This is a genomic window from Pseudomonas muyukensis (genome assembly GCF_019139535.1).
GTDB classification, from domain to species: Bacteria; Pseudomonadota; Gammaproteobacteria; order Pseudomonadales; family Pseudomonadaceae; genus Aquipseudomonas; species Aquipseudomonas muyukensis.
On sequence record NZ_CP077073.1, the window covers coordinates 4,744,557 to 4,969,415 of the forward strand.

A 224,859-nucleotide genomic window follows, 5' to 3' on the forward strand; every position below is an offset into this window, starting at 1 on the left:
CGCGCTTAGAAGCAAAATCAAAAGCAGAGCAACAGCAACTTATATGTTCATGAGACTCGGAGTTGGCCGGGGTGCCGCCCAGGCAATAAAAGTGAACGCTCGTATGCCCGCCAGCGTCTGCTGAACATCACCGACCTGAGGAGGCCCCGGCAATGCACGATTTCCACGCCACAACGGATGCACCGCACCCCAATGTCCATGGCCTGGAGCGCATCAGTTCTCTGGCTGGGGGCGCGTTGATGATCACCAAGGGCCTACGCCATGGCGGCCTGCTGGGCATGCTGCAGGTCGCCGTGGGTGGCCTGGCCCTGGCCAGGGGCCTGAGCGGGCATTGCTCGACCAAGGCCTGGTGGCAACGCCATCGCGCCGAGTACCTGCGCCTGCACCGCGACATCGAACGCGGGGCAGCGCAGCTCAAGGCCCTGCAGGCCAGCGCCGAAGCGGCGACCGGTACCGCGACAGTGACTGGCGGATGAATGCATCCCAGGCACAAGGGCGCCACCGTGTGGGCGCGGGCTTGCCCCGTGAACAAAGACCCGCGCCTAGCGCAACACCTTGCCCTGCAACACCTCGGACTGGCGCCCAAGCACGTTCTCGCTGATCTGCACGAACTCCGCGGTGCTGACGCTGGACAGGCGCATCAACGCCCGCGCGACATCGTCCAGCGAGCGCTTGTCGTGGTTGTGCAGGCGGATCTCACGGTCCAGCGCCTGCAGTAGCAACACGCCACGGGCCACCTGCGCGGGGCTGGCCTTGGCGCCCTTGAGGTGGTTCACCTTGTCGCCCAGCTTGTGCAAACGCGCTTGCGACGCCTCATAGCGGTCATCGCTCATGCCCCCGGCACGGCGCAGCAACTCGGTGGCGTAATAGTCGGCCAGGCTCTCGCCGAGCCAGTCGCTGCCGTCGCGGTCGTTGATCTGGGCGAACAACTGCACCAGCTCGCGCAGCAGCGGGCTGCTGCCGTTCTCGCTGACCAGCGGCCGGCCACTGTGCAGGTACAGCGAGTTGTTGCCCGGCAGCACGCCACGCCACATCTCGTCTCGGGCACCGACCAGCAGCAGCTTGGACGGATTGCGCGGGAATACCGCCTGCACCTGCGGCCAGACGAAAGTCAGCAAGGTCAGCGTGTCCATGCGCCGCATGCCCTGCCCTTGCGGCGCGGCGACGGTCACCTCGGTATCGCCCAGGCGCGCGCGGCGGCTGCCGAGGTTGCCGGCCAGCATCCAGCCGGTGGGGCGGTCGAACAGACGCGAGACATCATCGATGCGAAACTTTTGCCGGCCAATGCGCGGCCAGGCAGTCTCGACGCTCTTCCAGCCCGCCGGCAGGTCGAAGGCCAGGCGCGACACCAGCTCGGTGCCGTCCTGCTGGTCAAGGCGCGCCGGCGGTACCAGCTGGTCGCCACGAAACAGTGCCCAGTGCGCGGTGATCCGCGCCTCGTGGGCACCGCCTTTGGGTTGCTGGTCGAGCAGTACCCGGTAGCTGAGGCTGGTCTTGCCCGGTGCCGGACGCCAGACGCCGCGCCCGTTGTGCACCTGCCACTGGCCATCGGCGAGGAAGTCGCTGTAGGCATTGGTCTTGCCCAGGTCGAAGTCCAGGCTGCGCACCGCGCTGCCCTCGGCCAGGGTCAGGCGCACCTCGGCCTGGCCGCTCTGCGGCAGCAGGCGCACCTGGTAATCGAGGTCGACCTTCTTCGCCAGCGCCTGCGTACTGAGCAGCAGGCCAAGCACCATCAACAGCGGGCGACGCATAGCGAAACTCCTTGTAGCCGCGAGGCTCAACCCGCGCGAAAGATCAGGTGGTCTTCCCAGTCGTCTTCATCCACGTCCTTTTCACTGAGCATCCGCCCTGACCGGGAAATGCGCTGCTCATGGACCTGCTGGCGATCCCCGCACACCAGGTGATGCCAGGCCGGCAGGTCCTGGCCTTCGCTGACCAGGCGGTAACCGCAGGTGGGCGGCAACCACTTGAACTGGTCGGCCTTGCCTGGGGTCAGCTGGATGCAGTCGGGCACCTGCTGGAAGCGGTTGGGGTAGTCGCTGCACGCGCAGGTGCCGAGGTCGAGCAGCTTGCAGGCGATGCTGGTGTAATAGACGCTGTTGTCCTCTTCGTCCTCGAGCTTCTGCAAGCAGCACAGGCCACAGCCGTCACACAGCGACTCCCACTCCGGGGCGTCGAGCTGCTCGAGGGTCTTGCGCCGCCAGAAGGGCGCGGTATCGGCGATCATCACACGGTTTCCTGCAGTCAACTTCAATCCGCGGCGCGCGGCGGCGCCAGTCTAGAGGCAGTCCGGCGGCAACGCCAGACCGCTTGTCAGTGCTCGTCGGACACAGTAGCGTGCGGTCTTTGACCCCGCCCTTGCAGGAGCAACCATGAGCGCCACCCCCCGCATCGCCGACTATGCCATCAACGAGCAGTTCATCAACCGCTGGTCGCCCCGCGCCTTCAGCGACGAACCGATCAGCCAGCAGACCCTGCTGAGCTTCCTCGAGGCCGCGCGCTGGGCGCCTTCGGCCTACAACTCGCAGCCGTGGCGCTTCCTCTACGCGCGCCGCGACACGCCAAGCTGGACGCGCTACCTGGATATCCTCAACGAATTCAACCGCAGCTGGGCGCAGCACGCCTCGGCGCTGGTGCTGATCCTCTCCAAGACCACCTTCGCCGCGCCCGGCTCCGATGAAGAAAAACCTGCCCTGTGGCACACCTTCGACACCGGTTCCGCCTGGGGTCACCTGGCGCTGCAAGCCAGCATCAGCGGCTGGCACACCCACGGCATGGCCGGCTTCGACCAGGACCTGGCCCGCCGCGAGCTGAAGATCCCCGAGGGCTACGCGCTGCATGCCATGGTGGCGATCGGCAAGCTGGGCGACAAGGCGACCCTGGCCGAAGCGCTGCAGGCCCGCGAGATGCCAAGCCCGCGCCGGCCGCTGAGCGAGCTGGCGGCCGAAGGCGACTTCAGCTTGTAACGCGACCTTTGCAGGAGCCAGCGCGCAACTGGCGAACAGCGGCAACGCGGTGTCATGCACCGCGTTGCCTGGTTCGCCAGCAAGGCTGGCTCCTACAACCTGTGGCTTGCCTCAATAACCGCGGGCGAAATCCACTTCGCCACGCAACCCCTGCCCTGCCGCGTACGCCTGCGCATTCTCGACGAACAACCGCGCCATCGCCACCGGCGAGGTCGGCGCCGAGCTGTGGCCGGTCAGCAGCAGCCCCCAGGCGGTCCAGAACGGATGGCGCTGCGGCAGCGGCTCCTGGCGGCAGACATCGATCACCGCCCCGGCCAGATGCCCCTGCTTGAGCGCCTCGACCAGGTCGGCATCGACCACCGCCACGCCACGCCCGGCATTGATGAACAGCGCGCTGGGCTGGAAGCACCGGAACAGCGCCGCGTCATACAGATCGTGCGTGGCCGGGGTATCGGGCAGCAGGTTGAGCACGTAGTCGACCTGGCCAACCAGGCGCGGCAGTTGCTCGAGTCCGGCTACCTCGACGAACGGCGCCTGCTCGCGGGCGCTGCTGGCCACGCCGTACAGCTCGACGCCGAAGGGTTGCAGGAACTCAGCCACCCGCTGGCCAATATCGCCGGTACCGACGATCAGCACCCGACGCCCTTCCAGGGTGCGCCCTGGGCGGTCATCCCAGCGCCGCTCGACCTGGCTGACCAGGCGCGACAGCACTTCGCGCTCATGGCCGAGCATATAGGTGAGCATGTATTCGGCCATCACCTGGCCGAAGATACCCACGGCGCGGGTCAGGCGATAATCACGCGGCAAGCCGTCGGCCAACAACGGGGTGATGCCAGCCCAGGTCGACTGCATCCAAACGGGCTTGTGGCCCTGGCGCAGCAGGCTGGCCAGCAGGTCCGGCTGGCCCAGCCAGACCGGGCATTGGGGGGCGAAGCGCGCCAGTTCGGCGGAATCGCCGCTGGTCAGGACCTCCAGGTCCGGTGCCAGCTCGCCCAGCAGGCGAGCATAGTGGGCATGATCCTGTTCAGCGATCAGAACACGCATGTGCAAACACAACCTTGGCAAACAACGAAAGCGGCCCGCCAGGCGGGCCGCAGGGAGAGGCGCGCGGCCCGGCTCAGGCCGGGTCGTTGCGGCGCAGCAGCTCTTCGGGCAGGTGCTCGATGTAGTCGTCGTCCGGCGGTGGCATCTGCAGGTGGTAGCCCTGGTTGTCGAGGTTTTCCAGCACCTTGGCGATATCCTCGCGGGCCAGCTTGCGCTCGGGGGTCAGCACCAGGTCGAAGGCGTGCAGCGGCGTGCCGAAGAACGGCAGCAACGCCTCGGGCACGCGGGCCAGGCCGTCGGCCTTGAGCACGTAGAGGTACATCTCGTTCTTGCGTGGGCTTTTGTAGATGGAGCAAATGCGTTTCATCGGGAATCTCCGGCGCCCGCCAGGTCGTCCAGCAGGGCCTGGCCCATGCGCTCGCGGCGCCAGCCGCGCAGGGCATCGGGCAGTTGATAGGGGCCGTTGGGGTAGCCGCTCTTGAGCAGCGCTTCGAGGGCTTTTTTACGCAGCATCAGCTCCGGGGCGATGCCCAGGCGCTCGCCCTCGGCCTGGCCGATGGCGCGCAGGCGCTTGAGGATGCCGGCGGCCTCGATCGGCAGCGGCTCGGGCAGCGGCGCTGGCCACTGCTCCTGCGGCAGCGCGGCGGCACGCTTGATCAGCTGGATGAGCTGCTCGCCGTCCTGGCGGATGGTCCGTGGGTGCATCTCGTCGATTTTCGCCAGGGCCGACGGCGAGTCGGGCTGGCTCTTGGCCATGGGCCACAGCGAGTGCTCCTTGAGGATACGGTTGCGGGGTACATCGCGGCTGCGGGCTTCGCGCTCGCGCCAGGCACACAGCTCGCGCAGCACCGCCAACTGCTGGCGGCCCAGTTTCCAGGCCAGCTTGACGTCGCGGTACAGGGTCTCGGGCTCGACTTCGCGGCGCAGCGCGGCGACCAGTTCGGCGCCGTCCTCGAGCACCCAGGCGTACTTGTCATCGGACAAGCGCGGGCGCAGCGCGGTGAACAGTTCTGCCAGGTGCACGGCATCCTCGGCGGCGTAGCTGACCTGGGTGTCCGACAGCGGGCGTTGCAGCCAGTCGGAGCGGGTCTCGCCCTTGGGCAGGTCGATGCCCAGCACGTCCTGGACCAGGCGCGAATAGCCCATCGAGAAACCGATGTTCAGGTAGCCTGCGGCCAGTTGCGTGTCGAACAGCGGTTGCGGCAGCTTGCCGGTCAGGCGCAGCAACACCTCGAGGTCTTCGCTGCAGGCGTGCAGCACCTTGACCACGCCGCTGTCCTCGAGCAGCCCGGCCAGCGGTTGCCAGTCGCGGATCAGCAACGGGTCGATGAGGAAGGCCCGCTGGCCGTCGCCGATCTGGATCAGCCCGGCCTTCGGGTAAAAGGTATCGACCCGCATGAATTCGGTGTCGAGCGCCACGAAAGGCAGTTCGCGCCAGCTTTGGCAGTGCTCGGCCAGGGTCTGGTCGTCACGGATCCAGTGAATATCGATGGCCACGAGGCTCTCCCACTAACATTGGCGCGCAGTATATACGGCGCGGGCGCTCTGGGTGAAACCTCGCAAGCCACGCCATCCTTGGTACCGACCGCGGTGGCGGTCAGCGATCGGCCGCCAGCCAGGGGCGGCAGCCGGCAAACAGGTCCAGCGACTGCTGGTAAACCCCGGTGCGCACCTGCAACAGGCCGAGCATCGAGTGGAACAGGTTGTCCTGGGACAATGGCGCATCGCGCAGCTTGGCCAGGCAATCGGTGTCCAGGCCGAAGTCCTGCTGGTAGCTGTCGGAGAACCAGGCCAGCAGCGGCACGTGCTTCTGCTGGTCGGGCGCCATCATGTACGGCGTGCCGTGCAGGAACAGGTTGTACTCGCCCAGCGACTCGCCATGGTCGGACAGGTAGATCATCGCGGTGTCGACCTTGTCCTGCCTGGCGCGCAGGGTATCGATCAACGAGGCCAGCACCTGGTCGGTATAGCGCAAGGTGTTGTCGTAGGCATTGACGATTTGCTCTTCGCTGCATTGGTTCAACGCGTTGCTGCGGCACACCGGGGTGAACGCCTCGGCGCCGGCCGGGTAGCGCTTGAAGTACTCCGGGCCATGGCTGCCCATTTGATGCAGCACCAGCACGGTGTCCTGGTCGAGGTTGTCGATCAGCTCGGCGAGGCCCTGCAGCAGGATCTGGTCATGGCATTCGCCACTGGCGCACAGGGTCGGGTCCTTGAGGTTGCTGACATCGATGAACTGCACTCGGTCGCAGGTGCCCTTGCAGCCGCTCTGGTTGTCACGCCACTGCACCGCCAGGCCGGCGCGCTGGAGGATATCGAGCAGCCCCTCGCGGTTCTTCGCCACGCTGGGCACATAGTCCTTGCGGCCCATGCCGGAGAACATGCACGGCACCGACACGGCGGTCTCGGTGCCGCAGGAATGCACGTCGGTGAAGCTCAGCAAGCCCTGTTCCTTGGCCAGTTGCGGGGTGGTGTCGCGGGCATAGCCAAGCACGCCGAAGTTGTCCGCCCGGGCACTCTCGCCCACTACCAGCACTGTCAGCGACTTGCGTGCATGGTGCTGCCAGGCGGCATCGCGGCGAGCATCTTCGCCATAGGCCTGGAAGGGCTGGGCGGCGCTGCCGATCTGTTCGCGAACGTAGCCGAACGAAGCACCGACGATATTGCTCGGGGTGAGCATCAGGCGCAGTTCATGGTGGTTGCGCAACAGCGAGGAAAGCCCCTGGTAATTGACCAGCGCCACCGAGCCCAGCGCCGCCACGCAGGCGCCGCTGACCACCAGCTTGCCCAGCAACTCGCGGTGCCAGGGCCGATAGGCGATGTTGGCCTTCCATACCAGCAGCGACGGCAATACGCCCAGCAGCAGGATATACAAGGCAAACTTCAACGACAGCAGGTCGCGGACTTCCGCGGCATTGGTTTCGGCGACATTGCGAAACATGCCGGCATCTATAAGTACGCCGTATTGGTTCATGAAGTAAGCGACCGCCGCGCCGCTCAGGAACAATACAATCAGCACCGGCTTCAATACATAACGAAACGCCAACAAGGTAAGAATAAGATTGAACGCGAACAACATCATTACCGCGAAGGCCAGGCTCAGCCACAGCCCCACCATGCCGGGCGGCACAATGGCTTCGAGGTGTTCCCAGAGAAACAGGTTCATGCCGATCAGCAGGTACAGGCTGGCCAGCAACGTGACCCATTCAGTCCGCAGGGATTTAAGTGTGAGCATGGCGTTCGCATTAAAGGTTCAACAGCGGCCAACAGGCCCGCACGGGCAGGTTGGGAAGTTGCGCGAACTTTAGGAATGCGAGCATCAATTTTTTGTGAAAAAGACGCCAACGAATTGCTGGATTGACGTCTTTCATGGATTAAACAACTTTCATTCAGCCGCCATTCAGCCAGGCAGGCGAAGCTTGGCGTACGGCGCGCGGTCGATGTCCAGCACTTCCACGCACAGCTGGATGTCCAGCCCGGCCTGGACGGGGATCGCCTCGTGCAGCACCTCGAGCAGGCTGCTGGCCAGCTGCTGCTTGACCTGCTCGGAGCGGCCGCTGAGGATCGCCAGGCGCACATGGGCGAACGCCCGCTCGCCCGGCGCGGTGCCGACGCGGTACTGGGCGAAGGCCTGGGCGCGGCTCTTGATGTCCAGTTCCTCGGCGAATTGGCCGCTGCCGACCAGGGCGTGGTTCAGGCGCAGCAACAGCACGTCGACCTTGAGGTCGCGCAGGTTGTCGCTGTATTCGAGGTTCAAGTGAGGCATGGTGCGGGTTCCGTTCACGCAGGGGGATGCGACAGCCTACCCCAGTCCCGCAATGGGGCAAAGGCGACTATCCTCAGGGTTCAGGCTCGTTCGACAACCCGCCAGAGAGGTGAAGAAATGCCCGTTCCGCATGATTTGCTCGCAGACCTGCACGTTTCCGCCGAGCAGTTCCAGGCCCTCATCGACAAGGACCACGACCTGCACAAGCTGCACAAGGAATACAACGCCAAGGACAAGGAAGTGGTAGCCGCCGAAGGCAACGGCACCAATGACGACACGGTCAATCTGCTGCGCAGGGAACGCTTGCTGCTCAAGGACAAGATCGAAAGGATCGTCCATCCGCCCAAATCCTGAATCGACGCCTTCAAGGGAGCGCATCCCCCCTGTAGGAGCCGGCCTTGCCGGCGAACACCGGCAAGGCCGGTGCTTCCGCCGCGTTGCCTGCAACGCCCGCAAGGCCGGCTCCCACGGGCCTGGAAACGCCCGACGCTCAAGCCTGGGCCGAGGCCTGCAGCGCCGTCTGCAGATCCTCGATCAGATCGCGATAGTCCTCGATCCCCACCGACAACCGCAGCAGGTTCTCGCTGATCCCCATCACCCCCTTCTGCTCCGGGCTCAGGGAGTTGTGCGACATGCTCCAGGAGTGGTTGATCATGCTCTCCACCCCGCCCAGCGAGTCGGCCAGTACGAAGATCGACAGCGCCTCGACCAGGCGGTTGACCGCGGCCCGATCCCCCTTGATGCGCAGCGCCACCACCGCGCCACCGGTGCGCATCTGGCGCTTGCTCAGCGCATGCTGCGGATGGCTCTCGAGCCCCGGATAGAACACCTGCTCGACCTGCGGGTGGCGCTCGAGGAACTGCGCCACGCGCAGCGCGTTGGCGCTCTGGCGCTCCATGCGCACGTCGAGGGTCTTGAGCCCGCGCAGGGCCAGGTAGCAGTCGAACGGCCCCTGGATCGCGCCGACCGCCATGCTGATCTTGCGCAGACGCCCCAGCAGTTCCTGGTTGGCCGCCACCACCACGCCGCCGGTGAGGTCGGAGTGGCCGCCGATGTACTTGCTCGCCGAGTGCATCACCAGGTCCACGCCCAGGGTGATCGGCTGCTGGTTCCACGGCGAGCAGAAGGTGTTGTCGATGCAGGTCAGCACACCGCGGGCGCGGGCCAGGTCGCAGACCGCCTTGATGTCCACCAGGTGCAGCAGCGGGTTGGTCGGCGACTCGATCCAGATCAGTTGCGTGTCCGGGCGGATCGCCGCCGCCACGGCGTCGATGTCGTTGAGGTCGACGTAGGTGGTGGTCAGCCCCGAGGTGCGCCCGCGGTAGTCTTCCAGCAGGCGGAAGGTACCGCCGTAGACACCGTTCATCACCACCACGTGGGCATCCTTGGACAACAGCTCGAGCACCGTGGCGGTGGCGCTGACGCCCGAGGCGCAGGCGACCGCGCCAACGCCCTCTTCCAGCGCCGCGACGCAGGTTTCGTAGGCATGCCGGGTCGGGTTGCTGACCCGGCTGTAGGCGTATTCGGGGTTGTCGTCCAGGCCGCGCTTGATGAACGAGCTGGAGGTGACGATGGCCGGGAAGATGGCATTGTCGGCGACGCTGGACTGTTCGCCGGCGTGGATGGTACGGGTGGCGAAATTGCGCGGCTTGTCGGACATGTTCGGGCCCATGGGCTGAGGATGGAAAACCGCCACTATCTCATATCCGCCCCGGCCCGGCGCTGTCGGAACGTTACTGTCGCTCGCCACGGCGCCAGTGGTTTCAATGCGCTATGCCAGCGGCTACTCTCTGGAAACTTTTTCTCTTTTCAGGCTGCAGCACGCAATGGACAGTTTCGATCAGCACATCCTCACCCTGCTCCAGCGTGACGCCTCGATCTCGCTCAAGGACCTGGCCGAAGCGGTCAACCTGTCGACCACGCCGTGCTGGAAGCGGGTCAAGCGCCTGGAAGAAGACGGCTACATCAAGGGCCGCGTCGCCCTGCTCGACCCGGTGCGCCTGGGCCTGGGGCTGACGGTGTTCGTCCAGCTCAAGACCCAGCGCCACGACAGTGCCTGGCTGGCGCAGTTCGCCGCCACGGTGACGGCGTTCGAGGAGGTGATGGAGGTGTACCGCATGTCCGGCGACTGGGACTACATGCTGCGGGTAGTGGTGGGCGACATCGGCGCCTACGACCGCTTCTACAAGAAGCTGATCACCAGCACCGATGGGCTGTCGAACATCACCTCGAGCTTTGCCATGGAGCAGATGAAGTACACCACGGCGTATCCGGTGCATCGCTAACACCGAGCGGCGTACCCCCTGTGGGAGCGGGTCTACCCGCGCACACCGGCATCGCGCCGCCTGGTTCGCCAGCAAGGCTGGCGCCTACAGTGAGTGGACCTGCGGTGTTCCTCACGCCTGTGCGGCGATCACCTCGATCCGGTTGCCGGCCTGGGCCTTCTCCAGCTTGATCGCCACGAACTTCGAGGTCGGCGTGTAGGTGCCTTCGCCGTAACTGTCCAGCGGCACCAAGGGGTTGGTCTCCGGGTAGTAGGCCGCCGCCTGCCCCTGCGGCACGTCATAGGCCACCAGGCGGAAGCCCGATACCCGGCGCTCGCGGCCATCCTCCCACAGCGACACCAGGTCCACCTGCTCGCCGGGCTCGAAGCCCAGGCGACGGATATCGGCCTCGTTGACGAAGACCACCTCGCGCAGGCCGAACACACCGCGGTAGCGGTCGTCCAGGCCATACAGGGTGGTGTTGTACTGATCGTGGGAACGCAAGGTCTGCAGGATCAGGTCCGGTGTGTCACCACGCGCCAGCACCGCTTGGTTGATCAGTTGCACCGGCAGCTCGCTGGCGGTGAAGCGCGCCTTGCCGGTGGCCGTGCGGAAGTTGCGGTCCGCGGCGTTGTTGCCCAGGTGGAATCCGCCTGGGTGCTGCAGGCGCGCGTTGAAATCAGCGAAGCCCGGGATCACATCGGCGATCAGGTCGCGAATGCGGCCGTAGTCGGCGATCACATGGTCCCAGTCGATCGGCCGGTTGCCCAGGGTGGCCTGGGCCATGCCGGCGATGATCGCCGGCTCCGAGCGCAGGTGCGGCGAGCGCGGCTGCAACTGGCCGTGGGAGATGTGCACCATGCTGAAGGTGTCTTCCACGGTGACGCCCTGCGGGCCTTCGGCCTGCAGGTCGATCTCGGTGCGGCCCAGGCACGGCAGGATCAACGCGTCGCGCCCGGTCACCAGGTGCGAGCGGTTGAGCTTGGTGGAAATCTGCACGGTCAGCTCGCAGTTGCGCAGCGCCGCATGGGTGCGTGGGGTATCCGGCGTGGCTTGGGCAAAGTTGCCGCCCAGGCCGATGAACACCTTGGCCCGCCCCTGTTCCATGGCCTTGATCGCCAGCACCGCGTTATGCCCGTGCTCGCGAGGCACGCTGAACTGGAAGCGCCGCTCGATGGCATCGAGCAAGTGCGCCTTGGGCTTCTCGTCGATGCCCATGGTGCGGTCGCCCTGCACGTTGCTGTGGCCACGCACCGGCGACAGGCCGGCGCCCGGCTTGCCGACGTTACCGCGCAGCAATTGCAGGTTGACGATCTCCTGCACGGTCGGCACCGAGTGGCGGTGCTGGGTGATGCCCATGGCCCAGCACATGATCACCCGCTCGGCCTTGCGGTACATGCGCGCGGCCAGCTCGATCTCGGCCTTGCTCAGGCCGGACTGCTCGATGATGTGCTCCCAAGGGGTGGCATCCACCAGGGCCAGGTAATCTTCCACGCCGCTGGTGTGCTCGGCGATGAACGCATGGTCGAGCACCGGCGGCTGGTTGTGCAGTTGCGCCTCGCGCTCCCACTGCAGGAGGAACTTGGCGATCCCGCGCATGGCCGCCATGTCGCCGCCCAGGGCTGGGCGGAAGTAGGCGGTGTTGGTCGGCTCGGAGCCGTTGCTGAGCATCTCGAACGGGTGCTGCGGGTGCTGGAAGCGCTCCAGGCCACGCTCTTTCAACGGGTTGAAGCAGACCACCTGGGCGCCACGCTTGACCGCCTCGCGCAGCGGCTCGAGCATGCGCGGGTGGTTGGTGCCGGGGTTCTGGCCAATGACGAAGATCGCATCGGCCAGCTCCAGGTCATGGAACACCACGGTGCCCTTGCCCACGCCAAGGGTTTCGGCCATGCCCACGCCACTGGCCTCGTGGCACATATTCGAGCAATCGGGGAAGTTATTGGTGCCGTAGGCGCGCACGAACAACTGGTAGAGGAACGCCGCTTCGTTGCTGGCCCGGCCAGAGGTGTAGAACTCGGCCTGGTCGGGCGACTCGAGGCCGTTCAGGTGCCGGGCGATCAGGGCGAAGGCCTCTTCCCAGCTGGTCTGGACGTAATGGTCGCTGGCCGCGTCATAGCGCATCGGGTGGGTCAGCCGGCCCTGGTACTCGAGCCAGTAGTCGGTCTGTTCGCGCAACGCACTGACGCTGTACTTGGCGAAGAACGCCGGGTCCACCGAACGACCGGTGGCCTCCCAGTTCACCGCCTTGGCGCCGTTCTCACAGAATTTGACCATGTCGCTTTCCGGCGACTCGCCCCAGGCGCAGCCCGGGCAGTCGAAGCCACCGTTCTGGTTGGTCTTGAGCATGGCCCGCAGGTTCTTGAAGGCGTTCTCGCTGCCCAGCCAGCTCTTGGTCACGCTCTTGAGCGCGCCCCAGCCGGCGGCCGGCCCCTTGTAGTCCCTGATGTGTTCGTCCTGGCTCATGCTGTGAAACTCTCGCGCGGTGTTTTCTCCAGCCTAAGAAGCGCGCCCCAGGCACGTCCAATCGATATGAGTGAAAACGTGATAAACGCCGTCGATCATGGCCTGCAGCCCTTGCCTGGCGAGGCCTGCAGCCGTGATAGAGGAGACTGATCGAATAGTCGGGCAAAGCAATTTGACGGCACTGGACGCAGGTTATAGCTTGAACCTTGTCTGCGGCCTTGCGCCGCCCCCACCCTCTTCAATGTCGAGCGCGAACGTGGAAAAGAACCCCCAGGCCCTGATCGACGGTTTCAACCGCAAAGTCGACTACCTGCGGATGTCGGTCACCGACCGCTGCGACTTCCGCTGCGTCTATTGCATGGCCGAAGACATGCAGTTCCTGCCGCGCCAGCAGATCCTCAGCCTCGAGGAGCTGTACCAGGTTGCCGAGCGCTTCGTCGCCCTGGGCACCCGCAAGATCCGCCTGACCGGCGGCGAGCCGCTGGTACGCCAGGGCATCGTCGAGCTGTGCGGGCGCATCGCCGCCCTGCCCGGCCTGCGCGAACTGTGCCTGACCAGCAACGGCTCGCAGTTGGGCCGCCTGGCCCAGCCGCTGTTCGATGCCGGCGTGTCGCGCCTGAACATCAGCCTCGACAGCCTCGACCGCGAACGCTTCCGCGCCCTGACCCGCACCGGTGACCTCGACCAGGTGATCGCCGGCATCGACGCCGCCCGCGCCGCCGGCTTCCGCCGCACCAAGCTCAACGCCGTGGTGCTCAAGGGCCGCAACGACCATGAGATCGTCGACCTGGTGCGCTTTGCCATCGACCGCGAACTGGACATCTCCTTCATCGAGGAAATGCCCCTGGGGGTGATCAGCGAGCATGAACGCGGCGAGTCGTTCTGCTCCAGTGACGATGTACGCGCGCGCCTGGCCGAGCACTTCACCCTGATCGAATCGGCCGAGTCGTCCCAGGGCCCGGCGCGCTACTGGCGCCTGGCCGAGGCGCCGAACACCCGGGTCGGTTTCATTTCGCCGCACAGCCACAACTTCTGCGCCACCTGCAACCGCGTGCGCCTGACCGTCGAGGGCCGCCTGTTGTTGTGCCTGGGCAACGAGCACTCGGTGGACCTCAAGCAGGTCCTGCGCCAGCACCCAGGCGACGGCGAGCGCCTGGAACAGGCGATCCGCGACGCCATGCAGCTCAAGCCCTACCGCCACCACTTCGAGGTCGGCGGCGAGGTGCAGATCCTGCGTTTCATGAACATGACCGGCGGCTGATCGGCTGCCTCTGGAACCGCCTTGATCGTCCATCCACGCCCCGACATGCTGCGCGTGCTGTTCACCCTCAAGGGCTCGATTATCCAGCGCATCGCCTTGCGCTGCCTGGGGGTGACCCTGCTGGCGGCCTTGATCGTGCTGATCGAGCGGCACTACCCGGCGCTGTTCTACCCGGTCAGCGCCACGCCGTTCACCTTGCTCGGCCTGTCGCTGTCGATCTTCATGAGCTTTCGCAACAACGCCTGCTACGACCGCTGGTGGGAAGGCCGCAAGGCCTGGGGGCGGATGATCATCGAAGTGCGCTCGTTCACCCGCGAGAGCGTGGTGATCAAGGACCAGCAGTTGCGCACGCTGCTGCTGCGCAACCTGTGCGCCTTCGCCCACGCCCTCAACGCCCGGCTGCGCAACGAGGACGAATTGCGCGCCGCCCGGCCCTGGCTGGGCGAGCAGGCGCGGATCGTCCCCCACAATGTCTGTGACGGCATCCTGCGCGAGGTGGGCGAACACTGTTCACGGCTGGCCGAACAAGGCGCGCTCAGCGAGTTCCGCTACACCAGCCTGGCGCAGCGCCTGGCGGGGCTTTCGGACGTACAGGCCACCTGCGAGCGGATCAAGGGCACGCCATTGCCGTTCCCCTACACCCTGCTGCTGCACCGCACCATCTATATCTTCTGCCTGCTGCTGCCGTTCGCCCTGGCCGAACCCCTGGGCTGGCTGGCGCCGTTGTTCACCACCATCGTCAGCTACACCTTCTTCGGCCTGGATGCGATCGGCAACGAGCTGGAGGACCCGTTCGGGCGCGACGAGAACGATTTGCCCACCGATGCGCTGGTGCGCACCCTGGAGCGCGATGTGCTGGCGGCGCTGGGGCACGAGCCGCTGCCGCCGGCGCTGGAACCGGTGGATCATGTGCTCAGTTGAAGGCCCATCGCGACTGGCCCCGCGATGGGCTTGCCAAGGTCAACCGCGGCTTGCGCAAGCCCCGATCGGCTTGAGGTGGGCGACGAAGTTGCACGGCCGGTGCCGGGCATCCAGCTGCTCGGCGAGAATTCCCTCCCACGCCGTGCGGCAGGCACCGGTCGAGCCCGGCAGGCAGCACACCAGGGTGCCATTGGCCATGCCGGCCAACGCCCGGCTCTGCACCGTGGAGGTACCGATATCGAGAATCGACAGGGCGCGGAACAGCTCGCCAAAGCCATCGATGTGCTTGTCCAGCAGGCAGCCCACCGCTTCCGGCGTGCTGTCACGCCCGGTGAAACCGGTGCCGCCGGTGACCAGCACCACCTGCACCTGTTCGTCGGCGATCCAGCTGGCGACCTGGGCGCGGACCTTGTACAGGTCATCCTTGAGCAGCTCGCGCGCCACCAGGCGATGGCCGACGCCGACCGCGCGGCTGGCCAGCAGCTCACCGGAGGTGTCGTTGTCGAAGGTACGGGTGTCGCTGACGGTCAGCACCGCGATGTTCAGCGGCACGAACACCGCATCAGGTTTCACGCTCATGGGAACTGCTCCGGAAATGGGCTCGCGGCCACGTTAGAGACAACCCCTGGCAGCGTCCAATCGATAGCGCATACCGCATGATCGACGCTTTCTATCGCCATGCAGGCCGGCATCGCGGCAGGCACGGCGAATTCGTCATCAATGATTAGCCAGATGCTTCACTGTTGGTTAAGGTCATCACACCCCGCAACCCAGGCCGCCCCATGGACATCAAACAGCTCAAGTTCCTCATCGCCCTCGACCAGACCCGCCACTTCGGCCAGGCCGCGGCGCTGTGCCATATCACCCAGCCGACCCTGTCCATGCGCCTGCGCAACCTCGAGGACGAGCTCGACCTGGTGCTGGTCAAGCGTGGCCAGCGCTTCGAAGGCTTCACCGAGGCCGGCGAGCGCATCCTGGCCTGGGCCCGCACCTTGCTCGCCGCCCACGACGGCCTGCAGGCCGAGGCCGCCAGCTGCCGCGGCCAGGTGGTCGGCAGCCTGCGCCTGGGCACCGTGCCGCTGGCCAGCTTCAACCCGATGGCGTTGCTGATGCCGCTGCGTGAGAAATACCCCGAGCTGCACTTCCAGCTGTCGTCGCTGAGCTCCGAACAGGTCATCGACGGCCTGAGCCGCAACCAGCTCGACCTGGGCATCTGCTACCTCGACCAGGTCAACACCAGTTTCTTCGAGGTGATCGAGCTGAGCACCACCACCATGGGCCTGCTGCACGACACCCGGCATTTCCGGTTCGAGACCGAGTCCCTGCGCTGGGACGACCTCGGCGAGCTGCCGCTGGGCCTGCTGAGCAAGGGCATGCACTACCGCCAGTCGCTGGACCTGAGCTTGCGCAGCCGGGGCCTGGAACCCAATGCCGTACTCGAGAGCGACTCGACCTTCCAACTGATCCAGGCGATCAACACCGGCCTGTGCTGCGCGATCATGCCGCTCGATTGCGGGCTGGAGGAATTGAGCCAGCACATGCGCATCATCCCCGTGCAGGACGCCAGCATCCATAGCCCCATCGGCCTGCTGCTGCGCCGCAGCGAACCCCGCTCGGCCATCGCCGAGCAGTGTTTCGACGAGGCAAAAGCCATGTTTCAGCCTTCCTGAGCCGTCGCCTGCCGATACTGGCGCGGGGTGAAGCCAGTCAGCTGCTTGAACTGCCGGCTGAAGGCGCTGTGGTCGGTGTAGCCGCAGCGCAGGGCGACCTCGATGATCGGCAGGTCGCTGTGCAGCAGCTGATGGGCGTGCTCCAGGCGCGCCTTGTGGATCATCTGCCGCGGCGTGAGGTGGAAGACTTTCTTGCAATAGCGCTCCAGTTGCGCCACCGAGATGCCGGCGATGCGGGTCAGCTCGCCCAGGCTGATCGGCTGGTGGAAGTGCGCGCGGATATGCCCGTCCACCGCGGCCAGGCACTGGTAGGCCGGGTGGCTGTCGGCGGCTGACTGCAGGTCGACCGAGATGCCGACCAAGCCGATGATTTCGCCCAGCTGGTTGTACAGCGGGCGCTTGTGGGTCAGGCACCAACCGGGCTCGCGGCTGCCGTACAGGTGCAGTTCGAGCTGGTCTTCAAGTACCAGCCCTTCCTTGAGCACACGACGGTCCTGCTCGGTATAGCCGGGGCCCAGCTGTGCCGGAAACACTTCGGCGCTGGTCTTGCCCAGCAGCGGTTGCAGGCGTTTTAGGCCGCAGCGCTGGACCAGCGTGTTGTTGGCCAGCACGTAGCGGGCGGCCGGGTCCTTGATGAAGATGGCGGCGTTGGGGATGGCGTCAAGGATCGGCAGCAGCAGCGACACACTGGCCAGCAGCGCCTCGAGGCTGGCGGGGCGGAGCTGGTCGAGGGCTGCCAGGGGGTTGTCGGTCATCTGTCGGCTCATTGTAGGAGCGGCCTTGTGTCGCGAAAGGGCTGCGCAGCAGCCCCGGGATCTGTGCCTTCATGCAAAATTGCCGGGCCCGCTATGCGGCCCTTTCGCGACACAAGGCCGCTCCTGCAGGGGACGGTGATTGCAGCTGACACCCCTTCACCAAACCCTTGTCCATTATGGCTTTCAGCCTATCTCTGGGCACTTCCACCCCGCCACCGCTTTTTGCCAACTGTGCCGATTTCGTCACTCACTCTGCAGAAAACCATCAAGAACCGACGCCCTGATCGGTCCACTCTATGCCCCACGCAAGCCGCCCAAGTCCTACAAGAGCGCGGCCCAAAAAGCCGCATCTCGTGACATCAGACCTGCCTATCCAAAACCTACAAAAAGGCGCAACCATGTCAGGCAAATTCAAGAAACAGCTCTCCCTGCTGGACCTCACCTTCATCGGCCTGGGCGCGATCTTCGGCTCCGGCTGGCTGTTCGCCGCCAGCCACGTCTCGGCCATCGCCGGCCCGGCCGGCATCCTCTCCTGGTTCCTCGGCGGCTTTGCCGTGCTGCTGCTGGGCATCGTCTACTGCGAGCTCGGCGCCGCCCTGCCCCGCGCCGGCGGCGTGGTGCGCTACCCGGTGTACTCCCACGGCCCGCTGCTCGGCTACCTGATGGGCTTCATCACCCTGATCGCCTTTTCCAGCCTGATCGCCATCGAGGTGGTCGCCTCGCGCCAGTATGCCGCGGCCTGGTTCCCGGCCTTGACCAAGACCGGCTCCAGCGACCCGACCGTGCTCGGCTGGCTGGTGCAGTTCGCCCTGCTCGGGCTGTTCTTCCTGCTCAACTACCGCAGCGTCAAGACCTTCGCCAAGGCCAACAACCTGGTCAGCGTGTTCAAGTTCATCGTGCCGCTGCTGGTGATCGGCGTGCTGTTCACCTTCTTCAAGCCGCAAAACTTCGCGGTGCAGGGCTTCGCCCCGTTCGGCCTGTCGGGGGTGGAAATGGCTGTGTCGGCCGGCGGCATCATCTTCGCCTACCTGGGCCTGACGCCGATCATCTCGGTGGCCAGCGAGGTGAAGAACCCGCAGCGCACCATCCCCATCGCACTGATCCTCTCGGTGCTGCTGTCCACCGCGATCTATGCCCTGCTGCAACTGGCCTTCCTCGGCAGCGTGCCAACCGAGATGCTGGTCAACGGCTGGGCCGGGGTGACCAAGGAACTGGCCCTGCCCTACCGTGACATCGCCCTGGCCCTGGGCGTCGGCTGGCTGGCCTACCTGGTGGTGGCGGATGCGGTGATCTCGCCCAGCGGCTGCGGCAACATCTACATGAACGCCACCCCGCGGGTGGTCTATGGCTGGGCGCAGACCGGCACCTTCTTCAAGTACTTCACCCGCATCGACGAACAGTCCGGCATCCCCCGCCCGGCACTGTGGCTGACCTTCGCCCTGGCGGTGTTCTGGACCCTGCCGTTCCCGTCGTGGGAGGCGCTGATCAACGTGGTGTCCGCCGCCCTGGTACTGAGCTATGCGGTGGCCCCGGTGACCGTCGCCGCGCTGCGCCGCAACGCCCCCGACATGCCGCGACCGTTCCGGGTCAAGGGCATGGGCGTGCTCGGCCCGCTGTCGTTCATCATCGCCGCGCTGATCGTCTACTGGTCGGGCTGGAACACCGTGTCCTGGCTGCTGGCCCTGCAGATCGTGATGTTCGTGCTGTACCTGCTGTGCCGCCGCTTCGTGCCCACCGAGCACCTGTCGCTGGGCCAGCAGGTGCGCTCCTCGGCCTGGCTGATCGGCTTCTACGCCGTGACCATCTTCCTCTCCTGGCTGGGCAGCTTCGGCGGCCTGGGGGTGATTGGCCATCCCCTGGACACCCTCATCGTCGCGGTTGCCGCCCTGGGCATCTACTACTGGGGCGCAGCCACCGGCGTGCCAGCCCGGCTGGTGCGCCTGGAGGGCGACGATGAAAGCGAAGCCAGCAACGAACCCCATGCCGGCCAGCACCCCGCCGCTGCGGCTTCCTGACTCACGACCGAATGGACACGCTGATGAAACACCTTCACGTCATCGACTCCCACACCGGCGGCGAACCGACCCGCCTGGTGATGAAGGGCTTCCCGCAACTGCATGGCCGCAGCATGGCCGAGCAGCGCGACGAACTGCGCGAACTGCACGATCACTGGCGCCGCGCCTGCCTGCTGGAACCACGCGGCAACGATGTACTGGTAGGCGCGCTCTACTGCCCGCCAGTGTCGAACGACGCCACCTGCGGGGTGATCTTTTTCAACAACGCCGGCTACCTGAACATGTGTGGCCACGGCACCATCGGCCTGGTCGCCTCGCTGCAGCACCTGGGCCTGATCGGGCCCGGCACGCACAAGATCGACACCCCGGTCGGCCCTGTCAGCGCCACCCTGCACGACGACGGCAGCGTCACCGTCGGCAACGTGCCGTCCTACCGCTACCGTCACCAGGTGGCGGTGGAGGTGCCCGGGCATGGCCTGGTGCGTGGCGACATCGCCTGGGGCGGCAACTGGTTCTTCCTGGTCTCCGAGCACGGCCAGCGCATCGAACTGGACAACCGCGAGGCCCTCGGCGACTACACCTGGGCCCTGCTCAAGGCCCTCGAAGCACAAGGCATCACCGGCGAGAACGGCGCCCCGATCGACCATGTCGAGCTGTTCGCCGACGCCCCCAACGCCGACAGCCGCAACTTCGTCATGTGCCCCGGCAAGGCCTACGACCGTTCGCCCTGCGGCACCGGCACCAGCGCCAAGCTGGCCTGCCTGGCCGCCGACGGCAAGCTCGCCGAGGGCCAGGTCTGGGTCCAGGCCAGCATCACCGGCAGCCAGTTCCAGGGCCGCTACGAACGCGACGGCGAACGCATTCGCCCGTTCATCACCGGCCGCGCCTACATGACCGCCGACAGCACCCTGCTGATCGACGAGCAAGATCCTTTCGCCTGGGGCATCTGACCCCGTTCATTTCCCACTGAATACCGCCAGGAGTGACAACAATGACCGACAACCTCTTCACCGGCACCATGCCCGCCCTGATGACCCCCTGCACCGCCGAGCGCAAGCCGGACTTCGACGCCCTGGTGCGCAAGGGCCGCGAACTGATCGACGCCGGCATGAGCGCGGTGGTGTACTGCGGCTCGATGGGCGACTGGCCGCTGCTGACCGAGGCCGAGCGCCAGGAAGGCGTGGCGCGCCTGGTGGCCGCCGGCATCCCGACCATCGTCGGCACCGGCGCGGTCAACACCCGCGAAGCCGTATCCCATGCAGCCCACGCCGCCAAGGTCGGCGCCGCCGGCCTGATGGTCATCCCCCGGGTGCTGTCCCGCGGCGCCTCGCTGACCGCCCAGAAGCACCACTTCTCGGCAATCCTCGCCGCCGCGCCGAAGCTGCCGGCGGTGATCTACAACAGCCCCTACTACGGTTTCGCCACCCGCGCCGAGCTGTTCTTCGCACTGCGCCGCGAGTACCCCAACCTGATCGGCTTCAAGGAGTTCGGTGGCGGTGCCGACCTGCGCTACGCCGCCGAGCACATCACCTCCCAGGACGATGCCGTGACCCTGATGGTCGGCGTCGACACGCAAGTGGTGCACGGCTTCGTCAACTGCAACGCCACCGGCGCCATCACCGGCATCGGCAATGCCCTGCCCCGCGAAGTGCTGCAACTGGTCAGCCTGAGCAAGCGCGCCGCCAAGGGCGATGCCAAGGCCCGGCGTCAGGCCCGGGAGCTGGAGGCGGCGCTGGCGGTGCTGTCGTCGTTCGATGAAGGCTGCGACCTGGTGCTGTACTACAAGCACCTGATGGTGCTCAACGGTGACACCGAGTACCGCCTGCACTTCAACGAAACCGATGCCCTCAGCGACGCCCAGCGCAACTATGCCGAGCAGCAGTACGCGCTGTTCCGCAGCTGGTACGCCAGCTGGTCGGCCGAGCAGAACATCGCCTGATCCCTGTGGGAGCGGCCTTGTGTCGCGAAAGGGGCGCATAGCGCCCCCAACAGGTCCAGACCTCACCCAGATTCTCCAGGACGCCCCATGACCCTCACCGGCAATCTACTGATCGGCCAGCGCGCCGTCACAGGCACCCAGGCCGCGATCCAGGCCATCGACCCGGCCACCGACACCCCGCTCGACCCACCCTACGCCGGCGCCAGCGCCGAGCAGGTAACCCAGGCCTGTGCCCTGGCCTGGGCGGCATTCGATGCCTACCGCGCAACGCCCCTCGAACAACGCGCCCGCTTTCTCGAAACCATCGCCGAACAGATCGACGCCCTGGGCGATACCCTGATCGACCGCGCCCACGCCGAAACCGGCCTGCCCAAGGCCCGCCTGCTGGGTGAGCGTGGCCGCACCTGCGCCCAGCTGCGCACCTTCGCCAGGGTGGTACGCGCCGGTGAGTGGCTGGATGTACGGGTGGACAATGCCCTGCCCGAGCGCCAGCCGCTGGCCCGCCCGGACCTGCGCCAACGCCAGGTGCCCCTGGGCCCGGTGGCGGTGTTCGGCGCCAGCAATTTCCCGCTGGCCTTCTCGGTGGCCGGCGGCGACACCGCCTCGGCACTGGCCGCGGGCTGCCCGGTGGTGGTCAAGGCCCACGGCGCCCACCCCGGCACCAGCGAACTGGTTGGCCAGGCCGTGGCGCGGGCGGTGCAGCTGTGCGAGCTGCCCGCAGGGGTGTTTTCCCTGTTGTACGGCGCGGGCCGTGAAGTGGGCATCGGCCTGGTCACTGATCCACGTATCAAGGCCGTCGGTTTCACCGGTTCGCGCAGCGGTGGCCTCGCCCTTTGTCAGGCGGCCCAGGCGCGCCCGGAGCCGATCCCGGTGTATGCCGAGATGAGCGCGATCAACCCAGTGTTCCTGTTCGATGTCGCCTTGCGCGCGCGCAGTGAAGCCCTGGCGCAAGGCTTTGTCACTTCGCTGACCCAAGGCGCCGGCCAATTCTGCACCAATCCCGGGCTGGTAGTCGCCCGGCAGGGCCCGGCCCTGGAGCACTTCCTGGTTGCCGCCAGTACCCATGTTCGCCAAGCGGCGGCGCAGACCATGCTCACCCCGGGTATCGCCAGTGCCTATGCTGGCGGCGTGGCAGCACTGAGCGCAAACCACAACGCCCGGTGCGCGGCGAGCGGTCTGCCGGCGCAGGGCCCAAACCAGTGCCAGGCTCAGCTGTTCGTCACCACCGCGCAGGCGTTTCTTGCCGACCCTACGCTGCAAGCCGAAGTGTTCGGCGCCGCCTCGCTGGTGGTGGCATGCGACAACGATGAGCAAATCCGCCAGATGGCCGAGCATCTGGAAGGCCAACTGACCGCCACCCTGCACCTGGACGAGGCTGATCTGGACAGCGCCCGCCGCCTGCTGCCGACCCTCGAACGCAAGGCCGGGCGAATCCTGGTCAATGGCTGGCCGACCGGGGTCGAGGTCTGCGACGCCATGGTCCATGGCGGCCCGTTCCCGGCCACCTCGGACGCCCGCAGTACCTCGGTGGGCACTGCGGCGATCCTGCGTTTCCTGCGCCCGGTGTGCTACCAGGACTTCCCCGATGCCCTGCTGCCCGCCGCATTGCAACAGGCCAATCCGCTGCACCTGCGGCGGCTGCTCGATGGCCAGCGGGAAGCCTGAACCATGACCGCCACTGACACGGACATCGCCGTGGTCGGCGCCGGCATCGTCGGCGTCGCCTGCGCCCTGCAACTGGCCCGCCAGGGCCGCCGGGTGCTGCTGATCGATCGCCAGGCGCCGGGCCACGGCGCATCGTTTGGTAATGCCGGGCACTTGGCCACCGAACAGGTGTTCCCCATCGCCGACCTGTCGATTCTCAAGCGCCTGCCGACCATGCTGCTGGACCCGATGGGCCCGCTGCGCCTGGATTGGAAATACCTGCCACGGGCCCTGCCCTGGTTCACCCGGCTGCTGCTCAACCTGCGACCGGCGCCGTTCCAGCGCAGCGTGGCGGGCATTCGGGCGTTGAATGAACACAGTCTTGGCGCCTGGCAACGGCTGCTCGCATCCATCGACCGCAGCCACCTGCTCAAGGAGGATGGCTCGCTGCTGGTGTTCGAGCGCCACGAGTCGCGCCAGACGCTCGCGACATTGCGCGCCCGTATGCTGGCACAGGCGGTGCCCGTGGACCCGTGGTCGGCTGAGGCGGTAAGCGAAGCGGCGCCGCAGTTAAGTCCGTCGATCCTGGGCGGCCTGTTCTTTCCGCGCACCGGTCACTTCCTCGATCCCTACCAGGTGGTCTGCGAACTGTTCAGCGCCGCCAGGGCCAGTGGCGTGCGCTTCCTGCGCGCCAACGTCAACGGCGGCCGGGTACATGGCCAGGGCATCAGCCTTGCCAGCGACCAGGGCACCCTTGAGGCCCGCCAGGTGTTGATCAGCGCTGGCGCCCATTCGGCCAGGCTCACGGCCGCCCTGACCGGTCGGCAGGTACCCCTGGATACCGAGCGCGGCTACCACCTGATGCTGCCGGCGGAGCGCCAGCGCCTGCCGTTTGCCGTCACCTCGCTGGAGCGCAAGTTCATCATGACGCCCATGGCCGACGGCCTGCGCCTGGCCGGCACGGTGGAGTTCGCTGGGCTCAAGGCGCCGCCGAGCATGCAACGGGCGTGGCAGCTGCATAAGTTGAGCAAGGGTTTGTTCCGGCGGGAGCTGGATGCCGAGGGGGCGACGCCGTGGATGGGGTTGCGGCCTTCTTTGCCGGATTCGCTGCCGGTGATCGACCGGGTGGCCGAGGGCAAGGTGTTGCTGGCGTTCGGGCACCAGCACCTGGGGTTGACCCAGGCGGCGGTGACGGCGGAATGGATGGGGCGGTTGGTAAATGGCGAAGACTGCCCACACACCAGCGCCTACCGATTGAGCCGGTTTTGAAACGGGGGCCGCGGCGCGGCCCCTGCCTCACTCAGCGATAACGCTCAAGCCAGTGCGCATAAGGCGCCGGCAGCGTCCACGCCGCCTTGTCCACGCCCAGGGCCTTGGCAGCGGCATACGGCCAGTGTGGGTCAGCCAGATGCGCACGCCCCACCGACACCAGGTCCAGCTGGTTGGCCTGCAACGCGCCTTCGGCCAGCTCCGGGGTACCGAAGCCCCAGGCCGAGGTCACCGGCAGCTTGGCCTCGCGACGCACACGTTCGGCGATCGGGCCCATGAACGCCGGCCCCCACGGGATGTTGGTTTGCGCAATGGTAAAGCCGACACTGACACTCAGCAGATCGAGGCCACCGGCCTTGAAGCGACGGGCCAGTTCGATGGATTCCTGCAGGGTCTGCTCGTCACGGCCGTCATACTCCAGCACGCCGAAACGAGCGGTCAGCGGCAGGTTCTCCGGCCACACCTCACGCACGGCGGCCAGGGTTTCCAGGAGCAAGCGCGTGCGGTTGTCGAAGCTGCCGCCATAGGCATCGGTGCGCTGGTTGGAATGCTCGGAGAAGAAGCTCTGGCCCAGGTAGCCGTGGGCGAAGTGCAGCTCGATCCATTCGAAGCCGGCGTCCCGTGCACGGCGCGCGGCATCGACGAAGTCCTGCTTGACCCGGGCGATATCGTCCAGGGTCATGGCCTTCGGCACTTTCGGCAGGTGGCCACCGAAGGCGATGGCGGACGGGGCGAGGGTGTCCCAGCCGCGGGCGTCATCGGCGCCGATATGGTCATCGCCCTCCCACGGACGATTGGCGCTGGCCTTGCGTCCGGCGTGGGCGATCTGGATCCCCGGCACCGAGCCTGCGGCCTTGATCGCCTTGACCACCGGCACGAAGGCCTGGGCCTGGGTATCGTTCCAGATGCCGGCGCAGCCAGGGGTGATGCGCCCTTCCGGCGACACCGCGGTGGCCTCGACCACCACCAGGCCGGCGCCACCACGGGCAAGGCCGGCGTAATGCACCTGGTGCCAGTCATTGATCAGGCCGTCCTCGGCCATGTATTGGCACATCGGTGGGATGGCGATGCGGTTGCGCAGGGTGACGTCTTTGAGGGTATAGGGTTCGAACAATGCGGCCATGGTGAGACTCCAGGGGACGGGATACGATTGTTCGATCATATTCGAACTTTGGTATTTTGTGAAACCCCCGCTATCATGTGTGCCATGCGAGCCTATACCCACCCCAATCCTGAAGACTTGACCCTGGAGCGCCTGCTGTACGCCCTGAGCGACCCGGTGCGCCTGCAGATCGTGCGCTACCTGGCCGGCGTCGCCGAAGCCAGTTGCGGCGAGCTGGACGGCGGCCGGCCCAAGTCGAGCATGTCCCATCATTTTCGCGTGTTGCGCGATGCCGGCCTGGTCTACACCCGCAACGTCGGCACCACGCACATGAACTCGCTGCGCAGCGAAGCCCTGGACGGACGCTTCCCTGGGCTGCTGGCAAAAATCCTCGAACAACGCTAGCGCGTGCAGGCCAGCCAACGCGGTGGATGGCACCGGCAAGCCAGCTGCGACAACGCTCACACAACACCCAGGCACAAAAAAACCACGAGGCCGCCAGGGGCGATCCTCGTGGTCGATGTTGCCGGGCAAGCCCGGCAAGCATTCAGGCCTTACAGCGCCATGTCGTTGGCAGGCTTGCTCTCGACCGGTGCGGCCGGGGCAACGCCAGTCTTGACGCTCTGGTCGAGCACTGGCGGCTTCTCCAGCTGCAGCACTTCGGCGGTGTAGTCCCACTCTTTCTGGGTGGCAGCGGCCGACGCGTTCAGCTTGGTACCGTAGCTCGGGACGATCTCCTTGATCTTGGCCTGCCACTCTGGGGTGGCGACCTTCTCCTTGAACACGGTTTCCAGCACGTTGAGCATGATCGGCGCGGCGGTCGAGGCACCTGGCGAGGCGCCCAGCAGGCCGGCAATGGTGCGGTCCTGGGACGCGACCACTTCGGTGCCCAGCTTCAGCACGCCGCCCTTCTCTTCGTCACGCTTGATGATCTGCACGCGCTGACCGGCCTGCCACAGTTTCCAGTCTTCCTTCTTGGCGTTCGGGAAGTAGGTCTGCAGCGCGGCGAAACGGTCGTCGTCGGACTGCATCAGCTGACCGGCGAGGTACTCGACCAGCGGATACTGGTCGATACCCACGCGCGCCATCGGCCAGACGTTGTGGGTGGTGGTGCTGCTCAGCAGGTCCAGGTACGAGCCGTTCTTCAGGAACTTGGTCGAGAAGGTGGCGAATGGCCCGAACAGGATCACGCGCTTGCCGTCCAGCACGCGGGTGTCCAGGTGCGGAACCGACATGGGTGGCGCGCCGGTGGAGGCGATGCCGTAGGCCTTGGCCATGTGCTGCATGGCAACGGTCGGGTTCTCGGTTACCAGGAACGAGCCGCCAACCGGGAAGCCGGCGTATTCCTTGGCTTCCGGGATGCCCGACTTCTGCAGCAGCTTCAGCGCGCCGCCGCCGGCACCGATGAACAGGAACTTGGCGTCGGTGGCCGATTCGGTACCGTCCTTCAGGTTCTTGTACTCGACGTGCCAGGAACCGTCTTCGTTGCGAGTGATGTCCTGCACTTCGGTGGAGAGCTTCAGGTCGAAGTTCTCTTTGGTCTGCAGGCTGCCAACGAACTGGCGGGTGATTTCGCCGAAGTTGACGTCGGTGCCGATTGGCGTCCAGGTGACCGCCAGCTTCTGGTTCGGGTCACGGCCTTCCATCATCAGCGGGACCCACTTGGCGATCTGCGCGTGGTCCTCGGAGTACTGCATCGGACGGAACAGCGGGCTGGCCTGCAGGGCGTCGTAGCGCTTCTTCAGGAACTTGATGTTGTCATCGCCCCAGACGAAGCTCATGTGCGGGGTGGTGTTGATGAACGAGTGCGGGTTCTTCAGCACGCCCTGGCGAACCTGCCAGGCCCAGAACTGGCGGGAGATCTGGAACGACTCGTTGATCTCGATGGCCTTGGTGATGTTGACGTTGCCGTCTTTGTCTTCCGGGGTGTAGTTCAGCTCGGCCAGCGCGGAGTGGCCGGTACCGGCGTTGTTCCAGCCGTTGGAGCTTTCTTCGGCGACGCCATCCAGGCGCTCGACCATTTCCATCGACCAGGTAGGCTCCAGCTCGTTGAGCCAGACTGCCAGGGTGGAACTCATGATGCCGCCGCCAACCAGCAGCACGTCGACTTTCTTGGTGTCGGCAGCATGCGCTTGCATGACGCTCGCCGCGACAGCCAGACCCAGCAAGGTCTTGCCAGCTTTCTTGAACATTGATCGATTCCAGTCAGTAGAACGGAGGGTGGGCCTGTGGCTGGCCCAGAGGTTCCATGTTCTTCAGCGCAGGCTTGTTGTGATCATTGTTCAGCAGCCAGAGAGACAAGGACGTACCAGCCTTTGGTCGGATTGACCGACAAGGCTGAAACGATTGACGGATTGTAACCGAATTGCCAGCACAAACAAACGCGGGTCGGGGCGTCAAGACGACAGGTTGCCACGCGACAAGCCACCACGCCCTGAAAACAAAAACCCCCGGCCATGTCCATGGCCGGGGGTCTTGGATCAGGCCACGCGTGGCCCGATCGGGTATTTCCAGGATTACTGCTGCTGAGGCAGTTTGTCGATCGGGCCGCAGCCGCCGATGATCTTGGAAATGGAAACCGATGGGTGGAACAGGTAGTCGTACGAGCAGTTCTTAGGCTGGTTGTAGACCTGGCCGGTGCAGCCGGACAGCAGGGCAACGCCCGAAACGACGGCAACAGCAACAGTAGCTTTGATCAGCTTTTTCATAAAAATCCTTTAGTCCATGATCCACCATCACACTGATGGCGCGCGGATCATACGGGAAAAACACCATGTAATGAAAGCCGTTAGTGCAACGCTGGCCGTGGGCCTGGGCGCACTAACAAGTTTCCAGGCTGCAACTAAGCGAGTTCCGCAACTGCTTAATCGTTACAGGCTCGGTAGTTCGCATCCTCTGTGCCGGGCGACCTGGCAGGCAACTATTGCGCACACTCAGGGCAAATCTCGACTCGGACACAGGATGATTGTTCATCCGCCAGAGCGACTGCCGTGCACTGGCCCAGTGCGAACACGCCGCTCAATGGCGCGAGGTTGAAGTGGCTGGCGGCGGGTTCAACCGGCGTATCCCGCGGCGAGGCCTCCAAGCCGGGCCGCAGCGTCGCTTCCAGATCCCCAAGGTGCTCATTCAAGCTTGCCGAACAGGCCAGCGTCGGCAACAGACCCAAGCCCAGAAAAAATTTACCAGACAACATGCTCATCCCACCTCTGTCAGTCGGTGCGAGCGCCGCCACAGCCGCTGCGCCGCTCGCCTTGCAACAGGCCGCAATAGCCTATGCGCCCCAGCCCAGGCCGGGGCATCGATAACGGCGAAACGAAAGGCACGCTTCACGATTTAACAGAAGCCCCGGATCGGCGCTGCGTCACGCAGGCCCTGTATTTGACCCGGCCGAGCCCTGATTGCCCCCTGGGGCAGCCGTACTGACGGGTTACGGTCGGAATGCTATAGTCCGCGGCGTCTGGGGCAACAATGAGCGTCTCATTCAAACAATGAGCGGGTGATCGCGAACTTACCCCTGCGGCAACAGGCTATTTATGCTTGAACCCTAAATACCGGTATCCGATTTAACAGCCCGCGTCCACCGCCGCTTCATTTAAAACCCGAACAGGCTTCGCAGCGTTTAACCGAAGCGCATGAGGCACCAGGCCCAGCCAGAGACAGAGGAACGCGGAACTCATTTTATGAACAGCCCAAAAAAGATCACCCTATTCGCGATGACCGAGAAGGGTTTTGCCTTCACAAAAAACGCGATATCCAAGTTTGGCCACCTGATTACTCTGGTTGTCATCGGCCAGGACGAGGCCATTTCCAATGACTTTTCCGCCGAGATCGCCGAACTGTGCGCAGCGTCCGGGGTTGCCTTCACCTATCGAAAACATTTCTCGAAAATGGAAACCGAATATGCCATCGCGGTTTCCTGGCGCTGGCTCATTGCTCATCCTGCCGAAAAGCTCATCGTCTTCCATGATTCAGTCCTCCCGCGCTACCGTGGCTTCGCCCCCTTGGTCAACTCGCTTATCAACGGCGAGAGCGAGATCGGGGTGACCGCGTTGTTTGGCGCCTCTGAGTATGACCGTGGCGCGATCATCCACCAGTCAGCAAAACCTGTCAGCTACCCGATCACCATTGCGCAAGCCATTACACAAATCGATCAGTGCTACCTTGAGTGCGCAAACGCGGTGCTCGAGAAAATAGCCAGCGGCGAGCCGCTGATCGGCCAGGCCCAGGACGACAGCAAAGCCACCTACAGCCTGTGGCGCGACGAAGACGATTACCAGATTGATTGGTCGCTACCGGCAGCCGTTGTTCGCCGCACCATCGATGCACTGTCCGCACCTTACCGAGGCGCCTACTGTCGAGTAAACGATGTCCCTGCGCGTATTCTCGGTGCCGTTGAGGTCGAGGATGTCAACATTGAAAATCGCCACATCGGCAAAGTCATTTTTGTTGAAGCTGGGCAGCCGGTAATTGTGTGCGGTGAAGGCCTTATCAAGATCACGGCCTGTATCTCGGAGGACAGCGGCGAGAGCCTCCTGCCGCTGAAAAAGTTTAGATCGCGCTTTAGCTGAATCACCTTCCCCGCAGCCGATATCCATTCGCAGCAGGCCTTGCTCGGCGCCGCCAAGGTGTGGCGCCACACTCAACTTGTATCAGCGCCCCTCACAGGGTGCAGCAGGCTATGCACAACCATCGCGTCCACCTGGGTGCCCCACCGCCCAGGTTTCTGCCAAACGAAAAAAGCCCCGAGGGCTATACAGCGCTCGGGGCCTTTAATATGGCGGAGAGATAGGGATTTGAACCCTAGGTACTGTTGCCAGTACAACGGATTTCGAATCCGTTTACAGCCTAAATTATTTTTTTGAGCAAAATCCGTAAACCCAATAAAATCAGCCACTTGAACACAATAAAACGCAACAGCATTCCACACCATTCGGGGGATCAATTCCCCCAAAATTCCCCCAGCTTTGCGAACCACTTCTGATGCCGTCGATTTGGCGCGAGCGGTCGGGCCGATGCTTGACGGCTTGGAATCGCGTCTGGCTTCTTATCGGCTCAGTGGTGAACTGGGTGGCACCGTGCACATTGCCGGCCCCTCCGACTTCATCTACTCCAGGATCGCCTCAGGGTTAGCGCCGCTCGTGGCTCAGGGCCTTAAAATTCGCCTGCACACTGGCAATCGGGAGCGCATATACAGCTTGCTCAACAGTTCGGCTGTCGATCTGGCAATTACAGCGTCGATGCCGGATGAGCGTTCGCACGGGTTTGCCCGACTGTTGACCGAACGCCTTCTGCTGGTGGCCGCCCCGAAGCTAGTAAAGCCGCTCGGTAAACCACCCACTGCCCAGGAGCTGACGAATCTCCCGCTGATTGCCTTCGACGAAGATTTGCCGCTCGTTCGGCCGGTGTGGATGGCGCTATTCCAGTTCGCTCCTACCCTCCAGGCGGCAATGACCATTGCTGATCTGCGGATCATCCAGGATCTGGTGGTGAAGGGGCTGGGCTGAAGTGTGCTTCCCGATTATCAATGCAGCGAAGCGCTGGCTACCGGTCGGCTGCTGTCACTTATTTCCTTGCAGAATGCGCCCACCAACAATCTGTACCTGGCTTGGAATAAGACCGCCCTGCGCGATCCGCGAATTGCCCAAGTTCGTGATTTTATTCTTGGGTTATTTGCAGATCAGCCGGGCTCTGCGGGGCGCAGCGCGCCAGGATAGCAAAAGTAGATATCAGTCTCCGCCATTGGCATCTTCACGCCCTGAGGAACTCAGTCAACCCAAATCGAAGGTATTGAGCAGCGTCTCACACTTTCGCCACTGTGCCGGAGTCTGCCCGACGTGTGTTTTGAAAAGCCGTACGAAGAAACTCACATTTTCGTAGCCAACCTCATAAGCAATTGCCTTGACCGAGAGACTGTTGGCCAGCAGTAGTTTCTTGGCCCTGTCAATTCGTACCTTCTGCACGTAAAGGTTGGGCGAAAGCCGGGTGGCCTGCTGAAAGCGGCGCTTCAGGGTGCGTTCGGCTAGGGCGACTTCGTGCCCCATACGCTCGATAGTAATAGCCTCGGCATGGTGCGAGTCAATCCAGTTTTGCAGCCTAAGAATCACTTCGTCACAGTGGTTACGATGACCTGGAAGGATAGGGTTGAGCTGGGCGGGCGCCGAAACCAGTAGATGGGTAGCGCACAGCTGTGCGAACTGATCACCACGATCCAGGGCCAGAATCTCCAGGAGCGCATCGAAACTGCCGTTTAGTGTCCCCGTGCTCCAGATACTGCCCGCCTGAAGAAAGGACTGCTGAGGGACGAATTGGCAGGTTGGATATCGCTTCTTCATCTGGCGAACATAAGCCCAGTGAGTAGCCAGCAGTCGATGATCGGCAAGACCAGCTTCCGCGAGAAAGCAGACTCCAGTGGTCATTGCCAACAGGCGAGCACCGCCTCTTTCGCGAGCGGTCAGCCAAGCGAGCATGTCCGGCTCTGGAGTAAAGCCTGCGACAAGGCGGGCACCTTCAACCGGTGGAATGATCAGCAGATCATGTCCGCCTGTCTGCGTGATCGCGGCATCGGGCCGGATCAGGTGGCCACTAGCCGCACGGACCTGCGCTCCGTCTGAGGAAAGCACTTCGACCGCGTAGGTTTGTGCCAGGCCCAGATGCTGCTCGAGTAAGGCAACGATGCGGAAGAAATCTGCCGCAGCGAAAACGCCCATGCCCCAGCATCCATCGTAGGACAGGATTGCAACTTTTTTCATGGGCTGTATGGCCTGATCGGACTATCGATAATCCCTTTAGAACACCGATTTCGTTTTACCTGAAGAATACTCTGCTTAGCAATCGGACAGACGCCGCCAGACGGTAGGAGACAAGATGCAAGCAAATAGCACCGGTGAACTGGATCTTTTCGCCGAGCTTCTCGGGGTGGAGACTATGCACAGCAGCTTCGAACGTTCAGCCTGTCGGATACATATTGCCGAGCAGCACCGTAATGCATTGGGCGGCATCCACGGCGGGCTCATTTTCTCCCTGGCTGATATGGCGTTTGCCGCAGCTTGTAATGCGGGCTCTGCGGTGTACATCGGCCTGCAGGCCGAGGTTCGCTACATGAGCAAAGCGCAAGGGAATGTGCTGATCGCTACTGCAACGCTGATGGGCGCATCCAAAAAGATTGCCCATTATCAGGTTCTGGTGACGGACAAACGGGACACCCAAATCGCCCTGTTCAGTGCCTCAGCTTATCGCCTCAGCGAGTAGTGGAGGATAGCCAATGCAGGAACTCTCTACTCGCCATCATTGGGTCGAAACTGAAAAGGGTCGACTCTTTGCACAAAGCTGGGATCCAAGTGCGGAATGTGGCATTCCCATCGTCCTCCTGCATGACTCGCTGGGTTGTGTGGCATTGTGGCGAGACTTCCCCGCGCGCCTGGCTCAAGCCAGTGGGCGACGAGTGATTGCGTACGACCGCTTGGGCTTTGGGCGCTCGTCGGCTTATCCGGGGAAGCTGCCGCCGAGTTTTATCGAAGATGAAGCTCACGGTGGTTTTCGCGCCCTTTGCCAGCAACTCAGCCTCAACCAGTTCGCCTTGTTCGGCCACAGTGTCGGTGGCGGCATGGCGGTCGGCTGTGCGGCAGCATATGCAGAGTCCTGTCGAAGGCTCATCACCGAGTCTGCGCAAGCCTTCGCGGATACCACGACGCTAAAAGAGATTCGTGTTGCCGGGCGACAATTCGCAATGCCTGGGCAGTTGGAGCGGCTCCGGCGCTATCACGGCGAGAAATCCGAATGGGTGCTTAGCGCCTGGGTCGACACCTGGTTGTCGAATGCCTTCAGCCAGTGGAGCCTCAATGAGCTTCTTGCCAAGGTCAAATGCCCGCTGCTTGCTCTGCACGGCGACCATGACGAGTACGGTTCACGGCAGCATCCTGAGCGCATCTGCGCTTTGGTATCCGGCCCAAGTGAGCTGCAGATTTTGCATGATTGCGGGCACGTCCCCCATCGAGAACATACGGAAACAGTGCTGGCAGCCATCACATGGTTTCTCGCTCTCAGATAATGTCGCGTTGGGTTCTACCCCGCTAATAAGGCATTGTCTCGCCAGAAAACGGGGGGAGTTCTGCCAGGGGAGGTGAGCCCGGCTTTGACGCGAAGCTTTCCGTTTTCGAGGATGTTGCAGCTAACCAGAAGAACGAAGCCAGACATAAAATCTGTGGGAGCGTGCTTTTCGCTTGTTGGAAACAGATAGTAGCAAGTGCCAACTCAGTGTCTGCTATGGGTCGAAAGCAGTCATTCGCAACGGGCTACTTTCGACCCATGGCGGTCATAGCAGCAAGCTTGGCCAAGTCTTCAGAAAGCTTAGCTATCCCAGCCTAGTCGCTGCTACTGCCCATCAAAATCCATCTTTTCCCACCCTGCTGAATATCGAAAGCGAAGTCCCAGAACACTGGGTATGCCGGATGGCCCTTGGTTAGCCAAAATGAAGTTAGGGGGCTGGCCTGGTCTAGGCGCACATGCGTGAACAGGTCCTCAAGAAGACTCAGGATTTCGGAGCGTTTTGCATCCAAATCCAGTGGGCCGTAACCCCCATCCCCGGCGTGCAGCAGTTGCTCGGTAACCTCACTGCGAGCCTCGCTTGCGGTCACGCAGGATTGCCCGCCGATGATCACTTCGTTACCGGTGGAAAAAGCGAGTTGCTCTTCAAGCGTCCTATCCAGGTCAAAGGGCCCATAGATGTTGACCCAGACCGAATAGTTAAAACCCTCCAAGAGATGCTCAAGCCTGAGGATTTCGTTTGCACGTAAATCTTGGGTGATACGCATACTGGCTCCTTTAATCAAGGCTTTGAAGCCTACCAGAGAGCTTTCAAGGCGTTCTGGCGATAGATCACTCGCAAACACACAACAGAAGCCGAATTGCTCTTCACTTACTCGTAAATTTTTCCGCAGTAAAGAAATGTAGCGAACTGCGCCCACGGGTTGGAAGGTGAAAGCCCTTGGCGGATACCAAATTCACTGACTTCGGCCCAAGCTATTGCAGCATCCAGGAAGGCTTCAACGCTGGTATTCTCCCAATCGTTGCTTGCGCGTTTATCAGCCGCTAGGGCGTGGACGAAAGCCAAGAAGGTCGTCGCGTCCATGACCTCGGCCAATTGTTCATGAAGGTCCACGAGTTTCTCCCTCGCTAAGGTATACGCAGGTAGGCATTGTCTTTCAGATTATGAATGGCCGCTAAGGGTCGATAGCGGTCACTCACGAGTGGCTGCTTTCGACCCATAGCGGACACTGATCCAAAGCGCTGTTGGCTTGCCCAATTTCTCTCACTTGAAACGAATCCTGTAGGAGTGGATAACCCTACACCCACACGTCCCGGTCAATACACGCAGTTGAGAATTGTTAGCAATAAATGATACCTTGCTGCCAATTCCCCGCCGCCGCGCAGGACGCTTGGTGAATGCCGCAAGATCGCGATCATCTGATATCGACATTCCTGGACAACCGTGAAGCGCTCAAAGCCTACCTGGTGCGTCACTTCGGAAGTACGACCATCGCTGATGACCTGACCCAGGAAACCTGGCTGCGTGTGGCCAGCCGCAAGATAGGCGAGCGTATCGGCAACCCGCGGGCCTATATCTTCCGTATTGCCCGCAATCTCGGCATGGATATCCGCCGTCGTGAAGCCCTGGGCATCGAGGTGCAGGCCGACCCGGTGGTGGTCGAGATGATCCCGGACTGTAAATGCGACCCGGCGCGCAAGACCGAATCGAGCCGCGAGTTGCAACAGGTGATGCAGGTGATCGCCGAATTGCCGCCGCGCTGCCGCGAAGTCTTCATCCTGTGCCGTATCGATGGGCTAGATCACCAGCAGGTTGCCGAGCGCCTGGGCATTTCCAAAAGCACTGTAGTTTCTCAGATGGTCAAGGCTATGCAGCGCATCGAGAAAGCAATGTCATGAAAGTGTGGTTACACTGCGTGCGTTTTCACTGTCGCCTGCCTGCGCTTGCATGATGAACGAACACGACTCCCACACCCCCTTGGACCAGGCGCTTGAATGGTGCGTGCGCCTGCAGGATGCGGGGGCGACACCGGCCGAGCATGAGGCATTCGCGCAGTGGCTTGCCGCCGACCCCAGCCACTCGGTTGCCTGGCAGCGCGCCAGCCAGGTGTGGCGTGCGGCAGGGATGGCGGGCCACGCCCAAATTGCCACCAACCGCGCCTTGCGCAAGCGCATCTCCAGGCGCACGTCCATAGGATTGGCAAGCGCCGCTGCGGTGCTGATGGCCGCCACAGTATTCGCCCTTTCGCCGGCGCGCTGGGCAGATTACCGCACCGACGTGGCCCAGGTACGCAGTTGGACGCTGGAAGACGGTTCTACCGTACAACTGGCTCCGCAAACCGCACTGAGCGTGAATTTCAGCGCAGGTGAGCGTCGCCTGCATCTGTACCAGGGTGAAGCCTGGTTCAAAGTGGCGGCCAACCCGGCGCGGCCTTTCATCGTCGAAGCCGCAGGTGGCAATGTGCGCGCTTTGGGTACTGCGTTTGACATACAAGTGCTGGACGGCGGCGCGAACGTGACCGTGACCGAGCACAGCGTGCGGGTCAGCCGTGCGGGGCAGCAGGCCGAGGCTGGAGAGGGTCAGGCTCTGCATTTCGACGCGCAGGGCATTGGCGCATTAAGGCATGTCGATACCGGCCAACAGTTGGCCTGGCGTGAGCAACGCCTGGTATTCCGCGATGAGCCATTGACGCAGGTGTTGCAGCGTCTGCAATCGTATTCCCGCGCGCACTTGCTGCTGACAGACAATAGCCTCGCTCAGTTGCGGGTCACGGCAGCGATGCAAGCTCAAGAAGCCGATGCGGCGTTGCAGAGCTTGCAGGTTATCCTGCCGATTCGTGTCACCGCGGTGGGCCCGTGGTTGACTTTGGTACGCCCAGTACAGCGCTGATTGAAAAAACTAAAAATCCGCGTCGTTGTGTTTGGCCGGTGGCACGTCATTAGTCTTGATCGCAAACGCGAATGAGTTGCGAATACTGCCATCAGGACGGACTGGAAATTCGAATGCCCACCCCTAACACCCCCTTCAAGCCATTGCTGCTGGTCAGCGCCTTGAGCTGCGTTTGCACGTTCGCCGCTATGCCGCAGGCACACGCGGCCGGCGCCGTGCAGGCGCAAACCCGCACCTACAGCATTGCCGCCCAGCCGCTGGAAAGCGCGATTGCGCAATGGTCGGCCAGCAGCGGCATCCAGCTGTTCGCCGACGGCGCATTGACCCGCGGCAAGACCAGCAACACCGTAAACGGCCAGTACACGGCCAGCGTTGCGCTGCAACAATTGCTGGCCGGCACTGGCCTGGGTTTCGTCATGGCCAATGGCAAACGCGCCTATCTGCAGCAACGCAGCGACAACGAAACGGCGGTGCAGTTAGGCGCGACCACCATTGAGGGGCAAGGCCTGGGCATGACCAGCGAGCACACCGGGTCGTACACCACCGGGGCTATGCAGACGGCGACCAAGTTGCCGACCTCGCTGCGCGAAACCCCGCAATCGGTGACAGTGCTGACCCGCCAGCGCATGGACGATCAGAACTTGCAGAAGCTTGAGGACATTGCCACCTACACGCCAGGCCTGACCCTGCGCAAGACAGGTGGCGAGCGCCCCGAGTTCTATTCGCGTGGGTCCGCCATCGACAACATCATGATCGATGGCCTGCCCGTGGCCTATGACAGTGATACCCTCGGTACCTCGATGCTAGCCATGTACGACCATGTGGAAGTGGTACGGGGTGCCTCGGGCTTGATGGTGGGGGCTGGCAACCCCTCTGGCACACTCAACCTGATACGCAAGCGCCCGACACTGACGCCGCAGTTGTCCCTTACCGGCAGCGCGGGGCGGTGGGACGACTATCGGGGGGAGGTCGATATCAGCAATAAGTTGAACGACAGCGGCACCCTGCGTGGCCGTTTCGTCGGCGCCTATCAGGACCGCAACAGTTTCGTCGACGCCTATGGCAATACGCGGCAGCTGTTCTATGGCATCACCGAATATGATCTGGACCCGGCCACTACCCTCACCCTTGGCGCCTGGTACAATCGCGAAGACAACCCCGGCGCTGATTGGAACGGGCTGCCTACCCACCCCGACGGCAGCTTTTTCGACTTTTCACGGTCGACGCGCACGGCGCCAAACTGGACGTACTGGAACAAGAAGAACAGCAGTGCATTCGCCGAGGTCGAGCACCGCTTCGACAATGACTGGAAGCTGCGCCTGAACGCCACCTGGCTGCGCGGCGACATGGACATGCTCGGCGGCAGCCTTTACACCGACGAGAACAATGCCTACCACCTGAACATCGGTCGCTACACCTACCAGCACACCCAGAAGAGCCTGGACACCTACGCTTCTGGTCCTTTCAGCTTGTTTGGCGCTACCCATGAACTGGTCGTCGGTGCCAGTTGGCGGCGCGACGAAACCAATGATGGCCCTGGCGGCCCGGGCATTGGCTCGGATGTGATCGTCGACCCGCAGCACTTTGAACCGGGTGCCTATCCCAAGCCTGATATAGACAACAACTGGTCGCGTACCGGGCATGAAGAACAATCGAGTACCTATGCCACGGTGCGTTTCAATCTGCGTGACGACCTGCGGCTGATTCTCGGCTCGCGTCTGGATTGGTACGAATACGAGCAGCTTACCCATTCAGGGGGATACAGCTTCGGTGACGATTACAAGGCTACCCGGGAACTCACACCCTACGCCGGCGTAATCTACGACTTGAACGACACTTACTCGGTGTACGCGAGCTGGACGCGGATCTTCAAGCCACAGGCTGCACAAAGCGCCAGCGGCAGCTTGCTGGATCCGATCACCGGCACTAACTATGAAGCCGGCCTCAAGGGTGAGTACTTCGGTGGCGCGCTGAACGCCAGCGCGGCGGTATTCCAGCTTGTGCAGGAAAACCTCGCCAAATCCTTGCCGTCCGCTCAATGTGCCCCTGGCGTCAGCGCCTGCTATGAGGCCAGTGGCGAAGTGCGAACCCGCGGTGTGGACTTGGAGGTGGGCGGAGAGCTGGCGCCTGGTTGGCAGCTGTCTGCTGGCTACACTTACGCAGCAGCGGAGTACACCAAGTCCACAGGCTCGGCAGAGAAGGGTGAGCGTTTCGACAGCGAGACACCCTACAACCTGTTCAAGGTATTCACCACCTACCGACTACCCGGTGAGCTCGAGCGTTGGACGGTGGGTGGTGGCTGGCGTACGCAGAGCAGCGCGTACACCGGCTTTGGGGTGAAACAGGGGGGCTATAGCGTAAGCGACTTCATGATCGCGTATCGGCCATCGCCCGCGTGGCAATTGCAGGCCAACCTGAACAATGCCTTCGACAAACACTATTACCAAAACATCAGCAACAGCTGGGGGGCCAACAGCTTCGGCGATCCGCGCAACCTGATGCTGACCGTGCGTTACACGCCTGTTTTTTGATGTAGGCGTGCCAACCGGCAAGACATCGCAAATGAGCGGACTCAACCCGAAGCTGTCGATGAGCCCAACAGCAATTGCTAAATGGAGCGCAGGCCTCACTGGCAACTACGGGTCGCAAGCGGTCAGTCATGAATCAAAGCCGCCACCTCAGGTGGTCCCATGCTACAACTCCTGACGCGTCACATCACGCTTGAGTCGTCGCTCAGCCGCCCGTTTTGTGAAATGCGATTTTTTTTAATTTCGCGGGTGTGTAAAAACGGCTGGGCGATCGGTGGGGAAGGTCAAAAGCTGTAGAGATTTACCCTACCCCCCCCTATTTGGCATTTTTTGACAACTTTTCGGCACACGATCGCATCGAAACTGGCTTCGCGCCGCTACTGGACTTGAGCGGTCTTTCCAGCGATGACAGCCAATTTTAACGGCCTGAAAATGTCGGAATCGCCTGCTTAATCGCAGCTTTTTCCGCAAAAAAAGCCCGCGCAAGGCGGGCAAAGAAGGGGGTTGCTCGGTTAAATCTGGTGGCTGTAGAACAGCGAGTAGGATTCGATACCGTCGTTCGGCTGCTTGATTCCAGCATTGGAATAGTGAAGAGCGCGGATGCCCACCTTCTGAGCTTCACCGATTTTCAAACCCACCCCGAGCCGGTCCTCGAAGTTGAAGGCAGAACCAAACTCTTGGTCACCTGCGGATGTGCCGGAGAACACGGCCACACCAATGCCCGCCTCAATGAATGGCTTCACGTTGCCGCTGCCAAATTCGTACACAAAGACCGGAGCAAAAGACAGCGAGTGCGCGCCGCCAGAAGCATCGCCCGCGCCCCAGTAGGTGTAGCCGCATCCCAATAGCCGGTGAGGCGCCCAGTGCTCGACTCGAACCAGCTCTTATCCCAGTTAAAGCCAAGGCCTACGCGAGCAGTAAGACCGCCTTGGCTCGTCGCACCAATGGCACCAGAGAGCTCAGCAGCGCTAGCTGATACTGCAAAAAGGGACAGCATCGCCGCAGCGATGAATGATTTCATGATCACGGTCTTCCATGGTTATTTTGTTTAGCTAGCAATCAGAAGCAAAGTGACATCAAAACGTTCAACACCTTGAAACATTTTTTCGACGGGCCTGCCAGCAAGCTTGTCGATGTGGTTTCTCCTGGCTGCCTCACCGCTTGATTTCTTGAATTTGTATCCTCCCTTGGGATGGATCCTGAACACCGCCACAGCCCGCGTCGGCACTGACGTTGGCGGGCGATGGCGGGGTTTCCTGTCTCGGCTATGTCTCGGCGTGCAGCGCGGCGAAACCCTGCTGGTCGAGCTGCTGATGCCAGGCCTCCAGGGCGCGGCGTTTCAGGGCCTCGGCGGTGGTGTGGATATAGGTGGCGTCCAGGTCCTTCATGGCGTGGTTGAGCAGCAGCTCACCGACCATGTAATCCACACCGAGGTCGGTCCACGCCGTGCGGGCTACCTTCCTGAGGTCGTGGCTCGACCATGCGCCCTGGGCCAGGTCGCTGAACAGGGTGCTGGCCTTGCTCGGGCTCAACGGCGCACCGTGGCTGCCGGGGAACAGCAACGGCCCCGTGTAGCCTTGGGCGGTCTGCAGGCGCTGGTAGCGGCGCAGCAGCGCACAGGCCTGGGCGGTCAGTGGCAGTGTGTGCTCAGCCTTGGTCTTGGTGTCGCTCGCCGGAATGAACCAGCGCCCCGCGTCGAGGTTGAGGTGGCGCCAGCGGGCCAGCCGGGTCTCCCCCAAGCGCGAGCCATGGCACAGCATCATCAACGCCAGCATGCTACCCGCCGGCTCGACCTCGAAACGTTCAGTCAGCCGTCCCAGCAGACCCGGCACATCATCCCCGCGCAGCCGCGCCGGCTTGGGCCGGATCCGCGTCCGCACGAAGTCGGTGAACTTCAGCGCCGCCAGCGGGTTGGCCGCCAGCAGCTCCAGGCGTAGGGCCTGACGGAACGCCACCGCGAGCACGCCATAGACCGAACGCACGAAGGACAGGGCGTAACGCTCCTGCAGCGGCCACATCAGCTGCTGGTCGATCAGTAGCTTGCTGACCGCGTCCAGGCGCTGCTCCCCCATCCACGCGTCCAAGCGCTTGAAGCCCTTGGTCTCGCCGTCCAGGTCACGCAGTTCGGCCAGGGCCTGTTGCGCGGTGGCGATCACCTCGGCGGTGGGAGCGCCCGCCTCCACCATGGTCTCGGCCTGGCCGGCAATGTCGAGAATGTGGCGGATTACGCCCCACTCCTTGCCGTCTCCACCGCCAGCTCAATGAACACCGGAAGCTGCGCATTCATCTGGCCTGCAGTTTTGTAGAGAGCCTTGAGCTCCGCCGGTGTCGGCCGCCTATCCCTCTCCTTGCTGCCCCTCGACATCCGGATCGCTCGGCACGGGTTGGTCAGACCTTCAATACCCCACTCCTTGGTGGCCACCGTATACAGGTGGCTAATCACAGCTAGGTTGAGGCGAACAGTCGCAGTGGACTTCCCCTCCTTGAGTTCGGCATCTCGATACGCGGCCATATCGCTGGAGCGAATGGCGGCCAGGCCCTTGCTGGCCAGCTTGTGCTCCTTCCACTTCCTGATGCGGACCTCTTCCTGCTTGGCGCCTTTCTTGGTCGAGGTCACCTCGGACATATACCGGTCCAGGGCCTCGGAGAGCGTGGTGCTCTCGGCCTCGCGCATATCGACGAAGCGCGCTCGAGACATGTCGCCCTCGACCTCGGCAGCCCATCGCTGGGCTTCTGCCTTGGTGTCGAAAGTGGCGGAAAGAGTTGGATATCCTTTGCGGCGGATCTGGGCGCGCCAGGCGTCGCCGCGCTTTTCGTAGTAGGCCTTGGCGGAATGATATCGAACGCTTGGGGGAATATCACCCTCCCCCAATTCCCCCAAAATTCCCCCAAACGAAAAAAGCCCCGAGGGCTATACAGCGCTCGGGGCCTTTAATATGGCGGAGAGATAGGGATTTGAACCCTAGGTACTGTTGCCAGTACAACGGATTTCGAATCCGTCCCGTTCGACCACTCCGGCATCTCTCCAATGCCGCGCATCATACCAGCGATTTCTTGAAAGGCAAACCTTTTTTGAAAAAAAATCGCGTGGTATCAGGCGCTTGCGTGAACGCGCCGCTTACAGCGGCACGCCCAGGCGCTTGGCAACTTCTTCGTAGGCTTCAATGACGTCGCCCAGGCCCTGGCGGAAGCGGTCCTTGTCCATCTTCTTGCGGGTTTCCTTGTCCCACAGGCGGCAGCCGTCCGGGCTGAACTCGTCGCCCAGGACGATCTGGCCGTGGAACACGCCGAATTCCAGCTTGAAGTCGACCAGCAGCAGGCCTGCGTCATCGAACAGCTTGCTCAGCACCTCGTTGACCTTCAGCGACAGCTTCTTCATCTCGACCAGCTGCTCGGCGGTGCCCCAGCCGAACGCGACAACGTGGGATTCGTTGATGAAGGGGTCGCCCTTCTCGTCGTTCTTCAGGAACAGCTCGAAGGTCGACGGCTCCAGCTTGATGCCTTCCTCGACGCCCAGGCGCTTGACCAGGCTACCGGCTGCGTAGTTGCGCACCACGCACTCGACCGGAATCATGTCGAGCTTCTTCACCAGGCACTCGTTGTCGCCCAGCAGCTTGTCGAACTGGGTCGGCACGCCGGCTTCTTCGAGCTTCTGCATGATGAAGGCGTTGAACTTGTTGTTCACCATGCCCTTGCGGTCCAGCTGCTCGATGCGCTTGCCGTCGAACGCCGAGGTGTCGTTACGGAACAGCAGGATCAAGCGGTCGGCGTCGTCGGTCTGGTAAACCGATTTGGCCTTGCCGCGGTAGAGTTCGTCGCGTTTTTCCATGATGGGCTCCGCTTGCTTGAGTAGGTGGGCTAGGCGATCTGGCGCCAGTCGAGCCCATGGTCCTGGTTGGCCACCTGGAGCCAGTCCGGGTCGCACCCGAGGGTGTCGACAAAGCACTGGCGGGCCAGATGTGGCAGGTTGTTCTTGCTGCTGAGGTGGGCCAGCACCAGGTGCTGCAGGTGCTGCCAGCCCAGCTCGGCCACCAGGCTCGCGGCCTGGTGGTTGTTCAAATGTCCCTGGCTGCCGCCGACCCGCAACTTGAGAAAGTGCGGGTAATGACCGCGGGCCAGCAGGTCCCGGCAATGATTGGCCTCGATCAGCAGTGCATCCAGCCCCTGGTAACGCGACAACAGGTGGTAGTCGTAGCTGCCCAGGTCGGTAAGCATGCCGAAACGCCGGCGGCCATCGCTGATCACGTACTGCAACGGCTCGTAGGCATCGTGCTCGACCCGCGTGGCGCTGACCTGCAGGTCACCGACTGGCAGCACATCGCCACAACCGAGGAAACCAGCCACGTCCACCGGCTTGCGCAGGCCGCGCAATGTGCCTTGGCTCATGTAGACCGGTACATTGTAGCGGCGCGACAGCAACCCTACCCCATGCACGTGGTCGGCATGTTCGTGGGTCACCAGCACCGCGCTCAATTGCCGGGGCGAGACCCCGAGCAGCGCCAGGCGCCGCTCGGTTTCGCGTAGCGAGAAGCCGCAGTCGACCAGGATGAAGGTGTCACCACTGGCAATCAGCGTGCCGTTTCCCTGGCTACCGCTTCCAAGAACCGCGAAGCGCACTTAGCCCAGACGGTCCTGGATGGCGCTCAGCACGCGGCGGGCGACATCGGCCGGGGCCACGGTGTTGATGTTCTTCTCGACGGTCACCTGGACGTTCTCACCCACCTTGCTCAGGCGAACCTGGTAGCGCTCGGCACGGGCCTCACGCTCTTCCTTGCTCGGCTCGCTGCCGAACAGGCGGCTGAAGAAGCCAGGCTCCTTCTGCTTGTCGTCGGGCTTCTCGGACAGGTTGATGTAGTACAGGCCCAGGCTGCGGTTGATGTCCTCGACGCGCCATTCGCCCTGCTCCAGGGCGCGGCCCACGCCAGACCAGGCGCGGTCCAGGTCGGATCCGAGGTACAGCACCGGGTTGCCGCTGCCGTCCTCGCTCAGGCTGACCTGGCTCGGCGCATCGAAGTCGCGGGCGGCGAGCAGCGAGACCGAACCGCCCTTCTCGGCGCTGCGGTTCATGCTGGCGAGCATTTCATCGACCAGCAGCGCGTCGGCGCCGGTGTTGCTGGAAGTCGACGGGAACTCAGGCTCGGCAGTGCTGCCGGCCGGGCGCTCGACGCTGACGATGTACACCTCGGAGGTATTGCGTTGCACGCCAGGCTCCATGCGCACCCGCACCCGGACTTCGCTGTCCGGGCTGCTGGAGGCACTGGCCAGGCGCTGGCCGAGGGACGCCGACAGCTCGTCGAAACGCTGCCAGGTGGTGTTGAATTCGCCTGTTTGCGGACGCTCTTCGGCGATGCGGAAACCGTTGTCTTCGAAGAACTGGCGGGTCACCGGCCAGACTTCGGCCGGCGAGCGCTGGGCCAGCACCCAACGGCTGCTGCCACTGCGCTGCAGGCTGAAATCGCTGATGTTGGCGGTGGCCGACAGCGGTTGCGGGCGCGGCACCTCGAACTCGCCGGTGGCGCGATCGTCGGCGACGTTGCGCGGGATCGGCAGCAGCGGGTCCAGGCGCTTGACGTTGCTGGCGTCCGGCGGCAGCTGCATCGGCGCGGTCGGGTGCGCCTGCAGGTAATCGCTGCCGCGGTCGCGGAAATAGCCATCCTCGCCCCAAAGCCAGCCGCACCCGCTGGTGCTGGAGATGATCAGGGCGAGAGCGGAAAGACCAGCCAGTCGCTTCATGCGGTGTACTTCCTCGTTTAAACCAGTACGCCGGACTGGCGCAAGGCAGTACGGACTTTTTCGTGACAGCCTTCGCTCAGCCAGGTCAGCGGCAGGCGGATACCTTTGTGCATCAGGCCCATTTCCACGAGCGCCCATTTCACCGGAATCGGGTTGGCCTCGCAGAACAGGTCCTTGTGCAGCGGCATGAGTTTTTCGTTGATTGCGCGGGCCTTCTCGGCATTGCCCGCAAGGGCGGCCTCGCACAGGTCGGCCATTTCGCGCGGGGCGACGTTGGCCGTGACGGAGATGTTGCCTTTACCGCCCATCAGGATCAGCTCGACAGCGGTCGGATCGTCGCCGGACAGGACGATGAAGTCCTTGTCGACGCCGTCCAGGATCTGCTTGCCACGGGCCAGGTCGCCGGTGGCTTCCTTGATGCCGATGATGTTCTTGACCTTCGACAGGCGGATCACGGTGTCGGCCTGCATGTCGCAGGAGGTGCGGCCGGGCACGTTGTAGAGGATCTGCGGGATGTCGACGGCTTCGGCGATGTGCTTGAAGTGCTGGTACAGGCCTTCCTGGGTCGGCTTGTTGTAGTACGGGACGACCAGCAGGCAGGCGTCGGCGCCGGCATTCTTGGCATTCTTGGTCAGGTGCACGGCTTCGGCGGTGGAGTTGGCACCGGTGCCGGCGATCACCGGGATCCGCTTGCTGCTGTGCTTGACCCGCTCGACCACATGCTTGATGACCAGGATGTGTTCTTCGACATCCAGGGTGGCGGACTCGCCGGTGGTGCCGACAGCTACGATCGCGTGGGTGCCGTTTTCCAGGTGGAAGTCTACAAGTTTGTCGAGGCTGTCCCAGTCCAGACGCCCTTGTGCATCCATGGGTGTGACCAACGCCACCATACTGCCCGCAATCATGTAATTGCTCCTGCCGGAAAAAGAGAGCGGTAATGGTACTGGGGGCATCGGCCTTGCACAAGCGAAGCAGGCGGGCGGAGCATTCCCCTTCGCGCCGCTTTTCGCTACCCTTGATCCTTTGATTGGTACAGCGCGGCCCGCCGGGCCGTCGACAGTGCTCCTCGCCTGCGCCCACCGCCGCCCGAACCGGCCGCGGCCCCGCCGAAAACGAGGCCTGCCCCGGTCCAGTACCGACCGCTCATCGCTTTAGGAATGCTGCATGTCCTCCCCCACCGTTCGCGAACAATTCCTCGTCATCAGCGCCCTGGGTCCCAACCCCATGGAGCTGGCCAATGTCCTGAGCCGCGCGGCCTTCGACAATCGTTGCGCGGTGGTCACCTCGCGCCTGACCCGCCACGGCGAAACCAGCGCCCTGGTGCTGCAGGTCGGCGGCAGCTGGGACGCCCTGGCGCGCCTGGAGGCGACCCTGCCTGGCCTGGGCAAGAAGCACGGCCTGACCCTGGACGTGGTGCGCAGCGCCGACCAGGAAGTACGCCCGCAGGCCCTGCCCTACGTGGCCTATGTCAGTGCCGCCTACCGCCCGGACATCATCAACGAGCTGTGCCAGTTCTTCCTCGACCACCGTGTCGAGCTGGAAGCCATGACCTGCGACACCTACCTGGCGCCGCAGACCGGCAGCAGCATGCTCAACGCCCAGTTCACCGTGATCCTGCCGGCTGGCACCCAGATCAGCTGGCTGCGCGACCAGTTCCTGGACTTCGCCGATGCCCTGAACCTGGACGCGCTGATCGAACCGTGGCGCCCACAGAACCCTGTGTAAGGAAACTCCCATGGCCGTAGCCATCGACCAACCCGTCAGCGACTTCCAGGTTCAGGCCACCAGCGGCCAGACCGTCAGCCTTGCCGAGCTCAAGGGCCAGCAGGTGGTGCTGTACTTCTATCCCAAGGACAGCACCCCGGGCTGCACCACCGAGGGCCAGGGCTTTCGCGACCAGCATGCGGCGTTCCAGGCGGTCAACACCCTGGTGTTCGGCGTGTCGCGTGACGGCATCAAGTCCCACGAGAACTTCAAGGCCAAGCAGGCGTTCCCCTTCGAGCTGATCAGCGACAAGGACGAAGCCCTGTGCCAGCTGTTCGACGTGATCAAGCTGAAGAAGCTGTACGGCAAGGAATACATGGGCGTGGACCGCAGCACCTTCCTCATCGACAAGGACGGTGTGCTGCGCCAGGAGTGGCGTGGGGTGAAGGTGCCGGGGCATGTGGATGCCGTGCTGGCGGCGGCGCAGGCCCTGAACAAGGCTTGATATCGTTGGGGGCGCCTTGCGCCCCTATCGCGACACAAGGCCGCTCCTACAGGTAGGAGCGGCCTTGTGTCGCGATAGGGCTGCAAAGCAGCCCTCAGCGATTACAACATCGGCGCGACCGATGCGTCCTGCCGCGGCCAGGCATCCAGCACCGCCTTGAACAGCGTCGCCAGCGGGATCGCGAAAAAGATCCCCCAGAACCCCCACAGCCCGCCGAACAGCAGCACCGCGCAGATGATCGCCACCGGGTGCAGGCTCACCGCCTCGGAAAACAGTAGCGGCACCAGCACGTTGCCATCCAGCGCCTGGATGATCGCGTACACCGCCATCAGGTAGATGAACTGGTCACCCCAGCCCCACTGGAACAACGCGATCAGCGTCACCGGCACGGTCACCACCACCGCGCCGACATACGGCACCACCACCGACAGGCCCACCAGCAGCGCCAGCAGGGCGGCATAGTTGAGGCCCAGGGTGATGAAGGCGATATACGTGGCAATGCCACAGATCAGAATCTCGATGCCCTTGCCGCGAATGTAGTTGGCGATCTGCCGGTTCATCTCGTCGCCCACCCGGTTGAGCAGCGTACGCTCACGGGGCAGGTAGCCACTGACCCAGCGCCCGATCAGCTCGCGGTCCTTGAGGAAGAAGAACACCAGGATCGGCACCAGCACCAGGTAGATCATCGCGTTGACCAGCAACGGCAGGCTCGACAGCGAGAAGGTCAGCGCCCATTGGCCGAACTTGCCGATCTCGCCGCGCACCGACTCGATGGCGCGCAGCACCTGCTCGTCCGATACCAGATGCGGATAGCGCTCGGGCAGCAGCAGCAACAGCGACTGCCACTTGCCGAGCATCCCCGGTAGTTCGTTGAACAGGGTGATCAGCTGATGCCAGAGCAACGGCACCAGTACCAGCAGGAACACCGCCAGCGCGCCCATGAACAGGGCGAACACCAGCCAGACCGCCAGCCGGGTCGGTACTTTCAGACGCTCCAGGGCGTTGACCAGCCCCTGCATCAGAAACGCCAGGACCATGCCCGCCAACACCGGCGCGAGCATGCCACCCAGGGTCAGCACCACGGCGAAGGCCAGGACCAGCAGGACCGCCAGCACCACCGCCTCCTCATCGGAGAAGTAGCGCTGCATCCAGTCGCGAAGCACTTTGAACATTGACGATCCTTGGGAAAGACTCAGGCCTTGCGCAGCCAATAGGTGTACACGCCGGCCTCGGCCGTTTCGCGCAGCAGCGTATGACCGGCCAACTGGGCAAAAGTGCGGAAGTCACGCTGGGAGCCACTGTCGGTGGCGATCACCTTGAGCACCGCGCCACTAGCCAGGCGATTGAGCTCCATCTTGGCCTTGAGCAGTGGCAATGGGCAGTTCAGACCGCTGGCGTCGAGCTCGGCGTCGCAGGTCGGGGTGTCACTCATCGGGCGCGTCTCCGGGGTATGAGCAGAAAGGTTTGCTAGGATACCGCCACTGGTCGGCATCGCGCGACCCGGCTACAGTAAGGCTTTTGATCGACGCGAGCTTCTGCATGAATCTACTGCGCCCCACCCTGCTGACGCTGGCCTGCCTGATGGCCCTTCCCGGCCACGCCGACGACCTGCCGTCACTGGGCGACGCCAGCTCCGCGATCGTTTCGCCGCAACAGGAACACCAGCTTGGCCGCGCCTGGCTGAGCCTGCTGCGGGGCCAGGTCAACCAGCTCAACGACCCGCAGCTCAAGGACTTCGTCGAAACCAGCGTGTACAAGCTGGCCGAAACCAGCCAGCTGCAGGACCGGCGCCTGGAATTCATCCTGATCGACAGCAAGGAGCTCAACGCCTTCGCCGCGCCCGGCGGCATTGTCGGGGTCAACGGCGGCCTGTTCCTCAACGCCCAGACCGAAGGCGAGTACGCCTCGGTACTGGCCCACGAACTGGCGCACTTGTCGCAGCGCCACTTCGCCCGTGGTGTCGAGGCCCAGCAGCGCATGCAACTGCCGATGATGGCCGCCTTGCTGGCCGGTATCGTGCTGGCCGCGGGCGGCGGTGGCGATGCCGGCATCGGCGTCATCGCCGGCACCCAGGCGGCGGCCATCCAGGAGCAGCGGCGCTTCTCCCGGCAGAACGAACAGGAAGCCGACCGTTTCGGCATTCTCAACCTGGAAAAGGCCGGCTACGACCCGCGCAACATGCCCAGCATGTTCGAGCGCCTGGCGCGCCAGTACCGCTATGACGCCAAACCACCCGAATTCCTGCTGACCCACCCGGTCACCGAATCGCGTATCGCCGACACCCGCAACCGTGCCGAACAGGCGCCCAAGGGCGGGGTCGAGGACAGCCTGCGCTATCAATTGATCCGCGCCCGCGTCGCCCTCACCTACGAAGGTACCCCGGGCCTGGCCGCCAAGCGCTTCCGCGCCCAGCTCGACGACAACCCGAGCATGGACGCCGCGCGCTATGGCCTGGCCCTGGCCCTGATCAAGGGTGGCCGGCTCAACGAGGCGCGGGAGAACCTCAAGCCGTTGCTGGCCAAGGCGCCCAACGACATCACCTACAACCTGGCGCAGATCGACCTGGACATCACCAACAACCGCCTGGCCGATGCCCAGCAGCGCGCCACGCGGATGCAGGGCCAGTACCCGAGCAACTACCCGCTCAAGCAGGTACGTGCCGACCTGCTGATCAAGCAGGGCAAGCCGGCCGAGGCGGAAAAGGTGCTGGACGACCTGGTCAAGAACCGCCCGGACGACCCGGACGTCTGGTACGACGTCGCCGAAGTGCGCGGGCTGTCGGGCAACACCATCGGCCTGCACCGCGCCCGCGCCGAGTATTTCACCCTGGTCGGCGACTTCGACCAGGCGATCCAGCAGTTGGACTACGCCAAGCGCCGCGCGGGCAGCAACTTCCCGCTGGCTTCGCAAATCGACCAGCGCCAGCGCGAGATCATGGAGCAGCAGCGCATGGTCAAGGAGATGATGGGTCGCTAGGCCTGCCACTGATCGCGCTGTAGGAGCGGCCTTGTGTCGCGCAAGGGCCGCACAGCGGCCCCAGGATGTTCAGCTTCACGCGGAAAAACAGGGGCCGCTTCGCGGCCCTTTCGCGACACAAGGCCGCGCCTACAGGGTGATGCTCACCTTGTGTCAGGCGTTGCCCGACAACTTCAACCGCGCTGCCTGGGTGAAATCGAGCATGCGGTTGAGCGGTTTGATCGCCTTGGGGATCAGTGCAGGTTCGACGAAGATCTCGTTGCTGCCATTGCGCAGGCAATCGAGCACCCGCTCCAGGGTATTCATGGCCATCCACGGGCAGTGCGCGCAACTGCGGCAGGCCGCGCCGTTGCCGGCGGTGGGGGCCTCGACGAATTCCTTGTCCGGGCACAACTGCTGCATCTTGTAGAAGATGCCGCGGTCGGTGGCGACGATGAAGGTCTTGTTCGGCAGGGTCTGCGCCGCCTTGATCAACTGGCTGGTGGAACCTACCGCGTCAGCCAGATCGATCACCGCTTCCGGCGACTCCGGGTGAACCAGGATCGCCGCATCCGGATACAGCGCCTTCATGTCGGCCAGCTGGCGCGACTTGAACTCCTCATGAACGATGCAGGCGCCGTCCCACAACAGCATGTCGGCGCCGGTCTGCTTCTGGATATAGCGCCCCAGGTGCTGGTCCGGGCCCCAGATGATGGTCTCGCCGTTGTCCATCAGGCTTTCGACGATCTCCAGCGCGCAACTGGACGTCACCACCCAGTCGGCCCGCGCCTTCACCGCAGCGGAGGTGTTGGCGTAGACCACCACGGTGCGCTCGGGGTGCTGGTCGCAGAAGGCCGAGAACGCCTCCACCGGGCAACCCAGGTCCAGCGAGCAGGTCGCTTCCAGGGTCGGCATCAGCACGCGTTTTTCCGGGGTGAGGATCTTCGCGGTCTCGCCCATGAAGCGCACCCCCGCCACCACCACGGTCTCGGCCGCGTGGTTCTTGCCGAACCGCGCCATTTCCAGCGAATCGGACACGCAGCCGCCGGTTTCCTCGGCCAGGGCCTGGATCACCGGATCGCAATAATAGTGGGCGACGAGCACGGCATTCTGCTGTTTCAGCTCGGCAGCGATGGCCGCACGGTATTCGGCCTCCTGCGCGGGGGTCAGGGGATTGGGCTGCTTGGCGTCGAGGTGGGCCTGTACCAACAGGCGTTCGGAAATCTGGGTCATGATCGCTGGACCTGCGGGGCGCGCGAGCGCGTCAGTCGAGTGTATCACCCGGGATCGGCTAGCGGTGCCGGACGGCCAGCGTCTCGACCCCTCTGCGGGCACGGATTCTTATCGGACGCGAAGGCTACAGGCAATCGGGGGGATGCAAAAGGGCTTTTTGCGGGGCAGGCCCATCGCCGGGCAAACCCGCTCCCACGAAGCTGCTGGGAGCGGGCCTGCCTGAGCGATCAGCCTTGCGGGGACAACGCCGCCAGGTGGCCGCTGATGAGCATGGCGAACTCTTCGACGGTCATCTTCTTGCCGTTGAAATCGACCATGCCATCGGCGTATTGCAGGCTCGAGACCACGTCGGAGCCCTGCACCGTGGCCATGCCGCTCTGCAGCGCCATCATGCCGACCATTTCCCCGGCCTGGCTGGATTGCTGGGCGATGGCCTGGGCATCGGTCTCGCCGTCGAGCAGCGCCTGCAGCGTGGCCAGGTCGGCGACCATTGGCTTGGACACGCTGAGCTTGGCCTTCAGTTGCGTCAGCAGCTGCTTGCCCAGTTGCTCAGGCGGCAATTCGAACGAGCTGGGGCTGGCGAAGTCCATCGCCAGGTTGAAGTGGCTTTCGCCATTGGCGGTCTTGAACGCCAGCTTCTCCACCGCCACCTGCGGCTTGGCGACCAGCAACTGGCGCAGGTCGGCCTGGAGCTTGGCCTGCTCCTCGGGGGTCATCTGCAGCGAAGGCGCCTCGCCGTCGGCGGCAGCCTGCTGCATCTGCGGCAACTGGCCCTGGTACCAGGTCATCAGCGCCTGCATGGCCGGGATGTCAATGGACTTCATGGTCAGCACCATCTCGCCACTGCCCACCTTGCGCCCGGCGTAGCTGATGTCGCCGACCTTGTATTCCAGGCGCCCGGCCAGCTTGTCCTTGGCCTCGCCCTCGGCGCTGTACAGGTTGTTCTGCTGCAAGCCCTTGAGCACCAGCACTTGCTGCTTGGGCCCGAAGGTCGCCTGGACATCGGCCAGGGCCAGGTCGAAGTTACCGACATAGACCATGTCGTGGCCGGTCTCGGTGAGCTTGCCACCGGCCTTGAAGCCATTGAGCAGGATCTTCACCGGTGCTTGTTGCTCGTCGACGAAGTTCAGTTCCAGGTGCCCGGCATCGGCGTGGATAGCCACCGCCTTGCCGTCGCGGTCACCGCTCAACAGCACCTGCATGCCGGAGAACGCCAGGACATTGTCGCCGTCTTGCTTGAGGGTGACCGGGGCCAGGCGAATGTCGCTGTCGACGCTGCCGCCGTAACCCAGGCTGAACTGCGCGGTGAGCGGCGCCTGGTCGCCGGCGGCGGCGTACCAGCCCGAGGTGAAGTCGTCCTTGTCCAGCACGCTGTTGCTGGTGGCCAGCACCGGCATCAGCTTGAACGCCTTGACCCGCGACCAGGGGAACGGGCCGTGCTCGATCTGGTCGGTCACGCCAACCTCGAAGCTGACGGCCTCGGCCTCGCCCACTTGCAGGTTTTCGGCCTTGAGGCGGTAGTGTGCGGTGCTGGTGAAGAAGTGCTGGTCGAGCGACACCAGCTCGAGGCTCATGCTGCCGCCGTTACCGGCCAGGGCTTTGTTCAGCTCTTCGTTGCCACGGGCAACGGAGCGCTCAAGCTCGGCGGGCAGCTGCTTGCCGGTGTACCAGGCGCCAGCGGTGGTTGCGACGGCGATGGCGACGGCCAGACCGGAAAGGATGCCTACTGATTTCTTCATGAATAGAACCGATTGCTGTCCATAGGGAGGGCGATTGAGCGAACCACGCAAAGGTGGCCGCGCGGGTTGGCAAGAATACCACCGGCGCCCGTGCGGCGCGGTGATGCGCGGTGGATTTTCTGTATCTGCCCACGACGGCTTGGCTTGCGCAAGACCGTAAATTTTTACGAACATCACAATCGACTTACCGCCCGTTAAATCGGCCAATCACAGTGCATAACAGCCAAGTAAATCGATTCAAACTCCATCCAGTTGGCAACCTGTCATGTTTAACTTGACACCCAAACGGCCATCGTCTTTTATTCCGCCACCCCGCAGCTCCAACATAAAAGGTGAACAACATGGAGCCCACCCGCTCGACCTCGTCGTGCCCGTCCCCCGCCGTGCCCGTTGTCTCGACACAGGAGCAGCGCCCGCATGCAGCCTGACCACAGCGCCCCGGGCAATGCCCAGTTCCGCAAGTCCCTGCGCCTCTGGCACGTGGTGATCATCGGCCTGGCCTATCTCACCCCGATGACCGTGTTCGACACCTTCGGCATCGTCTCCGGCATCACCGCCGGGCACGTACCCAGCGCCTATCTGCTGGCCCTGGCCGGCATCCTGTTCACCGCCGTGAGCTACGGCACCCTGGTGCGCCGCTTCCCGCAGTCCGGCTCGGCCTACACCTACACCCAGCGGGCGATCAATCCACACGTGGGCTTCCTGGTCGGCTGGTCGTCGCTGCTGGACTACCTGCTGCTGCCGATGGTCAATGCACTGCTGGCCAAGCTGTACCTGTCGGCGATGTTCCCCGAGGTGCCGGCGTGGGTCTGGGTGACGGGCTTCGTCACCCTGATCAGCTTGATCAACATGCGCAGCGTCAACCTGGTGGCGCATTTCAACCTAGTGTTCGTCGCCGTGCAGGTGGCGATCATCGCCGTGTTCATCTATCTCTGCTGGCGCGGCCTGGGCCACGGCGAGGGCCTGGGCACGGCCTGGAGCCTGGTACCGTTCGCCGACGACCAGACCCAGTTCGCCGCCCTGGCCGCCGGCGCGACCATCCTGTGCTTCTCGTTCCTGGGTTTCGACGCGGTGACCTGCCTGTCGGAAGAAACCCGCGACCCGGGCAAGACCATTCCGCGGGCGATTTTCCTGACCGCGTTGATCGGCGGCGTGGTGTTCATCGGCGTGTCCTATTTCATCCAGGCCTACTTCCCGACCATGGCGCGCTTCCACGACCAGGAAGCGGCCCTGCCGGAAATCGCCCTGTATGTCGGCGGCAAGCTGTTCCAGTCGGTGTTCATCGCCTGCACCGTGATCAACACCATCGCCTCGGGCCTGGCCTCGCAGACCAGCGTCTCGCGCCTGCTGTACGTGATGGGCCGCGACCGGGTGATCCCGGCCAGCGTGTTCGCCCGCCTGCACCCACGCTACAAGACCCCGGTGCTGAACATCGCCGTGGTCGGGCTGATCGCGCTGTCGGCGATCTTCTTCGACCTGGTCACCGCCACCTCGGTGATCAACTTCGGCGCGCTGGTGGCGTTCAGCTTCGTCAACCTGTCGGTGATCAACCACTGCTACATTCGCGAGCGGCGCAACCGGGGCCTGACGAACAACCTCAAGTATCTGGTGATGCCGACGATAGGCTTTTGCATCATCGTCTCGCTGTGGCTGGACCTGAACCAGCACTCCTTGTTGTTCGGCGGGGTCTGGGCCTTGCTCGGCGTGTGCTACCTGGGCTGGCTGACCAAGGCCTTCAGGGTCGCGCCGCCCAACTGCATCGCCGACTGAATCACCGACGCCCGCCTGACCGCGGGCGTCCTTTTACCTGAGAAGGAAACGCCCATGTTGTCGCGCCGCCTCTCCATCCAGTGGAAGATCACCCTGCTCGCCGGTTTGTGCCTGCTGGCCATCGTCGCCGTGCTGGTGACGACCTCGCTGACCCAGGCCCGGCACAGCGCCGAGCAGGTGTTCCAGGCCAACAGCGAGCTGCTCGAGCGCAGCGCGCGCCAGCGCCTGCACGCCCATGGCGAGACCCAGGCCCTGCGCATCCAGCGCTACTTCATGGACGCCTACCAGTACGGCAACGGTTTCGCCCGCCTGGTACAGGCGCTCAAGGGCCGCGGCGGCGCCGACCTGCGTGACGAGCTCACGCGCCAGGCGCGTGCCGCGCTGGCCGGCAACAGTAACCTGATCGGCTTGTACCTGGTGTTCCAGCCCAACGCCCTGGACCAGGCGGACGTCCGCTTCGTCGGCCAGGCCGATAGCGGCAGCAACGACAGCGGGCGCTTCTCGCTGTACTGGTCGCAGCCCGGCACTGGCAACCTGGAACAGGAGGCCATGCCCGAGGCGATGCTGGCCGACACCAGCCCGGGCGCCAACGGCGCGCCCTACAACCGTTGGCTGACCTGCCCGCAGGAAACCGCCAAGGCCTGCGTGCTCGATCCGTACTTCGACGAGGTCAACGGCCACCAGGTGCTGATGACCAGCATCGCCCTGCCCTTGCTGGAAAACGGCAAGGTGATCGGTGTGGTCGGCCTGGACATCGGCCTGGACAACTTGCAGCAATTGAGCCTGGCTGGGCGCCAGGAGCTGTTCGACGGCCAGGGCCAGGTGAGTATCGTCAGCCCTTCGGGCCTGCTCGCCGGGCACAGCCTGGATGCCAGGCAACTGAGCAAGACCGTGGAGCAGGCCTTTGCCAGCGAAGCCAGCGCGCTGACCGGCCCGCTGCGCGCGGGCCAGGCGCTCGAGCGCCTGGACGGCGGCACCCTGCGGATCTCCCAGCCCTTCGCGCCGATCCCTGGTGCCGCCCCCTGGCAGGTGCTGCTGGCGCTACCGGAGCAGGTGCTGCAAGCCCCCGCGGTGGCGCTCAACCAGCGCCTGGACAGCCAGAACCAGCAAGCCAACCTGGTCAGCCTGCTGATTGGCCTGGGCGCTGCGGTGCTGGGCTTGCTGCTGGTCTGGCTGACCGCCCGCGGGGTGACCCGGCCGATCCTGGCGGTGGCTGCGCGCCTGGAGGACATCGCCAGTGGCGAAGGCGACCTGACCCGGCGCCTGGACTACGCCCGCGACGACGAACTGGGCCAGCTGAGCGGCTGGTTCAATCGTTTCCTCGACAAGCTGCAACCGGTGATCGCCCAGCTCAAGGGCTCGGTGCAGGAGGCCCGCGGCACTGCCGACCAGTCGGCGTTGATCGCCAGCCAGACCAGTGATGGCATGCAGCAGCAACACCGCGAGATCGAGCAGGTGGCCACCGCCGCCAACGAAATGAGCGCCACGGCCCACGATGTCGCGCACAATGCCGCCCAGGCCGCGCAAGCTGCCCGCGGCGCCGACCAGGCGACCCGCGATGGCCTGGCCTTGGTGGCGGCGACCCGCACGGCGATCGACCAGCTCGCCGGTGGCATGAACGCGGCGATGGACGAGGCCCGGGCACTGGAGAGCCGTGGCGAGCAGATCGGTTCGGTGCTGGAGGTGATCCGCGCGATTGCCGAGCAGACCAATTTGCTGGCGCTCAACGCGGCGATCGAGGCGGCTCGGGCCGGCGAGGCTGGGCGTGGTTTCGCCGTGGTGGCCGATGAGGTGCGCAACCTGGCCCAGCGCACGCAGGTGTCGGTGGAGGAGATCCGCCAGGTGATCGAGGGTTTGCAGCAGGGTACCCAGGATGTGGTGGGGGCGATGCATGCGGGCCAGCGCCAGGCCCAGGACAGCGCCGCGCAGATGGAGCAGACGTTGCCTGCGTTGCAGCGGATCGGCGAGGCAGTGGCGGTGATTACCGACATGAACCTGCAGATTGCCTCGGCTGCCGAGGAGCAGAGCGCGGTGGCCGAGGAGGTGAACCGCAACGTGGCAGGGATTCGTGACGTGACCGAGTCGCTGTCGGGGCAGGCGGACGAGTCGGCGCGGATCAGCCAGGCGTTGAATCGGCTGGCCAACCAGCAGCAGGTATTGATGGCGCAATTCCGGGTGTAATACCGCGTGAGGGCCACCAGGTGCACACCGTAGACCCGGCAGCGCCTGGCGGCCCTCACGCGATCAGCAGCCGTCGCCCCACTACGCAAGAACGCCACTCGGCCTGCTGAAGTCGCAATTTGTCTTGCCTGAACTATCGCGCGCCTAGAAGCAGAAGCAGGGGCGGTTTAACTCATTTGCGCCGCCTCAACCCGCTACCCGGGACTTTCATGATTTGTTGACGATCTTTTCACGCCTCCCCCTTTAGCGTCGCCTCCCAACCGATCCGGCCGGCAACTGGCTTTCCGAGGCGCACGTGTCACGCACAACTTCCCCCGCTCGCACATCCATCGACTGGGCCGGCCTTGGCTGGCTGATGCTGTTCTTCTGGTATTTCTCCGGCGTCACTCAGGCCCTGCTGATGTTCAGCGGCACCACCGGCTTCGCCGGCTTTCGCGACGCCTTCTTCCTCAGCAGCCTATGGCTGGCCCCAGTATTGCTTTTGCCGCGCCTGACCCGCCCATTGGCAGCGCTGATCGGCCTGGTGCTGTGGGCCTGCTCGCTGGTCGGCCTGAGCTACTTCGGCATCTATCGCCAGGAGTTCTCGCAAAGCGTCATCTTCGTGATGTTCGAATCCAATACCGCCGAGGCCGGGGAGTACTTCAGCCAGTACTTCAGCCTCTGGCTGTGCCTGGCGCTGCTACTGTACAGCGCGGGCGCGGTCCTGTTGTGGAAACGCCTGCGCCCGGTCGCCCTGCCGCTGTACAGCCGCGTCCCGCTGGCGCTGGCGCTGGTGGCCGCAACCCTGGCCTACCCCTTCTACAAGCAGATGGTCACGCAACAGCGCAGCTTCGCCGAAGCCCAGGAAAAGGTCGAACAACGCATGGCCTCGGCCGTGCCTTGGCAACTGCTGGTCGGCTACCGGCAATACCGCCAGCAACTGGACAACATGCAGGCACTGCTGAACCAGAACGCCGCCCTGCCCCCCCTGCAAAACCTCAAGGACAGCAGCGGTGACGCACCGCGCACCCTGGTGCTGGTACTCGGCGAGTCCACCACCCGCGAGCACATGCACCTGTATGGCTATGGCCGCGACACCACGCCGAACCTCGATGCCCTGGCCGCCCGCGACAACAGCCTCACGGTGTTCCGCAACGTGGTCTCGCCACGCCCGTACACCATCGAGGTGATGCAGCAGATCCTCACCTTTGGCAACGAGGAACACCCAGACCGCTTCCTCACCGACCCGTCGCTGATCAACCTGATGAAACAGGCCGGCTACAAGACGTTCTGGATCACCAACCAGCAGACCATGACCAAGCGCAACACCATGCTCACCACCTTCTCGCAGCAGACGGACGTGCCGGTGTACCTGAACAACCAGCGCACCCAGAACGCCAGCCAGTTCGACAGCGTGGTGCTCGAACCCTTCGACAAGGCCCTGCGCGACCCGGCGCAAAAGAAACTGATCATCGTCCACCTGCTCGGCACCCACATGGACTACCGCTATCGCTACCCGGCGCAGTTCGAGCATTTCAAGGACAACCTCGGCGCGCCGGCAGCCCTGTCGCCCGACCAGGTGCAAACCTACAACTTCTATGACAACGCGGTGCGCTACAACGACTTCGTCGTCTCGGACCTGATCAAGCGCTACTCGGCCACCACGCCCAACGGCTTTTTGCTGTACCTCTCCGACCACGGCGAGGATGTCTACAGCTCTGGCAAGCACGATCGACTCGGGCGCAACGAGGCCGACCCGACCCGCCCGATGTACACCATTCCCTTCCTGCTGTGGACCTCGCCCAGCTGGCAGGCGGCCCACCCCCGCGACCTGCAGGCCATGGCCAACCGCCCCTACAGCAGTGCGCACCTGATCCACACCCTGTCCGACCTGGCCGGCCTGAGCTATGACCGTTTCGAACCCGCCAAGAGCCTGGTCAGCCCGCAGTTCAGCGCCCTCCCACGCTGGATCGGCGACCCCTACGCGAAGAACGGCCTGCACGCGTTCGACAAGCTGCCCGGCGTCAACGATGACAAGGAACAGCGTACCGCCAGCAGCGATATCGCCAGCCCTCGGCAAAAGTGACCAAGGGCGCAAGCCCGCTTCCCCGCGCACACCCTCAAGCCGGTACCTGGCCATCCAGGTACCGGCTTTTTCGTATGGCACTGGATGATGAATTTTTTTCCAACCACCCAGACGAGTCGCTTGTTCAAAAATACAAAGAGACGACATCTTCCGTCTAAGTGACAAATACAATCCCCTTTAAATTCGACGCTTTTAAATAAATGCCTTATCAAAAGGCACTTCTATCGACCAGAAGACCTGACAAAACGACGAAACCAAACATTCCAAAAAGGAATGATATGGCGATAATTGGTCGTTTGTTCCCCGCGCCTTTCGAGGTCGATACTGACTTCCATCAATTCAATCGTGACCGCCATGGCCGTGGAGCCGCCATCGGCCAACGTGCGTCCGTGCAAAGGCTTTTCGCCGCAGTAACTGCAAGTGGCCAGAACACAACAAGAACAACAACTCACTTGAATGCAGATCAAATAGGTTGCCCATGACCCATTCGAACAACACAGCAAGTTTGACTGCCGCAACCCCCTCATCAGGACAACTCAAGCGCACCCTGACCAGCCGTCACCTGAACATGATCGCCATTGGCGGCTCGATCGGTACCGGATTGTTCGTCTCCTCCGGCGCCACCATCGCCCAGTCCGGCCCTGGCGGCGCCCTGCTGTCGTTCGCGGTGATCGGCCTGATGGTGTACTTCCTGATGACCAGCCTCGGTGAACTGGCAGCGTGCATGCCGGTCAGCGGCTCGTTCTCCACCTACGCCTCACGCTACGTGGAAGAAAGCTTCGGCTTCGCCCTTGGCTGGAACTACTGGTACGCCTGGGCGGTGACCATTGCCGTGGACCTGGTGGCGGTGCAGATCATCATGACCTACTGGTTTCCCGACACCCCCGGGGTGATCTGGAGCGCGGCGTTCCTGGCCTTGCTGTTCGCCCTCAACGTCGCTTCGGTACGCTTCTTCGGCGAGGCCGAGTTCTGGTTCGCCTTGATCAAGGTGGTGACCATCATCGTCTTCATCATCGTCGGCGTGCTGATGCTGCTGGGTATTCTCGAAGGCGGCCAGGATGGCGGCGCCCAGCTCTGGCAGCTCGGCGACGCGCCCATCGCCGGCGGCCTGCCAGCACTGATCGGCGTGGCGATGATCGTCGGTTTTTCGTTCCAGGGCACCGAGTTCGTCGGTATCGCCGCCGGCGAGACGGAGAACCCCGGGCGCAATATTCCCAAGGCCGTGCGCCAGATCTTCTGGCGCATCCTGCTGTTCTACGTGTGCACCATCATCGTCATCGGCCTGCTGATTCCCTACACCGACCCACGCCTGCTCAAGGACGGCCTGTCCGACATCACCATCAGCCCGTTCACCCTGATCTTCTCCAAGGCCGACATGCTCGCCGCCGCGGCGCTGATGAACGCGGTGATCCTCACCTCGGTGCTGTCGGCCGGCAACTCGGGCATGTATGCCTCCTCGCGCATGCTCTACAGCCTGGCCCTGGAGCGCAAGGCACCGGCGATCTTCGCCCGGGTCACCCGCAGCGGCACGCCGGTATGGGCGCTGCTGGCCACCGCGGCGGTCGCCGGCCTGTGCCTGCTGAGCTTCCTGTTCAGCCCCGGCAAGCTCTACCTGTGGTTGCTCAACACCTCGGGCATGCTCGGCTTCATCGCCTGGCTGGGCATCGCCGTCAGCCACTACCGCTTCCGCCGCGGCTACCTGTACCAGGGCCACGACCTGGCCCGGCTGCCCTACGTGTCGAAGTTCTTCCCGATCGGCCCGCTCTTCGCCTTTGGCCTGTGCCTGGTGGTGATGCTCGGGCAGAACTACCAGGCGTTCCTCGGCGGGCAGATCGACTGGATCGGCGCCCTCGCCACCTACATCGGCCTGGTGCTGTTCGTGGTGATGTGGTGGGGCCACAAGCTGCTCACCGGCTCGCGCACCGTGCGCTACAAGGAGATGGACTTCTCCAGCATCGAGACGCGCAAGGCCAGCGACCCAGCCGCTGCCGCCCATGCCCAGCCCAGCACGGCCAACCAGCTGCCGGCCTGAGAACCACCGTCGCGGGCCGGCAACGGCCCGCCCCTGACTGCCCGGGATCATGATGACCAGCGATTTCCTCGACTCCTACTATGAAGCGACCGTGCACCGCAGCACCTACCCCGCCCAGGCCGGGCGCACCACGACCCGTGTGTGCATCCTTGGCGGCGGCCTGGCCGGTCTGTCGACGGCCCTGGGCCTGACCGAGCGCGGCGTGACCGACGTCACCCTGCTCGAAGCCGAGCGCATTGGCCATGGCGCCTCGGGGCGCAATGGCGGCTTCGTGTTCGGCGGCTACAGCCTGGGCAACGCCGAACTGCTGGCGACCCTGGGCGCCAGCGAGGCCCGGCGGCTCTACCAGCTGACCCTCGACGCCGTCGAGCTGATCCGCCAGCGCACCCGCCAATACGCCATCGATTGCGACCTGGTCGACCAGGGCGTGATCCTGGCGAACTGGTTCAACGACCCATCGCGCCTGGACAAGCCCCGCCAATTGATGAAAGAGGCCTATGGCGTGGACTGGGCCTATCTTTCCCCGGGCCAGTTGCAGGAACAGCTCAAGAGCGAGCGGTATTACGGCGGCCTGCTCGAACGCAATGCCTTCCACTTCCACCCGCTCAAGTATGTCTGTGGCGTGGCCCGCGCCGCCCGCGATGCCGGGGTGACCCTGTTCGAGCACTCGCCGGTGACCCAGATCGAGAAAAAGGCCGGTGGTGGCTACATCGTGCGCACCGCTCAGGGCGAGGTCCACGCCGAGGAAGTGGTGTTCTGCGGTGGCGGCTATGCCCGCGGCGTGCATGCGCCGGTCGAGCGCGCGGTGCTGCCGATCGCCACCTATGTGGTGGCCACACCGCCGTTGGGCGAACGCCTGCAGGATGCCATCGCTTGCCAGGCGGCGATCTACGACACGCGTTTCGCCTTCGATTACTACCGTCCGCTGCAGGACACCAGGATCCTCTGGGGCGGGCGCATTTCCATCCTCGACCGCGGGCCGCAGGCGATCGCCAAGTTGCTCAAGGCCGACCTGGTGAACGTCTACCCGCAGCTCGAGGACGTGCAACTGCAATACGCCTGGGGCGGGCTGATGAGCTACGGGCGGCACCAGATGGCCCAGATTGGCCAGGACGAACAGGGCATCTGGCACGCCGTCGGTTTTGGCGGCCACGGCATGGCCCCCACCACCGTGGCCGGCGAAGTGCTGGCCGACGCCATTGCCCGGCAGCTGCCGGTGCCCCAGGGGTTTGCCCGCTTCGGCCTCGAACGCACCTACGGGCTGGCCGGGATGCTCGCCGCGCAGGCCACCTACAGCGCCTACCAGGCCCGCGATGCGTTCGATGCACGAAGGCTCAATCGCTGAGTGGTGTTGCCCGGGTTCGCCGGCAAGCCGGCTCCTACGCGGTGCACCAGGCCGGGCGATGCAAGCGCCGGCCTTGCCGGCGAACCAGGCGCCGCGGACGCGAGCCGGCGGGCCGGTAACAGGAGCGCAACCGGCCAACGCCGGGCCGGGCAATGCGAGTAGCCATCCCCCCTACCGCGGCATAGCATGCAAGCCTGATGGTCGGCCTACCAAATGGACTTGGAAGATGAATGCCAACACACGCCTGGACGTCATTGCCTTTGAGCAACGCCCACTCAAGCAGCCTCACCGCGACACCCTGGAAACCTGCAGCCTCGAACAACTGCGCGACGTGCAACTGCGCCGCCTGCGCTGGTCGCTGAAACACGCCTGGCGCAACGTACCCTGGTACCGCCAGCAGTTCGAAGCCATGGGCCTGCACCCAGAGCAACTCGAGCACCTCACGGACCTCGCCCGCTTCCCCTTCATCGGCAACGCCGAGCTGCACCACCACTACCCCTTCTCGTTGTTCGCCGTGCCCGCGCGGCAGGTGGTGCGCCTGCACGCCTGCCAGGACGGCAGCGCCCGTTCGCCGGTGATTGGCTACACCCGCAACGACCAGGAAGTCTGGGCGGCGCTGGTCGCCCGCTCGCTGCGCGTGGCCGGCGCCCATGCCGGCGAGCGCCTGTACGCGCTCGGCAGCCATGACGGCGCCAGCGCCGGCCTGCAACTGGGCGCCGAACGCCTGCACTGCGCGCTGCTACCCCTGGCCGCGCGCGGGGCCCAGGAGCAGGTCCGCCTGCTGTGCGACTTCCAGCCGCAACTGCTGGTGGCCAGCCCGGCACAACTGCTGGCCCTGGCCCCTGAGCTGGAGCGCCAGGGCGTCAGCCTGCCGGGCCTGTCGTTGCGCAGCGTGCTGCTCGGCCCACAGCCGTGCAGCCACAGCCTGCGCCAGGAGCTCGAGCAGCGCCTGGGGGTCCAGACCCTGGCCCTGTACGGCGTGCCGGCGCTGATGGACCCGGGCATCGGCATGCAATGCCCGCAAACCCGTGATGGCGTGACGCTCTGGGAAGACCACTTCTACCCCGAGGTCATCGACCCGCACAGCGGCACGCCACTGCCCGATGGCCAGTTCGGCGAGGTGGTGCTGACCACCCTCAGCCGCGAGGCTGTGCCGATGATCCGCTACCGCACCGGCGAGATCGGCCGCCTGCTGCCGGGCACCACCCACAGCATGCGCCGCCTGGAACGCCTCACCGGCCGCGACGCCGCGCCGCTGCGCCAGAGCGCCTGAACAGGAGCCGCGCCATGACCCTGATGCACCCGCTGCAAGTCGCCGATATCCGCCGCGAAAGCGCCGACACCGTGTCGATTGCCTTTGCCGTGCCCACGCACCTGGCCGCCACCTACCGCTTCGAGCAGGGTCAGTACCTGCAGCTGCAAGCGCAGTTGCAGGGTGAGGCAGTACGGCGTTCGTACTCGATCTTCAGCGCCCCGGACGACGGTGAACTGCGGGTGGCGATTCGGCATGTGCCGCAGGGCCGTTTCTCCAGCTATGCCAATACCCAGTTGGCGGTGGGCGATACCCTGCTGGTGATGCCACCGGCGGGCGCATCCTCCCGCCCAGAACCACAAGCCCCGGCCCACCATTGCCTGGGCATGGCCTCGGGCAGCGGCATCACGGCGGTGCTGCCGATCATCAAGGCCACCCTGGAAAACGCCGCCAACAGCCGCTTCACCCTGGTCTACGGCAACCGCGACCGCGCCAGCCTGCTGTTCGGTGAGCGCCTGGCGGCGCTACAGGCCCTGTATGAGCAACGGCTGCAGGTCATCCTGCTGTTCAGCCGCGAAAGCAACGACAACGGGCTGCCCTCCGGGCGCCTGGACCTGGCCATGTGCGACACGCTGTTTCGCGAGTGGATCGACGTCAGCCTGCTCGACGCGGCGTTTCTGTGTGGCCCGCAGGCCATGGTCGAGACAGTGGGTGGGGCGCTGAAGGATTACGGCCTGGCCGCCGAGCGCCTGCATTTCGAACGCCTGGCTGAGCCCAGGCTGCTGCCCTGCTAGCACCCACGGGCCTTGCGCTGCCTGGCAGCGCAAGGCGAACGTGCGTTCAATCGCGGTCGCGATGGTCGGCGACGCCGCGCATCCAGTAGCCCTTGCCGCGCACCAGGCGACGCTGGATCGAACAGGTTTCGGTGAGGTAGTCACGCACCTCGTTGACCGCCTGCGCCTCGCTGGCAATCCAGAATTGGCCGATCCCGGAGGGAAGCTGCAAGCGCTTGATACCTTCGAGCAACAAGTTGCTGCCGGCCGGGTGCTCATCGCGCAAGTACCACTGGCAATTGACCGTGGCCAGCGAATCCACCGCCTGCAGCTCACTCAGGCTCGCCGCCTCCAGCACCACCAGCGCCCGGTCGCGCGGCGACAGGCTCTCAAGGATGCTCATCACCGCCGGGGTGCCGGTCTCGTCGGCGGCCAACAGCATCCACTCGGCATCGTCCTGGGGCTGGAAGCCACCGCGCAGGGCCGAACAGCCAATCTGCTCGCCGACCCAGGCCCGCTCCACCCAACGCCCCGCAGGGCCATGGTCGTGACGCACGAAGTCGACCTCGACCCGGGCCGATTGCGGAAAATGCCGGCGGATGGTGTAGGCCCGGGTGACCTGGCTGGCACCACTGGGCAGGAACAACTTCAGCCATTGCCCCGCCTGGCAGGGTGGCACCTCGGCGAACAGCTCGCCTTTCAAGGTGACACGTCGCACCAACGGGGTGACATCGCGGATATCGGTGACCTCTAGGTTGTATTTCAGTTTCTTGCGAAATTCGAGCATGAAGACTCCAGGTTTACTTGGCTTTCGCCTTGTCAACGGGCCAGCCCGGCAGCGCCAGCAGCCGGCAGATCGCCAGCCCTTGCTGGAGCGAATGAGAGGATTCCATCACAACATCCTTGGCGGGTTGGGTTGCAACGGCATGTTAGGTAGCGCTGGAAATATTGAAAATTGCAATAGCTAGAGAATAGGATTGCAATTTTTGCAAAGGACTGCGCAATGAACCTACCGGACCTCAACCTGCTGCTGACCTTCGACTCGATGCTGCGCGAAGGCAGTGTCACTGCCGCCGCCGAGCGCATGAACCTGAGCATCCCGGCCATGAGCCGGCGCCTGTCCAACCTGCGCGAAGCCATGGGCGACCCGCTGTTCGTGCTCGCCGGCCGGCGCCTGGTGCCTACACCGCTGGCGCTGGAACTGGCACCCCAGGTGCACAACCTGCTCGAAGATGCACGTCAGGTGCTGGGCAGCAAGCAGCCACTCGACCTGGGCACGGTAAAGCGCGTATTCACCCTGCGCACCGAGGACGGCTTTACCGGCGCCTGGGCCCTGCGCCTGAGCCAGCGCATCGCGCAGCAAGCGCCCCAGGTGACCTTGCGATTCATGGCCCAGGGCAACGAGGATGTCGCGGCCTTGCGCGACGGGCTGATCGACCTCGACATCGGCATCGCCGGCCCACTGGGGCCCGAGGTCTACAAACAGCGCCTGTACATCGACACCTTCGTCGGCGTGGTCAACAAGCAGCACCCGCTGGCCCGCCAGGACAGGGTCAGCGCCGAAGACCTGGTGGCCTACCCGCACCTGTCGGTATCGCGCCGCGGCCGTACCCGCGGGCCGCTGGACCTGGAGCTGGAAAAGCTCGGCCTGCAACGCAAGGTGCCATTGGTGGTGCCGGGCTTCCAGGCCGCCATGCAGTTGGCCAGCTCTTCGCAGATGATCGCGGTGATCCCCCGGCGCTTCGTCGAATGGTCGCTACCGCTGCTGGCGCTGCACATTTTCCCTCTGCCGGTGGAAACCCCCAGTGGCGAGTTTTGCCAGGCCTGGCACCCGCGGGTGAACAACGACCAGGTGCATCGTTGGCTACGCCAAGTGGTGCAGGAATGCTCGGGCAGCTGAATCGGTTCGCTGCGCCATAAGCCAATACAAGCCTCTGAAGCTGCCGTTTGCACGGCGAATAAGCGCCCACGGCCCTGCCACGAGCAATCGTAGATTGCACGTTTTGAAATTTACAAATTGACACCCTCGCCCCTAAGTTGTGGTTCGTGCAAGCCAGCGTTACCCCATTACAACGCGCGCCCCGGCACTCAAGGTGCGCGATCAAACGGACACGGACCAGATTGATGATGGATCACAAGGGTTTCAATGAATTACACGGCATCCAGATGATGTTGACGTCCACCGCTGGCGCCCTGCACAAGCTGGCCAACGGTTGGGAAAGGGGTAGCGGCTTACTCAGTTCGCTCGGTGAGCGTCTAAACCCTGAACAGCGTGAGTTACTGCACAATGCTGCACAACTCATTGACTCGATCGGCCATAACCTGGCCCATGCGAAGGAACAGCGTGTTCGCTCGGAAAAGGATGCGAAGCGTCGGCAAGATGCACGTATGGCACGGTCGAAACAGCTGGTTGCCATGACCTACCCATTACCCGCCAAGACGCAAGAGCAACGACTTGAAATTCTCCAGGCTGCACTCATCCTGAATCGCGCCCGGCAGTTCTACACCTCATACAGCACCCTAGATTTCAATCTTTACCTGAGAAATGGCCTCACAGCTCCAGAGGGTCTCTATGGCGCATCGCTGGAACACTACCGTTCAGGCAACCTGAGGTCCCTGCGCTACACCCTGATAGACGACGTCACCCACCATCTGGCGTACGACGACGGCTGCTCGGTCGAAGACCGTTTGCGCCGCCTGCAGGAAAAAGTCGCCGATGCAGTAGCGCAGGCTCCCTTGACTGCGCAGGAACGTGAAACGCTGCGCCTGTGGAAAGAAGCCTACTGCGCCGACTCGGCGAAGCACGCCGGCGCAATGTAAGAATCGTCTGATTCAGGACCTGCCCAGGCCGCGCCAGAATCGCAGGATGACAACCTCTCCCCTGTTCCATCCCGTCGCTCGCCGGCTCATGGCCTGGGCCGCCCTCATCCTGGCGATGATCGCCTGCTCGCCGGTACAGGCCGATATCACCTTCGATGGCTTCACCCGCTTCATCTTCGAGGGCTCGCAGAAGCAGTTGCCGGTGATCATCGTCAACCAGAGCGACGAGCCGGCGCTGGTGCAAGTCAAGCTCGACTGGGGCAACAAGGCGCCCACCGAGGCGCTGCCCATGGCGGTGACCAAGCCGCTGCTGCTGATTCCCGCCAACGGCAAGGCCTCGACCGGCGTGCTCTACCAGGGGCTGGGCCTGCCGGACGACCGCGAGTCGTTCCTGCTGCTCAAAGTGCTGCAAGTGCCGAAGAAGGCCACCGACAGCAATGCCATGGCCCTCGCCCTGCAGCACAACCTCAAGCTGTTCTACCGCCCTACCTTGCCCGGCTCGCCCGAGGACGCCGTCGACCAGTTGCGCTGGTCGGCCAGCGCTGCCGGTGGCTACGAAGCCCATAACGCTTCGCCCTATTACCTGACGCTGACCGAGGTCGCGTTGCGCGACCGCTCGGGGGCTGCCTGCGGGCAGGTCATCGACCACCTGATGATCGCCCCGTTCTCGCACTACGCGTTACCCGCCAACGGCTGCGACAAGCCTGCGGCGCAGGTGGCCTACGCCTTTATCAGCGACGCCGGCCTGCCCCATCCACGCCAAAGCGACCTCACGTTCTGATCCCCCCGGAAGGCCTTGCCATGTTCAGCAGACAGTTACTTTTCATCGGTTTTCTATTCTTCCTGAGCATCCCCAACAGCTACGCGCTGAAATGCCAGAAGGCGGGCTCGTCACTGATCAACGACACCACCACCATTACCGACACCGCTGCCGTGCCCAACTCGTTACCGGCGGGCACCGTACTTTGGCGTCAGCCGACACAACGCATCAATGTCGAATGCTGGGTAGACATCAATGGCATGCCCGGTGAAAACATTTACTTCTACATGAACCCCAACAGAGTCAGCCTGGGCAATGACATCGAAATCGGCGTCACCTACGAAGGCAAGGATTATCTCGCCTCCTCGCTACCTGGCGGCAAGTTGAACATCGGCTGGTTCGTGAACGGCTGCCCAGCAAACGACACCTGCGGCTGGAAAAAAGAAAGCAAGTCCATGACCTACTCGCTGTTCTTCGTCAAGAAATCACCGGCCGGCGACAACAAAGAAGGCCCCATGACGCCACTGGCAGACTATCGGGCGTTCCAGTTCGATGGGGTCGGCGGTGTGCGGCCTGGCATGAGTTACAACATCACCGCCAAGGGCTTGAACAAGTTTCGCTACTTGCCCTGCGAATCCTCCATCAGCATCCAGCCGAACGTGATCAACTTCGGCGCGATCCGCACCTCGGGGGCCACGGTGGGGGCTACCATCAATGAAGTGCCATTCACCATTACCGAGCAACGCACCTGCCAGGCGGCCTATGGCCTGGGCGGCTATCTGGAGCCGCTGACGGCGACCTTGAACACAGCCCAGGACACCCTGATCCCGAACGACAACAAATCGGTGGGCATCAGCTTGATCAACGAAGATGACCAGCGTGCGTTGTTGTTCAAGAAAGAGTTCGTGCTGACCCCGAAGACCACCTCGACCAGCAACTCGCACAATTTCCTGGCACGTCTGAAGTGGATGACCACGACGCCGACCTTTGGCGAGTTCAATGCCGGCGCGACCCTGGATATCTTCTACAAGTAAGCGGCAAGCTTGCGATCACGGCGGCGGCGCTGAAGCCGCCAACCCCAGCAGTTAATGGCGCAAACGAAAAAGCCCGCTTCCGTTGCCGGAAGCGGGCTTTTTCTTACTGCGTATGGTGGGTCGTGTAGGATTCGAACCTACGACCAATTGGTTAAAAGCCAACTGCTCTACCAACTGAGCTAACGACCCGTTGGATGGCGCGTATATTACTGATTTCTCAGAGGAAATCAACACCCCATCGCATTTTTTTCAAAAATATCGGGTCGGATCCTCTACCCCGGCAGCCTTGAAGCCGTCGGCGCGCAGGCGGCAGCTGTCGCACTTGCCACAGGCGCGGCCGTCATCATCGGCCTGGTAGCAGGACACGGTCAGGCTGTAGTCCACGCCCTGGGCCAGGCCGGCCTGGACGATCTGCGCCTTGCTCAGGTTCTGCAGCGGCGCCTGGATACGGAAGCCCTGCCCTTCGACACCGGCCTTGGTGGCCAGGTTGGCCATGCGCTCGAAGGCCTCGACGAACTCGGGGCGGCAGTCCGGGTAGCCGGAATAATCCACGGCATTGACGCCAATGAAGATGTCGCGGGCTTCGAGCACTTCTGCCCAGCCGAGGGCCAGGGACAGGAACACGGTGTTACGGGCCGGTACATAAGTCACCGGAATCCCTTCGCTCGGCGCCTCGGGTACATCGATGCTGCTGTCGGTCAGGGCCGAGCCGCCGATGCCATCCAGGTTCAGGCCGATCACCTTGTGTTCGACCACGCCCAGGTCGCGGGCAACCCGCGCCGCGGCATTGAGCTCGGCGCGGTGGCGCTGGCCGTAGTCGAAGCTCATGGTGTAGCACTGGTAGCCCTCGGCCTTGGCCATGGCCACCACGGTGGCCGAATCGAGGCCACCGGACAGCAGGATTACCGCACGTTTGTCAGTCATGTCTTTCTCCTCAGCGCCCAGGTTCGTCGTTCCACAGCAGCTTGTGCAGCTGCAACTGGAAGCGCACGGGCAAGTTGTCGGCAACGATCCAGTCGGCCAGGTCACTGGCCTTGATCTGGTGATGGCTGGGCGAGAACAACACCTCGCCGGCGCGCTCGGCCAGGTTGTACTGGATCAGTTTGGAAACCGCCCAATCGTAGTCCTCACGGGAACAGATGACGAACTTGACCTGGTCGTTGCGGGTCAGCAGCTCGATGTTCTCGTAGCGGTTGCGGTGCAACTCTTCGGAGCCTGGGGTCTTGAGGTCAAGCACCCGGCTGACCCGCGTGTCGGTGCCGCTGATATCGAGGGCGCCGCTGGTTTCCAGCGACACTTCGTACCCGGCGTCGCACAAGCTGCGCAGCAATGGCAGGGCATTGGGCTGGGCCAGCGGTTCGCCACCAGTGACGCAGACGTAGCGCGGCTTGAAGCTGGCCACCTGCTCGAGCAGCGAATCGAGGGTACGCAGGGTGCCGCCGCTGAAGGCGTAGGCGCTGTCGCAGTACTGGCAGCGCAGGGGGCAACCGGTCAGGCGCACGAAAACCGTGGGCAGCCCGGCCGTTCGCGTTTCACCCTGCAAGGAGTAAAACACTTCGGTGATGCGTAATGTGTCTTGCATGATCGCCACGGGCGTGACAGCTGAACAGGCTGTCCGCCTCCGTCAGGCACTGTCGCGGACTCGACATGGCGTTATCCGCGGCAGCGTGTTTAGGAAAAAAGGTCGGTGATTCTAACGAAAAAACCCGCGACAAGCGCGGGTTTCTTTCGAATGGCAAGCTTCAGAGCTTCTGCAGGTCGCGTTGCGCCAGTTGCGCGGCGGACGTGCCGGGGTACTGGGTGATGACCTGTTGCAGGATGCCCTTGACCTTGTCGGTGTGGCCTTGGCGGCGCTCGACGTCGGCCAGCTTGTACAGCGAATCCGGCACCTTGCTGTGCTGCGGATACAACTGGCTGACCTTGGCGAACGCCTGGCCTGCGCCTGCCAGGTCACCCTTGGCCAGGTTGACCTCGCCAAGCCAATACTGGGCGTTGCCGGCGTACTGGCTGTTGGGGTACTTGCGCAGGAAGGCGTTGAACGCCTGGCTGGCCTTGTCGAAGTCCTTCTGCTTGATCAGGTCGAAAGCGGCGTCGTAATACAGCTTCTCTTTCGCCGGATCACCCGGCTCGCTGCTGGCGGCCGGTGGCTGCGCGGCGCTGGCGCCGGCGGCGGCACCCGTGGCTGCGTTGTTCGCGCCACCGGTGGAAGAATTGTCTGGAGTCGCGGCAGGCGCGGCACCGCTGCCAATGCGGCGGTCGAGATCCTGATAGCGCTCGAGGTTTTCCTGCTTCATGCGCGACACATCGTTCTGCAGCTCTTCGATGATGCCTTGCTGGCGGGAAATCTGGTCCTGCATCTGCTGCAGCTGCATGAACAGCTGGCCATTTGCAGAAGCAGGGGCCGAAGCCCCTGCTCCGGCATAGGCGCCGCTCGTGCCATAACCCGCAGGTGGATAGCCACCCGCGTTGTCATCTACTACGGGAACCGCAGCCCACGCCGAAAGGGGCAGGCTGAGTGCGAGGACGGTTACAGCACGGCGGCACATACGCATAAGAACTTACTTACGCAGTTCTACGCGACGGTTCTGAGCCCAGGACTGCTCGTCGTTGCCGGTGGCAACTGGACGCTCTTCGCCGTAGGAGACCAGTTCCAGCTGAGCTGGGGAAACGCCCTGCAGAACCAGGTAGCGTTGAACGGCCTTGGCACGACGCTCACCCAGAGCCATGTTGTACTCGCGGGTGCCGCGCTCGTCGGTGTTGCCTTCCAGGACAACGCGGTTGCCGTTGGACTTCAGGTCCTTGGCGTGAACGTCCAGGGCGCGCATGGCTTCTGGCTTCAGATCCGAGCTGTCGTATTCGAAGTAGAAGGTGGTGATTGCGCGCAGGGCGGCTTCTTCGCTCAGGGAACCGTCGACAGCGCCAGTGTTGGCACCGTAGCCAGCGTTCGGGTCAACAGCGCCTTCACCAGCGTTGTCACCGCCTTTCGAGGAGCAACCTACAGCTACAGCCATGGCCAGAGCCAGCGCAGCGAATTTACCAAACTTCAGCATTTCCATCGTGAAACTCCTAATGAAACCCCAGTGTGTTAAGCAAAAATATTACGCCGCAATCAGTTCAGGTAAGGGGACCAGGACGGTTCTCTGACTTCGCCTTGAGCGGTAGGAAGTGGGAGCCTCACACGGCCGTTAAGCGACACGAGCATCAAGACTCCCCGGCCCTGCTGGCGGGTGGCGTAGATTAGCATGGTGCCGTTTGGCGCAACAGTGGGAGACTCATCAAGACTGGTCTCGGAGAGAATCTTTACACTTCCGCGTTGCAGGTCCTGGGCAGCCACCTTGAAGTTGGTGAAACCCTGCTGGCGATGGATCATCACCAGGGTCTTCTCGTCCGCCGACAGTTTCGGGTTGGCGTTGTAGTTACCGACGAAGGTCACGCGCTCGGCACCACCGCCACCAATCGACTGTTTATAGATCTGCGGCTTGCCGCCACGGTCGGAGGTGAAGTACAGGGTGTTGCCATCCTTGCCCCAGAACGGCTCGGTGTTGATGCCCGGGCCGGCGGTGACACGGGTGATCTGGCGCGAGGCCACGTTCATCACGTAGATGTCCGGGTTACCGTCCTTGGACAGCACGAACGCCAGGCGGGAACCGTCCGGCGACCAGGCCGGCGCGCCGTTCAGGCCTTCGAAGTTGGTGATCTGCTCACGGCGGCCGGTGTCGATGTGCTGGACGAAGATGCGCGGGCGCTTCTGCTCGAACGACACATAGGCGATGCGCTTGCCGTCCGGGGCGAAGCGCGGCGACAGGATCGGCTCACGGGACTGCAGCAGGGTCACCGCGCGGGCACCGTCGTAGTCCGAACGCTGCAGGGTGTAGCGGGTGTTGTTGGTGGAGAAGCGCTCGGCGGTCACGTACAGCATGCGGGTGGAGAACGCACCCTTGATGCCGGTGAGCTTCTCGAACGACTGGTCGGCGATGTAGTGCGCCATGTCGCGCAGCTGGTCGACGCCGCCAGCCACGCTGCCGGTCAGTACCTGCTGCTCGGTGGCGACGTTGAACAGCGCGTACTGCACCTGCAGGCGGCCACCGGACGGCACGATGTTGCCGACCATGATGTATTGCGCGCCCAGCGCTTTCCAGTCGCGGAAGATCACTTCGCTGGCCTGGGTCGGCAAGCTGATCATGTTCTGCCGCGGGATCGGCGAGTAGTAGCCGGAGTTGCGCAGGTCATTGCCGATGATGTCGGCCATGTCCTCGGGCAGCACGCTGCCACCCTGCAGGCCGAACGGCACTACCGCGATGGGGGTGGCCCGGTCGCTACCGCTGGTGACCAGGATGTTCTTTTCCTCTGCCACAGCCAGGCCTGCCACGCAGCAGAGCAAGACCAGGAGTCCTCTCAGACGTTTAATCACAACGCTAGATCCTCAGGTGTAAATGTCATCTTGAATGAACGATACGGATTGAATTCGTTCGGCTTCAAGCCCTGCATCTCGGTCAACCGACCAATGTTCTTCACCGCGGCCACGGCCGAGCTGTCGAACGGACCGTCGCCACTGGATTTGGCCACGCTCACGTTGGTGATGGTGCCGTCTGGCAACATGTTGATCTGCAGAACTACCGTCATGCCCTTGCGCGCAGATGGCGGACGTGCCCAGCCCTCGGCCGCGCGCATGCGGATCAGGTCGTCGAAGTCGCCGGCCACCTGGTCACCCTGCTCGTCGGCCAGCGCCTGCTGCCGCTCGGTGGTGTCGGACAACAGCTCGGCCAGTGCCTGCGCCTTCTTGTCTTCCGCCGCCTTGCGGGCCGCTTCCTGTGCCTTTTTCTTCTGGGCGTCTGCCGCGGCCTTTTTCTTGGCCTCTTCAGCTGCCTTCTTCTTCGCGTCCTCGGCCGCCGCTTTCTTCTTGGCGTCCTCGGCTGCTTTTTTCTTCGCGTCTTCGGCGGCTTTCTTCTTCGCCTCTTCCGCGGCTTGCTTCTTGGCTTCCTCGTCGGCCTTCTTCTTGGCCTCTTCCTCAGCCTTCTTCTTGGCGATGTCGGCCTGTTGCTTTTCCGCGGCCTTCTTCGCTTCTTCAGCTTTCTTGGCCTCGGCGGCCTTCTTCTGCTCGGCGGCCTTGGCGGCCTCTTCCGCTTTTTTCGACTCGGCGGCCTCGCGGGCCTCCTCGGCCTTTTGAGCGGCGTCGGCTTTCTTTTGTTCCGCAGCCTTCACGGCCTCCTGCTCGACCTTCTTCTGCTCGAGCTGCTCGACCTCGGTCTGGCGCGAAGCCGTCTTCTTGGCTTCCCCGGCAATCTTCTGATTGGTCTGGGTGGTCGCCTGGCTCTTGGACTTGAGCTGGTAGAGCGTGGCCTGGACGATCGGCTTGGACGGCGGCAGCTCCGGGGTCATGGCGAAGCTGACGAACAGCATGCCGAACACCAGCACGTGCAGCGCAATGGCCCAGACACTGGGCCAGAAATAGCTTTCCGAGGCGGATGGCTCTCGCTGTTGCATCAGGGCGCCTCGGTAATCAGGCCAACGTTTCCGACACCGGCCTTCTGCAACCCGCCCATGGCGCCCATGACCGCGCCGTAGTCGACGGCCTTGTCACCGCGGATGAACACCTGGGTCTGCTTGCCCTGGTCACGGCCGGCGGCGATGATCTTGGTCACTGCACTGGTCATTTCCGGCAAGGTCATGGCCTTGTCCATCTGCTTGTCGGTGTCGACTTCGCTGCCAAGGTTCCAGTAGTAGGTCTTGTCGGCCTTGATCGAGATGGTCAGGACCTGGACGTTGTTGTCCTGCGGCAGGGCTTCGCTGGAAACCTTGGGCAGGTCGACTTTCACGCCCTGGTTGAGCATGGGGGCGGTCACCATGAAAATGACCAGCAGCACCAGCATCACGTCGATGTAGGGCACCACGTTCATCTCGGCGACCGGCTTGCGTTTGTGGCGAACTCGGGCCATGGGTTTCTACCTGATCACTCTTCGCTGGTGTGTACTTTGCGGTGCAGGATCGCCTGGAACTCGTCGGCGAACGTGTAGTAACGGCCGATCAGCGTTTCACTGCGCGCAGCGAAACGGTTGTAGGCGATGACCGCCGGGATCGCGGCGAACAGGCCGATGGCAGTGGCGATCAGTGCCTCGGCGATGCCCGGTGCCACGGTGGCCAGGGTCGCCTGCTGGGCGCTGGCCAGGCCGCGGAACGAGTTCATGATGCCCCACACGGTGCCGAACAGGCCGATGTACGGGCTGGTCGAACCGACGGTGGCCAGGAACGGCAGGCTTTGCTCGAGCTTTTCTTCCTCGCGGGAAATGGCCACGCGCATGGCCCGACCAACACCTTCCATGACCGCGTCCGGGTCGACACCCGGCTGCTGGCGCAGGCGCGAGAACTCCTTGAAGCCGGCACGGAATACCTGCTCGACACCCGAGTCCGGATCAGGGTTGCTGCCCGCCTGGCGGTACAGCTTGGACAGGTCGATGCCCGACCAGAAGCGCTCTTCGAACGCGTCCAGCGCGCGACGGCCGGCACGCAGCATGGTGCTGCGCTGGAAGATCATGATCCACGAGGTGACCGAGGCGGCCACCAGGGTCAACATGACCAGCTGAACCACGACACTGGCATTGGCGACCAGGCTCCACATGGAGGTATGGTCGACGACGTTTGCTTCCACGCTTATTCTCCTGCGTTGGATTGAGTACCCGTGCCGTCCGCCAGGAAGGCGTCACGCAGCGCTGGGGGAATGGCCCGGGGTTTGAAAGTGTCGGCACGCACGGCGGCCACCAGAAACTGCCCTTCGCAGAGCAGCGTTTCATCCTTTGTGCGCCATACCTGCTGCACGAAGCGCAGGCTGGCGCGGTTCAACTCGGTGACTTGCGCGGTGACCCGCAGTTCGTCGTCCAGCCGCGCCGGCGCGTGATAGCGCGCTTCGCTGGAATGGACCACGAACAGTAGATTGTCCCCGGCCAGCTCCAACTGGGAGAAACCCAGGTGGCGCAGGCGCTCGGTACGCGCGCGCTCCATGAACTTGAGGTAGTTGACGTAGTACACCACCCCACCGGCGTCGGTGTCCTCGTAATAGACGCGACAGCGGTGTGCGAACGGTTCCAGCCCATTTTGCGCGCGCATACTCTAGTGCTTACTCCTGTACTTGCCAATCCGCCCCGGCAACTGTTTTTGCATCGATAATGTCGTATTGCCAGCGAGCTGCCGACATGCCAGCGGTAGGACCACGAAATCGGCGATTCGATCTGTCATTCATCGTCCTGCACGGCATATTCCCCGCCTTCGCAGAAGCGCCCGGGGATATTCAGGCCGAAATGCAGGTAGGCATGGCGGGTGACTACCCGTCCACGCGGGGTGCGCATGATGTAGCCCTGCTGGATGAGATAGGGCTCGAGCACGTCCTCGATGGTATGGCGCTCCTCGCCGATCGCCGCGGCAATGTTGTCGAGCCCCACCGGACCGCCGTCGAACTTCTCGATCATGGTCAGCAGCAGGCGCCGGTCGGAGTGATCGAAGCCACGCTCGTCGACATCCAGCAGGTTCAGCGCCATGTCCGCGACCGCCTTGGTGATCTCGCCCTTGCCACGCACCTGGGCAAAGTCGCGCACCCGCCGCAGCAGGCGATTGGCGATCCGTGGCGTGCCCCGCGCCCGGCGGGCGATCTCGAATGCGCCCTTGTCGTCCATCGACAGCCCGAGAATACCGGCCGAACGACTGACAATGGTGGCCAGGTCCTTGTTGCTGTAGAACTCCAGGCGCTGGACGATGCCGAAGCGGTCGCGCAACGGGTTGGTCAGCATGCCGGCGCGGGTGGTGGCCCCGACCAGGGTGAACGGCGGCAGGTCGAGCTTGATCGAGCGCGCGGCCGGGCCCTCGCCGATCATGATGTCCAGCTGGAAGTCCTCCATCGCTGGGTAGAGCACCTCTTCGACCACCGGCGACAAGCGGTGGATCTCGTCGATGAACAGCACGTCGTGGGGTTCGAGGTTGGTCAGCATCGCCGCCAGGTCGCCCGGGCGCTCGAGGATCGGGCCCGAGGTGCTCTTGACCGATACGCCCATCTCCTGGGCGATGATGTTGGCCAGGGTGGTCTTGCCCAGGCCAGGCGGGCCGAAGATCAGGGTGTGGTCGAGGGATTCGTTGCGTCCGCGCGCGGCCTGGATGAACAGCGCCATCTGCTCGCGCACCACCGGCTGGCCGATGTACTCGTCCAGGCGCAGCGGGCGGATCGCGCGGTCCTGGACCTCTTCGCGGTCGCGGCCACTGGCGGCGATCAGGCGGTCGGTTTCGATCACTTGGCAATCATCCCTTTAAGGCTGCGACGGATCAGTTCCTCACTGCTCAGGCCGGCCTTGTCCTTGATCGCGGCAATCGCCTTGCTGGCTTCCTGGGGCTTGTAGCCCAGGGAGACCAGGGCACTGACGGCGTCGGCCTCGGCCGAGGACTCACTGGCCGCCGGCAGTGGGCCGTCGGAAACCAGGGTGAACATCGCCGGGGAGGTTTCCCACGCCTTGAAGCGGTCCTTGAGTTCGACCAGCAGGCGTTCGGCGGTCTTTTTACCGACACCCGGCACGCGCACCAGGACCGTGGCGTCCTGGGCCTGCACACAGCGCACCAGCTCGTCCACTTCCAGGCCGGACATCAGCGCCAGCGCCAGCTTCGGCCCCACGCCGTTGAGGCGGATCAGCTCGCGGAACAGCTCGCGCTCGCGTTTTTCGGCGAAGCCATAAAGTAGGTGGGCGTCTTCGCGTACCACCAGGTGGGTGTGCACGGTCACTGGCTCGCCGACCTTGGGCAGGCGGTACAAGGTGGTCATCGGCACTTCCAGCTCATAGCCCACGCCGTTGACGTCGATAATCAGGTGCGGCGGTTGTTTCTCCGCCAAAGTGCCACGCAAACGTCCAATCACGTTCCGATCCTTCCTCTCGGGCGCCGGTCGAAAACCGGTCCACCCTATCAGCAAATGCGCCAGGTGCGCGCGTCACCCGGACAAAATGTGTATCAGCGCATGAAGCGGCTACAGACGCAAGCGCCCGCCGCGCCGCCGCGCCGTCGTCAAGCCATGGGGAATCAGGCTGGAGCGGGTATGGGCATGGCACAGGGCGATGGCCAGGGCGTCCGAGGCATCGACCTGGGGCTTTTGGGTCAGCTTGAGCAGGTGCATCACCATCAGCATCACCTGCTCCTTGTTGGCGCCACCGGTGCCGGCCACGGCCTGCTTGACCTGGCTGGCGCTGTACTCGGCGATCTCCAGGCCCGCCTCGGCGGCAGCGACGATGGCCGCGCCACGGGCCTGGCCCAGCTTGAGCGCGGAGTCGGCGTTGCGCGCCATGAACACCCGCTCGATGCCCATGGTTACCGGGCCGTGCTGGCGGATGATCTCGCTGACGCCGCGGAACACCACCAGCAGGCGGTCATGCAGCTCGCCATCGCCGGTACGGATGCAGCCGGAGGTGACGTACTCGCAGCCGCGCGCGGTCTGGCGCACCACGCCGAAGCCGGTGATGCGCGAGCCGGGGTCGATACCAAGAATCAGGGTCATAGCGCCTACGAATGTGTACGATTTTTTGCCGGCCTTATCGCGGGACAAGCCCGCTCCCACACGACCTGCGCCAAACGGCGAGCGGGCCTTGCGGGAGCGGGCTTGCCCCACGATCGAGCCGATTGCCGAAACGATCAGCCCAGCGTTTCCAAGATTTCATCGGAAATCTGTGCATTGGAGTAGACGTTCTGCACGTCGTCCAGGTCCTCGAGCATGTCGATCAGCTTGAGCACCTTCTCCGCACCGTCCTTGTCCAGCTCGGCGCTGGTGGTCGGCTGCATGACGATCTCGGCATCCGAGGCCTTGAAGCCCGCTTCTTCCAGGGCGTTGCGCACGGCATAGAACGCGTTGAACGAGGTGAACACCTCGAACGAGCCGTCCTCGTTGGCCACCACGTCGTCGGCATCGGCCTCCATGGCGGCTTCGATCAGCGCGTCCTCGTCGACCTTCAGTTCCGCGGCGAAGCTGATCTGGCCCTTGCGCTCGAACAGGTAGGCCACCGAACCGTCGGTGCCCAGGTTGCCGCCACACTTGGCGAAGGCATGGCGCACGGCAGCGGCGGTACGGTTGCGGTTGTCGGTCATGGCTTCGACCATGATCGCCACGCCGCCTGGGCCGTAGCCTTCGTAGCTGAGCTCCTCGACGTTGTCGCTTTCGTTGGTGCCAGCCCCCCGGGCCACGGCGCGGTCGATGATGTCGCGGCTCATGTTGGCGCCCAGGGCCTTGTCCAGCGCCAGGCGCAGGCGCGGGTTGGAGGCCGGGTCAGGCCCACCCTGCTTGGCGGCGACGGTCAGCTCGCGAATCCACTTGGTGAAGACCTTGCCTCTCTTGGCATCCTGGCGTTCTTTGCGGTGCTTGATGTTCGCCCACTTGGAATGACCGGCCATAACGACTCCAAATCCTTGAAACAGAAACAGGTTCCGCCCCGAAGGGCGGAACGTGGGAACAGTGCGCCGAAGCGCCTGGGCGCATCCGCCGGGACGCGCCCGGAGCCGATTACTCGACCTTGGTCTGCTCGCGCAGACGGATGTGCAGCTCGCGCAGGGCCTTGGCGTCGACCAGGCCCGGGGCCTGGGTCATGACGCACGCGGCGCTCTGGGTTTTCGGGAAGGCGATCACTTCACGGATCGACTGCGCGCCGGTCATCAGCATGACCAGGCGGTCCAGGCCGAAGGCCAGGCCACCGTGCGGCGGTGCGCCGAACTTCAGGGCGTCGAGCAGGAAGCCGAATTTCTCTTCCTGTTCGGCCGCGTCGATGCCCAGCAGGCGGAACACCGCTTGCTGCATCTCCTTGCGGTGGATACGGATCGAACCGCCACCCAGCTCGGTGCCGTTCAGCACCATGTCGTAGGCACGCGACAGGGCGGTGGCCGGATTGGCCTCCAGCTCTTCAGGGGTGCACTTGGGCGCGGTGAACGGGTGGTGCAGCGCGGTGAAGCTGCCGTCTTCGTTCTCTTCGAACATCGGGAAGTCGACGACCCACATCGGCGCCCACTGGCAGGTCAGCAGCTCGAAGTCATGGCCCAGGCGAATACGCAGCGCGCCCAGGGCTTCGCTGACGACCTTGAACTTGTCGGCGCCGAAGAACACGATGTCGCCATCCACGGCGCCTACGCGGTCGAGGATGTTGTTGAGGTTGGCCTCGGGGATGTTCTTGACGATCGGCGACTGCAGGCCCTCGACACCCTTGGCGCGCTCGTTGACCTTGATGTAGGCCAGGCCCTTGGCACCGTAGATGCCGACGAACTTGGTGTACTCGTCGATCTTGCTGCGCGGCATGCTGGCGCCGCCTGGCAGGCGCAGGGCGGTAACGCGGCATTTAGGGTCGTTGGCAGGGCCGGCGAAGACCTTGAAGTCGACATCCTTGAGCTGGTCGGCAACGTCGACCAGCTCCAGCGGAATGCGCAGGTCAGGCTTGTCGGAACCGTAGCGGCGCATGGCTTCTTCGAAGGTCATGTGCGGGAATTCGCCGAACTCCAGGTCCAGCACTTCCTTGAACAGCTTGCGGATCATGCTCTCGGTGAGGCCCATGATCTCGCTTTCGTCGAGGAAGCTGGTCTCGATGTCGATCTGGGTGAATTCCGGCTGGCGGTCGGCACGCAGGTCTTCGTCGCGGAAGCACTTGGCGATCTGGTAGTAACGGTCGAAACCGGCGACCATCAGCAGTTGCTTGAACAGCTGCGGCGACTGCGGCAGGGCGAAGAAGCTGCCGGCGTGGGTGCGGCTCGGCACCAGGTAGTCGCGCGCGCCTTCAGGCGTGGCGCGAGTCAGGATCGGGGTTTCGACGTCGAGGAAGCCGTTTTCGTCGAGGAAGCGGCGGATGCTGCTGGTGATGCGCGAACGCAGGCGCAGCTTGTCGGCCATTTCCGGGCGACGCAGGTCGATGAAGCGGTAGCGCAGGCGGGTTTCTTCGCCAACGTCGGAGAATTCGTTCAGCGGGAAGGGCGGAGTCTCGGCTTCGTTGAGCACCTTCAGCTCGTAGCCCAGCACCTCGATGCCGCCGGAAGCCATGTTCGGGTTGACCGCGCCTTCAGGGCGCTTGCGCACCTTGCCGGTGATCTGCACGACGTATTCGCTGCGCACGCGGTCGGCGTTGGCGAAAGTCTCGGCGCGATCCGGGTCGAACACGACCTGGGCCATGCCCTCGCGGTCACGGATGTCGAGGAAGATCACCCCGCCGTGGTCGCGGCGACGATGGACCCAGCCGCAAAGGGTGACTTCCTGGCCGTCCAGGGACTCGTTCAGTTGGCCGCAATAATGGCTGCGCATCATGATGGTGGTTTCGCTTCTCGTGATTCGTGTATTCGGTGGAGGTCTTGGCCGCCCAGGGGGCTAATACTGCAAGACCCGGGCGGTGCAATTCAACTCAGTCGGCCTTGTCGCCGCCTGCCAGATTCTTTTTTGCCCCAGTCTTGAAGTCGGTCTCGTACCAGCCATTGCCGCTGAGGCGAAAGCCGGGGACCGACAGCAGTTTCTTCAGCGCCGGCGCCTGGCACGCCGGGCAATCGGTCAAAGGCGCGGCGCTGATCTTCTGCAGCACCTCCATCTGGTGTTCGCAGGCGGCACATTGATAGTCGTAAAGGGGCATGGTGTCTCTCGTCAACCACATCGCAAGCTGCCCACGGCAGCAAAGAGCGGGATTATATATGGTTAAGGAGTGCTGTGCAGCCCGCCTGGCGGTCAATGCCCGTCTGGCGCCTCCTGCAGCCAGGCCACGCAGATCACCCGCACCAAGCCGCTGAAATTTCTCACCCCGCCATGGCGCAGGTGCACCTCGCGGTCGATGTACGACAGCAACGCACTCACCGAACAGCGATTGGCCCCGGCAATCCGCTCGAGAATCCGCCAGTACACCGCCTCGAGCCGCAAGCACGTAGCAAAGCCATTGAGCCGCACCGAACGGGACACCGGGCCGGCCTGCCCCATGTCGAAATCGCGCTTGAACGGGTCGATGCGTGGCCTCGCCGCCCCCGCCCCGTGCCTTGCATTGCCATTGATCCCACCTGCCGCATGCTCCATCACATCGCTCCATCGTGACCTGATCACCCGCTCGCCGAACGAGCGGAATCCATAGCCTCAATGAAGCGCCGACATGCGAATGGATATCAGAAGCAAAATATTCCCCATAAACGAACAGGCCCGACACCCAAGAGGGTGCCGGGCCCGGCTCAAAGGCAGCGCAGGGTTTTCAAGCGGCAATCATTTCCCGTCGAGCAAAACGCGCAGCATCCAGGCGGTTTTCTCGTGCACCTGCATGCGCTGGGTCAGCAGGTCGGCGGTCGGCTCGTCACTGACCTTGTCGACCACCGGGAAAATACTGCGCGCGGTGCGCACCACCGCCTCCTGCCCCTGCACCAACTGCCGGATCATCTCGTCGGCCGGCGGCACGCCTTCTTCCTCCTTGATGGAAGAATGACGGGCGTAGAAGGCATACGAGCCTGGCGCCGGGAAGCCCAGGGCGCGAATGCGCTCGGCGATGGAGTCGACGGCCAGGGCCAGTTCGTTGTACTGCTCCTCGAACATCAGGTGCAGGGTACGGAACGAAGGGCCGGTGACGTTCCAGTGGAAGTTATGGGTTTTCAGATACAGCACGTAGGTATCCGACAACAGGCGCGACAGCCCGTCGACGATGGACTTGCGATCTTCTTCACTGATACCGATATCGATTGCCATGAAGTTCCCCTTTCCATAAGGCTTGGCGAGCAAGCGGGCAGCGGCCACTGTAACAAGAGTTGCGCCGCCGCGCATGCGACACTGGGCTGCAGCGACAGCTCAGTTTGAGAAGCCCCCGCCTTTGCTGTTAAATAGGCAGTGTGCCACCCGTGCGGATTGTCAATGCCGGGTGCATAGGCTGGACCGTCACGTTTTAGCGCCTACACCACACGCGCACCGTGCGACCAGCTCATCCTGTGATCGGCCTTATCAATGTGAGCCAAACCTAATGTTCAAGATCGTCCATCTGGTGACGGGCGTGGCGGCTTTGCTGCTATCGCTCATACCCAGTCTGAAAACTGACGCTACACCCTTCCTGCAACAACCCGAAGCCGTCTACCTGGCACTGCTCGGGCTGCTCAACCTGGTGCTGGCCCCGGCATTGCCGCAATACTACAAGGCCATGCGCCAGCAACTGCAACGCGCCAGCAGCATCCTGCTGGTGCTGGCAGTGGTGCTGCAGACCCTCACCCTGCTGGCCCGCCCGGAGCTGGGCAACCTGCCGGCGCTGGCCTGTGCCGCGCTGGCGAGCGCCCTGCACCTGCTCGCAGGCTTCGTCCGTGGCACGCGAAAGGCCCGCTCTAGCCTGGGCAGCGCCCAGGACGCCGGCCTGCGCGATACTGGCACGGTGAAGTGGTTCAATACCTCCAAGGGCTTCGGCTTCATCTCCCGCGATTCCGGTGACGATATCTTCGTGCACTTTCGCGCCATCCGTGGCGAGGGCCACCGTGTCCTGGTCGAAGGCCAGCGCGTGGAGTTCTCGGTGATGCACCGCGACAAAGGCCTGCAGGCCGAGGACGTGGTCGCGGTTTCGCGCCGCTGACCACCCTGCCGCCGCCCTCAGTAATGAGGCGGCGGCGCTTCTTCTCCCGCGCCACCCTGCTGGCCGGCCATTTCCTCGTAACGCTTGATCAGCTCGGCCATCTGCAACTGCAGGCGGTCGATCACTCGGCTCTGCTCGACCACCACGTCATTGAGCGCTTGCAGGCTGTCATCCTGGAAGGCCTGGCGGGTTTCCAGCTCGATCATGCGCATTTCCAATTCCTGCGACATGCTCACGCCTCCTTGAAGCTTTCGCCCAGCAGGGCACGCACTTGCTGACGAATGGCGTCAAGCTGCGCCGGGGTGTAAGCCACCGCCGGCACCTTGCCCCAGACCGGCGCCGGCCAGGCGGCATCGCCATGGCGCCGCACGATCACATGCATGTGCAGCTGGCTGACCACGTTGCCCAGGGTCGCGACGTTCATCTTGTCGGCGGCGAAGGCATCCTTCAACGCCTCGGCCAGGGCGCTGGTTTCTTCCCACAGCTGGCGCAGGTCAGCCTCGTCGAGCTCGAACAGCTCGCTGACATTGGCGCGGCGCGGCACCAGGATGAACCATGGATAGTTGGCATCCTTGCTCAGCAACAACTGGCACAGCGGCAGATTGCCCAGAACCAGGGAGTCCTGTTGCAGGCGCGAATCGAGGGTGAACACGGCAAACCTCCTTACAAAGGGTACAGCCCAGCCCTGCCGGCGGGCACAAGGGCGCAAGGATACTCTGCTTCGCCGCTATCGACACCCGTAGCACGCCAGTGGCGACCCACTTCGGTAACACAGCGCTACTTTTCGCACCAAAAAAGAGCCGGCAGCCAAACAGCCACCACACATCCGTCACATAAAACAGCCAGGATCAACAGTTGTCGGTAACACCTTGACTTGGAAGGCAGCTTGTCGATGCAGTGCCAGCACTTGTCGCGGCATACCACCCGGACTGGCTACAGCCCCGGTTTGCGGAGGTTTCCAAGCCTGCGCCACCGGCTTTGTGAAAATTTCATCAAACGTTCGTGATTTTGAGCACGCTTGTTGCATTCGCTTCACAGCACGTCGGCACGCCCCCTGCAGGCAGGGTGGACGCGACAAATAACAACAGCGGCATCGGATAAACCAGGGAGTTTCACAAGCCGAACTTTGTGTTTATACATTCATGACGGTTTTGAGACAGCGCTGGCGTTGTACGCCTATTAACAAGGCGTGATTTGCGACATGGAAACAGCCAACAGCGACATGACCGTAAAGTTACCGAAAGGTTGTTTTACCCCATATCGCCAAGAATAGTCCGCGTGATATACATTTTCGCCGACATAACAAGAAAGAGCTGCCCCATATAATTAAAACACTGGGCGCAGCGGTACTCTTCCTAAAAACCAAAGGAGCAAATCACGATGCGCGTGATGAAGTGGAGCATGATCGCCCTGGCCGTAGCGGCAGGGACTTCGCAGATGGCTGTCGCCTCTTCGCAGGATGAGTCCAAGGGCTTCCTCGAAGACAGCAAGCTCAACGTCAAGACCCGGATGCTGTATTTCAGCCGTGACTTCCGCAACAACGACCGCGATGAAAACGGCAATCGCCAGAGCCGCCGCGAAGAAACTGGCCTGGGCTTCCTCGGCACCTACGAATCCGGCTTCACCCAAGGCACCGTCGGCGTCGGCGTCGATGCCATCGGCATGTTGGGCCTGAAACTCGACAGCGGCAAAGGGCGCGCCGGCACCGGCCTGTTCCCCACCGGCTCCGACGGTCGCTCCCAGGATGACTACTCCAAAGGCGGCGCAGCGGCCAAGTTCCGCATCTCCGATACCGTGCTGAAAGTCGGCGACCAGTTCACCGCACTACCGGTGTTCGCGACCGACGACAGCCGCCTGCTGCCAGAGATCGCCCAGGGCGCCTTGCTGACCAGCAATGAAATCAAGGGCCTGACCGTTCATGCCGGCCGCTTCACCAGCCTCACCGCCCAAGAGCAGACCAACCGCGACAGCTTCCGCCTGAAGGAAGCGGACGTGTTCGGCGGCACCTATGCCTTCACCGACAGTCTGTCCACCAGCCTCTACTATTCCAAGGTCGAAGACTACTGGCGCAAGTACTACGCCAACGTCAACTGGGCAGTGCCGATTTCCGACAAGCAGGGGTTGGTATTCGACTTCAACATCTATGACACCAAGAGTGACGGTCGCGGCCTGGTACGCGCAGACAAGGACAGCGAAACCAAGCTCGACAACCGTGCATTCAGCCTGTCCGGCGCCTATAACATCGGCGCCCACACCTTCACCCTGGCCTTCCAGCGCGTCACCGGCGACGGCCAATACGGCTACGGCGTCGATGGTGGTGGTACGGTATTCCTCGCCAACTCCATCGCCCGTTCCGACTTCAACGCCGAGGACGAAAAGTCCTGGCAGGCACGCTACGACCTGAACTTCGCCGAATACGGTATCCCGGGCCTGACCTTCATGACCCGCTATGCCCACGGCACCGGTGCCAACACCGACGTGACCAACAACGGCAAGGAATGGGAACGCGACATCGACATCAAGTACGTGCTTCAGGAAGGCCCGGCCAAGGACCTGAGCCTGCGTGTACGCCAGGCAACCTACCGTTCTTCGGACAACGTCTACGGTTCGCCGTCGCTGGACGAACTGCGCCTGATCGTCGAGTACCCGCTGAGCATCCTGTAAGCCGCCGCTTGCAGCGCTTCGCGAACAGAAGCCCGGCCAAGCGCCGGGCTTTTTCATGGCTGACAAGCGCACCGCCCTGGGGCATCCTGTACGCTTTCGTTTCGCCCCCGTACAATGCGGGGTCATTCAACATTCAGGCAATCGACACGGCTCACCATGCGCACCAGTCAATATTTGCTCGCCACCCAGAAAGAAACCCCGGCAGATGCAGTGGTCATCAGCCACCAGCTCATGCTGCGCGCCGGCATGATCCGCAAACTGGCTTCCGGCCTGTACACCTGGCTGCCGATGGGCCTGCGGGTGATGCGCAAGGTCGAAGCGGTGGTCCGCGAGGAAATGAACGCCGCCGGTGCCCTCGAAGTGCTGATGCCGAGCATCCAGCCCGCCGAGCTGTGGCAGGAATCCGGGCGCTGGGAGCAATACGGCCCTGAGTTGCTGCGCCTGAAAGACCGCCACCAGCGCGATTTCTGCGTCGGCCCGACCCACGAAGAGGTCATCACCGACCTGGCGCGCAACGAGCTGTCCAGCTACAAGCAGTTGCCACTGAGCATGTACCAGATCCAGACCAAGTTCCGTGACGAGATCCGTCCGCGCTTCGGCCTGATGCGTGGCCGCGAGTTCATCATGAAGGACGCCTATTCCTTCCATGCCGACCAGGCTTCCCTGCAGGAAACCTACGACCGCATGCACCTGGCGTACTCCAACATCTTCACCCGCCTGGGCCTGGACTTCCGCCCCGTGCAGGCCGACACCGGCTCGATCGGCGGCAACTATTCCCACGAGTTCCACGTCCTCGCCTCCTCCGGCGAAGACGACGTGATCTTCAGCGACACCTCCGACTACGCCGCCAACATCGAGAAGGCCGAAGCCATTCCGCGCGAAACCGTGCGCCCGGCGCCGACCGAAGAGCTGCGCCTGGTCGACACCCCGAATGCCAAGACCATCGCGCAACTGGTCGAGCAGTTCGGCCTGCCGATCGAGAAAACCGTCAAGACCTTGATCGTGCACGGCACCGAGGAAGGCAAGCTGGTGGCCCTGGTGGTCCGTGGCGACCACGAGCTCAACGAAATCAAGGCTGCCAAGCTGGAACAGGTCGCCGACCCGCTGGTCATGGCGTCGGACGCCGAGCTGCAAGCCGCCATCGGCGCTGGCGCCGGCTCCCTCGGCCCGCTGAACCTGCCGCTGGAATGCGTGATCGACCGCTCGGTCGCGTTGATGAGCGACTTCGGCATCGGTGCCAACATCGACGACAAGCACTACTTCGGCGTGAACTGGGAGCGTGACCTGCCGGTACCGCAAGTCGCCGACCTGCGCAACGTCGTCGCGGGCGACCCGAGCCCGGACGGCCAGGGCACCCTGGTGATCAAGCGCGGCATCGAAGTGGGCCACATCTTCCAGCTCGGCACCAAGTACAGCGAGGCGCTCAAGTGCCAGGTCCTGGGCGAGAACGGCAAGCCGGTGGTGCTTTCCATGGGCTGCTACGGCATCGGTGTGTCCCGCGTGGTCGCCGCCGCCATCGAACAGAACCACGACGACAAGGGCATCATCTGGAACGACGCCCTGGCACCGTTCCAGATCGCCCTGGTACCACTGCGCTACGAAACCGAGGTGGTACGCGAGGCGACCGACAAGCTGTACGCCGAACTGACCGCCGCCGGCTACGAAGTGCTGCTGGACGACCGCGACAAGAAGACCAGCCCCGGCATCAAGTTTGCCGACATGGAGCTGATCGGCATCCCGCACCGCATCGTCGTCAGCGACCGCGGCCTGGCCGAAGGCAACCTGGAGTACAAGCACCGCACCGAGTCCGACGCCCAGGCGCTGCCGCTCAATGAAGTGCTGGCCTTCCTGCAGGCTCGTATCCGCCGCTGATAACTGTTGCGCGAGTGATCATGTCCAAGCGAAGTACCTATACCCTGGGGGGCGCCGCACTGTGCGGCGCCCTGCTCCTCGGCGGCTGCGCCAACCAGATGTCCCAGCGCAGCGACCACGAGGAGCGCGTCGAGCGCAAACTGCTCGAGCATAGTCTGCAGATCGATGTCGGCGAGCCCAAGGTCATGGAGCTTCCGCAACGGCGCGTGCGCATCCACGAACAGCAGCGGTTCGAGGTCACCGAATTCGAGGTGACCCGCCACTACGACCGCTACACCCCCTACCAGCCCTGGCGGGAGATCTACGAGATCCCGCTGGGCGCGGTGGCGGTGGTGGCCGGCATCGGCGCCAACGTGGTCAATGTGTTCGCCCTGGGCAACCTGCCGGACAGCGTCACCCACGACTGGCTCAGCTATGGCGTGGACGGGCTCAACCCGTTCATGAACGTGCCGTCCAACGGCCGCGCCCAGCAGAACCTGGCCGGAATCAGCGAAGTCGAGAAAGGCAAGCGCGAGGAGTTCACCAGCCTGCCGTGGAACGAACGCCTGGTCGAGGTCAAGGCCGGCAAGAAAACCCACGAGCTGACCACCGACAAGAACGGCGTGCTGCGCCTGAACCTGCTGGACAGCCCGTTCTCCGAGCAGAACCTCAACCACATCGGCACCCTGCACCTGCAAGTGGCCGATGAGGACAAGGGCGTGCGCGGCGACGCCAGCCTGCTGGTCAGCGGCAACCTGCGCAGCAAGCTGCTCGAGGCCCATGAGCTGATCTTCGATGACCTGGAGGACGACGATGTCGGCCAGTGGGTGCATCGGGTCAAGCGCCTGTCGGAGCTGGGCCTGGAAGAAGAAGCCAGCGAACTGGAGCAGAGCCTGATCGAGCTGACCCGCAACGACCCGGAGCTGCAACAGGAATTCGTGCAGAGCCTGACCAAGGCCACCGGGCGACTGGTGGCCGACCCCGGCGCGCAGTAATAAGGAAAGGGCTGCCTTGCAGCCCATCGCCTGCGCTACAGGCCCTTGCGGGAGCGGGCTTGCCCCTCAATGGGCCGCTCGCGCCTTCCTTTATAGGTCGCCGAACAACTCCAGCTGCTCAAGCGCCCCGCGCAGATCCCGCAAGCGCACCCCCACCCCCAGCAAGCGTACCGGCTTGCCACCTCGGGCGAACGCCTGGCTCAACAACTGCCGATAGCTCTCCAGGTCGCGCCCCGCCCCCGCCTGCTCCAGGGTCGTCTGGCTGAAATCATGGAACTTGACCTTGACGAATGGCTTGTCCGGACGGTAGCTGCTGTCCATCCGTGCAATACGCTCATTCAGGCTGGCCAACAACGCCGGTAGTTTTTCCAGGCAACTGGCCAGGTCCGGCAGGTCTTGGTCATAAGTGTTTTCCACGCTCACTGATTGGCGCCGGCTGTCATTGTGCACCGCGCGCTCGTCGATACCCCGCGCCAGCCCCCACAGCCGCTCGCCAAAACTGCCGAACTCGCGCACCAGCGCCAAGCGCGGCCAATCGCGCAGCGACAGGCAGGTGTCGATACCCAACCGCGCGAGCTTGTCTGCCGTGACCTTGCCCACCCCGTGCAAGCGCGCTACCGGCAAGGCGGCGACGAACTCCTCGACCTGACCCGGGGTAATCACGAACAGGCCATTGGGCTTGCGCCAATCGCTGGCGATCTTGGCCAGGAACTTGTTTGGCGCCACCCCGGCGGAGACAGTGATATGCAGCTGCTGGGCGACCCGGCGGCGGATGTCTTCGGCAATGCGCGTGGCGCTGCCGGCAAACCATTGGCTGTCACTGACATCCAGGTAGGCCTCGTCCAGCGACAGCGGCTCGATCAGCTCGGTGTAGTCGCGAAAGATCGCGTGGATCTCCCGCGACGCCTCGCGGTAGGCCTCGAAACGCGGCTTGACGATCTCCAGGTCCGGGCACAATTTCAACGCATGCCCCGAGGCCATGGCCGAACGCACGCCGTAGGCACGCGCCTCATAATTGCAGGTGGCGATCACCCCACGCTGGCCAGGCTGCCCGCCCACCGCCATCGGCCGACCGACCAGGCGCGGGTCATCGCGCATCTCGATGGCGGCGTAGAAGCAGTCACAATCAATGTGGATGATCTTGCGCAGGGACATGGACGACAGCCACTACTGTAAATTCATACAGATACTACCGTAAGGCCGTCTGACGAGACAGCCTGACGCCGATAATCGGGCTGAAAGCCCCGCCGCAACTGACCTGCGCCCTGATCAGGGGCGCTAAGGGATTGAACGAAAAAGGATTTTTTTGAATTAGTGCTTGACACCCCCAAGGAAATCCGTAAAATTCGATCTCACAGGCGCGGGATGGAGCAGCCTGGTAGCTCGTCGGGCTCATAACCCGAAGGTCGTCGGTTCAAATCCGGCTCCCGCAACCAGATTCAAGAAAAGGCCACTGTTTCGACAGTGGCCTTTTTTATTGCCTGATATTTACCGTGGGCGCCAAGCTTGCTGGCGAAGCAAATAGCGCCGGGCATGGCACCCACTATGCCCGTGTTCACCGGCAAGGCCGGCTCCTACACCGCAACACTGCAAAAAATTACGGAAAATCAAAGATTAACGCTTGACACCCAGCCTTGAATCCGTAGAATGCACACCACTGACGCGGGATGGAGCAGCCTGGTAGCTCGTCGGGCTCATAACCCGAAGGTCGTCGGTTCAAATCCGGCTCCCGCAACCATATTCGTCAGGACAAGCCCCGCTTATCGAGAGATAACGCGGGGCTTGTTGCATTCAGTCCCCCGCAAAATTCCCCCTCGCCTCCCCGCCACCAGCCCTTGACTGCCGCGCCCTGCCCGCGCGGCTGAATGAACTATCTTTAACTATCCTGAAACAGCTTAAGCCGCCGGCCCGGAGTAATATTCGGATACGTTTTTCCAAAGGGACTTTCACTTGGCCGTACCTCGCCCGCGCCTCGCGCCCACCGCTCGAGGCATTTCATGACCGCCCCCACACCCGACACCCAGGCACCGCTGACCGCGGCCTTGCCTGCGGCGGCGCAACGCCTGCCCTGGCTGGAACGCCTGAGCAAGTACCGTCAACCGCTGGGGCTGGCCCTGACCCTGCTGCTGTTCGCCCTGGGCCTGGTCGCCTGCCGCCACCTGCTGAGCGAGCTGGACATCTATGCCCTGCACGATGCCATGCTCAGCGTGCCGAGCCAGTCGCTGCTGGGCGCTTTGCTCGCCACGGTGCTCGGCTTCGTGATCCTGCTCGGCTATGAGTGGTCGGCCAGCCGCTACGCCGCGGTGCGGTTGCCGCCGCGCACCCTGGTGCTCGGCGGGTTCAGCGCGTTCGCCATCGGCAATGCGATCGGCCTGTCGATGCTCTCTGGCGGCTCGGTGCGCTATCGCCTGTATGCCCGCCAGGGCCTGGGCGCCGCGGAAGTAGCGCGCATGACGGTGTTCGCCAGCTTGTCGCTGGGCTGCGCGCTGCCACCACTGGCGGCGCTGGCCACCCTCAGCGACCTGCCGGGCGCCGCCAGCGCATTGCGCCTGCCCGCCCCGCTGCTCGGCGGCATCGCCGCCGCCGTGCTACTGGCGACCGTGGCGCTGGTGATTGGCCTGTATCGCCGCCGCCTGCCCGAGCAGCCACTGGCCGACAGCCTGCTGGTGCAGTTCGGCCGCCGCACCCTGCGCTTGCCAGGCGCCCGCCTGAGCGCCCTGCAATTGCTGATTACCGCGCTGGATGTCGCCGTCGCCGCCACCGTGCTCTACCTGCTGCTGCCGCAGGCGCCGCCGTTCGGCGCGTTCGTGCTGGTGTACCTGCTGGCCCTGGCCGCCGGAGTGCTCAGCCACGTGCCCGGCGGCGTCGGCGTATTCGAGGCGGTCCTGCTGGCGGCCTTCGCCAACCAGCTGGGCGCCGCACCATTGGCGGCGGCGCTGCTGCTGTACCGGCTGATCTACGTGGTCCTGCCGCTGTTGGTGGCTTGTGTGCTGCTGCTGGCCAACGAAGCCCGTCGCTTGATGGTCACCCAGCAGGCGATCCGTGCGGCCTCGGGGCTGGCCGCGCCGGTACTGGCGATCCTCGTGTTCCTCTCTGGCGTGGTGCTGCTGTTCTCCGGGGCCACCCCTGAGATCGACAGCCGTCTGGAGCACATGGGCTTCCTGATTCCGCACCGGTTGATCGATGCCTCGCACTTCGGCGCCAGCCTGATCGGCGTGCTCTGCCTGCTGCTGGCCCAAGGCTTGCGCCGGCGCCTGTCGGCCGCCTGGCTGCTGACCACCGTGCTGTTGCTGGTCGGCGCGCTGCTGTCGCTGCTCAAGGGCTTCGACTGGGAAGAGGCCAGCCTGCTGTGTTTCACCGCCGCCCTGCTGGCCCTGTTCCGCCGCTCGTTCTATCGCCCCAGCCGCCTGCTGGAACTGCCGTTCTCGCCGGTGTACCTGGTGGCCAGTGCCTGCGTGGTTGGCGCCTCGGTGTGGCTGTTGCTGTTCGCTTACCAGGACATACCCTACACCCACAAGCTGTGGTGGCAGTTCACCCTCGATGCCGATGCGCCACGGGCCTTGCGCGCAGCGCTTGGCAGCGCGGTGCTGCTGGTGGTCGTCGCCCTGACCTGGCTGCTGCGCACCGCGCGCCCGGTGATCCAGCTGCCAAGTGACGAGGAACTGCAGCGGGCCAACCGCATCCTGCTGGCCTCCGACCAGCCTGACGGCGGCCTGGCCCTGACCGGCGACAAGGCCCTGCTGTTCCACCCCCGCGACAACGCCTTCCTCATGTACGCCCGCCGTGGCCGCAGCCTGGTGGCGCTGTACGACCCGATTGGCCCGGCCCAGGAGCGCGCCGAGATGATCTGGCAGTTCCGCGACCTGTGCGACCTGCACCATGCCCGCCCGGTGTTCTACCAGGTGCGCGCCGAGAACCTGCCGTTCTACATGGACATCGGCCTGACCGCGATCAAGCTCGGCGAGGAAGCGCGGGTCGACCTGCGCCGCTTCGACATCGACGCCAAGGGCAAGGAGATGAAAGACCTGCGCTACACCTGGAACCGTGGTGGCCGCGACGGCCTGGCCCTGGAGATCCACGAGCCCGGTCATGCGCCGCTGGCCGAGCTCAAGGAAATTTCCGACGCCTGGCTCAGCGGCAAGAACGTCCGCGAGAAAGGCTTCTCCCTGGGCCGCTTCAGCCCCGAGTACCTGCAGCACTTTCGCATTGCGCTGATTCGCTTCCAGGGCCGCCCGGTGGCCTTCGCCAACCTGCTGGAAACCCACAGCAACGAACTGGCCAGCCTCGACCTGATGCGCGCCCACCCCGAGGCACCGAAGCTGACCATGGAATTCATGATGGTCGGCCTGATCCTGCACTACAAGCGCCACGACTATGGCCGCTTCAGCCTGGGCATGGTGCCCCTTTCCGGCTTGCAGCCGCGCCGTGGCGCACCCTTGACCCAGCGCCTGGGCTCAATGGTGTTCCAGCGCGGCGAGCAGCTCTACAACTTCCAGGGCCTGCGGCGCTTCAAGGACAAGTTCCAGCCGGACTGGGAACCTCGCTACATGGCCGTGCCGGCCGGGCTCGACCCGCTGGTGGCACTGGCCGATACCGCCGCCCTGATCGCTGGCGGCCTGACTGGATTGGTGAAACGTTGATGATCCGACGCTATTGGCTGTATGTACTGATTCCCCTGCTGCTGGCCGTCCTGGCCGGGGCCACGGCCTTCTGGCTGTGGACCCGGCCGGCCCCCGAGGCGCGCCTGGACCACCTGACGCTGGCCGATGGCAGCCAGCTGACCCGCGCCACCCCTGGCGTGCACGCCAAGGCCCGGGTGGCCATCGGCGTGCCTCAGGAGCAGGCCCTGAGCGATAAACAACTGCTCGACCTCAGCCAGGCCGGCGAAGCCCAGCTGGTGCAGGTGATCCTGCCGCCTGCCGACTGCGCCAAGCAGCAGGTCGCAATGGACCAGGCCCTGACCCAACTGGCCAACAAGCCGACCCTGGTCGCCGGTATCGGCCCAGGCGCGGCCCAGGCCTGGCGCTGGCTGGCTACCCAAAACGACGACAAGGCGCGGGCCATCTCGGTGGACTTCACCCTCGAGCAACCCGGTTGCCAGGCCACGCTGCCCAAGGCCGCGCCCCATGGCCACTGGAACGTGGCCTGGAACGACAACCCCGACGACGCCAGCGCCGCCTTCGTGCGCGACCAGGCCAACGCCGAGACCAGCATCGCCGACTACGACATCCACCTGCCGCAGGTGCTCAAGGCCCAGCTGACCCAGGCCTTGGTCGGCCACGACGGCAATGCCCTGGCCATCCCGGTAGTAGAGGTGCCCGCCGGGCAGACCACCGACACCGTCACCCTGTTCCTGTCCGGCGACGGTGGCTGGCGCGACCTGGACCGCGACGTGGCCGGTGAAATGGCCAAGCTCGGCTTCCCGGTGGTGGGTATCGACACCCTGCGTTACTACTGGCAGCACAAGACCCCGGAGCAGAGCGCCGCCGATCTGTCCGAACTGATGCAGCACTACCGGCAGAAATGGGGCACCAAGCGGTTCGTGCTGACCGGTTATTCGTTCGGCGCCGATGTACTGCCGGCCATCTACAACCGCCTGCCCGCCGAGGACCAGAAGCGTATCGACGCGGTGATCCTGCTGGCCTTCGCCCGCAGCGGCAGCTTCGAGATCGAGGTGGAAGGCTGGCTGGGCAAGGAAGGCCAGGAGGCCCCGACCGGGCCGGAAATGGCCAAGTTGCCAGCGGCCAAGGTGGTGTGCATCTATGGCGTGGAAGAGACCGACGAAAGCGGCTGCACCGACAAGACGGCGGTGGGCGAGCGCATGAAGCTGCCCGGTGGCCACCACTTCGACGAGAACTACCCAGCGCTGGCCAAGCGCCTGATCGACGAGATCGAGACGCGCCAGGGCAAGTCCAGCGTCGCCGAAAAATGATGTGAAAGCGGGCCGCTGCGCGGTCCATCGCCAGCAAGGCTGGCGCCTACGGGCCCGAGACGACCGGCAACCCCGTAGGAGCCGGCTTGCCGGCGAACACCGGCATCGCCGGTGCCAGCCTCCGCGGGGCCTGGTTCGCCAGCAAGCTGGCTACGGGCCCGAGGTGGGCCGCCCTGCAGGCGCAGGGTCAGATCTCGACCTGGGTCCCCAGCTCGATCACCCGGTTCAGCGGCAGGTTGAAGAAGCGCAGGTTGCCGTTGGCGTTCTTCAGCAGGAACGCGAACAGGTTGCCGCGCCAGCGCGACATCCCCTCCAGGCGCGAGGCGATCACCGTCTCCCGACTGAGGAAATAGGTGGTGCGCATCGGGCTGAAATCCAGCTCGTCCAGGTGGCACAGCTTCAACGCCGCCGGCACGTCCGGCTCGTCCATGAAGCCAAAGTGCAGCAACACCCGGAAGAACCCATCGCCATAGGCCTCCACCTCGAAGCGCTCATGCTCCGGCACCCGCGGCCGGTCCTCGCTGACCACCGTCAGCAGCACCACCTGGTTGTGCAACACCTGGTTGTGCAACATGTTGTGCAACAGCGCATGGGGTACCGCGTCGGCCCGCGCGGTGAGGAACACCGCAGTGCCCTCGACCCGGTGCGGCGGCTGCACGCGAATGCTGCCGATGAACACCGGCAGCGGCAGCGCGCCTTCGTCGATGCGCTCGACGAGGATCTGCTTGCCACGCTTCCAGGTGCTCATCAGCAGGAACAGCACCCCGCCCGCCAGTACCGGGAACGCGCCGCCCTGGACGATCTTCGGCACGTTGGCGGCGAAGAACAATCCATCCACCAGCAGGAAACCCACCAGGATCGGCACCGCCAGCAACGGCGGCCATTTCCACAACAGCAGCATCACCGACGCCACCAGGATAGTGGTCATCAGCATGGTGCCGGTCACCGCCACGCCGTAGGCCGCCGCCAGTGCCCCGGACGACTCGAACCCGATCACCAGCAGCACCACGCCGACCATCAGCGTCCAGTTCACCGCGCCGATGTAGATCTGCCCCTGCTCGTCGCTGGAGGTGTGCTGGATCTGCATGCGTGGGATGTAGCCCAGCTGGATGGCCTGGCGGGTCAGGGAGAAGGCCCCCGAGATCACCGCCTGGGAAGCGATCACCGTGGCCATGGTCGCCAGCCCCACCAGCGGCAGCAGTGCCCAGCCCGGCGCCAGCAGGTAGAACGGGTTGCGCGCGGCCTCCGGGTTCTGCAGCAGCATCGCGCCCTGGCCAAAGTAGTTGAGCACCAGCGCCGGCAGCACCAGGGCGAACCAGGCGCGGGCGATCGGCTTGCGGCCGAAGTGGCCCATGTCGGCGTACAGCGCCTCGGCGCCGGTCAGCGCCAGCACCACCGCGCCAAGGATCGCCACGCCCATGCCCGGGTGCACGATGAAGAAATTCAGCGCCCAGCCCGGGTTGAAGGCCTTGAGCACCTCGGGGCTCTGGGCGATGCCATGCACGCCCAGCGCCCCCAGCACCACGAACCAGGTGACCATGATCGGGCCGAACAGCTTGCCGATCTTCTCGGTGCCGTGCTTTTGCACCAGGAACAGCGCCACCAGCACCACCAGCGAGATCGGCACCACCCAGTGATCGATGCCGTCGAACGCCAGGCCCATGCCCTCCACTGCCGACAGCACCGACACCGCCGGGGTGATCATGCTGTCGCCATAGAACAACGAGGCCCCGACCAGGCCGCAGCCGACCATCAACGCACGCAGCTTCGGATGACTGGCCGTGGCCCGCCGCGCCAGCGCGGTCAGCGCCATGGTGCCGCCTTCACCCTGGTTGTCGGCGCGCAGGATGAACATCACGTACTTGAACGACACCACCCACAACAGCGACCAGAGGATCAGCGACAGGATGCCCAGCACGCCATCGTGGTTGACCGGCACCCCGTAACCGCCGGTGAAGACTTCCTTGAGGGTATACAACGGGCTGGTGCCGATATCGCCATAGACCACCCCGACAGCTGCCACCAACAGGCTCAACGACCGCGTTGCGCCCTGCCCGCCTTCGGCGTGACTGCTTGCCTGAACCATCGACCACTCCCGCAGAAGGCCTTCTAGACCGGTTGAATTGCCACCCGCGCCAGGGCATCCCGGATGCCCCCGCGCAACGGCGCGAAGCATAGCGCAGCGTTCGTCGTATTTCTGCTGGTAAAGCGACCTTGCGCTCGCTAGAATTGCGCACTTTTTGATCAGAGGCGCGAAAAGCGCCCACCAGGAGCGCCCCCGTCAGCGGCCGGGCGACCTGTATTCAATACCGAGGTTAGTCATGTCCACCACTCCCGCCACTCCGAAGGTCGGCTTCGTTTCCCTGGGTTGTCCCAAGGCCCTGGTCGATTCCGAGCGCATCCTCACCCAGCTGCGCATGGAAGGCTATGAAGTCGTGCCCACCTACGAGGACGCCGACGTGGTGGTGGTCAACACCTGCGGCTTCATCGACAGCGCCAAGGCCGAGTCGCTGGAAGTGATCGGCGAGGCGATCAAGGAAAACGGCAAGGTCATCGTCACCGGCTGCATGGGTGTCGAGGAAGGCAATATCCGCGACGTGCACCCCAGCGTGCTGTCGGTCAGCGGCCCGCAGCAGTACGAGCAGGTGGTCAACGCCGTGCACGAAGTGGTGCCGCCGCGCCAGGACCACAACCCGCTGATCGACCTGGTACCGCCCCAGGGCGTCAAGCTGACCCCGCGCCACTACGCCTACCTGAAGATTTCCGAAGGCTGCAACCACAGCTGCAGCTTCTGCATCATCCCGTCGATGCGCGGCAAGCTGGTCAGCCGCCCGGTCGGCGAGGTGCTGAGCGAGGCCGAGCGCCTGGTCAAGGCCGGCGTCGAGGAGATCCTGGTGATCTCCCAGGACACCAGCGCCTACGGCGTCGACGTCAAGTACAAGACCGACTTCTGGAACGGCCGCCCGGTCAAGACCCGCATGCTCGAGCTGTGCGAGGCCCTGAGCAGCCTGGGCGCCTGGGTGCGCCTGCACTATGTGTACCCGTACCCGAACGTCGACGACGTGATTCCGCTGATGGCCGCCGGCAAGATCCTGCCGTACCTGGACATCCCGTTCCAGCACGCCAGCCCCAAGGTGCTCAAGTCGATGAAGCGCCCGGCCTTCGAGGACCGCACCTTGGCGCGCATCAAGCACTGGCGCGAGCAGTGCCCAGAGCTGGTGATCCGCTCGACCTTCATCGTCGGCTTCCCCGGCGAGACCGAGGAAGACTTCCAGTACCTGCTCGACTGGCTGACCGAAGCCCAGCTCGACCGCGTCGGCTGCTTCCAGTACTCGCCGGTCGAAGGCGCCCCGGCCAACGACCTGGGCCTGGACGAAGTCCCGGACGACATCAAGCAGGACCGCTGGGACCGCTTCATGGCCCACCAGCAGGCGATCAGCACCGCGCGCCTGCAACTGCGCATCGGCAAGGAGATCGAGGTGCTGATCGACGAGGTCGAGGAGCAAGGTTCGGTCGGCCGCAGCTTCTTCGACGCACCGGAGATCGACGGCAGCGTGTTCATCGACGGCAACCATGGCTTCAAGCCGGGCGACAAGGTGCGCTGCCGGGTGGTCGATGCCGACGAATACGATATGTGGGCCGAGCCCATCTAAGCGATACTCGCCTGAAGATACCCCGCCCACTGGCGGGGTATTTTTTTGCATCTATGTTTTCCTCATTGGCCTTGAGGACCCATGGATGCCAGCCACTGTCACACTGCAAACGCCGCGCCTGAGCGACTACCCCGAGCTGGTTCGGGTCTGGGAAGCCTCGGTGCGCGCCACCCACGACTTCCTCCCCGACGCCTATATCCTGTTGCTGCGCGACCATGTGCTGGCGCGTTATCTGGACGCGGTGATGCTGGTCTGCTGCAAGGACCACAAAGGACGCATCCTCGGTTTCGCCGGAGTCGCCAACGGCCGGCTCGACCTGCTCTTCATCGCCCCGCAAGCCCGTGGCCAGGGGCTCGGCAAGCGCCTGCTGCGCCATGCGGTGGCCGAGCTCAACGCCGCGCGGCTGGATGTCAACGAACAGAACCCGCAAGCCCTGGGGTTCTACCTGCACCAAGGCTTCGAAGTGTACGGGCGCTCGGAAACGGACGGCCTGGGGCAGCCATACCCCCTACTGCACATGAGGCTGATTCGTACAGGAGCCTGATGCCAGAGCCGAAGATGCCAGCTCCCCGATCCGAAACGGCGGAAATGACATCGATTTGCAGCCGCGACCCCGTCGGTGAAGGTACAATGGAGCCTTTCCCTGCCTCGTGAAACCATTGTCCATGTCCGACCCCATTCGCCTGTCCAAACGCCTCATCGAACAGCTTGGCTGCTCCCGCCGAGAGGCCGAACTGTATATCGAGGGTGGCTGGGTCACCGTCGATGGCGTGGTGGTCGAACAGCCGCAGTTCAAGGTTGCCCAGCAGCGCGTCGAGCTGCTGCCCGGCGCCCGTGCCGAGAGCCTCGAGCCGGTCACCCTGCTGCTCAACCAGCAGGCCGGCCAGGCACTCGACAGCGCCCAGGCCGGCATGACCCTGGCCAGCCTCAGCGAAGCCCACCGCGAAGGCGTGCGCGCCTTGCACGGGCACTTTGCCCGGCAGGCCTGCGTCGCCCCGCTGCTCCCCGGCGCCAGCGGCCTGCAGCTGTTCACCCAGGACTGGCGGGTAACCCGCAAGCTCGACGCCGACCTGCGCCGTATGGAACAGGAATACATCGTCCAGGTCGGCGGCGAAGCCAAGCCAGGCGCCCTTGAGCGGCTGGCCCGTGGCGTCGAGCGCAAGGGCGTCGAGTTGCCCAAGGCCAAGGCCAGCTGGCAGAACGAACAACACCTGCGCATGGTCCTGAAAAACCCGCAGCCAGGGGTTATCGAGCAACTGTGCGAGACCGCCGGCCTCAAGGTCCTGGGCATGCGCCGCATCCGCCTGGGCGGGGTGTCGATGGGCAAGCTGCCATTGGGCCAATGGCGCTACCTGGCCGCCACCGAACGTTTCTGAGGTCCGTCACCCAGCACTACCGCCAGGCAATGACTGCCATGGCACCTGAACAGGATTCGCTGCAATGAACCACAACGATGTACTGCGCAGCCTGCGCTACATGCTCAAGGCCAACGACCAGAAAATGGCCGAGATCACCGGCCTCAGCGGCCTGCAAGTCAGCGCCGAGGCCATCGCCGGCTACGTGAAGAAAGAAGAGGAACCCGGTTTCGTGCAATGCCCGGACAAGGTCATGGCACACTTCCTCGACGGCCTGGTGATCCACCGCCGTGGCCGCGACGACAGCCGCCCAGCGCAACCGATCGAGCTACCGGTGACCAACAACACCATCCTCAAGAAGCTGCGGGTGGCCTTCGAGCTCAAGGAAGACGACCTGCACGCAGTGCTCAAGGCCGTCAACTTCCCGGTTTCCAAGCCAGAGCTCAGCGCGCTGTTCCGCAAGGTCGGCCACGACAACTACCGCCCGTGCGGCGACCAGTTGCTGCGCAACTTCCTCAAGGGCCTCACCCTGCGCGTGCGCGGCTGAGCCTGTGATGCAACACACGGTCTCGCCAGTCGGCATCCTGCGCTCCTGCTTCAAGGAGAAGTTCGCCATTCCGCGCCAACCGCAGCTGGCGCCCGCCGCCCGGGGCGTGCTGGAACTGCTGCCGCCCTTCGACCAGGGCGATGCCGTCGAAGGGCTGGAACAGGTCAGCCACGTCTGGCTGGTGTTCCTGTTCCACCAAGCGCTGGAAGACAAGCCACGGCTCAAGGTGCGCCCGCCGCGCCTGGGTGGCAACAAGAGCATGGGGGTGTTCGCCACCCGCGCGACCCACCGCCCCAATGGCATCGGCCAGTCGGTGGTGCGCCTCGAAGGCGTGGAGCCTGGGCGCCTGCTGCTGTCGGGTATCGATCTGCTCGATGGTACGCCGGTGCTGGATATCAAGCCCTATGTGCCCTATGCCGATAGCGTCAGCGGGGCAGTCAACCGGATGGCCAGTGACGCACCTGCGGCGATTGCCGTCGACTGGAGCGACAGCGCCCTGCCCCAGGCACGCGAACATGCGCTGCGCCTGGGCGAGCCGCTGGTCGAGCTGATCGAGCAGTGCCTGGCCCAGGATCCCCGCCCGGCCTACCAGGTACCACCGCCCGAGCGGGTGTATGGGGTGAGGTTCTGGGATGTGCAGGTGCGCTGGCATTATCCGCAGCCGGATGTGATCCGCGTGCTGGAGGTGACACCGGAGTGACCCGGTGTCGATACGGGCGCTCTCGCGGCGAAGCTGTTGCGCGGGCATAAAAAAACGCAGGCCAGGCCTGCGTTTTTCATTTCTGCCGCTCGCCTTACTTCTCGACGAACGCACGCTCGATCAGGTAGTCACCCGGCTCGCGCATGCGCGGGGAAATCTTCAGGCCGAAGCTGTCCAGCACTTCGCTGGTCTCGTCGAGCATGCTCGGGCTGCCGCAGATCATCGCGCGGTCGTCCTGCGGGTTGATCGGTGGCAGGCCGATGTCGCTGAACAGCTTGCCGCTGCGCATCAGGTCGGTCAGCCGGCCCTGGTTCTCGAACGGCTCGCGGGTCACGGTGGGGTAGTAGATCAGCTTGTCACGCACGGACTCGCCGAAGAACTCGTTCTGCGGCAGGTGCTCGGTGATGAACTCGCGGTAGGCCACTTCGTTGACGTAGCGCACGCCGTGGACCAGGATCACCTTCTCGAAACGCTCGTAGGTTTCCGGGTCCTGGATCACGCTCATGAACGGCGCCAGGCCGGTGCCGGTGCTCAGCAGGTAGAGGTGCTTGCCTGGGTTGAGGTCGTCGAGTACCAGGGTGCCGGTAGGCTTCTTGCTGATGATGATCTCATCGCCTTCCTTCAGGTGCTGCAGCTGCGAGGTCAGCGGGCCGTCCGGCACCTTGATGCTGAAGAACTCCAGGTGCTCTTCCCAGTTTGGCGAGGCGATGGAGTAGGCGCGCATGAGCGGGCGGCCGCTATCCTGCTGCAGGCCGATCATCACGAACTGACCGTTCTCGAAGCGCAGGCCCGGGTCACGGGTGCACTTGAAGCTGAACAGGGTGTCGTTCCAGTGGTGCACACTGAGGACACGTTCGTGGTTCATGTTGCTCATCGATGGGGCTCCTGAAGGAAAACGCGGCGCGCGCAAGACGCGCAGTTGCGCGATAGTTTAGGGGCAGCGACAATATCTGTTAACTGAATTATCAAGATATGTGTTATCGGTTATATAGATATGCGATTTACACTTCGTCAGCTCCAGGTCTTCGTCGCTGTCGCCCAGCACCAGAGTGTGTCGCGGGCCGCTGGCGTGCTGGCCTTGTCGCAATCGGCCGCCAGCACCTCGATCACCGAACTGGAGCGCCAGTCCAGCTGCCAGCTGTTCGACCGTGCCGGCAAGCGCTTGAGCCTCAACGCCCTGGGGCATCAGCTACTGCCGCAAGCCGTCGCCCTGCTCGACCAGGCCAAGGAAATCGAGGATCTGCTCAACGGCAAGTCCGGTTTCGGCTCGCTGGCCGTCGGCGCCACCCTCACCATCGGCAACTACCTGGCCACCCTGCTGATCGGCAGCTTCATGCAGGTGCACCCGGAGAGCCAGGTGAAACTGCACGTACAAAATACCGCGCATATCGTGCAACAAGTCGCCCACTACGAAATTGACCTGGGTCTAATCGAGGGCGACTGCAACCACCCCGACCTGGAAGTGCAGCCCTGGGTGGAGGACGAACTGGTGGTGTTCTGCGCGCCACAACATCCGCTGGCCAAGGTTGGCCATGCCGGTATCGAGCAATTGGCCCATGAGGCGTGGATCCTGCGCGAACAAGGTTCGGGCACGCGCCTGACCTTCGACCAGGCCATGCGTCATCACCGCGCCAACTTGAACATCCGCCTGGAACTGGAGCACACCGAGGCGATCAAGCGCGCCGTGGAATCAGGCCTGGGCATCGGCTGCATCTCGCGCCTGGCACTGCGCGACGCATTTCGTCGCGGCAGCCTGGTGCCGGTGGAAACCCCGGCGCTGGACCTGTCGCGGCAGTTCTACTTCATCTGGCACAAACAGAAGTACCAGACCTCGGCCATGCGCGAGTTTCTCGAGCTGTGCCGCAGCTTCACCGCCGGCGTGCGCCGCAGCGACGAAATCGTCCTGCCGCCGATTGCCTGAAGCTCAGCCGAGCAGGATCACGCCCCAGACCAGCGCGACCATGGTCATTGCCACCAACTGCGCGGCGCTGCCCATGTCCTTGGCGTTCTTCGACAGCGGGTGGCGGTCCAGGGAGATACGGTCGATGGCCGCCTCCACTGCCGAGTTGAGCAGTTCGACGATCAGCCCCAGCAGGCACACGGCGATCAGGATAGCCCGCTCGCCGCGACTGACCGGCAACCAGAAGGCGATCGGGATCAGCAGCACATTGAGCAGCACCAACTGGCGGAAAGCCGCCTCGCCCTTGAAGGCGGTGCGCAGGCCGTCGAACGAGTAGCCCGCGGCATTGACGATACGTTTGAGGCCGGTCTGGCCTTTGAATGGCGACATGCGTGTGTGTCACTTCACCGAGAAAAAGGCCAGCAGACTAGACCAGTCGGGGTCAAAAAAGCGTGAAGCTGCGGCCCCTCAGGAGGCCGAAACCGATTCGAGTTGTTGCAACAGCAGCGCCGCCTGGGTGCGGGTGCGCACACCCAGCTTGCGGAAGATCGCCGTCACATGGGCCTTGATGGTCGCTTCCGAGACGCTCAGCTCGTAGGCGATCTGCTTGTTCAACAAGCCTTCGCAGACCATGGTCAGCACCCGGAACTGTTGCGGGGTCAGGCTGGCCAGCCCTTCGCTGGCGGCCTTGGCCTCGGCCGACACGTCGACTTTCTCGAACGCCTGGGGCGGCCACCAGACGTCGCCGTCGAGCACGTTGCGCACCGCTTCCTGAATCTTGCTCAGCTCGCTGGACTTGGGAATGAAACCGCTGGCGCCGAATTCGCGGGACTTCACCACCACCGACGCTTCCTCCTGCGCCGACACCATCACCACCGGGATCTGCGGATACTGGCCGCGCAACAGGACCAGGCCGGAGAAGCCGTAGGCACCTGGCATGTTCAGGTCCAGCAGGACCAGGTCCCAGTCGGCCTTTTCAGCGAGACTGGCTTCCAGTTCGGCGATGCTCGCCACTTCCACCAGGCGCACGTCCGGGCCCAGGCCGAGGGTAACGGCCTGGCGCAGGGCGCTGCGAAACAGCGGGTGGTCATCGGCAATCAGGATTTCGTATGTGGCCATCGATCTATGGATCCTGTTCTGTGCCGGGCGCTTGGGGTACGGGCGCGCCTGGCAGGCAACTCATGGCGCGAACGGCAGGGCCGCCGGCCGGGATGGCACGGCGAAGTCCGGGGTAACAGCAGCTTCGTCGTGCCTGAAGCGGGGCCAAGGATGCCGAGCACGAACCGGGTGGTCAAGCCGGTCGACTCCGCCCACCCTGGCTGCCAGCCCCGACAGTATGAACCAAACCGCCGGGCCTGCCCCTTGGACTATAGGAAGGTATGCAAACGCTGATGCACTTCATCCTGCGCATCCAGGGCCAGGCGACGCTTGCCGCTGAGGTAGTGCAGGCTGAACACATCCAGGTAGGCGTCCAGGGCCTGGGAGGCCTGGCTGTCGCCGGCCAGGTCCAGGCACATGGCGGCCACCTCGGCGGTGCAGAAGTGGTCATCGCGCTTGGAGCGGCGCAGGCGATAGCGCGACATCTGCTCGGCCTGCAGGCTCAGCACCGGGAAACGGTCCAGGTACGGGCTCTTGCGGAACATCTTGCGCGCCTCGGTCCAGGTGGCGTCGAGCAGGATGAACAGCGGGCGCTTGCCCGGCTCGCGCAGCACCTCGCTGACCACCCGCTCCTGGGCGACGAACTCGCCGGGGAAAACGATGAAGGGTTGCCACTGCGGGTCGTCGAGCAGCGCCAGCAGACGCTCGTCCACCGCGGTGCGCAGCCAGCCGAAGGCCGAGGTATCCTCGATCAGGTCGGCAATCAGCCAGCCGGTGTTCGTCGGTTTCAACGGCTCGGTGTCATGCATCAACAGGCACACGCCGGCCTCGGCCTGGACCTTGGGTTTCCAGGCGCACAGGCAATGGCTGGCGATCACTCGGCAATCCGGGCAACGCTCGGCGCGCGAGCCACGGGCAATGAACGGCTTGTTGCTGCGGGCCAGGCGCTCGGCGCGCAAGCGCGCGACCGCGTGGCTCATGGCAGCAGGCCTTGCAGGGGGAATGGGCGGGGCACGGCGATAACTCGGTGAAAACAAAGGCGCAGTCTACCAGAGCGTGCGTCATTTGCCGTGCAGCCTGGCCAATGGCTCCTTTATAATCCCAGGCCCTGGCGGCCTGGAAACCCTGCGGTTTCATGGAACGCCGCCCGCCGGCGCCGGTCAAAGCGCCAGTCATCGAACCAGGAGAGATTCATGCTGCGTTTTATCGCCCCGACCCTGAGCCTGCTGCTCGCCCTGCCCCTGGCGGCCCAGGCCGCGTCCAAGCAGGAATACGAGCTGACCCAGATGCTGCAGAAGGTCGCCAAGCAAAGCAGCGTCGGCACCCCACGGGCCATCAACGAAGACATCCTTGACCAGGGTTATACCGTCGAAGGCAAGGCACTGGTCAACCACCTGAGCGTGCGCCAGGAGCATGCCGCGCGCATGCAGGCCAACCCCGCGCAGGTGCGCAGCCAGCTGGGCGACAGCGTGTGCCGCAACAACGGTTATCGCCAGCTGATGTCCAAGGGCGCCGTGATGGTCTACCGCTTCAGCGTCTACAAGACCAACCAACCGGTCATGGACCAGGCCTTCGACGCCGCCAGCTGCACGGCCGGCAACAAGAAGAAGTGATTTCAGGCCACCTGGTCGCTGTCACTGGCGCGCCGTTGCTCATCTTCGGCGCGTAGCTCGGCCAGCAAGGCCTGCAAGTAACGCGAATGCCGCTCGTGGCCTTGCAGGCGGCGCAGGCATTCATCCTCCAGGCTCAGGCAATGGGCCTGCGCCTCTCGTTCGAGCAGTTGCAACAGCTGCCCGTCCACCTCCAGCACCAATCGATGCATACCGCCACCTCCCTGCACCGCGCGCCTGGTCGCCTCCAGTAAACCAAAGCCGCGCAAAGGCTGGATCCGATCTGACAGGCGGCACGAAGCCGCACCAGCGTCTAGATTGATAACGAGTGTCCATAACAACGACAACGCGATGGAACTGCCACTGCAACATGGCCTTGAAGGCCTACTGCAACGCTCGGGGCGCACACTCGAGCCACAGCAGCCAGCGACACACGCAGTGTCGCGGCCGGGACCTGCCATCGACCCGGTCAGAGGTTTTGCTGCAGAAGGAGACGTTGAATGCCTTACCAACCGAACGAGCTGTTGTTCAACCACTTCCGTGATCATGGCATCGACCTGGCGCATATCGACCAGCAACTGCAACTGGTCGCACCGAACAGCCCCAACTTGCCTTTGTACCGCGACATGATGCTGACCATCCTGCGCATGGCGCACGACGACCGAAACCGCTGGAACGCCAAGATCACCTTGCAGGCACTGCGTGAACTGGACCATGCGTTCCGCATCCTGGAGCGCTACAAGGGGCGACGCAAGGTCACCGTGTTCGGCTCGGCGCGCACCCCGCTGGAACACCCGATGTATGCCCTGGCCCGGGAGCTGGGGGCTACCCTGGCCCGCTCCGAGCTGATGGTCATCACCGGCGCCGGCGGCGGCATCATGGCCGCTGCCCATGAGGGCGCGGGCAGCGACCATAGCCTGGGCTTCAACATCACCCTGCCCTTCGAGCAACACGCCAACGCCACGGTGGATGGCACCGACAAGCTGCTGCCGTTTCATTTCTTCTTTATTCGCAAGCTGTTTTTCGTCAAGGAGGCCGACGCGCTGGTGCTGTGCCCGGGTGGTTTCGGCACCCTCGACGAGGCCCTGGAGGTGCTGACCCTGATCCAGACCGGCAAGAGCCCGCTGGTGCCAGTGGTGCTGCTCGACTCGCCTGGCGGCAGCTTCTGGCGCGACGCGCTGGACTTCATCAGCCGCCAGCTTGAGGAAAACCGCTACATCCTGCCCAGTGACCTGAAGCTGGTGCGCCTGGTGCACAGTGCCGACGAGGCGGTGGAGGAAATCAACCAGTTCTACAGCAACTACCACTCCAGCCGCTGGCTGAAGAACCAGTTCGTGATCCGCATGCATCACCCACTCAGTGAAGCCGCCTTGCATGACGTGGAGGAAGGTTTTGCCGACCTGCGCCTGAGCGGCAGGTACCACCAGCAGCCCGACAGCGGCGCCGAGCACGAGCAAGGCGACTTCAGCCACCTGACACGCCTGACGTTCGCCTTCAATGGCCGCGACCAAGGGCGCCTGCGAGAACTGGTGGACTTCATCAACCTGTCGGAAAACTGGGCCAAGCCCCAGCCCATGCGTACCACCCAACGCGCCCGGGATGCCTTGCGCGTAAGCTGAACGCAAAAAGGCCTGTGGGCTGGCTCGTGCTCGAGCCAGCCCACAGGCCTTCAGTAATCGTCGAGATCGCGCCCGCTGAGCAGCCGGCCGATCATGTCCATGGCAAACCCACGGTAGGCGAGAAATCGCGTTTGCTGTGCCCGGCTACGCGGGTCTTGAGGCCGCTGCCCGGCAAACTTGCGTTGCCAGACATCCCGTAGCTGCACCGCCCAGTCCACCTCGCTGTCGCGCAGGGCCTGGTCGATATCGCCACGGTTCAAGCCACGCTGGCCAAGCTCCTCGCGAATACGCGCGGGGCCGTAACCGGCGTTGGAGCGGTAGCGGATGAAGCTTTCGAGATAACGGGCCTCACTGAGCAGCCCTTCTTCGGCAAGCCGATCGAGCGCGGGCTCGATCAGCTCATCCGGTGCGCCACGCTGACGCAGCTTGCGTGTCAGCTCGACGCGACCATGCTCGCGGCGCGCGAGCAGGTCCATGGCTGTCCGCCGAACGGCGACGGGGGTGTCGAGTACGACGGACATGGGGTCAATCAGTAACCGGCGTCGGCGTCGGCCAGGTCGTCGGCATCGGCCTCGGCAGCAGCAGCCTTGGCAGCAGCAGCCACGGCACCCGAGGTCAGCAGCTTCTCGCGGATCTGCTTCTCGATCTCGGTGCCGATGGCCGGGTTCTCTTGCAGGTACTTGGCAGCGTTGGCCTTGCCCTGGCCGATCTTGTTGCCCTGGTAGCTGTACCAGGCACCGGATTTTTCCACCAGGCCCTGGGAAACGCCCAGGTCGATGATTTCGCCGTTGCGGTAGATACCCTTGCCGTACAGGATCTGGAACTCAGCCTGACGGAACGGCGGCGAGACCTTGTTCTTGACGATCTTGACGCGGGTTTCGCTGCCGACCACCTCGTCGCCTTCCTTGACCGCGCCGGTACGGCGGATGTCCAGGCGCACCGAGGCGTAGAACTTCAGGGCGTTACCACCGGTGGTGGTTTCCGGGCTGCCGAACATCACGCCGATCTTCATACGGATCTGGTTGATGAAGATGACCAGGCAGTTGGCGTTCTTGATGTTACCGGTGATCTTGCGCAGTGCCTGGGACATCAGGCGGGCCTGCAGGCCGACGTGCATGTCGCCCATCTCGCCTTCGATCTCGGCCTTGGGTACCAGGGCTGCCACGGAGTCGACGATGATCACGTCGACCGCGTTGGAACGCACCAGCATGTCGGTGATTTCCAGGGCCTGTTCGCCGGTGTCCGGCTGCGAGACCAGCAGGTCGTCGACATTGACGCCCAGCTTGCCGGCGTACTCGGGGTCGAGGGCGTGTTCGGCGTCGACGAAGGCACAGGTGGCGCCGTTCTTCTGGGCTTCGGCGATGACCGAGAGGGTCAGCGTGGTCTTGCCCGAGGATTCCGGGCCATAGATCTCGACGATACGGCCCTTCGGCAGGCCGCCAATGCCCAGGGCGATGTCCAGGCCCAGGGAACCGGTGGAGATGGCAGGAATGGCCTGGCGCTCGTGGTCGCCCATGCGCATGACCGCGCCCTTGCCGAATTGGCGTTCGATTTGACCCAGGGCCGCAGCCAAGGCGCGCTTCTTGTTGTCGTCCATTGAAATCCTCACGTGATCGACTTGGCCCTGGGGCCGGAACAACTGTATAAGTAGCCAGTATTATTCCACAGGGATTCGTTTCCGCAAACCCCCGTCGAGTGAATTACTCCGCGCCAAGCTGTAACAAGCCGTCTAGCGCGGCGATCACCGTCTGTCGGCGCACCGCCTCGCGGTCGCCGTCGAAGTGGCGCCGCTCGCTGCTCACGTGCTTGCCGTCGGCCCAGGCCAGCCACACCGTGCCCACCGGTTTGGCCGGCGAGCCGCCATCCGGCCCGGCCACGCCGCTCACCGCCACGGCAAAACGCGCCCCGCTGGCAGCCTGGGCGCCACGGACCATGGCCTCGACCACCTCCTGGCTGACCGCGCCAACCTGGGCGAACAAGGGCTCAGGGACGCCAAGCTGGCGGGTCTTCTGGGCATTGGAATAGGTGACATAGCCGGCCTCGAACCAGGCCGAGCTGCCGGGAATGCGAGTGATAGCCTCGGCGATGCCGCCGCCGGTGCAGGATTCGGCGGTGCTCACCTGGGCGTTGAAGCGCCGCAGGTGTTCGCCCAGGCGCGTGGAAAGTACGGTGATCGGGTCCATGGCGAGCTCCTGGCAAGACAGCGCCCTACCCTACCACTCCCCAGTGGGCTGGCAAGTGCTCAATGGGCCAGGCCACGCACGTACTCCTGGCAGGCCCGCAACGCGATCAGTCCGCGGTCGCCGTCGTCGGTGATGCTGATAATTCGTCGAGCATGCGCCGGGTCAAGTCGGGCGCGTACGGCGCCATGATCCACGCCGCCGGTGCCGGCGGCGGCAGGCACTGCGGCGCCACTGGCGTCGCGTTCGACCAGGACCGACAGGCGCAGATCGGCAGTAGCAAGGCGATCACGCAGGCGTGCTTGAGCGTGTTGGGCATCGGTGAGTTCCTGGTAATGTTTCGATTCACTGTCGCGCAGGCGTTGTTCGAGGCCCTGGCGTTGCTCGCGTTCGGCCAGCAGCAGCGCGTACAAGGCCTTGGCCTGGTCCAGGCGCTGCTGCACCAGCGCCTGCTCCTGCACCGCCAGCTGGCGCCCATGGCGCCAGCCCTGGGCCTGCCAGGCCGCGGCGGCGCTCATTGCCATCAGCAGCAAGCACAGCGCCGCCTGCCAGCGGCTCAACACAGCACCTCGCGGGCCCGAGTCCACAGCGCCGTGCGTTCGCTCAGGCCATTGAGGCCGCCGTTGATATGGCGGGTGATGCGGTTGAACTCCCCCTGGTCGGCCAAGGCATTGAGCCCGCGCGAGTGCCAGAACCAGGCCGCCGATTCGCAGGCCCAGCGCGGCTGTTCAAGCATCTGCGGCTGCGCCAGCAGGCGCTCGTCACCGAACAGCGCGCGGCTGCACGCCTGGTAGTTGTTGCGCCCGGTCACCTGGATCAGGCCACGGCCGCAATACAGCTGGCCATCGCCGTCGGCCTGCGGCGTGTTGCCCAGGCGCAGGGCCAGGCTGCCGGTGTCGTAGCGGGCCAGGTACTGGTCGCTGCCCAGTTCCTTGACGTAGCGCAGTTGCCCGGACTCATGGCCAACCTGGGCGAGGAAGGCGGCGATGCGCTTGGGATGGTCGATTTCCCAGTTGGCCATTGCCGTGTTGAGGGCTGGCAGAAAAGTCGCGGCGCGCTGGCCGGCGAGTGGGTAGATCTGGCGAAGTTGCTGTTCAGTGAGCGGCATCGATACATTCTCCATGGCTGTCTGATCGAAGGGCGGCGCAGGCCGCCGGAGGTTCGCTCACAGGCGATGGCTCGAAGCGCGTGGCTTTCACATGGTTCAAGGTACGGCAACGGCCGCACTTGATCTGGAGCTCGGAAACCGGGGTGATACGGGCCAGTAGCTTGTGGCACTGGCCGCAGCGTAAGTCGATGAACATACAGGTCTGTCCTGGTAATAGAGCGGCCAGGAACTCCCGGCATGCGGATAAATGAACGCGATTCAGCGCAGCAACTGCACATGACGATCGCTCCAGGCGGACCACAGCATCAGGCACGCGCCCAGCAGGCCAAGAAATACGCCGAACCCGACCATGAAATCCGTGTGCCCTGGGCCGCATTGCCGATCAGGCAAATATCACGGTAAGCGAGTACTGCAAACATCCTTGCTGCCCTCCATAGTCAGGCGCGTCGATTGAGCGACGACTATAGAAATGGCATTCATCGACAGGCACCGGGAAACGCTCTCCCGGACCGTCTCAGGCCTTGCACAACCCCGTGCGGCGCACAGCGCTACCCTTGGCGCTGGCCTTGCCCTGGCGGCCGCCGTTGCATTGCAAGGTGGTGCGCCAGCCACTGCTGGTGAACACCTGCTCCACCGACTCGACCAGGTAGGTGCCATCGAGCCCTGGGAGAAAGCCACTGGCCTCGATGCTGCGCTCGGCGAACAGGTCGGTACGCCCGGGCAGGTCCAGGCGCACGCTGGCGGTATCGCGGTTGAAACTGGCCAGGCGCGCTTTGGCGGCCTGTTCGGCGGCAGCGCGATTGGGGTACAGGTGGCGGTCGGTGTACACCGGCTGCAGGCCGTTCGGAGCGTCGCCGTTTTCCAGCTCCACCGTTTGCAGGCGCCCACTGGCGCTGTCCTGGTGGCGAGCCCTGACCGCCTTGTGGGTGCTCTTGTCGGCCAGGCGGAACTGCCACTGGCTGACATCGCTGCGGGCGATGCTCACCACGCCCAGGGGCTTGCCACTGGCGCTCTGCCCGCCCTGGCGCGGCAGCACCAGCAGTTGGCCGTTGGCCAGCTTGGCGGTGCAATCGTGCAGGCGCGCCAGGCGGGTGACGAAGTTGAAGTCCGACTCGCTGTACTGGTCGACCCGCAGGATCTGCGCGGTCACCGGGCACACCGCCTGCCAGCCGTTGCGGGCGGCGATCTCGGCGACGATGCGTTGCAGCGTCACCTGCTCCCAGCTACCGCTGCGGATGCTCTTGCCACTGCCGCGCAGGTCGCTGGCCTTGCCGCGAATCACCAGGGTGTCGGGCGGGCCGGACAGCTCCACCTCGTCGACGGTATAGCGGCCCAGGCGGCTCAAGGGTTGACCGGCGTATCCCAGGTGCACCTCGAGCGCTGCACCGCGCGCCGGCAGCGCCAAGGCACCGTCGCGGGCATCGAGGCGTAGTTCGAATTCGTCCGACTCCAGGCCGGGTTTATCGGTGGTACGCAGCAGCAACAGACGATCGTTGATCAACGTGGTGATGTCGTGGCCGTCCGCGGTGATGCGAAATTGGGGCTGCATGGTCAGTGCCTCAGGGTGTGGATGTGAAGGGGCGTCATCAATCCCACAGCTGCAGGCTGCTGCTCGCCGCCACGGACAGCTCCGGCAGCAGGATTTTCACCCCGGCGCGAAACGGCTGGGCCTCGTCCGCCAGGCCCTGGTTGGCAGCCAGCAGCGCTTCGAGCGTGCCGCCCAGATGCCCGTAGTAGTGCTGGCAGAGGGTGTCGAGCAGATCGCCCTCAGACGTTGTGCAAATCCTGGCCATAGCTGACGAACTCCAGTGAGAAACCTTGTTTGCGAGGGATGCCGCCGGCCAGCAGCATGCTTTGCTCTTCCTCGATGCTGGTCAGGCACCAAGTGCCGAGCACCTCGCCGTAACCGGTGGTCAAGGACAACGGCAGCAACTGCCGGCCAATGCTGCGCAGGCTCTGCAACTGACCGATTCCGCCCTTGAAACCGGGGAAGATCGCACCACGCAAGGTGATGCTCTCCTCGCCCAGGCTGACCGCCTGTTGAGCGTTGTCACGGCTCAGGCGCTCCTGCCCGGCCCAGCGAAAACGCGTCTGCCGGCGCAGCTGGTCGAAAGCGGCGGTGTCGAGGTTGAAGTAGTACGGCGCGCTGCCGGCCTTGAGCGGCTGCAGCACCAGCAGGTGGGGAAACGGCTTGACCGCTTCGGGTGCGGGGGTCGCCTCGGGCGCAAAGCCCAGGGTCGACAGCACGCCATTGACGGCCGAGCGCACCTCCCCCGCTACACGGCGGATCGCCGCGCCGGCCTTGGCCACGTGCCCGGCAAAGGCGTCGATGCGCTCACGCACCTGGCGCACCACGCCAAGCGCCTGGTCGTACTTGGCGAGCACCTTGGTAACCCGCGCCTGGGCCGAGGCAATCGCCCGCATGGTGCGCTGCAGTTTGGCACCGATGAGCGGGCCGACCACAGGCAGGCCCTCCAGCTCGGCCACCGCGCCCTGCACGTGGCCGATCGCCTCGTTCATCGGCTCGAGCATGGCGTCGGCACGCCGACGCCCTGCCTCGCCCGCCTTGACCAGGGCGTGCAGCGTGGCTTGCAGCTGCTCCAGATAGGTCATGCTTGCTCCTTAAAGTGCAATGTGTGGGGTGTCGGCCAACTGCACCGAACGGGCCTGGCGCATCAGCTCCTCCAGCTGGCGCCGGGCGATGGCCTCCAGCTGTTGCAGCACCGAAGGGTCATCGAGGCTGTTGCTGAACGTGACCGGCATGTTGGCGGTGAAGGTGAATTGCTGGTTGATTGGCGCGGGCGGGACCGCTGGCGTTGCCGTCGCTACCGATGGCGCGGGTAGCGGCGGCTGTGCTGCGGGGCTATCCATTGCCCGCACCGTTTCCCCCAGGCCTGGCTTGGCGGCGGGCTCTTCCTTGCCCGAACCCAGCGCCTTGCCCAGCCAGCCACCGATACTTTCACCTCCCATGCTGCCCAGCACGCCACCGATCAGGCCGCCAATCGCGGTGCCGATCACCGGCACCACCGAACCGATGGCCGCACCTGCCGCAGCACCGGCCAGGCCGCCTCCCAGGCCACCGACGGCGGTACCATAACCCTCGAGTTTCTGCTCGGGGGTGGCATCGCTGTTGTAGGTCTCGGCAAGTTGCAGGCCGGTGTCGAGCAAGGCGGCACCCGGGATGCGCCTGAACACTCGCCTTGCCACCGAGGCACCGGCGTTGCCGGCCCCTGCCCTGCCCACCAGCCCCGTGAACGCAGTACCGGCAAGCCCGACCGCGCGGGTCGGCGATGCAGTGGCTGGCGGGCTGTCCGGGACAGCTTCCTGGGCCTCGAAGAAGGCCGCCTCATCCTCGGCTTCGTCGACCTCTTCTTCCTCCTCCTCTTCCTCCGCCTCCTCGGCATCGTCACTCGCTTTCGGCATGCGAGCGGCAGCGGCAGGTGCCTTGGCTTTGTCGGCAGGAGCATCGTTGGCGGCAGGCTTGTCGGAGAACAAGCCATGAAGCGTCTTGCCAGCCAGGCCGCCGAGACCTTCACCGATCATTTCGCCAAGCTCGCCGCCGTACTTCTGGATCTGCTTGTTCTTGGTCACGCCGCCGAGCAGTTCGGCCCCAAGACTCCCCAGTACGCTCCCGAAAGCGGCGCCCACCGCCTCGGCCTGGTCCTCGCTCTTGTCCTTGAGCATGGCCAGGCCAAGCTTGGTCGCGCCCTTGGCGGCGGCCTTGCCACCATTGTCCCTAATGCCGTTGGTGATCTCGTTGCGCCGCTCGGGAGACTGCCCTTGATAGCTCCGCGCGCCCCAGGCGGCAAACGCGGTCCCCCCCAGCGCGCCTGCCGCGATCAATCCGCCCTGCATGATCTCCCGAGCGCCATTGGCGGGCCCCTCGGGGGGACGCTGTTGAACCACAGCAGCGCTCTCGGGTGCGGCGCTTCGGGCCTCTCCAGGCCCCGTGGCGGCCCCCTCGGGCACCTCGGCAGAACGTTGCGCTGAAGCGTCAGCCGCAGCCTTGTCCTTGCCTGAAGCATCGTTGGCGGCGGGTGTATCGGAGAACCAGCCGAAGACTGTCTTGCCAATCAGCCCACCGACGCCTTCACCGATCATTTCGCCGATTTCGCCACCGTACTTCTGGATCTGCTGGTTCTTGGTCAGGCCACCCAGGAGCTCCGCTGCGAGGTTGCCGAGTACGCCTCCAAGGGCTGCGCCTGCAGCCTCGGCCTTATCCTCGCCCTTGTCCTTGAGCATGGCCAAGCCAAGCCTGGTGACGCCCTTGGCGCCAGCCTTGCCACCGTTCTCCTGCAGTCCCCTGGTGATCTCACTTTGTCTTTCGGGCGTTCGGCTTTGATAATACGCACGGGCTCCCCAAGCAGTGCCAGCGGCTACAGCAACAGTACCGACACCGACCGCTCCAGCCTTGAACACCGCCAAACCAGCATTCGCCGACGCCAGAGGCACTCGCCCCTGCTCCCCGCTGCGCGCCTCGGGCGGATCACCCCGGGCCGGCCGTGGTGCGGGGCTCGTCCCCTCCAGCAAAGCCGCCTTGCGCTGCTCCAACGTGGGGACTGGAGATTGCTTGGCAGCGGCCGCACTCGAGGCCACCACCATCGCACGCAGTTCCAGCGGCTTGCGCCCAAGGGACAGGTACAGCCTGCGCAAGCGCTCGACCTCGTTCACCTCAAGGCGCAATCGATCGAGCTGCGCCTCATGGGCACCTGCCTGGTCGTTATCCAGCTGCCTTTCGGCCTGGCCCACCTTGTCCAGCTCGAGCCCCAGGCGGATGACCTCGCCGATCAACCGCCCGAGCCGGGTCCCGTCCGCTTGCCTGCGCAGGCGCTCGACCTGGCCACGCAAGCTGTCGACGGACCTGCCCAATGCCTGGTCGCGGGTGACGCCTAGGGTGAACACCTGTGTGTTCGCCATGGCTTGCTCCTTGTCACTCCGTCAGCCACCAGACCATGTCGCTGTACGACATGGTCATGATTTCGCTGGCGGAAAAGTTCAGCTCCTTGGCCAGCCGCCGGGCGGCGGCCTTCTGCCGGGCAGGGTCAAACCTCGTCGTCCTGCACCAGGCGAAAATAGCCGTTCTGCAGGCGGCTGTAGTCCTTCAGGGCCAGGCCCTCCAGGTCCTTGACGCCGACTTCGGCCAGCGAGGCGAACAGGTTCAGCTCGCGCTGTTCGTCATCGCCCGCGCCACCGGCCTGGGCGTTGCGGATGTCACGCACGGTCGGTGCGCGCAAAGACAGGCTGTCGACCTGCACGCCGTTGGCCTCGCTGGGGCGCGACAGGCGCACGGTCACGCGCTCGGCGTCGACGGTCAGCCATTGTGGAAGTTTCTTCGCTTGAGTCATCGAGCGTTCTCCTTAAAGACCCAGTGCCGCGCGCTGGGCGGCCAGTTGGTCGACACCATCGATCACCCGTTTCATGCCCAGGGCATCGATTTCGTAGACCAGGCGGCCATCGACCTCGAGCTTGTAGTAGGTGACGGCGACGCTGTGCTTGATCTCGGCCTTGTCACCGGACTTCCAGTCGCCCATGTCGACTTCCTTGAGCGCACCACGCAGGGTGACGATCACCGGGTTGATCTTGCCCTTGAGGCCCTTGAAGGCGCCGCGGAAGGTACCGTTGAAGCCGGTGCCGTCGGCCAGGCCGAAGAACTTCAGCGACTCGCGGCGCACGCCGGTGGTGGTGAAGGCGGCTTCCTGCTTCTCCATGCCCTGGTCCAGCTCGACCGGCATGTCCATGCCGCCGGGGCGGTACTCCTCGGTCTTCAGGGTGAGCTTGGGCAGGGTCAGGCTGGGTACGTCGCCCTGAAAGCTGACGCCATCGACGAACAGGTTCAGGTTGGCCAGTGTTTCGGGAATCATTGCCATGTAGGTGCGCTCCTTAAGCGGCGGAATCGAGGACTTCGGTCAGCCACTGGTTGGTGACTTCGACGCGGAAATTGGGGTTTTCGGCAGGCGGCACATCGGTGAAGCGGATGTTCCAGTACACCTTGCCCTGCTCCAGCTGGCTGGCGGTGTTCAGCTCCGGGTCGGCGAACACCTCGAAGTTGATGATCGCGCCCTGGTTCTTCAGGTCGCGCATGAAGGCCTGCAAGCCTTCGGTGACGTCCTTGACGTAAGTGGCGGTGATGGAGCGGTCGACGGCCCACTTGTGGCCGTAGAGGATCGCGTCCATGACGATGTCCATGGTCCGCACGCGGGTGACGAAGGCCCATTTCGGGTCGCTCGACAGGGTACGGTTGCCCCACAGGCGGAAGCCGTCGTCGCGGATGATGGTGGCGATGTTGGCGTTGTTCAGCAGGTTGGCGCGGCAGCTGTCGTCGCCATCGAGGAACTCCACGGCGCGGCTGGTGCCGGTGATGCCGACGAACTCCTTGTTCGACGGCGAAGCCCAGAAGCCGTACTCGCGGTCGGTGAAGGCGAACAGGCCAGCGACCCAGGCCGAGCCTGGCGCATCGACGGTGGCCTGTTCGGCGTTGTCCCAGTAGCGCACGCCTGGGTCGACCAGGAAGGCGCGCTTGGCGCCGAAGTTCTTGGCGTAGGCGATGGCCGCTTCGTCGGTGCTGTTGGGGCCGTCGATGATGGCGATGGCGCGCAGCTTGTCGGCCAGGGCCACCAGGGCGGTGCCGACGGCTGGGGTGGCGCTGTGCTTGGGGGTGACCAGCAGGCGTGGCTGGGCGTTGAAACGGCTCTTGCCGTCGAGCAGCGCCTGCAGGCCGGTGCGCTTGCCGTCGGCCAGCACGTTGCCGATGATCGCCGAGGTCTGCTCGGCGGCGTCTTCGAGCTTGGCCACGCCGCAGGCGACGATGACCGCCTTGGCGCGGCTGTAGATGGCGCGGCAGGCCTTGGTGATCGCCGCGTCCTGGCCGAACGCCGCGACCGCTTCGCGCTCGCTGGTGATCAGCACCAGGTCATTGGCCTTGGCGCTGGCGCCCGGGCCTTCGCTGAAGGTGTCGACCAGGCCGATGATCGAGGACGACGGCAGCGCGATGCTGCGGGCGCCGGTGTCGACGTTGGTCACGGTGACGCCGTGGAAGAATCCACTCATGTAGGTTTGCTCCAGGTTCAGATATGAAAAGGCCCCGCTGGTGCGGGGCCTGGACAGGCTTGACTCAGGTAGAGAGCAGCCCTGTATAGGTAGGTGTCTATTGATTGATGCGAAGCCGATTCAGATCAGTTTGATACGGCTTGGATAGGCTATGTTGCGAGGTCTTACAGCACCAAAGTAGACACTGTTCGCCGCAATTGTTTGTGTAGTGACGGACGCCGTCGTCGTCGACACCGCTACGGTTTCGTTTGTATCAGCGACATCGAAAAACTTAGGTTTCATATTTTGCATTCGCCGGAATGACGAAACTGCATCAACGATCTCCCCATGTACCAGCGAAGCGGACTGGTATGAACCAGGCGTTCGTGTCGGATCCACTGCGCGTCCCTCGTCAAGCGAGCGCATGAACTCACCGCGCAGCTCGGGGATACGGAAAGTGCTGGTCCCGTCACCACGGGTCCATCCACCTTCCATCCCGGCCCTTTGAGCATCGTTTACCAGCATTCCGGACTGCTCGGCGTGGTCCCATAGCCAGGGCCAATCGCCACGCCCCAACAACCGAGCATCAGGCCGTCCCCAGCCGCCTGGGTTGGTGGCTGTCGTGGTTTCAAAGGCGATGCGTCCCAGCGGGGTGTTATCGAACCGGTCGAGCAGCAGCCAGTTACCAACGCCATCACTGCGTAAATGCCAAAAGTCACCGGCGCCCAGCAGCACAAAGTGGCCATAGCCTGCCGGGCGCAGATGGGTATGAAACTTGACCGACTCGCCGCCTGCGGCCCGCACGGTCAGGTTGTTGCCGCTGTTGTCGATCCGTTGCACGCGGATGTCCATCGGCTTGGTCGCCGCCGGCAGCACAATCAACAGCGAGCCGGCGGAGGCATCGACCAGTACCACGCCGGTATCATTCTCGGTCAACACTTTGTTGGCGATGATCGGGGCATTGTTCAGCCCTCGTACCGCCAGCAAGCCGCGCTCAATCGCGGCCAGATCATCGGCGCGACTCATTGATCACCCCCTGATTGCTCAAGGAAAGCCGGGGGCACCGGCCGCGCTGATACGTCAGGAAACGCCTCGGACTGGGGCCAGTCGCGCAAAGCCTGCATGAACACCAGCAGCTCGGCGAACTGATCGGCGGTCAGCGTGGTGGTGGCGCCAATTTCCAGCTGGTCGCGGTGCCGATCACGCAGCCAGACCGCTCCGGCCAACATCTTGTCGCGCCACCCTCTTTCCGCAGATACCGCTCCAACAGCATTTACAATGTTCATCCGCCTAATGAACGAAACATAGCGTTCATCGTTTTCCTCTACCTCACCGAGGTTTAGGTAATACATAGGGTCTTGTGGCCCTGCGAATGAGGCGCAAACCTCGGCATGCGTGGCACTCTTAAATTGTACGTGCATAAACACCCCTTAAAACATATAGCTACGAACGTTGACTTGGTAACCGCCATTAGAACCATTCATCATGCTGTAAGCGATGTTCTGCGGAGTGCTCATTATCAGGTCACCATAACCGCCTCCAGTCATGGCGGAGTTTGTTACCGACGCCATCACAGCAAAACCACCTGTACCCTGAGTGTTACCGGCCAGATTCATTGCAACTCCCTGACCCGCAGAAAGTTGGTTGGCACTTGCATACACCCCAACCTTTTTTGCGTTGAAGGGGACGGCCGGAGCAATATTTAGCGGCACCAAGTCAAGGCTGTAGCTCGAACTAATATTCAGCACATTCTTCTGTATGATTTGAACTTCTCGATCAAGCTGAGAAACAATTGCGAAGGTATTGGCAGTCGTATGCATTGGCACAATACTGATTAACGCAGAAGCATTGAAGCCTCCGGGCATATGTGCTCCGGCGTAAATTTCGGAGACAGCGGCCGCCGCACTGGCATTTACCGCCATAACCGCCACTTCCTTGGTCGCGGTATTGAGCAACGCATACAGTGCGGCAAAACCATTCGCTGGGATCGTACCCGTGTCAACACCGCCCTTACCAACAACGGTGAGGTTGACTACCTGTTTAAAATTCCTGATACAGTAAGTCCGCCCATCCCCTGAACCTACGATAATCTCAGTTGCTGTAAATGTGGCGCTCGATGAAATCGACGTAACGCTCATCGACGCATTACGCATGCTACCAACGACAGGGCCATTCACAGCTTGCTCATCGACTGCTGCCGCCAACGCAGCAACATCGATCTGCCCCTGATTCACAGGCGCATTCCAAGCCTTGATACACCACATGACCGCCAGGTTGCGTGGGCGAGTCTCCCCACCGCCCGTGGAGGTAAGGTTTGTGAAGTTTGTACCTGTAGCGACTCCACCAGCATCAGCGCCGACAAAGAACGGGCCGCCGGTGTTATCCAGAACATTGGATGCCCACATCGGGGCTCCGTGACCATGGCTCTTGAAGGCGTCAAGTTGGTTGCTGCCAAGCTCACGCCCGACATCAACCCCTCGCCCATGATCCCAACCACGCAGGAATTCTCCTCGCGAGTCCGGCAAGCGGAAGAACCCTGCCGGCTCTACACCTTTGTTGTACGTGGTGCCCAGGTAAGCCGCCAGATCCGGGTAGGTCGCCGCGCTTTGAAGACTGCCATCAAGCTCGAGGTAACCGGCTGGTACCTCGGCCTTGGGGAACGGCAGGATCGCACCGACAGGTGTCGAGGAGCGCAATACCGTCAGTTCGGCAACAAGGGCCGCGACGTCGATCTGGCCCTGATTTACCGGCGCGCTCCAGGCCTTGATGCACCACATTACGGCAATGCTTCGGGGCCTCGTCTCCACACCACCAGTAGAGCCAGATACCAAGCCACCAATTGCGCCAGACATAGAGCCTGGCGAAGTTTCAATGTAGCCCTTGGCCGTCGAGGAAGAGCTGCCGTAAGCCTTGCCAAACACGGTGGAAGGGGTAGCCGCCGCGCCGGTAACTCCGCTCGCACCTTGCCCACCGCCGACGTTGTCCACGAAGCTCACATCCTTGTGGTAGTGAGACTTCAGGGATTCGTCTATCCATGTTCCCACTCCTCGCCCTGGATCTACACCGCGTCCATGATCCCAACCTCGCAAAAACTCACCGCGGGTATCCGGCAGGCGGAAGAATCCTGCAGCCTCATTGCCCGTGTTGAACGCCCCACCCAGGTAAGCAGCCAGGTCCGGATACACCGCCGCACTCTGGGTACTGCCGTCGACCTCAAGGAAGCCCGCCGGCACCGTCCCCCTCGGGAACGGCAGCATGGTTCCCACCGGCAACGCCGATGCAGTATTCAGCAGCGCCTGGGTCTCGGCCTTGGTGTAGCTGTTCGCAGCCTGGAACGAACTGAATGCCAGGATCTCCACAGCTTCGCCAAGGCTGCACGGAGCCTTGAAGGTGATTTTCAGGCCATCGGACAGGTAGTCGGTGATCTCGCGGCCATTGCGCAGCACGATGGTGCTGCCGACGGTATGCGCCAGGTTGAAGACGGTCTGGCCGACCGACGCCTCGAATGAAAAGCGCTCGAACGCCCTGCTTGCGCCGACACCACCGCCTAGTTGGAAACTGGTTCCGTCGTAATTCAGGTCGTACAGGACACCGCTACGGATGTCACCGCCTACCAAGTCGACCAGGCCGGCATTGCCGGACTTCTTCACTGCCACGGCGGCCAAGCCATTGATACGCACCGTCACGGCACCGGTATTGGTGGCGCTGGCTTGGAACTGGAAGCGCTGGCCAGGGGCATAGGCTGCCAGGGCCGATTCGCCGCTCTTGAGTTTCAGTGTCAAGGCATTGGCGGTGCCGGTGGCAATACCAAGCCAGGCTAGCGGCCCGACGTCTTTGGCCGCGTCGGCACGACGCAGGTACTGCGGGTGGGGGTCGGCTGCCTCCAGATGCGCCTTGAGTTGGTTACGCGCATACAACTCTGCCGCTTCGCGGGCTTTGTCGACGTAATCGCGAGTGGCCAGGACGATACTCGGGTCGATCTTGAGCGTGACATTGGCGAGGTTGCCGAACACCACATGCATGCGGATGGTCTGGGTGCGCCCGGAACCTTGTGCCAGCAGCGGCTTGTAGCTGGGCGCCGGTTTGGCCACGGCAATGAAGTTGCCGTTGGCATCCTCCAGCGCCAGCTCGCGGATCCACCAGCCACCGGTTTCCGGTGGCAGAACCAGTTCGGCCACCAGCACGCCAGGGTCGGCAGGCGATTGATACAGGGCATTGAGTTGAGCCCGATAGACCTGGCGCACCAGCGCGGTCTGGGTTGGTTTGGGCGTTGGGTCGGGGGTCTGCGAAGGCTCGCCGCCAGCATCACCGATCAACATGTGGGTGATGTTCCAGGGCAGCCCCAGCACGGCGGTGTTGGCCTGCTGGGCGATGCCCACGTTGGTCAGGAACCCACCGAATTGGGTCGTTGAGTTAGCCATTGAGGTAGATGTCCAGTATGTCCGAGGTGTGGTCGCTCACCAGGTTGTAAGCGCCCAGGTGTACGTCGATGTCCGATGCCTGCCAGGGAAGTACCTCCAGCAGTTCACCGTCGTAGAGCGCAACGGCCTGATAGGCGGGGATGTGGCTTTCGAGGCTGATGTCGAGCCCGACCAAGTGCCGGCTGACCGGCTTGGCGTCCTCGATCAGTCGGGTCAGCTCTTGATAGGTCTGTTCATCGATACCGCTGTCCGCCACCCCGACCTTCAGGGCAAAGGTCCCCGGCACGCCGGCAGGCTGGGCCTGCCACCATTCCTGCACCTCGATCAGGTAGCCGAATGGCTCGACCACCCGGCGCAAGGCACCGAGGGTGCCCTTGTGGGCGTGGACGAAGAACGCCGAGCGGATCACCGAGCGCTTGATCGCCTCGCTCCAGCTGTCGTCCCAGCGGTCCACCGACCAGGCCCAGGCCAGTTGGTAAAGCAGGTGCGCCGGGCAGGTGTCGGGGTTGTAGAGGGTGCGCAACGTGACCTTGAGGTCTTCGTCGGCGGCCACCTCGATGGCCCGTTCCAGTGGCGTGCGGTTGAGCGGCAGAAGACTCTGCATGTCACTCACCCCGCTGCAGGTCGATGCCGGTGCACCAGGCGGCCTGGGCCTTGCTCGGACGGATGTCGTGCCAGCCGAGCAGTTCGACCCGGCTGACGCCGTCGATGTGCAATTGCGCGTCGATGCCCGAGCGGGCGACCTCGACGCCAAGGCGTCGACGCGGATTGACCCAAGCCTGGAGACGGCGCCGGCACTCGCTGAGGATCGCCTCGAACTCCGGACCGTTGTCGGCCATGTGCAGCACCGCCTCGACGCGGTACGGCAACACCTCGGCGCTGCGCACATTGACCCGGTCGGCGACCGGGCGGATGTCGTCGTCGTTGAGGTAGGCGCTTACCTGCGCCAGCAGCTCGGGGCTGGCCACGCCGTCGTTGTCCAGGCTCAGCACAGTGACGTCCACCACCGCCGGCGACGGGCTTTCGGCGGTCGCGTCGGCGACCCGCCCCGAAGCGTTGCGGGCATGGAGGATGTAGCTGTTGCGTGGGCCGGCGGTGGTCAGGCCTTCATAGACCAGTTGCACGCGCTCGCGCAGGGCGTCGTCGGATTCGAGCACGGCCTCGGTCGCTGGGATCGTACTCGGGTCGGCGGCCTGGATCACCAGGCGCTGCAGGCTGACGTTGGCCGCGAGTTGGTCGAGGTCGCTGCCTTGGGCGTAGGCCAGCAGCAGCGCCTTGGCCGCGTCGTTGATGCGCGCCCGGTTGAGCAGCTTGCGGTAGGCGCCGACCTCGAGCAGCTTGGTGACCGGGTCGCTTTCCAGGTTGGCGCTCCAGGCGTCGCCCAGCTGGGCGCGAAAGCTCGCCAGGTCATCCTGGTACAGCACCTCGAAATCGAGGTCTTCGAGCAGTTGCGGGGCGGGCAGTTTCGACAGGTCGACCTGGCTCATACGGTCACCTCCACCAGGGCGTCGTCGCCCAGGTAGCGGCCACTCAGGGCCAGGCTGACCTGGCCGTCGAGCACGGCCAGTACCTTGACCCGCTCCAGTTGCAGGCGCGGCTCCCAGCGTCCGAGGGCGCGGGCCACTTCGGCCTGCACCGCGCTCTTCCAGCCTTCGTTGACCGGCAGGTCGACGTAGCGACGCAGTTGGCTGCCGTACTCCGGGCGCATGCGCCGGCTGCCCAGCGGGGTGGTGAGGATGTCTTCGATGGATTGACGCAAGTGGGCGACGCCCGACAAGGACTGACCGGTGCGGCGGTCCAGGCCGATCATTGGGCACCTCTTGTCCCATGCTCATCCAATGTGCGGATATGCATGACGTTCTCCTGATATGAAAAAGCCCACGGGCGTGGGCTTGTGGTTCAACTCGACAGGGTCAGGACGGCAGCGCTGGCCAGTCGATCTCGGCGGGGTAGCCTGGCTGCTCGACCACACGGTTCAACGCGATGCGGTAGCGCTTCCAGGCTTGCAAGCGAGCGGTCTCGACCTCGCTGGCGTCATCCAGCTCGACGGCATCTTGCAGCGGGGCGATGGCGCTGTCGGCAAGGCTGCGCAGACGCGCGACTTCAGCCTGGGCAGCGCTGCCAGGGTCGGGCGTCAACAGCCTTTGGTAATACGCCCGGACCTCGGCTTCGCTCAGCGCAACCAGGGCGCTGTCGATATACCCATCCTGCGCGCCATCGGCCTTGAAGGCATGGATCATCGCCAGGCCATCCCATGGCTCGTCACGGTAATACTTCATGTGCGGATCAAACATTTCGACCTCCTGTCATCGCATTTCCACCCAGCTGTTGAGCGGCCCCGGGTTGTTGCCGACGAACAAACCATACGCCGCGCCCGCCGGGACAATGATCGCGCCGGTGTCGATGTACTGGCCTGCGGCGCCGCTGTAGGACCCAGTGAGGGTGACGCCATTGACGACCCACTGCAGGTATGAGTTGACCTGGGTGGCAGGACCGACCAGTGCCTTGACCTGGATGGGCCGCCCGCTGTCGTTCACGTACGAGGTATTGAGTGCCCGGGCGGTCGCTTGCCAGCCCTGGCCCACGGTCCCCATCGGCGTGGTATTGACCCATGCCGTCCAGGCGCCACCCAGTACCCGGCGCATGGCCGTCAGTTCATTGGTGACCGACCAGGCGACCTGCACGCATTCACTGTTGGCCGCTCGCCACATGGTGCGCACCACGCCATAGGCAATGAACGCGGGTCGGTTGACCGTGGTATCGATAAACTGACAGTCCCGGTTGTATTCGAAGTTCAGGTTGCTGGAAACACTCAGCCCAGTGGTCGGTGCACACTTCTCATACCACCCCGTCCAGGTGCCATTGATCAGCATTCGCTGGTAGAGGCTGCTGTCGTTGTAGGCGGTGAACGACTGCATGGCATAACTGCCCGCCACCGAGCACACACGCAGATAACCGTTGGTATTGAACGGCAGCACGCCAAGGCTCTTGCCCTCGACGTAATAGTCACCGGTGGCGCGCAGCGCGTTGATGTCACCCTCGACCACACCTGGGGCGAAGCCGCCGACGGCGAAGTCCCCGACCTTCAATACCCGGCCAGCGGTGGAGTCGCGGGGGGATGTGGTCAGGGCCGCGAAGGCCGCGGTGCCAAGGTCGGATGCCGCCGGGGTCGAGCGCCAAGCGCTCCAGGCCTGGGTATTGGCATTGAAGCCTCGGCTCGCCGACTTGCCCGTCATCGGATCCAGCGCGATCTGGACAATGAACCCTACGGCTGTCTGTGCGACACACACCACTGGGTAGGTTATCCCGGGCGGAAGGTGGGCCGTCGTTCCACTCAAGGCACTGTACCAACCTGGGTTGGTCGCCTGGTTGAGGTCGGAAATATCCCGGGTAGGCGAAATGGGCGCGGTCAGCCCCATGTCGTCCATCATCTTGAAGTTGTTGTTGATCCGCATGAACGCGGTGCGCAGAACGTCACCGTCCGCGCCGCTGGGAGGGGTTCCCAGCTTGATCGAATCGAGTGGCATATGACCTCTTAGTATCCTTTTACGTCCAGAACCAATCCCTTGGTGCAGGCCACAACCGAGCCCTGGTTACAGCCCAATCCTGGCCCTGCGAAGACGATGATGAGTGTGTTGGCACGCCCAGCCCAGGGGGTCGAAGGCGATGATCGGTTGGCGGCCCGGTGCTACTGCCGAGCGTGCCTTTGGCCACCAGGCACAGATTCTGGCAACTGCCGTCAACCTGGAGCGTGGCCTTGTCGTTCAGGACCTGTAGCCCTGCGGGCATCAGTACACGGCATAGAGGATGCCTGGCTGTACCACCCCGCCAGTCTGGCCAGCGGTCAATGCTTGTGATTGGCGGTGTTGCCGGCGGTGTCGATGATCCGCCCGCCGCCATTGATGTCGCCGCTGACCAACAGCGGGCCGTTGACCGTGACCTTGCCGGTCAGGGTGATGGCACTGGCCTCAAGGCTGATCGCATCGTCGCTGACCAACAGGGTGCTGGCGCCGACCTGGACACGCGCGTTGCCCGTGGGCAGCTGGATGTCATAGCGCCCGGCCTGCCAGTCATAGCTCAGCGAACCGCCGTCGGCGAAACGCCAGACTTCCACATGATCGCGGTCATCCGGTGCGCTGCCGGCATCGCCATACAGGCCAGGCACGAAAGTACCTTGTGCCGGCTCGCCGCTGGGGCTGATCAGCACACCCTGCTCGCCCAGGCTCGGTGCCCGCCAGTGGCGGGCCTTGCCGGCGGCCTGGCCATGCCAGCGCACCCAGGCGCTGGTCCAGTCGCCGTCGCTTACCCGCACCCGTGCCGCGGCCAGGTCCACCGCCACCACCGAGCAGGGAATCACCAGGCACGCCAGCATGCGGTCGTGCATCGCCGTGGCGTAGCTCATGTCAGGTCCTCCGGCGGCCAATAGGCTCGATGCGTGCCGGGAGCGAGCCCCATCATCAAGCTGCCAGGCGGCTGGTCGGGCGCGGTGCCGACCCCGACATACAACTTAGTGAAATGCTCGTTTGCCTGGGTGAAGGCAGTGCGAACGTCATCACCATCCGAGCCATCAGCTGTCGTGCGCCTATTTATATTTTTACGCGCCATGGGGCCTCCTATCCTAGTACCCGGCAACGTCAATAATTCTGATGGACGGGACTGTAAAGCAAAACAGTCAGATGGAGAGATCCCCCACTGGCCAACAAAACATTGCCGCACTCAAACCTCTATCAGAACGTCATAAATAACAGGGTAATCGCAACAAGATCCTCACCTTGGCTGTACTCAACCATTCCAGTCGACCGATTGTAATATGCCCAAGCATTTGAAACTTCCGACTCAACTACAGGTCGATTGGACACAGTCGTGACAAGGCGTCGATCGTTTGCGATATCAGGATAAGGCCAAGCAACCCTGCCAGCCCAACCACTGACGTTCACAGCACCCAGAACACGCGTCAGATTATCCGTCACACTGTTTCGAACAGTACCATCAGCATTAAAAACCTCTAACCCAATCATCATGAACGCTCATAATTCAGGGGAACATTCGACACATCAACCAACAAAAAATTTTGATAAACCGTCCCCCAGTAACCCGTTGGTTCTGCTCCAGGGGCATCGTTGACATAATTCACTGTGTACCCCTTGAAGTCCAAGCCACTCCAGTAGGTTCGGCCATATGAAAGTTCAACATCGACACCGTCCACATCCACCATGTACCCACCAGCAACGCAACAAGCAGCCACATTCAAATGCGGGGCACGGTAGATAACATCGACAATCGATGGTGGATCACGCGTATCGACGTAGTCGATGACACGCAATGGGATATCATAAGCGCTGTAAACCAGCACAGACTGGCCATTGAACACCTGCATGCCAAATCGATCAGACAATGACGGGCTTACCAAATCGTAAATATAATACTGAAAGGTAACCGTCTGGTTGGCGGGGTAAAAGAAGTTACATACTTTACGTCCACCTCGGTATGAACCAGGGCCAAGGCACACGCCGGGGTAAGGAGCACGTACAGCCATAATTGCATTTGGCGTGGTGCGTGCCCACACACTCTGAAGAGACGACCACCACAGATCCTGCTGGGTAGTTGATAAATTCGCCGTAAACTGCCCGGACTTTATCAACACCATGTTTCGGTAATTTTCGTCAACCTGAACAACATTTGAATCATTATATACAGCGATACCTGCCGTCACTACCACCCTCCATTCTAATGCGCAACACGCCATTTACATCATCGCTGTGCATAAGCTGATGGGTGATGCAGGTACGCCCTTGACCTGGGCGTATGCCATCCACCTCAAACTCACTTGTCATGAGCCTCATGCGAATACCATGCTGCCTCTGGATATAATTTGAATGCTTCCCTTCACCGGTGATGATCAATTTGATGATGCCTGCCTGGTTTATGATCACGCGGCTCATGAACACCTGGCCGTTGTTAACGGCGAACACGGACTTCGGCGCCCTATCGGGTTGATGCGTGACGGAGAACAGGTTGACCAGGAATACAACCATCCACTGCATACCTTCTGGCGTGTTCTCTACCCCGATCCTATCCCGGCGCGGTAGTGCACGCCGTTCGCATCTACACCGACTTTAATATTCCTGGTCGCGGACTAGTTGTCCTCAAGGTCCGCACCCGCGCCGCAGCCAGGTCCACCGTCACCACCGAGCAGGGAATCACCAGGCACGCCAGCATGCGGTCATGCATCGCCGTGGCGTAGCTCATGCCAGGTCCTCCGGCGCCCAATAGGCCTGCTGCTTGCCCGGGCCGGTATCTGGATCGAGCCCCAGCATCAGGCTGCCGGGCGGCTGATCGGGCCAGTCCCAGCGCGGCTCGCCAAACAGGATTGGCTGTTCCCAGCGCACCTTCCAGCCGGGGCCGTCGTACTGCGCCTGGACATTGCGGCAGGCTTCGACGAAATCCAGCCCCCACAGTTGCTGACGCAGCAGGTCCATCAGCTGCGCGGCCAGCTCGCTGCCCTGCAACCGCGCCTCGGGCTGGGCTGGGTCCGGGGTGATGTCGGCCTCGAAGGTGGCGAGCAGTACCGAACGACCGTCGCGCGGCGCACCGTCGGCGGTCATGCGCAAGATGCCGTGGCGCAATGCGGGCAGCGCGGGCGAAATGTCGGCGTGGTCCTGACTGTCGACCGAGGCCAGCGCCGGTATCGCTTCGCGCACCCTGGCCGTCAGCGTCGCGGTGAGTGTGGAGAGTTCGCTCATGGGCGATTCCTCATGCAGGCAAGCGGCGATCATTGCGGTGCGGATGGCCACTCGAGGGTTTCAGGAAAACCGTCCTGGTCGGGCAGGCGGTTGAGCGCCACGCGGTAGCGCTTCCAGGCCCTGAGGTTGTCCAGTTCCTGAGCGCTGGCCTCCTCCAGGTCAACCGCATCCTGCAGCGGGGCAATGACCTGGTCGGCCTGGGCGCGCCGCCTGGCGATCTCGCCCAGGGCGGCGGCCAGCGGGTCGGGACGGGGCTCGGGCAGCGGTTCGGGCGGCAGCGGCTCGACGGCCACGTGCAAGGTCAGGCTGTGCTGCAGGTCGACCGCGACACCGTCGCGGCTGATGCTGATTTCCAGCGTTGGCGCGACATGCCGGATGCGCACCTCGACCCCTGCATCCAGCGGGTTGATGACATACCCCCAGCCTTCCGGTGGCGGCGCCATACCCAGGGTGCCTTGCACCCGGTACTCACCGATGCCCGCCTTGTGGCTGCTGATCGCGTTGCGCCCCAGCGAGGTCACGTCGATGACTTCGCCGGTCGGCCCATTGAGGTTGATTGCGGCTCGGGTCATATCAGATCGCCTTGAGGGTGCCGTCGGCGGCACGGGTGGTGTTGCCGGTGTGGTAGATAACGTTGAAGGTGGCCGTGGCGAAGCTGCCCGAACGCAGCACCAGGCGAGCTTCGGGAGACTGTCCGAAGAACAGCTGCGCGCCGCGGAACTCGGTCTCGCTGTAGGGCACCGTGAGCACCGAGCCATAGCCGATGCCCGTGGCCCCGACGTACTGGGTGTTCGGCGTGATCAGGGAAAATCCGCCTTCCATGCGGTTGATCGAATCGCTGTAGGGCGACGACTTGCCGCCGACCCCGAACGCCCCGACCTCCAGCACGTTGCCTGCCGCCAGCCCAACGTTGCGCGTCGCGGCAGTCCCCAGGCCCAATGCTGCGCGAGCCTCGACGGCGCTCTTGCCGCCAGTGCCGCCCTGGGCGAGGGTCAGGGGTGTGACAAGCCCGGTCAGCGCCTTGATGTCGGCGTTGTTGCCTGCCGCAGCCTTGCTGGTCTGCAGGTTGGCGTCGGCTTGATAGAGTTCGTCGAAATTGGCGACGGCCTTGACCCAGGCGGAGCGCTGGGTGTCGCCGCCGGCACCGCCGGGTGCGGTGCCGAGGTTGATGGTCTGTTTGGCCATGTGTATCTCCATGCTGGGCCGTGCGCCAGCCGCTGGCTGGCGCTACGGGAGGGTGGAAGGTTGCCGCGCAGGCACGAGCGCCATCGTCAGTAACCGGAAACGCTCGCGATGATCAGCGGCGCCACGGGGCCGGGCTCAGGGTCAGGCATGCTGGCATTGGGCTCGAGGAACATTTCGTCGGACCAGTTCCTGTCCTCGATAACCGCCAGGCGCCGCCCCAGGCTGACCCTGCCGTGGTCGACACGGATCATGTCGCGCTGGACAAAGGTCGTGGTGTGAAAGGGGGGCACCAGGTAATAGCGGCGGTAGTAAGCCAGCCCGGCGGCATAGGTGTTGCCAGGTACCACCGGGAAATCCATCCCGGCCTTGCTCACCGGCCCGGCATAGGCGATGCGCAAGGTCTTGTGGCTGGAGTCATACAGCAGCTCACCACTCGCCGAGTAACTCTGCAGCCCCCACTGGCTGGGCATGATCGGCGCCTTGGCAAACACGTAGATGGTGATGACCGTGGGGTTGAAGCAGGCGAACCGAACCACATCCTTGTGCCCCAGCCCGTACTCCACCGAGATGTACTGGCCCTGGGTATCCCCCAGCAACAGCACGCCGTGGGCGGGCAAGGTCACATCGGCGCCGGCCATCAGCGAGCGGTTGAACGGATCGAACCCCTCGACCAGCGCGATGGTGCGCTTGTGTACCAGGCTGAGCACCGGGTTATTGCCCGTCAGTTGAATGTGATTGCCCTCGGCAAAGACTTCCAGGCCCATCAGAACACCCCATAGATGATTTCTACCGAGACGCTGTAGCCGTACTGGGCATAGGCGCCGGTGTAGCGAAACGCCGGGAAGCTCCAGCTGAGCGTTTGCCCTTGCAGCTTGACCACCGGATAGATCAGCTCGTAGGGCAGCTGATAGTTCGGAGGTCGCGACGGCAACGCGTCAGGGTGAAAGAAGTAGAACGGCTCGCCACGCATCAGCTCAGGCACGATCAGGCTGCCTGCGCGGGTCCCGGTCACCACCGAGCCGAGCAGGGTGCCCAGGCGGTTGCTGGTATCCAGGTTCGGGCTCGCGTCTTCATTCCAGGTTTGCAAACCGAGCTTCATCCATCACCCCCAGATGCCCATGCGCACACGCAAGGTGTTGTTGGCGTCGAAGATCTGGATCAGTTGGTTGGTGATCACCAGGCGCCCCTGGCCATCCACCGAGCCGTTGATCTCGAACGCGCCGCTCTTGTCCAAACGCCATCCGGTGCGGCCGGGCACATAGTTGTTCGACTGGATCACATTGCCGATCTTGGCACTGCTGATGGCGCCGTCCTGGATCAACGCGGAGTTCATGAACACCTGGCCGTTGCTCACCGAAAATGGCGTGAACAGCTTGCCGCCCGCCTGGGTGCCGACCACCGAGAACCTGTCGGCGCGCACCAGGAACTGGCTCTGCTTGTCCTCGATGCCCAAGGACACCCCCGCCGCCACGTACTGACCGTCGTTGGTCACCTCCATCTTCACCGACCACATCGTCGACAACTTCTTGTCGAGCCCGGCTTGTACCTGGCTGATCTGCTGCACCGAGGCGTTGGTCTGGCCTTGCTGCACCTGTACGGTGTCCAGCTTGCGCGCCATGGCCAGGCCATCCTCGATGCGCGCCGACTGCTCGGACCACACGCCGACGAAGGTCTGGCTGGAACCGGCCAGGTCTGCGTTGCTGCCGGCCAAGCCTGGGTTGACCTGGGCATAGATGCCATCCAGGCGCGTGCCCTGGGCGGTGACCTTGCCGTCGAGCTGGGTCGCCTGGGTCTGCAGGGTGCTGATGGCCTTGGCCTGGCCGGCCGCCTGGCCCGCCACATCGCCGACGCGGCTGGTGAGGTCGGTGATCGACGACCCCTGGGCGACCAGCGTTTGCCCCTGTTGGCTGACCGTCGCGCCCAGCTCGCTGATGGCGCTGGCGTTGGCATTGTCGGCCTGGGTGACCCGCCGGGCGACGATGTTGCACCACAGCGAGCGGCCGCTACCGTTGGCCGGCTCGGTGCGCACGAGGATACGCCCCTTGACCGCGCCAGCCGGAGCCTTGACCCGCCCGCCAAGCTTGCGAAAACCCTGGGCAGTGGCGGCCGGGAAGCTGAAGGCAGCCAGATAGCCCAGGTTCTTGTTGTCCTTGTCATAGAACTGCATCTGCAATTGCGCGGTCTGGCCGCTGGCCATTTCATCGGCACTGACCTCGGCTGCGAGGTCGAACTGCTCGTCCGAGCTGCAGAGGATATTGTTGCCCGTGCCACAGAAGCTGTTGCCATAGAAGGCGATGGCCTTGCCATAGCGGGTACCGCCCAGGTTCGCCGGCACCACCACCGCAGGCGCCGGATACAGCTTGGCGTCGAAGGTCCAGGGCTGGCTGTCGCCGTCCTCGAAATCGCCCTTGATCACCAGGTTGTCCGGTTGCTGGCCCAGCGCGGCCTTGAGGCCGGTAATCGCCGAAGCCTGGCTGTCGAGCTTGCCCTGGGCCTCGCTGACCTTGTTGCTCAGGCTGGTCACGGCAGCAGCATCGGCCTTGCCCGACAACGCGCTCTGCAACCCGGTGAGCTGGGTGTTCTGCACCGTGTTGACGCCCTCGGCGGCGGTGATCTGGCTTTCCGCCTTGCTCATCCGTGCCGCCAGGCCGTTGCTGTCCTTGACCACCTGGCCCACATCCAGCCAGTAACCGGCATTGGGCGGCGGCGTCTTGACCGGCACCGCCTTGAGTGCCTGGTACAGGCCCTGGGCCTGACGTACCAGATCGCCGAGGGCATAGGCCTTGGCCGGGTCGTAGCTCAATGCGTTGGCGGCGCGGGCGACATCGTCCAGGCGCGACTGCACATCGCTGTTCAGGCTTTGCAGGCGCTGGTTCACCGAGCCATTGCCGGCGCCGTCGATCAGCTCGATACGGTCGAACAGGTGCTTGCCCAGGGCCGACTCGCTGATCTTGCCGGAAAAGTAGCGGTCATAATCGCTCTGTTCGGCACTCGATTGGCCGCGTACGCCGATGCCGTCCGGGTACCATTTGCCGACGTTGCCACTGCGGTCCACCAGGCGTGCCCAGAAGAACAGTTGCGCACCGGCGGCCAGGCCCTGAAGCTCATGCTCGGCCTGCGGGTAGGCAAAGTCGCCGAGCTTCTTGGCATCGACGCGGTTGGCGCTGGTGCCATACCAGATTTCCGTGCGCTGGGTATCGCCTGTGCCCTCGGGGAATTGCCAGCTCAGGCCGATGGCGAACACCTTGCTGGAGGCCAGTAGCTGGGCCACCGCCGCAGGCGTGCCGAGCTTGCCCTTGAGTGGGGTCAGTTCGGACAGTTTCCAGATCGAGGTGATCTCGCCGACGCTGATCGAGCGCACCCGTGCCAGGTAGTCGCCGGCATAGATCCCGGTGACGTCGACGCTGGTGGCACCGCTGCGCGGCAGGCTGATCCAGTTGCCATCGTCCTTGCGCCACTCCACTTCATAGGCCACCGCGCCCGCCACGGCTGGCCAGGTGATGGTCAAGGTGCTGACCGCCAGGCCTTGGCTGACGGCATGGTTGCTGCTGAGGCTGACACTGGCCGGTGGTGGCACCAGGTTGATCGGCGTGACGCTGACAGGCCGTTCTTCCAGGCGGGCACCGCTGTCGATATGGGCGAACTTGCTCGGCTCGTACTGCACCGCGCTGATCTCGTACACCCCAGGCTCGGGGCGCGACACGCTGGTCACCCGGTACAGCGGCACGCTCAGGTCCGGCGCGTCCAGCGCCCAGACCAGCTCCGCCTCGGGGGCGACGCTGTAGGCAGTGGTCAGGGTCAGGCGACGGCCCGCGACCGTCTCTACCGTACGCGCCTCGCAGGTGCCGTCGGGCAGGTTGAGGATCAGCCGATCCCCCACCTTCGCCTGGGTATCGCGGTCGAGGGTGACCTGACGGCCGCTGGCCGCGGCAATCCGACCACCGATGGCACGCCCGGCCAACAGCTCGTCGGCCACCGGAATGACGAAGCCGGGCAACGGGATGCGCCCGTCCATGCCAACCCGGAAACTGATGCCCCGGTCACGGGCGTTGGTCGCCAACGCCCACTTGCCACGGCGCTGCGCCTCGGATTCGCGGGTACAGCCGATGGCGCTGATTTCCAGTGGGTTATCGCCATAACGGCGCTGCAACTTCTCGTCGGTGACCACCGTGACGTCGGTGTCATAGCTGTTCAGCGGGTTGTCGTAGCTGATCAGGGCGCGGCTGTAGCGGCTGCGCTCCGAGCCACTGGAATAGCTGAACTTGCCGCCGATGACATTGGCACGGGTATAGGCGAAGTCGAAATCGGTGGCCCGTGGCATGTCCGCCAGGCTGTACAACTGCCCCTGTGCCCAGTAGGTCATGCCGCGGTAGATCCCGGCGATGTCGCGCAACAGCGACCAGGCCTCGGCCTTGCTCTGCAGGTTGAGGTTGCAGATGAAACGCGCTTCCTGGCCGCCCTTGCCGTCGGGGACCAACTGGTCGCAGTACTGGGCGATCCGGTACAGCTCCCACTTGTCGACCATCCATGGCTTGATCCGGCGGCCCAGGCCGAAGCGGTCGTTGGTGCAGATACCGTAGGTGACCCAGGCCGGGTTGTCGGTCCAGGCTTCCTTGAAGGTACCGTCCCACACGCCGATATAGGCGCGGGTGTCCGGGTCGTAGTTGCTCGGCACCGGCCACTTGCGGCCTCGGCACTCCACGGTCACGGCAGGAATGTTGCGGAACTGCTCGGCGGAGAACTCGATGTACAGCAACGCGGTGTTGGGGTAACGCAGCTTGGCGTCGATCACCTCGGTCAGGCCGGCGAGCTGCATGGTGTCGGCGACCTTGTTGTTGTTCTGGTTCGGCGTCAGCCTGCGCACGCGCAGGGTCCAGCCGCTCGCGGCCTTGGGCAGGTCGATGCGTCGGGTACGCTCGTAGGTGCTGGTGGTCTTGCCGTGTACCGCGTCCTTGAGCACTTGCTGGTAGGCGCCGCCGTCGGTGGCGACTTCGACGACATACTCGATGCGATGACCGTTGATGTTGCCGGCGCTGTCCATGGCCTGCAGCGCCGGCCAGGCGAAGCGCAGGCGCACCGCCGACAGGCGGGTGTCACTGATGGCATGCACCCAGGGCTTGTCGCTGCGTAGCTCGATACCCTGGCTGATCTCGTTGTCCACCGACGGGATGCCCGGGATATGCGGCTGCTCGACCGAACCGGTGCGCCACTCCCACTTGACGCCTGGGAAGTTGTAGTTGCCCTGGTCGTCCATCAACGGCGTGCCGTCGAGGTAGATGTCACGGGCGCTCGGCGTGCCGGCGAATTCTCCCTCGCCAATCGCCAGCAGCATCTTGGCTACCGCGATGGAACGCAGGCTGTCCGGCGCCTCGACCGGCGTCTTGGGCTTCTTCTGACCACCTTTGCGACCGATGATCACAGGTCTGTTGGTTTCGCCCATGTGTTCCTCCAGGCGTAAAAAAACCGCCTCCGAGGCGGTTGGCTGAATGGGGCCGGGGATGCAGGCCGGCTATGGCCCTGTACCTGGCGTTGGGTCCAGGGCGGTCAGAGCCGGTCCTCGGCATAGATGGCGGCGCTGATGATGGCGCCACCCCAGCGCCGCTTGCCCACGCACAAGGGCACCGGGTTGCCGGATGCCGTGGTGTTGCGCGCGGCGCCAAAGGCATAGCCGGGGGTGTTTTCCGGCGCCTGGCTCATGCTCAATCCCTTGGGCTGCGGGCTGAGCAGCTGCATGACGCCACCCAGGGCCATGGCCGCGCCCATGTGGGCGACGAAACCGGCCGTCCCTTCCGAGGCGAAGGCTGCACCGACGCCACCGCTATAGAAGGCGGCAGCAGCGATCATCACGATGCCGACGATGGTTTGCAGGGTACCGGCGCGCTTGCTGCCGGCGACCACGGGGACGATGCGGATCTCCTCCCGGGCCTGGAAGCCGAGCTCCGCCTCGCCGACATTGCGCCGGTCGTTGAACACGGCAAACTCCAGGCCGCGTGAGCGGGCATTGGCCAGAAACCGTTCGAAACCAGGCACCAGCACGCACAAGGCCTTGATCGCCTCACGCGGTGTGTTCACCGCCAGCTCGAAGGTCTTGCCGAACTGGCGTAATTGGCCGCCAAGCCTGACACGGGTCAGCGGCGATTGAAGGGTGGCTGCTGACATTGCAACTCCTTGTGCGTAAGACGGCTGCCCAGGGCAGCCGCATTGACCAGGTGGCACCCCACCCTCACAGGCGGTCCTCGGCGTAGATGGCCGCGCTGACGATCGCCCCGCCCCAGCGCCGCTTGCCGATGCACAGCGGCACCGGCAGACCGGTGGTGACGGTGTTGCGGGCGCTGCCGAAGGCATAGCCCGGGGTGTTCGAAGGGCTGGCGCTGAGCTTGAGGCCCTTGGGCTGCGGGCTGAGCATCTGCATCACGCCCCCCGCCATGAGGCCGGCGCCCATCTGCACCGCCCAGGTTTGTCCGAAGTACAGCCCACCGACGATCATCACCGCGCCGACGATGGTCTGCAGGATGCCGCCACGCTTGCTGCCGGCCAGCACCGGGACGATACGCAGCTCCTTGGTGCCCCCCAGGGCAAAGGCATCGCTGTCGACGTTGCGACGATTGCGGAAAATCGCGAAGCGCATGCCCAGACGGTCGAGCCGACGGATCTCCTGCTCGAAACCCTCCAGGGTGTTGCGCAAGGCCCGAAACACTTCCCATGCCTGGCCACTGTCCAGGCGCCGCCGGTGTTCGCGGCCAAACTTGCGCGCCAGCACACCGGACAACTTGATGGTGGTCAGGGCCGGCGCATTGATCACGGATACAGCCATCGAGGGCCTCCTGTGCGAATCTGCATGAAACGAAGGCCGCTCATTGGCGGCCATCGGCATCGCGGTGGCGCAACACCAGCCGCGTACGATCCAGCCACGGCCCACCGAACACGATCACTTCGCTGGGGCGCCCGTACAGATGGTGCAGCAGGAACGGGCCGGCACCGGTGGGCGTCCATGGCTCACCTGGCAGGCGCGGATCACTGCCCAGAAAAATCCCGGCATGGTTGGGGTGCGCGGTACGCCCAATGGCCATGACCAGCATGTCGCCACGTTGCGGGCTGTCCACCACGGTAAAACCAGCATCGGCGTAGGCCTGCTCGTACAGACTGGGGCCCTGGGCATCCTCCCACCAGCCGTCTTCCCGGGCATAGCGCGGGAAGCTCAGCCCCCATTCGCGCAGGTACCAGTCGGCGCACACCTGCCAGCAATCCCACAGGCCATGCACGAACGGGCGCCCCAGCAATGGCGTGTGCCCCTGGGGCAGGATCGTGCGCAGGTCACCTTCCGGCCAGGACAGGATATGCCAGGGCAACCCCGTGGCCTCGCACATGGCCAGGTCTCGGGGGGAAGGCCGGCTGCTGGCGTCCGGGTGCGAGTGCACCACCGCGACAATTTCCCCGAGGTCTTCCGCCGCCGCGTAGTCGTGCGGATCGATGCGGAACTCTTCGTCGGGTTCACTGGCCGTGTTGCGACAGCGCTGGTAGTCAAGCCGCCCTGCCCGCTCGATGACCAACCCACAGGCCTCGCGGGGGTAGTCCTGGGCGGCATGGCAACGGATAGCGTCGAGCAGGTCCGGTGCCATGGTTCAGTTCCGGGCGATCAGCGAGACGGCGGGGAAACCGCCATGCGGCAACTCGGCCGCCTCACCGAAGCGCAGCTTGCACGAGCGCAAGCCCCCCTTGCAGCGATCCTTGGCCGGGTCATCGGTGGGACGATCCTCATCGTCAAAGCGCAAGTTGCCGGTGTAGCCGCAGTTCGGACCACGGTAGCCATTGGTCATCGCCCAATGGCAATAGGCGGTCATCTGCCGGCCGGGCAAGCCATGGCTGTCGATCTCGCCGGGGGACGACAGCTCCCACTGCACGTGCTCGTCGTCCTCCTGGGTCTTCTGGTCGAGGAACCAGATTTCCAGGGCTTCCTGGGTCGGGTCGGCCTGGTTGTTGCCGGCGGCGAAGTTGCGCGCATCCAGGTACTGGCCCAGGGTCTGGCGCACGGTCAGCTTGAACTTGAGCAGGTCCTCGAAGGCCAGGCACAAGGCAGTGACCCGGCCATCGACGTTGCCGGCGGTGAACTTCGGCCGGGTGGCCCGGCCGTTGCTGTTGGCACCGATACCATCGACCTGCACCGGCCAGGCGGCATACTCGCTGCCCTGCCACCAGATCGAACGGGCCGGCAGTTCGGCCGCGCCAGCCGCGGCGACCGTCTCGGGATCGTGGGCGATGGCATGACCATGAAAGCGCAGGGTATCGGCGCCGAACTCGCTGCCGTCGATCTCGAACAGCACGATTTCCGCGCCCGGTTCGAGTTTCTGGATGTCATTGATCAGCGCCATGGCTGCTCTCCTCGGTCATGGATGAAAGGCCTGCTCGAACGTCGCGCTGATGCTGTACAGGCCGCCACCCTTGGCGGTGGGCTGATAGCCTTTGCAGCGATACAGGCCCGGCTTGCCCAGGGGCGCGGTCCAGCGGAAGGCTCGGCTGCCGGCATGGCGGTCGAGAAACTCGGCGATCGCGCGGATCTTGGTGTCGTCGCCGATGAACACCAACGGCCAGGACTGACTGCGGTTGTTGATGCCATCGGCCACCGCCTGTTGGTAGCCGTCGCCGAACTGCACCGTGCGCACGCGATATTCCACGGTGCCGGTCGGTTCGGTCTTGGGGCTCCAGGTAAAGGTTTCCATGTGATGTTCTCCTTGGTCAGCGACCGTGAATGGCCGACCAGATCTGCCCGCCGGGCATCAGCTCACGAGAGATCTGTTCGCTGGCGCCCTGGCGGGCGGCACCGGCATAGGCATTGGCCAGGCGCTGGGCATTGCCATCGCCCGCAGCGGCATTGCCGTCGCCGGCGGCCACGTTGATAGTCTGCTGGATGACCACTTCGCTGCTGTGGCTGGCAGCACCACCGCCACCGAGTGCGCGAACGCCCAAGGCACCGTCGGCGCCGCGGGTCAGCGGCATGATCGCCTCGGGGCCGGCTTCGCCGAACAGCGCCATCGGCGCCAGGGTCGGCGTGCTCGCGACGCCGTTGGTGAAGGCGCCCCCCTTGGCGAAGGCGGAGCCGCCATAGGAAATACCCGAAGCGTTGATCTGCGGGGTGAAGGTGGTGGTGCTACCACCCACGGTCATGCTGCTGGCAGCTGGCGTGGCCCCCCCGCTGAACCACGAGCCAACCAGGTTCATGCCGAACCCGAGCAAGCTGCTCAGCGCCTTGGAGGCGGCGGTCTTGGCAGCCAGCGCGGCCATGTCGGCGATCACCGACTTGGCGAAGTCGGAGAACGACAGCTTGCCGGTGGTGGCAAAGGTCTGCACCGCCGTGCCCATGCGCTCGAAGACACTGGCAAAGACGGCTTGCGACTGCGCCGCGACGTTGCTGGAAGTCTCCAGGTACTCCTCCCAGGCTGCGGACGCGCCGACCATCCAGTCGCCGCGCGCCTGGCTCATCATGTCGTAGTCGTTGAGCACCTGGTTGGTCATGTCGGCATGCCGGCTGCGCATGTCCTCCAGCTGCTGCTGGTAACTGGCGCCATCGGGGCCTGCGGCGCCCAACGGGTTGGCCTGTTCGAACTGGGCCCGTTCGGCGTAGTAGCCTTCGTCCACCTTGAACAGCTGGTCAGCCAGCCCGCCCTGGCGCTTGCTCATGCTCATCTTCGCCACTTCCAGCTCGGCACTGGCGTGTTGCTTGCGCAACGCCTCGCCATAAGGCCGCTCGGGGGCGTCCTGCACGGCCTGCTGCCAGCTCGGCGGCGTGTAGGCGGACTGGAAGCGATCCAACGCCTTCCTCGAGATATCCAGGCTCGAGTCGGCGACGGCGCCCACACTCTTGAGGTACTTCTGGTTGAAAGCCTCGACGTTCTTCTGCATCTCGCGCAGGGTGCGGTCACTGAGGGCCGAAGCCCTGGACAGTGCCCGTTCGAGGCTGGAGAGGTCGATCGTCGGGCTGAAACTGGCAAGGTTGGTTGCCATGGGCCTACTCCCTGATCATTGTGAAACCCGCCATGGCGGGTTTCGTGAAGAAGGTGGTGCCGGTCATCAGCACCACTGCTGCATGGCACTCTCGAGCGACACCCCCTGGCGCCGCTGGTGAGGCATGAAATCGATCAACTCGGCGCTACCGCCGGCCTGATGGTTGGCCTGCAGCGCCAACATGGCGATGCTGGCCTCCAGCCGACGACCGCCGTGCAATGAGCCATGGCGCTGGATGTATTGCGCCCAGTCCCTGGCCTCTGCGTAGCTCAGCCGCTCCTTGGCTTCGCTGATCGTGCGGCCGCCGATGCCGTTGAGCACCAGCTCGTGCCAGAACTCATCGGCGGCCGTCAGTTCTTTGCCGGGGTGTTACCGGTGCCGTTGACTTCGTTGATGGCATTGAGCAGCACGAAGCCCAGCGACGGCTCGAGGTTGAAGGCATCCTCGACGCTCAGCGGCTCCTCGCCGTCCTCGCCCAGGCTGACCGAGGCGGCCAGGTAATGGGCGTTGCGGCTGTGGGACGCTGCCTGTTCGGCGAACAGGCGCTCGATCACCCCGAACGAATGGCGGCGCACATGCACCACCAGGGTCTGGGCGAGCATGGCGCCAGTCTGTGGGTCAGGCCGGTTCCAGACGATTTCCTTGCGCACGCGCTGCTCGTCGACGATGCCACCCAGGGCCTTGAGTTGATTGATGTTCATTCAGTTCTCCGGGCTCAGGCCTTTTTCGCCCAGGTGGAGCCGCCGGTGCGCTGGATGCTCACCGACGTGGTAACCACCGCGTTGAGGGCGAAATTGAACGGGAAGTCGGCCACATAACCTTCGAAGGCGAACCAGGTACGGGTGGCCGGCAGCTCGAAACCATCGCCCTTGCTGTTGACGGTTGGCGCCACGCCCTTGCCGTCGGACCAGCCCACCACCCACTTGACGGTGGTGTTGCCCTTGGCTTCGGACAGCTGGTGCAGGCGGATGTGGCTGGCGTTGGTCGGGTCGGCATTGAGGCCGAGGGTAGCGGTGCCAGGGGTGCGCAGGCCTTTCTTATAGGTACGCTCCGCGGCATCGAGGGTGGTGTCCTCGATCTGCTCGGCGGGGGCGCCGCCTGGTTCGAACGAGGTCACGTGATCGACTTCCAGCACGCTGAGCGGGCCGGTGCCGGAGACCGGTGGAACCAGTGCATAGATCTGGGTGCCTTGGGTAAGAATCGACATAGGGGTGTTCTCCTTGAACATGATGAAAGCCGCCGCGGGGAATCCCGGACGGACGGGTGCTGCAGGTTAAGGGTGGGAAAAGCTCAGGCTGGCTTGGAGCCGTCGAGGTAGGGCGGGGCATCCGGGTCCGGTTCACGGCTCTTCAGATAAGCCACCAGTTGCTCGTTGCTCAGCGCCAGTCGTTCGATCGACTGCCCCAGCGCGGTCTGCACCGAGGCCTGGTTGCGCAGCGCGGCCAGCAGTTCGTCGAGTTGCGCTTCGTTCATAGGTGCTCCTTGCTCAATGCCTGCGGTCTTCGGCGTCCACGCCGGCCGCGGGTTGCTCGATGCCCAGGCGACGAGCCGCCCAGCGTTCATAAAGGCCGATGGCAACATCGGCACCGGCCATGGCGGTGAGGCAGCCGAAGGCGCTGGCGCTCCAGATCGTCATGCCGCTGGCGTACAGCAGCATCACCGTGGATACGCCACAGACCATGCAAGCTCCGGAGCGCAAAGCCAGGCGACGCAGCAGCCCCCAGCCCCGCGCCCCCGCCTTGTCGGCCCGCCACATTTCGCCAGACAGGCCGCCGAGCAAGGCCAGGACGATCACCAGCCAGAGCGGCATGTCGAGCAGTGCCTGTTGTTCGTTTGTCAAAGTCCTGTCTCCTTGGAAAATGGCCACCTCATCCCTCCATCGACTGGATGATCGGCACGCCGGGTAACTCATCGACCAGGACATGCAGCATCAGCGTGCTGATCAGCCGGTAAGGCTGACCGTCGCGGGTGACGGTCACCAGCAGGTCGCCCGAAGCCGCGTCGTGCTCGATGGCGACGTCGGCCTTGTTGTCCATGTGGCTGAGCGAGTAGCCCCAGCCGACACTCGTGGGTGGAAACGGCACCAGGCCCAGGCTGCCAGTGACCTTGAAGCGACCCTCGCCGAGTGCCTGCGAGGCCAGTCGCGTCTGCGCCGGGGTGATGTCGTAAGTGCTGCCATCGTTGAGCAGCGTGATGATTGCGCGCATTCAGGCCACCTTGATCGTGCCGTCGTTGCCGACCTGGCAATTGGCTGTGTTGAGCGTGGTAACGATGGTGAACGGCACCTGCTGCAAACTGGCTGCCGGTGGCGGACCGTCGACCACGATGCCCCAATTGGCCTCCTGCCCCCCCGGCATCGCCAGCGCACCGGTGTTAAGGCAACTGACCGCAAAGCGCGGGTAATAGGCCCTGGACGGGAACTTCAGGTACAGGTTGGCCAGGCCGTTTTCCTCATAGAGGATGATCTGCAGGGCGTTACTGGCCGCCAGGGTGCCCATCTCCCGCGAAGACGTGTTGACCAGCGCGGTCGCCGCGACGATCTTGCCGTCGTAGAAATACCAGCTCAGGTCGATGGTGACCGGCGAGGTGTAGGTCGCCAGGCAGCCGTGCAGGCGCACTATTGGGGCGATGCCTCCGGCGCTGGGCACCTTGGTCTTGAGCGTGAAGGCGTTCACGTAGTTGGACACCGCCAGCACCCCGACCTCGCGGTACAACTGGCCGGACAGTGTCGAGTAGTCTGGCTGGAGGGCGCGATCCTTGAGCAGCGCCAGGTTGCGATTGACCTTGTCGAAACCGGTGCGCACCGTGTCGCCGCCGACGCCTGTGGGCGCCGTGCCCATATTGATGATTTCGAAACCCATTTCACCTCCGTTGCGATGAATTTCGTGGATATGAAGCTGCGATGGTCGAACCTATCGCGCTGCCTCGGCATTCCAAAAAGCCCGCCATGCAGGCTTTTCAGTAATGCGTTGATCAACCGCCGGCCACGACTGGTGACGCCGTGCAGTTGCGCTTCAAATTGGTGACTCCGACCGCGGCCGCCTGCCCGCCGGATAACTGATCGTGGTGCTTTACGCTGCACACCCGGGCCAGTTGCCAACCCTCTGAACAGTCGAGGCCTGTTCATCGCTGCCTGTGTAACAACCGGTTGCTGACCGGCTTGAGATACAGAATATGCATGCACGCATATGCAGTCAATGCGTTTATGGAAAAATTTATGCACATGTTTTTGCCGAAATGCATGAAGGCCTTTTCGGATGCGGGTTGTAGGGCTTTTCCGAGGGCGAAAAAAAACCCGCCTGGGCGGGTTCTTGTTCTCAACAGGGAGTATCAGCGGGCGTACATGCCCCACCAGAAGACGTGGCCCAACAGGCTGATCTGCTCATCCTGCATCTGCTGGAAGCTGTAGTCCTCGTCGGGGTGCTCGTCGCGATTGAAGCTGCGCAGGCGAATACCGGTGGGCAGGCGATACACCTGCTTTACCCGCAACTGGCCATTGTGATTGATGGCATAGAGGTCGCCATCGATGATGTCGCCGATCGTGCATTTGCCGGTGTTGACGCCAACCGTGGCGCCATCGCGCAATACCGGCAGCATGCTGTTGCCACGCACCGTCACGCACTTGGCATGGTCGAACTGCACGCCATTGTGGCGCAGGCTGCGCTTGCCGAAACGCAAGCGCGCGTTTTCGCTTTCTTCGATGACGAATCTTCCTGATCCTGCTGCCAATTCGACCTCACGGAGAAAAGGAACGGACACCTCGTCGTCCTCGACGGGTGTTTCATCGTCCCACAGACTGATATCGCTCAGCGCGGCGTGGCCCTGGCCCGCAGCAGCCGCTTCACGCGACTCGCCCAGCTCGGCACGCCCGCGCAGCTGGTCGGTGCTGACGCCGAAGTACTCGGCGATCTTCGACACATGCTTGTCGGACGGGTCGACGATCTTCTCGCTGAGGATACGCGACAGGGTGGATTGGGGAACGCCCGTGCGCCGGTGCAGCTCTGTCGGGGACAGGCCGTGGCGGTCGAGCAGTGCTCTGAGTACGGAGGCTACGTTGCGTTTTTGCATAGCGTGCATAATGCAACCCCGACGGACTAAATGCAATGCCCTGCAGCGCTGGCGAACAAACGACCTGGCGGGTTACAGGCCTGCACGCCGCCGCTCTGCTGCAATTACCTGCGTGGATTTGCCCTGCCCATTCGACCTGCGTCGGGGGGAAAAAGCCTGTACCATGAGCGGTTTCGAAATTCGCCACCAGATCAACCGCTGTAAGGCCCTGAATGTCTGATCTCTCCGCACACACCCCGATGATGCAGCAGTACTGGAAGCTGAAGAACCAGCACCCGGACCAGCTGATGTTCTACCGCATGGGCGACTTCTACGAGATCTTCTACGAAGATGCGAAGAAGGCCGCGAAACTGCTGGATATCACCCTGACCGCCCGTGGGCAGTCGGCGGGCCAGTCGATCCCCATGTGCGGGATTCCATTCCATTCGCTGGAGGGCTACCTGGCCAAGCTGGTCAAGCTCGGCGAATCGGTGGTGATCTGCGAACAGATCGGCGACCCAGCCACCAGCAAGGGCCCGGTGGAGCGCCAGGTGGTGCGTATCATCACCCCGGGCACGGTCAGCGACGAGGCGTTGCTTGATGAGCGCCGCGACAACCTGATCGCCGCCCTGCTCGGTGACGAGCGCCTGTTCGGCCTGGCCGTGCTGGACATCACCAGCGGCAACTTCACCGTGCAGGAGATCAAGGGCTGGGAGAACCTGCTGGCCGAGCTCGAGCGCATCAACCCGGTGGAGCTGCTGATCCCCGACGACTGGCCGCAGGGGCTGCCTGCGGAGAAGCGCCCCGGCGCCCGTCGCCGCGCGCCCTGGGACTTCGACCGCGACTCGGCGCGCAAGAGCCTCTGCCAGCAGTTCGCCACCCAGGACCTCAAGGGCTTCGGTTGCGACAAGCTGACCCTGGCCATCGGCGCAGCCGGCTGCCTGCTGACCTACGCCAAGGAAACCCAGCGTACCGCCCTGCCCCACCTGCGCAGCCTGCGCCACGAGCGCATGGACGACACGGTCATCCTCGATGCCGCCAGCCGCCGCAACCTGGAACTGGACATCAACCTGGCCGGTGGCCGCGACAACACCCTGCAATCGGTGATCGACCGCTGCCAGACCGCCATGGCCAGCCGCCTGTTGACCCGCTGGTTGAACCGCCCGCTGCGCGACCTGAAGGTGCTCAAGGCACGCCAGGACTCGATCCGCTGCCTGCTGGACGGCTACCGCTTCGAAAAGCTGCAGCCGCAGCTCAAGGAAATCGGCGATATCGAGCGGATCCTGGCGCGCATCGGCCTGCGCAACGCTCGCCCACGTGACCTGGCACGCCTGCGCGACGCCCTGGGCGCGCTGCCCGAGCTGCAGAACGCCATGGCCGAGCTGGAAGCGCCGCACCTGGCACGCCTGGCCGCCATCACCGGCACCTACCCGGAGCTGGCCGGCCTGCTGGAGCGGGCGATCATCGACACCCCGCCAGCGGTGATCCGCGACGGCGGCGTGCTCAAGACCGGCTACGACAGCGAGCTGGACGAGCTGCTGGCCATGAGCGAAAACGCCGGCCAGTTCCTGATTGACCTGGAAGCCCGCGAAAAAGCCCGCACCGGCCTGGCCAACCTCAAGGTCGGCTACAACCGCGTGCACGGCTACTTCATCGAGCTGCCCACCAAGCAAGCCGAGCAGGCGCCGGGCGACTACATCCGCCGGCAGACGCTCAAGGGCGCCGAGCGCTTCATCACCCCCGAGCTCAAGGCCTTCGAGGACAAAGCGCTGTCGGCCAAGAGCCGCGCGCTGAGCCGCGAGAAGATGCTCTACGACGCGCTGCTCGAGACCCTCATCGGCCACTTGGCGCCGCTGCAGGACAGCGCCGCCGCCCTGGCCGAGCTGGACGTGCTGAGCAACCTGGCCGAACGCGCGCTGAACCTGGACCTGAACTGCCCAAGCTTCGTCGACGAACCCTGCATGCGCATCGAGCAGGGCCGCCACCCGGTGGTCGAGCAGGTACTGACCACGCCGTTCGTGGCCAACGACCTGGGCCTGGACGACAGCACCCGGATGCTGATCATCACCGGCCCGAACATGGGCGGTAAATCCACCTACATGCGCCAGACCGCCCTGATCGTGCTGATGGCGCATATCGGCAGCTACGTGCCGGCCGCGCGCTGCGAGCTGTCGCCGGTCGACCGCATTTTCACCCGCATCGGTTCCAGCGACGACCTGGCCGGCGGGCGCTCGACCTTCATGGTCGAGATGAGCGAGACCGCCAATATCCTGCACAACGCCACCGACCGCAGCCTGGTGCTGATGGACGAAGTGGGCCGCGGCACCAGCACCTTCGACGGCCTGTCGCTGGCCTGGGCCGCCGCCGAGCGCCTGGCCCAGCTGCGCGCCTACACGCTGTTCGCCACCCACTACTTCGAGCTGACCGTGCTGCCCGACAGCGAGCCGCTGGTGGCCAACGTGCACCTGAACGCCACCGAGCACAACGAACGCATCGTGTTCCTCCACCATGTGCTGCCTGGGCCTGCCAGCCAGAGCTACGGCCTGGCGGTGGCGCAACTGGCAGGCGTGCCCGCGGTGGTGATCCAACGTGCCCGCGAACACCTGGGCCGGCTGGAAACCGCCAGCCTGCCCCACGAGGCGCCGGTCGTACGCAACGACACCAGCGCCCGCAGCAACACGCCTCACGTGCCGCACCAAAGCGACCTGTTCGCCAGCCTGCCACACCCGGCCATCGAGAAGCTGGGCAAGCTGGACCTGGACGACATGACGCCGCGCCAAGCTATCGAAACGCTATATCAACTGAAAAACCTGTTATAACGGCCCACCGCGCAAGCTGGTAGAATCCGGCGCGGTTTGCGAGTGCTGCAGGCTATTAGCCTGGCCTGCAGCCACCACCGTGAACCGCGCTGCCCTGGAAGGAAGGGCAAGCTGCCGTCGCCTGAGGAGAGAATTAGAAATGACCTTCGTCGTCACCGACAACTGCATCAAATGCAAGTACACCGACTGCGTGGAAGTCTGTCCGGTGGACTGCTTCTACGAAGGCCCGAACTTCCTGGTGATCCACCCGGACGAGTGCATCGACTGTGCGCTGTGCGAGCCGGAATGCCCGGCCCAGGCCATTTTCTCGGAAGACGAAGTGCCAGCGGGCATGGAGAACTTCATCGAGCTCAACGCAGAGCTCGCGGAAATCTGGCCGAACATCACCGAGAAGAAGGATGCACTGCCGGACGCCGAAGAGTGGGATGGCAAAACTGGCAAGATCGCCGATCTGCAGCGCTGATCGCGCCCGGACGCAAAAAAAGGCCCGCAAGGGCCTTTTTCATTTTCTGCGGACAAAAAAAAGGGGCGGTTTGACCCGCCCACATTTTTTCCGTAGTCCCTGTTTGTCCCAAACATCGTCCTGATGAATCGCGTCCCGCGATGTCCTTGGCCGTCATCCTTGAAAGCCTGTGTCAGTCCGTAGACACAGTTCAGATACTAGCGATTCCTCGGCAGGGAACAAGCGTCGAATTTGTCAGGATGATTCCGGTGATACATTTTTCAATATCAATAAAACTGTTAATTTTCAATTAGTTATGAAAATAACACCATTGAAAACGACATTGATTTACTGAACCCTACAGCAATGGCTTACGCAGCTGGTAAGCAAATGCTTACACGCGTTGTTGCGAGGGTGGCTAAAGGAATATTGAGTCGGGTTGGTCGTAACGGATGGGCTACCGGCTGCACCGGTGTTCGCCAGCAAGGCTGGCGCCTGCAACACCATCGGCGATCCACGCAACGTGCTGCTGGCAGAACGCAAACGCCCCGAACAAGTCGGGGCGTTTGCCATACCTGGCTCGGCGACTACTGAAACAACGACTCGCTGGACAGGCCATTCTTCTCGAGGATCTCGCGCAAGCGCTTGAGGCCTTCGACCTGGATCTGCCGTACCCGCTCACGGGTCAGGCCGATCTCCAGCCCTACATCCTCCAGGGTGCTGCTCTCATGCCCACGCAGGCCAAAGCGGCGCACCACCACCTCGCGCTGCTTGTCGGTCAGTTCGCCCAGCCACTGATCGATGCTCTGCGACAGGTCGTCGTCCTGCAGCAGTTCGCACGGGTCGGTGGGGCGGTCATCGGTCAGGGTGTCGAGCAGGGTCTTGTCCGAGTCCGGGCCGAGCGAGACATCCACCGACGACACCCGCTCGTTGAGGCCGAGCATGCGCTTGACCTCGGCCACCGGTTTTTCCAGCAGGCTGGCGATTTCTTCCGGCGACGGCTCGTGGTCGAGCTTTTGCGTCAGCTCCCGCGCGGCACGCAGGTAGACGTTGAGCTCCTTGACCACGTGAATGGGCAGGCGGATGGTGCGCGTCTGGTTCATGATCGCCCGCTCGATGGTCTGGCGGATCCACCAGGTCGCATAGGTCGAGAAGCGGAAGCCACGCTCAGGGTCGAACTTCTCCACCGCGCGAATCAGGCCCAGGTTGCCTTCCTCGATCAGGTCGAGCAACGACAGGCCACGATTGACGTAGCGGCGGGCGATCTTGACCACCAGGCGCAGGTTGCTTTCGATCATGCGCTTGCGACCGGCAGGGTCGCCTTTTTGCGAGAGGCGCGCGAAATGCACTTCTTCCTCTGGCGAGAGCAGAGGCGAAAAGCCGATTTCGTTGAGATACAGCTGCGTGGCATCGAGCGCCCGGCTGTAATCGATGTACTTGTGCTGCTTGAGCGATGCGCCCTGTTTCGACTTGGTCCGAACCGAAGGTACAGCAGGTTCGTCTGACACCACATCCGTTTCCAAAACGATGCCCGTCTCCATCAGTAGGAGGTCATCGTCGATGTCAAACTCCGGCACTTCTTTACTGAGAGCCATTGTTATAGTCCTTTGCTGAGTTCGAACTCAGACTCGAGCGTCACCCTTCCATGGCAGCGCTGGAGCCTGTCCCCTCTACATCCAAGGAACAGGCCGGGACATTGATCAACGGCGTGGCAGGAACTGGAGTGGGTCGACGGGTTTGCCCTGGCGGCGAATCTCGAAATGCAGCTTCACCCGATCAGTGCCCGTGGACCCCATTTCTGCGATCGTCTGCCCTGCCTTGACCTGCTGCCCCTCCCGAACCAAAAGCCTGCGGTTGTGGCCGTAGGCACTGACGTAGGTATCGCTGTGTTTGATGATGATGAGCTCGCCATAGCCCCTCAAGCCACTGCCGGCGTAGACCACCGCTCCATCAGACGCAGCAAAAACAGGCTGTCCCAAATCACCGGCGATATCAATGCCTTTATTCAAACTACCGTTTGAAGCGAATTTTCCAATCAGCACGCCGTTCGCCGGCCACGTCCAACCGCCGACGGCACGCTCTGCGGCGGGCACCTGGGCAACCGTTTGCGAGGCGCCGGAAGAGGCAGGCGTGGCACTTTTGCCATTGCCTGCGGGCGGCGGTGGGGTACCGACCGGGCGGCGGATGACCGTGGTCTTGCTCGACGACGAAGGGCTGCTGACGACCGTGGTGCTGCCCCCTGCGCCGCTGCTGAAACGAATCGGCTGGCCGGGGCGGATGGTGTAGGGCGCGGCGATGTTGTTGCGCGCCGCCAGCTCCTTGTAGTCCCAGCCATAGCGGAAGGCGATGGAGAACAAGGTGTCGCCCGGCTTGACGATGTACTGCCCCGAGGTGACGGTCGGGCGCTTGGGCGCCGCGTTGTTGCGGTCGACCACGCGCGCGCCGTTCGAGCTGGTGCTGGAACAGCCGGCCAGCAAGGTCCCCATGGCCAGCGCCAGCACCAGAAGCTTCAACCCCGACCGATCCTTGCGCTGCCGCATGACTGTGTGACCCACCCGCGCTCCCCTCATGGTGCCTGAATACGACGATACGAAATGCAATATTGTTTCAATTATAACCGAGCCTGCACCCCAGGGGGTGGCTCGCAGTTGGCCCCGACGCTCAGCAGTGGCCACGCCAGATAGACAGGGCCGGCGCGCAGTAATTCGTCGTGCGCGCAAATATTCCGGGTGTCGCTCAGGCCAATGGGCCGTTGAGCAGCGGCACGAAGCGCACCGCCCCGAGCACACGGCGCGAGAAACCATGCTCCTCGCGCACGATCAGCATCAACTGCTGGGCCTCCCCCGCCGGGCCCACCGGGATCACCATGCGCCCACCGGGGGCCAGCTGGTCGAGCAGCGCCTGGGGGACTTCCGGCGCCACGGCGGTGACGATGATGCCGTTATAAGGCGCCAGCGCCGGCCAACCTTCGCAACCATCGCCCCAGCGGAACACCACGTTGCGCAGGTTGAGCTCGACCAGGCGTTCCTTGGCCCGGTCCTGCAGCACCTTGATCCGCTCCACCGAGAACACCCGCTCCACCAGCTGGGCGAGGATCGCCGTCTGGTAGCCCGAGCCGGTGCCGATCTCCAGCACCTTGTCCAGGGGCCCGGCCTCCAGCAGCAGTTCGCTCATGTGCGCGACCATGAACGGCTGGGAGATGGTCTGGTTGTGGCCGATCGGCAGCGCGGTGTCTTCGTAGGCGCGATGAGCCAGGGCCTCGTCGACGAACAGGTGGCGCGGGGTACGGCGAATGGCCTCGAGTACCTTGGCGTTGGACACGCCCTCCTCGTACAAGCGCTGGATCAGCCGCTCACGGGTGCGCTGGGAGGTCATGCCGATCCCGCGCCGCATCAGATCGTCCTGCTCGCGCATCAGAGCACGCCCTCCAGCCAGCCCTCGAAGCGCTCGAAGGCGTCGTTGAAGGTGCGGTCCAGCTGCAACGGGGTAATCGACACGTAGCCTTGCATCACCGCATGGAAGTCGGTGCCCGGGCCGCCGTCCTCGGCATCGCCGGCCACCGCGATCCAGTAGCCTTCCTTGCCGCGCGGGTTGACCACCTTGGTCGGCGCCGCCGCACGCGCCCGGTGCCCCAGGCGGGTCAGCTGGATGCCACGGATGTGCTCCAGCGGCAGATTGGGGATATTGATGTTGAGCACCGTGCGCGCGGGCAATTCCAGGCGCGCCTGAGCCTCGACCAGGCGCCGGGCGATATACGCGGCGGCCGGCAGGTTGTCGGGTTGGCGCGAGAGCAGCGAGAACGCCAGCGAGGTGCCACCCAGGAAGCGCCCTTCGAGCGCGGCAGCGACCGTGCCGGAATACAGCACATCGTCACCCAGGTTGGCGCCCAGGTTGATGCCGGAGACCACCATGTCTGGGGTCTGCGCGAGCAGCCCGTTGAGCCCCAGGTGCACGCAATCGGTCGGCGTGCCATTGAGGCTGATGAAGCCGTTGGCCAGGGTCTGCGGGTGCAGCGGCCGGTCCAGCGTCAGCGAACTGCTGGCGCCGCTCTTGTCTTGATCCGGGGCAATCACCACGCACTCGGCGTAGTCCGCCAGCGCAGCATGCAGCGCGGCGAGGCCGGGTGCGGTAACACCGTCGTCATTCGAAATCAGAATACGCATGGGCTGTCCGTCTGCCCTGCCGGCACCAGATCGACGAGTTCGCGCACCACCACGGTGGCGAAGCATCCGGCCGGAAGGACGAATTCCAGTTGCAGGATATCAGGCTCGGGATAATGCCACGTCAGCCGCCCAATAGGGAGCCGCAGGATACGCCGTTCGTGATCCATGCCCGCTCGCGCCAGCCAATCGCACAGCGCTGGGTGGCGCGCGGCGACCGCGGACTCCAGCGCCAGGGCCGCGCCCTGGCTTGGTGGCGCGCCCGCGCCCCACAGCGCCCCGGTCGGGTGCAGGTCGAGAATGGCCAGGCGCGGATCGCTGCATGCGGCCTCGTCGGCCATGAAGAAGCTGCGCTTGTCGGTGAAGGCCAGCAAGTCGCCAACCTGGGCGCGCTGCCAACTGCCGTCGGCGACGCGCGCGGCCAGCACCTGGTTGAACAGGTAGCTGCGCCCGGCGGACAGCAGCCGCGAACGCAGGTTGCGCTGCTCGGGCAATGCCTGGCGCGCGGCCCAGTCCTGGGCATCGTGCACGTTGCCGCCGGCATGGCCGAAGCGCTGGGCGCCGAAGTAGTTCGGCACGCCGTGCTGCTTGAGCTGCTCGAGACGGGCGTCGATGGCCGCGTGCTCGGCGTGCAGCGCGGTCAGGCGCAGGGTGAAGCCGTTGGCAGAATGGGCGCCGCGTTGCAGCTTGCGCTGGTGGCGCACCTGCTTGAGCACGCGCAGGGAATCGTCCTCGGCCCGGGACAGATCCGGGTCGGCCTTGCCCGGCAGGTGCAGGCTGAACCACTGGCGGGTCAGGGCCTGGCGGTCCTTGAGCCCGGCATAGCTGATGGCGCGCACCGGCACGCCGGCGGCGCGGGCCAGGCGACGGGCCGCTTCCTCGGTGTTGAGGTCGCGCTTCTCGACCCACAGCCACAGGTGCTCGCCCTGGCCGGACAGCGGGATGTCGAGCACTTCGTCGACCTGGAAGTCATCGGCCACGGCCTTGAGTACCGCTGTGCCCAGCGCTTCGCCCGAGGCCCGTGGCCCCAGCAGTTGCAGGTCGTTCATGCGGGCAGCAGCAGGGCGACCGCGTGCACGGCGATGCCCTCCTCACGGCCGGTGAAGCCCAGCTTTTCCTCAGTGGTGGCCTTGACGTTGACCTGGTCGAGTTCGACCTGCAGGTCGGCGGCGAGGTACTGGCGCATGGTCTCGATATGCGGCGCCATGCGTGGGGCCTGGGCGATGATGGTGGCGTCGATGTTGCCGACCTTCCAGCCTTTTTCGCCGACGATGCGCACCACATGGCGCAGCAGCTCGCGGCTGTCGATGCCCTTGAAGCGCGCGTCGGTGTCGGGGAAGTGCTTGCCGATATCGCCCAGCGCCGCGGCGCCCAGCAGGGCATCGCTCACCGCATGCAGCAGCACGTCGCCGTCGGAATGGGCCAGCAGGCCGTATTTATGGGGGATACGCACCCCGCCCAGGGTAATGAAATCACCGTCGCAAAAACGGTGGACATCGTAGCCATGGCCAATACGCATAGAAAAACGCCCTGATTGAGTCAGGGCGTGATTCTACCTGCTTTGCAGGGGCTTGGGCGGATGTGTTTGGGGCTGTACGGGCCCTGTTCGCCGGCAAGCCGGCTCCTACGGAATCCGGTAGGAGCCGGCTTGCCGGCGAACAAGGCCTGCTGGGCTACACCCTGCCCAACGCCACCGCGTGATGGCGCAGGTGTTCATCGATGAAGCTGGCGATGAAGTAGTAGCTGTGGTCATACCCCGGCTGCAGGCGCAGGGTCAGCGCATGCCCGCCCTTGCGTGCCGTCTGCTCCAGCGCTTCGGGCTTGAGCTGCTGCTCGAGGAAGTCGTCACGGTCGCCCTGGTCCACCAGCAACGGCGGACACTCGCCGGACGGGGTTTCGGCCAACAGCACGCTGGCGTCCCACTCGCGCCAGCGCGCACGGTCGTCACCCAGGTAGCGGCTGAAGGCCTTTTCGCCCCATGGGCAGTCCATCGGATTGCTGATCGGCGAGAACGCCGACACCGAACGGTAGCGCCCAGGATTGCGCAAGGCGCACACCAGCGCGCCGTGGCCGCCCATGGAATGGCCGCTGATGCTGCGCTGCCCGGAGGCCGGGAAGTGCGCCTCGATCAGTGCCGGCAACTCATGCACCACATAGTCGTGCATGCGGTAATGCTGCGCCCAGGGCTGCTGGGTGGCATTGAGGTAGAACCCGGCGCCGAGGCCGAAGTCGTAGGCACCGTCAGGGTCGCCCGGCACCTGCTCGCCACGCGGGCTGGTGTCCGGGGCGACGATGATCAGCCCAAGCTCGGCGGCCAGGCGCTGGGCGCCGGCCTTTTGCATGAAGTTCTCGTCGGTGCAGGTCAGGCCGCTGAGCCAGTACAGCACCGGCAACTGCTCGCCCTGCTCGGCCTGGGGCGGCAGGTACACGGCGAACACCATGTCGCAGTCAAGCACCTTGGAGCTGTGCCGGTAGCGCTTGTGCCAGCCGCCGAAGCTCTTCTGGCAGGAGATGTTTTCCAGCGTCATGGCAGGGCCTCAGAAGTGGATAACGCTACGAATGCTCTTGCCTTCGTGCATCAGGTCGAAGGCCTTGTTGATGTCTTCCAGGCCCATGGTATGGGTGATGAAGGTATCCAGCGGGATCTCGCCTTTCTCGGACATCTCGACATAGCTCGGCAGCTCGCTGCGGCCACGCACGCCGCCGAACGCCGAACCGCGCCAGACGCGCCCTGTGACCAGCTGGAACGGACGGGTGGCGATTTCCTGGCCGGCGCCGGCCACACCGATGATCACCGATTCGCCCCAGCCCTTGTGGCAGCACTCCAGCGCGGCGCGCATCAGCTGTACGTTGCCGATGCACTCGAAGGAGAAGTCCACGCCGCCGTCGGTGAGGTCGACGATGACTTCCTGGATCGGACGGTCGTAGTCCTTGGGGTTGATGCAATCGGTGGCGCCCAGCTGGCGGGCGATCTCGAACTTGGCCGGGTTGATGTCGATGGCGATGATCCGCGACGCCTTGGCCTTGACCGCGCCAATCACTGCCGACAGGCCGATGCCGCCCAGGCCGAAGATGGCCACGGTATCGCCGGGCTTGACCTTGGCAGTGTTGAGCACCGCGCCGATTCCGGTGGTCACGCCACAGCCGAGCAGGCAGACCTTCTCCAGCGGCGCGTCCTTCTGGATCTTGGCCACGGAAATTTCCGGCAGCACGGTGTACTCGGAGAAGGTCGAGGTGCCCATGTAGTGGAACAGCTGCTGGCCCTTGTAGCTGAAGCGGGTGGTGCCGTCGGGCATCAGGCCCTTGCCCTGGGTGGCGCGAATGGCCTGGCACAGGTTGGTCTTGCCAGACAGGCAGAATTTGCACTTGCCGCACTCGGGGGTGTACAGCGGGATCACATGATCGCCCACGGCAACCGAGGTGACGCCCTCGCCCACCGCCTCGACGATCGCCCCGCCTTCATGGCCGAGGATCGACGGGAAGATGCCTTCCGGGTCGGCGCCAGACAGGGTGTAGGCGTCGGTATGGCAGACACCGGAGGCGACGACGCGCAGCAGCACCTCGCCCGCCTTGGGCATGGCCACGTCGACTTCGACGATTTCCAGGGGTTTCTTCGCCTCGAAGGCAACAGCGGCGCGGGACTTGATCATCAAGGGTCTCCAGACTGAGTGTCGATTGCAGTCTTGCAGTGTAATTCACCCTTGTTTGGTGAATAATCCTGGCAACCACAAAACATTATTGCCATACAGGGACAATCCATGAGCAGCCGCTGGGAAGGCATCGACGAGTTCGTCGCCGTGGCCGAGTCTGGCCAGTTCACCGCGGCAGCCGAGCGCATGGGCGTGTCGTCATCGCACATCAGCCGGCAGATCGCCCGCCTTGAGGAACGCCTGCAAACCCGCCTGCTGTACCGCAGTACCCGGCGGGTGACCCTGAGCGAGGCCGGGCAGACCTTCCTGCAACACTGCCAACGCCTGCAGGATGGCCGCGAGGAGGCCCTGCGGGCCATGGGCGACCTGGCCAGCGAGCCGAAGGGCCTGCTGCGCATGACCTGCGCGGTGGCTTACGGCGAGCGCTTCATCGTGCCGCTGGTAACCCGCTTCATGGCGCTGTATCCGCAACTGCGGGTCGAGGTGGAGCTGAGCAATCGCACCCTCGACCTGCTGCACGAAGGCATGGACCTGGCGATCCGCCTGGGGCGCCTGCAGGACTCCCGGCTGGTGGCCACGCGCCTGGCACCACGGCGCATGTACCTGTGCGCCTCACCGGCGTACCTGGAGCGCTATGGCCGGCCGCACAGCCTGTCGGAGCTGGCGCGGCACAACTGCCTGGTCGGCAGCTCGGACCTGTGGGCCTTGCAGCAGGATGGCCGCGAGATCAGCCAGCGGGTGCAAGGCAACTGGCGCTGCAACAGTGGCCAGGCGGTGCTGGATGCGGCGCTGCAGGGCATGGGGCTGTGCCAGTTGCCGGACTACTACGTGCTGGAGCACTTGCACAGTGGCGCGCTGGTGTCGCTGCTCGAGGGGCATCAGCCGCCGAATACGGCGGTTTGGGCGCTGTATCCGCAGCAACGGCACCTGTCGCCGAAGGTGCGGCGGCTGGTGGATTACATGAAGGAAGGGTTGGCGCAGTTGCCGGAGTATCGGGGAGCCTGAACCAATGCTGGGGCGGTTGCACAGCCCTTTCGCGACACAAGGCCGCTCCTACAAGGGGACGCTATTACCTGTAGGAGCGGCCTTGTGTCGCGAAAGGGCCGCACAGCGGCCCCAGCGATTTCAGCGGCGCCCAGCCCAGCGCTGACGCAACCACTCCAAGTCCTCTGGCCGGGTCACCTTGATATTGTCACTGCGCCCTTCGACCAGGCGCGGCGCGTACCCGGCCCACTCGATGGCCGACGACTCGTCAGTGACCGCCACATCCGCCACCAGGCACTCGGCCAGCGCCCGGTGCAACATGCCGAGGCGGAACATCTGCGGGGTGTAGGCTTGCCAGACGGTGCTGCGGTCGACCGTCGCCGCCACCCTGCCCTCGCCGTCGGCACGCTTGAGCGTGTCCCGAGCAGGTACGGCGAGCAATCCACCGACGGGATCTTCAGCCAGGGCTGACAGCAACTTGTCCAGATCGCCACGCGCCAGATTCGGCCGCGCGGCGTCGTGCACCAGCACCCAATCGTCATCCGACGCGCCCTGGGCGTGCAGCAGCAATAGCGCATTGAGCACCGAGTCAGCGCGCTCGTCACCGCCCGAGGCACGCTGGATACGCGGATCGCTGGCACAGCGCAGGCCGGGCCAGTAAGGGTCGTCTTCGGCAATGCTGACCACCACGCCCTTGAGCGCGGGATGGCCAAGAAAACAGTCGAGGCTATGCTCGAGAATGCTCTGCCCGCCCAATTGCAGGTACTGCTTGGGGCGGTCGGCAGCCATGCGGGCACCTACGCCCGCGGCGGGAATCACGGCCCAGAAGGCCGGCAGTACAGGGGTCATTTCTGCGGCAACTGGTAGAGGGTTTCGCCCTCCTTGACCATCCCCAGTTCATGGCGAGCCCGTTCTTCCACGGTCTCCATACCTTTCTTCAACTCCAGGACCTCGGCATCGAGCACGCGATTGCGCTCCAGCAAACGTTCGTTTTCCGCATGCTGGTCGGCAATCTGCTGCTTGAGCTCGGTCACTTGCGCCAGGCTGCCGTTACCGACCCAGAGGCGATATTGCAGGCCTCCAAGCAAGAGGAGCAGGACGAGGAACAACCAATAGGGACTGCGCATGAAGATATCCAGGGTAAAAAAGGCCGCTGCAGCGAGCTTCCGATAGCACGAAGCCTGGCCGAGGCCAGGCTTCGTCGACAGAAACCCGTGGGAAACGCCTGAAAATTCAGTATGAACTTTCAGGCTGCCCCGGCTGCTGCCTTTTTACCATCTCTTGCTCAGCCGCGAAACTCGGCGCGACCGCGATAGACGGCCTTGGCACCCAGTTGCTCTTCGATGCGCAGCAGCTGGTTGTACTTGCTGACGCGGTCGGAGCGGCACAGCGAACCGGTCTTGATCTGGCCAGCGGCGGTGCCCACGGCCAGGTCGGCGATGGTCGAGTCCTCGGTTTCACCGGAACGGTGCGAGATCACCGCGGTGTAGCCAGCGGCCTTGGCCATCTGGATGGCTTCCAGGGTTTCGGTCAGCGAGCCGATCTGGTTGAACTTGATCAGGATCGAGTTACCGATGCCCTTCTCGATGCCTTCCTTGAGGATCTTGGTGTTGGTGACGAACAGGTCGTCGCCGACCAGCTGCACCTTCTCGCCGATCTTGTCGGTGAGGATCTTCCAGCCAGCCCAGTCGGACTCGTCCAGGCCGTCTTCGATCGAGATGATCGGGAAGCGCTCGGTCAGGCCCTTCAGGTAGTCGGCGAAGCCTTCGGCGTCGAACGACTTGCCTTCGCCGGACAGGTTGTACTTGCCATCTTCATAGAACTCGGAGGCTGCGCAGTCCAGCGCCAGGGTCACGTCGGTGCCCAGCTTGTAGCCGGCTTTTTCCACGGCTTCGGCGATGGCGCCCAGGGCGTCTTCGTTGGAAGCCAGGTTCGGCGCGAAGCCACCTTCGTCACCCACGGCGGTGTTCAGGCCACGGGCCTTGAGCACGGCTTTGAGGTGGTGGAAGATCTCGGTGCCCATGCGCAGGCCGTCGGAGAAGGTCTTGGCGCCAACCGGCTGCACCATGAACTCCTGGATGTCGACGTTGTTGTCGGCGTGCTCGCCGCCGTTGATGATGTTCATCATCGGCACCGGCATGGAGTACTGGCCCGGGGTGCCGTTGAGGTTGGCGATGTGCGCGTACAGTGGCAGGTCCAGGTCCTGGGCGGCGGCCTTGGCGGCGGCCAGCGACACGGCGAGGATGGCGTTGGCGCCCAGCTTGGCCTTGTTCTCGGTACCGTCCAGTTCGATCATGGCGCGGTCCAGGGCTTTCTGGTCCGATGGGTCCTTGCCCAGCAGCAGGTCGCGGATCGGGCCGTTGATGTTGGCGACGGCCTTCAGCACGCCCTTGCCCAGGTAACGGCTCTTGTCGCCATCACGCAGCTCCAGCGCTTCGCGCGAGCCAGTGGAAGCACCCGAAGGCGCGCAAGCGCTGCCGATGATGCCGTTGTCGAGCAGGACATCGGCTTCCACGGTGGGGTTGCCACGCGAATCGAGAACTTCACGACCTTTGATGTCGACGATCTTTGCCATTGTTGTAAGCACTCCAGAATTGACGAAAACAACGCAGCTTTTGGGAATTCTTGCCGTTCACCAGGCGACATGGCACGGGCAGGCCTGGGGAAGGGAGCCCCTGACCGAAAGGTCAGGGGTGGAACGGGCGGTACTTTACCCGAGAAATGAGCTTTACGCGGTTTCTACCGTCGGAAAACTTTTCACCAGGTCATCCAGCTGCTTGAGCTGGCTGAGGAACGGTTCCAGCTTGTCCAGGCGCAAGGCGCATGGGCCATCGCACTTGGCGTTGTCCGGGTCCGGGTGGGCCTCGAGGAACAACCCGGCCAGGCCCTGGCTCATGCCAGCCTTGGCCAGGTCGGTGACCTGGGCGCGGCGGCCACCGGCGGAGTCGGCGCGACCACCCGGGGTCTGCAGCGAGTGGGTCACGTCGAAGAACACCGGGTACTCGAACTGCTTCATGATGCCGAAGCCGAGCATGTCCACCACCAGGTTGTTGTAGCCGAAGCTCGAACCACGCTCGCAGAGGATGAGCTGGTCGTTGCCGGCCTCGACGCACTTGGCGAGGATGTGCTTCATCTCGTGGGGCGCCAGGAACTGCGCCTTCTTGATGTTGATCACCGCGCCAGTCTGGGCCATCGCCACCACCAGGTCGGTCTGGCGCGACAGGAAGGCCGGCAGCTGGATGATGTCGCACACCTTGGCCACCGGCTCGCACTGGTAGGGTTCGTGCACGTCGGTGATCACCGGCACGTTGAAGGTGCGCTTGATCTCCTCGAAGATCTTCAGGCCCTCTTCCATGCCCGGGCCGCGGTACGAGTTGACCGACGAGCGGTTGGCCTTGTCGAAGCTGGCCTTGAACACGTACGGGATGCCGAGCTTCTCGGTGACCCGCACGTATTCCTCGCAGACCTTCAGGGCCAGGTCACGGGACTCCAGGACGTTCATGCCGCCGAACAGGACGAACGGCTTGTCGTTGGCGATCTCGATGTTACCGACGCGAATGATCTTCTGAGTCATGGATCAGGCCTTGTTCTTCTGTGCCAGGGCCGCCTTGACGAAACCGCTGAACAGCGGGTGACCGTCACGCGGGGTGGAGGTGAACTCCGGGTGGAACTGGCAAGCGACGAACCATGGGTGGTCCTTGGACTCGACCACTTCGACCAGCGCGCCGTCTTCGGAGCGACCGGACACCTGCAGGCCCGCTTCGACCAGCTGCGGCAGCAGGTTGTTGTTGACTTCGTAACGGTGACGGTGACGCTCGGTGATGATGTCCTTGCCGTAGCAGTCGTGGACCTTGGAGCCGGCCGCCAGCTGGCAGTCCTGCGCGCCCAGGCGCATGGTGCCGCCCAGATCGGACGCTTCGGTACGGGTCTCGACCGCGCCGGTGGCATCGGCCCACTCGGTGATCAGGCCCACTACCGGATGGCCGCTGTTGCGGTCGAACTCGGTGGAGTTGGCGTCTTTCCAGCCCATCACGTTACGGGCGAACTCGATCACGGCCACCTGCATGCCCAGGCAGATGCCCAGGTACGGAACCTTGTTCTCGCGGGCGTACTGCACCGCGGTGATCTTGCCTTCGACGCCGCGCAGGCCGAAACCGCCCGGCACCAGGATGGCATCGGCGCCTTCCAGCAGGCTGGTGCCCTGGTTCTCGATGTCTTCGGAGTCGATGTAGCGCAGGTTGACCTTGGTGCGGTTGGTGATGCCGGCGTGGCTCATCGCTTCGATCAGCGACTTGTACGCGTCCAGCAGCTCCATGTACTTGCCGACCATGGCGATGGTGACTTCCTGCTCAGGGTTGAGCTTGGCGTCCACCACCTTGTCCCACTCGGACAGGTCGGCGCTGTTGCACTGCAGGCCGAAGCGCTCGACGACGAAGTCGTCCAGGCCCTGGGCGTGCAGCACGCCTGGGATCTTGTAGATGGTGTCGACGTCTTCCAGCGAAATCACCGCACGCTCTTCGACGTTGGTGAACAGCGCGATCTTGCGACGCGACGAGGCATCGACCGGGTGGTCGGAGCGGCAGATCAGCACGTCTGGCTGCAGGCCGATGGAGCGCAGCTCCTTGACCGAGTGCTGGGTCGGCTTGGTCTTGGTCTCGCCCGCGGTGGCGATGTATGGCACCAGGGTCAGGTGCATCAGCATGGCGCGCTTGGAGCCCACTTCGACGCGCAGCTGGCGGATCGCCTCGAGGAACGGTTGCGACTCGATGTCACCCACGGTGCCGCCGATCTCGACCAGCGCGACGTCGGCATCGCCGGCGCCCTTGATGATGCGGCGCTTGATTTCGTCGGTGATGTGCGGGATGACCTGGATGGTCGCGCCCAGGTAGTCGCCACGGCGCTCTTTACGCAGCACGTGCTCGTAGATGCGGCCGGTGGTGAAGTTGTTGTTCTGGGTCATCGTGGTGCGGATGAACCGCTCGTAGTGGCCCAGGTCGAGGTCGGTCTCGGCGCCGTCGTGGGTGACGAACACTTCACCGTGCTGGAACGGGCTCATGGTGCCCGGGTCGACGTTGATGTACGGGTCCAGCTTGAGCATGGTGACCTTCAGGCCCCGCGCTTCCAGGATGGCCGCCAGGGAAGCCGAGGCAATGCCTTTCCCCAATGAAGAAACAACACCGCCCGTGACGAATATGTAGCGCGTCATGAAAAACCCTAGAAGTCTGCGTTAAGGCGGTCAGCGCCGCCGGAGAAAGCGAAGGAAGGCCGAAGCCCCCGATCACCTGCGTCAATCACAGTGCATCTCGAAAAACTGCCGCGTCTGTACAGACCAGGGGTATCCCCGGCATGGAGCTCGCTCGTCATTTTAAGAAATCAGCCCAGCAAAAAACTGCTTGGTAATCGGCAACCTCTGTGTTTTCGCGGAACCCACAGAAGCTGTATCAAGAAGGGAGGGTAGTCTACCCGAATGTACCCTTCAGCTCAAACCTTGCACGTTCGTCGGTGGCTGCCAGTGCAACTGGCGATCTGCCGCTGAGCACGCGGGCAGGTTGGCCACCGCCAGCAATTGCCCGTCGCGATACAGCAATGGCAGGCGCTGGCGCACGAAGTGCGGGATCTGCGCCTCGTTGAGCAGGCGCTTGAGATCGCGCCGGCCACGCCCCGGCACATCCAGCACTTCGCCCCCTTGGCGATAGGCGATGTGCAGGCTGCCGCCAACAGCGCAGCCAGCCAGCCAGACCTGGCCGTTGCCCGGCAGCGCCAGGGGCAGCGCGGGGTTCGACCAGGCCAGCTGGCCAGTCGGGGCCTCGAGCCATTGGCCGTCCAGCCACCAGATGCGCCCATGGCCACGCTGCACTTGACCGTCGGTCAGGCGCCACAGCGGGCAGGCATCGCCGGCGGCGTCACGCAGGTCGTCCCAGCCCGCCCAGTGGCGACTGTCCGGCAGCCGGGTACGGCGGCTGAGCCAGGCTTGCAGGGCATTGCGCTGGCGTGCCGGCGACAGGGCCTTGAGCACGGCCAGGTCGAGGGAGGCCAGGCCGAGCCAGGGCAGCGGCGCATTGTCGCAGGCCGGGGCCAGGTCGCTGGCGGCCAGTTCCTCGAGCAAGCCCAGCGCCTCGCCCAGGTGCTCGGCACTGCGCGCCAGCTTGGCGTCCACCTGCGGCCAGCGACCGCGCAACAGCGGCAGGACCTCGCCACGGAGAAAGTTGCGGGCAAAGGCCGTGTCGTCATTGGAAGGGTCATCGACCCATACCAGCCCGTGAGCGTCGGCGTAGGCCTGCAACTGCTGGCGCGACAGCCCCAGCATCGGCCGCACCAGGCTACCCTGGCCCAGCACCCGATGTTCCGGCATGGCGGACAATCCACGCAGGCCGGCACCGCGCAGCAGGCGAAAAAGCAGGGTCTCGGCCTGGTCGTCACGGTGCTGGCCGGTGAACAACACCGCGCCTGCGCCCAGGCGCTTTGCAAAGGCGTCATAGCGGGCATTGCGGGCCGCCTGTTCGAGGCTGGCGCCGGGGGCGACCTGGACAGGGATTACCTCGAGCTCGACACCCAGGGCGGCACACACCGCTCGGCAGTGATCGGGCCAGGCGTCGGCGGCGGCTTGCAGGCCGTGATGGACGTGGATGGCGCGCAGGGGGGGCGTTGAATGGTTGCGGGAGTAATTGGCAAGCTGGTGCAGGAGGACGGTGGAGTCCAGGCCGCCAGAGAAGGCGACGTACCAGGCGGGGGCGTTGAGCCAAGGGGTGAGGTTGAGCATCAGGGCCTCACAGGGCTTGAGATCGCCGGGGGCGCTTGGCGCCCCTTTCGCGACACAAGGCCGCTCCTACAGGAGGGCGCCAGTTTCGAATACTGCGCCATCCTGTAGGAGCGGCCTTGTGTCGCGAAAGGGCCGCGAAGCGGCCCCCGGAATCCATCAGAGGCCGTAGCTCATCAGGCGATCGTAACGGCGCTTGAGCAGCGCGTCGTTGTCGAGCTTGCCGAGCATGTCCAGCTGTTCGACCAGGTCGCCACGGATGCTCGCGGCCATCGCGGCCGGGTCGCGGTGGGCGCCGCCCAGGGGCTCGCCAATGACCTTGTCGACGATGTTCAGGCTCTTCAGGCGCTCGGCGGTGATGCCCATGGCCTCGGCGGCGTCGGCAGCCTTGTCGGCGGTCTTCCACAGGATCGAGGCGCAGCCTTCCGGCGAGATCACCGAGTAGGTGGAGTACTGCAGCATGTTCAGCTGGTCGCACACGCCGATGGCCAGCGCGCCGCCGGAACCACCCTCACCGATCACGGTGGCGATGATCGGGGTCTTCAGGCGCGCCATCACGCGCAGGTTCCAGGCGATGGCTTCGCTCTGGTTGCGCTCTTCGGCGTCGATGCCCGGGTAGGCGCCCGGGGTGTCGATGAAGGTCAGGATCGGCATCTTGAAGCGCTCGGCCATTTCCATCAGGCGGCAGGCCTTGCGGTAGCCTTCCGGGCGCGGCATGCCGAAGTTGCGGCGTACCTTCTCGCGCACTTCGCGGCCCTTCTGGTGGCCGATGACCATGACAGGCTTGTCGTTCAGGCGCGCGGTACCGCCGACGATCGCGGCGTCGTCGGAGAAATGACGGTCGCCGTGCAGCTCTTCGAACTCGGTGAAGATGTGGTCAATGTAGTCGAGCGTGTACGGACGGCGCGGGTGACGGGCCAGGCGGGCGATCTGCCAGCTGGTCAGGTTGCCGAAGATGCTCTCGGTCAGGGTGCTGCTCTTGTCTTGCAGACGGGCAATTTCATCGCTGATGTTCAGCGAGTTGTCGTTGCCCACCAGGCGCAGCTCTTCGATCTTGGCTTGCAGGTCGGCAATCGGCTGTTCGAAATCGAGGAAATTCGGGTTCATAGGCTTCCGTCTTGGGTCTACGGCCAGGCGGCCGGCCGGTGGATCCGTTTGGCGCCCTACCTTAAGGGATCAGGCGCATAAAGGTCGAGATTAAAATTCGTCGTTTCAACGGTATTGCAGGAAGACGTTCTCACGTCCGAACTGGTCACGCAGTGCCTGAATCAGCCCATCGGCGGGGTCGATGCACCACTGGTCGCCGAATTGCAGCATGGCCTTGGCGTCGCTGCCGGTGTACTCCAGGGTAATCGGGCAGCCACCGCGATGGCGGGTGATCAGCTCGCCCAGCCAGCTCAGGCGATCGCCCTTGAGCGCCTCATGGCTGATTTTCAGGCGCAGGCTCTCGGCCAGCTTGGTCCGCGCGTCCTCCATGGTCATCACGGTCTTGACCCGCAGGCGCAGGCCGCCGGAGAAGTCATCGTTGCTCACCTCCCCTTCCACCACCACCATGGCGTCGGTCTGCAGCAGGGCCTGGGCGGCCATGAAGGCGTCGGCGAACAGCGAGGCCTCGATGCGCCCGGAACGGTCGTCGAGGGTGACGAAGCCCATCTTGTCGCCTTTCTTGTTCTTCATCACCCGCAGGGCAATGATCATGCCGGCGATGGTCTGGGTGTCGCGGGCCGGCTTGAGGTCGACGATGCGCTGGCGGGCGAAGCGGCGGATCTCGGTCTCGTACTCGTCGATCGGGTGGCCGGTGAGGTACAGGCCAAGGGTGTCCTTTTCGCCTTTCAGGCGTTCTTTGAGGGTCAGCTCGCGCACCTTGCGGTGGTTGGCATAGACGTCCACGTCGGCGGCGTCGAACATGCCGCCGAACAGGTCGACGTGGCCGCTGTCGGCAGTATGCGCGGCCTGCTCGGCGGCCTTCACCGCCTCGCCCAACGCCGACAGCAAGGTTGCGCGGTTGATGTCGATGTTGGCCTGGTAGGCCTTGATCTCGTCATGGAAGTGCGGGCCCAGGCGGTCCAGCGCGCCGCTGCGGATCAGCGCGTCCAGGGTACGCTTGTTGACCCGCTTGAGGTCGATACGCTCGCAGAAGTCGAACAGGTCCTTGAACGGGCCGCCTGCGGCGCGCGCCTCGACGATCGCCTCCACCGGGCCCTCGCCCACGCCCTTGATCGCACCCAGGCCATAGACGATACGGCCGTCGTTGTTGACGGTGAACTTGAAGTCGGAGAAGTTCACGTCCGGCGCATCCAGGCGCAGCTTCATGCTGCGCACTTCCTCGACCAGCACCACGACCTTGTCGGTGTTGTGCATATCCGCCGACAGCACCGCGGCCATGAACGGCGCCGGATGGTGAGTCTTCAGCCAGGCGGTCTGGTACGACACCAGGCCGTAGGCGGCGGAGTGGGACTTGTTGAAGCCGTAGCCGGCGAATTTTTCTACCAGGTCGAAGATGTTACCAGCAAGATCGGCATCGATATTGTTGGCCACGCAGCCTTCGATGAAACCGCCGCGCTGCTTGGCCATTTCCTCGGGCTTTTTCTTACCCATGGCCCGGCGCAGCATGTCTGCGCCACCGAGGGTGTAGCCGGCCATCACCTGGGCGATCTGCATCACCTGTTCCTGGTACAGGATGATGCCGTAGGTGGGCGCCAGTACCGGCTTGAGCCCTTCGTACTGGTAGTCCGAGTGCGGGTAGGCCAGCTCCGCGCGGCCGTGCTTGCGGTTGATGAAGTCGTCCACCATGCCCGACTGCAGCGGGCCGGGGCGGAACAGCGCCACCAGTGCGATGAGGTCTTCCAGGCAGTCGGGCTTGAGCTTCTTGATCAGCTCCTTCATGCCGCGCGATTCGAGCTGGAACACCGCCGTGGTCTCGGCTTTCTGCAGCAGCTCGTAGGTCTTGCGATCGTCCAGCGGGATGAAGTCGATGTTGACGTCGGGCAGGTTCTTCTTGGCCTGCTCGCGGTTGATGATCTCCATCGCCCACTTGATGATGGTCAGGGTACGCAGGCCGAGGAAGTCGAACTTCACCAGGCCCGCGGCCTCGACGTCGTCCTTGTCGAACTGGGTCACCAGGCCGCCACCCTCTTCGTCACAAGCGATCGGCGAGAAGTCGGTGAGCTTGGTCGGCGCGATCACCACGCCACCGGCGTGCTTGCCGGTACCGCGGGTGACACCTTCGAGCTTCAGGGCCATGTCCCAGATCTCGCGGCCGTCCTCATCACTCTTGAGGAAGTCGCGCAGGATCTCTTCCTGCTCGTAGGCCTTCTCCAGGGTCATGCCCACTTCGAACGGGATCATCTTCGACAGGCGGTCGGCCAGGCCGTAGGACTTGCCCTGCACCCGCGCCACGTCGCGCACCACCGCCTTGGCGGCCATGGTACCGAAGGTGATGATCTGGCTGACCGCGTTGCGCCCGTAGGCCTCGGCCACGTAGTCGATCACCCGGTCGCGGCCATCCATGCAGAAGTCGACGTCGAAGTCGGGCATGGAAATACGTTCAGGGTTGAGGAAACGTTCGAACAGCAGGTCGTAGGCCAGCGGGTCGAGGTCGGTGATCTTCAACACGTAGGCCACCAGCGAACCAGCACCCGAACCCCGCCCCGGGCCAACCGGCACATCGTTGTTCTTGGCCCACTTGATGAAGTCCATGACGATCAGGAAGTAACCGGGGAAGCCCATCTGGATGATGATGTCCAGCTCGAACTTCAGGCGGTCCAGGTAGACCTGGCGCTTCTCTTCGTAATTGGGCGTGGTTTCCTTCGGCCAGAGCACCGCCAGGCGCTCCTCCAGGCCTTCGTGGGAAACATGGCGCAGGTAGTCGTCGATGCCCATGCCGTTGGGCGTGGGGAAGTCGGGCAGGAAGTACTTGCCCAGCTGCACGGTGATGTTGCAGCGCTTGGCGATTTCCACGGTGTTGGCGATGGCGTCCGGCAAGTCGCTGAACAGCTCGGCCATTTCCTCGGCGGACTTGAGGTACTGCTGGTCGCTGTAGCCACGCGGGCGACGCGGGTCGTCGAGGGTCCAGCCCTCGCCGATGCACACGCGGGTCTCGTGGGCGTCGAAGTCCGACTGTTTGATGAAACGTACGTCGTTGCTCGCCACCAGCGGCGCGCCGAGCTTGTCGGCCAGGGCCACGGCAGCGTGCACGTACTCCTCGTCACCGGCGCGGTTGGTGCGCTGCAGCTCGACGTAGAAGCGCTCGGGGAACATCGCCATCCAGTCCGCGAGCAGGGCCTGGGCTTCGTCCTGACGATTGCTCATCAGGGCCATGCCGATATCGCCTTCCTTGCCCGCGGACAGGGCGATCAACCCTTCGCTGGCCGGGGCGATCCAGTCACGCTGGATGATCACCAGGCCATTGCGCTGGCCGTCGGTCCAGCCGCGCGAGATGAGCTCGGTGAGGTTGCGGTAGCCCTTGGGGTTCATGGCCAGGAAGCAGATGCGCGACAGCGGCGCCTCGGGGTCGGCCCCGGCCAGCCACAGGTCGGCGCCGCAGATCGGCTTGATGCCGGCGCCCATGGCGGTCTTGTAGAACTTCACCAGCGAGCACATGTTGCTCTGGTCGGTGATCGCCACCGCCGGCATGTTCATCCCGGCCAGGGCCTTGGCCAGCGGCTTGATCCGCACCAGGCCGTCGACCAGGGAGAATTCGGAGTGCACGCGAAGGTGAACGAAGGAGACCGACATGGAGGATCCTGTAGCAGAGCTGAACGACAAGGGCGCGATTGTAGCGTAAATGGCGCAGGGTGATCGAAAGCATCGCGGGGCAAGCCCGCTCCCACGCCGGATGATCAAGCATGGGAGCGGGCTTGCCCCGCGATGGGCCTCAAACCAATCAGATCAACGCGTTGCAGACGCCGTCACGGGCCTCCCACGCCGCCCGCACCGGCGCGAACGAACGCCGATGAATCGGCGTCGGCCCGAGCCGGGCCAGGGCTTCCAGGTGCACCGGCGTCGGGTAGCCCTTGTGCCCGCCGATCCCGTATCCCGGGTAGATCAGCTCGAAGGCGCTCATTTCCCGGTCACGGGTGACCTTGGCCAGGATCGAGGCCGCGGCGATGGCCGGTACCTGGGAGTCGCCCTTGACCACCGGTGCCGCCGGCACCGCCAGCTTCGGGCAGCGGTTGCCGTCGATCAACGCCAGCTTGGGGGTGACATGCAAGCCTTCCACCGCGCGCTGCATGGCCAGCATGGTGGCCTGGAGGATATTCAGCTGGTCGATCTCCTCGACCTCGGCGCGGGCAATGCAGAAGCTCAAGGCCTTTTCGCGGATCTCGTCGAACAGCGCCTCGCGCCTGGCCTCGGTGAGTTTCTTCGAGTCGTTCAGGCCAAGGATCGGCCGGTTCGGGTCGAGGATCACCGCGGCGGTGACCACCGCGCCGCACAACGGGCCACGGCCGACCTCGTCGACACCGGCGACCAGGTCCTCGACCAGGTTGAAATCCAGTCCCATCTGCATGTCAGTGGTCCTTCAGCAGGGCGAGCACCGCGTCAGCCGCCTGGTTGGAGGCATCGCGGCGCAGGGTGCGGTGAATCTGGTCGAAGCTGTCGGTCTGCTGCGAGCCGTCCTCGAGCAAGGGTGCCAAGGTCTGCGCCAGGGCTTCGCTGGTGGCGGCGTCCTGCAGCAGCTCCGGCACCAACAGGCGCTGGGCCAGCAGGTTGGGCAACGACACGTAGGGGCTCTTGACCATGCGTTTGAGGATCCAGTACGTCAGCGGTGCCAGGCGGTAGGCCACCACCATCGGCCGCTTGTACAGCATCGCTTCCAAGGTAGCGGTACCCGAGGCGATCAATACCGCATCGCAAGCCGCCAGGGCCTGGTGCGACTGGCCGTCGAGCAAGGTCAGCGGCAAGTCGCGCCCTTCGAGCATCTGCTCGAGCTGGGCGCGCCGCGCGGCGTTGGCGCACGGCAGCACGAAGCGCACGCCGGGCACGCGCTCACGCAGGTGCTGGGCGGCATCCAGGAACAGCGCGCCCAGGCGCCCCACTTCGCCGCCCCGGCTACCCGGCATCAGCGCGATGACCGGGCCATCGCCCAGGCCCAACTCGGCACGCGCCGCGCCTCGGTCAGCCTCGAGGGGAATGGTGTCGGCCAGCGGATGGCCGACGAAGCGCACCGGCACGCCCTGCTCTTCATAGAAGCGTGCCTCGAACGGCAGCAGGGTCAGCATCAGGTCGCAACCCTCGCGAATCTTCAGCACGCGCTTCTGCCGCCAGGCCCAGACCGAAGGGCTGACGTAGTGCACGGTCTTGATCCCGGCCTGGCGCAGCTTGAGTTCGATATTGAGGGTGAAATCGGGGGCGTCGATGCCGATGAACACATCGGGCCGTTCGTCGATCAGCGTCTGGATCAGCAACTTGCGGCGCTTGAGCAGCTCGCGCAGACGCCCGAGCACTTCCACCAGGCCCATGACCGCCAGGCGCTCCATGGGGAAGTAGGAGCTCATGCCCTCGGCTTCCATCAGCGGGCCACCCACACCGATGAAGCGCACATCGGGGTGACGGGCCTTGATGGCGCGCATCAGGCCGGAGCCGAGAATGTCGCCGCTGGCCTCGCCCGCGACCAGCGCAACACAGAGCTGGGCCATGTCAGCGGGTGATGCCGCGGGCGGAGTTGGCGATCGACTGGCGGAACACGTCGACTTGCGGGAACTGCTTGACCAGCTCGTCCAGCTCCTTCAATGCCTCTTCGACGGTCAAGCCCTGACGGTAGACGATCTTGTAGGCGCGGCGCAGCGCATGCAGCACCTCGTCGCTGAAACCACGGCGGCGCAGGCCTTCGAAGTTCATGCTGCGGGCTTCGGCAGGGCTGCCGAACACGGTGACGTAGGCCGGTACGTCCTTGCCGATCGCGGTGCCCATGCCGGAGAAGGCGTGGGCGCCGATGTGGCAATACTGGTGCACCAGGGTGTAGCCGGACAGGATCGCCCAATCGCCGACATGCACATGGCCCGCCAGCGCGGTGTTGTTGACCAGGATGCAATGGTTGCCGATCACGCTGTCGTGGCCGATGTGGGCATAGGCCATGATCAGGTTGTGATCGCCCAGGGTGGTCTCCGCGCGGTCCTGGATGGTGCCGCGGTGGATGGTGACGCCCTCGCGGATCACGTTGTGGTCACCGATCACCAGGCGCGTCGGCTCGCCCTTGTACTTCAGGTCAGGGGTGTCTTCGCCGATCGACGAGAACTGGTAGATGCGGTTGTGCTTGCCGATGCGGGTCGGCCCCTTGAGCACCACGTGCGGCCCGATGACGGTGCCCTCCCCGATTTCCACATCGGGGCCTACGATCGACCAGGGGCCGACCTCGACGCCGTCGGCCAGCTTGGCCGAGGGATCGATGATCGCCCTAGGGTCAATCGAACTCATAGGGAACGTTCCGCGCAGGTGATCTCTGCCGAGCATACCGGCTTGCCGTCGACCAGGGCGCGGCACTCGAACTTCCAGATCATGCTCTTGCGGCTGAGGAATTTGGCTTCCAGCACCAGCTGGTCGCCCGGCAGCACCGGCTGGCGGAAGCGCAGCTTGTCGGAGCCGACGAAGTAGTAGAGGGTGCCGTCGGCAGGTTTCGCGTCGAGCATCTTGAATCCGAGAATCCCGGCCGCCTGGGCCATCGCCTCGATGATCAGCACGCCCGGCATGATCGGATGCGCCGGGAAGTGGCCATTGAAGAACGGCTCGTTGATGCTGACATTCTTGTAGGCACGAATGCTTTGGGCCTCGAAGTCCAGATCCGTGACCCGATCCACCAGCAGGAACGGGTAACGGTGAGGCAGGTATTCGCGAATCTCGTTGATGTCCATCATTTCGGGGGGAAGCCTGTAATAAGAATAGGGAGCGCAGGTGCTGGCAACTGGCGCCTCGTGCACAGGCACAGAGACGCCGGCCAGCGACTGCTCACGCTCGCTCGGAAAAAGGTATCAGCCTTCTGATGTCGGCTGGCCATCCGAGGTCACGGTGTCGACACGTTTTTCCAGCTGCCCGAGACGCTTGGCCATCTCGTCCAACTGGCGGATACGCGCGGCGCTCTTGCGCCATTCGGCCAGCGGTTGCATGGCCGTGCCGGACGAGTAGCCACCCGGCTCGGTAATCGAGCGGGTCACCATGGTCATTCCGGAGACGAATACGTTATCGCACACGTCGATGTGGCCGACCATCCCGACGCCACCGGCGATCATGCAGTGCTTGCCGATCTTGGTGCTGCCGGAAATACCGACACAGGCAGCCATCGCCGTGTGGTCGCCGACCTGGACGTTGTGGGCGATCTGGATCTGGTTGTCGAGCTTGACCCCGTCACCGATACGCGTATCCGACAGCGCACCGCGGTCTACCGCAGTGTTCACGCCGATTTCGACATCGTCACCCAAGGTGACGCCGCCGATCTGGGCGATCTTGCGCCAGATGCCTTTCTCGTTGGCGAAGCCGAAGCCCTCGCCGCCGATCACCGCGCCCGACTGGATCACCACGCGCTTGCCGATGGTCACGTCGTGGTACAGCGTCACCCGCGGGGCGAGCCAGCCGCCCTCGCCGATCACGCAACGCGCACCGATGAAGCAGTGGGCACCGACGGTCACGTTGGCGCCGATACGCGCGCCGCTCTCGACCACCGCGAACGGGCCAATGCTGGCGCTGGCGTCGACCTGTGCGTCATCCGCCACCACGGCGCTGGGATGAATTCCCGCCACAGCCTTGGGCTTTGGATCGAACAGGTGCGAAAGGCGCGCGTAGGCCAGGTACGGATCGGGCACGATCAGGGCGCTGCCGGCAAAACCTTCGGCGTCCTCGGCCTTGAGCAACACCGCGCTGGCCTGGCTCTCGTCCAGGAACTTGCGGTACTGCTTGTTGGCCAGGAAGCTCAACTGACCCTGGCCGGCCTCCTGCAAGGTGGCCAGCCCGGTGATTTCCAGCGCCTCGGGGCCCTTGAGGCTGGCCCCGAGGGCCTCGGCCAATTGGCCGAGCGTCATCGTCACGGTCATATCAACGCGCTTGGTTCATGCGCTCGATCACCTGGCGGGTGATGTCGTACTGCGGTTTGACGTCGATGACCGCGCCACGCTCGAGCACCAGGTCAAAACCACCTTTCTTGATGACTTCTTCCACGGCGCCATCGAGCTTGGGCTTGAGCTGCTTGAGCATGTCACGGTCGGCCACGGCCTTGGCTTCGTTGAGTTCCTTGGACTGGAACTGGAAGTCACGGGCCTTTTGCTTGAATTCGAGCTCAAGACGCTCGCGCTCTGGCTGAGGCATCTTGTCGCCGCCCTTGATCAGGCGATCCTGGATGCCCTTGGCGCTGCTTTCCAGGCCCTTGAGCTTGGTCAGTTGCGGGCCGAACTTCTTCTCGGCATCCACGGCGTACTTCTTGGCCGCGTCGGATTCCAGCAGCGCCATCTGATAGTTCAGCACGGCCACTTTCATTTCGGCGAAAGCCGGGGTGGCGACCAGCGCCGCGGCCACGAGGGCCAGTTGGGTCAACTTACGCACGATGCACTCCTGGATAATCCGTTGTCGTTATGCAAGGGCCGACCTTAGAAGGTCTGGCCCAGAGAGAATTGGAACACTTGCGTGTCGGCGTCGTCCGGCTTCTTGATCGGCATCGCCAGGCTGAAGCTCAGCGGGCCCAGCGCGGTGATCCAGGTCACGCCCAGACCGACGGAGCTGGCCATGTCCGAGAAACCGACCTTGGTGCAATCGGGCTTGGAGCCGCAGTTGGTGTCGAACACGTTACCCACATCCCAGAACACGGAGGTGCGCAGCGAACGTTGGTCCTTGACGAACGGCAGCGGGAACAGCAGCTCGACACCACCCTGGACGAGGACGTTACCACCGAACGGCAGCGGATCCTGGTCCGGGTCGGCGATGGTGCCCTGGTTGCCGGTAACGGCGGCGCCGCGGCTCGGCGTACTGCGTGGGCCCAGGGTGCTGTCCTTGAAGCCGCGCACGGAGTTGAAACCACCGGCGTAGTAGTTCTCGTAGAACGGCAGGCCCGAAGTCGAACCGAAACCATCACCATAGCCCAGCTCGGTGTGCAGGCGCAGGGTGTAGTCGTTGTTGATTGGCTTGAACAGCTGGCCGCGGTAGTCGAGCTTGTAGAACGACAGGTCGCTGCCCGGCACGGTGGTTTCCAGGGTCAGGCTCTGCGAGTGACCGCGGGTGGCCAGCACACCCTTGTTCAGGGTGGACTCGGACCAGCCGATCGACGCCTTGAAGTTGAGGAAGCTGTCGCCTTCGTCCTGGATGAACTTGAAGATCTCGTCCACGGTGTAGCGACCGGTCTTCAGCTTGTCCTGCTGCACGGTCAGGCCGTAGGTCAGGCGCGAGGTTTCGCTGATCGGGTAGCCAAGGCTGACACCGGCACCGAGGCTGTCCACCGCGTAGCTGGCCACGTCGACATCGAGGTCGTCGTAGTCGGTGCTGCGGTAGAAGGCGTTGTAGCCCAGGCTCACACCGTCGGCGGTGAAGTAGGGATCGACGAAGCCGAAGTTGTAGCGGGTCTGGTATTCGGAACGGGTCAGGCCGATGGAGACCTTGTTACCGGAACCCAGGAAGTTGCTCTGGCTGATCGAGCCGCCGAGGATCAAGCCGGCGCTCTGGGCGAAACCGACGCTGGCGGTGATCGACCCGGAGGCCTGTTCCTCGACGCTGTAGTTGACGTCGACCTGGTCGTCGGTACCCGGCACCGGCGGGGTCTCGACGTTGACTTCCTTGAAGAAGCCCAGACGCTCGAGACGGGTCTTGGACTGGTCGATCAGGTAGGTCGAGGCCCAGCCGCCTTCCATCTGGCGCATCTCGCGACGCAGCACCTGGTCTTCGGTCTTGGTGTTGCCGCGGTAGTTGATGCGATTGACGTAGGCACGCTTGCCCGGATCGACGACGAACATGATGTCGACGGTGTGGTCTTCGTCGTTCGGCTGTGGCACGCCATTGACGTTGGCGAAGGTGTAGCCTTCGTTACCCAGGCGACGGGTGATCAGGTCGGACGTGGTGGTCATCACCTTGCGCGAGAACACCTGGCCCGGCTGCACCAGCAGCAACGATTTGACCTGGTCTTCCGGTACCTTGAGGTCACCGGAGAGCTTCACGTCGCGGACGGTGTACTTCTCGCCTTCGTTGATGTTGACGGTGATGTAGACGTGCTTCTTGTCCGGGGTGATCGACACCTGGGTGGAGGCGATGTCCATGTTGATGTAGCCGCGGTCCAGGTAGTAGGAACGCAGACGTTCCAGGTCACCGGAGAGTTTTTCGCGGGCGTACTTGTCGTCGTTCTTGAAGAACGACAGCCAGTTGGTGGTCTTGAGTTCGAACAGCTGGCCAAGGGTCTCGTCGTCGAAGACCGTGTTGCCCACCACGTTGATGTGCTGGATCGCGGCCACGGTGCCTTCGTTGATCTTGATCTTCAGGCCGACACGGTTGCGCGGCTGCGGCACCACCTCGGCGTCGACCTCGGCCGAGTAGCGGCCCTGGGCCACGTACTGGCGCTGCAGTTCGTTACGCACGCCTTCGAGGGTCGCGCGCTGGAAGATTTCGCCTTCGGCCAGGCCCGACTGCTTCAGGCCCTTCATCAGGTCTTCGGTGCTGATCGCCTTGTTGCCTTCGATCTCGATGCTCGACACCGATGGGCGCTCGACCACGTTGATGATCAGGACATTGCCGTCGCGGTTCAGCTGAATGTCCTGGAAGAAACCGGTCTTGAACAGCGAGCGGGTCGAATCGACCAGGCGGCGGTCGTCGACCTGGTCACCGACGTTCAGTGGCAAGGCGCCGAACACGCTGCCGGCGGAGACCCGCTGCAAGCCGTTGACACGGATATCGGAGATGGTGAAGGACTCGGCGTGAACTTCAGCGATCATCAGTGCGGAGAGCACCGCAGTTAGCAGCAGACGTTTCATGAAGTCCTTTTATTCCAACTGGCAATAAACAACCCGCCGCGACAGGGCGGCAGGTTTTCGCGATTGAGCGAAGCTTTTTATAGTCGACCCAGATCATTGATCAGGGCGAGCAACATCACCCCGACGACCAAACTGATACCGATCTGGACCCCCCAACCTTGCACCCGATCCGAGAGCGGACGACCGCGCGCCCACTCGATCAGGTAGAACAGCAAATGCCCCCCATCCAGTACCGGGATGGGCAGCAGGTTCAGAACCCCCAGGCTTATGCTCAGATAGGCCAGGAAATTCAGGAAATCCCCGACGCCCGACTGGGCTGAAGCGCCCGCCACTTTAGCAATGGTTATCGGTCCGCTCAAGTTTTTTACCGAGAGCTCCCCGAACAGCATTTTCTTCAGCGATTCGAGGGTCAGAACACTCATGTTCCAGGTGCGCGAAAGGCCCTCGCCCACCGCTTCCAGCGGGCCATAGCTGACCTCGCGGAGCATCTGCGCCGGCCATTGCGTGGCCTTGACGCCCGCCCCCAGGTAGCCGCCGACGGCCTTGCCCTCGCCCTTGCGGGCCAGGGTCACCGGCACGTCGAGCGAAGCGCCGTCACGCTCGATCCGCAGGCTCACCTGCTGCTGCGGGCGGGCGCGCACGGCGTCGACCACTTGCTGCCAGTCGGCGAGGGCCACGCCGTCCAGGGCCAGCAGCTTGTCGCCGGTCTTGAGCCCGGCGGCGGCCGCCGGCCCCTTGGGGTCGATCTCGGCCAGCACCGGCGTTACCGCCGGGCGCCACGGACGCAGGCCGAGGGACTGGATCGGGTCCGGCTCATCGACGCCCTTGAGCCAGTGGCTCAAGGTGATGTCGTGCTGACGCTCGGCAGTCGCGCCTGCGTCGACCACGCCCACCCGCAGGGTGCCGCTCTCGCCAAGGCGCCGCACCAGCTGCAGGTTGACTGCCGACCAGCCGGTGGTCGGCTCGCCATCAATGGAAACAATTTCCTGACCGACATTCAGACCGGCGGTTGCCGCCAGGCTGCCCGCCTCCACCGCGCCAATGACCGGCCGCACCTGCTGCGAGCCGAGCATGGCAACCACCCAAAAGAACAGGATGGCGAGCAGGAAATTGGCGATCGGACCGGCGGCGACGATGGCGATGCGCTGGCGCACCGACTTGCGATTGAACGACTGCTCGACCAGCGCTGGCGGCACTTCGCCCTCGCGCTCATCGAGCATCTTGACATAGCCCCCCAACGGAATCGCCGCGACCACGAATTCAGTGCCCTGGCGGTCATGCCAGCGCAGCAGCGGCGTGCCGAAGCCCACCGAGAAGCGCAGCACCTTGACCCCACAGCGGCGCGCCACCCAGAAGTGGCCGAACTCGTGGAAGGTGACCAGCACACCCAGCGCAATCAGGGTACCGATGATCATGTAGAGCGCAGTCATGTCCAATCTCCGGGTGACAGTCGGCGGGGCGTGCCGCTGGCGTCAGCGGCCGTGGCGCCGCAACCACTCCCGGGACAGTTCCCGGGCACGTTGATCGGCGGCGAACACCGCCTCGAGCGTAGGCAGCGAGACCACCGGCTCCTGGTCGAGTACCTGCTCGATCATACTCGCGATCTCCGGGAAGCGAATACGCCCCTGCAGGAACGCATCCACCGCCACCTCGTTGGCGGCGTTGAGCACCGCCGGCGCACTGTTGCCGGCCTCGGCAGCCTGACGCGCCAGGCGCAGGCAAGGGAAGCGCTGTTCGTCGGGGGCCTGGAAATCCAGACGGGCGATGGCAAACAGGTCCAGCGGCGCGACACCCGAGTCGATACGCTCCGGCCAGGCCAGGGCGTTGGAGATCGGCGTGCGCATGTCCGGGTTGCCCAGCTGGGCCAGCACGGAGCCGTCGATGTAGTCGACCAGCGAGTGGATGACACTTTGCGGGTGCACCACCACTTCCACCTGGGACGGCTTGGCATCGAACAGCCAGCAGGCCTCGATCAGCTCCAGGCCCTTGTTGAGCATGCTCGCCGAGTCGACCGAGATCTTCCGGCCCATGGACCAGTTGGGATGGGCGCAGGCCTGCTCGGGCGTGACGTTGAGCAGCGCTTCGGCCGGGGTATCGCGGAACGGGCCACCAGAGGCGGTCAGCAGGATCCGCCGCACCCCCACGTTGCCCAGGCCACGGGCGAAGTCGCCGGGCATGCACTGGAAGATCGCGTTGTGCTCGCTGTCGATCGGCAGCAGCACCGAACCGCTGCGACGCACCGCGTCCATGAACAAGGCGCCGGACATCACCAGGGCCTCTTTGTTGGCCAGCAGCACCTTCTTGCCCGCCTCGACCGCCGCCAGGGTCGAACGCAGGCCCGCGGCGCCGACGATGGCCGCCATCACCGCGTCCACTTCCGACGCCGACGCCACCTGACAGAGCCCGGCCTCGCCTTCCAGCACCTCGGTGGCGCAACCCGCCGTGGCCAGCCCGTCACGCAAGCGCGCGGCGGCCTCGGCGCTCGGCACCACGGCAAATACCGGACGGTGACGCACGCACAGGGCCAGCAACTCGTCGATGCGCGAATAGCCGCTCAGGGCGAACACCTGGTAACGCTCAGGGTGGCGCGCGATGACATCCAGGGTGCTCAGGCCGATCGAGCCGGTGGCCCCGAGCACGGTAATACGTTGCGCACGATTCACATCACACCCCATTCGGCAGCCCACAGAAGTACGGCAAACATCGGAATCGCCGCGGTCAGGCTGTCGATGCGATCGAGCACGCCGCCGTGCCCCGGCAGCAGGTTGCTGCTGTCCTTGATGCCTTCGCGGCGCTTGAACATGCTCTCGGTCAGGTCACCGACCACCGAGGACATGACCACCACCACCGCGCCCAGCAGGCCCAGCAGGATCTGGCCAAAGCCCCAGTCGCGGGCCAGGCCCACGCCCAGGGTGATCAGCAGGCTGACCACCAGGCCGCCATAGACGCCTTCCCAGCTCTTGCCCGGGCTGACCTGCGGCGCCAGCTTGCGCTTGCCGAAGGCACGCCCGGAGAAATAGGCACCGATATCGGCGGCCCAGACCAGCACCATGACCGCCAGGATCAGCCAGTTGCCCAGCGGCCAGTGCTTGAGCAGCACCAGGCCCTGCCAGGCCGGCAGCAGCACCAACAAGCCGATCAGCAGGCGGCAGGCGGCGCTGCTCCACAGCTCGTTGCTGCGCGGATAGGTCAGCACCAACCAGGTGGCCAGCGCCCACCAGATCACCGAGGCGCCCAGCACCCAGGGGGCGAGGTCCGGCATCAGGTAGAGCAGCATCAACCCACCGGCCACCACGGCGGCGTAGGCGATGCGCAGCGGCTGCGCCACCAGGCCGGCCAGGCGCGCCCACTCCCAAGCGCCGAGCGTGACCACGAAGCCGATGAACAGGGCGAAATCCCCGCCATTGAGCAGGAAGAAACCGCCCAGCGCGACCGGCAACAGGATCAGCGCGGTAATGATGCGTTGTTTAAGCATTAAGCACGGGCTCCAGCCTCGACCTGCTCGCTGGTCTTACCGAAGCGGCGCTGGCGCGAAGCGAAATCGGCCAGCGCGTTGCGCATGGCCTCGTGTTTGAAGTCCGGCCAGTACAGGTCGGAGAAGTACAGCTCGGCGTAGGCCAGCTGCCACAGCAGGAAGTTGCTGATGCGATGTTCGCCACCGGTACGGATGCACAGGTCGGGCAGCGGCAGGTCGCCGGTGGCCAGGCACGTCTGCAACAGCTCGGGGGTGATGTCCTCCGGGCGCAGGTGCCCGGCCTGGACTTCCCGCGCCAGGCGCTGCGCGGCCTGGGCGATATCCCACTGGCCACCATAGTTGGCAGCGATCTGCAGGATGAAGCGGTTGCTGCCGGCGGTCGCCGCTTCGGCCTCCCGCATGGCCGCTTGCAGCTCCGGATGGAACCGTGAACGGTCGCCAATGATGCGCAGGCTGATGTTGTTGTCGTTCAGGCGCTTGGCCTCGCGACGCAGCGCCGAGAAGAACAGCTCCATCAGTGCACCGACCTCTTCGGCCGGGCGCTGCCAATTCTCGCTGGAGAAGGCGAAGAGCGTGAGCACCTCGACCTTCGCCTCGGCGCACACTTCGATCACCGCGCGAACGGCATCGACACCCGCCTTGTGCCCGGCGACGCCGGGCAGCAGGCGCTTCTTCGCCCAGCGGTTGTTGCCATCCATGATGATCGCGACATGACGCGGCACCGAGGACGGCGCCGCTGGCTTGGTCTTTTCCATTAAAGAGCAACCCTGGCCTCAAACGGCCATCAGGTCCTTTTCCTTGGCCTTGAACGCGGCGTCGACTTCAGCGACGTACTTGTCGGTCAGCTTCTGGATCTCGTCGGCGGCGCGACGCTCTTCGTCTTCGCTGATTTCCTTGTCCTTGGTCAGCTTCTTGAGGTCGGCCAGGGCATCGCGGCGCACGTTGCGCACGGCAACCTTGGCGTCTTCGCACACAGCGCTGGCCTGCTTGGTGTAACCCTTGCGGGTTTCCTCGGTCAGGGCCGGCATCGGCACGCGAATGGTGGTGCCGGCGCTGGACGGGTTCAGGCCCAGGTCGGAGGTCAGGATGGCCTTTTCGATGGCCGCGCTGAGGTTCTTGTCGTGAGCGACGATCTTCAGGGTACGGGCGTCCTCGACGGTGATCGCGGCCACCTGGTTCAGCGGCATGTCGCTACCCCAGGCAGGGACCTTGACGCTGTCCAGGATGCTCGGGTGGGCGCGACCGGTACGGATCGCCGCCAGGTTGCGGGCCAGCGCCTCGATGGACTTGCCCATGCGCTCCTGGGCGTCTTTCTTGATTTCGTTGATCATTTTTGAACTTCCTCGATCAGAGTTCCTTCCGCGCCGCCATGCACGATGTTCAGCAGGGCGCCGGGCTTGTTCATATTGAAGACGCGCAGCGGCATCTGGTGGTCGCGGCACAGGCAGATTGCCGTCAGGTCCATCACGCCCAGCTTGCGATCCAGCACTTCATCGTAGGTCAGATGATCGAACTTCTCGGCATGCGGGTCCTTGAATGGATCTGCAGTGTATACACCATCGACCTTGGTTGCCTTCAAAACCACGTCGGCATCGATCTCGATGGCGCGCAGGCAAGCGGCGGAGTCGGTGGTGAAGAACGGGTTGCCGGTACCGGCGGCGAAGATCACGACTTCCTTGGCGTTCAGGTGGCGCATGGCCTTGCGACGATCGTAGTGATCGGTCACGCCAACCATGGAGATGGCCGACATGACGATGGCGGTGATGTTCGCCCGCTCCAGCGCGTCGCGCATGGCCAGGGCATTCATCACGGTCGCCAGCATGCCCATGTGGTCACCGGTGACGCGATCCATGCCGGCTGCACTGAGCGCCGCGCCACGGAACAGGTTGCCACCACCAATCACCAGGCCGACCTGAACGCCAATACCGACCAGCTGGCCGACTTCCAGCGCCATGCGATCCAGGACCTTGGGGTCGATCCCGAACTCTTCCGAGCCCATCAGGGCCTCGCCGCTAAGTTTGAGTAGAATGCGTTTATAGCGAGCCTGATAACCACTGCCCTGCTGAGCCATTGCGAATCTCTCCTGCGGCGTTTGTAAAATTCTGGCGGGCTGCTTGAGCCTGCATGTAACACTGACATGACGCAGCGACTGCGTCAGCGAGCAACGGCCTGACAAACCGCTCCCGCTTTGACAAAGAGGCTGCGCGCGTGAGCGGGCAGCCTCTTTGGGGCGACAGACGAGTCCGTCTTACTGCTTGGCGGCAGCGACCTGGGCGGCAACTTCGGCAGCGAAGTCGTCAACCGGCTTCTCGATGCCTTCGCCAACCTTGAAGTAGGTGAAGGAAACGATTTCAGCACCGGCTTTCTTGGCCAGGGCGCCGACCTTGACTTCCGGGTCCATCACGAAGGCTTGCTCTTTCAGCGAGGCTTCGGCTTTGAACTTGGCGATACGACCGTTGATCATGTTCTCAACGATGTTTTCCGGCTTGCCGGCGATCTTGTCGGCGTTCAGCTGCAGGAAGACGTTCTTCTCGCGCTCGATGGCCTCGGCGGAGATTTCCGACGCATCCAGGAACTCTGGGTTCGAAGCTGCAACGTGCATGGCGATGTTCTTGGCCAGTTCGACGTCGCCGCCTTTCAGGACAACAACGGCACCGATCTTGTTGCCGTGCAGGTAGGCACCGACAACGTCACCCTCAACGCGCACCAGGCGACGAATGTTGACGTTCTCGCCACACTTGGCAACCAGGGCTTCACGAGCGGCTTCGCGCGAGGCGATCAGCGGCGCGGCGTCGGTCAGCTTCTGGGCAAAGGCTTCTTCGAGGCTTTCGGCAACGAAGTTCTTGAAGTCGTCTTGCAGGGCCAGGAAGTCGGTCTGCGAGTTCACTTCCAGCAGGACGGCGGATTTACCGTCGGTCTTGACGGCGATAGCGCCTTCAGCAGCGACGTTGCCAGCCTTTTTAGCGGCCTTGATGGCGCCCGAGGCACGCATGTCGTCAATGGCTTTCTCGATGTCGCCGCCGGCCTTTTCCAGGGCCTTCTTGCAATCCATCATGCCTTCGCCGGTACGCTCGCGCAGTTCTTTGACCAGCGCCGCAGTAATTGCTGCCATTTCAAAATCCTCTTGGAAAGTTTTTCAACCATTCCACCCGCTCGTCACGGGCGTTAAATTCTGCAAATCGCTGCCTTTATATCAGCTCGCCCATGATGCGGGGCCGTTGCTGACAGCAGGATTTCAAGGTGGCAAAAAGGGGGCCAAGCCCCCTTTTTGCGTGCCAAGTAGACGCCAGGCGTCAATTACTCAGCAGCAGGTGCAGCCGCTTCTTCAGCGTAGACTTCAGTGCCGCCGGCAACGTTGTTGCGGCCGCGGATGACGGCGTCAGCCATCGAAGTCATGTACAGCTCGATAGCGCGGATGGCGTCATCGTTACCTGGGATGATGTAGTCAACACCTTCTGGGCTGCTGTTGGTATCGACAACGCCGATAACCGGGATGCCCAGCTTGTTGGCTTCGGTGATGGCAATGCGCTCGTGGTCGACGTCGATCACGAACAGGGCATCAGGCAGGCCGCCCATGTCCTTGATACCACCCAGGCTGCGGTCCAGCTTTTCCAGATCGCGCGAACGCATCAGGGCTTCTTTCTTGGTCAGCTTGGCAAAGGTGCCGTCTTCGGCCTGGGTTTCCAGGTCGCGCAGACGCTTGATCGAGGCGCGGATGGTCTTGTAGTTGGTCAGCATGCCGCCCAACCAACGGTGATCAACGTATGGCGAACCGCAACGAGCAGCTTGCTCGGCGACGATCTTGCCGGCGGAACGCTTGGTGCCGACGAACATGATCTTGTTCTTGCCCTGGGCCAGGCGCTCGACGAAGGACAGAGCCTCGTTGAACATCGGCAGGGTTTTTTCCAGGTTGATGATGTGGATCTTGTTACGCGCGCCGAAAATGTACTTGCCCATTTTCGGGTTCCAGTAACGGGTCTGGTGGCCGAAGTGCACACCGGCCTTCAGCATATCGCGCATGTTGACTTGGGACATGATAGTTCCTTGATAAGTCGGGTTGGGCCTCCACGTATCCCAATGACCAACCCGCGCTTGCGAACAAGCGGGGCACCCAGGCCATCGTGTCGACACGTGTGTGGGTTTGAGCTAACGGAGGTCTCCCCCGAAAGCGGCGCATTTTATATCACAGACTGCGCGCGAACGGAACCCGGATGATGCAGCGTCCGTCAGCGACTTTTGCAGCGACCCGGCTTTGGGGCCAGAATGCCTTCAATAGACCACCGGATCGCCGGGTTTCTCCCGCCAGAGCCCGCCAGATCGCCGCCGCGCTCTGGTAGAATCCGGTCTTTCCCGTTTGTTCGCGCCGCCCGTGGCGCCGTAGAGAGCCTGTAATGACCGTCACCATCAAGACCGCAGAAGACATCGAAAAGATGCGCATCGCCGGCCGCCTGGCCGCCGAAGTGCTGGAAATGATCGAGCAGCACGTCAAGCCCGGTGTCACCACCGAAGAGCTCGACCGCCTGTGCCACGACTACATCGTCAACGTCCAGCAGGCGATCCCGGCACCGCTCAACTACAAGGGCTTCCCCAAGTCTATCTGCACCTCGATCAACCACGTGGTCTGCCATGGCATCCCCAATGACAAGCCCCTGAAGGACGGCGACACCATCAACATCGACGTCACCGTGATCAAGGACGGCTACCACGGCGACACCAGCCGCATGTACCACGTCGGCACCGTCGCCCCGTGGGCCGAGCGCCTGTCCAAAGTCACCCAGGAATGCCTGTACAAGGCCATCGAGCTGGTCAAGCCGGGCTGCCGCCTGGGCGACATCGGCGAAGTGATCCAGAAGCACGCCGAGAAGAACGGTTTCTCGGTGGTCCGCGAGTTCTGCGGCCACGGCATCGGCAAGGTGTTCCACGAAGAGCCGCAGATTCTCCACTACGGCCGCGCCGGCACCGGCATGGAGCTCAAGGAAGGCATGACCTTCACCATCGAGCCGATGATCAACCAGGGCAAGGCCGACACCAAGGTGCTGGGCGATGGCTGGACCGCCATCACCAAGGACCGCAAGCTCTCGGCCCAGTGGGAACACACCCTGGTGGTGACCGCCGACGGCTACGAGATCTTCACCCTGCGCAAGGACGACACCATCCCGCGCACCTCGGCCTGACTCTTATCCAAAGGAACGCGACTCGATGCCCCAGGTGGATCCCGAGCTGTTCGACCGCGGCCAGTTCCAGGCGGAACTGGCCCTCAAGGCTAGCCCCATCGCCGCGTTCAAGAAGGCCATCCGCATGGCCGGCGAGGTGCTCGACAAGCGTTTTCGCGAGGGCCGGGAGATCCGCCGCCTGATCGAGGATCGCGCCTGGTTCGTCGATAACATCCTGCAACAGGCCTGGCGCCAGTTCGACTGGGGCAACCCCGACGGCATCGCCCTGGTCGCCGTCGGCGGCTATGGCCGCGGCGAGTTGCACCCGTACTCCGACATTGACCTGCTGATCCTGCTCGAGGCCGCCGAGCATGAGCAGTACCGCGACGCCATCGAACGCTTTCTGACCTTGCTATGGGACATCGGCCTGGAAGTCGGCCAGAGCGTGCGCACGGTCGACGAATGCGCCGAGCAGGCGCGCGCCGACCTCACGGTCATCACCAACCTGATGGAAAGCCGCACCATCGCCGGCCCCGAGCCTCTGCGCCAGCGCATGCTCGATGCCACCAGCACGGCACACATGTGGCCGAGCAAGGAGTTCTTCCTGGCCAAGCGCGCCGAACTCAAGGCCCGTCACCACAAGTACAACGACACCGAGTACAACCTGGAGCCCAACGTCAAGGGCGGCCCCGGCGGCCTGCGCGACATCCAGACCGTATTGTGGGTAGCCCGGCGCCAGTACGGCACCCTCAACCTGCACGCCCTGGCCGGCGAGGACTTCCTGCTGGAAAGCGAGAACGAACTGCTGGCCTCGTCCCAGGCCTTCCTGTGGCGCGTGCGCTATGCCCTGCACATGCTCGCCGGGCGCGCCGAGGACCGCCTGCTGTTCGACCACCAGCGCAGCATCGCCGCGCTGCTGGGCTACAGCGACGACAACCCCAAGCGCGCCATCGAGCAGTTCATGCAGCAGTACTACCGGGTGGTGATGAGCATCAGCCAGTTGTGCGACCTGATCATCCAGCACTTCGAGGAAGTGATCCTCGCCGATGACAGCGGCAGCACCCAGCCGCTCAACGCGCGGTTCCGCCTGCACGACGGCTACATCGAGGCGGCCAGCCCCAACGTGTTCCGCCGCACGCCGTTCGCCATGCTGGAAATCTTCGTACTGATGGCCCAGCACCCGGAGATCAAGGGCGTGCGCGCCGACACCGTGCGCCTGCTGCGCGAGCACCGGCACCTGATCGACGAGCGCTTTCGCAACGATATCCGCAATACCAGCCTGTTCATCGAGCTGTTCAAGTGCGAGATCGGTATCCACCGCAACCTGCGGCGGATGAACCGCTACGGCATCCTCGGCCGCTACCTGCCGGAGTTCGGCCTGATCGTCGGGCAGATGCAGCACGACCTGTTCCACATCTATACGGTCGACGCCCACACCCTCAACCTGATCAAGCACCTGCGCAAGCTGCAGTACACCCCGGTGTCGGAGAAATTCCCGCTGGCCAGCAAGCTCATGGGCCGCCTGCCCAAGCCCGAGCTGATCTACCTGGCCGGGCTGTACCATGACATCGGCAAGGGCCGCCAGGGCGACCATTCCGAGCTCGGCGCGGTGGACGCGCAAGCCTTCTGCGCCCGGCACCAGCTACCCGCCTGGGACAGCCGGCTGATCGTCTGGCTGGTGCAGAACCACCTGGTGATGTCCACCACCGCCCAGCGCAAGGACCTCTCCGACCCGCAGGTGATCAACGACTTCGCCCTGCACGTGGGCGACGAGACGCGCCTGGACTACCTCTACGTGCTGACCGTGGCCGATATCAACGCCACCAACCCCAGCCTGTGGAACTCCTGGCGCGCCAGCCTGCTGCGCCAGCTCTACACCGAGACCAAGCGCGCCCTGCGCCGGGGCCTGGAGAACCCGCTGGACCGCGAGGAGCAGATCCGCCAGACCCAGTCCGCGGCCCTGGACATTCTCGTGCGCCAAGGCACCGACCCGGACGACGTCGAGCAGTTGTGGTCGCAGCTGGGCGATGACTACTTCCTCAAGCACAACGCCGCCGACGTGGCCTGGCACAGCGACGCGATCCTCCAGCAGCCGGCCGACGGCGGCCCGTTGGTGCTGATCAAGGAGACCACCCAGCGCGAGTTCGAGGGCGGCACGCAGATCTTCATCTATGCCCCCGACCAGCACGACTTCTTCGCCGTGACCGTGGCCGCCATGGCCCAGCTCAACCTGAACATCCACGATGCGCGGATCATCACCTCGAGCAGCCAGTTCACCCTCGACACCTATATCGTGCTCGACAACGACGGCGGCTCGATCGGCGACAACCCGCAACGGGTCCGGCAGATCCGCGACGGCCTGGCCGAGGCACTGCGCAACCCCGAGGATTATCCGACCATCATCCAGCGCCGGGTGCCGCGCCAGCTCAAGCACTTCAACTTCCCGCCGCAGGTGACCATCCTCAACGATGCCCAGCGCCCGGTGACCGTGCTGGAGATCACTGCCCCCGATCGCCCCGGCCTGCTGGCGCGGATCGGGCGGATCTTCCTGGAGTTCGACATTTCGCTGCAGAACGCCAAGATCGCCACCCTCGGCGAGCGCGTGGAAGACGTGTTCTTCATCACCGACGCCGACAACCAGCCGCTGTCCGACCCGCAGCTGTGCAGCCGCCTGCAGGAGGCCATCGTCCAGCAGTTGCAGGCCGGCCAGGCCAGCGACCCCAGCCCTACCCGCATGACCTTTTGACGATTAACGAGACCTTGCGCCGATGAACCACGCCTTGACCCAGCTCCAGCCCTACCCGTTCGAGAAACTGCGCGCCCTGCTGGGCACCGTGAAGCCGGCAGCCGACAAGCGCGCCATCGCCCTGTCGATCGGCGAGCCGAAGCATGCATCGCCGGCATTCGTCGCCCAGGCCATGGCCGACAACCTCGACAAGCTGGCGGTGTATCCGAGCACAATCGGCCTGCCCGCCCTGCGCCAGGCCATCGGCCAGTGGTGCGAGCGGCGGTTCGGGGTGCCGGCCGGCTGGCTCGATGCCGACCGCCACATCCTGCCGGTCAACGGCACCCGCGAGGCGCTGTTCGCCTTCACCCAGGCCGTGGTCAACCGCGCCGATGACGGCCTGGTGGTCAGCCCCAACCCGTTCTACCAGATCTACGAGGGCGCGGCGCTGTTGGCCGGCGCCACCCCGCACTACCTGCCGTGCCTGGAAAGCAACGGCTTCAACCCCGACTTCGACGCGGTGCCGGCGCACGTGTGGAAGCGCTGCCAGATCCTGTTCCTGTGCTCGCCGGGCAACCCCACCGGTGCGCTGGTGCCGATGGACACCTTGAAAAAGCTGATCGCCCTGGCCGACGAGCACGATTTCGTGATCGCCGCCGACGAGTGCTACAGCGAGCTGTACTTCGACGAAGATGCACCGCCGCCGGGCCTGCTGAGCGCCTGCGCCGAGCTTGGCCGCAGTGACTTCAAGCGCTGCGTGGTGTTCCACAGCCTGTCCAAGCGTTCCAACCTGCCAGGCCTGCGCTCGGGCTTCGTCGCTGGCGATGCCAGCATCATCAAGCCGTTCCTGCTGTACCGCACCTACCACGGCTGTGCCATGCCGGTGCAGACCCAGCTGGCCAGCGTCGCCGCCTGGCAGGACGAAACCCATGTACGTGAGAACCGTGACCTGTACCGGGCCAAGTACGATGCCGTGCTCGAGATCCTGCAACCGGTGATGGACGTGCAGCGTCCGGATGGCAGCTTCTACCTGTGGGCCAAGGTGCCGGGCTGCGATGCCGACTTCACCCGCGACCTGTTCGAGGCCGAGCATGTGACAGTGGTGCCGGGCTCGTACCTGTCGCGGCAAGTGGATGGCGTCAACCCAGGCGCCGGCCGCGTGCGTATGGCACTGGTCGCGCCGCTGGCCGAGTGCATCGAGGCGGCGGAGCGGATTCGCGCGTTTCTGCAGAGCCGTTGATTTGAGGCCGTTGCCGTTGCCGTTGCCGTTGCCGTTGCCGTTGCCGTTGCCGTTGCGATCAAAAGGCTAGCGCGATAACCCACGAGCGACAGCTGCGTCAGTGCAGGCGCCGCCCGTAACTTCGCGACTTCAGGAGGCCGGAGCGAGGGTCATTGACCACGTGAAGGCCACCAGGCGCTCGGTCGCATAGGCGCTACAGGGTTTACGGCGGGCACCTGGTGGCCCTGACACTTTGTTCGCGCCGTGGCGACCGCACTGTACGCGCTCGACCTAACCTATCGAACCTGCCCCAAATTCGCCTCACTCATGTCCAACTCCCCCAACACCTGTCGCACAACTTCATCACCCACCCGATGCTGACGATGCAGTTCATACAGTTCCAGACGCTGCGCGCGTAACGCCCGCAACCGCAAGCGGCGCTCCAGCAAGTCCATCTGCTCAGCCAATGCCCGCGCCTCGGCAGTGTCGTTGTAGCTGTCCAGCTCGTCCCGGTACTCGGCCATCAACCGCGCCTTGAGCTCGGTGGCCAGGGTGGCCTGAGCGGCATCCTGCGGCGCGTTGGCGTCGATCACCTCTTCTGCCTCCAAGGCATGAATGGCAGCCTCCGCGGTCCGCCGCCACGCCTCCTGCACCTCCTGGCGCAAACGCTCGTCCGGGCTCTTGGTCACCCCGCGCAGCAGGATCGGCAAGGCAATCACCGCACTGATCAGCGACAACAGGATCACCCCAGCGGCAATGAAGATCAGCAGGTCACGCTCTGGGAAGGCCTTGCCCACCCCCATCAGCAATGGCACCGACATCACACCCGCCAGGGTCACCGCCCCGCGCACGCCGCCCAATGTCAGCAGCCAGCAGGAGCGCGCGGTCGGCATCAGTACCAACGCCGGCTTGCCGCGCCAGCGGCGTACCACGCCAATCGCCCGCCAGATGCTCTGCACCCAGACGAAGCGCAGCAGTACCAGCGCGGCGAAGATCGCCACCACATCCAGGCAACGCCAGGCCAGGGTCGGCCAGACCGCCGCCTCGTCGCTGACCACCGCCTTGATGATGTCCGGCAATTGCAGGCCCAACAGCAGGAAAATCAGGCCATTGAAGGCGAACTCCAGCAATGACCAGACACTGCGGTTGAGCAGGCGGGTGCTGGTCTGGCGCGGCAACAGGTCGAGCCAGCTCTGCATCATGCCGGCAGCCACCGCCGAGAGGATCCCCGACACGCCCAGGCGCTCGGCCAGCACGTAGGCGGCAAAGGGCAGCAGCAACATGAACACCACATGGGTGGCCGGGTCATCCCAGCCCCGGGTGATCATCCACATGCGCAAGCGCCCCACCAACCAGCTCAACGCCACGCCCACCGCCAGGCCGCCCAGGGCAACCAGGACGAACGTCAAGCTGGCTTCGGTCAGCGAGAACACCCCGGTAATGGCCGCAGCCAAGGCAAACTTGAAGGTCACCAGGCCCGAGGCGTCGTTCATCAGCGCCTCACCCTGGAGCATGTGCATCAGCGGGGTGGGCAAACGGTCCTGGGTAATGGCCGAGACCGCCACGGCATCGGTGGGCGACAGCACCGCCGCCAGGGCAAAGGCCACCGGCAGGGGAATGCTCGGCAGCAGCCAGTGGATGAAGTACCCGGCGCCGACCACGGTGAACAGCACCAGCCCCACGGCAAGGGCCACCACCGGCCCGCGTATACGCCACAGCTCGCGCTTGGGCATGCGCCAACCGTCGGCAAACAGCAGCGGTGGCAGGAACAGGAACAGGAACAGTTCCGGGTCCAGCGCCACATGCAGGCCCAGGGTCGGCCACGCCAGCAAGGCACCGGCGGCGATCTGCACCAACGGCAATGGCAGCGGCAACAGGCGCCCCACCAGCTTGGAAACGCTCACCAGCATCAGCAGGATAAGAACGGTATAGGCTGACTGCATCGGCAAGCTTCCTGTGTGATTCGAGAAACGACAGCGGGGCGAAACATCGCCATTGAAACAATATGTTAGCGGGCTAGGTCGATCTTGGGCCGCTGCACCATAGTCGCAGCCACTCAACGAATATGTAACATAATGCTACTCGTGACGCCGTGACACACATCGCCCCGTGCCGATGAGCCCGCAGCCGTGGCGCCAACCCTGTCGATACCGCATAATCGGCCCACCCCCCTCTTCAAGGAGTATCGGGCACGCCCAGGCTGCCCCAGGCATTCAATGGCTTACACTCTCTACGGCATCAAAGCCTGCGACACCATGAAAAAGGCCCGCACCTGGCTTGAAGAAAAGGCCATCGGCTACGACTTCCACGACTACAAGACCCAGGGCATCGACCGCGACAGCCTCAACCGCTGGTGCGACGAACACGGCTGGGAAATCGTGCTGAACCGCGCCGGGACCACCTTCCGCAAGCTCGACGACGCCAGCAAGGCCGACCTCGACCAGGCCAAGGCCGTCGAGCTGATGCTCGCCCAACCGTCGATGATCAAGCGTCCGGTGCTCGACCTCGGCGAGCGCACCCTGGTCGGCTTCAAGCCCGACCTGTACGCCGCCGCGCTGGCCTGATCCCGCATTACGCTCCATCCCCTTTTCGCACGAGGTAATCGCATGTCTCAATCGCTGTTCAGCCTGGCCTTCGGTGTCGGCACCCAGAACCGCCAGGGCGCCTGGCTGGAAGTCTTCTACGCGCAGCCTGTGCTCAAGCCATCGGCCGAGCTGGCCGCCGCCGTCGCGCCGATCCTCGGCTATGAAGGTGGCAACCAGGCCATCGCCTTCACCACCGCCCAGGCCGCGCAGCTGGCCGACGCACTCAAGGGCGTCGATGCCGCCCAGGCCGCCCTGCTGACCCGCCTGGCCGAAAGCCACAAGCCGCTGGTCGCCACCCTGCTGGCCGAGGACACCGCGCTGACCTCCACCCCAGAGGCCTACCTCAAGCTGCACCTGCTGTCGCACCGCCTGGTCAAGCCGCACGGCGTGTCGCTGGCCGGTATCTTCCCATTGCTGCCGAACGTGGCCTGGACCAGCCAGGGCGCCATCGACCTGGCCGAGCTGGCCGAGCAGCAACTGGAAGCACGCCTCAAGGGCGAGCTGCTGGAAGTGTTCTCGGTGGACAAGTTCCCGAAGATGACCGACTACGTGGTCCCGGCCGGCGTGCGCATCGCCGACACCGCCCGTGTGCGCCTGGGCGCCTACATCGGCGAAGGCACCACCATCATGCACGAAGGCTTCGTCAACTTTAACGCCGGCACCGAAGGCCCGGGCATGATCGAAGGCCGCGTGTCCGCCGGCGTGTTCGTCGGCAAGGGCTCGGACCTGGGCGGCGGCTGCTCGACCATGGGCACCCTGTCCGGTGGCGGCAACATCGTCATCAAGGTCGGCGAAGGCTGCCTGATCGGCGCCAACGCCGGTATCGGCATCCCGCTGGGCGATCGCAACACCGTCGAGGCCGGCCTGTACATCACCGCCGGCACCAAGGTGAACCTGCTGGATGAAAACAACCAGCTGGTCAAGGTGGTCAAGGCCCGCGACCTGGCCGGCCAGACCGACCTGCTGTTCCGCCGCAATTCGCTCAACGGCGCGGTGGAGTGCAAGACCCACAAGTCGGCCATCGAGCTGAACGAGGCGTTGCACGCCCACAACTGAGAACCTGCGGGTTCGAAGTGATAAGATCGGGTCTTGCTCTTACGGGCAGACCCGATTTTTCATTCCAGGCCCCGCGACCATGTTCCAGCCCTCCCCCTGGCGTGCCGACTTTCCCGCCATCGCCGCCCTGCAACGCCAGCACCAGACCTACCTGGACAGCGCCGCCACCACGCAGAAGCCCCAGGCCCTGCTCGATGCCCTGAGCCACTATTACGGCCATGGCGCAGCTAACGTGCACCGTGCCCAGCACCTGCCCGGCGCCCTGGCCACCCAGGCCTTCGAGGGCTCCCGCGACAAAGTCGCCGCCTGGCTCAATGCCGCCGACTCGCGGCAGATCATCTTCACCCACGGCGCCACCTCGGCCCTGAACCTGCTGGCCTATGGCCTGGAACACCGCTTCGAGGCCGGTGACGAAATCGCGGTCAGTGCCCTGGAACACCACGCCAACCTGTTGCCCTGGCAGCAAATGGCGCAACGCCGCCAGCTGCGTCTGGTGGTGCTGCCGGTGAACGAGCTGGGCCATGTCGACCTGGATCAGGCCCTGCAGCTGATCGGCCCGCGCACCCGCCTGCTCGCCATCAGCCAGCTGTCCAACGTGCTGGGCACCTGGCAACCGCTGGCGCCACTGCTGGCCCATGCCCAGGCCCAGGGTGCCCTGACCGTGGTCGACGGCGCCCAGGGCGTGGTCCATGGCCGTCACGATGTGCAACAGCTGGCCTGTGACTTCTACGTATTCTCCAGCCACAAGCTCTACGGCCCGGAAGGCGTCGGTGTACTCCATGGCCGGCCCCAGGCGCTGGGGCTGCTGCGCCACTGGCAATTTGGTGGCGAAATGGTCCAGCTCGCCGAGTACCAGGCCGCCAGTTTCCGCCCGGCACCACTGGGCTTCGAGGCAGGCACCCCACCCATCGCCGGGGTGATCGGCCTGGGTGCCACCCTGGACTACCTGGCCAGCCTCGACGCCAACGCGGTGGCCACCCACGAGGCCACCTTGCACCAGCACCTGGTCCGCGGCCTGGCTGATCGCGAAGGCGTTCGTCTGCTTGGCTCACCGCAGGCGGCGCTCGCCAGTTTCGTCATTGATGGGGTGCACAACGCCGATATCGCCCACCTGCTGACCGAACAGGGCATTGCCGTGCGCGCCGGGCATCACTGCGCCATGCCCTTGCTCAAGGGGCTGGGGTTGGACGGCGCGATCCGTGTGTCCCTCGGCCTCTATACCGACAGCGATGACCTGCAGCGCTTCTTCGACGCGCTCGACCAGGGCCTGGAGCTGCTGCGATGAACTTGTCGCCAGAGGCCAGCCAGGCGCTGGAAAGTTTCCAGCAGGCGCGTGGCTGGGAGCAGCGGGCGCGGTTGCTGATGCAGTGGGGTGATCGGCTGGAACCGCTGGACGCCAGCGAGAAGAACGAGGCCAACCAAGTGCATGGCTGTGAGAGCCTGGTGTGGCTGGTGGCGCAACAGGAAAATGGTCAATGGCATTACAAAGCCGCTAGCGATGCACGGCTGTTGCGCGGTTTGCTGGCACTGCTGCTGGTGCGTGTGCAAGGCCTGGCCAGTGATGAACTGGCTGCGATCGATCTGGGCGACTGGTTCAGCAGCCTTGGGCTGGAACGCCAACTGTCGCCGTCGCGCAGCAATGGGCTGCATGCGGTGTTGCTGAAGATGACCGAGTTGGCGACCACTCACTGACGCCAAGGCAGCACTCGCACGGGTAGGAGCGGCCTTGTGTCGCGAAAGGGGCGCGAAGCGGCCCCGCAAATTGCGGGTAATCACTATCGCCGGGGCTGCTTCGCAGCCCTTTCGCGACACAAGGCCGCTCCTACAGGGGCTTGACCCGCTCTGAAGGCCGCCGCGCGCCGGCCACCAGTTTTTCAACGGCCTTGCTCGCCGCGACCATGCCGAACGTCGCGGTCACCATCATCACCGCACCGAACCCACCAGCACAGTCCAGGCGCACGCCTTCGCCGACGAAGCTTTTCTGCAGGCAAACGCTGCCATCGCCCTTGGGATAGCGCAGCTGCTCGCTGGAGAACACGCACGGCACGCCATAGTTGCGGCTGGTATTGCGCGAGAAGTTGTAGTCGCGGCGCAGGGTCGAGCGCACCCGCGAGGCCAGCGGGTCGTTGAAGGTCTTGTTCAGGTCGCCGATCTGGATCTGCGTCGGGTCGATCTGCCCACCGGCACCACCGGTGGTGACCACGGCGATCTTGCGCCGCCGGCACCAGGCGATCAGCGCGGCCTTGGCCATTACGCTGTCGATGCAGTCGATCACGCAATCCAACTGCTCGGTGATGTACTCGGCCATGGTCTCGCGGGTGACGAAGTCGGCCACCGCGTGCACCGTGCAGGCCGGGTTGATGGCGCGCAGGCGCTCGGCCATCACCTCGACCTTGGCGCGCCCGACCATGCCCTCGAGGGCATGGGCCTGGCGGTTGGTGTTGCTGACGCACACGTCGTCCAGGTCGAACAGGCTGATCTCGCCCACGCCGCTGCGGGCCAGGGCTTCGGCCGCCCACGAGCCCACCCCGCCGATACCGACGATGGCCACATGGGCCTGGCGCAGGCGCTGCAGGCCGTCGTCGCCGTAGAGCCGGGCAACGCCGGCGAAGCGGGGGTCTTCTGTGCTCATGCTGCTACCTCGAAAAATCCGGCGCGCATTATAGGCCAAGCGGGGTGATTCCGGGACCGCGTTGGCAAGAGTCCTGCCAAGCCTGCTTTAATGTCCTATTACGTACAACGATCTGAACGACAACCGAGCGGGCCAAGAACTTCATCCCTTGTCGAAAATCCAACGCATTGCCTGCCCTGGCAGTGTAGGACTTGCAGCCAGACACCACGCCCCGCGCCTCTCTTCGGAACCACGCACACCTATGTCATCACGTAAATTCGGTCTCAACCTGGTGGTGGTGCTGGCCATCGCCGCGCTGTTCACCGGGTTCTGGGCCCTGATCAACCGCCCGGTATCCGCCCCGGCCTGGCCTGAGCAGGTCTCCGGCTTTTCCTACTCGCCGTTCCGCCTGGGCCAGAGCCCGCAGAAAGGCCAGTATCCCAGCGAGGACGAGATCCGCCAGGACCTCGAGCAGCTCAACAAGCTGACCGACAACATCCGGATCTACACCGTCGAGGGCACCCAGGCCGAAGTGCCGCACCTGGCCGAGGAGCTTGGCTTGCGCGTTACCCTGGGCGTCTGGATCAGCAACGACCAGGAACGCAACGAACGCGAGATCGAGAAGGCCATTGGCCTGGCCAACACCTCGCGCAGCGTGGTGCGGGTGGTGGTCGGCAACGAAGCGCTGTTCCGCGAGGAGGTCAGCGCCGAGCAACTGATCGGCTACCTGGACCGGGTGCGCGCCGCGGTCAAGGTGCCGGTGACCACCAGTGAACAGTGGCATATCTGGAAGGAACATCCCGAACTGGCCAAGCACGTCGACCTGATCGCCGCGCACATCCTGCCGTACTGGGAGTTCGTGCCGATGCAGGACTCGGTGCAGTTCGTCCTCGACCGCGCCCGCGAACTGCGCAAGCAGTTCCCGCGCAAGCCGCTGCTGCTCTCGGAGGTCGGCTGGCCAAGCAACGGTCGCATGCGCGGCGGCGCCGACGCCACCCAGGCCGACCAGGCCATCTACCTGCGCACCTTGGTCAACACCCTCAACCGTCGTGGCTACAACTACTTCGTCATCGAGGCCTACGACCAGCCATGGAAGGCCAGCGACGAAGGCTCGGTAGGCGCCTACTGGGGCGTGTACAACGCCGAGCGCCAGCAGAAGTTCAACTTCGAGGGGCCGATCGTGGCGATCCCGCAGTGGCGCGCCCTGGCCGTGGCCTCGGTGGTACTGGCGATGATCGCCCTGGCCATCCTGCTGATCGACGGCTCGGCCCTGCGCCAGCGCGGGCGAACCTTCCTCACCTTCATCACCTTCCTGTGCGGCTCGGTGCTGGTGTGGATCGCCTACGACTACAGCCAGCAGTACAGCACCTGGTTCAGCCTGACCGTGGGCGTGCTGCTAGCGCTCGGCGCCCTGGGCGTGTTCATCGTGTTGCTGACCGAGGCCCATGAACTGGCCGAGGCGGTGTGGATTCACAAGCGCCGCAGGGAGTTCCTGCCGGTACAGGGCGACAGCGCCTACCGGCCGAAAGTGTCGGTGCATGTGCCGTGCTACAACGAGCCGCCGGAGATGGTCAAGCAGACCCTCGACGCCCTCGCCGCGCTGGACTACCCGGACTACGAAGTGCTGGTGATCGACAACAACACCAAGGACCCGGCCGTGTGGGAGCCGCTCAAGGCCCACTGCGAGAGGCTCGGCGAGCGTTTCAAGTTCTTCCATGTCGCGCCCCTGGCCGGCTTCAAGGGTGGCGCGCTGAACTACCTGATCCCGCACACCGCCAAGGACGCCGAGGTGATCGCGGTGATCGACTCGGACTACTGCGTCGACCGCAACTGGCTCAAGCACATGGTGCCGCATTTCGCCGACCCGAAGATCGCCGTGGTGCAGTCGCCCCAGGACTACCGCGACCAGCACGAAAGCGCCTTCAAGAAGCTGTGCTACAGCGAGTACAAGGGCTTCTTCCATATCGGCATGGTCACCCGCAACGACCGTGACGCGATCATCCAGCACGGCACCATGACCATGACCAGGCGCAGCGTGCTCGAGGAGCTCGGCTGGGCCGAGTGGTGCATCTGCGAGGACGCCGAACTGGGCCTGCGCGTGTTCGAAAAGGGCCTGTCGGCCGCCTATGCCCACAACAGCTACGGCAAGGGCCTGATGCCCGACACCTTCATCGACTTCAAGAAGCAGCGCTTCCGCTGGGCCTACGGCGCCATCCAGATCATCAAGCACCACGCCAGCGCGTTGCTGCGCGGCAAGGACAGCGAACTGACCCGCGGCCAGCGCTACCACTTCCTGGCCGGCTGGCTGCCGTGGATCGCCGATGGCATGAACATCTTCTTCACCGTCGGCGCGCTGCTGTGGTCGGCGGCGATGATCATCGTGCCGCATCGGGTCGACCCGCCGCTGATGATGTTCGCCATCCCGCCGCTGGCGCTGTTCTTCTTCAAGGTCGGCAAGATCCTGTTCCTCTACCGCCGTGCGGTGGGGGTCGACCTGAAGGATGCCTTCGCCGCGGCCCTGGCGGGGCTGGCGCTGTCGCACACCATCGCCAAGGCAGTGCTGTACGGCTTCTTCACCAGCAGCATGCCGTTCTTCCGCACGCCGAAGAACGCCGACAGCCATGGCCTGTTGGTGGCGCTTGCCGAAGCCCGCGAAGAGCTGTTCATCATGCTGATGCTGTGGGGCGCGGCGCTGGGGATCTACCTGGTGCAGGGGCTGCCGAGTTCGGACATGCGCTTCTGGGTGGCGATGCTGCTGGTGCAGTCGCTGCCGTACCTGGCGGCGCTGGTGATGGCGTTGCTGTCGTCGCTGCCCAAGCCCGCCGAAAAGGCCGCCGAAACACAACAGGCTTGAGAATACCGGGGGCGCTACGCGCCCCTTTCGCGACACAAGGCCGCTCGCGTACGCCTGTAGGAGCGGCCTTGTGTCGCGAAAGGGCCGCACAGCGGCCCCATTGGCCTGTCAGTTTGCTATAAGATAACGCCCCTCAGTTTCCCCCGCCTTGCCTTGCCCCGGAGTCCTGCAATGACGGCCCCAGCCGAGCTTTCGCCTACCCTGCAACTGGCCTGCGACCTGATCCGTCGTCCCTCGGTCACCCCGGTCGACGCCGACTGCCAGACCCAGATGATGAACCGCCTGGGCGCTGTCGGCTTCCAGCTCGAGCCGATGCGCTTCGAGGACGTCGACAACTTCTGGGCCAGCCACGGCAACCAGGCCGGCCCGGTGCTGTGCTTCGCCGGCCACACCGACGTAGTGCCCACCGGCCCCGTGCAGCAGTGGCAGCATGAACCGTTCGAGGCGTTGATCGACGCCGACGGCATGCTCTGCGGCCGCGGCGCCGCCGACATGAAAGGCAGCCTGGCATCGATGGTGGTGGCCTGCGAGCGCTTCGTGCAGGACTACCCGAACCACCGCGGCAAGGTCACCTTCCTGATCACCAGCGACGAGGAAGGCCCGGCCCACCACGGCACCAAGGCCGTGGTCGAGCGCCTGAAGGCACGCAACGAACGCCTGGACTGGTGCATCGTCGGCGAGCCGTCGAGCACCAGCCTGCTCGGCGACGTGGTCAAGAACGGCCGCCGTGGCTCGCTCGGTGCCACCCTGACCGTGCGCGGCAAGCAGGGCCACGTGGCCTACCCGCACCTGGCACGCAACCCGATCCACCTGGCCGCCCCGGCCCTGGCCGAGCTTGCCGCCGAGCACTGGGACGAAGGCAATGCGTTCTTCCCGCCGACCAGCTTCCAGATCTCCAACCTCAACGCTGGCACCGGCGCCACCAACGTGGTCCCGGGCGAGCTGACGGCGCTGTTCAACTTCCGTTTCTCTACCGAATCGACCGTCGAAGGCCTGCAACAGCGGGTCGCGGCGATCCTCGACAAGCATCAGCTGCAGTGGCACATCGACTGGGCGCTGTCGGGCCTGCCGTTCCTCACCGAGCCGGGCGACCTGCTCGATGCGGTGTCCTCGAGCATCAAGGCGGTCACCGGCCGCGAGACCCGGCCGTCGACCAGCGGCGGCACTTCCGATGGCCGCTTCATCGCCACCATGGGCACCCAGGTGGTCGAGCTCGGCCCGGTCAACGCCACCATTCACCAGGTGGATGAGCGCATCCTGGCCAGCGACCTCGACCTGCTGACCGAGATCTACTACCAGACAATGGTACGGTTGCTCGCCTGATGCTCGCCTGCCCTCTTTGCCAGGCGCCCCTGGCGCGTCTCGACAACGGCGTGGCCTGCCCGGCCGGCCACCGCTTCGACCGCGCCCGCCAGGGCTACCTGAACCTGCTGCCGGTGCAGCACAAGAACAGCCGCGACCCAGGCGACAACCAGGCCATGGTGCAAGCCCGCCGCGACTTCCTCGACGCCGGCCACTATGCGCCGGTGGCCGGGCGCCTGGCGCAACTGGCTGCCGAGCGCCAGCCAGGCGCCTGGCTGGACATCGGCTGCGGCGAGGGTTATTACACCGCGCAGATCGCCCAGGCCCTGCCAGCAGCCGACGGCTACGCCCTGGACATCTCCCGCGAGGCGGTCAAGCGCGCCTGCCGCCGCGCCCCGCAGCTCACCTGGATGGTCGCCAGCATGGCCCGCGTGCCCCTGGCCGACGCCAGCTGCGGCTTCATCGCCAGCGTGTTCAGCCCGTTGGACTGGGCCGAAGCCAAGCGCCTGCTCGCCCCCGGTGGCGGCCTGATGCGGGTTGGCCCGACCAGCGGCCACCTGATGGAACTGCGCGAGGTGCTCTACGATGAAGTACGCCCCTACGCCGACGACAAGCACCTGGCGCTGGTGCCGCCAGGCATGCACCACGCCCACAGCGAAACCCTGGAATTTCGCCTGCGCCTGGTCGAGGCCAAGGCCCGCGCCGACCTGCTGGCCATGACCCCGCACGGCTGGCGCGCCAGCGCCGAGAAACGCGCGCAGGTCATCGACCAGCCCGAGCCGTTCGAGGTCACGGTTTCCATGCGTTATGACTATTTCGTGCGCCAAGACTGAGCACACACCGGAGCCCCCCATGCGTCAACCCGATATCGAGATCTACCTCAAGGACGACGAGGTCGATCACAAGCAGATCGCCGACTGGCTGACCCAAGCCCTGGGCCCGTGCAGCGAATGGAAGCAAAAAGGCCAGACCTTCAAGTGCACGGCCGGTAACATTCCGGTCACCTGGTTACCCAAGGCTGTGGGGAAATGGAACAGCCTGTACCTGGAAAGCGACCAGACGCCCTGGGCCGACGACATCGCCTGCGCCCGCGCGGCATTTGCCGCACTCAACGTCGAAGTACGTTGCGCGCCAGGTAGCTGGAGCGAGGAAGATGGGGAAGAAGATGCCGACCGCTGGATCCGCATCAGCGCCGACGGTGAACAGGAAATCACCTGGCGCACGAGCTGATGACGCTGCGCATCAGGCTGCAAGTTCCACGGTCAACTTGCAGCTTGAGCGTACGGCCTAAGGCTTAGAGCCCTACCACGTCCTCGGCTTGCAGGCCTTTCTGGCCTTGCACGAGGGCGTATTCAACCTGCTGCCCCTCGACCAGGGTGCGATGCCCCTCACCGCGGATAGCCCGATAGTGGACGAACACGTCCGCACCACCTTCGCGCTGAATGAAGCCATAACCCTTGGCATCGTTGAACCACTTCACATTCCCAGTCTCACGAGACGACATCTGAACTACTCCGGATTTTTATTTTGAAGATCGCCTTGCAGGCACGGGATCAACTGCTCGAGGGCCCGTGCCAACGCCGCTTGCCCGAACTACCTTGCAAGCGGCAGGCCGAGTATATGACAGGCAACAAAAAAATTTCATGACGGCCGGGAGAATCGCCGAATTTTGCTGAACTTACGCAGATACGGCAGACTAACCGCCTGTAAAACACCGAAACTTCACCAGGGCCCCACCCCATGACCCGTTCTCCCCTGCGCCGCCTTATCTTCGGCGCCCTGCGTCGCGTGCTGTACCTGTGGGTGCGCTCCGAGACCATCAACCAGTCCTCGCTCACCCTCAAGCTCGACCGCAGCCGTCCGGTGTTCTACGCCCTGCCCTCGCCGTCGCTCACCGACCTGGCGGTGATCGACCACGAATGCACCAAAGCGGGGCTGCCACGCCCGGTGCTGCCGGTCAGCGTAGGCCCCCTGCAAGAGCCAGCCGCGTTCTTCTACCTGACTCCCGACCCGGACTGGCTCGGCCGCCATGACAAGCGTGGCGCGCCACCCACCCTGGAACGCCTGGTCGCGGCGATCAGCCAGCACGCCGAGGAAGATGCCCAGATCATTCCGGTGAGCGTGTTCTGGGGCCAGACCCCGGCCAGCGAGTCGAGCCCGTGGAAACTGCTGTTCGCCGACAGCTGGGCCGTCACCGGTCGCCTGCGCCGCCTGCTCAGCGTGTTGATCCTGGGGCGCAAGACCCGCGTGCAGTTCTCCGCGCCCATCCACCTGCGCGAGCTGGTCGCCCACAACAAGGGCCATGAACGCACCGTGCGCATGGCCCAGCGGGTCATGCGCGTGCATTTTCGCAATCTCAAGACCGCGGTGATCGGCCCGGATATCTCGCACCGACGCAACCTGGTCAAGGGCCTGGTCCACGACCCGCTGGTGCGCCAGGCCATCAGCGACGAGGCCGACCGCGAGAAGATCCCCTACGCCAAGGCCGAGGCCAAGGCGCTGCACTACGGCAACGAGATCGCCTCGGACTACACCTACACCGCCATCCGCTTCCTCGAAGTGGTGCTCAGCTGGTTCTGGAACAAGATCTACGACGGCATCAAGGTCAACCACATCGAGCAGGTGCAGGGTATCGCCCCGGGCCACGAAGTGATCTACGTGCCCTGCCACCGCAGCCACATCGACTACCTGCTGCTGTCCTACCTGCTGTTCCGCAACGGCCTGACGCCGCCGCACATCGCCGCCGGCATCAACCTCAACATGCCGGTGATCGGCGGCCTGCTGCGCCGCGGCGGGGCGTTCTTCATGCGCCGCACCTTCAAGGGCAACCCGCTGTACACCGCGGTGTTCAACGAATACCTGCACACCCTGTTCAGCAAGGGCTTCCCGGTGGAGTACTTCGTCGAGGGCGGGCGCTCGCGTACCGGACGCATGCTGCAGCCGCGCACCGGCATGCTGGCGATCACCCTGCGCAGCTTCCTGCGCTCCTCGCGCACGCCGATCGTCTTCGTGCCGGTGTACATCGGCTACGAGCGGGTGCTCGAAGGCCGCACCTACCTCGGCGAGCTGCGCGGCGCGAGCAAGAAGAAAGAATCGATCTTCGACATCTTCAAGGTCATCGGCGCGCTCAAGCAGCGCTTCGGCCAGGTCTATGTCAACTTCGGCGAGCCGATTCGCCTGAACAACTTCCTCGACCAGCAACAGCCCGGCTGGCGCGAGCAGGCGCTCGGGCCGCAGTTCCGCCCGGCCTGGCTCAACGACACCACCACCCGCCTGGGCGAGACCGTGGCCCGCCACCTCAACGAGGCGGCGGCGATCAACCCGGTCAACCTGGTGGCCCTGGCGCTGCTGTCGACCACCCGCCTGGCCCTGGACGAACGCGCCCTGACCCGCGTGCTCGACCTGTACCTGGCCTTGCTGCGCCAGGTGCCCTACTCGCCCCACACCACCCTGCCCGAAGGCGACGGCAAGGCGCTGATCGAGCATGTACTGGGCATGGACCTGCTGGCCGAGCAGAAGGACGCGCTGGGCCGCATCCTCTACCTGGACGAAGCCAACGCGGTGCTGATGACCTACTACCGCAACAACGTCCTGCACATCTTTGCCCTGCCGGGGCTGCTGGCGAGCTTCTTCCTCAGCAGCTCGCGCATGAGCCGCGAGCTGCTGGGCCAGTACGTACGGGCGCTGTATCCCTACCTGCAGGCCGAGCTGTTCCTGCGCTGGGCACCCGAGCAACTGGACGAGGTGATCGACCAGTGGTTGGCGGCGCTGGTCGAGCAGGGCCTGCTGCGCCAGGAGGGCGAGCTGTACCTGCGCCCGGCGCCGAGCTCGCGGCAGTTCGTGCTGCTGACCCTGCTGGCGCGGACCATCACCCAGACCCTGCAGCGCTTCTACATGGCCACCTCGCTGCTGCTCAACAGCGGCCAGCACACGCTGAATGCCGAGGAACTGGAAGAGTTGTGCGTGATGATGGGCCAGCGCCTGTCGATCCTGCATGGGCTCAACGCCCCGGAGTTCTTCGACAAGACCCTGTTCCGCCACTTCATCCAGACCCTGGTGCGCGAAGGCGTGCTACAGCCTGATGCCGACGGCAAGCTGGGCTACCGCGACAAGCTCGCCGAACTGGCCGAAGGCGTGGCCAAGCGCGTGCTGTCGGCCGAGCTGCGCCTGTCGATTCGCCAGGTGGCGCTGCACCGGGATGAAACGCCGGAGCCCGTGGCGCCTGAGTGACCATGAGTGCTTGCGCAGGCTGCAGGGGCGCCACCCGCCATGCTGTACGAAAAATCCGCTAAAGTCCCTGAGGTTGGCCACAAGCCAGCCTCATGTATACCGGAGACCCCATGAAAAAACTCTTGATGCTGTGCTGCGCGTCCCTGCTTGCAGCGTGCTCCAGCAACACTTCCTCGCCCCAGGCCAGGCTGGACGGCGAGGTCTTCTACCTGCAGCGCATGGCCCTGCCGGCGGCCGCCACCCTCAGCGTCGAGCTGCAGGACGTGTCGCTGATGGACGCCCCGGCCGTGACCCTGGCCCGCCAGGCCGGCCCGGTCAAAGGCAACGTGCCGCTGCCGTTCCACCTCGAGTATGACCCGGCCCAGATCAAGCCCGGCCACCGCTACGCGGTGAGCGCACGCATCGAGCTGGACGGCAAGCTGCTGTTCATCAACACCGAGCACCATGGCGTCCAGCTCGACGGCAGCGACAGCCTGCCGCTGCGGGTCAAGGTCGACCCGGTGCGCTGAACCCCGTTCGTTCCATTCTGCCCATAAGGAAATCCCATGCTTCGCACCTCCCTGCGCTTCACCACCCTGTGCGCCGGCCTGCTGCTGTCAGCCAGCGCCCTGGCCCTGTCCCTTGGCGACCTGTCGCAAAGCGACGCCTCCGGCGGCCTGAAGGACGCCCTCACCCAAGGCGCGCAGATCGCCGTCAAGCAGCTGAGCACCCCGGGTGGTTTCAGCAACAACCCAGACGTGCGCATCGAACTGCCGGGCAACCTGGGCAAGGCGGCCAAGGCGATGAAAATGTTCGGCAAGGGTGATCAGGTCGAAGCCCTGGAAACCAGCATGAACAAGGCCGCCGAGGCCGCTGTGCCGCAGGCCCAGGCGATCCTCGTGGATGCCGTGAAGAAGATGACCGTGACCGATGCCAAGGGCATCCTCAGCGGCGGCCAGGACTCGGCCACCCAGTACCTGAACAAGAGCAGCCGCGAGCAGATCCGCGCCAAGTTCCTGCCGATCGTCAAGCAGGCCACCGACAAGGTCGGCCTGGCCCAGCAGTACAACAGCTTCGCCGGGCAGGCCAAGGGCCTGGGCCTGATCAAGGATGACGCCAACATCGAGAACTACGTGACCGAAAAGGCCCTGGATGGCCTGTTCGATATGATCGGCAAGCAGGAAGAGAACATCCGCCAGAACCCGGCCGGTGCCGCGACCAGCCTGGCCAAGAAGGTGTTCGGCGCGCTTTGAGCCGGCCCAGGTGACGCGATCCCTGTAGGAGCCAGCCTTGCTGGCGAAAGGAGGGCACAGCCCTCCCCTGCGGTTTTTCAGTCTTTCCTGACCCTGAACCACGCGGCATACAATGCCGGCAGGAACAACAGGGTCAGCACCGTGGCCACGATCAACCCGCCCATGATCGCCACCGCCATCGGCCCATAGAACACGCTGCGCGACAACGGGATCATCGCCAGCACCGCCGCCAGCGCGGTCAGCACGATCGGCCGGAAGCGCCGCACCGTCGCCTCGATGATCGCCTGCCAGCGGTCCAGCCCCGCGGCGATATCCTGCTCGATCTGGTCGACCAAAATCACCGAGTTGCGCATGATCATCCCCGCCAGGGCGATGGTCCCGAGCATGGCGACGAAGCCGAACGGCTGGCGGAACACCAGCAGGAACAGGGTGACGCCGATCAGCCCCAGGGGCGCGGTGAGGAACACCATGAACATCCGCGAGAAGCTGCGCAGCTGGATCATCAGCAGGCTCAACACCACCACGATGAACAACGGCATGCCGGCGTTGACCGAGCGCTGGCCGCGCTCGGAGTCCTCGACCGTGCCGCCGACCTCCAGCAGGTAGCCGTCCGGCAGCTCGGCCTTGACCTGTTGCAGGGTCGGCAGGATCTGCTTGACCAAGGTCACCGGTTGCTCCTTGTCGTAGATATCAGCCCGCACGGTGACCGTCGGCAAGCGGTTGCGGTGCCAGATGATGCCCTCCTCGAAGCCGTACTCCAGGGTCGCCACCTGCGACAGCGCCACGCTCTGGCCGTTGTCGGTGGGCAACGCCAGGCTGCCCAGGTTGCCCAGTTCGCGGCGCTCCTCGGGGGTACCACGCAAGAGGATCTCGATCAGCTCGTTGTCTTCGCGGTACTGGCTGACGCTGCTGCCGGTCAGCGAGCTTTGCAGGAAGCTCGACAGGTGCGCGGTGCTCACCCCCAGCGCGCGGGCGCGGTCCTGGTCGATGTCGAGGTACACCGCCTTGCTCGGCTCTTCCCAATCCAGGTGCACGTTGACCACATGCGGGTTCTCGCGCACCTTGGCCGCCACTTCCCGAGCCAGGGCGCGGACCTTCTCGATGTGCTCGCCGGTGACCCGGAACTGCACCGGGTAGCCCACGGGCGGGCCGTTCTCCAGGCGCGTGACCCGCGAACGCAAGTCGGGGAACTGCTCGTCCAAGGTGGCGATCAGCCAACTGCGCAGGCGTTCGCGGTCTTCCAGCGACTTGGCCAGCACCACGAACTGGGCGAAGCTCGCCGCCGGCAGCTGCTGGTCCAGCGGCAGGTAGAAGCGCGGCGAACCGGTGCCGACATAGGCGACGTAGTTGTCGATGCCATCCTGCTGCTTGAGCATCGCTTCCAGCTGCTTGACCCGCTCGGCGGTGTTGTTCAGCGAGGCACCCTCGGCCAGCTTGAGGTCGACCATCAGCTCTGGGCGACCGGAGGCCGGGAAGAACTGCTGCGGCACGAAACGGAACAGCAGGATGCTGCCGACGAACGCGGCAATGGTCAGCACGATCACGGTCTTGCGCCGGCGCACGCACCACTCCACCAGCCGCCGTACCCGCTGGTAGAACGGCGTGCCGTAGGGGTCGGGGGCATGCCCGCGGGCAGCGTGCAGCTTGGCCAGGTCCGGCAACAGGCGCTCACCCAGGTAGGGCACGAACACCACCGCGGCCACCCACGAGGTCAGCAGGGCGATGGTCACCACCTGGAAGATCGAGCGGGTGTATTCACCGGTGCTCGAGGCGGCCGTGGCGATCGGCAGGAAGCCGGCGGCGGTGATCAGGGTGCCGGTGAGCATCGGGAAGGCCGTGCTGGTCCAGGCGTAGCTGGCCGCCTTGAGCCGGTCGTAGCCCTGCTCCATCTTGATTGCCATCATCTCCACCGCGATGATCGCGTCGTCCACCAGCAGCCCCAGCGCCAGCACCAGTGCGCCCAGGGAAATCTTGTGCAGGCCGATGCCGAAGTAGTGCATCGCGGCGAAGGTCATGGCCAGCACCAGCGGAATCGCCAGCGCCACCACCAGGCCGGTGCGCAAACCGAGGGAGAAGAAGCTCACCAGCAAGACAATGGCCAAGGCCTCGATCAGCACCTGGACGAACTCGCCGACCCCGGCCTTTACCGCTGCGGGCTGGTCGGACACCTTGCGCAGCTCCATCCCCGCCGGCAGGCTCTGGGCCAGGCGCGCGAACTCGCCTTCCAGGGCCTTGCCCAGCACCAGGATGTCGCCGCCGTCCTTCATCGACACGGCCAGGCCGATGGCGTCCTCGCCCATGAAGCGCATGCGCGGCGCGGGAGGGTCGTTGAAGCCGCGCTGCACCTCGGCGACATCGCCGATACGGAAGGTGCGGTCACCGACGCGAATGGGGAACTGGCGAATCTGCTCGACACTGTCGAAACGCCCGCTCACCCGCAGCTGCAGGCGCTCGCTGGGGGTCTCGAAGAAGCCTGCGGTACTCACCGCGTTCTGCTCGCGCAGGGCCTGCTGCACCGCGCTCAACGGCACGCCCAGGGTCGCCAGCTTGACGTTGGACAGCTCGATCCAGACTTTTTCGTCCTGCAGCCCGACCAGCTCGACCTTGCCCACGTCCTTGACCCGCTGCAACTGGATCTGGATGCGGTCGGCATAGTCCTTGAGCACCGCATAGTCGAAGCCGGCGCCGGTCAGGGCATAGATGTTGCCGAAGGTGGTGCCGAATTCGTCGTTGAAGAACGGCCCCTGAACCTCCGGCGGCAAGCTGTGCTTGATGTCGGCGACCTTCTTGCGGATCTGGTACCACAGTTCGGGAATGTCCTTGGAGTGCAGCGAGTCGCGGGCCATGAAGGTGACCTGGGACTCACCCGGCCGGGAGAACGAGACGATCTTCTCGTACTCGCCGGTTTCCATCAGTTTCTTCTCGATGCGCTCGGTGACCTGGCGCGACACCTCTTCGGCGGTCGCTCCCGGCCACAGGGTACGGATGACCATGGCCTTGAAGGTGAACGGCGGGTCCTCGCTCTGGCCGAGCTTGGTGTAGGACATGGCGCCGATCGCCGCCAGCAGGATCATCAGGAACAAGACGATCTGGCGATTGCGCAGCGCCCAGGCGGAAAGGTTGAAACCCATCGGGACTTACTCCTTGGCCGTCAGGTTCACGTCACGGTTGCTGCGGTCCACCGGGCGCACTTGCTGGCCTTCGCGCAGCACATGACCACCGGCGGCCACCACCCAGTCACTGGCCTGCAGGCCCTCGAGCACCGGCACGCTGTCGGCGCCGTAAGCACCGAGGCGCACCTGGGCGCGCTCCAGGCGGTTGCCCTGGCCGACCCGCCAGACATACGCCTGGCCGGCCTCGGCAGTGACCGCCGACAATGGCACCGCCAGTGGCGCGCGCTCGCTGTGGGCGATGAACACCCGGGCGCTCTGGCCCAGCTCGGCCGGGGCACTGCTGGAGGCGAAGGCAATCCGCGCGGCGAAGGTGCGCGAGCGCGGATCAGCCGCCGGGGACAGTTCGCGAATGCGCCCTTCGAAGCGTTGATCCGGGTGTGACCACAGCTCGACGCTGACCGCCTGGCCCACGGCAAAGCGGGCGAACTGCTGTTCCGGCAGGCCGATGGCCACCTCGCGCTCGCCATCGGCGGCCAGGGTGAACACAGTCTGCCCGGCAGCGACCACCTGGCCCACTTCGACCTGGCGCTTGGCGATAACCCCGGCCTGGGGCGCGCGCAGCACGGCGTATTCGGCCTGGTTGCCAGCCACCTCGAACTCGGCCCTGGCTTGCTTGAGCCGCGCCTGGCCGGCACGGTAGAGGTTCTCGGCGTTGTCGAACTGGGAATGGCTGACCATCTGCCGCTCGAGCAGTTTCTGGTAGCGGTCGCGCTCGGCGCGCACCAGCGCCAGGTTGGCCTCGGCCGCAGCCAGTTGGGCGCGGTTGGCCTCCAGTTGCAGGCGCACATCCTGTGGGTCGAGCTCGGCCAGGGGCTGTTCGGCCTTGACCCGCTGCCCCTCCTCCACCAGGCGCTTGCTGACCTTGCCGCCAATGCGGAAGGCCAGTTCCGGCTCGAAGCGCGCCCGCACCTCGCCCGGATAACTGTCGGCGGACGCCCCGGCGGGCTGGGGCTGGATCACCAGCGCCGGGCGCGGGGCCGCAGGAGGCGCGGCCTCCTGGCCGCAGGCGGTAAGCAGCACGATGGCAGCGGGCAGGGCGAGGGACAACGCACGACGCAACATGGGGGAGGACCTTTGGCAGAGGACGCATCGAATATTTATACTGGCCGGTATATTAAGTCAGCGAAACGGGCCGGGGAAGCGGGTAGACAGGAGAAAACGTGCATTCGCCATGCGACGTACGCTACAGCCGGACAGCCCGCGACCCGGTAAGATGCTCACCTTTCCCAGCAGATACGGTTTCCAATGTCCAACGACGCACCCATCGGCCCAGGCCGGCCCAAGGACCTGGCCAAGCGCGAGGCCATCCTCGAAGCCGCCAAGTCGCTGTTCCTCAGCCTTGGCTATGCCAACACCAGCATGGATGCGGTCGCTGCGGCGGCAGGTGTTTCAAAACTCACGGTCTACAGCCACTTCACCGACAAGCAGACGCTGTTCGGCGCGGCGGTCATGGCCACCTGCCAGAACCAGTTGCCGGACCTGATGTTCGAGTACCCCGAAGGGGTGGCGGTGGAAGATGTGCTGCTGAACATCGCCCGTGGTTTCCAGGCCTTGATCAGCAGTGACGAGGCGGTGAAGTTGAGCCGCCTGATCATTGCCCTGGGCAGCCAGGACCCCGGCTTCGGGCAGTATTTCTACGAGGCGGGGCCCAAGCGGGTGCTGGCGGGGATGGAGAGCTTGCTGCGCGGGGTGGACCAGCGTGGGTTGTTGCGCATCGACAATCCGTTGCAGGCGGCTGAGCATTTTTTCTGCCTGATCAAGGGCGCACCGGACTATCGCTTGTTGATCGGCTATGCGCCAGCCTTGGTCGGGGACGAGGTCGAGGCGCATGTGCAGGAGGCTGTGGGCGTGTTTGTGCGGGCCTACCGGCAGTAGGTGTTCGCCGGCACAGGCGCTGCCAGGCTATCGCTTGGCACCCGCCAGTGCTGATACGCAAACACCCAATCCGTATCAGCCCTTCAACGCCTTCTTGGGGTAGATATCGTAGCGGCTCGATTTGCCCTCCAGGCTGTGGCTGGGCTTGGGCCCGGCAATGATCGGCGCCTTGCGCGGGCGCTTGACCACCACCCGGTGCGAGGCCAGCGCCAAGGCGGCCTCGAGCAACGCCGGCGCATCCAGGTCATCCCCGACCAGCGGCCGGAACACGCGCATTTCCTTTTTCACCAGCGCGCTCTTGTCGCGGTGCGGGAACATCGGGTCCAGGTAGACCACTTGCGGCGCCTCGCCTTCCCAGGTGCGCATGCGCTCGATGGCATTGCCGGTCAGCAGGCGCATGCGCGCCACGATCGCGCCCACCTCTTCATTGCCCCGCGCCCGCGCCAGCCCGTCCTCCAACAGCGCAGCGACCAGCGGCTGGCGCTCGATCAGGGTCATCTGGCAGCCCAGGCTGGCCAGGACGAATGCATCCTTGCCCAAACCCGCCGTGGCATCGAGCACCTGTGGCCGCACGCCCTGGGCGATACCCACGGCCTTGGCGATCATCTGCCCATTGCCGCCCCCGTACAAGCGCCGGTGCGCCGCCTGGCCCTCGACGAAATCCACCCGCACCGGGCCCGGTGCCTGGGGGCCCAGTTGCTGGATCTGCAAACCCTCTCCCCCCACCTGCACGGCAAATTCCGCAGCCTCGTCCACCAGCGGCAACCCCAGGCGCTCAGCCCATGCCACGGCTTGCGCCTGGAATTGCGGGGCCAATGCCTCGACCCTGATACCCGTGCCCTGCTGTTGCTCTGCCATCCGATCCCGCACTCGCAAAAAAATTAATGAAAACCCGGCCAACGCCGATACAAGCCATATTCCCGCTATTCTGCCAGAGCACAACGCGCGCGACTGCCATGTCAGATACTCTTCCCATCGGCTTGACCTACCTGTCGCCCGTCGGCAACTACGGTCGGCAGAATACCCAGGCACTGGGTGGCGTCAGCCACCTGTGGCAGGATTTCTTCGCCCGCGCGATGGCCGAGCAGCAAGGCGAGGTCGACGGCACTGCCCAGGCCCTGGTGCAGTACGACAAGGAAAGCGGCGAACCCATCGGCGGCGCCCGCGCCCTGGCGCTGATCGATGCCCAGCGTGGCCTGCCGGTACACGACCGCGAAGTCGCACCGCCCGAGCCGCTGTTCCTGCCCAAGGCCGAGCTGGAGGCGCGCTTTCTGCCGCCTGCCCCCGAGCCGTTCAGCACCGCCGAGTTGATCGAGCAGCAACGCCAGCTGGACATCAACAACAGCTGGCTGCGCCCGGTGGTGATGAACCAGGGCCAGCCTATCGCCGAGCCTGGCCCCGGTCCTTCGCCGCGCCCGCTGTTCCTGCCGATTGCCGAGTTCGAGATGAACCTGCTCGATCCGGCGCCCGAGCCGTTCGACGACGCGACCCTGGCCCAGCAACAGAACGACCTGGAGTTCGATACTCACTGGGCACGCCCGGTGGTGCTGAACAATGTGCGCGTACACGCCTGAGTTCATCGGCAGATCTGCCAGAATCCCATGTCCAGGTGGAAGTGGTTGTGATGGGCGGCGTTATAGTCAGGCCCCAGCACAGTGCTGAAACTCTCGCAAGCCACCTGCTGCACCTCGCGCAGGAATTGCGCCTTTACCCCTTCCCCTTGCCAGTCCCGAGCCAGCAGGATGCGCTGGCCGTCCTTCAGGCGAAAACCACTGATATCCAGTGCATTGGCGGTGGCATGCTGGCTTGGACGCCCCTGTTTGCGATGGTAGACATTGCGGCAGGCGAAACTGCCAAGGTGATCGATCTGGGCCACCGGCTGCCCGAACGCACGCTGCGCCGCCGGTTGCAGCCCCTGCACCTCGAACAACGCATAGGCCACCGCCAGAGGGCAACTGGCCAGGAAACTGCTGCTCAAGCGCACACCGCCGCCCTCGATGCGCCAGACATTGCGCAATGGGCAGCTGGCATCGGCGGGGCTGTCCGCCTGCCTTCGATAGCGCAGGGACGAGGTTGCCAACGCCCGGCGACACAGCTCGGGGTCATCGCGCAGGCGTGACAGCTTATAGGGCGTCAGCAGGTTCGGTGCCTGCCGCACATCCAGCACCGCCCAGGGGTTCCAGGTATCCGGCGGGCGCCAGCCCAGCAACTGCCAAGCCAGGCCTACCAGCAGGAGCAGGCCTCCCAGCAGCGCCAGGCTCAGGCGCATGCGGCCTCAGCGGCGAAACAGTTGATTGAGCTGGGCAAAAGGCAGCGCCTGCTCACCATAAGTGAAAGTCCCCTGCTCCTGGATCTCCAGCGCTGCCCGCTGCAAGCCACCCAGCGCGGCACGGGCCAGTGACGAACCCACACTGATGCGCTTGACCCCAAGGTCCTGCAACTGGTTCACGCTCAACGGCACACCTGCCAGCCCCATCAACACGTTGACCGGCCTAGGCGCCACAGCCTGTACCACCGCACGGATCTCATCGACACTGCGCAACCCCGGCGCGTAGAGCACATCGGCCCCCGCCTCGGCATAGGCCTGCAGCCGCTTGATGGTGTCGTCCAGGTCCAGGCGCCCATGCAGCAGGTTTTCCGCGCGGGCGCACAGGGTGAAGGGAAATGGCAGGCTGCGCGCTGCCTGGACCGCGGCACGCACCCGCGCCAGCGCCAGCTCGAAGTCGTAGATCGGTGCCGCGCCCTGGCCACTGGCATCCTCGATGGAGCCACCTACCAGACCGGCCTCGGCCGCCCGCAGGATAGCCTGCCCGCAGTCCTCCGGCAGGTCGGCAAAACCGTTTTCCAGGTCTGCCGCCACCGGCAGCGGCGTGGCGTCGACAATCGCCCTGGCGTTGTCCAGGGTCTCCTCCAGGGTCAACGCACCTTCGCCATCCGGCCGCCCCAGGCTGAAGGCCAGGCCCGCGCTGGTGCTGGCCAGCGCCTCGAAACCCAGGCTGGCCAGCAATCGCGCGGAACCGGCATCCCACGGATTGGCGATGACGAACGCGCCATCACGTTCATGCAGCGCCTTGAAGGCTTCGGCTCGCAGGGTTTGCACATCCATGGATCAACCTCTCGCTTTAAGGTCAAAGTAGCCCCAGTTGTTCGACCTCCGGGGCGCGTGGCAATTCCGCCAGTGGCGCCAGCCCCGGCAGGCGCGCCATCAGACGCTGGTGAAAACGCTGGGCCAGCGCTGCGGCGAGGCGGTTGTCCGAGGTGTGCAGGAATACATAAGGGCTGCGGCCCTCTTCGATCCAGGCCGCCACCTTGTCGACCCAGGGCGTGAGGAAAGGCTCGTTGGCCGCCAGCTCCGGATGGCCGATGAAGCGCACCTGCGGATGCTGGCTGAACGCAGCCGGGCGCGGCGGTACCTTGGGCTTCTTGGACTGGGCGTGAAGCACAGCGGGCTCGCGGGACGTGCAACTGAACAGCGCCCGCGGGTCGAGGCAGATGCGTTCCACGCCACGCTCGTGCAACAAGCGGTTGAGCAGGCGCTCCTCTTCGCCGCGGGCGAAGAACGCATCGTTGCGCACCTCCACCGCCACCGGCACGCCGATCTCATCGAGAAAATACGCCAATTCGCCCAACCGCGTCGGGCCGAACATCGCCGGTAACTGCAGCCAGTACGGGGAGACCCGCGCACCCAGTGGCGCCATCAACTGCGTGAAGTTGCGGGCCGAATCGAGTTGTTCGCGCAGGTCGCCAGCATGGCTGACATCACCAGGGAACTTGGCCGTGAAGCGAAACCCGGGCGGCATGAGTTGCGCCCAGCGCTCGACGGTGGCCGGGGCTGGGCGGGCATAGAAGGTGGTATTGCCCTCGACGGCGTTGAACACCTGGCTGTACAACCCAAGGTACTCGCCGGAGCGCGCGTCGGCAGGGTAGAGATAGTCGCGCCAGGCATTTTCAGCCCAGGACGGACAACCGAGAAAATAAGGCAGGGTGGATGGCGTCATCCATCAAATGTACAGGTCCAGCCCCAGCACTTCCATCTCCCAGTCGGTGAAGCCGGCAGTGGTCAGGTAGCTGGCCAGGGCCGAGGCCGTGCGCCGGTCACGGCCACGGGGGAAGATCAGGTCCTGCTGGCGGGCGGGCAGGTTTTCGCTGCGGCGGCTGGCGCGGCTGATCTGCGCATCGGTGTCGTCGATGATCTCGGCGTCGGCCTCGTCGATGTTTTCGTCACGGGCCAACGCCTTGCGCGGCGCGCGCTTGATGGGGTAGCTCGATGAGGAAAAGCCGTCGATACGCATGAAAAAGCACTCAGGACCAATGATGGCAATTTAGCAGCACCCGTAATCCTTCGCTAATGCCCGAACTGATAACTAGACCACAGAACGCGCAAAAGGTTTTATCGTGAACGGCGATAGCCGACGAACTGCCTTCAACGCGCCTTAGGCGTAGCCACATTATCGCGCAGGTACACCGGTTGCGCCTGTTCGGCGGCAACCGCCTCGCCCCGGGCCCAGGCAAAGCCGGCCAGGGTCAGGATATCCAGGGCGCTGGGCAAGGCGCTGGCATCGCTGGCGGCGACCTGCACCGCCAGGCGCTCGGCATAGCCCCAGCCACTGCCGGCGCCAAACCACTCAGCGCCCAGCCCCGCAGGCAGGGCCACGCGCTCCGGCGGCAGCACCGCCTCGTGGCCGACCAGGCGCATTTCGCCCTGCTGGGCCTGGTAGCAGCCCCAGTACACCTCGTCCATGCGCGCATCGATGGCCGCGGCCACCTGCTGCACGCCGCGCCCACGCAGTGCGCCCTGGGCCAGCGCGGCCAGGTTGGATACCGGCAGCACTGGGCGCTCGAGGGCGAAGGCCAGGCCCTGGACCACGCCGATGGCGATACGCACGCCGGTGAAGGCGCCGGGGCCACGGCCGAAGGCGATGGCATCCACCGCGCTCAACGCCACGCCCGAGTCAGCCAGCAACTGCTTGATCAGCGGCAGCAGCTTCTTTGCGTGCAGGCGCGGGGCCACCTCGTAATGGCTGGTCACCTTGCCGTCATGCAGCAAGGCGACGGAACAGGCTTCGGTGGCGGTATCCAGGGCCAGCAAGGTGGTCATCGAACGAGGTATCCAGGCGATAGGGAAAAAGAGCGGCAGTATAAACGACAACGGCCCGCAAGCGGGCCGTCGTGACGTATGGCGAGGATCAGCTCAGGGCGGCCAGCACCTTGGCGGTGATCGACTCGACCGAGCCGACGCCTTCGATATGGCTGTACTTCGGCTTGCCGGCGTTGGCGGCCGACAGCTTCTGGTAGAAGTCCACCAGCGGCTTGGTCTGGCTGTGGTAGACCGACAGGCGATGACGCACGGTTTCTTCCTTGTCGTCGTCGCGCTGGATCAGCTCTTCGCCGGTGACGTCGTCCTTGCCTTCCACTTTCGGCGGGTTGTACTGGATGTGGTAGGTGCGGCCCGAGGCCAGGTGCACGCGGCGACCGGCCATGCGGCCGACGATCTCTTCGTCGTCCACGGCGATCTCGACCACGGCGTCGATGTCGACACCGGCAGCGACCATGGCTTCAGCCTGCGGGATGGTGCGCGGGAAACCGTCGAACAGGCAGCCGTTGGCGCAGTCCGGCTGGGCGATGCGCTCCTTGACCAGGCTGATGATCAGCTCGTCGGAGACCAGCTGGCCGGCATCCATGACTTTCTTGAGCTCCAGGCCCAGCGGGGTACCGGCCTTGACGGCGGCACGCAGCATGTCACCGGTGGAGATCTGGGGGATACCGAACTTTTCGGTGATGAACTTTGCCTGAGTACCTTTACCGGCCCCGGGAGCTCCCAGCAGAATTACGCGCATCTTGTGCTCCTCATATTTTTCTATGCAAATCAACGGATTCGGCGCACAAGGCCAACTCCGGAAAATCGGATGAGACCGCAAAATCGGTCAAAAGGCTGATCAAGATACACAGCGCCCGCCCCCCCGACAAGCGTCCCAAAGTGGCAGGAATGCGCCACTTGCGGCCTGCCAGGGGGGCGGTTGCGCCCGGCGCAACCAGGCATCATGCCCGCGCGATGCCCCAGGCAGGACACCCGGGAGACCCAGCGCCCCGGCCCTTCAACCGGTATTGCGCAAGCCCGCCGCGATACCCGCCACGGTCACCAGCAAGGCCTGCTCCAACGGGCTGTCCAGAGCGGCTTCGCGGCTGCGCGAACGTGCCAGCAGCTCGGCCTGCAGGCGGTGCAACGGGTCCAGGTAGGTGTTGCGCAAGCGGATGAATTCCAGGGTTTCCGGGCTGTGGGCGAGTAGCACCGGCTGGCCGGTCAGGCCCAGTACCACCTGGCACGACTGCGACAATAGGTCGCGCAGGTGCGCACCCAGGGGCAGCAGCGCGGGTTGCACCAGACGTTGGTCGTAGGCCTCTGCAATTTGCGCGTCGGCCTTGGCCAGGACCATCTCCAGCATGTCGATGCGGGTACGGAAGAACGGCCATTGCTCGCGCATCTGCGCCAGCAGCTCACCCTGGCCGCGGGCCAGGGCATTGTTCAGCGCGGTTTCCCAGCCCAGCCAGGCGGGCAGCATCAGCCGCGTCTGGGTCCAGCCGAAGATCCACGGAATGGCCCGCAGGCTCTCGATACCGCCGGCGCGGCGCTTGGCCGGGCGACTGCCCAGTGGCAGGCGACCCAGCTCCTGCTCCGGCGTCGACTCGCGGAAATACTCGACGAAGTCGGGGTTGTCCCGCACCACGCCGCGATAAGCCTTGACCCCATCGGCCGCCAACTGGTCCATCAGCGCGCGCCAGGCTGGCTGCGGCGGCGGTGGCGGCAGCAAGGTCGCTTCCAGCACCGCGGCCAGGTAGAGGTTGAGGTTCTGCTCGGCAATACCGGGCAGGCCAAACTTGAAGCGGATCATTTCGCCCTGCTCGGTGGTGCGCAAGCGCCCGTCCACCGACCCCGGCGGCTGTGACAGGATCGCCGCATGGGCCGGGCCGCCGCCACGGCCAACCGTGCCGCCGCGGCCATGGAACAACAACAGCTCGACCTGATGCTCGCGGCAGATGCGCACCAGGTTCTCCTGGGCGCGGTACTGGGCCCAGGCGGCGGCGGTGGTGCCGGCGTCCTTGGCCGAGTCCGAGTAGCCAATCATCACCTCCTGCGGACCGTGCAGGCCGGCGCGGTAGCCGGGCAGCCCCAGCAGGCGCTGCATGACCGGGCCGGCGTTATCCAGGTCGGCCAGGGTCTCGAACAGCGGCACCACCCGCATGGGCCGGGTCAAGCCGGCCTCCTTGAGCAGCAACTGCACGGCCAGCACATCCGAGGCGGCGCCGGCCATGGAGATCACGTAGGAGCCCAGCGAGGCCGCTGGCGCGGCGGCAATCTCGCGGCAGGTGGCCAGCACTTCGGCAGTGTCGGCCTCGGGCTGGAAGTGCGCCGGCAGCAACGGCCGACGGTTCTTCAGCTCGGCCTGGAGGAATGCGATGCGCGCCTCCTCGTCCCAATCGGCGTAGCGGCCCAGCCCAAGGTAATCGGTGATTTCCGACAGCGCATCGCGATGGCGGGCGGCGTCCTGGCGCACATCGAGGCGCACCAGGAACAGGCCGAAGGTCACCGCCCGGCGCAGGCAGTCGAGCAGCGGCCCATCGGCGATCACGCCCATGCCGCACTCATGCAGCGAGTGATAGCACAACTGCAATGGCGCGATCAGGTCGCGGTTGTCGACCAGCACCGCGGCGCTGGCTGGCTGGGTCGCCGCCAGCGAGGCGTGGGCCCAGGCCCGGGTCGCGCGCAGGCGATCGCGCAACTGCTTGAGCAAGGCGCGGTACGGCTCGGCACTGTCGCCGACCTGGGCACGCAGCGCCGGGCTGGCCTGCTGCATGGACAATTCGCCGGCCAGGTGGTCGATATCGCGCAGGAACAGGTCGGCGGCCATCCAGCGCGCCAGCAGCAGCACTTCACGGGTTACCGCCGCGGTGACATTGGGGTTGCCGTCGCGGTCGCCGCCCATCCAGGAAGCGAAACGCACCGGCGCCGCCTCCAGCGGCAAGCGCAGGCCGGTGGCCTCGAACAACGCGCCATCGACCTTGCGCAGGTGATTGGGGATGGCTTGCCACAGCGAGTGCTCGATCACCGCGAAGCCCCATTTGGCCTCGTCCACCGGGGTCGGCCGGGTACGGCGGATCTCCTCGGTGTGCCAGGCCTCGGCGATCAGCCGGCGCAGGCGCTCGCGCACTTGCTGGCGTTCGGCGGGGAGCAGGTCGCGGTGGTCCTGCGCCGCCAGCTGCGCGGCGATGGCGTCGTACTTCTGGATCAGCGTGCGGCGGGCCACTTCGGTGGGATGGGCGGTGAGCACCAGCTCGATGTCCAGCCTGGCCAACTGGCGGGCCAGGGCTTCATTGGCGTGCCCCGCGGCCTGCAACCGCGCCAGCAGCTCGGGCAGTACCCGCGCCTCGAACGGCGCGGGCTGGTCAGCGTCGCGGCGGTGGATCAACTGGTACTGCTCGGCGATATTGGCCAGGTTGAGGAACTGGTTGAATGCCCGCGCCACCGGCAGCAGGTCTTGCTCGGCGAGGTCGCCCAGGGTCGAACTCAACTGCTCGCCGGCATCGCGCCGGTCGGCCTTGGCACTGTGGCGAATGTCCTCGATCTTCTGCAGGAACGCCTCGCCATGCTGCTGGCGAATGGTCTCGCCCAGCAGCTCCCCCAACAGATGCACATCCTCACGCAAGCGCAGATCGATATCGCTCATCGGGCCTCTCCATTCCGGGAAACAGCAGGCCCCAAGAGTGCCCACCAAGGCGCGCGCCTGGCAAGCCGGGAACACGCAAAGCAACTAAAGTGAACACAGGTCATCCGAAGCAATGCCACTTTCGAGGCTTTGACAGAGGTCATCATGAAAATCCGCGAACTCGCCCAGCACTGGGAACAGAATGCCGCCGGCCGCCTGAGCCCGACCGGCCATGTCCTGCACCTGGACATGGAGGCCGAAGCGCGCCTGGCCGCGCTGATCGAGATGTACCCCAAGCGCAGCCCCGAGGAACTGCTCGGTGAGCTGGTGGCCGCCGCGCTCGAGGAGCTGGAGGCCAGCTTCCCCTACATCAAGGGCCAACAGGTGATCGCCACCGACGAGGAAGGCGACCCGCTGTACGAGGACATCGGCCCTACCCCGCGCTTTCTGGCCCTCTCCCGCCGCCACCTGCAGGCCCTTGGCCGGGTGCCGGAAGACCCCTCGCACTGAGCTTCGCGGGTGCCGGGCAAGGCCCGGCATACCGCCATCGGCCACGGAAGTTCCAGGTCAAATCCGCTGACCAATTAGTCAGAAAAAAATACCTTTAGCGTGCAAATTTTTCTGAACTATTCAAAAAACGCCTCGGTCACAGCCAATAGCCATCACGGCAAAACCCTTAAGACCCGGGCGTTGACGCGCTCGCCTGGCGACAGGGGAACAGCGATGAACCCGTAGCGGCCATCGTCGTTTAACAGGAGTGACCCAATGGAGTTGACCACCATGAAGACCCGCATCGAAAAACCTACTTCCACTCACCTGCGCGGGCTCAAGCTGGCCGCGCTGGCCCTGGGCAGCAGCCTGGTGCTGGCCGGTTGCGCGGGCAAACCGCCTACCGAGCAATACGCCGTGACCCAGTCGGCGGTCAACTCGGCGGTGAGTGCCGGCGGTACCGAGTTTGCCGCGGTGGAGATGAAAGCCGCCCAGGACAAGTTCAAGAAGGCCGAGATCGCCATGCACGACAAGCAGTACGACGAGGCCAAGCTGCTCGCCGAACAGGCCGAGTGGGACGCCCGCGTCGCCGAACGCAAGGCCCAGGCCGCCAAGGCCCAGAAAGCCGTGCAGGATGCCCGCCAGGGCGTCAACGACGTACGTGAGGAAGGCCTGCGCAGCGCCGAATGAGCCTGCCCCGCCACTTGAGCCTTCGTTAGAGATCAAAGGATGAACACCATGCGCAAACACATCATGATTCCCGCCCTGCTGGCCCTGAGCGTAGGCCTGGCTGCCTGCTCCCACGACCCGAACGCCAACCTGGAATCGGCCCGCACCAACTTCTCGGCCCTGCAGAGCGATCCGCAGTCGAGCAAGGTGGCCGCGCTGGAGACCAAGGACGCCCAGGACTGGCTGAACAAAGCCGACAAGGCCTACATGGACCGTGAGAACGAGAAGAAGGTCGACCAGCTGGCCTACCTGACCAACCAGCGCGTCGAGGTGGCCAAGCAGACCATCGCCCTGCGCACCGCCGAGGCCGACCTGAAGAATGCCGCCGCCCAGCGCGCCCAGGCCAAGCTGGACGCCCGCGACGCGCAGATCAAGAAGCTGCAGGACAGCCTCAACGCCAAGCAGACCGACCGCGGCACCCTGGTGACCTTCGGCGACGTGCTGTTCGACTTCAACAAGGCCAACCTCAAGAGCAGCGCCTATCCGAACATCACCAAGCTGGCCCAGTTCCTCCAGGAAAACCCTGAGCGCAAGGTGATCGTCGAGGGCTATACCGACAGCGTCGGTTCGGCCAACTACAACCAGACCCTGTCCGAGCGCCGTGCAGGCTCGGTACGCATGGCGCTGGTGCGGGCCGGCGTCGACCCTGCGCGCATCGTCGCCCAGGGTTACGGCAAGGAGTATCCGGTGGCCGACAACGGCAGCAACTCGGGCCGTGCGCAGAACCGTCGGGTGGAGGTGACCATCTCCAACGACAACCAGCCAGTGGCGCCGCGTTCGGTGAGCCAGATCCAGTAACCACTGGTGCTTGAGTGAAGAACCCCGCCTTGAAGGCGGGGTTTTTCATGTGTACCAGTCATCAAAAACACCTTTAAAGACACCATTCAAAGTACTAACCTGATCGTAACGTCCCTTCGACTAACAGGTTGATACAACAATGACCTACCCCGTTCTCGCCGATCTGGCAGCATCCATCACCGAGCTGAAGAAAGATCCTATGGGCACCATTCGCGAAGCGCGCGGCGAGACCGTGGTGATTCTCAATCGGAACGAGCCTGCCTTCTATGCAGTACCGCCTGAACGCTATGAGGCGATGATGGAGCTGATCGACGATTTGCACCTAGCCGAATTGGTACGCCAGCGAAGTGGAGGCCCCACCGTGAGGGTGGATATCGATGAACTTATCGTCGAGGCCGAACGCGACATCAAGCTACAACCTTGAGTTCGACGTCAGGGCGCAGAAGGAGTACCGCAAACTCGAACCGCAACTGCGCCTGCAATTGGCCAGAAAGCTCAAGGTGCGGCTGGTTCAACCCAGAGTAGAAAAGGACAAGCTGGCCGCCATGGCCGACTGCTACAAGATAAAGTTGAAATCAGCCGGCTACCGCCTGGTTTACCAGGTCATCGAACATCGTGTCATGGTGATAGTGATCGCAATCGGGAAACGCGAAAACAGCGAAACCTACACGACGGCACGCTCGCGCATGAACTAGAAATTTCGTTCGAAGCGAAGCCTTCGCCACATCCAATGGCACCTCACTGCACCTGCTGCGGCGTCTCCTGCCCCATGCACCGCACCGCACGCTTGCGGTTGTCCACCAACACGCCGGTCAGGCCCTTCTGCTCGGTATCGAACAGCACCAGCACGCCATCGATGCACTGCGCCACCTGTGGCGCCGGGGTCAGGGAAAGCTTGTAGTCCTCGCCCGGAATGGTCTTGAGCATGGTGAAGTCCTGCAACAGCAGCGCATCCTGCGGCTTGGCGAAATGCAGATAGCCGTAGTACCAGAGGACTCCCACCGTCACGATGATGCTGCCGACACCGGTCAGGATCAGGGGGATGGCGTTGCGTTCTTCACTCATTGCGCGTTTTTCTCGTCAGGGTAATTGGGGACTTCGGCCAGGCGGCGCAGGCCGTTGAAGTGCGTGGGGTCGTCCAGGAAGCGCAGCATCACCTGGCGCCAGGTTGGGTCGGCAAAGGTCTGCACATGGTCGCCGCGGGTCAGTTGCAGCACCCGTGGCGGCGGCGCGTGCTGGTACAGGCGCAGGCCGTTGTCCAACGGCACCAGCTTGTCGTCGATGCTGTGGAAGAACAGCTTGGGGGGGCTGGTCAGGCGCTCGATGGAATGGATCGCGCTGTCGCCGTCGGGCACCAGCCAGGACAACGGCACCTGCAGGGGCCAGGTCATCCACGAGGTGCCCAGGGCATAGCGCCCGACCGCGCGGTAGCTGGCCGGCACGCCATCGAACACCAAGGCGCTGAAGCGCTGGCGCTGTTGTGGGTGTTGCGCCAGGTAGTGGATGGCCATGGCCCCGCCAAGGCTCTGACCCAGCAGCACCAGCGGCTTGCCTTGCGCCTGGGGTGCCTGGTCGAGCCAGCTCAAGGCCGCGGCGATATCGCCATACACCTCGGGCAGCGTCGGCTTGCCCTGGGACAGGCCGTAACCGCGGTAGTCGATCATCAGCACCTGGTAGCCTTGCTTGGGCAACCAGTAGCTGCCGCCAAGGTGCCAGGCCAGATTGCCGCCGTTGCCATGCAAGTGCAGCACCGTGCCCTTGATCGCGACACCCTCGGGCACCGGCAACCACCAGCCGTGCAGGCGGGTGCCGTCGGCGGCGGTCAGGGTCAGGTCCTGGTAGGCCAGGCGGGCCTTCGCCGGGGTGAACGGCTGGCCAGGCTCGGGATAGAACAGCAGGCTGCTGCAGCCGGCCAACAGCAGCAACCCCAGGCCGAGGGCGAGGTGACGCCAGGCGTCAGAGAATGTTCGCGTAGTCGGCTTCAATGCGGTCCAGGCTCAGGTGGTTGAGGAAGTTGGAGAAACACATCCAGGCCGACAGCGCATTGAGATCGCGGAACTGCTCGGGCAGGTACTTGGGCGGCTCCACCAGGCCTTCCTCGACCAGCTGGCGCAGCGTGCGCATGTCTTCCAGGGTGGTCTTGCCGCAGAACAGCAAGGGGATCTGCTCCAGCTTGCCCTTCTTCACGGCCAACTGAATGTAGTTGTAAACCATGATGAAGCCCTTGAGGTAGGACAAGTCCTTGGTGAATGGCAGGCCATTGGGCACCGAACCGCGGAACACTCGGCTGGCATTGCTGTAGCTCTGGCCCATCTCGAAGCCCTGGCCACGGAAGAACTCGAAGACCTGCAGGAAGTCCGCGCCCTCCTCGACCATGTGGATGGCGCGGGTGCGGTTGGTGAGCTTGCGCAGGCGGCTGGGGTAGGAGGCGAAGGCGATCACCTCCATGAGGATGGCCAGGCCTTCCTGGGTCACCGTGGACGAGGGCGGGCCCTTGGCCAGGAAGGTGCAGATCGGCTGGTTGAGGCCGTTGAGGGTGGTGCCGACATGCACCAGGCCCTCGTGAACCTCCAGTGCCCGCACGTCGCGGCTGTTGAACATGGCGTCGGCGCGCACCTTGATGTAGTCGGCCCCCGCCGCGGCGTCGGCGACGATACCGTCGGACTCGAACACGCGGATGGTTTCCTCGGCCTCGCCGAACACCTTGTTCAGGCGGCGCTGGAGGATCGCCACCGCCTCTTTCGCCGTGAGGTTCTTCGGCTCGTCTTTCAGGTCGCCACGGCCGTCGATGTTGTTCAGGTAGTCCGAAAGCATCAGGCCCAGGTCGGCCAGGGTCGGGTCACCGGCGTGGAACGCGTCCGAGGCTGCGCCGTAAAGCTCCTGGGAGATCAGGCCGAAGTCCTCGGTGCCGCGCGCCTCGAGCATGCGCACCACCATGCGGTACTCCTTGCACATGCGCCGCATGATCTGCCCGACCGGGTTGAACTGGCCAAGCTGGCGGGTGATGTCGCGTTCGATGCCCTGGAATTCAGCCTTGAGCGCATTGGAGTCGAACGACAGCGGGCGGCTCTGGTAGTAGGCCCGGTCCACTGCCGGCGGCTCCTTGCCCTTGGCCTTGAGGAAGCCCTGGCGGATGCCATCGTCCCACTTGACCGCGTCGAGCACGCGGATCGGGGTCTGCGCGGCGACGATACGGTCGGACAAGCTGCGGATGGTTTGCTGGTATTCGTCCACCGGGGACTCCTTGCATTCTAGTGGGCCGGGTGCGCCGGCAAGGCCGGCGAACCGCGCCTTGCTACCTGGCGGCACGCTGGAAGCGCGCCACCTCGACGAACAGGTCCGAGTTGGCCGGGTCGTCCAGGTACGCCAGCACCCGCTCCGCCGGGCTGTCGATCAACACGCCCTCGCCATTGTCGTCCGGTACCGCGGTACTGCGCCCGCTCAGTTCCTTCTTGGCCACCGCCTGCTGCACCTGTTCGACATCGAGGTTGTAGACCACCAGCTCCTTGCCATCGACGATATCGAAACCACCAATCAGGAAATTGCCGCCCAGGCGCTTGGGCACGCCGGCCGACAGGTACCAACGGTTGCCATGCCGGGCCACGGTGAAGGCGTACTCCTCGGGCGCCTTGCCCTGGGCACGGGCCACGGCCTTGTAGGTATTGCCGCCGGCGCGGCTGATGCTCAGCTTCAGCGGCTGGCCCCAGGCGTCCTTGCTGCTCCACTGGCCGAGCAAGGCCTTCGGCGCCTGCTGGTTGGCCGCCAGCGGCTCGTCGAAGGTCACCAGACATCCGCCCAGCACGAGGAATGACAAGGTCAACAACACCACACGCCAGGCTTTCATCAGCTTCTCCTTGAAAAGTCGTTCGCCACTCAGGCCGATGCCAGCACCATCTGCAAGTATCGGACAAGGATAGCGAGCATCTGCTCATCGGCCCGCGCATTCGCGTCCTCGAGCAGGCCCTGATATTCCATCTGCTCGATTATCGCCGTCAACATCTGGGCGTCCTGCTCGGGGTGACGCGAGCCAACCACCTGCAATATCTGCCGCGCACCATGCAGCAGGATCTGCTCGTGGGCCTGCACCAGCTCTGCCAGGCGTCGGCACAGCAGTGCCTCCTGGCGGAAGGCCTGCTCGGCCATGAGGAAGTCGCGGCGATTGTTAAGCTGACGCAGGACGTAGTCGGCCAGCATGCGCGCCACTTCATCGGCCAGTTGCGCCCGGGCCTGGGGTGAACCGTCGCCCTGGGCGAGCAACTGGCGCAACACACCCTCGGTATTGGTCCACAGCTTGGCCATGTAGGCGGCGCTGCGCTCGACATACTGGGCGAAGGTGTCGGCCAGCAGGTCCTGGATGTCCTTGAAGTAATAGGTGGTGGCCGACAGCGGCACACCGGCTTCGGCGGCCACGGCGCGGTGGCGCACGCCACGCACGCCATCACGCACGACGATGCGCATGGCCGCGTCGAGAATCTGCTGGCGGCGCTGCTCGCTGCCCTGGCGGGCGGTCTTGCGGCCCTGGTACTGCACACTTTCGGCGACGGCGGTGGCGATGCCGGCGGCGCCCTGGTGGGGCATTGCGGGGGTCACGGGGCGGTACCTCATAGTTCGAGTCATCTGCTGCCTGTGCCGCCATAGGGCCGGTACTGACAACATAAAGCGTCAGGCATGAAAAAGCCGCCTCGAAAGGCGGCTTGTTCACATCACTCAGGCCTGTGGACGCATGTGCGGGAACAGGATCACGTCACGAATCGACGGCGAGTTGGTCAGCAGCATCACCAGGCGGTCGATGCCGATGCCTTCACCGGCGGTCGGCGGCATGCCGTACTCCAGGGCGCGAACGAAGTCGGCGTCGTAGTGCATCGCTTCGTCGTCACCGGCGTCCTTCTCGGCCACCTGGGCGAGGAAGCGCTCGGCCTGGTCTTCGGCATCGTTGAGCTCGGAGTAGGCGTTGGCGATCTCGCGGCCACCGATGAACAGCTCGAAACGGTCGGTCACGGCCGGGTTGTCATCGTTGCGACGGGCCAGCGGCGAGACTTCGAACGGGTACTCGGTGATGAAGTGCGGCTGCTCCAGCTTGTGCTCGACCAGCTCCTCGAAAATCATCACCTGCAGCTTGCCCAGGCCTTCATGGCCGAGCACCTTGGCGCCAGCCTTCTTGGCGATGTCACGGGCGCGGTCGACGTCTTGCAGGTCGGCGGCGGTCAGCTCGGGGTTGTACTTGAGGATCGAGTCGAACACCGACAGGCGCACGAACGGCTCGCCGAAGTGGAAGACCTTGTCGCCATAGGGCACGTCGGTGCTGCCCAGTACCAGCTGCGCCAGCTCGCGGAACAGTTCCTCGGTGAGGTCCATGTTGTCGCGATAGTCGGCGTAGGCCTGGTAGAACTCGAGCATGGTGAACTCGGGGTTGTGCCGGGTCGAAACGCCTTCGTTACGGAAGTTGCGGTTGATCTCGAAGACTTTCTCGAAGCCACCAACGACAAGCCGCTTGAGGTACAGCTCCGGCGCGATACGCAGGAACATGGCCATATCCAGGGCGTTGTGGTGGGTTTCGAACGGCTTGGCCGCGGCGCCGCCCGGGATGGTCTGCAGCATCGGCGTCTCGACCTCGAGGAAGTCGCGCTCGATGAGGAACTTGCGAATGTGCGAGATCACCTGCGAACGCACACGGAAGGTGTGGCGGGTTTCCTCGTTGACCATCAGGTCGACATAGCGCTGGCGGTAGCGCTGTTCGGTGTCGGTCAGGCCGTGGTGCTTGTCCGGCAGCGGGCGCAGCGATTTGGTCAGCAGGCGCACGTTGGTCATTTCGACGTACAGGTCGCCCTTGCCGGAGCGGGCCAGGGTGCCTTCGGCGCTGATGATGTCGCCCAGGTCCCAGGTCTTGACCGCGGCCAGGGTTTCTTCGGGCAGGGTCTTGCGGTTGACGTAGACCTGGATGCGCCCGGTCATGTCCTGGATGACCATGAACGAGCCACGATTGAGCATGATGCGACCGGCAACCTTGACCGGAATCGCGGCTGCTTCCAGCTCTTCCTTGGTCTTGTCCGCGTACTGTTTCTGCAGGTCGTTGCAGTAGCTGTCGCGGCGGAAGTCGTTGGGGAAGGCATTGCCCTTGGCGCGCTCTGCGGCAAGTTTGTCCTTGCGCAGGGCGATCAGGGCGTTTTCTTCCTGTTGCAGGTCTTGCGCTTCGGTCTTGAGGTCGCTCATGTCGTCATTCTTTCCATCAGGTGTTCGTTGCCCGATCCGGGCAGGGCACGCGCTACCGGCGGCTGGC

At 64.3% G+C, this 224,859-nt stretch carries 219 protein-coding genes, 4 tRNA genes and 6 pseudogenes; 76 read left to right on the forward strand and 153 right to left on the reverse strand.

Annotated elements, in window-relative coordinates; all coding sequences use genetic code 11:
• Positions 1-152 precede the first annotated feature (152 nt).
• Positions 153-476, forward strand: a complete 324-nt coding sequence (locus tag KSS95_RS20905) for a YgaP-like transmembrane domain (protein ID WP_217849280.1) — start codon at positions 153-155, stop codon at positions 474-476.
• Positions 477-542: 66 nt separating this feature from the next.
• Here KSS95_RS20905 and KSS95_RS20910 read toward each other — a convergent pair whose 3' ends face one another.
• Together KSS95_RS20910 and KSS95_RS20915 are read right to left on the reverse strand one after the other, a co-directional pair.
• On the reverse strand, positions 543-1,751 hold the full coding sequence (locus KSS95_RS20910) for a hypothetical protein (RefSeq protein ID WP_217849282.1): 1,209 nt from the start codon (positions 1,749-1,751) through the stop codon (positions 543-545).
• 26 nt (positions 1,752-1,777) lie between these two features.
• Positions 1,778-2,227 (reverse strand): YcgN family cysteine cluster protein, encoded by a 450-nt coding sequence (locus KSS95_RS20915; RefSeq protein ID WP_217849284.1) that lies wholly within the window; start codon positions 2,225-2,227, stop codon positions 1,778-1,780.
• Between the two features lie 145 nt (positions 2,228-2,372).
• Here KSS95_RS20915 and KSS95_RS20920 point away from each other — a divergent pair, with 145 nt between their 5' ends.
• Positions 2,373-2,966 (forward strand): nitroreductase family protein, encoded by a 594-nt coding sequence (locus KSS95_RS20920; protein WP_217849286.1) that lies wholly within the window; start codon positions 2,373-2,375, stop codon positions 2,964-2,966.
• 111 nt (positions 2,967-3,077) lie between these two features.
• On the opposite strand, the gene KSS95_RS20925 is transcribed toward KSS95_RS20920, so the two are convergent.
• The 5 genes from KSS95_RS20925 to KSS95_RS20945 all read right to left on the reverse strand — a co-directional run bounded on the left by KSS95_RS20925 (position 3,078) and on the right by KSS95_RS20945 (position 7,776).
• Positions 3,078-4,010 (reverse strand): D-2-hydroxyacid dehydrogenase, encoded by a 933-nt coding sequence (locus tag KSS95_RS20925; RefSeq protein ID WP_217849288.1) that lies wholly within the window; start codon positions 4,008-4,010, stop codon positions 3,078-3,080.
• Positions 4,011-4,083: 73 nt separating this feature from the next.
• Positions 4,084-4,377: a YcgL domain-containing protein gene (locus KSS95_RS20930; RefSeq protein ID WP_217849290.1), complete on the reverse strand. Its 294-nt coding sequence runs from the start codon at positions 4,375-4,377 to the stop codon at positions 4,084-4,086.
• On the reverse strand, positions 4,374-5,507 hold the full coding sequence (gene rnd, locus KSS95_RS20935; protein ID WP_217849292.1) for a ribonuclease D: 1,134 nt from the start codon (positions 5,505-5,507) through the stop codon (positions 4,374-4,376). The genes KSS95_RS20930 and rnd overlap by 4 nt, the downstream gene beginning before the upstream one ends.
• A gap of 100 nt (positions 5,508-5,607) precedes the next feature.
• A complete protein-coding gene (locus KSS95_RS20940) occupies positions 5,608-7,245 on the reverse strand; it encodes a phosphoethanolamine transferase (protein WP_217849294.1) in 1,638 nt (545 codons plus the stop codon).
• Positions 7,246-7,410: 165 nt separating this feature from the next.
• On the reverse strand, positions 7,411-7,776 hold the full coding sequence (locus KSS95_RS20945) for a 5-carboxymethyl-2-hydroxymuconate Delta-isomerase (RefSeq protein ID WP_217849296.1): 366 nt from the start codon (positions 7,774-7,776) through the stop codon (positions 7,411-7,413).
• Between the two features lie 117 nt (positions 7,777-7,893).
• Between KSS95_RS20945 and KSS95_RS20950 the strand changes: the two genes are divergently transcribed.
• Positions 7,894-8,130 carry a DUF465 domain-containing protein gene (locus tag KSS95_RS20950; protein ID WP_217849298.1) on the forward strand — a complete coding sequence of 79 codons (237 nt, stop codon included), beginning with the start codon at positions 7,894-7,896 and terminating at the stop codon, positions 8,128-8,130.
• Between the two features lie 136 nt (positions 8,131-8,266).
• On the opposite strand, the gene KSS95_RS20955 is transcribed toward KSS95_RS20950, so the two are convergent.
• A complete protein-coding gene (locus tag KSS95_RS20955) occupies positions 8,267-9,448 on the reverse strand; it encodes a trans-sulfuration enzyme family protein (protein WP_217854049.1) in 1,182 nt (393 codons plus the stop codon).
• 154 nt (positions 9,449-9,602) lie between these two features.
• Here KSS95_RS20955 and KSS95_RS20960 point away from each other — a divergent pair, with 154 nt between their 5' ends.
• On the forward strand, positions 9,603-10,061 hold the full coding sequence (locus tag KSS95_RS20960) for an Lrp/AsnC family transcriptional regulator (RefSeq protein WP_217849300.1): 459 nt from the start codon (positions 9,603-9,605) through the stop codon (positions 10,059-10,061).
• Positions 10,062-10,172: 111 nt separating this feature from the next.
• Here the strand turns inward: KSS95_RS20960 and KSS95_RS20965 are convergent, their stop codons facing one another.
• Positions 10,173-12,503, reverse strand: a complete 2,331-nt coding sequence (locus KSS95_RS20965; protein WP_217849302.1) for an FdhF/YdeP family oxidoreductase — start codon at positions 12,501-12,503, stop codon at positions 10,173-10,175.
• 256 nt (positions 12,504-12,759) lie between these two features.
• On the opposite strand from KSS95_RS20965, the gene moaA reads away from it, so the two are divergent.
• Positions 12,760-13,764: a GTP 3',8-cyclase MoaA gene (moaA, locus tag KSS95_RS20970; protein WP_217849304.1), complete on the forward strand. Its 1,005-nt coding sequence runs from the start codon at positions 12,760-12,762 to the stop codon at positions 13,762-13,764.
• 21 nt (positions 13,765-13,785) lie between these two features.
• A complete protein-coding gene (locus KSS95_RS20975) occupies positions 13,786-14,685 on the forward strand; it encodes a bestrophin family protein (protein ID WP_217849306.1) in 900 nt (299 codons plus the stop codon).
• 39 nt (positions 14,686-14,724) lie between these two features.
• On the opposite strand, the gene moaB is transcribed toward KSS95_RS20975, so the two are convergent.
• Positions 14,725-15,264: a molybdenum cofactor biosynthesis protein B gene (gene moaB, locus KSS95_RS20980; RefSeq protein WP_217849308.1), complete on the reverse strand. Its 540-nt coding sequence runs from the start codon at positions 15,262-15,264 to the stop codon at positions 14,725-14,727.
• A gap of 203 nt (positions 15,265-15,467) precedes the next feature.
• On the opposite strand from moaB, the gene KSS95_RS20985 reads away from it, so the two are divergent.
• Positions 15,468-16,355: a LysR family transcriptional regulator gene (locus KSS95_RS20985; protein ID WP_217849309.1), complete on the forward strand. Its 888-nt coding sequence runs from the start codon at positions 15,468-15,470 to the stop codon at positions 16,353-16,355.
• Here the strand turns inward: KSS95_RS20985 and KSS95_RS20990 are convergent.
• Positions 16,343-17,110, reverse strand: a complete 768-nt coding sequence (locus KSS95_RS20990) for an AraC family transcriptional regulator (RefSeq protein WP_217849311.1) — start codon at positions 17,108-17,110, stop codon at positions 16,343-16,345. The genes KSS95_RS20985 and KSS95_RS20990 overlap by 13 nt on opposite strands.
• A gap of 398 nt (positions 17,111-17,508) precedes the next feature.
• On the opposite strand from KSS95_RS20990, the gene KSS95_RS20995 reads away from it, so the two are divergent.
• The 5 genes from KSS95_RS20995 (at position 17,509) to KSS95_RS21015 (ending at position 23,977) form a co-directional block, all read left to right on the forward strand.
• The gene (locus tag KSS95_RS20995; protein ID WP_217849313.1) at positions 17,509-19,125 is read left to right on the forward strand and encodes an APC family permease; all 1,617 of its coding nucleotides are present in this window, start codon (positions 17,509-17,511) and stop codon (positions 19,123-19,125) included.
• A 23-nt stretch (positions 19,126-19,148) separates the two neighbouring features.
• Positions 19,149-20,075 (forward strand): 4-hydroxyproline epimerase, encoded by a 927-nt coding sequence (locus KSS95_RS21000; protein WP_217849315.1) that lies wholly within the window; start codon positions 19,149-19,151, stop codon positions 20,073-20,075.
• 41 nt (positions 20,076-20,116) lie between these two features.
• Positions 20,117-21,064, forward strand: a complete 948-nt coding sequence (locus tag KSS95_RS21005; protein WP_217849317.1) for a dihydrodipicolinate synthase family protein — start codon at positions 20,117-20,119, stop codon at positions 21,062-21,064.
• 87 nt (positions 21,065-21,151) lie between these two features.
• Positions 21,152-22,729 carry an aldehyde dehydrogenase (NADP(+)) gene (locus tag KSS95_RS21010; RefSeq protein ID WP_217849319.1) on the forward strand — a complete coding sequence of 526 codons (1,578 nt, stop codon included), beginning with the start codon at positions 21,152-21,154 and terminating at the stop codon, positions 22,727-22,729.
• 3 nt (positions 22,730-22,732) lie between these two features.
• On the forward strand, positions 22,733-23,977 hold the full coding sequence (locus KSS95_RS21015) for an NAD(P)/FAD-dependent oxidoreductase (protein ID WP_217849321.1): 1,245 nt from the start codon (positions 22,733-22,735) through the stop codon (positions 23,975-23,977).
• Positions 23,978-24,008: 31 nt separating this feature from the next.
• Here the strand turns inward: KSS95_RS21015 and KSS95_RS21020 are convergent, their stop codons facing one another.
• Positions 24,009-25,100: an NADH:flavin oxidoreductase/NADH oxidase gene (locus KSS95_RS21020; protein WP_217849323.1), complete on the reverse strand. Its 1,092-nt coding sequence runs from the start codon at positions 25,098-25,100 to the stop codon at positions 24,009-24,011.
• Between the two features lie 48 nt (positions 25,101-25,148).
• On the opposite strand from KSS95_RS21020, the gene KSS95_RS21025 reads away from it, so the two are divergent.
• The gene (locus tag KSS95_RS21025) at positions 25,149-25,484 is read left to right on the forward strand and encodes an ArsR/SmtB family transcription factor (RefSeq protein WP_217854050.1); all 336 of its coding nucleotides are present in this window, start codon (positions 25,149-25,151) and stop codon (positions 25,482-25,484) included.
• A 149-nt stretch (positions 25,485-25,633) separates the two neighbouring features.
• On the opposite strand, the gene mqo is transcribed toward KSS95_RS21025, so the two are convergent.
• The 3 genes from mqo to KSS95_RS21040 all read right to left on the reverse strand — a co-directional run bounded on the left by mqo (position 25,634) and on the right by KSS95_RS21040 (position 28,278).
• Positions 25,634-27,271: a malate dehydrogenase (quinone) gene (gene mqo, locus KSS95_RS21030; RefSeq protein ID WP_134689367.1), complete on the reverse strand. Its 1,638-nt coding sequence runs from the start codon at positions 27,269-27,271 to the stop codon at positions 25,634-25,636.
• 324 nt (positions 27,272-27,595) lie between these two features.
• Positions 27,596-27,787, reverse strand: coding sequence for a DUF4223 family protein (locus KSS95_RS21035; RefSeq protein WP_023630554.1), 192 nt, complete (start codon positions 27,785-27,787; stop codon positions 27,596-27,598).
• Positions 27,788-27,999: 212 nt separating this feature from the next.
• On the reverse strand, positions 28,000-28,278 hold the full coding sequence (locus KSS95_RS21040) for a hypothetical protein (protein ID WP_217849325.1): 279 nt from the start codon (positions 28,276-28,278) through the stop codon (positions 28,000-28,002).
• Positions 28,279-28,759: 481 nt separating this feature from the next.
• Between KSS95_RS21040 and KSS95_RS21045 the strand changes: the two genes are divergently transcribed.
• Entirely contained in the window at positions 28,760-29,647 is an 888-nt protein-coding gene (locus KSS95_RS21045) for a methionyl-tRNA formyltransferase (RefSeq protein ID WP_217849327.1), read from the forward strand.
• Between the two features lie 444 nt (positions 29,648-30,091).
• Entirely contained in the window at positions 30,092-30,583 is a 492-nt protein-coding gene (locus KSS95_RS21050; protein ID WP_217849328.1) for a substrate-binding domain-containing protein, read from the forward strand.
• Positions 30,584-30,847: 264 nt separating this feature from the next.
• Here the strand turns inward: KSS95_RS21050 and KSS95_RS21055 are convergent, their stop codons facing one another.
• On the reverse strand, positions 30,848-31,828 hold the full coding sequence (locus KSS95_RS21055; RefSeq protein ID WP_217849330.1) for a GlxA family transcriptional regulator: 981 nt from the start codon (positions 31,826-31,828) through the stop codon (positions 30,848-30,850).
• A gap of 115 nt (positions 31,829-31,943) precedes the next feature.
• Here KSS95_RS21055 and KSS95_RS21060 point away from each other — a divergent pair, with 115 nt between their 5' ends.
• Positions 31,944-32,327, forward strand: a complete 384-nt coding sequence (locus KSS95_RS21060; protein ID WP_217849332.1) for a PaaI family thioesterase — start codon at positions 31,944-31,946, stop codon at positions 32,325-32,327.
• Between the two features lie 13 nt (positions 32,328-32,340).
• On the forward strand, positions 32,341-33,126 hold the full coding sequence (locus KSS95_RS21065) for an alpha/beta fold hydrolase (protein WP_217849333.1): 786 nt from the start codon (positions 32,341-32,343) through the stop codon (positions 33,124-33,126).
• 313 nt (positions 33,127-33,439) lie between these two features.
• Here KSS95_RS21065 and KSS95_RS21070 read toward each other — a convergent pair whose 3' ends face one another.
• Together KSS95_RS21070 and KSS95_RS21075 are read right to left on the reverse strand one after the other, a co-directional pair.
• A complete protein-coding gene (locus tag KSS95_RS21070) occupies positions 33,440-33,889 on the reverse strand; it encodes a hypothetical protein (RefSeq protein ID WP_217849335.1) in 450 nt (149 codons plus the stop codon).
• A gap of 104 nt (positions 33,890-33,993) precedes the next feature.
• The gene (locus tag KSS95_RS21075; protein ID WP_052895951.1) at positions 33,994-34,236 is read right to left on the reverse strand and encodes a DUF7660 family protein; all 243 of its coding nucleotides are present in this window, start codon (positions 34,234-34,236) and stop codon (positions 33,994-33,996) included.
• Positions 34,237-34,520: 284 nt separating this feature from the next.
• Between KSS95_RS21075 and KSS95_RS21080 the strand changes: the two genes are divergently transcribed.
• The 3 genes from KSS95_RS21080 to KSS95_RS21090 all read left to right on the forward strand — a co-directional run bounded on the left by KSS95_RS21080 (position 34,521) and on the right by KSS95_RS21090 (position 38,543).
• Positions 34,521-35,021 carry an RNA polymerase sigma factor gene (locus KSS95_RS21080; protein WP_217849337.1) on the forward strand — a complete coding sequence of 167 codons (501 nt, stop codon included), beginning with the start codon at positions 34,521-34,523 and terminating at the stop codon, positions 35,019-35,021.
• A 49-nt stretch (positions 35,022-35,070) separates the two neighbouring features.
• Complete coding sequence (locus tag KSS95_RS21085; protein ID WP_217849339.1) at positions 35,071-36,012, forward strand: FecR family protein; 942 nt, start codon at positions 35,071-35,073, stop codon at positions 36,010-36,012.
• Between the two features lie 113 nt (positions 36,013-36,125).
• Positions 36,126-38,543, forward strand: a complete 2,418-nt coding sequence (locus KSS95_RS21090) for a TonB-dependent siderophore receptor (protein WP_217849341.1) — start codon at positions 36,126-36,128, stop codon at positions 38,541-38,543.
• A gap of 509 nt (positions 38,544-39,052) precedes the next feature.
• Here KSS95_RS21090 and KSS95_RS21095 read toward each other — a convergent pair.
• The 8 genes and pseudogenes from KSS95_RS21095 to dapA form a co-directional block, all read right to left on the reverse strand.
• Positions 39,053-39,561, reverse strand: a pseudogene (locus KSS95_RS21095) (acyloxyacyl hydrolase).
• A gap of 244 nt (positions 39,562-39,805) precedes the next feature.
• Positions 39,806-40,726 (reverse strand): site-specific integrase, encoded by a 921-nt coding sequence (locus tag KSS95_RS21100; protein ID WP_437179562.1) that lies wholly within the window; start codon positions 40,724-40,726, stop codon positions 39,806-39,808.
• 53 nt (positions 40,727-40,779) lie between these two features.
• A pseudogene (locus tag KSS95_RS21110) lies at positions 40,780-41,397 on the reverse strand (site-specific integrase); the annotation flags it as partial.
• Between the two features lie 80 nt (positions 41,398-41,477).
• Positions 41,478-41,567 (reverse strand) — tRNA-Ser (locus KSS95_RS21115).
• 91 nt (positions 41,568-41,658) lie between these two features.
• Positions 41,659-42,369 (reverse strand): phosphoribosylaminoimidazolesuccinocarboxamide synthase, encoded by a 711-nt coding sequence (gene purC, locus KSS95_RS21120; protein WP_016392503.1) that lies wholly within the window; start codon positions 42,367-42,369, stop codon positions 41,659-41,661.
• 29 nt (positions 42,370-42,398) lie between these two features.
• Positions 42,399-43,157, reverse strand: coding sequence for an MBL fold metallo-hydrolase (locus tag KSS95_RS21125; protein ID WP_217849343.1), 759 nt, complete (start codon positions 43,155-43,157; stop codon positions 42,399-42,401).
• Complete coding sequence (gene bamC / locus KSS95_RS21130) at positions 43,158-44,273, reverse strand: NlpB/DapX family lipoprotein (RefSeq protein WP_217849345.1); 1,116 nt, start codon at positions 44,271-44,273, stop codon at positions 43,158-43,160. It abuts the gene before it with no gap.
• Between the two features lie 17 nt (positions 44,274-44,290).
• Entirely contained in the window at positions 44,291-45,178 is an 888-nt protein-coding gene (gene dapA / locus KSS95_RS21135) for a 4-hydroxy-tetrahydrodipicolinate synthase (protein ID WP_217849347.1), read from the reverse strand.
• A gap of 259 nt (positions 45,179-45,437) precedes the next feature.
• On the opposite strand from dapA, the gene KSS95_RS21140 reads away from it, so the two are divergent.
• Both KSS95_RS21140 and KSS95_RS21145 read left to right on the forward strand, forming a co-directional pair.
• Entirely contained in the window at positions 45,438-45,998 is a 561-nt protein-coding gene (locus KSS95_RS21140; RefSeq protein WP_134689374.1) for a glycine cleavage system transcriptional repressor, read from the forward strand.
• A 10-nt stretch (positions 45,999-46,008) separates the two neighbouring features.
• Entirely contained in the window at positions 46,009-46,482 is a 474-nt protein-coding gene (locus KSS95_RS21145) for a peroxiredoxin (protein WP_217849349.1), read from the forward strand.
• A gap of 101 nt (positions 46,483-46,583) precedes the next feature.
• On the opposite strand, the gene KSS95_RS21150 is transcribed toward KSS95_RS21145, so the two are convergent.
• Both KSS95_RS21150 and KSS95_RS21155 read right to left on the reverse strand, forming a co-directional pair.
• Positions 46,584-47,654 (reverse strand): AI-2E family transporter, encoded by a 1,071-nt coding sequence (locus KSS95_RS21150; RefSeq protein ID WP_217849351.1) that lies wholly within the window; start codon positions 47,652-47,654, stop codon positions 46,584-46,586.
• A gap of 20 nt (positions 47,655-47,674) precedes the next feature.
• Positions 47,675-47,914 (reverse strand): sulfurtransferase TusA family protein, encoded by a 240-nt coding sequence (locus tag KSS95_RS21155; RefSeq protein WP_217849353.1) that lies wholly within the window; start codon positions 47,912-47,914, stop codon positions 47,675-47,677.
• A gap of 107 nt (positions 47,915-48,021) precedes the next feature.
• On the opposite strand from KSS95_RS21155, the gene KSS95_RS21160 reads away from it, so the two are divergent.
• Positions 48,022-49,458 carry a M48 family metalloprotease gene (locus KSS95_RS21160; protein ID WP_217849355.1) on the forward strand — a complete coding sequence of 479 codons (1,437 nt, stop codon included), beginning with the start codon at positions 48,022-48,024 and terminating at the stop codon, positions 49,456-49,458.
• Positions 49,459-49,611: 153 nt separating this feature from the next.
• Here the strand turns inward: KSS95_RS21160 and nadA are convergent, their stop codons facing one another.
• Both nadA and KSS95_RS21170 read right to left on the reverse strand, forming a co-directional pair.
• Complete coding sequence (nadA, locus tag KSS95_RS21165) at positions 49,612-50,670, reverse strand: quinolinate synthase NadA (protein ID WP_217849356.1); 1,059 nt, start codon at positions 50,668-50,670, stop codon at positions 49,612-49,614.
• Positions 50,671-50,897: 227 nt separating this feature from the next.
• A complete protein-coding gene (locus KSS95_RS21170; protein ID WP_217849358.1) occupies positions 50,898-52,409 on the reverse strand; it encodes a YdgA family protein in 1,512 nt (503 codons plus the stop codon).
• A 417-nt stretch (positions 52,410-52,826) separates the two neighbouring features.
• Here KSS95_RS21170 and KSS95_RS21175 point away from each other — a divergent pair, with 417 nt between their 5' ends.
• The 8 genes and pseudogenes from KSS95_RS21175 (at position 52,827) to KSS95_RS21205 (ending at position 63,848) form a co-directional block, all read left to right on the forward strand.
• Positions 52,827-54,179 (forward strand): APC family permease, encoded by a 1,353-nt coding sequence (locus KSS95_RS21175; RefSeq protein ID WP_217849360.1) that lies wholly within the window; start codon positions 52,827-52,829, stop codon positions 54,177-54,179.
• A gap of 273 nt (positions 54,180-54,452) precedes the next feature.
• Positions 54,453-55,454, forward strand: a pseudogene (locus tag KSS95_RS24930) (PDC sensor domain-containing protein); the annotation flags it as partial.
• A 390-nt stretch (positions 55,455-55,844) separates the two neighbouring features.
• A pseudogene (locus KSS95_RS24935) lies at positions 55,845-56,360 on the forward strand (methyl-accepting chemotaxis protein); the annotation flags it as partial.
• 295 nt (positions 56,361-56,655) lie between these two features.
• The gene (locus KSS95_RS21185) at positions 56,656-58,425 is read left to right on the forward strand and encodes a phosphoethanolamine transferase CptA (RefSeq protein WP_217849363.1); all 1,770 of its coding nucleotides are present in this window, start codon (positions 56,656-56,658) and stop codon (positions 58,423-58,425) included.
• 505 nt (positions 58,426-58,930) lie between these two features.
• The gene (locus KSS95_RS21190) at positions 58,931-60,457 is read left to right on the forward strand and encodes an amino acid permease (protein WP_225935535.1); all 1,527 of its coding nucleotides are present in this window, start codon (positions 58,931-58,933) and stop codon (positions 60,455-60,457) included.
• Positions 60,458-60,506: 49 nt separating this feature from the next.
• The gene (locus KSS95_RS21195) at positions 60,507-61,802 is read left to right on the forward strand and encodes an NAD(P)/FAD-dependent oxidoreductase (RefSeq protein ID WP_225935536.1); all 1,296 of its coding nucleotides are present in this window, start codon (positions 60,507-60,509) and stop codon (positions 61,800-61,802) included.
• Between the two features lie 226 nt (positions 61,803-62,028).
• The gene (locus tag KSS95_RS21200) at positions 62,029-63,075 is read left to right on the forward strand and encodes a phenylacetate--CoA ligase (RefSeq protein WP_217849367.1); all 1,047 of its coding nucleotides are present in this window, start codon (positions 62,029-62,031) and stop codon (positions 63,073-63,075) included.
• Positions 63,076-63,089: 14 nt separating this feature from the next.
• Positions 63,090-63,848 (forward strand): FAD-binding oxidoreductase, encoded by a 759-nt coding sequence (locus KSS95_RS21205; protein ID WP_217849369.1) that lies wholly within the window; start codon positions 63,090-63,092, stop codon positions 63,846-63,848.
• 46 nt (positions 63,849-63,894) lie between these two features.
• Here KSS95_RS21205 and KSS95_RS21210 read toward each other — a convergent pair whose 3' ends face one another.
• Entirely contained in the window at positions 63,895-64,614 is a 720-nt protein-coding gene (locus KSS95_RS21210; protein ID WP_217849371.1) for a siderophore-interacting protein, read from the reverse strand.
• Positions 64,615-64,830: 216 nt separating this feature from the next.
• On the opposite strand from KSS95_RS21210, the gene KSS95_RS21215 reads away from it, so the two are divergent.
• The 4 genes from KSS95_RS21215 to KSS95_RS21230 all read left to right on the forward strand — a co-directional run bounded on the left by KSS95_RS21215 (position 64,831) and on the right by KSS95_RS21230 (position 68,441).
• Complete coding sequence (locus KSS95_RS21215; RefSeq protein ID WP_217849373.1) at positions 64,831-65,727, forward strand: LysR family transcriptional regulator; 897 nt, start codon at positions 64,831-64,833, stop codon at positions 65,725-65,727.
• 224 nt (positions 65,728-65,951) lie between these two features.
• Complete coding sequence (locus KSS95_RS21220; RefSeq protein WP_217849375.1) at positions 65,952-66,647, forward strand: hypothetical protein; 696 nt, start codon at positions 65,952-65,954, stop codon at positions 66,645-66,647.
• A 46-nt stretch (positions 66,648-66,693) separates the two neighbouring features.
• Complete coding sequence (locus tag KSS95_RS21225; RefSeq protein WP_217849377.1) at positions 66,694-67,428, forward strand: fimbrial biogenesis chaperone; 735 nt, start codon at positions 66,694-66,696, stop codon at positions 67,426-67,428.
• A 20-nt stretch (positions 67,429-67,448) separates the two neighbouring features.
• Complete coding sequence (locus tag KSS95_RS21230) at positions 67,449-68,441, forward strand: fimbrial protein (protein ID WP_217849379.1); 993 nt, start codon at positions 67,449-67,451, stop codon at positions 68,439-68,441.
• Positions 68,442-68,554: 113 nt separating this feature from the next.
• Here the strand turns inward: KSS95_RS21230 and KSS95_RS21235 are convergent.
• From KSS95_RS21235 to KSS95_RS21320, 18 genes are all read right to left on the reverse strand, one after another.
• A tRNA-Lys gene (locus KSS95_RS21235) sits at positions 68,555-68,630 on the reverse strand.
• 60 nt (positions 68,631-68,690) lie between these two features.
• Positions 68,691-69,365 carry a 7-cyano-7-deazaguanine synthase QueC gene (gene queC, locus KSS95_RS21240; protein WP_217849381.1) on the reverse strand — a complete coding sequence of 225 codons (675 nt, stop codon included), beginning with the start codon at positions 69,363-69,365 and terminating at the stop codon, positions 68,691-68,693.
• Between the two features lie 10 nt (positions 69,366-69,375).
• A complete protein-coding gene (gene queE, locus KSS95_RS21245) occupies positions 69,376-70,023 on the reverse strand; it encodes a 7-carboxy-7-deazaguanine synthase QueE (protein WP_217849383.1) in 648 nt (215 codons plus the stop codon).
• A gap of 160 nt (positions 70,024-70,183) precedes the next feature.
• Positions 70,184-70,993: a tol-pal system protein YbgF gene (gene ybgF / locus KSS95_RS21250; RefSeq protein WP_217849385.1), complete on the reverse strand. Its 810-nt coding sequence runs from the start codon at positions 70,991-70,993 to the stop codon at positions 70,184-70,186.
• A gap of 6 nt (positions 70,994-70,999) precedes the next feature.
• Positions 71,000-71,497: a peptidoglycan-associated lipoprotein Pal gene (pal, locus tag KSS95_RS21255; protein ID WP_008090230.1), complete on the reverse strand. Its 498-nt coding sequence runs from the start codon at positions 71,495-71,497 to the stop codon at positions 71,000-71,002.
• Positions 71,498-71,550: 53 nt separating this feature from the next.
• Positions 71,551-72,852, reverse strand: coding sequence for a Tol-Pal system beta propeller repeat protein TolB (gene tolB / locus KSS95_RS21260; RefSeq protein ID WP_217849387.1), 1,302 nt, complete (start codon positions 72,850-72,852; stop codon positions 71,551-71,553).
• Positions 72,849-73,925: a cell envelope integrity protein TolA gene (gene tolA / locus KSS95_RS21265; RefSeq protein ID WP_134689419.1), complete on the reverse strand. Its 1,077-nt coding sequence runs from the start codon at positions 73,923-73,925 to the stop codon at positions 72,849-72,851. Before tolA ends, tolB begins: the two co-directional genes overlap by 4 nt.
• Complete coding sequence (gene tolR / locus KSS95_RS21270; protein WP_023628694.1) at positions 73,925-74,377, reverse strand: protein TolR; 453 nt, start codon at positions 74,375-74,377, stop codon at positions 73,925-73,927. Before tolR ends, tolA begins: the two co-directional genes overlap by 1 nt.
• Positions 74,378-74,391: 14 nt before the next feature.
• Positions 74,392-75,087 carry a protein TolQ gene (gene tolQ, locus KSS95_RS21275; protein ID WP_054890996.1) on the reverse strand — a complete coding sequence of 232 codons (696 nt, stop codon included), beginning with the start codon at positions 75,085-75,087 and terminating at the stop codon, positions 74,392-74,394.
• 2 nt (positions 75,088-75,089) lie between these two features.
• A complete protein-coding gene (gene ybgC / locus KSS95_RS21280) occupies positions 75,090-75,542 on the reverse strand; it encodes a tol-pal system-associated acyl-CoA thioesterase (protein WP_217849389.1) in 453 nt (150 codons plus the stop codon).
• 125 nt (positions 75,543-75,667) lie between these two features.
• Positions 75,668-76,714, reverse strand: a complete 1,047-nt coding sequence (gene ruvB / locus KSS95_RS21285; protein ID WP_217849391.1) for a Holliday junction branch migration DNA helicase RuvB — start codon at positions 76,712-76,714, stop codon at positions 75,668-75,670.
• A complete protein-coding gene (gene ruvA / locus KSS95_RS21290) occupies positions 76,711-77,328 on the reverse strand; it encodes a Holliday junction branch migration protein RuvA (protein ID WP_217849393.1) in 618 nt (205 codons plus the stop codon). Before ruvA ends, ruvB begins: the two co-directional genes overlap by 4 nt.
• A gap of 108 nt (positions 77,329-77,436) precedes the next feature.
• Complete coding sequence (ruvC, locus tag KSS95_RS21295) at positions 77,437-77,961, reverse strand: crossover junction endodeoxyribonuclease RuvC (RefSeq protein WP_134689427.1); 525 nt, start codon at positions 77,959-77,961, stop codon at positions 77,437-77,439.
• A gap of 134 nt (positions 77,962-78,095) precedes the next feature.
• Complete coding sequence (locus KSS95_RS21300; RefSeq protein ID WP_217849395.1) at positions 78,096-78,848, reverse strand: YebC/PmpR family DNA-binding transcriptional regulator; 753 nt, start codon at positions 78,846-78,848, stop codon at positions 78,096-78,098.
• A gap of 109 nt (positions 78,849-78,957) precedes the next feature.
• Complete coding sequence (gene aspS, locus KSS95_RS21305; RefSeq protein WP_217849397.1) at positions 78,958-80,733, reverse strand: aspartate--tRNA ligase; 1,776 nt, start codon at positions 80,731-80,733, stop codon at positions 78,958-78,960.
• A gap of 94 nt (positions 80,734-80,827) precedes the next feature.
• Entirely contained in the window at positions 80,828-81,049 is a 222-nt protein-coding gene (locus KSS95_RS21310) for an FmdB family zinc ribbon protein (protein WP_186662379.1), read from the reverse strand.
• 92 nt (positions 81,050-81,141) lie between these two features.
• A complete protein-coding gene (locus KSS95_RS21315) occupies positions 81,142-81,387 on the reverse strand; it encodes a ribbon-helix-helix domain-containing protein (protein WP_225935596.1) in 246 nt (81 codons plus the stop codon).
• 273 nt (positions 81,388-81,660) lie between these two features.
• Positions 81,661-82,134: a Dps family protein gene (locus tag KSS95_RS21320; protein ID WP_003254783.1), complete on the reverse strand. Its 474-nt coding sequence runs from the start codon at positions 82,132-82,134 to the stop codon at positions 81,661-81,663.
• A gap of 268 nt (positions 82,135-82,402) precedes the next feature.
• Here KSS95_RS21320 and KSS95_RS24690 point away from each other — a divergent pair, with 268 nt between their 5' ends.
• Positions 82,403-82,996, forward strand: coding sequence for a cold-shock protein (locus tag KSS95_RS24690; RefSeq protein ID WP_302467657.1), 594 nt, complete (start codon positions 82,403-82,405; stop codon positions 82,994-82,996).
• A 17-nt stretch (positions 82,997-83,013) separates the two neighbouring features.
• On the opposite strand, the gene KSS95_RS21330 is transcribed toward KSS95_RS24690, so the two are convergent.
• Positions 83,014-83,226 carry a SlyX family protein gene (locus KSS95_RS21330; protein WP_225935537.1) on the reverse strand — a complete coding sequence of 71 codons (213 nt, stop codon included), beginning with the start codon at positions 83,224-83,226 and terminating at the stop codon, positions 83,014-83,016.
• A gap of 2 nt (positions 83,227-83,228) precedes the next feature.
• The gene (locus KSS95_RS21335) at positions 83,229-83,648 is read right to left on the reverse strand and encodes an HIT family protein (protein ID WP_217849399.1); all 420 of its coding nucleotides are present in this window, start codon (positions 83,646-83,648) and stop codon (positions 83,229-83,231) included.
• 728 nt (positions 83,649-84,376) lie between these two features.
• On the opposite strand from KSS95_RS21335, the gene KSS95_RS21340 reads away from it, so the two are divergent.
• The 3 genes from KSS95_RS21340 (at position 84,377) to KSS95_RS21350 (ending at position 88,506) form a co-directional block, all read left to right on the forward strand.
• Complete coding sequence (locus tag KSS95_RS21340) at positions 84,377-85,660, forward strand: OprD family porin (protein WP_217849400.1); 1,284 nt, start codon at positions 84,377-84,379, stop codon at positions 85,658-85,660.
• A 156-nt stretch (positions 85,661-85,816) separates the two neighbouring features.
• Entirely contained in the window at positions 85,817-87,532 is a 1,716-nt protein-coding gene (locus KSS95_RS21345; protein WP_217849401.1) for a proline--tRNA ligase, read from the forward strand.
• A 20-nt stretch (positions 87,533-87,552) separates the two neighbouring features.
• Positions 87,553-88,506: a hypothetical protein gene (locus tag KSS95_RS21350; RefSeq protein ID WP_217849402.1), complete on the forward strand. Its 954-nt coding sequence runs from the start codon at positions 87,553-87,555 to the stop codon at positions 88,504-88,506.
• A 90-nt stretch (positions 88,507-88,596) separates the two neighbouring features.
• On the opposite strand, the gene dinB is transcribed toward KSS95_RS21350, so the two are convergent.
• A complete protein-coding gene (gene dinB / locus KSS95_RS21355) occupies positions 88,597-89,655 on the reverse strand; it encodes a DNA polymerase IV (RefSeq protein WP_217854053.1) in 1,059 nt (352 codons plus the stop codon).
• A 210-nt stretch (positions 89,656-89,865) separates the two neighbouring features.
• Between dinB and KSS95_RS21360 the strand changes: the two genes are divergently transcribed.
• The 4 genes from KSS95_RS21360 (at position 89,866) to KSS95_RS21375 (ending at position 94,438) form a co-directional block, all read left to right on the forward strand.
• Positions 89,866-89,942: transfer RNA gene (locus KSS95_RS21360), tRNA-Met, on the forward strand.
• Positions 89,943-90,167: 225 nt separating this feature from the next.
• A tRNA-Met gene (locus tag KSS95_RS21365) sits at positions 90,168-90,244 on the forward strand.
• Positions 90,245-90,503: 259 nt separating this feature from the next.
• Positions 90,504-93,146 (forward strand): bifunctional lysylphosphatidylglycerol flippase/synthetase MprF, encoded by a 2,643-nt coding sequence (mprF, locus tag KSS95_RS21370; protein ID WP_217849403.1) that lies wholly within the window; start codon positions 90,504-90,506, stop codon positions 93,144-93,146.
• Positions 93,146-94,438, forward strand: a complete 1,293-nt coding sequence (locus tag KSS95_RS21375; protein WP_217849405.1) for a virulence factor family protein — start codon at positions 93,146-93,148, stop codon at positions 94,436-94,438. The genes mprF and KSS95_RS21375 overlap by 1 nt, the downstream gene beginning before the upstream one ends.
• Positions 94,439-94,625: 187 nt before the next feature.
• On the opposite strand, the gene KSS95_RS21380 is transcribed toward KSS95_RS21375, so the two are convergent.
• Positions 94,626-96,524, reverse strand: a complete 1,899-nt coding sequence (locus KSS95_RS21380) for a potassium transporter Kup (RefSeq protein ID WP_217849407.1) — start codon at positions 96,522-96,524, stop codon at positions 94,626-94,628.
• A gap of 235 nt (positions 96,525-96,759) precedes the next feature.
• Here KSS95_RS21380 and rimO point away from each other — a divergent pair, with 235 nt between their 5' ends.
• The 5 genes from rimO to tsaA all read left to right on the forward strand — a co-directional run bounded on the left by rimO (position 96,760) and on the right by tsaA (position 100,693).
• Positions 96,760-98,091: a 30S ribosomal protein S12 methylthiotransferase RimO gene (gene rimO / locus KSS95_RS21385; protein ID WP_217849409.1), complete on the forward strand. Its 1,332-nt coding sequence runs from the start codon at positions 96,760-96,762 to the stop codon at positions 98,089-98,091.
• Between the two features lie 85 nt (positions 98,092-98,176).
• Positions 98,177-98,635 carry a GNAT family N-acetyltransferase gene (locus tag KSS95_RS21390; protein ID WP_217849411.1) on the forward strand — a complete coding sequence of 153 codons (459 nt, stop codon included), beginning with the start codon at positions 98,177-98,179 and terminating at the stop codon, positions 98,633-98,635.
• A 121-nt stretch (positions 98,636-98,756) separates the two neighbouring features.
• On the forward strand, positions 98,757-99,467 hold the full coding sequence (locus KSS95_RS21395; protein WP_217849413.1) for an rRNA pseudouridine synthase: 711 nt from the start codon (positions 98,757-98,759) through the stop codon (positions 99,465-99,467).
• A gap of 64 nt (positions 99,468-99,531) precedes the next feature.
• The gene (locus KSS95_RS21400) at positions 99,532-99,993 is read left to right on the forward strand and encodes a YehS family protein (RefSeq protein WP_217849415.1); all 462 of its coding nucleotides are present in this window, start codon (positions 99,532-99,534) and stop codon (positions 99,991-99,993) included.
• Positions 99,994-100,000: 7 nt separating this feature from the next.
• Complete coding sequence (gene tsaA, locus KSS95_RS21405; protein WP_217849417.1) at positions 100,001-100,693, forward strand: tRNA (N6-threonylcarbamoyladenosine(37)-N6)-methyltransferase TrmO; 693 nt, start codon at positions 100,001-100,003, stop codon at positions 100,691-100,693.
• Between the two features lie 94 nt (positions 100,694-100,787).
• On the opposite strand, the gene fpr is transcribed toward tsaA, so the two are convergent.
• Positions 100,788-101,567 carry a ferredoxin-NADP reductase gene (gene fpr / locus KSS95_RS21410; RefSeq protein ID WP_011535180.1) on the reverse strand — a complete coding sequence of 260 codons (780 nt, stop codon included), beginning with the start codon at positions 101,565-101,567 and terminating at the stop codon, positions 100,788-100,790.
• Between the two features lie 120 nt (positions 101,568-101,687).
• Between fpr and finR the strand changes: the two genes are divergently transcribed.
• On the forward strand, positions 101,688-102,614 hold the full coding sequence (gene finR / locus KSS95_RS21415; RefSeq protein ID WP_217849419.1) for a LysR family transcriptional regulator FinR: 927 nt from the start codon (positions 101,688-101,690) through the stop codon (positions 102,612-102,614).
• A gap of 3 nt (positions 102,615-102,617) precedes the next feature.
• Here finR and KSS95_RS21420 read toward each other — a convergent pair whose 3' ends face one another.
• The 3 genes from KSS95_RS21420 to KSS95_RS21430 form a co-directional block, all read right to left on the reverse strand.
• Positions 102,618-102,983, reverse strand: a complete 366-nt coding sequence (locus KSS95_RS21420) for a diacylglycerol kinase (protein WP_134689470.1) — start codon at positions 102,981-102,983, stop codon at positions 102,618-102,620.
• A 78-nt stretch (positions 102,984-103,061) separates the two neighbouring features.
• Positions 103,062-103,712 carry a response regulator transcription factor ErdR gene (gene erdR / locus KSS95_RS21425; RefSeq protein ID WP_217849421.1) on the reverse strand — a complete coding sequence of 217 codons (651 nt, stop codon included), beginning with the start codon at positions 103,710-103,712 and terminating at the stop codon, positions 103,062-103,064.
• 248 nt (positions 103,713-103,960) lie between these two features.
• Positions 103,961-104,671: a tRNA-uridine aminocarboxypropyltransferase gene (locus KSS95_RS21430; RefSeq protein WP_217849422.1), complete on the reverse strand. Its 711-nt coding sequence runs from the start codon at positions 104,669-104,671 to the stop codon at positions 103,961-103,963.
• Between the two features lie 213 nt (positions 104,672-104,884).
• Here KSS95_RS21430 and KSS95_RS21435 point away from each other — a divergent pair, with 213 nt between their 5' ends.
• Complete coding sequence (locus KSS95_RS21435; protein ID WP_217849424.1) at positions 104,885-105,304, forward strand: quorum-sensing-regulated virulence factor family protein; 420 nt, start codon at positions 104,885-104,887, stop codon at positions 105,302-105,304.
• Between the two features lie 2 nt (positions 105,305-105,306).
• Here KSS95_RS21435 and KSS95_RS21440 read toward each other — a convergent pair whose 3' ends face one another.
• Complete coding sequence (locus KSS95_RS21440) at positions 105,307-105,513, reverse strand: hypothetical protein (protein WP_217849426.1); 207 nt, start codon at positions 105,511-105,513, stop codon at positions 105,307-105,309.
• Between the two features lie 288 nt (positions 105,514-105,801).
• On the opposite strand from KSS95_RS21440, the gene KSS95_RS21445 reads away from it, so the two are divergent.
• The gene (locus tag KSS95_RS21445) at positions 105,802-106,920 is read left to right on the forward strand and encodes an LOG family protein (RefSeq protein ID WP_217849428.1); all 1,119 of its coding nucleotides are present in this window, start codon (positions 105,802-105,804) and stop codon (positions 106,918-106,920) included.
• A gap of 50 nt (positions 106,921-106,970) precedes the next feature.
• Here KSS95_RS21445 and recX read toward each other — a convergent pair whose 3' ends face one another.
• From recX to KSS95_RS21675, 45 genes and pseudogenes are all read right to left on the reverse strand, one after another.
• On the reverse strand, positions 106,971-107,441 hold the full coding sequence (gene recX / locus KSS95_RS21450; protein ID WP_217849430.1) for a recombination regulator RecX: 471 nt from the start codon (positions 107,439-107,441) through the stop codon (positions 106,971-106,973).
• 8 nt (positions 107,442-107,449) lie between these two features.
• The gene (recA, locus tag KSS95_RS21455; RefSeq protein ID WP_217849431.1) at positions 107,450-108,517 is read right to left on the reverse strand and encodes a recombinase RecA; all 1,068 of its coding nucleotides are present in this window, start codon (positions 108,515-108,517) and stop codon (positions 107,450-107,452) included.
• 103 nt (positions 108,518-108,620) lie between these two features.
• Entirely contained in the window at positions 108,621-109,103 is a 483-nt protein-coding gene (locus KSS95_RS21460) for a CinA family protein (protein ID WP_217849433.1), read from the reverse strand.
• A 59-nt stretch (positions 109,104-109,162) separates the two neighbouring features.
• The gene (locus tag KSS95_RS21465; RefSeq protein ID WP_437179563.1) at positions 109,163-109,660 is read right to left on the reverse strand and encodes a lysis system spanin subunit; all 498 of its coding nucleotides are present in this window, start codon (positions 109,658-109,660) and stop codon (positions 109,163-109,165) included.
• Positions 109,657-110,208, reverse strand: coding sequence for a glycoside hydrolase family 19 protein (locus KSS95_RS21470; RefSeq protein ID WP_217849435.1), 552 nt, complete (start codon positions 110,206-110,208; stop codon positions 109,657-109,659). The genes KSS95_RS21465 and KSS95_RS21470 overlap by 4 nt, the downstream gene beginning before the upstream one ends.
• Positions 110,195-110,404: a Com family DNA-binding transcriptional regulator gene (locus tag KSS95_RS21475; RefSeq protein WP_217849437.1), complete on the reverse strand. Its 210-nt coding sequence runs from the start codon at positions 110,402-110,404 to the stop codon at positions 110,195-110,197. The genes KSS95_RS21470 and KSS95_RS21475 overlap by 14 nt, the downstream gene beginning before the upstream one ends.
• Positions 110,405-110,722: 318 nt before the next feature.
• On the reverse strand, positions 110,723-111,757 hold the full coding sequence (locus KSS95_RS21480) for a phage late control D family protein (RefSeq protein ID WP_217849439.1): 1,035 nt from the start codon (positions 111,755-111,757) through the stop codon (positions 110,723-110,725).
• 37 nt (positions 111,758-111,794) lie between these two features.
• On the reverse strand, positions 111,795-112,001 hold the full coding sequence (locus KSS95_RS21485) for a tail protein X (RefSeq protein ID WP_217849441.1): 207 nt from the start codon (positions 111,999-112,001) through the stop codon (positions 111,795-111,797).
• Positions 111,976-112,821 (reverse strand): phage tail protein, encoded by an 846-nt coding sequence (locus KSS95_RS21490; RefSeq protein WP_217849442.1) that lies wholly within the window; start codon positions 112,819-112,821, stop codon positions 111,976-111,978. Before KSS95_RS21490 ends, KSS95_RS21485 begins: the two co-directional genes overlap by 26 nt.
• A 9-nt stretch (positions 112,822-112,830) precedes the next feature.
• Positions 112,831-115,125 carry a hypothetical protein gene (locus KSS95_RS21495; protein WP_217849444.1) on the reverse strand — a complete coding sequence of 765 codons (2,295 nt, stop codon included), beginning with the start codon at positions 115,123-115,125 and terminating at the stop codon, positions 112,831-112,833.
• Positions 115,126-115,250: 125 nt separating this feature from the next.
• Positions 115,251-115,553, reverse strand: coding sequence for a phage tail assembly protein (locus tag KSS95_RS21500; RefSeq protein WP_217849446.1), 303 nt, complete (start codon positions 115,551-115,553; stop codon positions 115,251-115,253).
• Between the two features lie 12 nt (positions 115,554-115,565).
• Positions 115,566-116,075: a phage major tail tube protein gene (locus tag KSS95_RS21505; RefSeq protein WP_217849448.1), complete on the reverse strand. Its 510-nt coding sequence runs from the start codon at positions 116,073-116,075 to the stop codon at positions 115,566-115,568.
• Positions 116,076-116,088: 13 nt separating this feature from the next.
• A complete protein-coding gene (locus tag KSS95_RS21510) occupies positions 116,089-117,255 on the reverse strand; it encodes a phage tail sheath subtilisin-like domain-containing protein (protein WP_217849450.1) in 1,167 nt (388 codons plus the stop codon).
• 120 nt (positions 117,256-117,375) lie between these two features.
• A complete protein-coding gene (locus KSS95_RS21515) occupies positions 117,376-118,260 on the reverse strand; it encodes a phage tail protein (protein WP_217849452.1) in 885 nt (294 codons plus the stop codon).
• Entirely contained in the window at positions 118,257-118,655 is a 399-nt protein-coding gene (locus KSS95_RS21520; RefSeq protein WP_225935538.1) for a phage tail assembly chaperone, read from the reverse strand. The genes KSS95_RS21515 and KSS95_RS21520 overlap by 4 nt, the downstream gene beginning before the upstream one ends.
• 9 nt (positions 118,656-118,664) lie before the next feature.
• On the reverse strand, positions 118,665-121,655 hold the full coding sequence (locus KSS95_RS21525; protein ID WP_217849454.1) for a phage tail protein: 2,991 nt from the start codon (positions 121,653-121,655) through the stop codon (positions 118,665-118,667).
• Positions 121,648-122,259, reverse strand: a complete 612-nt coding sequence (locus KSS95_RS21530; protein WP_217849456.1) for a phage tail protein I — start codon at positions 122,257-122,259, stop codon at positions 121,648-121,650. Before KSS95_RS21530 ends, KSS95_RS21525 begins: the two co-directional genes overlap by 8 nt.
• Position 122,260: 1 nt before the next feature.
• Positions 122,261-123,142 (reverse strand): baseplate assembly protein, encoded by an 882-nt coding sequence (locus KSS95_RS21535; RefSeq protein ID WP_217849458.1) that lies wholly within the window; start codon positions 123,140-123,142, stop codon positions 122,261-122,263.
• Positions 123,139-123,465, reverse strand: coding sequence for a GPW/gp25 family protein (locus KSS95_RS21540; protein WP_217849460.1), 327 nt, complete (start codon positions 123,463-123,465; stop codon positions 123,139-123,141). The genes KSS95_RS21535 and KSS95_RS21540 overlap by 4 nt, the downstream gene beginning before the upstream one ends.
• Before the next feature lie 103 nt (positions 123,466-123,568).
• Entirely contained in the window at positions 123,569-123,949 is a 381-nt protein-coding gene (locus KSS95_RS21545) for a tail fiber assembly protein (RefSeq protein WP_225935539.1), read from the reverse strand.
• 12 nt (positions 123,950-123,961) lie between these two features.
• The gene (locus KSS95_RS21550; protein WP_217849462.1) at positions 123,962-125,182 is read right to left on the reverse strand and encodes a pyocin knob domain-containing protein; all 1,221 of its coding nucleotides are present in this window, start codon (positions 125,180-125,182) and stop codon (positions 123,962-123,964) included.
• Between the two features lie 317 nt (positions 125,183-125,499).
• Complete coding sequence (locus tag KSS95_RS21555; protein ID WP_217849464.1) at positions 125,500-126,057, reverse strand: phage baseplate assembly protein V; 558 nt, start codon at positions 126,055-126,057, stop codon at positions 125,500-125,502.
• Positions 126,058-126,672: 615 nt separating this feature from the next.
• Positions 126,673-127,368 (reverse strand): hypothetical protein, encoded by a 696-nt coding sequence (locus KSS95_RS21560; RefSeq protein WP_217849466.1) that lies wholly within the window; start codon positions 127,366-127,368, stop codon positions 126,673-126,675.
• A complete protein-coding gene (locus tag KSS95_RS24940) occupies positions 127,343-127,699 on the reverse strand; it encodes a phage tail tip fiber protein (RefSeq protein WP_437179564.1) in 357 nt (118 codons plus the stop codon). The genes KSS95_RS21560 and KSS95_RS24940 overlap by 26 nt, the downstream gene beginning before the upstream one ends.
• A 109-nt stretch (positions 127,700-127,808) precedes the next feature.
• Positions 127,809-127,904: pseudogene (locus KSS95_RS21570) on the reverse strand (phage baseplate assembly protein V); the annotation flags it as partial.
• Complete coding sequence (locus KSS95_RS21575) at positions 127,901-128,398, reverse strand: hypothetical protein (RefSeq protein WP_217849470.1); 498 nt, start codon at positions 128,396-128,398, stop codon at positions 127,901-127,903. The gene KSS95_RS21575 and the pseudogene KSS95_RS21570, both read right to left, overlap by 4 nt.
• 29 nt (positions 128,399-128,427) lie before the next feature.
• Positions 128,428-128,970, reverse strand: a complete 543-nt coding sequence (locus KSS95_RS21580) for a tail fiber assembly protein (RefSeq protein ID WP_217849472.1) — start codon at positions 128,968-128,970, stop codon at positions 128,428-128,430.
• A gap of 1 nt (position 128,971) precedes the next feature.
• Entirely contained in the window at positions 128,972-129,583 is a 612-nt protein-coding gene (locus KSS95_RS21585; RefSeq protein ID WP_217849474.1) for a hypothetical protein, read from the reverse strand.
• Between the two features lie 86 nt (positions 129,584-129,669).
• Positions 129,670-130,347: a hypothetical protein gene (locus tag KSS95_RS21590; RefSeq protein ID WP_217849476.1), complete on the reverse strand. Its 678-nt coding sequence runs from the start codon at positions 130,345-130,347 to the stop codon at positions 129,670-129,672.
• Positions 130,347-130,670 carry a hypothetical protein gene (locus tag KSS95_RS21595; RefSeq protein ID WP_217849478.1) on the reverse strand — a complete coding sequence of 108 codons (324 nt, stop codon included), beginning with the start codon at positions 130,668-130,670 and terminating at the stop codon, positions 130,347-130,349. Before KSS95_RS21595 ends, KSS95_RS21590 begins: the two co-directional genes overlap by 1 nt.
• Positions 130,671-130,685: 15 nt before the next feature.
• The gene (locus KSS95_RS21605; protein ID WP_225935540.1) at positions 130,686-135,023 is read right to left on the reverse strand and encodes a TipJ family phage tail tip protein; all 4,338 of its coding nucleotides are present in this window, start codon (positions 135,021-135,023) and stop codon (positions 130,686-130,688) included.
• A gap of 104 nt (positions 135,024-135,127) precedes the next feature.
• Positions 135,128-135,742: a tail assembly protein gene (locus KSS95_RS21610; protein ID WP_217849480.1), complete on the reverse strand. Its 615-nt coding sequence runs from the start codon at positions 135,740-135,742 to the stop codon at positions 135,128-135,130.
• A gap of 64 nt (positions 135,743-135,806) precedes the next feature.
• Positions 135,807-136,397: a tail assembly protein gene (locus KSS95_RS21615; RefSeq protein ID WP_217849482.1), complete on the reverse strand. Its 591-nt coding sequence runs from the start codon at positions 136,395-136,397 to the stop codon at positions 135,807-135,809.
• A gap of 40 nt (positions 136,398-136,437) precedes the next feature.
• Complete coding sequence (locus KSS95_RS21620; RefSeq protein ID WP_217849483.1) at positions 136,438-137,202, reverse strand: C40 family peptidase; 765 nt, start codon at positions 137,200-137,202, stop codon at positions 136,438-136,440.
• Between the two features lie 3 nt (positions 137,203-137,205).
• Positions 137,206-137,952: a phage minor tail protein L gene (locus KSS95_RS21625; RefSeq protein ID WP_217849485.1), complete on the reverse strand. Its 747-nt coding sequence runs from the start codon at positions 137,950-137,952 to the stop codon at positions 137,206-137,208.
• A 15-nt stretch (positions 137,953-137,967) separates the two neighbouring features.
• Entirely contained in the window at positions 137,968-138,300 is a 333-nt protein-coding gene (locus KSS95_RS21630; RefSeq protein WP_217849487.1) for a phage tail protein, read from the reverse strand.
• Positions 138,301-138,316: 16 nt separating this feature from the next.
• On the reverse strand, positions 138,317-139,582 hold the full coding sequence (locus KSS95_RS21635) for a phage tail tape measure protein (RefSeq protein WP_217849489.1): 1,266 nt from the start codon (positions 139,580-139,582) through the stop codon (positions 138,317-138,319).
• Positions 139,583-139,648: 66 nt separating this feature from the next.
• On the reverse strand, positions 139,649-139,903 hold the full coding sequence (locus KSS95_RS21640; RefSeq protein ID WP_217849491.1) for a phage tail assembly protein T: 255 nt from the start codon (positions 139,901-139,903) through the stop codon (positions 139,649-139,651).
• Between the two features lie 29 nt (positions 139,904-139,932).
• On the reverse strand, positions 139,933-140,283 hold the full coding sequence (locus KSS95_RS21645; protein ID WP_217849493.1) for a phage tail assembly chaperone family protein, TAC: 351 nt from the start codon (positions 140,281-140,283) through the stop codon (positions 139,933-139,935).
• Positions 140,284-140,297: 14 nt separating this feature from the next.
• Positions 140,298-140,789, reverse strand: coding sequence for a phage tail tube protein (locus KSS95_RS21650; protein ID WP_217849495.1), 492 nt, complete (start codon positions 140,787-140,789; stop codon positions 140,298-140,300).
• Between the two features lie 83 nt (positions 140,790-140,872).
• Positions 140,873-141,055 carry a hypothetical protein gene (locus tag KSS95_RS21655; RefSeq protein ID WP_217849496.1) on the reverse strand — a complete coding sequence of 61 codons (183 nt, stop codon included), beginning with the start codon at positions 141,053-141,055 and terminating at the stop codon, positions 140,873-140,875.
• Positions 141,056-141,068: 13 nt separating this feature from the next.
• On the reverse strand, positions 141,069-141,422 hold the full coding sequence (locus KSS95_RS21660; RefSeq protein WP_217849498.1) for a phage holin family protein: 354 nt from the start codon (positions 141,420-141,422) through the stop codon (positions 141,069-141,071).
• Between the two features lie 28 nt (positions 141,423-141,450).
• Positions 141,451-141,789, reverse strand: coding sequence for a hypothetical protein (locus tag KSS95_RS21665; protein WP_217849500.1), 339 nt, complete (start codon positions 141,787-141,789; stop codon positions 141,451-141,453).
• Entirely contained in the window at positions 141,790-142,443 is a 654-nt protein-coding gene (locus tag KSS95_RS21670) for a hypothetical protein (RefSeq protein WP_217849502.1), read from the reverse strand.
• 469 nt (positions 142,444-142,912) lie between these two features.
• Positions 142,913-143,659 carry a LexA family transcriptional regulator gene (locus KSS95_RS21675; protein WP_217849504.1) on the reverse strand — a complete coding sequence of 249 codons (747 nt, stop codon included), beginning with the start codon at positions 143,657-143,659 and terminating at the stop codon, positions 142,913-142,915.
• 203 nt (positions 143,660-143,862) lie between these two features.
• Here KSS95_RS21675 and mutS point away from each other — a divergent pair, with 203 nt between their 5' ends.
• Entirely contained in the window at positions 143,863-146,448 is a 2,586-nt protein-coding gene (gene mutS, locus KSS95_RS21680) for a DNA mismatch repair protein MutS (protein ID WP_217849506.1), read from the forward strand.
• Positions 146,449-146,587: 139 nt separating this feature from the next.
• Complete coding sequence (fdxA, locus tag KSS95_RS21685; RefSeq protein WP_217849508.1) at positions 146,588-146,911, forward strand: ferredoxin FdxA; 324 nt, start codon at positions 146,588-146,590, stop codon at positions 146,909-146,911.
• 566 nt (positions 146,912-147,477) lie between these two features.
• On the opposite strand, the gene rpoS is transcribed toward fdxA, so the two are convergent.
• The 8 genes from rpoS to KSS95_RS21725 form a co-directional block, all read right to left on the reverse strand.
• Positions 147,478-148,485, reverse strand: coding sequence for an RNA polymerase sigma factor RpoS (rpoS, locus tag KSS95_RS21690; protein WP_011535249.1), 1,008 nt, complete (start codon positions 148,483-148,485; stop codon positions 147,478-147,480).
• Between the two features lie 105 nt (positions 148,486-148,590).
• The gene (locus KSS95_RS21695) at positions 148,591-149,445 is read right to left on the reverse strand and encodes a peptidoglycan DD-metalloendopeptidase family protein (protein ID WP_217849510.1); all 855 of its coding nucleotides are present in this window, start codon (positions 149,443-149,445) and stop codon (positions 148,591-148,593) included.
• Positions 149,446-149,626: 181 nt separating this feature from the next.
• Positions 149,627-150,265 (reverse strand): protein-L-isoaspartate(D-aspartate) O-methyltransferase, encoded by a 639-nt coding sequence (locus KSS95_RS21700; RefSeq protein ID WP_217854058.1) that lies wholly within the window; start codon positions 150,263-150,265, stop codon positions 149,627-149,629.
• Positions 150,266-150,303: 38 nt separating this feature from the next.
• A complete protein-coding gene (gene surE / locus KSS95_RS21705; protein ID WP_217849512.1) occupies positions 150,304-151,053 on the reverse strand; it encodes a 5'/3'-nucleotidase SurE in 750 nt (249 codons plus the stop codon).
• Positions 151,041-152,099 carry a tRNA pseudouridine(13) synthase TruD gene (gene truD, locus KSS95_RS21710; protein WP_217849514.1) on the reverse strand — a complete coding sequence of 353 codons (1,059 nt, stop codon included), beginning with the start codon at positions 152,097-152,099 and terminating at the stop codon, positions 151,041-151,043. The genes surE and truD overlap by 13 nt, the downstream gene beginning before the upstream one ends.
• Positions 152,096-152,569, reverse strand: coding sequence for a 2-C-methyl-D-erythritol 2,4-cyclodiphosphate synthase (gene ispF, locus KSS95_RS21715; protein ID WP_217849516.1), 474 nt, complete (start codon positions 152,567-152,569; stop codon positions 152,096-152,098). The genes truD and ispF overlap by 4 nt, the downstream gene beginning before the upstream one ends.
• A gap of 154 nt (positions 152,570-152,723) precedes the next feature.
• A complete protein-coding gene (gene fghA / locus KSS95_RS21720; protein ID WP_217849518.1) occupies positions 152,724-153,578 on the reverse strand; it encodes an S-formylglutathione hydrolase in 855 nt (284 codons plus the stop codon).
• A gap of 9 nt (positions 153,579-153,587) precedes the next feature.
• Positions 153,588-154,700, reverse strand: a complete 1,113-nt coding sequence (locus KSS95_RS21725) for an S-(hydroxymethyl)glutathione dehydrogenase/class III alcohol dehydrogenase (protein ID WP_217849519.1) — start codon at positions 154,698-154,700, stop codon at positions 153,588-153,590.
• A 108-nt stretch (positions 154,701-154,808) separates the two neighbouring features.
• On the opposite strand from KSS95_RS21725, the gene KSS95_RS21730 reads away from it, so the two are divergent.
• Positions 154,809-155,705 (forward strand): LysR substrate-binding domain-containing protein, encoded by an 897-nt coding sequence (locus tag KSS95_RS21730; protein ID WP_217849521.1) that lies wholly within the window; start codon positions 154,809-154,811, stop codon positions 155,703-155,705.
• Between the two features lie 120 nt (positions 155,706-155,825).
• On the opposite strand, the gene ispD is transcribed toward KSS95_RS21730, so the two are convergent.
• From ispD to rpsB, 23 genes are all read right to left on the reverse strand, one after another.
• Positions 155,826-156,533: a 2-C-methyl-D-erythritol 4-phosphate cytidylyltransferase gene (ispD, locus tag KSS95_RS21735; protein WP_217849523.1), complete on the reverse strand. Its 708-nt coding sequence runs from the start codon at positions 156,531-156,533 to the stop codon at positions 155,826-155,828.
• Positions 156,530-156,811 (reverse strand): cell division protein FtsB, encoded by a 282-nt coding sequence (gene ftsB / locus KSS95_RS21740; RefSeq protein WP_011535259.1) that lies wholly within the window; start codon positions 156,809-156,811, stop codon positions 156,530-156,532. The genes ispD and ftsB overlap by 4 nt, the downstream gene beginning before the upstream one ends.
• Before the next feature lie 158 nt (positions 156,812-156,969).
• A complete protein-coding gene (eno, locus tag KSS95_RS21745; RefSeq protein ID WP_064490979.1) occupies positions 156,970-158,259 on the reverse strand; it encodes a phosphopyruvate hydratase in 1,290 nt (429 codons plus the stop codon).
• 153 nt (positions 158,260-158,412) lie between these two features.
• Complete coding sequence (gene kdsA, locus KSS95_RS21750; protein ID WP_217849525.1) at positions 158,413-159,258, reverse strand: 3-deoxy-8-phosphooctulonate synthase; 846 nt, start codon at positions 159,256-159,258, stop codon at positions 158,413-158,415.
• A 3-nt stretch (positions 159,259-159,261) separates the two neighbouring features.
• A complete protein-coding gene (pyrG, locus tag KSS95_RS21755; RefSeq protein ID WP_046854404.1) occupies positions 159,262-160,890 on the reverse strand; it encodes a CTP synthase in 1,629 nt (542 codons plus the stop codon).
• 270 nt (positions 160,891-161,160) lie between these two features.
• Positions 161,161-162,444, reverse strand: a complete 1,284-nt coding sequence (gene tilS / locus KSS95_RS21760; RefSeq protein WP_217849527.1) for a tRNA lysidine(34) synthetase TilS — start codon at positions 162,442-162,444, stop codon at positions 161,161-161,163.
• Positions 162,445-162,600: 156 nt separating this feature from the next.
• A complete protein-coding gene (locus KSS95_RS21765; RefSeq protein ID WP_134689523.1) occupies positions 162,601-163,548 on the reverse strand; it encodes an acetyl-CoA carboxylase carboxyltransferase subunit alpha in 948 nt (315 codons plus the stop codon).
• A 105-nt stretch (positions 163,549-163,653) separates the two neighbouring features.
• Positions 163,654-167,178, reverse strand: coding sequence for a DNA polymerase III subunit alpha (gene dnaE, locus KSS95_RS21770; protein WP_217849529.1), 3,525 nt, complete (start codon positions 167,176-167,178; stop codon positions 163,654-163,656).
• Positions 167,179-167,326: 148 nt separating this feature from the next.
• Positions 167,327-167,950, reverse strand: coding sequence for a ribonuclease HII (gene rnhB / locus KSS95_RS21775; protein WP_217849530.1), 624 nt, complete (start codon positions 167,948-167,950; stop codon positions 167,327-167,329).
• Between the two features lies 1 nt (position 167,951).
• The gene (gene lpxB / locus KSS95_RS21780) at positions 167,952-169,079 is read right to left on the reverse strand and encodes a lipid-A-disaccharide synthase (protein WP_217849532.1); all 1,128 of its coding nucleotides are present in this window, start codon (positions 169,077-169,079) and stop codon (positions 167,952-167,954) included.
• A gap of 1 nt (position 169,080) precedes the next feature.
• A complete protein-coding gene (gene lpxA / locus KSS95_RS21785; RefSeq protein ID WP_186660056.1) occupies positions 169,081-169,857 on the reverse strand; it encodes an acyl-ACP--UDP-N-acetylglucosamine O-acyltransferase in 777 nt (258 codons plus the stop codon).
• Positions 169,854-170,294: a 3-hydroxyacyl-ACP dehydratase FabZ gene (gene fabZ, locus KSS95_RS21790; RefSeq protein ID WP_003252314.1), complete on the reverse strand. Its 441-nt coding sequence runs from the start codon at positions 170,292-170,294 to the stop codon at positions 169,854-169,856. The genes lpxA and fabZ overlap by 4 nt, the downstream gene beginning before the upstream one ends.
• A 114-nt stretch (positions 170,295-170,408) precedes the next feature.
• Complete coding sequence (gene lpxD, locus KSS95_RS21795; protein WP_217849534.1) at positions 170,409-171,464, reverse strand: UDP-3-O-(3-hydroxymyristoyl)glucosamine N-acyltransferase; 1,056 nt, start codon at positions 171,462-171,464, stop codon at positions 170,409-170,411.
• 1 nt (position 171,465) lies between these two features.
• Positions 171,466-171,969 (reverse strand): OmpH/Skp family outer membrane protein, encoded by a 504-nt coding sequence (locus KSS95_RS21800; RefSeq protein ID WP_023629834.1) that lies wholly within the window; start codon positions 171,967-171,969, stop codon positions 171,466-171,468.
• A 44-nt stretch (positions 171,970-172,013) separates the two neighbouring features.
• Positions 172,014-174,374 carry an outer membrane protein assembly factor BamA gene (gene bamA / locus KSS95_RS21805; protein WP_134689529.1) on the reverse strand — a complete coding sequence of 787 codons (2,361 nt, stop codon included), beginning with the start codon at positions 174,372-174,374 and terminating at the stop codon, positions 172,014-172,016.
• 77 nt (positions 174,375-174,451) lie between these two features.
• Positions 174,452-175,804 carry a sigma E protease regulator RseP gene (gene rseP, locus KSS95_RS21810; RefSeq protein WP_217849536.1) on the reverse strand — a complete coding sequence of 451 codons (1,353 nt, stop codon included), beginning with the start codon at positions 175,802-175,804 and terminating at the stop codon, positions 174,452-174,454.
• Positions 175,805-175,846: 42 nt separating this feature from the next.
• Positions 175,847-177,037, reverse strand: coding sequence for a 1-deoxy-D-xylulose-5-phosphate reductoisomerase (gene ispC, locus KSS95_RS21815; protein WP_217849538.1), 1,191 nt, complete (start codon positions 177,035-177,037; stop codon positions 175,847-175,849).
• Positions 177,034-177,849: a phosphatidate cytidylyltransferase gene (locus KSS95_RS21820; RefSeq protein ID WP_217849540.1), complete on the reverse strand. Its 816-nt coding sequence runs from the start codon at positions 177,847-177,849 to the stop codon at positions 177,034-177,036. Before KSS95_RS21820 ends, ispC begins: the two co-directional genes overlap by 4 nt.
• A complete protein-coding gene (uppS, locus tag KSS95_RS21825; protein WP_134689533.1) occupies positions 177,849-178,604 on the reverse strand; it encodes a polyprenyl diphosphate synthase in 756 nt (251 codons plus the stop codon). Before uppS ends, KSS95_RS21820 begins: the two co-directional genes overlap by 1 nt.
• Positions 178,605-178,622: 18 nt before the next feature.
• Entirely contained in the window at positions 178,623-179,180 is a 558-nt protein-coding gene (gene frr, locus KSS95_RS21830; protein WP_217849542.1) for a ribosome recycling factor, read from the reverse strand.
• Positions 179,177-179,920, reverse strand: coding sequence for a UMP kinase (gene pyrH / locus KSS95_RS21835; protein ID WP_217849543.1), 744 nt, complete (start codon positions 179,918-179,920; stop codon positions 179,177-179,179). The genes frr and pyrH overlap by 4 nt, the downstream gene beginning before the upstream one ends.
• 177 nt (positions 179,921-180,097) lie before the next feature.
• Complete coding sequence (tsf, locus tag KSS95_RS21840) at positions 180,098-180,961, reverse strand: translation elongation factor Ts (RefSeq protein ID WP_217849545.1); 864 nt, start codon at positions 180,959-180,961, stop codon at positions 180,098-180,100.
• Between the two features lie 185 nt (positions 180,962-181,146).
• Positions 181,147-181,884, reverse strand: a complete 738-nt coding sequence (gene rpsB / locus KSS95_RS21845; protein ID WP_028690678.1) for a 30S ribosomal protein S2 — start codon at positions 181,882-181,884, stop codon at positions 181,147-181,149.
• A 356-nt stretch (positions 181,885-182,240) separates the two neighbouring features.
• Here rpsB and map point away from each other — a divergent pair, with 356 nt between their 5' ends.
• Genes map through dapC form a run of 3 tightly spaced genes read left to right on the forward strand, consistent with a single transcriptional unit; the run spans position 182,241 to position 186,967 of the window.
• Positions 182,241-183,023 (forward strand): type I methionyl aminopeptidase, encoded by a 783-nt coding sequence (gene map, locus KSS95_RS21850; RefSeq protein WP_134689536.1) that lies wholly within the window; start codon positions 182,241-182,243, stop codon positions 183,021-183,023.
• 25 nt (positions 183,024-183,048) lie between these two features.
• Positions 183,049-185,748, forward strand: a complete 2,700-nt coding sequence (locus KSS95_RS21855; RefSeq protein ID WP_217849547.1) for a [protein-PII] uridylyltransferase — start codon at positions 183,049-183,051, stop codon at positions 185,746-185,748.
• A 22-nt stretch (positions 185,749-185,770) separates the two neighbouring features.
• Positions 185,771-186,967 (forward strand): succinyldiaminopimelate transaminase, encoded by a 1,197-nt coding sequence (dapC, locus tag KSS95_RS21860; RefSeq protein ID WP_217849549.1) that lies wholly within the window; start codon positions 185,771-185,773, stop codon positions 186,965-186,967.
• Positions 186,968-187,242: 275 nt separating this feature from the next.
• Here the strand turns inward: dapC and KSS95_RS21865 are convergent, their stop codons facing one another.
• A complete protein-coding gene (locus KSS95_RS21865; protein WP_217849551.1) occupies positions 187,243-188,889 on the reverse strand; it encodes a Na+/H+ antiporter in 1,647 nt (548 codons plus the stop codon).
• A gap of 273 nt (positions 188,890-189,162) precedes the next feature.
• On the opposite strand from KSS95_RS21865, the gene KSS95_RS21870 reads away from it, so the two are divergent.
• The 4 genes from KSS95_RS21870 to KSS95_RS21885 all read left to right on the forward strand — a co-directional run bounded on the left by KSS95_RS21870 (position 189,163) and on the right by KSS95_RS21885 (position 192,279).
• Positions 189,163-189,510, forward strand: a complete 348-nt coding sequence (locus KSS95_RS21870; protein WP_217849553.1) for an ArsC family reductase — start codon at positions 189,163-189,165, stop codon at positions 189,508-189,510.
• Positions 189,511-189,552: 42 nt separating this feature from the next.
• Positions 189,553-190,587, forward strand: coding sequence for a 2,3,4,5-tetrahydropyridine-2,6-dicarboxylate N-succinyltransferase (gene dapD, locus KSS95_RS21875; RefSeq protein ID WP_217849554.1), 1,035 nt, complete (start codon positions 189,553-189,555; stop codon positions 190,585-190,587).
• A gap of 79 nt (positions 190,588-190,666) precedes the next feature.
• The gene (locus tag KSS95_RS21880) at positions 190,667-191,872 is read left to right on the forward strand and encodes a cysteine desulfurase (RefSeq protein WP_217849556.1); all 1,206 of its coding nucleotides are present in this window, start codon (positions 190,667-190,669) and stop codon (positions 191,870-191,872) included.
• Entirely contained in the window at positions 191,869-192,279 is a 411-nt protein-coding gene (locus tag KSS95_RS21885; RefSeq protein ID WP_217849558.1) for a SufE family protein, read from the forward strand. The genes KSS95_RS21880 and KSS95_RS21885 overlap by 4 nt, the downstream gene beginning before the upstream one ends.
• Before the next feature lie 130 nt (positions 192,280-192,409).
• Here KSS95_RS21885 and tcdA read toward each other — a convergent pair whose 3' ends face one another.
• Positions 192,410-193,219, reverse strand: coding sequence for a tRNA cyclic N6-threonylcarbamoyladenosine(37) synthase TcdA (gene tcdA, locus KSS95_RS21890; RefSeq protein ID WP_217849560.1), 810 nt, complete (start codon positions 193,217-193,219; stop codon positions 192,410-192,412).
• A gap of 241 nt (positions 193,220-193,460) precedes the next feature.
• Here tcdA and KSS95_RS21895 point away from each other — a divergent pair, with 241 nt between their 5' ends.
• The 4 genes from KSS95_RS21895 (at position 193,461) to KSS95_RS21910 (ending at position 198,584) form a co-directional block, all read left to right on the forward strand.
• Positions 193,461-196,052, forward strand: coding sequence for a glycosyltransferase (locus KSS95_RS21895; protein WP_217849562.1), 2,592 nt, complete (start codon positions 193,461-193,463; stop codon positions 196,050-196,052).
• 171 nt (positions 196,053-196,223) lie between these two features.
• A complete protein-coding gene (dapE, locus tag KSS95_RS21900; protein ID WP_217849564.1) occupies positions 196,224-197,375 on the forward strand; it encodes a succinyl-diaminopimelate desuccinylase in 1,152 nt (383 codons plus the stop codon).
• The gene (locus KSS95_RS21905) at positions 197,375-198,187 is read left to right on the forward strand and encodes a putative RNA methyltransferase (protein WP_217849566.1); all 813 of its coding nucleotides are present in this window, start codon (positions 197,375-197,377) and stop codon (positions 198,185-198,187) included. Before dapE ends, KSS95_RS21905 begins: the two co-directional genes overlap by 1 nt.
• A 19-nt stretch (positions 198,188-198,206) precedes the next feature.
• Positions 198,207-198,584 carry a hypothetical protein gene (locus tag KSS95_RS21910; protein ID WP_217849568.1) on the forward strand — a complete coding sequence of 126 codons (378 nt, stop codon included), beginning with the start codon at positions 198,207-198,209 and terminating at the stop codon, positions 198,582-198,584.
• A gap of 64 nt (positions 198,585-198,648) precedes the next feature.
• On the opposite strand, the gene KSS95_RS21915 is transcribed toward KSS95_RS21910, so the two are convergent.
• A complete protein-coding gene (locus KSS95_RS21915; protein ID WP_011535295.1) occupies positions 198,649-198,858 on the reverse strand; it encodes a cold-shock protein in 210 nt (69 codons plus the stop codon).
• A 236-nt stretch (positions 198,859-199,094) separates the two neighbouring features.
• Between KSS95_RS21915 and plsB the strand changes: the two genes are divergently transcribed.
• The 3 genes from plsB to KSS95_RS21930 all read left to right on the forward strand — a co-directional run bounded on the left by plsB (position 199,095) and on the right by KSS95_RS21930 (position 202,816).
• Positions 199,095-201,584 carry a glycerol-3-phosphate 1-O-acyltransferase PlsB gene (gene plsB / locus KSS95_RS21920; protein WP_217849570.1) on the forward strand — a complete coding sequence of 830 codons (2,490 nt, stop codon included), beginning with the start codon at positions 199,095-199,097 and terminating at the stop codon, positions 201,582-201,584.
• 110 nt (positions 201,585-201,694) lie between these two features.
• Entirely contained in the window at positions 201,695-202,093 is a 399-nt protein-coding gene (locus tag KSS95_RS21925; protein WP_217849571.1) for a YbaY family lipoprotein, read from the forward strand.
• Between the two features lie 36 nt (positions 202,094-202,129).
• A complete protein-coding gene (locus KSS95_RS21930; RefSeq protein WP_217849573.1) occupies positions 202,130-202,816 on the forward strand; it encodes a DUF4197 domain-containing protein in 687 nt (228 codons plus the stop codon).
• Positions 202,817-202,893: 77 nt separating this feature from the next.
• Here KSS95_RS21930 and KSS95_RS21935 read toward each other — a convergent pair whose 3' ends face one another.
• Together KSS95_RS21935 and KSS95_RS21940 are read right to left on the reverse strand one after the other, a co-directional pair.
• Positions 202,894-205,947 carry an efflux RND transporter permease subunit gene (locus KSS95_RS21935; RefSeq protein ID WP_217849575.1) on the reverse strand — a complete coding sequence of 1,018 codons (3,054 nt, stop codon included), beginning with the start codon at positions 205,945-205,947 and terminating at the stop codon, positions 202,894-202,896.
• Positions 205,948-205,953: 6 nt separating this feature from the next.
• The gene (locus KSS95_RS21940; protein WP_217849577.1) at positions 205,954-207,051 is read right to left on the reverse strand and encodes an efflux RND transporter periplasmic adaptor subunit; all 1,098 of its coding nucleotides are present in this window, start codon (positions 207,049-207,051) and stop codon (positions 205,954-205,956) included.
• Between the two features lie 183 nt (positions 207,052-207,234).
• Here KSS95_RS21940 and KSS95_RS21945 point away from each other — a divergent pair, with 183 nt between their 5' ends.
• Positions 207,235-207,864 (forward strand): TetR/AcrR family transcriptional regulator, encoded by a 630-nt coding sequence (locus KSS95_RS21945; protein WP_217849579.1) that lies wholly within the window; start codon positions 207,235-207,237, stop codon positions 207,862-207,864.
• Positions 207,865-207,939: 75 nt separating this feature from the next.
• Here the strand turns inward: KSS95_RS21945 and KSS95_RS21950 are convergent, their stop codons facing one another.
• Positions 207,940-208,722, reverse strand: a complete 783-nt coding sequence (locus tag KSS95_RS21950) for a class I SAM-dependent methyltransferase (protein WP_217849581.1) — start codon at positions 208,720-208,722, stop codon at positions 207,940-207,942.
• Positions 208,723-208,820: 98 nt separating this feature from the next.
• On the opposite strand from KSS95_RS21950, the gene KSS95_RS21955 reads away from it, so the two are divergent.
• Positions 208,821-209,438 (forward strand): energy transducer TonB, encoded by a 618-nt coding sequence (locus KSS95_RS21955; protein WP_217849583.1) that lies wholly within the window; start codon positions 208,821-208,823, stop codon positions 209,436-209,438.
• A gap of 2 nt (positions 209,439-209,440) precedes the next feature.
• Here KSS95_RS21955 and KSS95_RS21960 read toward each other — a convergent pair whose 3' ends face one another.
• From KSS95_RS21960 to KSS95_RS21970, 3 genes are read right to left on the reverse strand one after another with little or no spacing between them, the layout of a single operon-like run.
• Entirely contained in the window at positions 209,441-210,133 is a 693-nt protein-coding gene (locus tag KSS95_RS21960; RefSeq protein WP_217849585.1) for an extensin-like domain-containing protein, read from the reverse strand.
• A 6-nt stretch (positions 210,134-210,139) separates the two neighbouring features.
• The gene (locus KSS95_RS21965; protein ID WP_217849587.1) at positions 210,140-210,970 is read right to left on the reverse strand and encodes an isocitrate lyase/PEP mutase family protein; all 831 of its coding nucleotides are present in this window, start codon (positions 210,968-210,970) and stop codon (positions 210,140-210,142) included.
• 22 nt (positions 210,971-210,992) lie between these two features.
• Positions 210,993-211,847, reverse strand: a complete 855-nt coding sequence (locus KSS95_RS21970) for a DUF72 domain-containing protein (RefSeq protein ID WP_225935597.1) — start codon at positions 211,845-211,847, stop codon at positions 210,993-210,995.
• On the opposite strand from KSS95_RS21970, the pseudogene KSS95_RS24710 reads away from it, so the two are divergent.
• Positions 211,814-211,912: pseudogene (locus tag KSS95_RS24710) on the forward strand (hypothetical protein); the annotation flags it as partial. The gene KSS95_RS21970 and the pseudogene KSS95_RS24710 sit on opposite strands and share 34 nt — an antisense overlap.
• On the opposite strand, the gene KSS95_RS21975 reads toward KSS95_RS24710, so the two are convergent.
• The 4 genes from KSS95_RS21975 to ppc all read right to left on the reverse strand — a co-directional run bounded on the left by KSS95_RS21975 (position 211,866) and on the right by ppc (position 216,587).
• Entirely contained in the window at positions 211,866-212,156 is a 291-nt protein-coding gene (locus KSS95_RS21975) for a hypothetical protein (RefSeq protein ID WP_217849590.1), read from the reverse strand. The pseudogene KSS95_RS24710 and the gene KSS95_RS21975 sit on opposite strands and share 47 nt — an antisense overlap.
• A gap of 131 nt (positions 212,157-212,287) precedes the next feature.
• Positions 212,288-212,962, reverse strand: a complete 675-nt coding sequence (tsaB, locus tag KSS95_RS21980) for a tRNA (adenosine(37)-N6)-threonylcarbamoyltransferase complex dimerization subunit type 1 TsaB (RefSeq protein ID WP_217849592.1) — start codon at positions 212,960-212,962, stop codon at positions 212,288-212,290.
• 88 nt (positions 212,963-213,050) lie between these two features.
• Positions 213,051-213,701 carry an adenylate kinase gene (gene adk / locus KSS95_RS21985; RefSeq protein WP_186659995.1) on the reverse strand — a complete coding sequence of 217 codons (651 nt, stop codon included), beginning with the start codon at positions 213,699-213,701 and terminating at the stop codon, positions 213,051-213,053.
• A gap of 258 nt (positions 213,702-213,959) precedes the next feature.
• Positions 213,960-216,587, reverse strand: a complete 2,628-nt coding sequence (ppc, locus tag KSS95_RS21990) for a phosphoenolpyruvate carboxylase (protein WP_217849594.1) — start codon at positions 216,585-216,587, stop codon at positions 213,960-213,962.
• Between the two features lie 144 nt (positions 216,588-216,731).
• Here ppc and KSS95_RS21995 point away from each other — a divergent pair, with 144 nt between their 5' ends.
• From KSS95_RS21995 to KSS95_RS22015, 5 genes are all read left to right on the forward strand, one after another.
• Positions 216,732-217,076: a pilin assembly protein gene (locus tag KSS95_RS21995; RefSeq protein WP_217849596.1), complete on the forward strand. Its 345-nt coding sequence runs from the start codon at positions 216,732-216,734 to the stop codon at positions 217,074-217,076.
• Between the two features lie 255 nt (positions 217,077-217,331).
• Entirely contained in the window at positions 217,332-217,745 is a 414-nt protein-coding gene (locus KSS95_RS22000; protein WP_134689567.1) for a DUF4398 domain-containing protein, read from the forward strand.
• Between the two features lie 48 nt (positions 217,746-217,793).
• Positions 217,794-218,582: a lipotoxin F family OmpA-related lipoprotein LptF gene (lptF, locus tag KSS95_RS22005; protein ID WP_217849597.1), complete on the forward strand. Its 789-nt coding sequence runs from the start codon at positions 217,794-217,796 to the stop codon at positions 218,580-218,582.
• A gap of 139 nt (positions 218,583-218,721) precedes the next feature.
• The gene (locus KSS95_RS22010; RefSeq protein ID WP_217849599.1) at positions 218,722-219,006 is read left to right on the forward strand and encodes a type II toxin-antitoxin system Phd/YefM family antitoxin; all 285 of its coding nucleotides are present in this window, start codon (positions 218,722-218,724) and stop codon (positions 219,004-219,006) included.
• Entirely contained in the window at positions 218,960-219,277 is a 318-nt protein-coding gene (locus KSS95_RS22015; protein WP_217849601.1) for a type II toxin-antitoxin system RelE family toxin, read from the forward strand. The genes KSS95_RS22010 and KSS95_RS22015 overlap by 47 nt, the downstream gene beginning before the upstream one ends.
• Before the next feature lie 43 nt (positions 219,278-219,320).
• Here the strand turns inward: KSS95_RS22015 and KSS95_RS22020 are convergent, their stop codons facing one another.
• From KSS95_RS22020 to lysS, 6 genes are all read right to left on the reverse strand, one after another.
• A complete protein-coding gene (locus KSS95_RS22020) occupies positions 219,321-219,647 on the reverse strand; it encodes a PA3694 family proteiin (RefSeq protein WP_134689569.1) in 327 nt (108 codons plus the stop codon).
• Positions 219,644-220,567, reverse strand: coding sequence for an alpha/beta hydrolase (locus KSS95_RS22025; RefSeq protein ID WP_217849603.1), 924 nt, complete (start codon positions 220,565-220,567; stop codon positions 219,644-219,646). Before KSS95_RS22025 ends, KSS95_RS22020 begins: the two co-directional genes overlap by 4 nt.
• Positions 220,539-221,816 (reverse strand): flavohemoglobin expression-modulating QEGLA motif protein, encoded by a 1,278-nt coding sequence (locus KSS95_RS22030; protein ID WP_134689571.1) that lies wholly within the window; start codon positions 221,814-221,816, stop codon positions 220,539-220,541. The genes KSS95_RS22025 and KSS95_RS22030 overlap by 29 nt, the downstream gene beginning before the upstream one ends.
• A 61-nt stretch (positions 221,817-221,877) precedes the next feature.
• Complete coding sequence (locus tag KSS95_RS22035) at positions 221,878-222,426, reverse strand: hypothetical protein (RefSeq protein WP_217849605.1); 549 nt, start codon at positions 222,424-222,426, stop codon at positions 221,878-221,880.
• Between the two features lie 29 nt (positions 222,427-222,455).
• Entirely contained in the window at positions 222,456-223,160 is a 705-nt protein-coding gene (locus KSS95_RS22040) for a TetR/AcrR family transcriptional regulator (RefSeq protein ID WP_217854059.1), read from the reverse strand.
• Between the two features lie 129 nt (positions 223,161-223,289).
• A complete protein-coding gene (gene lysS / locus KSS95_RS22045; protein ID WP_217849607.1) occupies positions 223,290-224,792 on the reverse strand; it encodes a lysine--tRNA ligase in 1,503 nt (500 codons plus the stop codon).
• Between the last annotated feature and the right edge of the window lie 67 nt (positions 224,793-224,859).

Coding starts and splice junctions, on each gene's coding strand:
- KSS95_RS21070 (WP_217849335.1), bottom strand. CDS start 33,889: ATGCGTATCACCCAAGATTTACGTGCAAACGAAATCCTCAGGCTTGAG.
- KSS95_RS20945 (WP_217849296.1), bottom strand. CDS start 7,776: ATGCCTCACTTGAACCTCGAATACAGCGACAACCTGCGCGACCTCAAG.
- KSS95_RS21195 (WP_225935536.1), top strand. CDS start 60,507: ATGATGACCAGCGATTTCCTCGACTCCTACTATGAAGCGACCGTGCAC.
- KSS95_RS21020 (WP_217849323.1), bottom strand. CDS start 25,100: ATGGCCGCATTGTTCGAACCCTATACCCTCAAAGACGTCACCCTGCGC.
- erdR (WP_217849421.1), bottom strand. CDS start 103,712: ATGGCCACATACGAAATCCTGATTGCCGATGACCACCCGCTGTTTCGC.
- truD (WP_217849514.1), bottom strand. CDS start 152,099: ATGAACGACCTGCAACTGCTGGGGCCACGGGCCTCGGGCGAAGCGCTG.
- KSS95_RS21510 (WP_217849450.1), bottom strand. CDS start 117,255: ATGAGTGGATTCTTCCACGGCGTCACCGTGACCAACGTCGACACCGGC.
- KSS95_RS21055 (WP_217849330.1), bottom strand. CDS start 31,828: ATGAAAAAAGTTGCAATCCTGTCCTACGATGGATGCTGGGGCATGGGC.
- pyrG (WP_046854404.1), bottom strand. CDS start 160,890: ATGACGCGCTACATATTCGTCACGGGCGGTGTTGTTTCTTCATTGGGG.
- KSS95_RS22040 (WP_217854059.1), bottom strand. CDS start 223,160: ATGCCCCACCAGGGCGCCGCCGGCATCGCCACCGCCGTCGCCGAAAGT.
- recA (WP_217849431.1), bottom strand. CDS start 108,517: ATGGACGACAACAAGAAGCGCGCCTTGGCTGCGGCCCTGGGTCAAATC.
- KSS95_RS21540 (WP_217849460.1), bottom strand. CDS start 123,465: ATGATCGGCCTGGACCGCCGCACCGGTCAGTCCTTGTCGGGCGTCGCC.
- KSS95_RS21855 (WP_217849547.1), top strand. CDS start 183,049: ATGCCCCAGGTGGATCCCGAGCTGTTCGACCGCGGCCAGTTCCAGGCG.
- tolR (WP_023628694.1), bottom strand. CDS start 74,377: ATGGCCCGAGTTCGCCACAAACGCAAGCCGGTCGCCGAGATGAACGTG.
- KSS95_RS20965 (WP_217849302.1), bottom strand. CDS start 12,503: ATGAGCCAGGACGAACACATCAGGGACTACAAGGGGCCGGCCGCCGGC.
- KSS95_RS21155 (WP_217849353.1), bottom strand. CDS start 47,914: ATGAGTGACACCCCGACCTGCGACGCCGAGCTCGACGCCAGCGGTCTG.
- dnaE (WP_217849529.1), bottom strand. CDS start 167,178: ATGTCGGTCTCCTTCGTTCACCTTCGCGTGCACTCCGAATTCTCCCTG.
- queC (WP_217849381.1), bottom strand. CDS start 69,365: ATGACTGACAAACGTGCGGTAATCCTGCTGTCCGGTGGCCTCGATTCG.
- KSS95_RS21315 (WP_225935596.1), bottom strand. CDS start 81,387: ATGGGGCAGGCCGGCCCGGTGTCCCGTTCGGTGCGGCTCAATGGCTTT.
- rpsB (WP_028690678.1), bottom strand. CDS start 181,884: ATGTCCCAAGTCAACATGCGCGATATGCTGAAGGCCGGTGTGCACTTC.
- KSS95_RS21895 (WP_217849562.1), top strand. CDS start 193,461: ATGTCATCACGTAAATTCGGTCTCAACCTGGTGGTGGTGCTGGCCATC.
- KSS95_RS21215 (WP_217849373.1), top strand. CDS start 64,831: ATGAACCTACCGGACCTCAACCTGCTGCTGACCTTCGACTCGATGCTG.
- KSS95_RS21480 (WP_217849439.1), bottom strand. CDS start 111,757: ATGCAGCCCCAATTTCGCATCACCGCGGACGGCCACGACATCACCACG.
- KSS95_RS21400 (WP_217849415.1), top strand. CDS start 99,532: ATGAACCACAACGATGTACTGCGCAGCCTGCGCTACATGCTCAAGGCC.
- KSS95_RS21495 (WP_217849444.1), bottom strand. CDS start 115,125: ATGGCGAACACACAGGTGTTCACCCTAGGCGTCACCCGCGACCAGGCA.
- fghA (WP_217849518.1), bottom strand. CDS start 153,578: ATGACGCTGGAAAACATCTCCTGCCAGAAGAGCTTCGGCGGCTGGCAC.
- KSS95_RS21925 (WP_217849571.1), top strand. CDS start 201,695: ATGAAAAAACTCTTGATGCTGTGCTGCGCGTCCCTGCTTGCAGCGTGC.
- uppS (WP_134689533.1), bottom strand. CDS start 178,604: ATGGAAAAGACCAAGCCAGCGGCGCCGTCCTCGGTGCCGCGTCATGTC.
- KSS95_RS21045 (WP_217849327.1), top strand. CDS start 28,760: ATGAACAGCCCAAAAAAGATCACCCTATTCGCGATGACCGAGAAGGGT.
- KSS95_RS21545 (WP_225935539.1), bottom strand. CDS start 123,949: ATGTTTGATCCGCACATGAAGTATTACCGTGACGAGCCATGGGATGGC.
- lpxB (WP_217849532.1), bottom strand. CDS start 169,079: ATGGCCCAGCTCTGTGTTGCGCTGGTCGCGGGCGAGGCCAGCGGCGAC.
- ruvC (WP_134689427.1), bottom strand. CDS start 77,961: ATGACCCTGATTCTTGGTATCGACCCCGGCTCGCGCATCACCGGCTTC.
- ispF (WP_217849516.1), bottom strand. CDS start 152,569: ATGCGTATTGGCCATGGCTACGATGTCCACCGTTTTTGCGACGGTGAT.
- KSS95_RS21435 (WP_217849424.1), top strand. CDS start 104,885: ATGCTGCGTTTTATCGCCCCGACCCTGAGCCTGCTGCTCGCCCTGCCC.
- finR (WP_217849419.1), top strand. CDS start 101,688: ATGCGATTTACACTTCGTCAGCTCCAGGTCTTCGTCGCTGTCGCCCAG.
- KSS95_RS20920 (WP_217849286.1), top strand. CDS start 2,373: ATGAGCGCCACCCCCCGCATCGCCGACTATGCCATCAACGAGCAGTTC.
- KSS95_RS21035 (WP_023630554.1), bottom strand. CDS start 27,787: ATGAAAAAGCTGATCAAAGCTACTGTTGCTGTTGCCGTCGTTTCGGGC.
- KSS95_RS21650 (WP_217849495.1), bottom strand. CDS start 140,789: ATGTCGATTCTTACCCAAGGCACCCAGATCTATGCACTGGTTCCACCG.
- KSS95_RS21475 (WP_217849437.1), bottom strand. CDS start 110,404: ATGTTCATCGACTTACGCTGCGGCCAGTGCCACAAGCTACTGGCCCGT.
- lysS (WP_217849607.1), bottom strand. CDS start 224,792: ATGAGCGACCTCAAGACCGAAGCGCAAGACCTGCAACAGGAAGAAAAC.
- moaB (WP_217849308.1), bottom strand. CDS start 15,264: ATGAGCGTGAAACCTGATGCGGTGTTCGTGCCGCTGAACATCGCGGTG.
- KSS95_RS21140 (WP_134689374.1), top strand. CDS start 45,438: ATGTCCTCCCCCACCGTTCGCGAACAATTCCTCGTCATCAGCGCCCTG.
- KSS95_RS21440 (WP_217849426.1), bottom strand. CDS start 105,513: ATGCATCGATTGGTGCTGGAGGTGGACGGGCAGCTGTTGCAACTGCTC.
- nadA (WP_217849356.1), bottom strand. CDS start 50,670: ATGACCCAGATTTCCGAACGCCTGTTGGTACAGGCCCACCTCGACGCC.
- fdxA (WP_217849508.1), top strand. CDS start 146,588: ATGACCTTCGTCGTCACCGACAACTGCATCAAATGCAAGTACACCGAC.
- KSS95_RS21445 (WP_217849428.1), top strand. CDS start 105,802: ATGCCTTACCAACCGAACGAGCTGTTGTTCAACCACTTCCGTGATCAT.
- KSS95_RS20995 (WP_217849313.1), top strand. CDS start 17,509: ATGTCAGGCAAATTCAAGAAACAGCTCTCCCTGCTGGACCTCACCTTC.
- KSS95_RS21330 (WP_225935537.1), bottom strand. CDS start 83,226: ATGTCGCAGGAATTGGAAATGCGCATGATCGAGCTGGAAACCCGCCAG.
- KSS95_RS21345 (WP_217849401.1), top strand. CDS start 85,817: ATGCGCACCAGTCAATATTTGCTCGCCACCCAGAAAGAAACCCCGGCA.
- KSS95_RS21340 (WP_217849400.1), top strand. CDS start 84,377: ATGCGCGTGATGAAGTGGAGCATGATCGCCCTGGCCGTAGCGGCAGGG.
- mprF (WP_217849403.1), top strand. CDS start 90,504: ATGACCGCCCCCACACCCGACACCCAGGCACCGCTGACCGCGGCCTTG.
- lpxA (WP_186660056.1), bottom strand. CDS start 169,857: ATGAGTTCGATTGACCCTAGGGCGATCATCGATCCCTCGGCCAAGCTG.
- KSS95_RS21525 (WP_217849454.1), bottom strand. CDS start 121,655: ATGGCTAACTCAACGACCCAATTCGGTGGGTTCCTGACCAACGTGGGC.
- KSS95_RS21010 (WP_217849319.1), top strand. CDS start 21,152: ATGACCCTCACCGGCAATCTACTGATCGGCCAGCGCGCCGTCACAGGC.
- KSS95_RS21220 (WP_217849375.1), top strand. CDS start 65,952: ATGATGGATCACAAGGGTTTCAATGAATTACACGGCATCCAGATGATG.
- KSS95_RS22000 (WP_134689567.1), top strand. CDS start 217,332: ATGGAGTTGACCACCATGAAGACCCGCATCGAAAAACCTACTTCCACT.
- KSS95_RS21880 (WP_217849556.1), top strand. CDS start 190,667: ATGTTCCAGCCCTCCCCCTGGCGTGCCGACTTTCCCGCCATCGCCGCC.
- KSS95_RS21555 (WP_217849464.1), bottom strand. CDS start 126,057: ATGAGCTACGCCACGGCGATGCACGACCGCATGCTGGCGTGCCTGGTG.
- KSS95_RS21060 (WP_217849332.1), top strand. CDS start 31,944: ATGCAAGCAAATAGCACCGGTGAACTGGATCTTTTCGCCGAGCTTCTC.
- purC (WP_016392503.1), bottom strand. CDS start 42,369: ATGGAAAAACGCGACGAACTCTACCGCGGCAAGGCCAAATCGGTTTAC.
- KSS95_RS21910 (WP_217849568.1), top strand. CDS start 198,207: ATGCGTCAACCCGATATCGAGATCTACCTCAAGGACGACGAGGTCGAT.
- KSS95_RS20940 (WP_217849294.1), bottom strand. CDS start 7,245: ATGCTCACACTTAAATCCCTGCGGACTGAATGGGTCACGTTGCTGGCC.
- KSS95_RS21655 (WP_217849496.1), bottom strand. CDS start 141,055: ATGAACGAAGCGCAACTCGACGAACTGCTGGCCGCGCTGCGCAACCAG.
- recX (WP_217849430.1), bottom strand. CDS start 107,441: ATGTCCGTCGTACTCGACACCCCCGTCGCCGTTCGGCGGACAGCCATG.
- KSS95_RS21145 (WP_217849349.1), top strand. CDS start 46,009: ATGGCCGTAGCCATCGACCAACCCGTCAGCGACTTCCAGGTTCAGGCC.
- KSS95_RS21995 (WP_217849596.1), top strand. CDS start 216,732: ATGAAAATCCGCGAACTCGCCCAGCACTGGGAACAGAATGCCGCCGGC.
- KSS95_RS20960 (WP_217849300.1), top strand. CDS start 9,603: ATGGACAGTTTCGATCAGCACATCCTCACCCTGCTCCAGCGTGACGCC.
- KSS95_RS21500 (WP_217849446.1), bottom strand. CDS start 115,553: ATGACTCAAGCGAAGAAACTTCCACAATGGCTGACCGTCGACGCCGAG.
- KSS95_RS21585 (WP_217849474.1), bottom strand. CDS start 129,583: ATGGCCAAACAGACCATCAACCTCGGCACCGCACCCGGCGGTGCCGGC.
- KSS95_RS21870 (WP_217849553.1), top strand. CDS start 189,163: ATGGCTTACACTCTCTACGGCATCAAAGCCTGCGACACCATGAAAAAG.
- KSS95_RS21170 (WP_217849358.1), bottom strand. CDS start 52,409: ATGAAGAAATCAGTAGGCATCCTTTCCGGTCTGGCCGTCGCCATCGCC.
- aspS (WP_217849397.1), bottom strand. CDS start 80,733: ATGATGCGCAGCCATTATTGCGGCCAACTGAACGAGTCCCTGGACGGC.
- KSS95_RS21485 (WP_217849441.1), bottom strand. CDS start 112,001: ATGGCCAGGATTTGCACAACGTCTGAGGGCGATCTGCTCGACACCCTC.
- KSS95_RS21950 (WP_217849581.1), bottom strand. CDS start 208,722: ATGGCAGAGCAACAGCAGGGCACGGGTATCAGGGTCGAGGCATTGGCC.
- KSS95_RS24690 (WP_302467657.1), top strand. CDS start 82,403: ATGTTCAAGATCGTCCATCTGGTGACGGGCGTGGCGGCTTTGCTGCTA.
- fpr (WP_011535180.1), bottom strand. CDS start 101,567: ATGAGCAACATGAACCACGAACGTGTCCTCAGTGTGCACCACTGGAAC.
- KSS95_RS21535 (WP_217849458.1), bottom strand. CDS start 123,142: ATGAGCCAGGTCGACCTGTCGAAACTGCCCGCCCCGCAACTGCTCGAA.
- tcdA (WP_217849560.1), bottom strand. CDS start 193,219: ATGAGCACAGAAGACCCCCGCTTCGCCGGCGTTGCCCGGCTCTACGGC.
- KSS95_RS21730 (WP_217849521.1), top strand. CDS start 154,809: ATGAGCAGCCGCTGGGAAGGCATCGACGAGTTCGTCGCCGTGGCCGAG.
- KSS95_RS21865 (WP_217849551.1), bottom strand. CDS start 188,889: ATGCAGTCAGCCTATACCGTTCTTATCCTGCTGATGCTGGTGAGCGTT.
- KSS95_RS20910 (WP_217849282.1), bottom strand. CDS start 1,751: ATGCGTCGCCCGCTGTTGATGGTGCTTGGCCTGCTGCTCAGTACGCAG.
- KSS95_RS21935 (WP_217849575.1), bottom strand. CDS start 205,947: ATGGGTTTCAACCTTTCCGCCTGGGCGCTGCGCAATCGCCAGATCGTC.
- KSS95_RS21725 (WP_217849519.1), bottom strand. CDS start 154,700: ATGATCAAGTCCCGCGCCGCTGTTGCCTTCGAGGCGAAGAAACCCCTG.
- KSS95_RS21175 (WP_217849360.1), top strand. CDS start 52,827: ATGCAGCCTGACCACAGCGCCCCGGGCAATGCCCAGTTCCGCAAGTCC.
- KSS95_RS21515 (WP_217849452.1), bottom strand. CDS start 118,260: ATGAGTCGCGCCGATGATCTGGCCGCGATTGAGCGCGGCTTGCTGGCG.
- KSS95_RS21955 (WP_217849583.1), top strand. CDS start 208,821: ATGTCAGATACTCTTCCCATCGGCTTGACCTACCTGTCGCCCGTCGGC.
- dapA (WP_217849347.1), bottom strand. CDS start 45,178: ATGATTGCGGGCAGTATGGTGGCGTTGGTCACACCCATGGATGCACAA.
- KSS95_RS21885 (WP_217849558.1), top strand. CDS start 191,869: ATGAACTTGTCGCCAGAGGCCAGCCAGGCGCTGGAAAGTTTCCAGCAG.
- dapE (WP_217849564.1), top strand. CDS start 196,224: ATGACGGCCCCAGCCGAGCTTTCGCCTACCCTGCAACTGGCCTGCGAC.
- KSS95_RS21050 (WP_217849328.1), top strand. CDS start 30,092: ATGCTTGACGGCTTGGAATCGCGTCTGGCTTCTTATCGGCTCAGTGGT.
- map (WP_134689536.1), top strand. CDS start 182,241: ATGACCGTCACCATCAAGACCGCAGAAGACATCGAAAAGATGCGCATC.
- KSS95_RS21015 (WP_217849321.1), top strand. CDS start 22,733: ATGACCGCCACTGACACGGACATCGCCGTGGTCGGCGCCGGCATCGTC.
- surE (WP_217849512.1), bottom strand. CDS start 151,053: ATGCGTATTCTGATTTCGAATGACGACGGTGTTACCGCACCCGGCCTC.
- eno (WP_064490979.1), bottom strand. CDS start 158,259: ATGGCAAAGATCGTCGACATCAAAGGTCGTGAAGTTCTCGATTCGCGT.
- KSS95_RS21605 (WP_225935540.1), bottom strand. CDS start 135,023: ATGGGCGAAACCAACAGACCTGTGATCATCGGTCGCAAAGGTGGTCAG.
- KSS95_RS21320 (WP_003254783.1), bottom strand. CDS start 82,134: ATGGCAATCGATATCGGTATCAGTGAAGAAGATCGCAAGTCCATCGTC.
- dapD (WP_217849554.1), top strand. CDS start 189,553: ATGTCTCAATCGCTGTTCAGCCTGGCCTTCGGTGTCGGCACCCAGAAC.
- KSS95_RS21160 (WP_217849355.1), top strand. CDS start 48,022: ATGAATCTACTGCGCCCCACCCTGCTGACGCTGGCCTGCCTGATGGCC.
- KSS95_RS21460 (WP_217849433.1), bottom strand. CDS start 109,103: ATGGACCCGATCACCGTACTTTCCACGCGCCTGGGCGAACACCTGCGG.
- KSS95_RS20950 (WP_217849298.1), top strand. CDS start 7,894: ATGCCCGTTCCGCATGATTTGCTCGCAGACCTGCACGTTTCCGCCGAG.
- KSS95_RS20905 (WP_217849280.1), top strand. CDS start 153: ATGCACGATTTCCACGCCACAACGGATGCACCGCACCCCAATGTCCAT.
- KSS95_RS21000 (WP_217849315.1), top strand. CDS start 19,149: ATGAAACACCTTCACGTCATCGACTCCCACACCGGCGGCGAACCGACC.
- tsaB (WP_217849592.1), bottom strand. CDS start 212,962: ATGACCACCTTGCTGGCCCTGGATACCGCCACCGAAGCCTGTTCCGTC.
- ispD (WP_217849523.1), bottom strand. CDS start 156,533: ATGACCCCTGTACTGCCGGCCTTCTGGGCCGTGATTCCCGCCGCGGGC.
- KSS95_RS21965 (WP_217849587.1), bottom strand. CDS start 210,970: ATGGATGTGCAAACCCTGCGAGCCGAAGCCTTCAAGGCGCTGCATGAA.
- KSS95_RS21430 (WP_217849422.1), bottom strand. CDS start 104,671: ATGAGCCACGCGGTCGCGCGCTTGCGCGCCGAGCGCCTGGCCCGCAGC.
- KSS95_RS21630 (WP_217849487.1), bottom strand. CDS start 138,300: ATGGAAACCTTTACCTGGAGCCCCAAGACCGAACCGACCGGCACCGTG.
- KSS95_RS21615 (WP_217849482.1), bottom strand. CDS start 136,397: ATGGCTGTATCCGTGATCAATGCGCCGGCCCTGACCACCATCAAGTTG.
- KSS95_RS21225 (WP_217849377.1), top strand. CDS start 66,694: ATGACAACCTCTCCCCTGTTCCATCCCGTCGCTCGCCGGCTCATGGCC.
- KSS95_RS21350 (WP_217849402.1), top strand. CDS start 87,553: ATGTCCAAGCGAAGTACCTATACCCTGGGGGGCGCCGCACTGTGCGGC.
- KSS95_RS21210 (WP_217849371.1), bottom strand. CDS start 64,614: ATGCTCGAATTTCGCAAGAAACTGAAATACAACCTAGAGGTCACCGAT.
- KSS95_RS21665 (WP_217849500.1), bottom strand. CDS start 141,789: ATGCGCGCAATCATCACGCTGCTCAACGATGGCAGCACTTACGACATC.
- kdsA (WP_217849525.1), bottom strand. CDS start 159,258: ATGACTCAGAAGATCATTCGCGTCGGTAACATCGAGATCGCCAACGAC.
- KSS95_RS21580 (WP_217849472.1), bottom strand. CDS start 128,970: ATGACCCGAGCCGCAATCAACCTCAATGGGCCGACCGGCGAAGTCATC.
- KSS95_RS21090 (WP_217849341.1), top strand. CDS start 36,126: ATGCCCACCCCTAACACCCCCTTCAAGCCATTGCTGCTGGTCAGCGCC.
- KSS95_RS21490 (WP_217849442.1), bottom strand. CDS start 112,821: ATGACCTATCTGGAGCAGCTGCAAGCCACGCTGCACGCCCTGGTCAAG.
- KSS95_RS22020 (WP_134689569.1), bottom strand. CDS start 219,647: ATGAGTGAAGAACGCAACGCCATCCCCCTGATCCTGACCGGTGTCGGC.
- ppc (WP_217849594.1), bottom strand. CDS start 216,587: ATGAGCGATATCGATCTGCGCTTGCGTGAGGATGTGCATCTGTTGGGG.
- bamC (WP_217849345.1), bottom strand. CDS start 44,273: ATGAAGCGACTGGCTGGTCTTTCCGCTCTCGCCCTGATCATCTCCAGC.
- KSS95_RS20990 (WP_217849311.1), bottom strand. CDS start 17,110: ATGACCGACAACCCCCTGGCAGCCCTCGACCAGCTCCGCCCCGCCAGC.
- ftsB (WP_011535259.1), bottom strand. CDS start 156,811: ATGCGCAGTCCCTATTGGTTGTTCCTCGTCCTGCTCCTCTTGCTTGGA.
- KSS95_RS20915 (WP_217849284.1), bottom strand. CDS start 2,227: ATGATCGCCGATACCGCGCCCTTCTGGCGGCGCAAGACCCTCGAGCAG.
- KSS95_RS21550 (WP_217849462.1), bottom strand. CDS start 125,182: ATGCCACTCGATTCGATCAAGCTGGGAACCCCTCCCAGCGGCGCGGAC.
- KSS95_RS21940 (WP_217849577.1), bottom strand. CDS start 207,051: ATGTTGCGTCGTGCGTTGTCCCTCGCCCTGCCCGCTGCCATCGTGCTG.
- KSS95_RS21040 (WP_217849325.1), bottom strand. CDS start 28,278: ATGAGCATGTTGTCTGGTAAATTTTTTCTGGGCTTGGGTCTGTTGCCG.
- KSS95_RS21700 (WP_217854058.1), bottom strand. CDS start 150,265: ATGACCTCCCAGCGCACCCGTGAGCGGCTGATCCAGCGCTTGTACGAG.
- KSS95_RS21005 (WP_217849317.1), top strand. CDS start 20,117: ATGACCGACAACCTCTTCACCGGCACCATGCCCGCCCTGATGACCCCC.
- tsaA (WP_217849417.1), top strand. CDS start 100,001: ATGCAACACACGGTCTCGCCAGTCGGCATCCTGCGCTCCTGCTTCAAG.
- KSS95_RS21635 (WP_217849489.1), bottom strand. CDS start 139,582: ATGGCAACCAACCTTGCCAGTTTCAGCCCGACGATCGACCTCTCCAGC.
- KSS95_RS21945 (WP_217849579.1), top strand. CDS start 207,235: ATGTCCAACGACGCACCCATCGGCCCAGGCCGGCCCAAGGACCTGGCC.
- KSS95_RS21930 (WP_217849573.1), top strand. CDS start 202,130: ATGCTTCGCACCTCCCTGCGCTTCACCACCCTGTGCGCCGGCCTGCTG.
- KSS95_RS21230 (WP_217849379.1), top strand. CDS start 67,449: ATGTTCAGCAGACAGTTACTTTTCATCGGTTTTCTATTCTTCCTGAGC.
- KSS95_RS21625 (WP_217849485.1), bottom strand. CDS start 137,952: ATGGCGCTGATCAATGACATCCAGAAACTCGAACCGGGCGCGGAAATC.
- lpxD (WP_217849534.1), bottom strand. CDS start 171,464: ATGACCGTGACGATGACGCTCGGCCAATTGGCCGAGGCCCTCGGGGCC.
- KSS95_RS21065 (WP_217849333.1), top strand. CDS start 32,341: ATGCAGGAACTCTCTACTCGCCATCATTGGGTCGAAACTGAAAAGGGT.
- rimO (WP_217849409.1), top strand. CDS start 96,760: ATGTCCACCACTCCCGCCACTCCGAAGGTCGGCTTCGTTTCCCTGGGT.
- KSS95_RS21765 (WP_134689523.1), bottom strand. CDS start 163,548: ATGAACCCGAATTTCCTCGATTTCGAACAGCCGATTGCCGACCTGCAA.
- KSS95_RS21915 (WP_011535295.1), bottom strand. CDS start 198,858: ATGTCGTCTCGTGAGACTGGGAATGTGAAGTGGTTCAACGATGCCAAG.
- KSS95_RS20930 (WP_217849290.1), bottom strand. CDS start 4,377: ATGAAACGCATTTGCTCCATCTACAAAAGCCCACGCAAGAACGAGATG.
- KSS95_RS20985 (WP_217849309.1), top strand. CDS start 15,468: ATGGACATCAAACAGCTCAAGTTCCTCATCGCCCTCGACCAGACCCGC.
- KSS95_RS21960 (WP_217849585.1), bottom strand. CDS start 210,133: ATGCGCCTGAGCCTGGCGCTGCTGGGAGGCCTGCTCCTGCTGGTAGGC.
- rnhB (WP_217849530.1), bottom strand. CDS start 167,950: ATGCAGATGGGACTGGATTTCAACCTGGTCGAGGACCTGGTCGCCGGT.
- KSS95_RS22015 (WP_217849601.1), top strand. CDS start 218,960: ATGAACTTATCGTCGAGGCCGAACGCGACATCAAGCTACAACCTTGAG.
- tilS (WP_217849527.1), bottom strand. CDS start 162,444: ATGCTCAACCTCACCCCTTGGCTCAACGCCCCCGCCTGGTACGTCGCC.
- KSS95_RS22010 (WP_217849599.1), top strand. CDS start 218,722: ATGACCTACCCCGTTCTCGCCGATCTGGCAGCATCCATCACCGAGCTG.
- KSS95_RS22035 (WP_217849605.1), bottom strand. CDS start 222,426: ATGAAAGCCTGGCGTGTGGTGTTGTTGACCTTGTCATTCCTCGTGCTG.
- KSS95_RS21300 (WP_217849395.1), bottom strand. CDS start 78,848: ATGGCCGGTCATTCCAAGTGGGCGAACATCAAGCACCGCAAAGAACGC.
- pal (WP_008090230.1), bottom strand. CDS start 71,497: ATGGAAATGCTGAAGTTTGGTAAATTCGCTGCGCTGGCTCTGGCCATG.
- rseP (WP_217849536.1), bottom strand. CDS start 175,804: ATGACTGCGCTCTACATGATCATCGGTACCCTGATTGCGCTGGGTGTG.
- KSS95_RS21080 (WP_217849337.1), top strand. CDS start 34,521: ATGCCGCAAGATCGCGATCATCTGATATCGACATTCCTGGACAACCGT.
- KSS95_RS21390 (WP_217849411.1), top strand. CDS start 98,177: ATGCCAGCCACTGTCACACTGCAAACGCCGCGCCTGAGCGACTACCCC.
- KSS95_RS21395 (WP_217849413.1), top strand. CDS start 98,757: ATGTCCGACCCCATTCGCCTGTCCAAACGCCTCATCGAACAGCTTGGC.
- ybgF (WP_217849385.1), bottom strand. CDS start 70,993: ATGCGTATGTGCCGCCGTGCTGTAACCGTCCTCGCACTCAGCCTGCCC.
- KSS95_RS21645 (WP_217849493.1), bottom strand. CDS start 140,283: ATGAACATCAATCAACTCAAGGCCCTGGGTGGCATCGTCGACGAGCAG.
- KSS95_RS21670 (WP_217849502.1), bottom strand. CDS start 142,443: ATGGGTTTCGAAATCATCAATATGGGCACGGCGCCCACAGGCGTCGGC.
- KSS95_RS21150 (WP_217849351.1), bottom strand. CDS start 47,654: ATGTTCAAAGTGCTTCGCGACTGGATGCAGCGCTACTTCTCCGATGAG.
- ybgC (WP_217849389.1), bottom strand. CDS start 75,542: ATGCGCGCGCAAAATGGGCTGGAACCGTTCGCACACCGCTGTCGCGTC.
- plsB (WP_217849570.1), top strand. CDS start 199,095: ATGACCCGTTCTCCCCTGCGCCGCCTTATCTTCGGCGCCCTGCGTCGC.
- KSS95_RS21975 (WP_217849590.1), bottom strand. CDS start 212,156: ATGCGTATCGACGGCTTTTCCTCATCGAGCTACCCCATCAAGCGCGCG.
- bamA (WP_134689529.1), bottom strand. CDS start 174,374: ATGAAACGTCTGCTGCTAACTGCGGTGCTCTCCGCACTGATGATCGCT.
- KSS95_RS21675 (WP_217849504.1), bottom strand. CDS start 143,659: ATGCACGCTATGCAAAAACGCAACGTAGCCTCCGTACTCAGAGCACTG.
- KSS95_RS21905 (WP_217849566.1), top strand. CDS start 197,375: ATGCTCGCCTGCCCTCTTTGCCAGGCGCCCCTGGCGCGTCTCGACAAC.
- adk (WP_186659995.1), bottom strand. CDS start 213,701: ATGCGCGTAATTCTGCTGGGAGCTCCCGGGGCCGGTAAAGGTACTCAG.
- KSS95_RS21505 (WP_217849448.1), bottom strand. CDS start 116,075: ATGGCAATGATTCCCGAAACACTGGCCAACCTGAACCTGTTCGTCGAT.
- KSS95_RS21200 (WP_217849367.1), top strand. CDS start 62,029: ATGAATGCCAACACACGCCTGGACGTCATTGCCTTTGAGCAACGCCCA.
- pyrH (WP_217849543.1), bottom strand. CDS start 179,920: ATGGCTCAGCAGGGCAGTGGTTATCAGGCTCGCTATAAACGCATTCTA.
- dapC (WP_217849549.1), top strand. CDS start 185,771: ATGAACCACGCCTTGACCCAGCTCCAGCCCTACCCGTTCGAGAAACTG.
- KSS95_RS21590 (WP_217849476.1), bottom strand. CDS start 130,347: ATGGGCCTGGAAGTCTTTGCCGAGGGCAATCACATTCAACTGACGGGC.
- KSS95_RS21085 (WP_217849339.1), top strand. CDS start 35,071: ATGATGAACGAACACGACTCCCACACCCCCTTGGACCAGGCGCTTGAA.
- KSS95_RS20955 (WP_217854049.1), bottom strand. CDS start 9,448: ATGGGCCCGAACATGTCCGACAAGCCGCGCAATTTCGCCACCCGTACC.
- fabZ (WP_003252314.1), bottom strand. CDS start 170,294: ATGATGGACATCAACGAGATTCGCGAATACCTGCCTCACCGTTACCCG.
- KSS95_RS21310 (WP_186662379.1), bottom strand. CDS start 81,049: ATGCCCCTTTACGACTATCAATGTGCCGCCTGCGAACACCAGATGGAG.
- KSS95_RS21520 (WP_225935538.1), bottom strand. CDS start 118,655: ATGCACGTACAATTTAAGAGTGCCACGCATGCCGAGGTTTGCGCCTCA.
- mqo (WP_134689367.1), bottom strand. CDS start 27,271: ATGTTCAAGAAAGCTGGCAAGACCTTGCTGGGTCTGGCTGTCGCGGCG.
- KSS95_RS21530 (WP_217849456.1), bottom strand. CDS start 122,259: ATGCAGAGTCTTCTGCCGCTCAACCGCACGCCACTGGAACGGGCCATC.
- KSS95_RS21575 (WP_217849470.1), bottom strand. CDS start 128,398: ATGAGCGAACTCTCCACACTCACCGCGACGCTGACGGCCAGGGTGCGC.
- rpoS (WP_011535249.1), bottom strand. CDS start 148,485: ATGGCTCTCAGTAAAGAAGTGCCGGAGTTTGACATCGACGATGACCTC.
- frr (WP_217849542.1), bottom strand. CDS start 179,180: ATGATCAACGAAATCAAGAAAGACGCCCAGGAGCGCATGGGCAAGTCC.
- KSS95_RS21380 (WP_217849407.1), bottom strand. CDS start 96,524: ATGGTTCAGGCAAGCAGTCACGCCGAAGGCGGGCAGGGCGCAACGCGG.
- lptF (WP_217849597.1), top strand. CDS start 217,794: ATGCGCAAACACATCATGATTCCCGCCCTGCTGGCCCTGAGCGTAGGC.
- KSS95_RS21100 (WP_437179562.1), bottom strand. CDS start 40,726: ATGGTGGAGGCGGGCGCTCCCACCGCCGAGGTGATCGCCACCGCGCAA.
- KSS95_RS21375 (WP_217849405.1), top strand. CDS start 93,146: ATGATCCGACGCTATTGGCTGTATGTACTGATTCCCCTGCTGCTGGCC.
- KSS95_RS21205 (WP_217849369.1), top strand. CDS start 63,090: ATGACCCTGATGCACCCGCTGCAAGTCGCCGATATCCGCCGCGAAAGC.
- KSS95_RS21610 (WP_217849480.1), bottom strand. CDS start 135,742: ATGTCAGCAGCCACCCTTCAATCGCCGCTGACCCGTGTCAGGCTTGGC.
- KSS95_RS21420 (WP_134689470.1), bottom strand. CDS start 102,983: ATGTCGCCATTCAAAGGCCAGACCGGCCTCAAACGTATCGTCAATGCC.
- tsf (WP_217849545.1), bottom strand. CDS start 180,961: ATGGCAGCAATTACTGCGGCGCTGGTCAAAGAACTGCGCGAGCGTACC.
- KSS95_RS24940 (WP_437179564.1), bottom strand. CDS start 127,699: ATGCAGTGGATGGTTGTATTCCTGGTCAACCTGTTCTCCGTCACGCAT.
- KSS95_RS21620 (WP_217849483.1), bottom strand. CDS start 137,202: ATGGCACCGGACCTGCTCGACGCTATCCGTTGCCATGCCGCCCAGGAC.
- KSS95_RS20925 (WP_217849288.1), bottom strand. CDS start 4,010: ATGCGTGTTCTGATCGCTGAACAGGATCATGCCCACTATGCTCGCCTG.
- mutS (WP_217849506.1), top strand. CDS start 143,863: ATGTCTGATCTCTCCGCACACACCCCGATGATGCAGCAGTACTGGAAG.
- tolA (WP_134689419.1), bottom strand. CDS start 73,925: ATGCAACAGCGAGAGCCATCCGCCTCGGAAAGCTATTTCTGGCCCAGT.
- queE (WP_217849383.1), bottom strand. CDS start 70,023: ATGCAAGACACATTACGCATCACCGAAGTGTTTTACTCCTTGCAGGGT.
- KSS95_RS21470 (WP_217849435.1), bottom strand. CDS start 110,208: ATGCCGCTCACTGAACAGCAACTTCGCCAGATCTACCCACTCGCCGGC.
- KSS95_RS21820 (WP_217849540.1), bottom strand. CDS start 177,849: ATGCTTAAACAACGCATCATTACCGCGCTGATCCTGTTGCCGGTCGCG.